The sequence below is a fragment of the Flavobacterium sp. CG_23.5 genome (assembly GCF_017875765.1).
GTDB lineage: Bacteria > Bacteroidota > Bacteroidia > Flavobacteriales > Flavobacteriaceae > Flavobacterium.
The window spans coordinates 2574729-2805414 of the sequence record NZ_JAGGNA010000001.1 but is presented as its reverse complement, the minus strand read 5'-3'; the positions used below and the strand labels follow the sequence as shown (position 1 = coordinate 2805414).

General features: G+C 33.8%; 196 protein-coding genes, 1 tRNA gene and 1 pseudogene (2 of these 198 only partly in view). 83 read left to right on the top strand and 115 right to left on the bottom strand.

Features of this window, described 5'->3' with window-relative positions; translation table 11 throughout:
- Positions 1-488, bottom strand: the start of a protein-coding gene (locus H4V97_RS12070; RefSeq protein ID WP_209549841.1) for a TonB-dependent receptor plug domain-containing protein. Its footprint begins 1789 nt before the window's first position; 488 of the gene's 2277 nt are visible here — the first part of the coding sequence; it begins with the start codon at positions 486-488; its stop codon lies beyond the left edge, outside the window.
- A 78-nt stretch (positions 489-566) separates the two neighbouring features.
- Positions 567-1280 (bottom strand): pyridoxine 5'-phosphate synthase, encoded by a 714-nt coding sequence (locus H4V97_RS12065; protein ID WP_209549840.1) that lies wholly within the window; start codon positions 1278-1280, stop codon positions 567-569.
- Between the two features lie 113 nt (positions 1281-1393).
- On the opposite strand from H4V97_RS12065, the gene H4V97_RS12060 reads away from it, so the two are divergent.
- The 8 genes from H4V97_RS12060 to murI all read left to right on the top strand — a co-directional run bounded on the left by H4V97_RS12060 (position 1394) and on the right by murI (position 9735).
- Positions 1394-2053, top strand: coding sequence for a CBS domain-containing protein (locus H4V97_RS12060; RefSeq protein ID WP_196849936.1), 660 nt, complete (start codon positions 1394-1396; stop codon positions 2051-2053).
- A gap of 54 nt (positions 2054-2107) precedes the next feature.
- Entirely contained in the window at positions 2108-2992 is an 885-nt protein-coding gene (locus H4V97_RS12055; RefSeq protein WP_196849937.1) for an NAD kinase, read from the top strand.
- Between the two features lie 158 nt (positions 2993-3150).
- Entirely contained in the window at positions 3151-3834 is a 684-nt protein-coding gene (locus tag H4V97_RS12050; protein WP_196849938.1) for a DUF6089 family protein, read from the top strand.
- A 4-nt stretch (positions 3835-3838) separates the two neighbouring features.
- Complete coding sequence (locus H4V97_RS12045; protein ID WP_196849939.1) at positions 3839-4579, top strand: isoprenyl transferase; 741 nt, start codon at positions 3839-3841, stop codon at positions 4577-4579.
- A complete protein-coding gene (locus tag H4V97_RS12040) occupies positions 4512-7265 on the top strand; it encodes an outer membrane protein assembly factor (protein WP_196849940.1) in 2754 nt (917 codons plus the stop codon). The genes H4V97_RS12045 and H4V97_RS12040 overlap by 68 nt, the downstream gene beginning before the upstream one ends.
- A gap of 37 nt (positions 7266-7302) precedes the next feature.
- Positions 7303-8325, top strand: coding sequence for an OmpH family outer membrane protein (locus H4V97_RS12035; protein WP_196849941.1), 1023 nt, complete (start codon positions 7303-7305; stop codon positions 8323-8325).
- A gap of 20 nt (positions 8326-8345) precedes the next feature.
- Positions 8346-8846, top strand: coding sequence for an OmpH family outer membrane protein (locus H4V97_RS12030; protein ID WP_209549839.1), 501 nt, complete (start codon positions 8346-8348; stop codon positions 8844-8846).
- Between the two features lie 109 nt (positions 8847-8955).
- Positions 8956-9735 (top strand): glutamate racemase, encoded by a 780-nt coding sequence (murI, locus tag H4V97_RS12025; RefSeq protein WP_209549838.1) that lies wholly within the window; start codon positions 8956-8958, stop codon positions 9733-9735.
- Positions 9736-9745: 10 nt separating this feature from the next.
- On the opposite strand, the gene H4V97_RS12020 is transcribed toward murI, so the two are convergent.
- Together H4V97_RS12020 and H4V97_RS12015 are read right to left on the bottom strand one after the other, a co-directional pair.
- Positions 9746-10273 (bottom strand): gamma carbonic anhydrase family protein, encoded by a 528-nt coding sequence (locus tag H4V97_RS12020; protein ID WP_209549837.1) that lies wholly within the window; start codon positions 10271-10273, stop codon positions 9746-9748.
- 10 nt (positions 10274-10283) lie between these two features.
- Positions 10284-11282: a type IX secretion system membrane protein PorP/SprF gene (locus H4V97_RS12015; protein ID WP_209549836.1), complete on the bottom strand. Its 999-nt coding sequence runs from the start codon at positions 11280-11282 to the stop codon at positions 10284-10286.
- Between the two features lie 152 nt (positions 11283-11434).
- On the opposite strand from H4V97_RS12015, the gene H4V97_RS12010 reads away from it, so the two are divergent.
- From H4V97_RS12010 to H4V97_RS11995, 4 genes are all read left to right on the top strand, one after another.
- The gene (locus tag H4V97_RS12010) at positions 11435-12334 is read left to right on the top strand and encodes a NifU family protein (RefSeq protein ID WP_209549835.1); all 900 of its coding nucleotides are present in this window, start codon (positions 11435-11437) and stop codon (positions 12332-12334) included.
- A 140-nt stretch (positions 12335-12474) separates the two neighbouring features.
- Entirely contained in the window at positions 12475-12675 is a 201-nt protein-coding gene (locus H4V97_RS12005) for a dodecin family protein (protein ID WP_196849947.1), read from the top strand.
- Positions 12676-12941: 266 nt separating this feature from the next.
- Positions 12942-13625 (top strand): hypothetical protein, encoded by a 684-nt coding sequence (locus H4V97_RS12000; protein WP_209549834.1) that lies wholly within the window; start codon positions 12942-12944, stop codon positions 13623-13625.
- Between the two features lie 80 nt (positions 13626-13705).
- Positions 13706-14533, top strand: coding sequence for a mechanosensitive ion channel family protein (locus tag H4V97_RS11995; RefSeq protein WP_209549833.1), 828 nt, complete (start codon positions 13706-13708; stop codon positions 14531-14533).
- Between the two features lie 5 nt (positions 14534-14538).
- On the opposite strand, the gene tsaB is transcribed toward H4V97_RS11995, so the two are convergent.
- The 4 genes from tsaB to H4V97_RS11975 form a co-directional block, all read right to left on the bottom strand.
- On the bottom strand, positions 14539-15207 hold the full coding sequence (tsaB, locus tag H4V97_RS11990; protein ID WP_209549832.1) for a tRNA (adenosine(37)-N6)-threonylcarbamoyltransferase complex dimerization subunit type 1 TsaB: 669 nt from the start codon (positions 15205-15207) through the stop codon (positions 14539-14541).
- Positions 15208-15232: 25 nt separating this feature from the next.
- Complete coding sequence (locus tag H4V97_RS11985) at positions 15233-15613, bottom strand: hypothetical protein (protein ID WP_209549831.1); 381 nt, start codon at positions 15611-15613, stop codon at positions 15233-15235.
- Between the two features lie 183 nt (positions 15614-15796).
- Positions 15797-17095 carry an efflux RND transporter periplasmic adaptor subunit gene (locus H4V97_RS11980; RefSeq protein WP_196849952.1) on the bottom strand — a complete coding sequence of 433 codons (1299 nt, stop codon included), beginning with the start codon at positions 17093-17095 and terminating at the stop codon, positions 15797-15799.
- Positions 17096-17101: 6 nt separating this feature from the next.
- Positions 17102-18538, bottom strand: coding sequence for a TolC family protein (locus tag H4V97_RS11975; RefSeq protein WP_209550304.1), 1437 nt, complete (start codon positions 18536-18538; stop codon positions 17102-17104).
- A 337-nt stretch (positions 18539-18875) separates the two neighbouring features.
- Between H4V97_RS11975 and H4V97_RS11970 the strand changes: the two genes are divergently transcribed.
- Positions 18876-20285 carry a DUF4403 family protein gene (locus tag H4V97_RS11970; RefSeq protein ID WP_410505204.1) on the top strand — a complete coding sequence of 470 codons (1410 nt, stop codon included), beginning with the start codon at positions 18876-18878 and terminating at the stop codon, positions 20283-20285.
- A gap of 40 nt (positions 20286-20325) precedes the next feature.
- Here the strand turns inward: H4V97_RS11970 and H4V97_RS11965 are convergent, their stop codons facing one another.
- The 28 genes from H4V97_RS11965 to H4V97_RS11830 form a co-directional block, all read right to left on the bottom strand.
- Complete coding sequence (locus H4V97_RS11965) at positions 20326-20592, bottom strand: hypothetical protein (RefSeq protein ID WP_196849954.1); 267 nt, start codon at positions 20590-20592, stop codon at positions 20326-20328.
- Complete coding sequence (locus H4V97_RS11960; protein ID WP_196849955.1) at positions 20582-21124, bottom strand: DUF420 domain-containing protein; 543 nt, start codon at positions 21122-21124, stop codon at positions 20582-20584. The genes H4V97_RS11965 and H4V97_RS11960 overlap by 11 nt, the downstream gene beginning before the upstream one ends.
- 2 nt (positions 21125-21126) lie before the next feature.
- Complete coding sequence (locus tag H4V97_RS11955) at positions 21127-21813, bottom strand: SCO family protein (RefSeq protein ID WP_209549830.1); 687 nt, start codon at positions 21811-21813, stop codon at positions 21127-21129.
- Positions 21814-21825: 12 nt separating this feature from the next.
- Entirely contained in the window at positions 21826-22467 is a 642-nt protein-coding gene (locus H4V97_RS11950) for a hypothetical protein (protein ID WP_196849957.1), read from the bottom strand.
- Positions 22468-22542: 75 nt separating this feature from the next.
- Positions 22543-22893: a cytochrome C oxidase subunit IV family protein gene (locus H4V97_RS11945; RefSeq protein ID WP_196849958.1), complete on the bottom strand. Its 351-nt coding sequence runs from the start codon at positions 22891-22893 to the stop codon at positions 22543-22545.
- Between the two features lie 16 nt (positions 22894-22909).
- Positions 22910-23887 (bottom strand): cytochrome c oxidase subunit 3, encoded by a 978-nt coding sequence (locus H4V97_RS11940; protein ID WP_209549829.1) that lies wholly within the window; start codon positions 23885-23887, stop codon positions 22910-22912.
- Positions 23888-23929: 42 nt separating this feature from the next.
- The gene (locus H4V97_RS11935) at positions 23930-24517 is read right to left on the bottom strand and encodes a heme-copper oxidase subunit III (RefSeq protein WP_196849960.1); all 588 of its coding nucleotides are present in this window, start codon (positions 24515-24517) and stop codon (positions 23930-23932) included.
- A 2-nt stretch (positions 24518-24519) separates the two neighbouring features.
- Complete coding sequence (gene cyoE, locus H4V97_RS11930; RefSeq protein WP_410505222.1) at positions 24520-25419, bottom strand: heme o synthase; 900 nt, start codon at positions 25417-25419, stop codon at positions 24520-24522.
- 108 nt (positions 25420-25527) lie between these two features.
- Positions 25528-27651 (bottom strand): energy transducer TonB, encoded by a 2124-nt coding sequence (locus H4V97_RS11925; protein WP_209549827.1) that lies wholly within the window; start codon positions 27649-27651, stop codon positions 25528-25530.
- A gap of 19 nt (positions 27652-27670) precedes the next feature.
- Entirely contained in the window at positions 27671-28414 is a 744-nt protein-coding gene (deoC, locus tag H4V97_RS11920) for a deoxyribose-phosphate aldolase (protein WP_196849963.1), read from the bottom strand.
- 177 nt (positions 28415-28591) lie between these two features.
- Complete coding sequence (locus H4V97_RS11915) at positions 28592-28975, bottom strand: VanZ family protein (RefSeq protein WP_196849964.1); 384 nt, start codon at positions 28973-28975, stop codon at positions 28592-28594.
- On the bottom strand, positions 28968-29348 hold the full coding sequence (gene gcvH / locus H4V97_RS11910; protein ID WP_196849965.1) for a glycine cleavage system protein GcvH: 381 nt from the start codon (positions 29346-29348) through the stop codon (positions 28968-28970). Before gcvH ends, H4V97_RS11915 begins: the two co-directional genes overlap by 8 nt.
- Positions 29349-29442: 94 nt before the next feature.
- The gene (sprA, locus tag H4V97_RS11905; RefSeq protein ID WP_209549826.1) at positions 29443-36591 is read right to left on the bottom strand and encodes a cell surface protein SprA; all 7149 of its coding nucleotides are present in this window, start codon (positions 36589-36591) and stop codon (positions 29443-29445) included.
- A gap of 24 nt (positions 36592-36615) precedes the next feature.
- Positions 36616-37197 carry a Holliday junction branch migration protein RuvA gene (gene ruvA, locus H4V97_RS11900; RefSeq protein WP_196849967.1) on the bottom strand — a complete coding sequence of 194 codons (582 nt, stop codon included), beginning with the start codon at positions 37195-37197 and terminating at the stop codon, positions 36616-36618.
- A 96-nt stretch (positions 37198-37293) separates the two neighbouring features.
- Positions 37294-39576: an NADP-dependent malic enzyme gene (locus tag H4V97_RS11895; RefSeq protein WP_209549825.1), complete on the bottom strand. Its 2283-nt coding sequence runs from the start codon at positions 39574-39576 to the stop codon at positions 37294-37296.
- A gap of 156 nt (positions 39577-39732) precedes the next feature.
- Positions 39733-40167, bottom strand: a complete 435-nt coding sequence (locus H4V97_RS11890) for a CBS domain-containing protein (RefSeq protein WP_196849969.1) — start codon at positions 40165-40167, stop codon at positions 39733-39735.
- A gap of 75 nt (positions 40168-40242) precedes the next feature.
- Positions 40243-42111, bottom strand: a complete 1869-nt coding sequence (locus H4V97_RS11885; RefSeq protein WP_209549824.1) for a trehalase family glycosidase — start codon at positions 42109-42111, stop codon at positions 40243-40245.
- Between the two features lie 25 nt (positions 42112-42136).
- Positions 42137-43384, bottom strand: a complete 1248-nt coding sequence (locus tag H4V97_RS11880; protein ID WP_209549823.1) for an MFS transporter — start codon at positions 43382-43384, stop codon at positions 42137-42139.
- A gap of 40 nt (positions 43385-43424) precedes the next feature.
- Positions 43425-44363: a carbohydrate kinase family protein gene (locus H4V97_RS11875; RefSeq protein WP_209549822.1), complete on the bottom strand. Its 939-nt coding sequence runs from the start codon at positions 44361-44363 to the stop codon at positions 43425-43427.
- Between the two features lies 1 nt (position 44364).
- Positions 44365-45543, bottom strand: a complete 1179-nt coding sequence (locus tag H4V97_RS11870) for a glycoside hydrolase 100 family protein (RefSeq protein ID WP_209549821.1) — start codon at positions 45541-45543, stop codon at positions 44365-44367.
- A gap of 1 nt (position 45544) precedes the next feature.
- Positions 45545-46846, bottom strand: coding sequence for an MFS transporter (locus H4V97_RS11865; RefSeq protein WP_209549820.1), 1302 nt, complete (start codon positions 46844-46846; stop codon positions 45545-45547).
- A 145-nt stretch (positions 46847-46991) separates the two neighbouring features.
- Positions 46992-47909, bottom strand: a complete 918-nt coding sequence (locus tag H4V97_RS11860; protein ID WP_209549819.1) for a GyrI-like domain-containing protein — start codon at positions 47907-47909, stop codon at positions 46992-46994.
- Complete coding sequence (locus H4V97_RS11855; protein ID WP_209549818.1) at positions 47910-49235, bottom strand: vanadium-dependent haloperoxidase; 1326 nt, start codon at positions 49233-49235, stop codon at positions 47910-47912.
- A gap of 84 nt (positions 49236-49319) precedes the next feature.
- Complete coding sequence (locus H4V97_RS11850) at positions 49320-52580, bottom strand: VCBS repeat-containing protein (RefSeq protein WP_209549817.1); 3261 nt, start codon at positions 52578-52580, stop codon at positions 49320-49322.
- Positions 52573-55890, bottom strand: a complete 3318-nt coding sequence (locus H4V97_RS11845; protein ID WP_209549816.1) for a VCBS repeat-containing protein — start codon at positions 55888-55890, stop codon at positions 52573-52575. Before H4V97_RS11845 ends, H4V97_RS11850 begins: the two co-directional genes overlap by 8 nt.
- Positions 55891-56149: 259 nt before the next feature.
- Positions 56150-57673, bottom strand: coding sequence for a RagB/SusD family nutrient uptake outer membrane protein (locus H4V97_RS11840; protein WP_196849979.1), 1524 nt, complete (start codon positions 57671-57673; stop codon positions 56150-56152).
- Positions 57674-57684: 11 nt separating this feature from the next.
- A complete protein-coding gene (locus tag H4V97_RS11835) occupies positions 57685-60684 on the bottom strand; it encodes a SusC/RagA family TonB-linked outer membrane protein (RefSeq protein ID WP_231385430.1) in 3000 nt (999 codons plus the stop codon).
- Between the two features lie 542 nt (positions 60685-61226).
- A complete protein-coding gene (locus H4V97_RS11830; RefSeq protein ID WP_209549815.1) occupies positions 61227-63233 on the bottom strand; it encodes a glycoside hydrolase family 65 protein in 2007 nt (668 codons plus the stop codon).
- A gap of 237 nt (positions 63234-63470) precedes the next feature.
- Here H4V97_RS11830 and H4V97_RS11825 point away from each other — a divergent pair, with 237 nt between their 5' ends.
- From H4V97_RS11825 to H4V97_RS11810, 4 genes are all read left to right on the top strand, one after another.
- Positions 63471-65240, top strand: coding sequence for a glycoside hydrolase family 13 protein (locus H4V97_RS11825; RefSeq protein ID WP_245345233.1), 1770 nt, complete (start codon positions 63471-63473; stop codon positions 65238-65240).
- A gap of 26 nt (positions 65241-65266) precedes the next feature.
- Positions 65267-67000, top strand: a complete 1734-nt coding sequence (locus H4V97_RS11820) for an alpha-glucosidase (protein WP_317196497.1) — start codon at positions 65267-65269, stop codon at positions 66998-67000.
- Between the two features lie 150 nt (positions 67001-67150).
- A complete protein-coding gene (locus tag H4V97_RS11815; RefSeq protein ID WP_209549814.1) occupies positions 67151-68170 on the top strand; it encodes a LacI family DNA-binding transcriptional regulator in 1020 nt (339 codons plus the stop codon).
- 221 nt (positions 68171-68391) lie between these two features.
- Positions 68392-69417: a LacI family DNA-binding transcriptional regulator gene (locus H4V97_RS11810; RefSeq protein ID WP_209549813.1), complete on the top strand. Its 1026-nt coding sequence runs from the start codon at positions 68392-68394 to the stop codon at positions 69415-69417.
- Positions 69418-69459: 42 nt separating this feature from the next.
- On the opposite strand, the gene queG is transcribed toward H4V97_RS11810, so the two are convergent.
- From queG to H4V97_RS11760, 10 genes are all read right to left on the bottom strand, one after another.
- Entirely contained in the window at positions 69460-70398 is a 939-nt protein-coding gene (queG, locus tag H4V97_RS11805) for a tRNA epoxyqueuosine(34) reductase QueG (RefSeq protein ID WP_209550300.1), read from the bottom strand.
- A 119-nt stretch (positions 70399-70517) separates the two neighbouring features.
- Complete coding sequence (gene ruvB, locus H4V97_RS11800) at positions 70518-71540, bottom strand: Holliday junction branch migration DNA helicase RuvB (RefSeq protein ID WP_209549812.1); 1023 nt, start codon at positions 71538-71540, stop codon at positions 70518-70520.
- Between the two features lie 158 nt (positions 71541-71698).
- The gene (locus H4V97_RS11795) at positions 71699-73495 is read right to left on the bottom strand and encodes a cbb3-type cytochrome c oxidase subunit I (RefSeq protein ID WP_209549811.1); all 1797 of its coding nucleotides are present in this window, start codon (positions 73493-73495) and stop codon (positions 71699-71701) included.
- A 28-nt stretch (positions 73496-73523) separates the two neighbouring features.
- Positions 73524-74684 (bottom strand): cytochrome c oxidase subunit II, encoded by a 1161-nt coding sequence (locus tag H4V97_RS11790; RefSeq protein WP_209549810.1) that lies wholly within the window; start codon positions 74682-74684, stop codon positions 73524-73526.
- Between the two features lie 20 nt (positions 74685-74704).
- Positions 74705-76057: a quinol:cytochrome C oxidoreductase gene (locus tag H4V97_RS11785; RefSeq protein WP_196849986.1), complete on the bottom strand. Its 1353-nt coding sequence runs from the start codon at positions 76055-76057 to the stop codon at positions 74705-74707.
- A gap of 27 nt (positions 76058-76084) precedes the next feature.
- Positions 76085-76633 (bottom strand): c-type cytochrome, encoded by a 549-nt coding sequence (locus tag H4V97_RS11780; RefSeq protein WP_209549809.1) that lies wholly within the window; start codon positions 76631-76633, stop codon positions 76085-76087.
- Positions 76634-76641: 8 nt separating this feature from the next.
- Positions 76642-77166: a DUF3341 domain-containing protein gene (locus H4V97_RS11775; protein WP_209549808.1), complete on the bottom strand. Its 525-nt coding sequence runs from the start codon at positions 77164-77166 to the stop codon at positions 76642-76644.
- The gene (nrfD, locus tag H4V97_RS11770; RefSeq protein WP_196849989.1) at positions 77159-78562 is read right to left on the bottom strand and encodes an NrfD/PsrC family molybdoenzyme membrane anchor subunit; all 1404 of its coding nucleotides are present in this window, start codon (positions 78560-78562) and stop codon (positions 77159-77161) included. Before nrfD ends, H4V97_RS11775 begins: the two co-directional genes overlap by 8 nt.
- Before the next feature lie 37 nt (positions 78563-78599).
- On the bottom strand, positions 78600-81656 hold the full coding sequence (locus tag H4V97_RS11765) for a TAT-variant-translocated molybdopterin oxidoreductase (RefSeq protein ID WP_209549807.1): 3057 nt from the start codon (positions 81654-81656) through the stop codon (positions 78600-78602).
- A gap of 29 nt (positions 81657-81685) precedes the next feature.
- Positions 81686-83017: a c-type cytochrome gene (locus H4V97_RS11760; protein WP_196849991.1), complete on the bottom strand. Its 1332-nt coding sequence runs from the start codon at positions 83015-83017 to the stop codon at positions 81686-81688.
- Between the two features lie 217 nt (positions 83018-83234).
- On the opposite strand from H4V97_RS11760, the gene H4V97_RS11755 reads away from it, so the two are divergent.
- Together H4V97_RS11755 and H4V97_RS11750 are read left to right on the top strand one after the other, a co-directional pair.
- On the top strand, positions 83235-83624 hold the full coding sequence (locus H4V97_RS11755; RefSeq protein WP_196849992.1) for an SPOR domain-containing protein: 390 nt from the start codon (positions 83235-83237) through the stop codon (positions 83622-83624).
- 726 nt (positions 83625-84350) lie between these two features.
- The gene (locus H4V97_RS11750) at positions 84351-84983 is read left to right on the top strand and encodes a PKD domain-containing protein (protein WP_196849993.1); all 633 of its coding nucleotides are present in this window, start codon (positions 84351-84353) and stop codon (positions 84981-84983) included.
- Positions 84984-85337: 354 nt separating this feature from the next.
- On the opposite strand, the gene infB is transcribed toward H4V97_RS11750, so the two are convergent.
- The 3 genes from infB to rimP form a co-directional block, all read right to left on the bottom strand.
- The gene (gene infB, locus H4V97_RS11745; protein WP_196849994.1) at positions 85338-88238 is read right to left on the bottom strand and encodes a translation initiation factor IF-2; all 2901 of its coding nucleotides are present in this window, start codon (positions 88236-88238) and stop codon (positions 85338-85340) included.
- Positions 88239-88338: 100 nt separating this feature from the next.
- A complete protein-coding gene (gene nusA, locus H4V97_RS11740; RefSeq protein ID WP_209549806.1) occupies positions 88339-89592 on the bottom strand; it encodes a transcription termination factor NusA in 1254 nt (417 codons plus the stop codon).
- 13 nt (positions 89593-89605) lie between these two features.
- On the bottom strand, positions 89606-90070 hold the full coding sequence (gene rimP / locus H4V97_RS11735) for a ribosome assembly cofactor RimP (RefSeq protein ID WP_196849996.1): 465 nt from the start codon (positions 90068-90070) through the stop codon (positions 89606-89608).
- Between the two features lie 176 nt (positions 90071-90246).
- Here rimP and H4V97_RS11730 point away from each other — a divergent pair, with 176 nt between their 5' ends.
- Positions 90247-91071, top strand: a complete 825-nt coding sequence (locus H4V97_RS11730) for a universal stress protein (RefSeq protein WP_209549805.1) — start codon at positions 90247-90249, stop codon at positions 91069-91071.
- A gap of 148 nt (positions 91072-91219) precedes the next feature.
- Here H4V97_RS11730 and H4V97_RS11725 read toward each other — a convergent pair.
- Positions 91220-91290 (bottom strand) — tRNA-Gln (locus H4V97_RS11725).
- A gap of 248 nt (positions 91291-91538) precedes the next feature.
- Here H4V97_RS11725 and H4V97_RS11720 point away from each other — a divergent pair.
- Positions 91539-94817 carry a DUF2723 domain-containing protein gene (locus tag H4V97_RS11720; RefSeq protein ID WP_209549804.1) on the top strand — a complete coding sequence of 1093 codons (3279 nt, stop codon included), beginning with the start codon at positions 91539-91541 and terminating at the stop codon, positions 94815-94817.
- A gap of 80 nt (positions 94818-94897) precedes the next feature.
- On the top strand, positions 94898-95542 hold the full coding sequence (locus tag H4V97_RS11715) for a polysaccharide deacetylase family protein (protein ID WP_209549803.1): 645 nt from the start codon (positions 94898-94900) through the stop codon (positions 95540-95542).
- Between the two features lie 14 nt (positions 95543-95556).
- On the opposite strand, the gene H4V97_RS11710 is transcribed toward H4V97_RS11715, so the two are convergent.
- From H4V97_RS11710 to H4V97_RS11700, 3 genes are all read right to left on the bottom strand, one after another.
- The gene (locus tag H4V97_RS11710) at positions 95557-95853 is read right to left on the bottom strand and encodes a thioredoxin family protein (RefSeq protein ID WP_196850000.1); all 297 of its coding nucleotides are present in this window, start codon (positions 95851-95853) and stop codon (positions 95557-95559) included.
- 74 nt (positions 95854-95927) lie between these two features.
- A complete protein-coding gene (locus tag H4V97_RS11705; protein ID WP_209549802.1) occupies positions 95928-97163 on the bottom strand; it encodes a metallophosphoesterase in 1236 nt (411 codons plus the stop codon).
- A gap of 262 nt (positions 97164-97425) precedes the next feature.
- Complete coding sequence (locus tag H4V97_RS11700) at positions 97426-98901, bottom strand: hypothetical protein (RefSeq protein ID WP_209549801.1); 1476 nt, start codon at positions 98899-98901, stop codon at positions 97426-97428.
- Between the two features lie 346 nt (positions 98902-99247).
- On the opposite strand from H4V97_RS11700, the gene polA reads away from it, so the two are divergent.
- Complete coding sequence (gene polA, locus H4V97_RS11695; RefSeq protein ID WP_209549800.1) at positions 99248-102088, top strand: DNA polymerase I; 2841 nt, start codon at positions 99248-99250, stop codon at positions 102086-102088.
- 77 nt (positions 102089-102165) lie between these two features.
- Here the strand turns inward: polA and H4V97_RS11690 are convergent, their stop codons facing one another.
- From H4V97_RS11690 to H4V97_RS11680, 3 genes are read right to left on the bottom strand one after another with little or no spacing between them, the layout of a single operon-like run.
- A complete protein-coding gene (locus H4V97_RS11690) occupies positions 102166-103215 on the bottom strand; it encodes a DUF3078 domain-containing protein (protein ID WP_196850004.1) in 1050 nt (349 codons plus the stop codon).
- A 37-nt stretch (positions 103216-103252) separates the two neighbouring features.
- On the bottom strand, positions 103253-105034 hold the full coding sequence (locus tag H4V97_RS11685) for a 1-deoxy-D-xylulose-5-phosphate synthase (RefSeq protein ID WP_209549799.1): 1782 nt from the start codon (positions 105032-105034) through the stop codon (positions 103253-103255).
- 33 nt (positions 105035-105067) lie between these two features.
- On the bottom strand, positions 105068-106045 hold the full coding sequence (locus H4V97_RS11680; RefSeq protein ID WP_196850006.1) for a hypothetical protein: 978 nt from the start codon (positions 106043-106045) through the stop codon (positions 105068-105070).
- A gap of 63 nt (positions 106046-106108) precedes the next feature.
- Between H4V97_RS11680 and H4V97_RS11675 the strand changes: the two genes are divergently transcribed.
- Entirely contained in the window at positions 106109-106552 is a 444-nt protein-coding gene (locus H4V97_RS11675; RefSeq protein WP_209549798.1) for a nucleoside deaminase, read from the top strand.
- 19 nt (positions 106553-106571) lie between these two features.
- Here the strand turns inward: H4V97_RS11675 and H4V97_RS11670 are convergent, their stop codons facing one another.
- The 4 genes from H4V97_RS11670 to H4V97_RS11655 form a co-directional block, all read right to left on the bottom strand.
- The gene (locus H4V97_RS11670) at positions 106572-106979 is read right to left on the bottom strand and encodes a type II toxin-antitoxin system VapC family toxin (protein WP_209549797.1); all 408 of its coding nucleotides are present in this window, start codon (positions 106977-106979) and stop codon (positions 106572-106574) included.
- Entirely contained in the window at positions 106979-107221 is a 243-nt protein-coding gene (locus H4V97_RS11665) for a DUF6364 family protein (protein WP_209549796.1), read from the bottom strand. The genes H4V97_RS11670 and H4V97_RS11665 overlap by 1 nt, the downstream gene beginning before the upstream one ends.
- Positions 107222-107670: 449 nt before the next feature.
- Positions 107671-109215 (bottom strand): ribonuclease E/G, encoded by a 1545-nt coding sequence (locus tag H4V97_RS11660; RefSeq protein WP_196850012.1) that lies wholly within the window; start codon positions 109213-109215, stop codon positions 107671-107673.
- 418 nt (positions 109216-109633) lie between these two features.
- Positions 109634-109954, bottom strand: coding sequence for an HU family DNA-binding protein (locus H4V97_RS11655; RefSeq protein WP_262487700.1), 321 nt, complete (start codon positions 109952-109954; stop codon positions 109634-109636).
- Positions 109955-110057: 103 nt separating this feature from the next.
- Here H4V97_RS11655 and mutY point away from each other — a divergent pair, with 103 nt between their 5' ends.
- The 4 genes from mutY to gldD all read left to right on the top strand — a co-directional run bounded on the left by mutY (position 110058) and on the right by gldD (position 113556).
- Positions 110058-111092 (top strand): A/G-specific adenine glycosylase, encoded by a 1035-nt coding sequence (gene mutY / locus H4V97_RS11650; RefSeq protein ID WP_209549795.1) that lies wholly within the window; start codon positions 110058-110060, stop codon positions 111090-111092.
- Between the two features lie 50 nt (positions 111093-111142).
- Positions 111143-111583, top strand: a complete 441-nt coding sequence (locus H4V97_RS11645; RefSeq protein ID WP_209549794.1) for a single-stranded DNA-binding protein — start codon at positions 111143-111145, stop codon at positions 111581-111583.
- Positions 111584-111606: 23 nt separating this feature from the next.
- Positions 111607-112902, top strand: a complete 1296-nt coding sequence (locus tag H4V97_RS11640; protein WP_196850015.1) for a gliding motility-associated protein GldE — start codon at positions 111607-111609, stop codon at positions 112900-112902.
- 90 nt (positions 112903-112992) lie between these two features.
- On the top strand, positions 112993-113556 hold the full coding sequence (gene gldD / locus H4V97_RS11635; RefSeq protein ID WP_209549793.1) for a gliding motility lipoprotein GldD: 564 nt from the start codon (positions 112993-112995) through the stop codon (positions 113554-113556).
- Between the two features lie 169 nt (positions 113557-113725).
- On the opposite strand, the gene H4V97_RS11630 is transcribed toward gldD, so the two are convergent.
- Positions 113726-114109 (bottom strand): heavy-metal-associated domain-containing protein, encoded by a 384-nt coding sequence (locus H4V97_RS11630; RefSeq protein WP_209549792.1) that lies wholly within the window; start codon positions 114107-114109, stop codon positions 113726-113728.
- 105 nt (positions 114110-114214) lie between these two features.
- Between H4V97_RS11630 and H4V97_RS11625 the strand changes: the two genes are divergently transcribed.
- On the top strand, positions 114215-115081 hold the full coding sequence (locus tag H4V97_RS11625; protein WP_209549791.1) for a DMT family transporter: 867 nt from the start codon (positions 114215-114217) through the stop codon (positions 115079-115081).
- An 82-nt stretch (positions 115082-115163) separates the two neighbouring features.
- Here the strand turns inward: H4V97_RS11625 and H4V97_RS11620 are convergent, their stop codons facing one another.
- The 4 genes from H4V97_RS11620 to H4V97_RS11605 form a co-directional block, all read right to left on the bottom strand.
- Positions 115164-117212, bottom strand: a complete 2049-nt coding sequence (locus H4V97_RS11620) for a M16 family metallopeptidase (protein WP_209549790.1) — start codon at positions 117210-117212, stop codon at positions 115164-115166.
- 11 nt (positions 117213-117223) lie between these two features.
- Positions 117224-118549 (bottom strand): M16 family metallopeptidase, encoded by a 1326-nt coding sequence (locus H4V97_RS11615; RefSeq protein WP_209549789.1) that lies wholly within the window; start codon positions 118547-118549, stop codon positions 117224-117226.
- 217 nt (positions 118550-118766) lie between these two features.
- On the bottom strand, positions 118767-120131 hold the full coding sequence (locus tag H4V97_RS11610) for a M16 family metallopeptidase (RefSeq protein WP_209549788.1): 1365 nt from the start codon (positions 120129-120131) through the stop codon (positions 118767-118769).
- 59 nt (positions 120132-120190) lie between these two features.
- Complete coding sequence (locus H4V97_RS11605) at positions 120191-121477, bottom strand: M16 family metallopeptidase (protein WP_245345264.1); 1287 nt, start codon at positions 121475-121477, stop codon at positions 120191-120193.
- A 291-nt stretch (positions 121478-121768) separates the two neighbouring features.
- Here H4V97_RS11605 and rplU point away from each other — a divergent pair, with 291 nt between their 5' ends.
- Both rplU and rpmA read left to right on the top strand, forming a co-directional pair.
- Positions 121769-122404: a 50S ribosomal protein L21 gene (gene rplU / locus H4V97_RS11600; protein ID WP_196850023.1), complete on the top strand. Its 636-nt coding sequence runs from the start codon at positions 121769-121771 to the stop codon at positions 122402-122404.
- Between the two features lie 30 nt (positions 122405-122434).
- Entirely contained in the window at positions 122435-122701 is a 267-nt protein-coding gene (rpmA, locus tag H4V97_RS11595; RefSeq protein ID WP_086453627.1) for a 50S ribosomal protein L27, read from the top strand.
- Positions 122702-122753: 52 nt separating this feature from the next.
- Here the strand turns inward: rpmA and H4V97_RS11590 are convergent, their stop codons facing one another.
- The 3 genes from H4V97_RS11590 to H4V97_RS11580 form a co-directional block, all read right to left on the bottom strand.
- Positions 122754-124475, bottom strand: a complete 1722-nt coding sequence (locus H4V97_RS11590) for a hypothetical protein (RefSeq protein ID WP_209549787.1) — start codon at positions 124473-124475, stop codon at positions 122754-122756.
- 549 nt (positions 124476-125024) lie between these two features.
- Positions 125025-125306, bottom strand: a complete 282-nt coding sequence (locus H4V97_RS11585; protein WP_209549786.1) for a Txe/YoeB family addiction module toxin — start codon at positions 125304-125306, stop codon at positions 125025-125027.
- Complete coding sequence (locus tag H4V97_RS11580) at positions 125288-125512, bottom strand: hypothetical protein (protein WP_196850026.1); 225 nt, start codon at positions 125510-125512, stop codon at positions 125288-125290. The genes H4V97_RS11585 and H4V97_RS11580 overlap by 19 nt, the downstream gene beginning before the upstream one ends.
- A 421-nt stretch (positions 125513-125933) precedes the next feature.
- Between H4V97_RS11580 and H4V97_RS11575 the strand changes: the two genes are divergently transcribed.
- Positions 125934-126716, top strand: coding sequence for a hypothetical protein (locus H4V97_RS11575; protein ID WP_196850027.1), 783 nt, complete (start codon positions 125934-125936; stop codon positions 126714-126716).
- 331 nt (positions 126717-127047) lie between these two features.
- On the opposite strand, the gene H4V97_RS11570 is transcribed toward H4V97_RS11575, so the two are convergent.
- The 3 genes from H4V97_RS11570 to ahcY form a co-directional block, all read right to left on the bottom strand.
- Positions 127048-127563, bottom strand: coding sequence for a hypothetical protein (locus H4V97_RS11570; protein ID WP_209549785.1), 516 nt, complete (start codon positions 127561-127563; stop codon positions 127048-127050).
- 487 nt (positions 127564-128050) lie between these two features.
- Positions 128051-130375: a patatin-like phospholipase family protein gene (locus H4V97_RS11565; protein ID WP_209549784.1), complete on the bottom strand. Its 2325-nt coding sequence runs from the start codon at positions 130373-130375 to the stop codon at positions 128051-128053.
- A 234-nt stretch (positions 130376-130609) separates the two neighbouring features.
- The gene (gene ahcY / locus H4V97_RS11560) at positions 130610-131926 is read right to left on the bottom strand and encodes an adenosylhomocysteinase (RefSeq protein ID WP_196850030.1); all 1317 of its coding nucleotides are present in this window, start codon (positions 131924-131926) and stop codon (positions 130610-130612) included.
- A 252-nt stretch (positions 131927-132178) separates the two neighbouring features.
- Between ahcY and H4V97_RS11555 the strand changes: the two genes are divergently transcribed.
- The 11 genes from H4V97_RS11555 (at position 132179) to H4V97_RS11505 (ending at position 144714) form a co-directional block, all read left to right on the top strand.
- Complete coding sequence (locus tag H4V97_RS11555; RefSeq protein ID WP_209549783.1) at positions 132179-132847, top strand: 4'-phosphopantetheinyl transferase family protein; 669 nt, start codon at positions 132179-132181, stop codon at positions 132845-132847.
- Between the two features lie 37 nt (positions 132848-132884).
- Positions 132885-133607 (top strand): geranylgeranylglyceryl/heptaprenylglyceryl phosphate synthase, encoded by a 723-nt coding sequence (locus H4V97_RS11550; RefSeq protein ID WP_196850032.1) that lies wholly within the window; start codon positions 132885-132887, stop codon positions 133605-133607.
- Between the two features lie 41 nt (positions 133608-133648).
- Positions 133649-134272: a nicotinamide riboside transporter PnuC gene (gene pnuC, locus H4V97_RS11545; protein ID WP_209549782.1), complete on the top strand. Its 624-nt coding sequence runs from the start codon at positions 133649-133651 to the stop codon at positions 134270-134272.
- Positions 134233-136347, top strand: a complete 2115-nt coding sequence (locus tag H4V97_RS11540) for a DUF4301 family protein (protein WP_209549781.1) — start codon at positions 134233-134235, stop codon at positions 136345-136347. The genes pnuC and H4V97_RS11540 overlap by 40 nt, the downstream gene beginning before the upstream one ends.
- 38 nt (positions 136348-136385) lie before the next feature.
- Positions 136386-136787 (top strand): alternative ribosome rescue aminoacyl-tRNA hydrolase ArfB, encoded by a 402-nt coding sequence (gene arfB / locus H4V97_RS11535; protein WP_196850035.1) that lies wholly within the window; start codon positions 136386-136388, stop codon positions 136785-136787.
- 344 nt (positions 136788-137131) lie between these two features.
- Entirely contained in the window at positions 137132-139222 is a 2091-nt protein-coding gene (locus tag H4V97_RS11530) for a TonB-dependent receptor (RefSeq protein WP_245345230.1), read from the top strand.
- A 184-nt stretch (positions 139223-139406) separates the two neighbouring features.
- A complete protein-coding gene (locus H4V97_RS11525; RefSeq protein WP_196850037.1) occupies positions 139407-139841 on the top strand; it encodes a hypothetical protein in 435 nt (144 codons plus the stop codon).
- Positions 139842-139883: 42 nt separating this feature from the next.
- Positions 139884-140639 carry a GLPGLI family protein gene (locus H4V97_RS11520; protein ID WP_196850038.1) on the top strand — a complete coding sequence of 252 codons (756 nt, stop codon included), beginning with the start codon at positions 139884-139886 and terminating at the stop codon, positions 140637-140639.
- 388 nt (positions 140640-141027) lie between these two features.
- Positions 141028-141258: a hypothetical protein gene (locus tag H4V97_RS11515; RefSeq protein ID WP_196850039.1), complete on the top strand. Its 231-nt coding sequence runs from the start codon at positions 141028-141030 to the stop codon at positions 141256-141258.
- 116 nt (positions 141259-141374) lie between these two features.
- A complete protein-coding gene (locus tag H4V97_RS11510; protein ID WP_196850040.1) occupies positions 141375-142046 on the top strand; it encodes a GLPGLI family protein in 672 nt (223 codons plus the stop codon).
- A gap of 1 nt (position 142047) precedes the next feature.
- Positions 142048-144714, top strand: coding sequence for a TonB-dependent receptor (locus H4V97_RS11505; RefSeq protein WP_196850041.1), 2667 nt, complete (start codon positions 142048-142050; stop codon positions 144712-144714).
- Here H4V97_RS11505 and H4V97_RS11500 read toward each other — a convergent pair whose 3' ends face one another.
- On the bottom strand, positions 144715-145134 hold the full coding sequence (locus H4V97_RS11500; protein WP_196850042.1) for a Rieske (2Fe-2S) protein: 420 nt from the start codon (positions 145132-145134) through the stop codon (positions 144715-144717). It abuts the gene before it with no gap.
- Positions 145135-145297: 163 nt separating this feature from the next.
- Here H4V97_RS11500 and greA point away from each other — a divergent pair, with 163 nt between their 5' ends.
- From greA to H4V97_RS11485, 3 genes are all read left to right on the top strand, one after another.
- Complete coding sequence (gene greA, locus H4V97_RS11495) at positions 145298-145774, top strand: transcription elongation factor GreA (protein WP_196850043.1); 477 nt, start codon at positions 145298-145300, stop codon at positions 145772-145774.
- Positions 145775-145817: 43 nt separating this feature from the next.
- Positions 145818-146207, top strand: a complete 390-nt coding sequence (locus H4V97_RS11490) for an HIT family protein (RefSeq protein ID WP_196850044.1) — start codon at positions 145818-145820, stop codon at positions 146205-146207.
- Between the two features lie 94 nt (positions 146208-146301).
- Positions 146302-147459 (top strand): transglutaminase domain-containing protein, encoded by a 1158-nt coding sequence (locus tag H4V97_RS11485; protein WP_196850045.1) that lies wholly within the window; start codon positions 146302-146304, stop codon positions 147457-147459.
- Positions 147460-147465: 6 nt separating this feature from the next.
- On the opposite strand, the gene H4V97_RS11480 is transcribed toward H4V97_RS11485, so the two are convergent.
- A complete protein-coding gene (locus H4V97_RS11480) occupies positions 147466-148620 on the bottom strand; it encodes a sensor histidine kinase (RefSeq protein WP_196850046.1) in 1155 nt (384 codons plus the stop codon).
- A gap of 186 nt (positions 148621-148806) precedes the next feature.
- On the opposite strand from H4V97_RS11480, the gene H4V97_RS11475 reads away from it, so the two are divergent.
- From H4V97_RS11475 to aat, 3 genes are all read left to right on the top strand, one after another.
- Positions 148807-149682, top strand: a complete 876-nt coding sequence (locus H4V97_RS11475) for a flavin reductase family protein (RefSeq protein ID WP_196850047.1) — start codon at positions 148807-148809, stop codon at positions 149680-149682.
- A 28-nt stretch (positions 149683-149710) separates the two neighbouring features.
- Positions 149711-150088: a DUF3127 domain-containing protein gene (locus H4V97_RS11470; RefSeq protein WP_196850048.1), complete on the top strand. Its 378-nt coding sequence runs from the start codon at positions 149711-149713 to the stop codon at positions 150086-150088.
- Between the two features lie 129 nt (positions 150089-150217).
- Positions 150218-150859 (top strand): leucyl/phenylalanyl-tRNA--protein transferase, encoded by a 642-nt coding sequence (aat, locus tag H4V97_RS11465; protein WP_209549779.1) that lies wholly within the window; start codon positions 150218-150220, stop codon positions 150857-150859.
- Between the two features lie 143 nt (positions 150860-151002).
- On the opposite strand, the gene H4V97_RS11460 is transcribed toward aat, so the two are convergent.
- The 5 genes from H4V97_RS11460 to rplM all read right to left on the bottom strand — a co-directional run bounded on the left by H4V97_RS11460 (position 151003) and on the right by rplM (position 154453).
- The gene (locus H4V97_RS11460; RefSeq protein ID WP_209549778.1) at positions 151003-151563 is read right to left on the bottom strand and encodes a DNA-3-methyladenine glycosylase I; all 561 of its coding nucleotides are present in this window, start codon (positions 151561-151563) and stop codon (positions 151003-151005) included.
- Between the two features lie 125 nt (positions 151564-151688).
- Positions 151689-152513 carry a translation elongation factor Ts gene (gene tsf, locus H4V97_RS11455; protein WP_196850051.1) on the bottom strand — a complete coding sequence of 275 codons (825 nt, stop codon included), beginning with the start codon at positions 152511-152513 and terminating at the stop codon, positions 151689-151691.
- A 116-nt stretch (positions 152514-152629) separates the two neighbouring features.
- Positions 152630-153436 carry a 30S ribosomal protein S2 gene (gene rpsB / locus H4V97_RS11450; RefSeq protein ID WP_209549777.1) on the bottom strand — a complete coding sequence of 269 codons (807 nt, stop codon included), beginning with the start codon at positions 153434-153436 and terminating at the stop codon, positions 152630-152632.
- A gap of 175 nt (positions 153437-153611) precedes the next feature.
- Positions 153612-153998 carry a 30S ribosomal protein S9 gene (gene rpsI, locus H4V97_RS11445; protein WP_066080508.1) on the bottom strand — a complete coding sequence of 129 codons (387 nt, stop codon included), beginning with the start codon at positions 153996-153998 and terminating at the stop codon, positions 153612-153614.
- Positions 153998-154453, bottom strand: coding sequence for a 50S ribosomal protein L13 (gene rplM / locus H4V97_RS11440; protein ID WP_209549776.1), 456 nt, complete (start codon positions 154451-154453; stop codon positions 153998-154000). The genes rpsI and rplM overlap by 1 nt, the downstream gene beginning before the upstream one ends.
- 343 nt (positions 154454-154796) lie before the next feature.
- Here rplM and H4V97_RS11435 point away from each other — a divergent pair, with 343 nt between their 5' ends.
- The gene (locus tag H4V97_RS11435) at positions 154797-155822 is read left to right on the top strand and encodes a LacI family DNA-binding transcriptional regulator (RefSeq protein ID WP_196850053.1); all 1026 of its coding nucleotides are present in this window, start codon (positions 154797-154799) and stop codon (positions 155820-155822) included.
- Between the two features lie 113 nt (positions 155823-155935).
- Here H4V97_RS11435 and H4V97_RS11430 read toward each other — a convergent pair whose 3' ends face one another.
- The 5 genes from H4V97_RS11430 to H4V97_RS11410 form a co-directional block, all read right to left on the bottom strand.
- The gene (locus H4V97_RS11430; protein ID WP_209549775.1) at positions 155936-158596 is read right to left on the bottom strand and encodes a T9SS-dependent M36 family metallopeptidase; all 2661 of its coding nucleotides are present in this window, start codon (positions 158594-158596) and stop codon (positions 155936-155938) included.
- 90 nt (positions 158597-158686) lie between these two features.
- Positions 158687-160030, bottom strand: coding sequence for a dGTP triphosphohydrolase (gene dgt, locus H4V97_RS11425; protein ID WP_209549774.1), 1344 nt, complete (start codon positions 160028-160030; stop codon positions 158687-158689).
- Positions 160031-160172: 142 nt separating this feature from the next.
- Complete coding sequence (locus tag H4V97_RS11420) at positions 160173-160874, bottom strand: type 1 glutamine amidotransferase (RefSeq protein ID WP_209549773.1); 702 nt, start codon at positions 160872-160874, stop codon at positions 160173-160175.
- 52 nt (positions 160875-160926) lie between these two features.
- Entirely contained in the window at positions 160927-161424 is a 498-nt protein-coding gene (locus H4V97_RS11415; protein WP_209549772.1) for an RDD family protein, read from the bottom strand.
- 301 nt (positions 161425-161725) lie between these two features.
- On the bottom strand, positions 161726-162013 hold the full coding sequence (locus H4V97_RS11410) for an ArsR/SmtB family transcription factor (RefSeq protein ID WP_209549771.1): 288 nt from the start codon (positions 162011-162013) through the stop codon (positions 161726-161728).
- Positions 162014-162181: 168 nt separating this feature from the next.
- On the opposite strand from H4V97_RS11410, the gene H4V97_RS11405 reads away from it, so the two are divergent.
- The gene (locus H4V97_RS11405) at positions 162182-163930 is read left to right on the top strand and encodes an ABC transporter ATP-binding protein (protein ID WP_209549770.1); all 1749 of its coding nucleotides are present in this window, start codon (positions 162182-162184) and stop codon (positions 163928-163930) included.
- A 377-nt stretch (positions 163931-164307) separates the two neighbouring features.
- Here H4V97_RS11405 and H4V97_RS11400 read toward each other — a convergent pair whose 3' ends face one another.
- The 4 genes from H4V97_RS11400 to H4V97_RS11385 all read right to left on the bottom strand — a co-directional run bounded on the left by H4V97_RS11400 (position 164308) and on the right by H4V97_RS11385 (position 169680).
- Positions 164308-165039, bottom strand: coding sequence for a DUF3800 domain-containing protein (locus H4V97_RS11400; protein ID WP_209549769.1), 732 nt, complete (start codon positions 165037-165039; stop codon positions 164308-164310).
- 10 nt (positions 165040-165049) lie between these two features.
- On the bottom strand, positions 165050-167479 hold the full coding sequence (locus tag H4V97_RS11395) for a ribonucleoside-diphosphate reductase subunit alpha (protein ID WP_209549768.1): 2430 nt from the start codon (positions 167477-167479) through the stop codon (positions 165050-165052).
- A gap of 392 nt (positions 167480-167871) precedes the next feature.
- On the bottom strand, positions 167872-168849 hold the full coding sequence (locus tag H4V97_RS11390; RefSeq protein WP_209549767.1) for a ribonucleotide-diphosphate reductase subunit beta: 978 nt from the start codon (positions 168847-168849) through the stop codon (positions 167872-167874).
- Between the two features lie 264 nt (positions 168850-169113).
- Positions 169114-169680 (bottom strand): DUF3109 family protein, encoded by a 567-nt coding sequence (locus H4V97_RS11385; protein WP_196850064.1) that lies wholly within the window; start codon positions 169678-169680, stop codon positions 169114-169116.
- 244 nt (positions 169681-169924) lie between these two features.
- Between H4V97_RS11385 and H4V97_RS11380 the strand changes: the two genes are divergently transcribed.
- From H4V97_RS11380 to H4V97_RS11370, 3 genes are all read left to right on the top strand, one after another.
- The gene (locus H4V97_RS11380; RefSeq protein WP_196850066.1) at positions 169925-170503 is read left to right on the top strand and encodes a MarC family protein; all 579 of its coding nucleotides are present in this window, start codon (positions 169925-169927) and stop codon (positions 170501-170503) included.
- Positions 170504-170622: 119 nt separating this feature from the next.
- Complete coding sequence (locus tag H4V97_RS11375) at positions 170623-170826, top strand: hypothetical protein (protein WP_073204698.1); 204 nt, start codon at positions 170623-170625, stop codon at positions 170824-170826.
- The gene (locus H4V97_RS11370; RefSeq protein ID WP_410505199.1) at positions 170813-171433 is read left to right on the top strand and encodes an FAD-dependent oxidoreductase; all 621 of its coding nucleotides are present in this window, start codon (positions 170813-170815) and stop codon (positions 171431-171433) included. The genes H4V97_RS11375 and H4V97_RS11370 overlap by 14 nt, the downstream gene beginning before the upstream one ends.
- A 35-nt stretch (positions 171434-171468) precedes the next feature.
- On the opposite strand, the gene H4V97_RS11365 is transcribed toward H4V97_RS11370, so the two are convergent.
- The 3 genes from H4V97_RS11365 to H4V97_RS11355 are packed head-to-tail and all read right to left on the bottom strand — an operon-like array spanning position 171469 to position 174066.
- Positions 171469-173037 (bottom strand): S41 family peptidase, encoded by a 1569-nt coding sequence (locus H4V97_RS11365; protein ID WP_196850067.1) that lies wholly within the window; start codon positions 173035-173037, stop codon positions 171469-171471.
- Positions 173038-173469 carry a deoxycytidylate deaminase gene (locus tag H4V97_RS11360; RefSeq protein WP_209549766.1) on the bottom strand — a complete coding sequence of 144 codons (432 nt, stop codon included), beginning with the start codon at positions 173467-173469 and terminating at the stop codon, positions 173038-173040.
- 3 nt (positions 173470-173472) lie between these two features.
- Positions 173473-174066, bottom strand: a complete 594-nt coding sequence (locus tag H4V97_RS11355) for a HupE/UreJ family protein (protein WP_196850069.1) — start codon at positions 174064-174066, stop codon at positions 173473-173475.
- A gap of 179 nt (positions 174067-174245) precedes the next feature.
- Between H4V97_RS11355 and H4V97_RS11350 the strand changes: the two genes are divergently transcribed.
- The gene (locus tag H4V97_RS11350) at positions 174246-174674 is read left to right on the top strand and encodes a TerB family tellurite resistance protein (protein WP_196850070.1); all 429 of its coding nucleotides are present in this window, start codon (positions 174246-174248) and stop codon (positions 174672-174674) included.
- A gap of 49 nt (positions 174675-174723) precedes the next feature.
- On the opposite strand, the gene fbp is transcribed toward H4V97_RS11350, so the two are convergent.
- On the bottom strand, positions 174724-175743 hold the full coding sequence (gene fbp / locus H4V97_RS11345) for a class 1 fructose-bisphosphatase (protein WP_209549765.1): 1020 nt from the start codon (positions 175741-175743) through the stop codon (positions 174724-174726).
- Between the two features lie 170 nt (positions 175744-175913).
- Between fbp and H4V97_RS11340 the strand changes: the two genes are divergently transcribed.
- From H4V97_RS11340 to H4V97_RS11320, 5 genes are all read left to right on the top strand, one after another.
- Complete coding sequence (locus H4V97_RS11340) at positions 175914-176393, top strand: GNAT family N-acetyltransferase (protein ID WP_209549764.1); 480 nt, start codon at positions 175914-175916, stop codon at positions 176391-176393.
- A gap of 27 nt (positions 176394-176420) precedes the next feature.
- Positions 176421-177674 carry an aspartate kinase gene (locus tag H4V97_RS11335; protein WP_209549763.1) on the top strand — a complete coding sequence of 418 codons (1254 nt, stop codon included), beginning with the start codon at positions 176421-176423 and terminating at the stop codon, positions 177672-177674.
- A gap of 165 nt (positions 177675-177839) precedes the next feature.
- Positions 177840-181280, top strand: a complete 3441-nt coding sequence (locus tag H4V97_RS11330; RefSeq protein ID WP_209549762.1) for a hypothetical protein — start codon at positions 177840-177842, stop codon at positions 181278-181280.
- Between the two features lie 83 nt (positions 181281-181363).
- Positions 181364-182008: a hypothetical protein gene (locus H4V97_RS11325; protein WP_209549761.1), complete on the top strand. Its 645-nt coding sequence runs from the start codon at positions 181364-181366 to the stop codon at positions 182006-182008.
- A 170-nt stretch (positions 182009-182178) separates the two neighbouring features.
- Positions 182179-183249, top strand: coding sequence for a glycosyltransferase (locus H4V97_RS11320; protein ID WP_209549760.1), 1071 nt, complete (start codon positions 182179-182181; stop codon positions 183247-183249).
- Between the two features lie 140 nt (positions 183250-183389).
- On the opposite strand, the gene phoU is transcribed toward H4V97_RS11320, so the two are convergent.
- The 9 genes from phoU to H4V97_RS11275 all read right to left on the bottom strand — a co-directional run bounded on the left by phoU (position 183390) and on the right by H4V97_RS11275 (position 192444).
- Entirely contained in the window at positions 183390-184067 is a 678-nt protein-coding gene (gene phoU / locus H4V97_RS11315; protein WP_209549759.1) for a phosphate signaling complex protein PhoU, read from the bottom strand.
- Between the two features lie 84 nt (positions 184068-184151).
- Positions 184152-184910, bottom strand: a complete 759-nt coding sequence (gene pstB / locus H4V97_RS11310) for a phosphate ABC transporter ATP-binding protein PstB (RefSeq protein ID WP_196851396.1) — start codon at positions 184908-184910, stop codon at positions 184152-184154.
- A 46-nt stretch (positions 184911-184956) separates the two neighbouring features.
- Positions 184957-185901 carry a phosphate ABC transporter permease PstA gene (gene pstA, locus H4V97_RS11305; protein ID WP_196851397.1) on the bottom strand — a complete coding sequence of 315 codons (945 nt, stop codon included), beginning with the start codon at positions 185899-185901 and terminating at the stop codon, positions 184957-184959.
- A gap of 3 nt (positions 185902-185904) precedes the next feature.
- The gene (gene pstC, locus H4V97_RS11300) at positions 185905-187167 is read right to left on the bottom strand and encodes a phosphate ABC transporter permease subunit PstC (protein ID WP_209549758.1); all 1263 of its coding nucleotides are present in this window, start codon (positions 187165-187167) and stop codon (positions 185905-185907) included.
- An 81-nt stretch (positions 187168-187248) separates the two neighbouring features.
- Positions 187249-188085, bottom strand: a complete 837-nt coding sequence (locus tag H4V97_RS11295) for a phosphate ABC transporter substrate-binding protein (protein ID WP_209549757.1) — start codon at positions 188083-188085, stop codon at positions 187249-187251.
- A gap of 96 nt (positions 188086-188181) precedes the next feature.
- Positions 188182-189015, bottom strand: coding sequence for a phosphate ABC transporter substrate-binding protein (locus H4V97_RS11290; protein WP_209549756.1), 834 nt, complete (start codon positions 189013-189015; stop codon positions 188182-188184).
- Between the two features lie 39 nt (positions 189016-189054).
- Complete coding sequence (locus H4V97_RS11285; RefSeq protein WP_209549755.1) at positions 189055-190410, bottom strand: hypothetical protein; 1356 nt, start codon at positions 190408-190410, stop codon at positions 189055-189057.
- 186 nt (positions 190411-190596) lie between these two features.
- Positions 190597-191679: a sensor histidine kinase gene (locus tag H4V97_RS11280; RefSeq protein ID WP_209549754.1), complete on the bottom strand. Its 1083-nt coding sequence runs from the start codon at positions 191677-191679 to the stop codon at positions 190597-190599.
- Positions 191680-191757: 78 nt separating this feature from the next.
- Complete coding sequence (locus tag H4V97_RS11275; RefSeq protein WP_196851403.1) at positions 191758-192444, bottom strand: response regulator transcription factor; 687 nt, start codon at positions 192442-192444, stop codon at positions 191758-191760.
- A gap of 224 nt (positions 192445-192668) precedes the next feature.
- Here H4V97_RS11275 and H4V97_RS11270 point away from each other — a divergent pair, with 224 nt between their 5' ends.
- The 4 genes from H4V97_RS11270 to H4V97_RS11255 all read left to right on the top strand — a co-directional run bounded on the left by H4V97_RS11270 (position 192669) and on the right by H4V97_RS11255 (position 198497).
- Complete coding sequence (locus H4V97_RS11270) at positions 192669-195416, top strand: TonB-dependent receptor (protein ID WP_209549753.1); 2748 nt, start codon at positions 192669-192671, stop codon at positions 195414-195416.
- A 310-nt stretch (positions 195417-195726) separates the two neighbouring features.
- Positions 195727-196938 carry a hypothetical protein gene (locus H4V97_RS11265; protein WP_196851405.1) on the top strand — a complete coding sequence of 404 codons (1212 nt, stop codon included), beginning with the start codon at positions 195727-195729 and terminating at the stop codon, positions 196936-196938.
- Between the two features lie 112 nt (positions 196939-197050).
- Positions 197051-197389 (top strand): T9SS type A sorting domain-containing protein, encoded by a 339-nt coding sequence (locus H4V97_RS11260; RefSeq protein ID WP_196851406.1) that lies wholly within the window; start codon positions 197051-197053, stop codon positions 197387-197389.
- A 127-nt stretch (positions 197390-197516) separates the two neighbouring features.
- Positions 197517-198497 (top strand): acyl transferase, encoded by a 981-nt coding sequence (locus H4V97_RS11255; protein ID WP_196851407.1) that lies wholly within the window; start codon positions 197517-197519, stop codon positions 198495-198497.
- Between the two features lie 5 nt (positions 198498-198502).
- Here H4V97_RS11255 and H4V97_RS15945 read toward each other — a convergent pair.
- The 3 genes and pseudogenes from H4V97_RS15945 to tyrS all read right to left on the bottom strand — a co-directional run.
- Positions 198503-198607: pseudogene (locus tag H4V97_RS15945) on the bottom strand (type II toxin-antitoxin system RelE family toxin); the annotation flags it as partial.
- A gap of 139 nt (positions 198608-198746) precedes the next feature.
- The gene (locus tag H4V97_RS11245) at positions 198747-198950 is read right to left on the bottom strand and encodes a hypothetical protein (protein WP_196851408.1); all 204 of its coding nucleotides are present in this window, start codon (positions 198948-198950) and stop codon (positions 198747-198749) included.
- A 30-nt stretch (positions 198951-198980) separates the two neighbouring features.
- On the bottom strand, positions 198981-200273 hold the full coding sequence (tyrS, locus tag H4V97_RS11240; protein WP_209549752.1) for a tyrosine--tRNA ligase: 1293 nt from the start codon (positions 200271-200273) through the stop codon (positions 198981-198983).
- 134 nt (positions 200274-200407) lie between these two features.
- Between tyrS and H4V97_RS11235 the strand changes: the two genes are divergently transcribed.
- The gene (locus H4V97_RS11235) at positions 200408-201412 is read left to right on the top strand and encodes an NAD-dependent epimerase/dehydratase family protein (RefSeq protein WP_196851410.1); all 1005 of its coding nucleotides are present in this window, start codon (positions 200408-200410) and stop codon (positions 201410-201412) included.
- A 12-nt stretch (positions 201413-201424) separates the two neighbouring features.
- Here the strand turns inward: H4V97_RS11235 and H4V97_RS11230 are convergent, their stop codons facing one another.
- From H4V97_RS11230 to H4V97_RS11220, 3 genes are read right to left on the bottom strand one after another with little or no spacing between them, the layout of a single operon-like run.
- Complete coding sequence (locus H4V97_RS11230; protein ID WP_196851411.1) at positions 201425-201847, bottom strand: DUF4296 domain-containing protein; 423 nt, start codon at positions 201845-201847, stop codon at positions 201425-201427.
- 9 nt (positions 201848-201856) lie between these two features.
- Positions 201857-203197 carry a dihydroorotase gene (locus tag H4V97_RS11225; RefSeq protein WP_196851412.1) on the bottom strand — a complete coding sequence of 447 codons (1341 nt, stop codon included), beginning with the start codon at positions 203195-203197 and terminating at the stop codon, positions 201857-201859.
- A 12-nt stretch (positions 203198-203209) separates the two neighbouring features.
- Complete coding sequence (locus tag H4V97_RS11220; RefSeq protein ID WP_196851413.1) at positions 203210-203935, bottom strand: polyprenol monophosphomannose synthase; 726 nt, start codon at positions 203933-203935, stop codon at positions 203210-203212.
- Between the two features lie 168 nt (positions 203936-204103).
- Here H4V97_RS11220 and H4V97_RS11215 point away from each other — a divergent pair, with 168 nt between their 5' ends.
- From H4V97_RS11215 to H4V97_RS11200, 4 genes are all read left to right on the top strand, one after another.
- The gene (locus H4V97_RS11215; RefSeq protein WP_196851623.1) at positions 204104-205324 is read left to right on the top strand and encodes an IS4 family transposase; all 1221 of its coding nucleotides are present in this window, start codon (positions 204104-204106) and stop codon (positions 205322-205324) included.
- Positions 205325-205502: 178 nt separating this feature from the next.
- Positions 205503-206174, top strand: a complete 672-nt coding sequence (locus tag H4V97_RS11210) for a DUF4271 domain-containing protein (RefSeq protein WP_196851414.1) — start codon at positions 205503-205505, stop codon at positions 206172-206174.
- 14 nt (positions 206175-206188) lie between these two features.
- Entirely contained in the window at positions 206189-206938 is a 750-nt protein-coding gene (locus H4V97_RS11205) for a uroporphyrinogen-III synthase (protein WP_196851415.1), read from the top strand.
- A 170-nt stretch (positions 206939-207108) separates the two neighbouring features.
- A complete protein-coding gene (locus H4V97_RS11200; protein WP_073208966.1) occupies positions 207109-207579 on the top strand; it encodes an Lrp/AsnC family transcriptional regulator in 471 nt (156 codons plus the stop codon).
- A gap of 88 nt (positions 207580-207667) precedes the next feature.
- Here H4V97_RS11200 and H4V97_RS11195 read toward each other — a convergent pair whose 3' ends face one another.
- The 5 genes from H4V97_RS11195 to H4V97_RS11175 all read right to left on the bottom strand — a co-directional run bounded on the left by H4V97_RS11195 (position 207668) and on the right by H4V97_RS11175 (position 213699).
- Positions 207668-208357, bottom strand: a complete 690-nt coding sequence (locus H4V97_RS11195) for a zinc metallopeptidase (protein WP_209549751.1) — start codon at positions 208355-208357, stop codon at positions 207668-207670.
- A 139-nt stretch (positions 208358-208496) separates the two neighbouring features.
- Positions 208497-209093 carry a hypothetical protein gene (locus H4V97_RS11190; RefSeq protein ID WP_209549750.1) on the bottom strand — a complete coding sequence of 199 codons (597 nt, stop codon included), beginning with the start codon at positions 209091-209093 and terminating at the stop codon, positions 208497-208499.
- Entirely contained in the window at positions 209083-209553 is a 471-nt protein-coding gene (locus tag H4V97_RS11185; RefSeq protein ID WP_196851418.1) for an RNA polymerase sigma factor, read from the bottom strand. The genes H4V97_RS11190 and H4V97_RS11185 overlap by 11 nt, the downstream gene beginning before the upstream one ends.
- A 2-nt stretch (positions 209554-209555) precedes the next feature.
- Positions 209556-210404 (bottom strand): alpha/beta fold hydrolase, encoded by an 849-nt coding sequence (locus tag H4V97_RS11180; protein WP_209549749.1) that lies wholly within the window; start codon positions 210402-210404, stop codon positions 209556-209558.
- A gap of 250 nt (positions 210405-210654) precedes the next feature.
- A complete protein-coding gene (locus H4V97_RS11175) occupies positions 210655-213699 on the bottom strand; it encodes a leucine--tRNA ligase (protein ID WP_209549748.1) in 3045 nt (1014 codons plus the stop codon).
- A gap of 168 nt (positions 213700-213867) precedes the next feature.
- On the opposite strand from H4V97_RS11175, the gene H4V97_RS11170 reads away from it, so the two are divergent.
- From H4V97_RS11170 to H4V97_RS11140, 7 genes are all read left to right on the top strand, one after another.
- Positions 213868-214743: a cell division protein FtsX gene (locus H4V97_RS11170; protein WP_209549747.1), complete on the top strand. Its 876-nt coding sequence runs from the start codon at positions 213868-213870 to the stop codon at positions 214741-214743.
- Positions 214744-214803: 60 nt separating this feature from the next.
- Positions 214804-215046: a DUF3098 domain-containing protein gene (locus tag H4V97_RS11165; protein ID WP_196851196.1), complete on the top strand. Its 243-nt coding sequence runs from the start codon at positions 214804-214806 to the stop codon at positions 215044-215046.
- Positions 215047-215847 (top strand): undecaprenyl-diphosphate phosphatase, encoded by an 801-nt coding sequence (locus H4V97_RS11160; protein WP_209549746.1) that lies wholly within the window; start codon positions 215047-215049, stop codon positions 215845-215847.
- Positions 215847-216545, top strand: coding sequence for a tRNA pseudouridine(55) synthase TruB (truB, locus tag H4V97_RS11155; RefSeq protein ID WP_209549745.1), 699 nt, complete (start codon positions 215847-215849; stop codon positions 216543-216545). Before H4V97_RS11160 ends, truB begins: the two co-directional genes overlap by 1 nt.
- A gap of 181 nt (positions 216546-216726) precedes the next feature.
- Complete coding sequence (locus H4V97_RS11150; RefSeq protein WP_245345228.1) at positions 216727-217080, top strand: hypothetical protein; 354 nt, start codon at positions 216727-216729, stop codon at positions 217078-217080.
- 79 nt (positions 217081-217159) lie between these two features.
- Positions 217160-217324, top strand: a complete 165-nt coding sequence (locus H4V97_RS11145) for a hypothetical protein (protein ID WP_209549744.1) — start codon at positions 217160-217162, stop codon at positions 217322-217324.
- Entirely contained in the window at positions 217300-217635 is a 336-nt protein-coding gene (locus tag H4V97_RS11140) for a type II toxin-antitoxin system RelE/ParE family toxin (RefSeq protein ID WP_209549743.1), read from the top strand. The genes H4V97_RS11145 and H4V97_RS11140 overlap by 25 nt, the downstream gene beginning before the upstream one ends.
- Here the strand turns inward: H4V97_RS11140 and H4V97_RS11135 are convergent.
- A complete protein-coding gene (locus H4V97_RS11135) occupies positions 217632-218237 on the bottom strand; it encodes a thioredoxin family protein (protein ID WP_209549742.1) in 606 nt (201 codons plus the stop codon). The genes H4V97_RS11140 and H4V97_RS11135 overlap by 4 nt on opposite strands.
- A 105-nt stretch (positions 218238-218342) precedes the next feature.
- On the opposite strand from H4V97_RS11135, the gene H4V97_RS11130 reads away from it, so the two are divergent.
- The 3 genes from H4V97_RS11130 to frr all read left to right on the top strand — a co-directional run bounded on the left by H4V97_RS11130 (position 218343) and on the right by frr (position 220531).
- On the top strand, positions 218343-219122 hold the full coding sequence (locus tag H4V97_RS11130) for a patatin-like phospholipase family protein (protein WP_196851259.1): 780 nt from the start codon (positions 218343-218345) through the stop codon (positions 219120-219122).
- Between the two features lie 67 nt (positions 219123-219189).
- Positions 219190-219897: a UMP kinase gene (gene pyrH, locus H4V97_RS11125; protein ID WP_196851201.1), complete on the top strand. Its 708-nt coding sequence runs from the start codon at positions 219190-219192 to the stop codon at positions 219895-219897.
- A gap of 70 nt (positions 219898-219967) precedes the next feature.
- On the top strand, positions 219968-220531 hold the full coding sequence (gene frr / locus H4V97_RS11120) for a ribosome recycling factor (protein WP_196851202.1): 564 nt from the start codon (positions 219968-219970) through the stop codon (positions 220529-220531).
- 80 nt (positions 220532-220611) lie between these two features.
- Here frr and H4V97_RS11115 read toward each other — a convergent pair whose 3' ends face one another.
- The gene (locus H4V97_RS11115; protein WP_209549741.1) at positions 220612-222882 is read right to left on the bottom strand and encodes a cation:proton antiporter; all 2271 of its coding nucleotides are present in this window, start codon (positions 222880-222882) and stop codon (positions 220612-220614) included.
- 195 nt (positions 222883-223077) lie between these two features.
- Here H4V97_RS11115 and H4V97_RS11110 point away from each other — a divergent pair, with 195 nt between their 5' ends.
- Together H4V97_RS11110 and H4V97_RS11105 are read left to right on the top strand one after the other, a co-directional pair.
- Positions 223078-225450, top strand: coding sequence for an efflux RND transporter permease subunit (locus tag H4V97_RS11110; RefSeq protein WP_209549740.1), 2373 nt, complete (start codon positions 223078-223080; stop codon positions 225448-225450).
- Between the two features lie 15 nt (positions 225451-225465).
- Complete coding sequence (locus tag H4V97_RS11105; protein ID WP_209549739.1) at positions 225466-225753, top strand: hypothetical protein; 288 nt, start codon at positions 225466-225468, stop codon at positions 225751-225753.
- A 27-nt stretch (positions 225754-225780) separates the two neighbouring features.
- Here H4V97_RS11105 and H4V97_RS11100 read toward each other — a convergent pair whose 3' ends face one another.
- Positions 225781-226557, bottom strand: coding sequence for a TlpA family protein disulfide reductase (locus H4V97_RS11100; protein ID WP_209549738.1), 777 nt, complete (start codon positions 226555-226557; stop codon positions 225781-225783).
- Positions 226558-226926: 369 nt separating this feature from the next.
- Between H4V97_RS11100 and asnS the strand changes: the two genes are divergently transcribed.
- A complete protein-coding gene (gene asnS / locus H4V97_RS11095) occupies positions 226927-228363 on the top strand; it encodes an asparagine--tRNA ligase (RefSeq protein ID WP_131908195.1) in 1437 nt (478 codons plus the stop codon).
- Between the two features lie 83 nt (positions 228364-228446).
- Complete coding sequence (rpoN, locus tag H4V97_RS11090; protein ID WP_209549737.1) at positions 228447-229913, top strand: RNA polymerase factor sigma-54; 1467 nt, start codon at positions 228447-228449, stop codon at positions 229911-229913.
- A gap of 250 nt (positions 229914-230163) precedes the next feature.
- Here rpoN and H4V97_RS11085 read toward each other — a convergent pair whose 3' ends face one another.
- Positions 230164-230686, bottom strand: partial view of a thymidine kinase gene (locus H4V97_RS11085; RefSeq protein WP_209549736.1) — the 3' portion only. 68 nt of this gene lie beyond the right edge of the window; 523 of the gene's 591 nt are visible here — the last part of the coding sequence; its start codon lies beyond the right edge, outside the window; it ends in the stop codon at positions 230164-230166.

Genomic DNA, 230686 nt, shown 5'->3' with positions numbered 1-230686 from the left:
TAACCATTTGCATCCCCAGAATTTTGCACTCCTGGTGTTAACTGCAAAATTTTGATTATATCCGTTGTTCCAAGAACTGTTGGAACTGTAGCTAATTCTTTTAAATTAAATGATAATTTACCGCCAGATAGATTTGTAATCCAGTTTTTCTTATTATTAGATATTACAACTTCTTTTAAAAACGAAACATTCTTTTCTAATACAATAGAAATTATCGAGTCATTTTTTAAATCAAAACTTAACGTTTTTTCAAGGTAACCAAAATGATTAACTGCAATTTTAACCAATCCTGATGGAATTTCTTCAGTAAAGCATCCCAAAGCATCACTTATAGAATAGTAATGCTGATTATTAGCATCAAAAGAAATACTTACTCCTATTAAATTTTCGTTTTCAAAAGATTTCACATTCCCAACTATTGTAACCTTGGATTGCGCAAACAAATTAGAAAAACATAATAAACAAAACAAAACAATTGGTTTCAACACTGAATTTTAATAAGAAAAATGCTAAAGTAAACAATTACAACCCAATTACATCAGGTTATAATTGTTTTTATTTATTTCTTATTTCAACTTTTGCAAATACATATTAACCACATTATCCAATCCCAGATAAATGGCTTCGGAAATCAGTGCATGGCCGATAGAAACCTCTAGTAAACCCGGAATATTTTCCTTGAAAAACTGAATGTTATCCAAACTCAAATCGTGACCTGCATTGATGCCCAAACCTAACTGGTTAGCCAAAATTGCCGATTCCATATACGGTTGAATTCCTCTTTTATTTCCCAAACTGTATTTATGAGCGAATGCTTCCGTGTATAACTCGATTCTTTCTGTTCCAATTTTTTTGGCGCCTTCGATCATTTCCAGAACTGGATCCACAAAAATGGAAGTTCTGATTCCGTTGCGCTGAAACTCCTGAACGATTTCGGTTAGATATGCGGCATGTTTTATAGTATCCCAACCTGCATTAGAAGTTATCGCATCTACAGCATCTGGCACCAAAGTCACTTGAGTCGGTTTTATTTCCAGAACAAGATCTATAAATGTTTTCTCTGGATTTCCCTCAATATTATATTCGGTGTAAACAATTGATTTCAAATCGCGGGCATCTTGATAACGAATGTGACGCTCATCTGGACGCGGATGTATGGTGATTCCTTCGCCACCAAACTTTTGAATATCGGCTGCCACTTTTAGTAAATCGGGAACATTTCCTCCGCGGGCATTACGTAACGTTGCTATTTTATTGATGTTTACACTTAACTTTGTCATTGGAACACTTTTTGATTGTTGAAAATAGTATTTGTTAGGCAAAAATACAAAGTAAAACCTAGGAGTTTTTGCTTATTTTTGATTATTTTGCATGAAATATTGGAGATTGATTTATGACAGAAATTACAGAATATATTACCAACGATTTTAAAGCGATTGACAGCCAAGATTCTATTGCGACTGTTCATGACTTTTTTAATGATTTGCATTTTACCCATTTTCCCGTAATTGAGGAGGGTATTTATATTGGCAGCATTGCAGCGGATGACATTGAAACATTTGACGATGGTAAAAAAGTGTCTGATTATAAATATACCCTTGAAGGCTTTTTTGCCAGAACAAATACGATTTGGCTGGATGTGTTGGAAATTTTCGCAAAAAACAACACTAATTTGATTCCAGTATTAGATGAAAATAATAGCTATGTAGGTTACTATGAAATTGTAGACATCATGAAATTCTTTCATGAAACTCCTTTCCTTAAAGAACCTGGAAGAATATTAATAGTTAAGAGAGAAATATTGGATTATTCCATGAGTCAGATTACACAAATTGTTGAAAGTAACAATGGCAGACTTTTAGGCTTATTTATTTCGGAAGCAGATGTTACAACTATTCAAATTACAATGAAAATAAGTTTGGGTGCTTTAAATGAAATAATTCAAACTTTCCGAAGATACAATTACGAGATCATATCTAATCATCCCGAAGACAATTATATCAATAGTTTGAAAGAGCGTTCTGATTATTTAGATAAATACCTTAATATATAATATGACGTTTTACCGAAAAAGAAACGAATAAACATATCCCCGATTAAACAAAATATGAAAGTAGCCATATACGGACAATATTACCTGAACAGTACCGAACCAATAATAAAAGACATTTTTGTTTTTTTTAATACCAATAAGGTAGAAATGGTTATTGAGGCCAATTTCTTGAAAATGCTTTACGAAAAAGACATTGTAAGAAAGGAATATAAAACTTTTGAATCCCATACCGAATTGGATCAAAGCTTTGATATGTTAATAAGCATTGGCGGAGACGGAACAATCTTAAGAGCCGCAACTTTAGTTCGAGATTTAGGCGTACCTATATTAGGTATAAACGCAGGACGTTTAGGTTTTCTCGCGACGGTACAAAAAGAAAATATTGCTGCGTTTATGCAGTTTGTAATTGAAAAAAAATACACCCTTTCTAAAAGAACGTTATTGAGTTTATCCTGTTCTCCAGAGAATGAATCCATTAGGGATTTAAATTTTGCGATGAATGAAATTACGGTTAGTCGAAAAGACACTACCTCGATGATTACAATCGACACCTATCTAAATGATGAATTTTTAAATTCTTATTGGGCAGATGGTTTGATTATCTCCACCCCGACAGGATCAACGGGTTATTCTTTGAGTTGTGGCGGGCCTATTTTAACTCCCGACGTAAAAAGTTTAGTCATCACCCCAATCGCTCCTCATAATCTAAACGCAAGACCACTTGTTGTTCCTGATGAAACAGAAATTCGGTTAAAAGTTTCCGGTAGAGAGGAAAATTATCTAGTTTCCCTAGATTCCAGAATAACATCTGTGAAAAACGAATCAATTCTAACGATTAAGAAAACTCCTTTTCAAATAAATATGGTAGAGATTCCTGAAGAAACATTCTTAAAAACCCTACGTACCAAATTACTCTGGGGAGAAGATAGAAGGAACTAATCCATTTCTAATTAATACTATACGATTTTATCCCTTTTTTACGTTTGGAATAATCACAGACCTATTTATTGTTTGTTTTTCAAAAAAACAGACAATTAACTTAATAGGTATTGAATCGTATCGATAATTATTATATTTGCACGCAATTTTTAATTTGAATGAACAAAATTCTCCACTTTTTGTTATGCCTATTTCCATTCCTGGCAATCCAAGCTCAAATTCATGAGATTGGTGTTTTTGTAGGCGGTAGTAATTTTATAGGTGATGTAGGTCCTACCACTTATATATCGCCAAATGAACCTGCTCTGGGTTTGTTATATAAATGGAATAAAAGCCCGAGACATTCTTATCGATTCTCCTACACCCAATCAAAAATCACCTCTAACGACCTTGATTCAAAAGAAGACGGCAGAAATCAAAGAGGATACCGTTTTGAAAATAGTATAAAAGAAGTATCTTTAGGCCTTGAATTCAATTTTTTTGATTTTAATCTTCATGAGATGTCAAATAAAATTACTCCTTATGTATATTCTGGGATAAGCTATTTTAGATATGATGAGTTATATATTTTAGCTGGTGAAACAAAAAAAGACAAAGGCTCTGGTTCATTTGCCATTCCAATGAATTTAGGAATTAAATCCAACATCACGCCAAATTTCATATTGGCCGTAGAGGTTGGAGCTCGCTATACATTAACAGATAACATTGACGGAAGCAATCCGAAGAATGAAAATTTGAAACCATTACGATTCGGGAATTTAAATAATAATGATTGGTATGTTTTTTCGGGATTTACCCTTACATATACCTTTGGAAACAAACCATGTTACTGTACAGATTAAAAAAATGAATTTACTAGATACGATTGACGCAACGAATTTACCCAAACATTTAGCTATCATTATGGATGGCAATGGTCGTTGGGCAAAACAAAAAGGACTTTTAAGAGCTTTGGGACATGAAAGTGGCACAAAATCAGTAAAAGTAATAATTGAGGCAAGTGCAAAATTAGGAATTGAATTCCTAACTCTATACGCATTCTCTACCGAAAACTGGAACAGACCAAAACTGGAGGTCGAAACCTTAATGAAGGTGCTTATCAATTCATTAAAAAAAGAACTCGTAACACTTCAAAAAAACAACATCAAATTGAACGCTATTGGTAATTTGGAAAAATTACCTAAATCTGCTCAAAAAGAACTTCTTGATGTAATAAATAAAACAAAGGACAACACAAAAATGACGTTGACCCTAGCGTTAAGCTACGGTTCTAGGGAAGAATTAGTCAGTGCTGTAAAAAATATATGCAGTAAAGTTAAAAATAATATAATTTCAATAGACACTATTGATGATTCAATTATAAATGAGCATCTTTACACGCAAAATTTACCGGATGTAGATTTATTAATACGAACAAGTGGAGAACATAGAATAAGTAATTTCTTGCTTTGGCAAATTGCCTATGCAGAATTGTATTTTACTGATATATTGTGGCCGGACTTTAAAGAACAAGATTTATATGAGGCTATTATTAGTTATCAAAAAAGAGAACGTAGATTTGGAAAAACAAGTGAACAAATTAAATAATTTTTTAGTGTTACATAAAAGTATAAGAATAGCCCTTACCGTATTAATTTTTGGAAGTCTTACCCAAATTAAAGCACAAGACAGAGTCCCTTTTGATCAAGGAAAAAAATATATCCTTGCAGATGTTGCAGTTGTTGGTAAAATAAGCTTTAACACTCAAACCGTAATAACTTTTGCAGGTCTTCAAAAAGGACAAGAAATAATAATTCCGGGTGAAGAAATAAGCAGTGCGATAAAGAAGCTTGGTAAACTGGGCCTTTTTGATGAAATTTCATTTTATGTAAATAAAATCCAGAACGACAGCATTTATCTTGATTTAAACTTAGTTGAATTACCTAAATTAAATGAGGTTAAATTTGTAGGAATTAAGAAAAATAAAACGGAGGCTTTAATAAAAGATAACAGCCTAACTAAGGGGAAAATAGTTAATGAAAATTTAATTACTACCACTAAAAATTACATTGAAAATAAATACAAAAAAGAAGGTTATTACAATACTAAAGTTACCATTACTACCAAAGCGGACACGACAAAAGTAAGTCAGGTAAACATGCTTGTTAACATTGATAAAGGTGATAAAGTAAAAATCCAATCAATTGATTTTGACGGAAACAAACAATTATCTGATAAGGTATTGCGTAACGCAATGAAAGATACCAAGCAAAAAAATCCTTTACGTATATTAAAGGCATCCAAATTTGTTCAAGCAAAATACAAAACTGATTTAGAAAAAGTAATTGCCGCTTATAAAGAAAAGGGATACCGTGATGCACGAATATTATCCGATTCTGTTTCTTATAACAAAGATAAAAAGGCATTAGCAATTAAAATAAATGTTGAAGAGGGAAATAAATACTATTTTGGAAACATTAAATTTTTAGGAAACACGGTGTATTCTGATCAATTATTAGGCAGAATATTAGGTGTTAAAAAAGGAGAAACATATAATGGCGTACTTCTAGAAAAAAGAATTGCTGATAAATCAAAACCAGACGGTGAAGACATCACCAATTTATACCAAAACAGTGGTTATTTATTTTCTAATATAAATGCAGTAGAGGTAAAAACAGCAAATGACACAATCGATTTCGAGATCAGAGTTACTGAAGGTCCACTAGCCTACTTCAACAAGATTACAGTTGTAGGAAATGACAAGACGAATGACCGTGTTATTTATAGAGAATTGAGAACTAAACCAGGAGAAAAATACAGCAAAGAAGAACTGGTACGAACTATTCGTGAAATAGGACAATTAGGATTCTTTGATCCTGAAGCTATAGATCCAAAATTTAAAAATGTAGATTCTAGCGCAGGAACGGTTGATATTGAATACAATCTTGTTGAAAAAGGATCCAGCCAAATCGAACTTCAAGGAGGTTACGGTGGTGGTGGTTTCATAGGAACTTTAGGATTGTCTTTTAACAACTTCTCTGCAAGGAATATTTTAAACAAAGATGCTTACAAGCCTTTACCAATGGGTGACGGACAAAAAGTTTCCTTACGATTACAAGGAAGTACTTATTTCCAAACGTATAGTATGTCCTTTTCAGAACCTTGGTTTGGACAAAAGAAACCTGTTCAATTCAGCACCTCATTGTCATACAGCAAGCAGTTCTTAAATAATTATATTACGCAAAGAGTCGACAAAACGAAAAGCTTTAATATTCTAACCTTATCTGTAGGTTTGGCAAAAAGACTGACTGTGCCGGATGATTTCTTTGTATTGTCTCAATCCGTAAGTTACCAACATTATGACTTAAATAATTACAATACAGGTTTATTTACATTTGGAAATGGAACATCTAGAAATTTAGCTTACACTATAGGTTTAACAAGAAGTAACAAAGGAACTAACCCCATTTTCCCTACTTATGGTTCAGAATTTAGTATTTCAGCAAAAGTAACTCCACCTTATTCCTTAATGAACGGAATTGATTATGCAACCTTAGGAGACAAGCAAGAATATAAATACAAACATAAGGGAGCAACTTATACTGGTTCAAACGGAATTCAAGTGAATGAAGGAGATTATGTAGAAGCTATTCCAAGTGCTTCAAACACGACCCCAAATAGAGTATCAATTGACAACCTTCAAAATGCTGCCGCTGACCCTGCATTAGTTGACCAAAAGAAATTTAATTGGTTAGAATATTACAAAATAAAGTTCAAAGCCGACTGGTACACGAAAATTTATGGTAAATTAGTACTGCGAACTTTGACCGAATTTGGATTCCTTGGCGCATACAATCAAGAAAGAGGCGTTGTGCCATTTGAAAGATTCTATTTAGGTGGAGACGGATTAGCAAATTATTCGATGGATGGAAGAGAAACGATACAATTAAGAGGATATCCAAACAATTCTTTAACTCCAGTAAAAGAGGGCACAAATGAACAAATTGGAGCAACGGTATATAATAAATTCTCAATGGAATTGCGTTATCCAATAACGTTGAAATCATCGGCATCTATTTATGCGTTGACTTTCTTGGAAGCTGGATCTTCTTATGCAGATTTCAAAAGCTACAATCCGTTTTCATTGAATCGTTCCGCTGGAGCTGGTTTACGTGTATTCATGCCTGCATTTGGATTACTAGGTATTGATTTTGGATATGGTTTTGATGCTTTGCCTGGAACAGCAAAAGCTAATGGATGGGAAACACATTTTATCATTGGACAACAATTTTAAAAAAAAATGACATAAAATTTTCTAATACTAAACCGTTATGAGAAAACAATTTTTATTTCTATTTTTAGCCGTGATCGTTTTAAACACAGTCAAAGGGCAAACCCGAGGAACCAAAATAGGCTATATTGATATGGAGTACATTTTAGAAAATGTAACTGATTATACCGAAGCCAAGAGCCAATTAGATCAAAAAGCTCAAAAATGGAAGCAAGAAATTGAAGTAAAAAAATTAGATGTCAATAAACTGAAAGAGGCGCTAAAGGCAGAAAAAGCGTTATTAACAAAAGAACTAATTGACGAAAGAGAAACTGAAATTAAGTTTCTGGAAAATGAAATAGTAGATTACCAGCAGAAAAGATTTGGTCCAACTGGTGATTTAATGCAGCAAAAATCAGTTTTGGCAAAGCCAATACAAGATCAAGTATTTACTGCCATTCAAGATATAGCTGAAGCAAAAAAATATGATTTTATTTTTGACAAATCATCTGATTTGACGATGCTTTTTGCAGCAAAAAGATTTGACGTTAGCGAGCAGGTTTTGCGAGTGCTGAACCGTACTGAAAAAAGAGAGCAGTTAAGTAAAAAACAACTTAAAGACCAACAAGTCAAAGAAAGTAAGGAAGATGCAGTGGATGAAAATCCAGTTTTAGCGGATAGAAAAAAAGCATTGGACGAGAAAAAAGCAGCAAGAGACCAGATTATCGCTGATCGAAAACTACTTCAGGAGCAAAAGAAAAAAGAATTTGACGATAGAAGAAAACAACTTCTTTCCGAAAGAGAAGCTAAAAAAACTGGCACGGTTTCTGCCTCTTCTAAAACAGACGAAGTAAAAACAACAACGACTGCAAATGACTCGACTAAATTAGCTTCAAAAAAAGTTCTAGAAGAGACTAAAATTAAACAAGCAGACGAAAGATCAAAGATTTTAGAAGACCGTAAAAAGGTAATAGAAGATCGCAAAAAAGCATTGGAAGAAAAAAAGAAAAAAATACTAGAAGAAAGAGAAGCACTTAAAAAAGCAAAAGCAGAAAAATTAAAAGAGAATACAAACAAAAATTAATATTAAATATTTTAAAAACGATGAAACAAATTAAAACTTTACTTATTGCCGGAATACTATTCTTTGGAGCAAATCAAACAATTAATGCACAAGCAAAGACAGCACATGTTGATGTAAGTGAAATTATGTCAAAAATGCCATCTATGATTGATGCTCAAAAACAATTGGAGAAATTGAGTGGTACTTATGACGCCAACTATAAAAAAATGGTGGAAGAATACCAAACAAAATTAAAAAAATACGATGGAGAATCTGCAACTGTAACTGAAGCTGTAAATGGAGAACGTTCAAAAGAAGTGCAAGATATGGGAAAAAGAATCCAAGACTTTAGAGACAATGCTCAAAAAGAATTGCAACAAAAAGAATCTGATATCGTAAAACCATTAATGGAAAAAGTAAGAGCTTCAATCCAAAAAGTAGGTAAAGCTAAAGGGTTCCAATATGTATTAGATGGTTCTACACTTTTATTAGCTGATGGTCCAAACTTGACTGCTGATGTGAAGAAAGATTTAGGTTTCTAAAAAACACACAATTAGTATACAAAACTGCTCATTCAATTGGAATAGAGCAGTTTTTTTTTATGAAAATAATTTTTAGGAAATATAAACGGTAGCACGTAACTTTGTTTTTATGAATAGTAACACTCAACCAATAGGGATTTTTGACTCAGGGATTGGCGGGACTTCAATTTGGAGAGAAATACACCATTTATTACCAAATGAAAAAACAATTTATTTAGCGGATAGCAAGAATGCTCCTTATGGTCAGAAATCAAAGGACGAGATTATTGCATTAAGCATGAAGAATACTGAACTTCTCCTCCAGATGAATTGCAAATTAATCGTAGTAGCTTGTAACACCGCAACTACTAATGCTATTGAAGAGTTAAGAAGAAAATACAATGTCCCTTTCATTGGTATAGAACCAGCGATAAAACCGGCTGTAAATCATTCTAAGACGCAAATAATCGGTATTTTAGCCACACAAGGAACGCTTAACAGCGAATTATTTAACAAGACTACTGAAAAGTATCAAGACACCAAAATAATAGAACAGGTTGGTCATGGATTAGTTCAGCTCATTGAGAATGGCGATATCAACTCACCTGAAATGACGAAACTACTCCACTCCTATCTTACGCCCATGATTGAAGCTAATATAGACTATCTGGTATTAGGCTGCAGTCATTATCCTTACCTTATTTCTCAAATAAAAAACATACTTCCACCATACATACAAATAATTGATTCAGGAGAAGCGGTTGCTAAACAAACACAAAAAATATTGAAAGAGAAAATAGGTTTTTCTTCAGCAGAAAAAAGCGAACCTATATTCTACACCAACACCAATCCAAAAGTATTATCTGAAATACTGGAAAATAAATATACTATCGAAGAAATAGATTTTTAAAATAAGAGATTTAGTCTTCGTCGGTAGATTCTTTAAACCAACCGGAATACATTACATAATTATTCGAAATCCGCTCGATTTCCCCTGCAAAGTCAGATTGATCAATATCTTTTACCTTTTTCGCAGGAACACCGGCATATATAGTTCCTGAGGCCACAACTGTATTTTGGGTAATTACAGCTCCTGCTGCCACAATAGAATTGCTTTCTATTACACAATTGTCCATTACGATCGCACCCATTCCAATTAATACATTGTCATGAATGGTACAGCCATGCACAATTGCATTGTGACCAATGGAAACATTATTGCCTATAATTGTTGGGTGTTTTTTATACGTGCAATGAATAATTGCACCGTCCTGTATATTTACTTTATTCCCTATTTTGATAAAATTCACATCGCCTCTTATGACCGCATTGAACCAAACACTACAAGAATCTCCAAAAGTTACCTCACCCACAATAGTTGCATTTTCGGCTACATAACAATCCTTCGGTATAGAAGGTGTTTTTCCGTTAACAGATTTAATCAGCATGGTACTATAATTAATTTATTGCAGGACAAAAACATTCGTACTTTTCAGGTTTACAAAATAAATTCAATCCTAAAGTAATTTGGTGATAACCGCCATTATCGAATTTTATGGCCCCAGCGACATGAGAATAAGTATAAGCAAACATAAAATTATTGAAATTAACCCCAATAATAGGAGTTACATATTGTAGTTTCTGTTTAGAAATTCCGCTTCCGCTCGTATATTCAGCACCATCAAAACTTCTGCGGTAAGATAAGCCTCCCCATAATTTCCCGAAATCAAAATTCTTATACGCTTTCATATTAAGATCAATTGACTTTTCTTGGGTCTTTTCAACCAATTGAAATAAAATTGATGGTTCCCATAATATTCTATCCCTATCCCCAAATACATAACCGGCACTCAACAAATACTTTCTTAAATTATCACTTTCATATTCGGTATAGATATCTCTCCTAGTCTCAATGGCATTCTTCACCGTACCATGAACATAAAAATCCAAATAATTATATGACGCACCAACATCAACATTGAAATAGGAATCTTTTTGTACAACAGTCCCATCAATTATGGGATCAAAATCTCCAGATTGTAAAAAAGCAGTTTCGTCTAATTGACTTTGAATTAAACCTGCACTAATTCCGAAAGACAATTGATTTAGATCAATATCATCTCTCGAAAACATTAGATGATAAGCGTAGGTCAGCTTAACTCCTTTTTGAGAGTGATACCCATTTTTATCATTAAAAAGAATAATCCCTGCTCCCGCTTTGTCCGTGATTCTTCCATTAAAACTTACGGTTTGAAGTTCAGGCGCATCTTCCTGACCAAACCATTGTTTTCGTGCCGTTAATCTAATTTTAGAACAATTGGCAGCACCAGCCATAGAAGGATGTATCAAATAATAATTGTCTGATAAATAATCAGAATAAACAGCAATTCCTTCTTGCGAAAAAGAATATTGCGATATAAAAAAAAGGAGTACTAAAAATTTAATTTTATTATACATTGAAATACAATTATATAGAACGGTTATTACCCTAATAAAAATACAAATATCTAATTGAATAACTAAATTATTGTTAATTTATTTTATTAATATTCAAATATAGCTAATCGTGGAAAATTTCTTTACTAAATTTGTAAAAATTTACAAAGATCATGACAAAAGTTAGCATAAAAGAAACACAAAACCCAACCATACTAAAATTTGAATTCCAAGATTTCATTACTCAAAATGAAAGTTTTGAATTCAAAAACATAGATGAAGCCAAAACTTCCCCTCTAGCACAACAATTATTTTACTTACCATTTGTAAAAACAATTTACATCTCAGCAAATTTCATTGCAATTGAAAAATACAGCATTGTAGAATGGGAAGATGTTAAGGATGCCGTTGCTGAACAAATAGAAACATTTGTAAACAATGGCGGAGTAATTATCAATGTCGAGGAAAACAAAACAAAAAAACAGCCTATTACTGTTTACGGAGAAACAACTCCCAATCCAGCAGCATTAAAATTTGTAGTTAGCAAGATGTTGACTAAAAACGCTATTGAATTTAAAAATATTGATCAAACTGCTCCTTCGCCATTAGCGAAAGAATTGTTCAAATTCCCATATGTAAAAGAAGTTTTTATCGACGAAAATTACATCTCGGTAACTAAATATGAAATCAATGAATGGCAAGAAATAACACTAGAGTTAAGAAGTTTTATCAAGCAATACATTGAAAATGGCGGAACTGTACTTGATGAAAGTTTAGTTGAAGCTAGTGCAAAACAAGAAAACAGTACGCATCAAGATTTCGATAATCTGGATGTGACTTCACAGCAAATTATTAATATATTAGAAGAATATGTAAAGCCGGCTGTTGCTGCTGATGGTGGTAACATCGTTTTTGATTCCTACGATGAAAATGACAAAACTGTAAAAGTAATTTTGCAAGGGGCTTGTAGTGGTTGCCCTTCTTCAACATTTACGTTAAAAAGTGGCATCGAAAACATGTTGAAAAGTATGCTGAACGATGAAAACATTAAAGTGGAAGCGGTAAACGCATAAACAATCGGTCATTTATAAAAATCATTTTAAAAACGCATAACCAATTGACAATGTTAATATTAAATTAAAAAACAACTAATTTTAAATTAAAATTTTAAAAAATTTGGTACATTTAATATCTAATTTAACACCTAGTAATCATGTCAATATTAAAAGTAATTGAAGTGCTGGCTAATTCAGAAATTAGTTGGGAAGATGCAACTCGAAAAGGGGTTACTCAGGCAGCTAAATCGTTAAAAAATATACGTTCTGTATATGTTAAAGACCATAGTGCTGCCGTAAATGACGGTAAGATTTCAGAATACAGAGTAACTTTAAAATTAACATTCGAATTGGAATAGAGTAATTTTAAAAATTAAATTGAGGCGTTTCATTGGAGACGCTTTTTTTTTGTTTTTAAGTCCCCTACTAAAATAAAAATACACAAAAAAAACAAACTTTTCTTTTCTGGCAGTACACAATATAGATGGAATCATCCTTTTTTATACTTGTAAAAACTACGCGTAAATAATGCCAAATGCTGATTTTCAGCAAATTATTAACTAGATATTAAAACAATATTAATATAAATTGCTTAATATTGTAAGACTAATCAAATAAAAAGACCATGGGAGTAGCATCATTTTTTAAAAAATTATTTGGCTCAGCCAAAGAATCAGCTGGTGAATTTGCCGATAAAGCTGAAACAACTTACGAACAAGCAAAAGAAGCGGCAACGCCTTATATTGAAAAAGCAGAAACATTTGCAGAAGAGACAATAGATAAAGCAAAAGAAACTGCATCACCTTATCTTCAAAAAGCAGAGACATTTGCAGACGAAACAATCGATAAGATAAAAGAAACTGCAGCTCCAATTATAGAAAAATCTGGAGTTTATGCCGATAAAGCAAAGGAAGTGGTTAGCGAGTATAGTGAAAAAGCCAGTGACGCGCTAGGAAAAGTAGTGGATACCGTAAAAGAAAAAACCAACTTTGGTGAAGACAAAACTGAAAGTTTAGCCGAAGATTCAAAAGCTATTGCTTCAGAAACTACACATAATGTAAAAGAAAATATACATGATGCGGTAAATGAATCGAAAGCTATTGCTTCAGAAACTACCCATAATGTAAAAGAAAATATCGAAGATGCAAAAGACAAAGTTGAAGATGTTGTAGATGAATCGAAAGTAATTGCATCCGAAACTGCACATTCAATTTCCGAAAAAACTAGTGAATTGATAAGTGATGCAGATTCTGAAGCCCACGAAATTGCTAAAAAAACTATAAATAATATAGAAGAAGACGCTGATTAGTTTATTAGAAAATAAATTATATGTATTTTTGCCAATCAAACTCAACCTTCTCTCACGAGAGGGTTTTTTATTTTTAGAAAATGAACTTAGATCCAAGTCAAATTACGGATTATGCCAGCACTTTTACAAAAGTATTAATTGATTATTCTCCAAAATTAATATCTGCATTCCTCATTCTATTTGCAGGACTTTATGTTATTAGACTTATCAATAGATTCATTAGAACAATAATGGTAAAAAGGGATTTAGATCCTACTTTAACTAAGTTTCTTGCTGATATATTACTTTGGGTGTTAAGGGTTCTTTTATTTGTCTCTTTTATTTCAAAATTAGGAATTGAAACCTCCTCTTTTGTTGCCATTCTTGGAGCTATGGGGCTTGCTGTGGGTTTATCACTTCAAGGTTCATTATCTAATTTTGCCGGCGGAATGCTTATTATTGTCTTTAAACCATTTAAAGTTGGCCATTCGATTGAGGCACAAGGTGTTTCCGGAACAGTAAGTGAAATCCAAATATTTGTGACCAAATTAATTACGGCTAACAACCAAACTATTTTTGTACCAAACGGATCCTTATCAAATGGAACAATCACAAATTACTCCTTGCAGGGTTCTAGAAGAGTGGATTTAACGATTTCTATTTCCTACGATACTGACATAAAAAAAGCAAAAGATATTATTACTGCAGTTTTAAATCAAAATCCTAAAGTGCTTAAAACCCCTAGCTTTGAAGTGTCAGTAAAGAATTTGACCGATAATTCCATACAACTTGCTGTTCGACCATGGGTCAATAATGAAGATTTTGGTATTGTTTATGCTGAAACTTTAGAAAATTGTAAGTTGGCATTTGACACTGCTGGAATTATTATTCAGCCATTTGTAAAAGAAATGTCTCAAAGTAATGCTTAAGAATACTATTTCTTTGAAGTAGTAATCATAAAATCTTTCAAATAATAAGGTTCGAAATAAGCGACATCGACCGTGTCGCTAATTTTGTATTTTTCAAAACTTAACAAACTCATTTCTTTCGCAGAAGGATACTTGATCTCGTCTAAGAAAATAAAGTTATCTTTCGTCAAAACTGTTTTGCATTTCTCAGAGCAATCACCCACAAAATAAATTGTTTCCTCTAAATCATTAAAGGAATCTTCAGTGATTACCTCCGCCAAAATCGTTCGTTTAATCTCAAAATTAGGAGTGAAGATGGCACTATAAACTTCCATTCTCCTGGCATCAATCATTGGAATAATCAAACCCTCCTTAACAATTACTTGCGAAGCTAGGGTTTTCAAAGTATCAATTGCAATTAATGGAATGTCTAACGCATAGCATAACCCTTTAGCAGCTGAAACACCTATTCGCAAACCTGTATAAGAACCGGGACCTTGACTTACAGCAATCGCAGACAAATCTTTTAAATTTATACCTGCTTCCGCAATTACCTCTTCAATAAAAACATGCAATCGTTCGGCATGAGAATAGCCTTCTTCAGCAATTTCTTTACAATGAATGGTTATTCCGTCTTTTGCAATAGCAACAGAACAATTTTTAGTCGCGGTTTCAATATTGAGTATGTAAGTCAAAATAGTTTAAAATTTAAAGTTATTTTCAATCAATTAAAAAGAGACCCAAAAATGAGAATGGTGCTATTAAAAAATACAAAACCCCAAGGTGGTAAGTCCAAAAGTGATATTTTGATAATTCTTTATTTTTTGATTGTTTAGATATTACAATCCCCATGATAATTGGAGCTCCAATAACTAAATAGAAAGTTCCAAGCGAAGCCAATCCAGACCATTTCAAAAAAAATGATGTCAGCACCACAAGCAATAATCCTCCATAGGTAACGAAATGCAAAAAAATTTCGACTATTGGTTGATTTTTAATTCCTTCAACAACCATGTTTTTTTTAATTTTAAAAAAATAAATTATACCAATTATTGGGAGAAACAAATATATTATTAAGCCTGCAATAATTTCAAAAATCATAATTATTATCTTTTTTGTATACTTCCAAAACTTATCATTCCGACAAAGGAGGAATCTCATAAAGCTCTCTTCGTCGGAATGATAAAACTTGAAAGATTTATTTTGTAATAAAATACAATCACAGTACAAATCTCGGTATAAAACTTTAAATTTTAGATTTGCTTTCTAAAATTTAAAAAAAAATTACTTCTTCTCTTTTTCTTTATCAGTTTTCAAGGTCACTTTATCCCCAGAATTCAAATCCTTTGACACCGTGGTATAAGGTCCTGTTATAACAACATCCCCTTTTTTAAGACCAGTCAAAACTTCAATATTCGTATCATCTTGAATACCTGTTTTTATGATTCTTATTTTTGCTTTATCACCTACCTTCACAAAAACACATTCAAATTTTTTGTCGCTTTTTGGAGCTACATCTTTTGCTTCTGCTTTGGCATCTTCCATTTTAGGTTTTACAACCGCACTAGTATCCGCTTTTACTACAACAGAACTAATTGGGACTGACAAAACATTATTTTTGGTTTTGGTAATTATATCAACAGTTGCAGTCATTCCTGGTCTAAAAGGAGAATAAGCAGCAGGTTTCCCTTCTAATAAATCTTGATATGATTCTTTAAGTATTCTCACTTTAACTTTAAAATTAGTCACTTGATCCGCCGTTAAAGAAGAACTTGCCGAATTAGAAATACTTGTAACAATACCTTTAAATTGTTTTTTCAAATATGCATCAACTTCAACTTTAGCCTCATCACCTACTTTTATTTTTACGATATCATTTTCATTTACATCAACTTCAACTTCCATATTGTTCAAATTAGCAACTCTCAATATTTCAGTTCCTGCCATTTGTTGCGTTCCCAAAACACGCTCTCCTAACTCCACATTAAGTACAGAAACAGTTCCGTCTGCCGGCGCATAAATGACAGTACGACCTAAATTATCTCTAGCTTCAATTACAGAAGCCGAAGCACTTTGTACATTGAAATAAGCCGTTTGTTTTGTTGCTTTTGCTACTCCAAAAGAAGCGATTGCTTTATCCCAATCCGATCTAGAAATAATTCCTTTATCAAATAATGTTTTATTTCTGTCATAACTTGACTTGGCTTCTCTAAAAGACGCATCTGCCTGACTTAAACCAGCTTTGGTTCCTGATAAATTAGCAACAGTTCTGTTTAATCCAGAAGTATATAAATCTGGATTTATCTTTACCAATAAATCCCCTTTTTTCACCACTTGGCCCTCTTTTATAGGCAATGCAATAATTTCTCCTGAAACCATTGAAGATATTTTAACTTCTATTTCAGGTTGGATTTTCCCGGTTGCAGATACAGTTTCAACAATTGTTGATGATTTAACGGTGGTTAACTCTACTTCTTTTCCTTTATCTTTATTACCAATTACTCCTGTTTTTGAAAGGACAACTAATAATGCAATAATTACTACTGCACTACCAATTAAGATATAGATTGTTTTTTTTGACATGATAAATTAGTTTTTGATAATTGGAATTCCAAAATAGAATTCCAGGATTTTAATTTTAAAAATATAATCGTATTTGGTTCTTATAACTTCAGATTGTGCATTTGACAATAAGGTTTGTGATTGGTTAAAATCAAATGAATTCATTAAACCAACATCATATTTTTCTTTAGCATAATTATACGATTCTTGTCTGGATTCAAGCGATGCAATCGCAGATTCATGGGCATTCAGTGCTCCTTTCGCGTCTGTAAATGCGATATATACATTTCTTTGCAAATCTAAATTTTGTTGTTCAACTGCAATTTTAGATTTTTCCAAACTCACTTTAGATCGTTCAACATTGTTTCGTACAGAAAACCCATTAAAAATTGGAATTGACAATTGCGCCCCAAAAGATTGCCCTTTATTATTGCTAAACTGATCGAAAAAAGGTGCCGATTTGCCTAAAATAGCAGAGGAATTTGGTTGTAATACGTTCTGATTTGTTCCTTCAACATAACCAATTACCGAAGTAGGATTCGTAGGATTTGGACCAAAACCAGTAATAACATCGGCATATGAAACCCTACTATTAAAATTATAGAATCCTCTTAAAGTAGGCTGAAAACCACCTTTTGCAATGGCTAGATTTTTCTCTGCAATTTCCAAATTCGTATTGGCGATTTTTAATTCAGTGCGACTTTCTTTGGCTTTTTCATAAACAGAAGTGGGTGTTTGAGCCAAAATATTATTTTCATCTTTAGCTGAAGTATCATCAATTACATCAAAACTTTCAAAATCTTTTAACTGTAACAATTGAGCCAAACTTAATTTAGAAATTAGCAAAGCATTATCAGCAGCGATAACTTTTTGGTTATCCAAAGCCAAAGTAGCTTTTACGTCAAATAAATCACCTCGGGGGATAGATCCTGCTTTTACTAATTCTTCTGAACGTGCATATTGCTTTTCGTTAAATACTTTTTGTTCTTGCTGTACTTTTAAATTTTCTTTGTTAAAAAGAATTTGCAAAAAAGCGTTCGCCACATTTAACGCAACATCTTCTTTCATTTTCAACAGTTGATACTTCGCAGCAACTATGGACAGATTGGCTTTTCGTAGCGTATTTTGGTTTTGCAATCCTTTATAAATATCAACTCCTACACTTGCTCCGGCAGAGGTAAATTGTGAAGTCTGATTTCGCAGAAGTCCTGTTGTAATATCTTGATTTAAACCAATATTCCAAGAATGGGAAGCATTGGCATTTACAGAAGGTAAAAAATTACCTATGGCTCCCTTTTTATCAATTGTGGCAATTTGAGAATCCAATTCTGTTTGCTTGATTGAAATATTATTTTCTACGGCGTACTTTACACATTCTTCCAGTGTCCACTTTTTAGATTGTCCACGAGCGAACATTCCAAAAAGAACAATAAAAACGACACTAATACAACTATTTTTTCTCATATTCATTTGATGAAAGTGTAACAAAGGTACTACACAAATCTAACATTTTTTACAAACTAATTCTCTTTTTAAGCAACCTTTAAACGATTTGATGCTTATTTAACTACTTGTGTTTTCCAACTAATATTCTACCATAAGCCTAATTCTATCTTTACAAATTTTAAAATCGATTCTGATAATTTTGAACCAAAATTAATTTTTCAATAAGATCGTAATTTAAATAAATTACTAGCTTTCCCAGTAATTTACCTATAAGACATAATAGCGGTGAAAATGTTACAGTTTAACTATAAAATATAATTGTTTTCTTAATTTTGTTCTTTCTAACAATAATAATATGCTGAAATTCTTTTCGATTCTATTTGTTTTTCTATTTGTCATACTAATCTCTGGCTGTTCCACTTCTCAAAAGATAGCTACACTAAAACCAGAACCAGATGATGCCATTCCTTTGGTTTACGAAAATGTTCCTTCTTTTATTAATTTACCTATTAGTGTAAAACTGAAGGATATTGAGAACCAAACTAACACATTATTGAACGGTTTGATTTATGAAGACAACAACATTGAAGATGATGATATTGAAATGAAAATTTGGAAACTGGCACCCATTACTATAGTAAACGATCACGGGACATCCGGAGATAAAATAAAAACGATTTTACCGTTAAAAGCAATCGTAAAATATAGAATAGGCACAAAAAGACTTGGTGTTTCATTGTATGACACAAGAGAATTTAATCTAAACGGAGTAGTGACTTTAGTTAGTGAAGTTGGCTTGACCAATTGGAAATTAAATACTAAAACAGAACTGAAATCACTAGATTGGAATGAAAGTCCCACGATGACCATTTTTGGAAAAAATGTACCCGTAACGTATCTCATTAATCCTGGGGTTACACTTTTCAAATCAAAAATCGAAAAAAAGATTGATGCTGTAATTGAAAAATCAATGGATTTCAAACCTAATGTTTTGGCCGCACTAGAAAAAATCTGTACCCCTTTTCAAATGAATGCCGATTACGAAAGTTGGCTTCGAATTGTTCCTATCGAAATCTATTCTACTAATGCCAAACTTAAAAACGATACTTTTTTACTGGAAATGGGAATGAAATGCAACATGGAAACGTTGATAGGAAGACAACCCGAATCAAAATTTGAGGCAAGTAAAATAATTTTGAAACCCGTTGCTAAAATCCCGGAAGACATAACAGCCAATATAGTTGCAGTTTCTACTTATGAAGAAGCTTCAAAAATAATGACAAAGAATTTTTCGGGACAAGAATTTGGTTCTGGAAGCAATAAAATAAAAGTACAAAACGTAGCCATTTGGCATAAAAAGGGTAAAATGATCATTGCTTTAGATGTAACGGGCTCTGTAAATGGAACAATCTATTTAGCAGGTTTCCCCAAATACAATGAACAAACTAAAGAGGTGTTTTTTGATCAATTAGATTATGCACTTGATACCAAAAACAAATTAATACGAACGGCAAACTGGCTTACGCAAGGATTAGTTTTAAGAAAAATTCAACAAAGCTGTCGCTATTCGATAAAACCAAATTTAGAAGAAGGTAAACAAAGCATGATGAATTACTTAAAAAATTATTCTCCCATGCAAGGGGTGTATGTAAACGGAAAAATGGAAGACATTCAATTCCAAAAAATAGAATTAACCAATCAAGCCATCATTGCCTTTATAAAAGTAAAAGGAACTGTAAATGTATCCGTAAACGGACTAAAGTAAAGTGACATTCCATACAACATGTGCATACCCAAAAAAAGTCCTATTTTTTATTCTTTCTCATTCGGTAAACAGCATAACCTATACCGCCGACAAGCAAGTAAGGAATTACCATTAGGTAAACAATTCCGTCATTTACTGCTGCAGCTTTAGTCTTATTACCTTCGCTTGACAAAGCAGCACGACACATGGCGCACTGAGCATTAGAATTCTGAGGCAGTAAAATCGAGATAAGAAGAAAAGTCAGTACAACCCATTTTCCTAAAAATCGTTTTTCTTGCGTTCTGTTTGTTGTTTCTTTATTGAACATAATATGGGGAAATCATTAAATAGACAATTACTCCAGTAACAGCAACATATAACCATAGTGGAAATGTTATTCTGGCAATTTTTTTATGTTTGTCAAATTTAGTTGCTAAAGCTCTAACATACGTAATCATCACCAATGGAATAATAGCCACTGACAAAATAATATGTGTTATTAAAATAAAAAAATAAACGTATTTAATAATCCCTTCGCCACCAAATTTGGTAGAATCCGTTGTCATGTGATACGCAACATACATCACCAAGAAAGCCACCGAAAGAGCAATTGCTGACGTCATCAATTGTTGATGAAGTTTCCTTCTTCCATTTTTAATTGCCAATACACCAGCAACTAAAACAACGGCAGTTAACCCGTTAGTTGTTGCATAAATCGATGGCAAAAAATGTAATGGAGCAACATGAATACCAAAATCTTTAAGCTTTACCTTAAAAAGTATGGCAACTGCCGCAGGTATAAGAATAGAAAGGATAACAATCCATTTATTATATTTTTGTTCTACTGTATTATCTTCCATAACTACTCTTTTAATAAAATATTAATATCCTGTTGAATATCTCTAACTCCTTTTTTATCTAACCCATCGTAATACAAAATTGGATTCCCAAAATTGTCTTTTCTACAACGAATATTTCCATTTTTGTCAATCAAGGCAAATAATCCAGAATGTTCAAAACCTCCTTTTATCTTATTGTTTTCTCCAACGTACAGGTTAAATCCTTTATTGGCTAAATTATAAATGTATTCTCGATCTCCTGTCAAAAAATTCCAATTCGACGATTTAACACCCAGCAACTTTGCGTGCGATTTCAAAACTTCAGGCGTATCATGAGATGGATCTATCGTTATAGAAACCAATCCAAAATTAGGGTTTCCAAAAAAACTTTTTTCGATATCCAACATGCTTAAATTCATCTTTGGACAAATGCTAGGACACGTGGTAAAGAAAAACTCTAAAACATATACTTTGCCTTTATAGGTCTCATTGCTGACTTTTATATTGTCTTGATTTACTAATTCAAAATTTGGCGCTGGACCTATTTTAACCAGTTTATCATCACGTCTAGTAGTTCCACCAACCTGGTCTAAACGATCTCCTTTAACGATATCATTATCTTGTATCCTTTCAACTATCTTTGGAATAGCGTATATGCCAAAGATTAAAATAATGAATGAAATCCCTATATATGATTTATTTTTAAGCATATTTTCTAAGAATTAAAGTTCTTTCGTAGCATTATGATTTTTTTTAAGAGCGGCACGATATTCATATAGAATAACTTTAAAATCATCTAACATCTCATTACTCAATTCAGCGGGATGGAATGTATTGTAACCTTCTTTATATTCTTTCTTTTTCTTTCTTCCTCTAAGATTTCTCTCCTTATCAATAATATAAACATTTGGAGTACCTAGATGTTCATCTAGTTTTCCAACGAGTTTTAGTTGATTATAATAAGAATTAATTTCCTGAGGAGAAGTAAATAGAAAATGCCATTGTGAAACATCCGTAAAATCATCTAAGGCATCAATTAACTTTCGAGCTTGATCTTCTGTGCCGAGTGGACAAATTACAACAAACTGCAAATCTTTAAAATCATGATATCTTTGATAAATTTTTTCATTTAAGTTGAAATAATTACCTCTGTTATTTAAAAGCTCTGTTCCGGAAAAACCTAAAATAGTTATTTTATTATTCAAGGTGACTTTTTCTCCATTTAGAGATTTCCATTGTCCAAAATCAGAAACTTTAGGAGTAATTACCGGTAATTTAGTAAAACTATTAATTCCTGACGCAAAAAAAAGATAAGCTACAATAGGCAAAATAAAAAGCACAAAAAGAACGATATTTTTTTTCATTATTTTGAAATTATTTAAAGTACAAAAATAAAAAAAGGCACGCAATGCGCACCCTTTTTTTGAATTAATATCTTGTTAAAAATTCCATTTTATAGTAGAATTCTTAAAAACCTCATAAATATAATTTCCCTCAGTCAAAAGAATGAAAAGCAAATATAATATTAGAAAAATCACTGGTAAAACAACAGCATTTCTTAAAGTACTTTTTTCACCTTCCATGTGCATGAAGGCCCATACGATATAATATGCTTTTACAAGTGTAAGGATAATAAATAACCAATTTAATAAACTCATAGCCATGAAGCTATTCATATAAAGTGCTGCTGGCTTAAAAATTCCAAAAAACACCTCAACAATTGTTATTACAGATAGCAGACCAAAAACGGTCCAAATTCTTTTTGTATTAGAAACATGTTCGTGTGACATAATAATAAATCTAAGATTAAACTAAGTAGAAAAACGTAAATACAAATACCCAAACTAAATCGACAAAGTGCCAGTATAAACCAACTTTTTCGACCATTTCGTAACTTCTTCTTTTCTCATAAGTACCTACTAGTACATTAAAGAATATGATAATATTTATAATTATTCCAGAAAATACGTGAAAACCGTGAAAACCTGTAATAAAGAAAAAGAAATCAGCAAATAACTTACTTCCATATTCATTATGAGTTAAATTAGCCCCTTCAACTACTAAGCTGGCTTGGGTCAATCTCAATTCAGAATCTTTTCTAGAAAGAATTGTTTTTTGTTTGTCTTTCGTTATCACCTCTGTTCTTATCAAAAGACCTGGATGTGATTTAAATCCGGCTTGAACTTCAGCAACTGAATAAGAAGGCAAAGTTGATTCTTCCATGAACCATTTTCCCTTACTTCTAGTCAATTGTTCTCTTTGTTCTGGCAATTTTGCAGCGAAATCGGCAAGAGCAACGCGATGTCCTTCTTTATCCACAAATTGAAGCAAACTACCTCCTTTTGTTTCAATCGCACCATATTCTCCTTTTATGAAATTTTTCCATTCCCAAGCTTGAGATCCTACGAAAATCATCCCTCCGATAATGGTTAAAAACATATAAATAACAACTTTATCTTTTTTCATTTGATGACCTGCATCAACAGCCAAAACCATTGTTACAGATGAAAAAATCAAAATAAAAGTCATAAATGCCACATAATACATCGGAGCAGATACTCCATGCATAAATGGAAAGTGCGTAAACACTTCATCGGCCAATGGCCAAGTTTCAATAAATTTGAATCTAGAAAATCCATAAGCAGCTAGAAATCCAGAGAACGTTAAGGCATCTGATACGATAAAAAACCACATCATTAATTTACCATAACTTGCTCTCATTGGCTCATTGCCGCCTCCCCAAGTTTTCTCTTCACTATTTGCAGTAGTAACTGTCGCTTCCATAAAAGTTATTCGTTAAAAAGTTCCCAAATTTACGTTTTTTTCTTATTTAAAGAAATATAAAAATAAAAACAAATAAACCCACAATAAATCAAGAAAGTGCCAGTACATTGCACCCAGTTCAATTCCAAGGGTTTGAGATGAATTATATTTTTGTTTAAAATGATTATAAATTATAATTAGCAGCGAAATTAGCCCACCAGCAAGGTGAATCAAGTGCACAACGGTTACAATGTATAAAAATGTTGTCGTTATTGAACTCTCACTTCCTGTAAAATAATACCCGTTTTCAACTATCTGTGAGAACCCTGCAAATTGCAAAATTACAAATAATATTCCCAATGCTAAGGTAGATAAAAGAAATGTAGTTGTTGCACTTCTGTTGTCTTTTTGGATTGCTTTTTTTGCCAAATGAAAAGTAACACTACAACCAATAATTGCAACTGTACTAAAGTAAAACGCTGTTGGTAATTGAAAATCTTTCAACCAATCGGCTCTTGATTTACTTACCACAAAAGCACTTGTTAATCCTGCAAACATCATAATCATACTTACCATCGCAAAAAGCAATAGTAATTTGTAGGATCTTGCTGTTCTAGCTCTATCTTCTGCTGTTGTCATTGAAATTTCCATAACTATCTTAAAAATTTATCAAATATATAAACTAACTGTAATAACGTAATATAGGAGACGCTAACCAGCATCAATGTTCTGGCTGCTTTAGCTGTTCTCTTTTTATACAACTGCACTCCATAATAAAGCATCCAAAGACCAAGTAAAAATACCAAAACTGCAGCTACCGGAGTTATATACAAACGTCCTGTATAACCCAATGCAGGCAATAACGACGCTATTATTAGCCAAACTGTGTATAAAATAATCTGTAAAGCTGTAGATTTATCTTTTTTTCCTGTTGGAAGCATAAAAAACCCTGCTTTTTCATAATCTTCGTACAAAAACCATCCAATAGCCCAAAAATGAGGAAATTGCCAAAAAAACTGTATCAAAAATAAAGTTCCTGCTTCTATTCCAAAATCACCAGTTGCCGCAACCCAGCCTAACATAAAAGGAATGGCCCCAGGAAATGCTCCCACAAATACTGATAATGAAGTCATCGTTTTTAATGGAGTGTAAACACTTGTGTAAAGAAATATTGAAACTGCTCCGAACATGGCCGTTTTCGGATTGATGGTATACAACATAGCTATACCGACAATCGTTAGAAAACTGGCTAAAAAAAGAGCAGAAGTCGAAGACATTCTTCCTGCTGGAACAGGACGATTTTTTGTTCGATCCATCAAAGCATCTAAATCTTTCTCGATAACCTGATTAAATGCATTAGATGCACCCACCATGCAATATCCTCCAATTGCCAATTTCAACAACACCATCCAACTAAATGAATGAATGTCATAAATTCCAAGCATAAACCCCGCTAAAGAAGAGAACACTACGCTAATAGCAAGGCGAGCCTTTGTAATTTCGCGGAAATCAATATAAATAGATTTTAATGAAAGTGTATTTTGTGTTGGGATCAATGTTCTCGTTTATTTGCATTGTAAAAACTTTTGCAAAAGTAACTCAACAAAAGGGATTTGACAAAAAACAATTCATAAAAAAGATATATTTTAATTCAATTAAAACTAGTAATCAAAATACCAATTAAAAACATCCGAACGTATTCCCAATGTGAACCAATTAGTACTTTGATTAAAAGTAGTTGCTGTATTCATATTAGGATCAAAACTTCGGTAAATATAACTTCCAAAAAGTTTTAAATTAGTAGCTGGATTTATCAAATATCCTCCTTGAATATCTGCAATAAAAATCGCAGTTTTATTACCCTGCCCTACTTTTACTCCGGAATCAAAGGGTCTTTTCTCATCATAATCTTTATAGATATTTCCTCCATAATTATAACCATCCTCAACCGTATCAAAATCCAATCCTCGAGTTCCTACTGTAAATTTGGCATCTCCAAAATACCTTCCTTTATGATAACGGGCGATCGCTAAAAACTCTTTGAAATTCCCTCCCCACTGATGCCCAACACTTTGATTATTGTGTGCATAATTTGTAATGGGATTGCTATGAGAATAAACGTAAGGGCGAACATGATTGTATTCTAACTGCAGTAATAAATTATCCACATGAAAAGCATTGTAATATTTAACACCTAACTGATATCCAAATTTATTTTTCCAGCTATTATCCGCTTTTTTAATATCTCCAAGAGAAAATTCATCCAGAATAAATTGTCCGTATGCATTTATCTGATTATCCCATTTGTACTTATAGGTCAATCCTAAAACGGCATTTCCACTTCTTGCCGAAGAAGCAAATTCAACCGAACGATAAAATATAATTGGATTTACAAAATTTACATCAAATCCCCTATCATTCGTATTGGTCCAAATTACCGATTCAAACAAACCAATATTTAATTTATTCGATACATTCCAACTCAAATAATGGTTTGCCATGAATTTTGTGGCGTATGTTCTCTCCAGAGTCACCGCTGGGCGAACATCTTTGAGCCACATATACGTATTTGTATATTTTATTTTCCAAAAATTGGTGTTAATTTTAAAATATGGATACGGACTCGCACCATCACCTTCTAATAATGAGCGGTACCCATCTCCTATAAAATTTCTCCCGTAACCCAATTGCAAATCGAAATGTTTACTTGGTGCAAAAGTTATATTGGCTTCCGCCAAAGGAAAATCATAAGCATCCGTTTTGAAATTTTTGGAAATTCCCATACCCGGAATAATTGCAGGATTTCCTCCCGCTGGTTTTATAGATTCGGCATACCGATTGTAATAATCCGCAAATCGCCCCTGACTTTCAAAAACCGTAGTTGTGAAATTAATTTGCTGCCCAATACCACCTCTAAAATTTATCCCACGTGTGTTTATATACGTATAATTCGCTTTGGTCTGCGATGCTTTACCAACTTGTAAATCCAATATCGGATTTAATGTAAACCAATACCCTTCCCCTTGAATTTCAACCGTACTTTCATTCCATAATTTTCTGGCCCACCAGCCAGAAGTATTTTTTTTAAGCTTTTCATTTACCGCTTTAAGATTATAATATTTCGAAACCTCCACATAGGTATATGGCTTAGATGCTGTATGATTATTACTGCCCACTTGATTTAAAGAAGCATCAAACTGAGAATAATAACTGTGAGAAAAGGGAATATTCAAATGACTTTCAAACTCAGGGTTTGTGAATTTTTTATAAACAATACTATCAAGTTCTGTTATTTGCTTTGTATCATTTTTTACAATCTGCGATCGAACAAGTGCTTCAGATGCTAACTGTTCCGGGCTTTTTAGAGGAATTGCAATTGTAATAGTATATTTAGAGTAGGTTGGCCTTCCGTTGTAAGTTGACGGCTTAATTTTTGGAAATTTCTCAAAAACTCTTTTTGTTTCTTTTATTAAACTTTCATCTACAGCATCCGTATAAATAACCTTAAAAATACCATTTCCATCTACTTCAAAAAGCACTTTTACACTTCCTTGGTAATTATTTTGTTTTAAATTTTCCGGAACTTCAAAATTCTGAAACACAAAATCCTGTACTTCACTATAAAAACAACTTTCTAAGGCTGAAGACTGCAAGTTTTCACAATTTGGAAAAACAGGAAATCGTTCAGCGGAAAGACCTGATTTTACCAAACTATTATTTACATCTTGCGAATAAATAAAAAAAGAATAAAATAATAAAAGTATAGTTAACAAACTTTTTTTCATGTTGATTTTCTTTGTGAATTTAATATTCAGAGTTTGAATTTTGCCCGTCAGCAATCGCTTTTGCACCGGATGTACCTATTCTTTTTACGCCCAAGCCTATCATTTCAACAGCCTCTTCATAAGTCCTTACTCCGCCCGCAGCTTTTATAGGAAGTGGCGACGCATTTTCCAACATCATAATAATAGAAGGGATGGTGGCACCATTAGGCAGATTATTTTCCGTTTTATAAAAACCCGTTGAGGATTTTACAAAAACCGAAGGGTAGTATTCTTCTTTAAAATTTGAAATAACAATATTTTTTATTAAAGCTGAAAGTTGTATAATTTGTTTTTCTTCCAGCGCAGCAACTTCTATAATCCATTTGACCACTTTCCCGTTTTGCAGACCCAATTGCGTACATTTAAGAATTTCATCCTTGACCAAATCCAAATCTCCTTCTTTGAATGCTTCGTAATTGCATACAAAATCTAAATCATCGGCGCCATCCTCTATTGCTTGAATTGCTTCGGTTAGTTTTTCTTCTACTCCAGACTGACCTTCAGGGAAATCAATGACAGTCCCTATTTCTAAAGTTGAATTAGCAGCTGTAATCATTTTTTTGGCCAACGAAACCATATTGGGGCGAATCATTATCAGCTTAAAACATTCTTCAATAGCTTCTTGAATAAATTTTTTAACTACAATAATATTCTCCTGTTCACTAAGCCCAGCTTGTTCTGCCGTTTTTAAATAGGTTGAATCTAAATATTGTTTAATATTCATTTTTCTTTTGATTTGATAATGGGATAAGGTCTAATTAGCAAAAATACATTTTAAATCCACATATTTTTAATATAAAGATTTACTTTTTAAACTCGAGCGCTCTTTTAACAAATCCCTTGCGGTTAAAGAAATGTATAAGTATAAAAAAATCCCACCGAAGCGGGATTGTAATCTCTTTTAAATTTTATCTAAACTGTTGTATTTACTTACTATTAGAATGAAGCAAACCGCTAAAGTTGCTCCTGACATATTTGCTAAAACGTCAATTGCATCTCCATTTCTCGTTGTTGTAAAAACTTTTTGCAATATCTCAATTCCGATTCCAAAAAAAACAGAAAGAACAAATGATATCGCTAAAGGCTTTATTACACTTGCACTATTCAACTGTTTTTTAAAAAACAAAAACCAAGTTAACGTAAACACAAAATGAAACAATGCGTGTACAACTTTATCTAAATTTGGAATACTAATCTTTGGGATATCACCTGAAGGTAACAAACAAAATAAAAATATAATTCCAGTCCAAACTAAAGCTATCCAAAAATAGACTTGTTTAGGCACCTATAAGTTCTTTGTAAGAATCACTTGAAAGCAATGAATCAATTTCGGCTTGGTTTGAAACTTTAATTTTTATCATCCACCCTGCTCCATAAGGATCAGAGTTTACAACTTCCGGCGTACCTTCTAACGAATCATTAAACGCTATAATTTCTCCTGAAATTGGTAGAAACAAATCAGAAACCGTTTTAACCGCTTCAACTGTTCCAAAAACCTCATCTTTTTCTAAAGTTTGGTCTAAAGTTTCCACCTCAACGTATACGATATCCCCTAATTCTTTTTGTGCAAAATGAGTAATTCCTACTGTTGCAATATCCCCTTCTAAACTAACCCATTCGTGATCTTTTGTGTACTTTAAATTTGCTGGTATATTCATAAAAATATTTATTGATAATTACTGTTTACTAATTGAAACTTTATGGGACAAATGTAACAATCTCAATTCAGATTTTGTTTAGATTTCCTGAAAATTAATTGCCAAAATTATAACGAAGTGTAAATCCAGATCGAATGTTTGTTAGAGGAAATGAAGTAGATATAACTGCTTTCGAAAAAGAATGATCATAATAAAATATCGCAGTCAAGTTTTTACTAAAAGCATAATCCGCTGTTATTTTTAAAGACCAAATATTTTGTCCTCCGGCTAATTGATTGTTGTCGTAATCTAAGTAACGTACAATAGTTTGATTATTACGATAAGACAAATCTCCTTTCAAATTAATATCACTTTTTATTATTCCAGTAGGATTATCAGCCAGTCTCGAAGAAAAAATTACATCCTTAAATCGATATCCTAGCCCAACGACATATTCTATTCCTTTTACTTCTGTCAATAAATTATTATCAAAACTCATTGATAAAGCTCTGTCTTTCTTTATTTCGGCAAGTACTTTCATTGAAGTTTTCAATTCAAAATCCATTCTGATAAGTGGACTAAACTGTTCCACTAAATTGATATTGGACATAATCGTTCTGTTGAAAAAATTACCACTTGCATCCACTCCTTCGGGATTTTTGTCATATTCAAAATTGGATCGAAATGCATTAATTGTGTATGACGCTCTATAACCGTGTTGCATGGAAAATCGTTTGAAATTCTTTTTGAAAAAATCATAACGCATCAAACCATTGTATTTAACGGCCCAATTGGGTATTGGAAAATTTCTAAATATCCCAAGAGAAACATCGGCAGCATTAGCCCCAGAATAAGCGGCTAAAAAAGCAGGTAACAAAACTGCCTGATTATTCTTCCCATAACCTAATGGATAACCATCGGCATCAATATTAGCCGGATTATTTACATCTATTCCTCGCTGTGATGCTAATCGATTCGCAACCGTCAGTCTGTTCATTCTAAAATCGTCAAATGCAACGGATGTATTTTCATCACTAACTGAAAATGATGTTTTTATTAAAACTGCCGATATAGAAAAAAGACCGTAACTATATGGAGATCGCGGATTGTATTGTCCATTAGTGACATCATATTGCTCTGAAAAATTTTCAGAGAAAGCTCTGTCCAATGATAAATCAACTTTTAAATCAGGAAACAAATCTACATTTGCTGTAGCTTTAAATAATTTATTGGTTACGTGAGAATAGCTTTGATTAAAATCAGGATAAGAGGTAAGCCATCCATTTTTGGCAGCCTCATATCGTACATCATCTTGACTTCCAAAGATGAATCCTAACGAAGGTCGTGAACTTCCTAAAAACCCAACACCAGGCGTATATCCGGGTAAAATAGTCCCACTATTATAGGTGTAATTCATTTGGATATTTTTAACACTGGTTAAAACTCCTATCAATCCATCAACAAATTCATTGCCTTTAGCGGGTTGTTGAGCATTTGTATTTACAACCTTTTCCCCAGGTTTTGGAATAGTTGCTTTTGGTTTATTCACCGTTTTATTAGTGTTTTTTGACACCCCTATATACTTGTAAAAAGCATCCATATTAAACGTTGCATTCAAGTTGCTAGAATTAGCATTTTGAACCGTATTCCCTAAATTATAATCTGTTCCATCAATTTTAATCTGTGATAATGCATTAGAAGAGCGTTGCCAGCTGTAGTCACCCGTGTAAGAATAATTCGCTTTTATAAAACTAAAAAGCGGGATTTTATTAATAGGCAAGTCATAATTCACTACCAATTGCTGCATATGCTGGTTAGGGTCTCCAATGTCCCAGTAATTATCCCATACTGAAAAACTGTCGATAGGCTCGTTATTTTCGTTCAGATAGCTTTTTATAATATTACTCGATGAAGCCGTGTAATTTAATTTCAACGATTTTGTCAAATTAAAATTAAACCCATATTGATAATTGAACGCAAAATTTCTTCTATACAATGGATCAAGTCCAATACCCTCCACATCAACTTGTCTAAATTGTTGTCGGTTGTATTGTCTGTTGATATTACTATTAAAAGAAATATTGGAAGGCAAATAATTAAAATTAAAATCACTTAACAATTTCCAATAACTACTTTTTTTCATGAACGCTGTTTTCTTAAACGGCTCTACTGATTTTGGCTGAAAGGTAAATCCATAATCAACGGATGAGCTTACATGTTGGTCGATATAATTTTCAATTTCAAAATCATGTCGTTCCACTTCATTAATAGATTGTGAAAAAGTAAAATTTTCCGGATCATAAACATGTTGTTTTTGTTCTGGTCTTCTTTCTTTTCGCACCCCTATAAAGTTGATACTTGTTCGCTTTGTATAATCAGTTGCTCTACTTTTAAGATTTGATCTTTCAGCTTGGTCCGTGGTATTTTCCAACAACTGTTTTAGTTTTATATCTTGGTTAAAAGGATCATAATCCGGCGTTATCATTTCTTCCCCAACCGCATAATTAAAAGGCAAATTAACTCCCCATTTTGGCGGCATTAATTTTCCAAGATTTAAATTGGTAACTATATTGTATTGTTGTGTGTTTTCACGGCTTCTTTCATTTGGTCCTTGTTCCAATGCGCCAAAACCAATAGTACTTTGTTTCCCTGTGGCAGAAACCGTTGCAAAATCAGCAAAATTGGTATCTACATTCAAGACTGATGCCATCCCGCCCTGATTATCCATATCAGCTAAACGCATTTCATTGAACCAAACTTCACCTTTTATATCTTGATGGGTTTCATTACTTTTTACACCAATCATTAAGGTTCGTGCTAAGCCAAAATTAGGATTTCCTTTTATCCCCAACCTTAATTTATTAGGCTTATTGGCTAATCTAGAATCCAATTCATCTTCATTTTGATAATAAATTCCATCCAAAGGAAGTGTACTTTTATCAATACTCATTGCTAAAATCTTCAATTTAGTCAATAAAGCTAATGACAAATCTATTTCATTGTCCTCTGGCCAAACAGCCTCTGCGCTTAATGCGGAACAATTAGAACTGGCTGTAGTGGAAGGAATCGTAACTTTTAAAGGAATTTCTATTTGGTAGAAATTTTGTGTGAAATCATTTCCAAAACGAATGAAACCTACCATTTGATTATCCCTTAGTCCGATTTCATTCGGCAAAGATTCTGCATGTAAAAACATTTTCAGTTTTTTGAACTGACGCATGTCAACACTCACATTTTTAAAAACGGCTCTTGAATCGTCTGGCTCCAATCCGCTTCCAGAAACCCTTAAAGACAACGATTGCTCATTTTGATTGATAACCGTATTATTGTTGTACAATTGTTCCCTCACAACTCCCGGAGGAGTGATGTAATTCACTGGACATCTATCATTATTTTCTTGGACATTGACCGCTAGAACATCCAAATTAGTTTTGTCATCGGCTACATTAGGATCATTAAAATCAAGTGTATTGGTATACCTTCTCCATTCTCCTCTAACCAAATCTAAAGCTCCAAAACGTACCGTTACTTGATTATTAAAACCAGTCATAAACATTCTCATGAAACGTATCGATCTAAAATCGGAAATGTTTCCAATAGTGTTTTCTGGTTGTGAAACGGGAATTTTAAACTGAATCCATCGGGCGTCCGTTACTGATCCATTTGGCAAAGTGACTTGAGTATTTCGAATGTCGGTTATATAATTTTGACCAATGCTCATATTTGGCTTAACATCAACACTATATTCATAATAGGCATTGATGGTATTCATGGTATTATCTCTATTGATATCCTCTACATCCGGAACGGTTGTCGAACCTCTATTAGGATCATTTATATCAACTGCAGAATTTCCATCTACGCCATTATATTTTTTATATCGTTCTAAAACATTTCCTGAAGCATTCAAATAATACGTGTAATCATCTGCCGCTGGATCGGTTTCGGAAGCGTAATTATTGTAAGTCGCTCCTTCTTTGGCGTCACTCAAACCGTCCAAACCTACATCTTGATTTTTACGATTATCCGCATTAGTGTCAAAAGCATAAATTAAAGATTGTGAAGCAGGTACATCTCCCCATACTGATGGTGGGTTTGCCAATATTTGATCTGGACCTAACCCATTTTCATATTGTTTTCTTCCATCTTTAAGAACATCTTCAGAAATTTCACCTAAGTTGAAATAAATTTTCCCTGTATTAGTTTGCGGAATATTCCCACTTCCTACATAAGGATCTAAAACCCAGAATTGAATGTACTCTACATTTCCTTGTTCGAAATTAGTAGAATTCAATGACCTCATGATCCCCCCAAAATTAGTTGTTGGATTTGTATTGTAATTAGAACTATTATTATACGGCCCTCTATCCGAAGGGTAATAACTCAAATCTAACGTATTTACCACTTGAGATTGCCCCTGCGCAATATCGGTTAGAGGATATAATTCTTCGCTAAATATTCTTCTTGTCGAATTAAAAGACAACTCTTCATTTGTAATTCCTGATGGTTTTTGAGTATAAAAAACTGGATCAATCGAGTACCAAGCCATTTTTGCTCTTTTAAAACCATAGCTCAAATCGTTTGCACCAGCATTAAAATCATAATTACTTCGGGCATTTCTTTCTGGTGTCGATGATAAACTCCATGCATAAGGCGAGCGCATATCAATTGTTGATTGTGAACCTTCAAAATCATCTACATAAATAGTAGACTCGCCCTGAAAACGATCTGCTTTTGGCGAATCCGGTTTCAAAAATGCAACTTCACCTCTTATCGAAAGATTCGAAGGAACATCCGTATCTATATTAGGTAATTTATTTACTAAGCGGGTTAATAAAGGTACCTCGGTAGAAAAATTAGTATTGAATCCAAAAATAGTATTATTGACAGACTCTTGACCAAAAGTGGATTTTTGGGTAAATGGTCTTTCTGACATTTTTAAAAAAGTTGCGCCAACTAAAAAATTATCCGAAATTTTATGTTCCACGTTGACACCCATAAACCTTCTGGTTTGCTGTCCAAAAATGGAATTATTTTCCAATGAAACATTAATTGGAGTATTCGATGCTTGAAGCGAAGGATCCAGAATTTGAACTCTACCCAATTGATAATTGACACTATAATCTATTCCTTCCACTAAAATTCTCCCCCCTGCAGTTACTACCACCGAGCCTCTAGGGACATTGAAAGCTCCAATTGGGATTCCGTCACCGCCAGTAGATTTGTATTTCCCTCTTAATAAGAACTTATTTTTCTCGCTATCCTGTAAAGCGCCAGATTGCGTGTTACGATACATGTTTCTAAAAACGTATTTCTTTTGATTTGGATTATAGGTACCAACATCATTATAATTTTCTGCCGAACCGGTATTTGATAATTTAGAAAACAACAATTCTCCAAAAGGTTCTTTAGTTGTAAATATAATTCTCCCGTTTTGAGAATCGATAGTTAAGCCTTGCATAAAATCAAAAAAACCATCACCTCCAGTTTGAGGATCATTGTTGTAATTGAGTTTGTCTAAATTAAACACTTTAAGCAAAGGGGTTTCGGCAACTTTATTTTCTGGTGATGGATTAGGTGGAAAAGGGCTTCCGGGAACTTCTGTAATATAATTTAAAGCCGAAGGATCTGTATAAAGTATATTGAATCTAAAATCCTCTTGCTTTATTTGATAGGCACCTGGGATTTGATAAATATTTTTCATCATCAAATTCCAAACCGGATTTTTCACATTGGTCAAATTACTTTTCAACATTTTCAATATCAAACTTTGGGTAATAATTGCCTGATCCGATTGAGTTGTACCTGTTACAACAGTCGCATCAACACCATCGTTACCAAACTCCCCCACTTGATACACCTTATCCCCAATCGTATATTGATAAGCCACCGCTAAAACTTCATCATTTGCAAGTCGCTGTTGCAACGAAATATATCCTAATTGAGCGTTATACGTGTACTCATTAGAGTTCAGTTTTCGGGCATTTTCCAATTTAGAATAATCCTGACCTTCACTTACCGTTACATTAAAACCGGAGTTAGAGGTAACTATTTCACGTATATTATTGTTCAGCAAACCGCTTCCGGCCAATATTTGTGCAGGATCATAATCATTATTCGAGTTGTCAGAAGGAGAATCGACTGGATTATTAAAAATCCCCGTTGCAGGATCTAAAACTACTACGTCATTATTAGCTAAGCCTGTCAATTGTCCTTCCCCTAAATCCTGAAGTGCAATGATATTTCGTAAATTATTATTAGTAGTCGTGACCCTATTTTGTTTATTGGTTACCCAAACCTCTAACCTAGAAATTTGAACTCTACTGTCAATAAATGGATAATTTTTTAGGGAAGCATCATATTTATTTCTGAAATATTGTGATAGGAAAAAGTGTCTGTCATTGTCATAATCCAAAGCAAAAATATCAAAATCTTGAATTGTACCACCGCCTTGAGCAACTATACTTTTGGTTTGTGATTTCTGTTCAGAAAATACTCCTGTTACAGTAGTTTTACCAAATTGCAACTGTGTTTTTACTCCAAATAAACTTTGAGCACCTCGAATAAGTGAGCTATTTAAAGGCATACTTACATTTCCAACCTCAATTTTTTGAATAATATCATCTTCAGAAGGTGCATATTCTAACTTTATTAAATTTTGAAAAGCAAAAGAGGATTGCGTATCGTAATTAGCATTTACATTGAGTCGCGTTCCTACTTTTCCCATTAAACTCATACTTATCCTTTGATTAAAATCAAAAGAAAGATTTGATCTGTTTCTAGGACTAAAGGAAGGATTATCTTGTTTTGTGTAACGAAGTCCCAAATCCATTTCAACAGATCCGGTTGGTTTCACATCAATAGTGTTACTTCCAAAAATGGATTCAAAAAGCCCTGATTTTACATAATACCTAGGTAGTAAATCTTTTTTTGCTGCTTCGCTACCCCCCTTTTTTCCGTCCATCGCATCCACTTTTTTCTTGAAATAATCACGCATTGATTCTTTCAAGACTAAGTTTTCATACTCTTTTGGCGTTAAAATAATCGGATAATTAATGGAAAACCCATCCACAGAATTAGTGTAAATATAACGATCCGTAACAGGGTCATAGGTATAGGAAGAAAGTATACTTTGAGGATCTTTAAGTTGTACTTTCCCTACAGAAAAGCCAGTTTTAGTTGTGTCTTGGACTTCCTGTTTTACCTGAGCTTGCGATACAAAACCACAAAATAAAACAACCAAAAAAGTACAAATTTTATACATACAATTCGTGTTTTTTAGAACCTTTTATAAGTTTTTTAAAGCTTTTTTGATAATCGATTCTACAGAGGCTTCGGGGTCCTCTTTCACGATTTTTTCAACAATTCTTTCTGAAGTTTTTCGCACAAAACCTAGTACCTCCAAAGCAGATAACGCTTCATCTCGATTTGTATTGCTCTGCGACATTGAAACTTCATCTAAATCGTACAATTTTAACACTTTTTCTTTCAGATCAAGTATTACTCGTTGCGCTGTTTTACTGCCAATTCCTTTTATAGATTGAATAGTGACCACATCTCCCGATGCGATTGCATTCGTAATTTGTTTTGGATCTAAAGAAGACAGCATAGTCCTAGCAATACTAGCCCCAATACCTGAAACTGATAATAGCAATCTAAAAATCTCCCTCTCCGATTTTTCTATAAAACCAAATAAGGTATGTGAATCTTCTTTTATTTGAAGATGTGTAAATAATTTTATAAAGTCCGTATTTGGAAGTAACGAGTAAGTATGTAAAGAAATATTCACATGGTATCCGACACCTCCACAATCTATAATTACTTGTGTTGGTGTCTTTTCTACCAATTTTCCTTGTAAATGTGCTATCATTTTTTATAATATATTGTTACCAAATATAATAAAATTAGCACATTATTTCACTAAACTCCTTTATTTAAATGCAATTATTGACAAAAAGCAACGAAATTATATTTGTTTTTTCTTTTCTTTTTCTTGTGCATCAATCACAGCAATAGCCGCCATGTTTACCATTTCTTCGACACTTGCACCTAATTGAAATATGTGAACTGGTTTTCCCATCCCCAACATAATAGGTCCAATAGAATCTACTTTATTTAATTCTTTCAACAGCTTATAAGTAATATTAGCCGACTCAAGATTTGGAAAAATTAAAGTATTCACTTTTTTTCCTGCTAGTTTAGAAAATGGAAACTTCGCTTTCAACATCTCTGGATTCAAAGCAAAATCAGCTTGAAGTTCTCCATCGATTACCATTTCTGGATGGTTTTTATGCAAATAAGCCACTGCTTCTCTCACTTTTCCTGCGCTTTCATTGGTTGAAGACCCAAAATTAGAGTAAGATATCATCGCAATTACTGGTTCAACTCCAAACATCTTAGCTGTTTTTGCAGTCATTATCGCAATTTTTGCTAAATCATCAGCAGATGGATTAATGTTTATCGCTGTATCCGATAAAAACATTGGCCCACGACTGGTCATCATCATATTTGTAGTGGCAACAAGAGAGGCTCCAGGTGCTTTATCAATAAGTTGCAACATTGGTTTTACCACCGATGGATAACTTCTGGAATGTCCTGTTACTAATGCATCTGCTTCTCCTTCATTAACCATCATGGCCGCAAAATAGTTTCTTTCGCGCATTAACTTTTGAGAATCCAGTAACGAAATCCCTCTTCTTTGTCTGGAGGACCAATATGTTGTGGCAAACCTATTTCTTCTAGACTCTTCTTCTTTCTCTTTTGGATCAATGATTTGAACATCAGCATCAAAACCCAGTTCTTCCTTTAATTCCAAAATAATTTCTTTGTTCCCAAGTAAAATTGGAAAACCAATTCCTTCTTCTAATACAATTTGGGCAGCTTTAAGCACATCTAAATGGTCTGCTTCTGCAAAAACGATTCTTTTGGGATCCGTTTTAGCTCTATTGGTAATCAATCGAACCATTTTGTTATCATTCCCCAATCGATCTAAAAGCTCTTCTTCATACTTTTTCCAATCTGTGATAGGATTTAAAGCAACTCCGGAGTCCATCGCTGCTTTAGCAACAGCCGGAGCAACAATTGTTATCAATCTTGGGTCAAATGGTTTTGGAATAATATATTCTTTTCCAAAAATCAACTTAGTTGCGCCATAAGCAACATTTACTTGTTCTGGAACTGATTCTTTAGCTAATAAAGCAAGCGCTCTCACCGCTGCCATTTTCATTGCTTCATTTATTTTAGTAGCCCGAACGTCTAACGCACCTCTAAAGATATATGGGAATCCAAGAACATTATTTACCTGATTAGGATGATCAGAACGTCCTGTTGCCATAATAACATCTTTACGGGTTGCTATCGCCAAGTTGTAGTCTATTTCCGGGTCTGGATTTGCCATCGCAAAAACGATTGGATTTTCAGCCATACCCAACAACATTTGTGGAGTCATAATATCTCCTGTTGACAATCCTAAAAAAACATCAGCTCCAACTAATGCTTCCTCCAGACTCATTGGCGCGATGTCTTTTGCATATTTTTGTTGTAAATCAGAAAGTGATTTGTTGTCTTTTGTTAAGACTCCTTTACTGTTAAACATCAATATATTTTCGATTTTTACACCCAATAAAACGTACAAATTAGCACAAGCAAGTGCAGCTGAGCCTGCTCCTGAAACCACTAATTTTACATCTTCTGATTTTTTATTTGCTAATTCCAATGCATTCAATAAAGCCGCAGACGATATAATTGCGGTTCCATGTTGGTCATCGTGCATCACCGGAATATTTAATTCTTCAACCAATCGTCTTTCAATTTCAAAAGATTCTGGTGCTTTTATATCTTCCAGATTTATTCCACCAAAAGTTGGCGCAATATTTTTGACTGTTTGGATAAATTCTTCAATATCTTTAGTTCCGATTTCAATGTCGAATACATCTATATCAGCAAAAATTTTAAACAACAAACCCTTCCCTTCCATCACCGGTTTAGATGCTTCAGGACCTATGTCACCAAGCCCTAAAACTGCAGTTCCATTTGTAATTACAGCAACCAGATTTCCTTTTGCTGTATATTTATAAACATTATTTACATCTTTTGCTATTTCCAAACATGGCTCTGCCACACCAGGAGAATAGGCCAAAGACAAATCTCTTTGGGTTGCATATTTCTTAGTGGGAACTACTTGTATTTTTCCTGGAGTCGGCTTCGCGTGGTATAATAATGCCTCTCTTCTTTTGCTATTTTTGTCCATTTTTTAAATTTTATTCTGGGTTACAAAGATAGGTGACTTAGCTTAAAAAGTAAGCAATTATCCTATTCTTTTATAAAAAACAGCTCACGTTTGTAATGTAAAAATTAAAATAGCTGCAATAATTTGCAGCTATTTTAATTTTTAATTTCCTTTGAATTACGACTTACTTCCGCTTATATAAGAATCCAAATGTTGAATAGTTTCCTTTTGAACTTCAATGATTGCTTTTACAACATCCCCTATTGAGATTATCCCTATTACCGCATTATTTTCTAAAACTGGCAGATGTCTAATTCGTCTTGCAGTCATCAAATCCATACAATAATCCAAATTGTCAGATGGCTTTACTGTAAAAACTTCTGTTTCCATTATTTCATTCACATGCGTTTTCTTTGAAGATTTGTCTTTAAGAACAATTTTTCTGGCATAATCTCTTTCAGACAAAACTCCTTTTAACACATCCTCTTCAATTATCAATACTGCTCCAATATTTTTTTCACCCATCACCTTTAAAGCTTCATATACAGTAATAGTGGAAACTATTGAAAAAACTTCCTTTCCTTTCGTGCTTAATATTTGATTTACAGTCATCTTGAATAAATTTATTGATTCATAAAGTTAAAAAAAATAACACACAAAAGACAAATTTATATATTTTTTTTACTGTTAAAATAAATCGTCTGGAGAAGTTAACCTGTTTAGTTCTTGTTTGAAAGTATCATTTAAAATTTGCAAACCATATTGATAGGAAGCATTTACCCAACCAAATCCCTCTTTTGCGATATAATCGAATTCAGTACCTACATTGCCATACTCGGCAAAAACTTTATGGGAACTAATTTCTAAATCAAACTTTTCAGGAATTGTCCCGTTGTATTCTACCGCATTTTTAGTGATAAGCCACAGCCATCTATAGACCATTTCTTGCGCTTTATCGAAAAATTTATAATTAATTAAACCTTCCCACAACAACATTTGATGTGGCGCCCAACCAAAAGGATAATCCCATTGTCTTTGCGGGGCTTCATTATCTCCAAAAGCTTCACTACTTGATTTTGTACTTCCTGTAATTCCTCCACTCTTAATAAATTTAGGCAATGCTATTTCTAAGAGCTTCTTTGCCTGTTCCTCACTGCACAATTTTGCCCATAACGGAAAAAATGTGGTAGCGGCTTCAAATGGAAATTGTTTTTTGTTTAAAAAATCATAATCAAAATACATACTTGCTTTTTCATTCCAGCACAATTCATTGATTTTATCTTTTCTAAATTGGGCTTTTTGCTCCCAATCCTCGGAAGTGTAATTGATATTTCCCGTTTGAAAAGCATTATTGAAATATTCCCTTATCAAATAAGCAATGTCTTTTTCATATTTGTAAAGAAAACTATTTACATCCACCGAATTTAAATTGGCACACGTATTTATAAGTCTATCTGTCGTATCATGACCGCTTTCTCGCAAACTTCTGTCGTGAACAAAATACATATCCAAATCTGCATCAACCAAGGTTCTTTCCAGATATTGTTTTTCAAATTCTCTAGTTGGCAAGTTATACTTTTTAGCATAAGGCGCTAAAACATCATCAAAATGTCCTGGTTCTACTTCAAAAGGCATGCCTACACCTTCCGCTTTATATCGATTCAAACCCGTTTCGGTTAATCGGTTTCCTGGCACCATCCAAACTGTATTGTACTCTAAAATAACCGCTTCCAGATGGCTTTTTAACCATTCATGATTTGGTACTTTTTGTTTTACAATTTCAATTAATAACGAAGAATACAATGGTGGTTGTGTTCTTGTCAGGTAATAACTTCGGTTTGCATTCAGGATTTTTCCGTAATGTATGATTTGATACTTGAAGTTCTCGGCAATAGCCATTGCTTTTTCAAGTTGGTTATCTATTAACAGACCAACACCTATAAAATAGCTATCCCAGCCATACATTTCATTAAATCTTCCGCCTGGAACTACGAAAGGAACTCCTTGCAAACTGTATAATTTTTGTTCTAAAGCCAAAGCTAAAATCCCTGGTTTTGTATTTAAAGTATCCACATATTCCATCGAATAATTTTCGGGCAAAACCGCTACTTTAAAATTCTGAAGTTCTTTCTCCAATCCCTGAAAATAAGCAACTCCTTGTTTGTCTTTCGCAGCAACATAAAGCGTTGGAACTTCATTCGCTGTTTTTTCATCTTGAAGAATCTGAGCTAAACCTTTTTTATCAATCGTACGCGTGAGTTCATTCCAATAATCATCTCTTATTTTTCTTGAAATTCGTTCCACCGGATTTTCCTGAATTCGGTTCAAATCAACTTCACCCATTTCAATTTTACTTTCTTTGAGCAGTGCTAATTCTTGAAGTAAATTCGACAAATGATAGGTTCCTTCAATAGCCTGCTCCAGTTTTGTTTTTTCATCAACTAAAACAAATTTTTTAGGCCCTTCGTCGTCTTTTGTAATTTTTTTATCTTGATCGGTATCTTCTTGAAGCAGCAGTTCATGGAACACCTTGTCTATGTTGAGTAAGAATTTCATTTTAAATTATATGATTTTAATACGATTAATGACTAACGTTTTTAACATGCAAAACTTGAGTATTGTCCGAAGTAAGTTTTTTCAATATAAAGAAAGAAACAAGCAATAAGGACATAGGAATCAAAGTATAATAAAATGCATTTTCAGGACCTTCATTTTTGAATAAGTACCCAATAACTCTAGAACCCAGAGTACCTCCAAGTGCGGAGAAAACAACAATCAATCCAGTCATGGAGCTGTGGAGTTTTTTAGGTAATGCACTTAAAACAACCGAATTCAAAAGTGGATATATTGGTGCTATAAAAAGTCCTACCAACGGAAAAGCAAAACCAATTAATGGAATATCGCTAAGCGAATTGATTTCTTTTACATCCAATCCAACTGTTTTTGGAAGCACAAAAACCACAATTAACATAGCCATCACGATGCAAACGCTAAGCACCCAAATCCAATTTACTTTTTTAGTTATCACACCAGCCAAAAGCCTGCCAATTGCCAATGAAATTGCCAAAATACTTGCCATCATAATACTTATATTCTCTGGGAGATGCAACACTTTACTATTAAAAGTGGGTAGCCAAGACATTATTCCCTGCTCTATCATGACAAATAAGAAAGCACTTATTACAAATACGATCGTTAATAATTTTGCAAATAATTTGAACATTTGTTTGAAGTCGTCCGCTAAATCAACTCCCGGTATTTCAGTTTGATTTTCAAATTTGGCGAAAAATAAAAATCCAAAAGACACCAATGAAATTCCCGCCAATAACCAATATACATTGAGCCAGGCGTCTGGATTCCCTTCCGAATTGAAAGCTGGAAACAAAAAATAAGCTACCGCAATCCCAATCATGAATACTCCTTCTATACTACTCATCAAGCTATTATGTTCCTGTTGATTATCTGTCACGGTTCCAATAAGTGAATATACAGATACTTTTATCAAAGCAAATGAAACACCCACAGTTGCAAAAAGCAATTTCGCGGTGTTAAATGAATTTCCAAAATACATACTCACACAGGCAACAGAAACCAATGCTAATCCAATAAGCATCGCTCTTTTATATCCAATTCTGGGTAAAAAAGAAGCGATCAAAAAAGAAACTATAGCGATAGGCAAATCCTTAAAAGCTTCTAAAATACTCGCTTGCAATTCATCAACACCATAATTTCTTTGGGATTTTAATATTACAATTCCAACACTGTTCAACAGGATGGCAAACACAAAGTAGTTTAGATACATGGCTATTTTTACAGTACTTTTTCTCATTTAGTATATATTTGGTTTTGGTTTTTTGGTTTGAATTGAATTATGATTCGATATTTAAGTAGTCTTTAAAATTAATATTTTCGGGTAATCTCCCCACATTTTGAAGTTTGAGAACTGCTAATTTCTGGGCTATCGTAATGGATTCTTCGAGATTTTTTTGTTCTAATTGCGCATATAAAAATCCCGTCCAAAAAGCGTCTCCAGCACCAGTGGTATCTTTTATATCCTCGACTGGCAAAGCTTTTTGATAAAACATACCAAAATCAGTATTCGACAAGACAACTCCGTCCTTTCCTTTTGTCAAACAAATAGTTGCCGCACCTAATCCATGAAAATATTCAAAAATAAAATCTTCTGTTTTTGATTCCGCAAAAAGTCGGTAACAATCGTCCTCGCTTAATTTCACCAAAGGATTTGTAGCTAGATAATCCTTCAAAACATCTTTTGCCTCTTCTCTATCTGGCCATATTCTTTCCGAAAAATTGATATCGATGCTCGTTTGTAATCCTAACTCTTTTGCTTTTTTAGCACTTTCTAGAATAGTTGTTCGGGCTGGATTTTTGCTTAATGCAAAACAAGTTGTGTGAAATATTTTAGCACTTCCCAGTAATTCATCTGTAATTTGGCTTTTTGCAATCTGATAATCCGCTTCTCGATATGGAATAAAATCTGGAGTTCCAGAAGATTTGGAAACAAGAATAATAGAAGTTGGAACACCCTCTAGTTTATTAACTTGAGTAGTAATCACATTATTCTCTTTTAATTTTCGAACAATATACTCGCCCAAACCATCCTGCCCGCAAGTAGCAATTAAAGCTGATTTCAAGCCTAATCTTGAAGCATTCACAGCCACATTAGTAGGTGAACCACCCAGAAAACGATGGTAATCCTTTGTTCTATTAATTGATGTATTTACTTCATGACCTATAAAATCAATCAGTACTTCGCCAACACATAGTATATCTATTGTTTTTTCCACTTTACACTAAAAATTTAAAGTTAGCATTGATACTCTGATGCAACATCACTGTTGCAGCTGCGCTCCATGCACAAAAAGGAACGCCGTTCGGTGCTTTGGTTTCGCTGTTAAAATTTTCATAGAAACTAAAATCCTCCACAGCATTGGCCTTATTTATGGCATTTAATAATCGTGAAGCTTCATCATTTTTTTCTTTAGCAAGTAATGCCAATCCAAAAAAACCATTGACCATCGGCCAGCTTCCTCCATTATGAAACTCATTAGGGTAATTCCTGAATTCGTATTTACAATTATTTTTAAGTAAGTTCCAGTCTAAATCACTCTCTTTTATTGGGGGCCAAAAAGCGGGTAACAGTTGTAAAGGCATTCCATCTTTGAGTGCCAATGAATATTCTAAAACAACATTTTGAAAATCTTCAGAACCAATGTTTAAATACAAAGCCAAAGAATTTGCAAAAGCATCAAACTGCGTTTTGTATCCTGCCGGCGAAAATGAACAGGGCATGTATTTTTGAATATTTACTTCATGGTATGCTCGTTCATGGTATTTTTCACCAACTGAATTCGGAGTAAAATTGATTTCAAGTTGTTCTATTATTGCTTTGATTTTGTCTGTAATTAAATCGTCATGCGCAAAATGATTGTAACTTTTTAAAGCCCAAATCCGAAGCAATTGATCGTATAAAACATAACCATCCGTAATATATTCATCCGCCCAATTTCCTGAAAGAGGCACATACAAAAGTCCTCTATTATTGAATTCCCAAGCTTCTAAGAGCGCAAAACATTTTTCAATTTCAGTATCGTATTTTGCCACGAAAGCGATATCTTTTGTGTAATAGGCATATTGACAAATCCCAATTACGAACCAAGTCACCGCATCAACTCTTCCTGCCAATCCGCCATAACTAACTTCCACTTGGTCGCCATTTGTCATTACATTAGAAGGAATCGTTCCGTTATGATGTTGGTTATTAGCTAATGTTTCTAATGTTTTACGGAATGTTTCAATTAATTTTTCATCGCCGGAAGCCAAAGCTGCCAATCCACAAATCACACCATCGCGAGCCCAGACTCTTTTATAATTGGAAATATTTTGGGCACTCGCAAGAAAACCTTCGCTTGAAGATACTTTCTGGAGCAGCTCAATGGCTTTTGTATAACTCAAATCACTATTCATATTATTGTGGTGAAACTTTTTTACTTTTAATCAAAAGGGTGCAAAAAGCACCGATGAGTACTAATACGCCCGCAAAACTGATTGCTTGACGGGGATCGTTATCTAAGAAATTCTTTAAAATATAACCAAATGATAGGTTTTGGATAATCATTGGGATAACAATCATCATATTAATAATACCCATGTAAACGCCATACCTTTCTTTAGGAATCTCAGAAACCACCATTAAATATGGAATTCCCATCATACTTGCCCAAGCAATTCCGTAGCCAATAACCACTGCAAAAAACACGTATTGATTATGTACAATTGGAAAAACCAAAAAAGAAACAGCTCCAAATAAAAGACAGACAAAATGAATCATTTTCGCACCATGTTTTTTGGCTAATTTTGCCAAATAAAAGGCAATTGAAAAAGTAACTATAAACCCAAAAGCACCGATCAATCCGTTCCACTCAACCGCTTTTTCGTAGCCTACTGCATTCATCGGGGTTACATTCCAAACGGACAAAGCAATACTTTTTGAATTATTTTGCCAATAACACATCATAGCATACCACTGAAATAAATAAACCAAAAACAGTTGCCACATAACCGTTGGCATCTCTAGAACCGCTTTATAAATATCAATAAATGGTGAAAAAATATTTAATGGCTCAGCTTTTAAAATTGCCAATTCTGCTTCTGTTGGCGGAATCTCTTTTGTCTTGCTCATACTCCACAAAATGGAAGACACTGAAAGTACCGCTCCTAGAAAAAAGGACGCATAGATCCAAGTGGGCAAGGATCCAGTGTAACCAACGAAAACAATTGGAAATAGAAAAAGAGAAATATAGGCCAAAAACTGCCCGAAACCGGTAAAAAAACTTTGCGCCTGAAAGCCTACAGGCTGCTGGTCTTCGTTTAATGTATCGGCAATAAAAGCACGATAAGGCTCCATTGCGGTATTGTTACCAACATCCAGAATCCAAAGCAAACCAGCCGCCATCCACAATGAACTGCTAAATGGAAATAGAAATAAAGCGATACTACAAACTATAGCTCCAATAAAAAAATAAGGTTTCCGCCTTCCCCATCTTGGATGCCAAGTTTTATCACTCATTGCTCCAATTATAGGTTGAATCAATAAACCAGTTAAAGGTCCTGCAAGATTTAGTATCGGAATTTGATCTGGACTTGCATGTAAAAAATCATAGATAGGATTTACAGCACTTTGTTGCAAGCCAAAGCTGTATTGTATGCCAAAAAAACCAACATTCATATTGATTATCTGCCAAAAACTCAATTTTAATTTCAAATTCATTCGGGTTCTTTACTTGGTTGGTTGGTTAGATATTTTTATTAAATTTAATTTTAAAAACATCAATTCAATTACTAAATAAATAAAAAACGTTTTCGGTATAACCGAAAACGTTTTCGAAATGTTAAAATCCTTTAAAAATTAATCTTTATTTTGAAGCGAAAGGAATGATGATTTGCGTTTCCCATTCCAATTCATTTCCTCCATTGAAAGGATTTGCAAGAAAATGCTCTAAAGGTTTATTTTCTAATTTATAATCGTGTTTTTTGGCATAATCTAACAAAGCAAACCACGCTCGGTCAGAAGTTCTGAAGTTTCCAAAATAAGAAGCCTTTAATCCTTTAATAGCAGGGATTGTTTTGAATTTTACTTTTTCATTTGGAATAAATTTTGTGTTTTTGGCAATCGGAAAACAATAATTAAAACTGACGGTTTCTTTATCTAGATTCCAACTTTCGATTTCTAAGTACGGTGTTCCTACTATTTTAATTTTATTAGTTTCTATAAATTCTGTAATTATGTTGTCATTCATAATCATTGTTTGTGCTTTTTCCTGCAAAACACTTTTAAGTTTTATATAGGCAACAAATGTTTCTTCAGAACTTCCTTCTCCATCAATTTTTACTTTGAAGAATTTAATGTGATCATTTAACCCATTTTTAAATTCTGTTATTTTTTGGATTTGATCTAATTTAAACTCCGTGCTAAAAAAAGGAGCTGTAATTCTATTGTAAATACTGTTGTTGAAATCCTTTATTCCAACACGTACGGAAGTTACCGAATCATTTATGGATTTCATATCCCAAGTATATTCCATACGCATATTCTCTTTTTCCATTTCTTGCTTAATGAAATCAAAATTTCTCTTTTCCAAAGTGGTATAATTTTCTTTTTGATTTGCTAATCTTAATGCAGACCAATCCTGTACACCTTGAAAAACCGTTCCCGTCGCAGTATTAACCTTAAATGATATGAAATAATCACTTTTTTTTATGAATAAATACCAAAATAAAACTATTGAAAACAAAACACTAAGTAGTACTGCAATTTTTTTTCTATCAGTCATTTATTTGGTCATTTTTATTTTGGTAACAATGAAAGTACCTAAATTACTTCCTTGAGTTATTCCATTTAATATAGCTGCCTTATAGTGGATTCCACCATAAAGCCTACTCATAGCTGCTTCTTTTGCTGCGTCATTAAACGATTTAAAATTCCTGATTGGTAATCCATATGGCAATTCCGTATCATCCAAATAAGCAAAATTATCCCCAAAAATAGAAGTTAATATTGCTGCAGAACAAGCCGAAGCAACAGAGTGACCACTACAATATTCTGGGAATGGAGGTGTTTGTAATAATGGTTTCCAATTTTCATCAATATTTTGATTTATTACAGTTTCAGGTCTTACAACGTTACTGCGATATTTCTCTTCCCAACAGCTTATGAAAGCATCAAAAAGTCCCACTGAAGTTTTAGTGTAAGCATAAACTGTTTTTTCAAAATCGGAATTCGATTTCTTACAGGCTATTTTTACAATCCCCATCCAATGACCTCCCGGAGTTATTTTCTTTTTGGCAAACATCATGTGTCCTTGATTAACTGTAACATAAGGATTACAATCCCAGAATTGCGCCATTTTCATTTCCTCAGAAGAGTCCCCTTTTTTTATCATTTGCTGACTTATGTCGTACACTTCTTGTACTTGTTTGAAAAAAGGAGAATTCTTATTTACCGAAAAAGTTAGTGCAGGTATTGGTTTAAACTGTGAAGCAGAGTCCAAAGCCATCGTCCTGATTTCTCCCCAATGCGGTTCTATCGCATCCATATAAGCAGGAGGCGTAGGTTGCCATCTCCCTGGTTGATTCGTATAAACTGAAAATTTTGGCATTGTTCGAGTTTCTTTATAATTGTCTTTCCCCATCCATTTTTTGATGCGCTCAGCTACTTTTAGGCCATATTCTTTAGAAACTTCAAATTCTTTTTGGTTTTCATTTCCCCATTTCTGGTACAAACTGTCCCTGAACTTCTCCACTAATTCTTCAGAAAAAACTAATGCCTTACTTACTTCCATATGTGCCACAAGTGCAGCCACGTTTTTATTAACACCACTTTTCGGGTCTAAAACCGGTATCGAATCTAATCCATTCAATTGCTTTTGAAGCGAAGAATATTTATTACTGTTTTGAGCAATTACTTCAAAAGCAGCAATATTAGGATAAGCATAAATCCTGCTGGCCACCGGTGGAGAAAAAATATCGTGAATCAGAATTTGAGTAACATTATCAATAGAAGCACCATAATCATCAGGGCTCACAATAATAGTGGATTCCTTTTTACAGGAAACAAAAAGAAAAATTATTGCTGTTAAGGTTATATATTTAAATTTCATGTTTTTCAATTTAATGTTTTAATTTTTCTAAATTTTGAATAAAGAACTTGGAATATTGGCCAGTCTATTTTATTGCAACACATCCTAATTTGAAGATGTTGGAAGTTCGTAAACTTCAGCTGGTTTATTGTTTATGGTAATTAATAAATACTTTTTACCATTGAAATTGATAATGTCTAAATGACGAACGGCCTTTTGAGTTAAATCGATTCCTATCTGATTTCCCATATAAATTGTTTTTTCAGTTTTTATTAATGCTCCAGAAAATCCATCAAATCGACTGTGATAAGGCGAAACTCCAAAATAATTTCCTGCAGCAAAAACTTCTTCTTTTTTATCTGAATCAAAATTTGCTTTTACAAAACTAGTAATTGGAGCTACTTGCATTTTATTCGAAAAAGAAACAAAAACAAATTTTCCTTTGTCATTTCTCAAATAACCAGATTTCAAATTATGTACTTCATAGAGTTTAGCTTTTCCGAGCATTTTAGGATCAAAAACTTCTTCAAGTGTTTTGCCTGCAAATGATTTATAACTGTGAAATTTCTTTTTAACTAACCCACTAAATTGTTCAGCCAAATCATCTAACCCTGCGGTTGTATAATATTGATCTTTCTTTGCTATCGCAACAATAGTTTCAAATGTGCCATTTTCATCGAAATCATCATAATACATTTTCATTGGAAAATTTTGCGAAGCCACAAATTTTGAATTCATTCCCCAATTCCCTACCAAATAATCTAGATCACCATCATGGTCAATATCAAAAGGAATAATCGACTGCCATAATCCATTGCTTTTTTCGGGGAAAACGGTTGCCGTAACATCCTTGAATTGCCCATTGGTATTAGCGAAAAAAGTTGGTTTCATCCATTCTCCAACAACAATTAAATCGAGTTTTTTGTCCTTATTGAAATCGGTCACAACGGCATCTGTAACCATTCCTATACCGGAAAAAACTTTACTTTGAACAACCGTAAAAACCCCTTTATTATTGTTCAATAAATAACAAACTGATGTGCTTCCAAATCTATTATTCAAGGAATTATTACCCACAAAAATATCTAAATCTCCATCTTTATCGTAATCGAAAGTTTTAACAACTGAAGCGTTTTGAGTTAACTTTGGCAGTGTTGATTTAATAAATTGACCATTTTTAGCTAAGTACAATCGGTCTTGCAAATTAGATGCATTTTCACCTCCGCCGGAAGCCACAAATAAGTCATTTATTTTATCATTATTGAAATCCCCAATTATAGCTGACGCATCTTCAAAGATTGAATCATTGTCAATTTCATTAAATAATTTCTTAGAAAACCCTTTCGCGTTTTGAAGATAAACAACTGCTTTTTTATCTTTTGAACTACCAAAAAATATATCTTCTTTTCCATCTCCATTCAAATCTCCAATTGCATTTGCTGGACCTCTGTCAGAGCGTTGATAAGGAATTAATTTTTGAACAAGAATGTCTATAAAATCATTTTCTTGATGGGTAAAATTAATTCCCAAATTAGTTTCTACCTTTTTAAAAATGGGTAAAATGGCAGGATGTAATCTATTATAATCAAAAGTTTTTCTGTTAGCATTAGCTTTTATTGTCAATGTCTGATTGGTTTTTACATCCTTCAAAGTTTGATAGGTTTTATCCGGCCAAATGACTACTATCGAATCTACTTTTGTGATTTTACCATATCCAAAATGAATTATTGGCTCTGATGAAGATTGAAAACCTCTTGTGGTCTGCAACTCTTTAAATTGTCTTTTTCCTTTCGTATAAGAGATCACTTTTGTCCCAATCCCAAAAGTATTTTTCCCTCCAAAACGAAGTTTCAATTTCAAATAATTGGCATTTTTATCTGTTTTATTAATGTATACTGATGCGACGCTATTTAAATTATTGGTGATAACATCTAAATCTCCATCGTTGTCAATGTCAGCATAACCGCTCCCATTTGAAATAATCGAATCATTTTCAATCCAATCGCTAGATCTATTATTAAACATTAAATCTTTTGAGCCTTGAAAAACGTAATTCGTTACATTGCCTTTGGGCATCTTTTTCAATGCTTCTTTATCTAACAATTTGGTGGTGGCGATTTTGTTTTTTATTTGATCGTTAGAATAATATTTTACATAATCTAAGTCGTTCGGTCGCTTTGGAATTCCATTAGATACAAATAAATCTTGTTCGCCATCCTCATCATAATCAGCAAATAATGCGCTCCAACTCCAATCAGTAGCTGCAACCCCACTTAATAATGCAGTCTCTTTAAAATTATTTCCAGCTTGATTCAATTGCAACATATTTCTGGTATACTGATAATGATATCCTAATTTTTCAGTTCTCAATTTGAGCATTTGCACATTATCATCTCCTAATGAAGATTTCAAAACTTTCTCATCTTCAGGAAGCATGTCCAAAGTCATAATATCCGGAAAACCATCATGGTTGATATCGGCAACATCTACACCCATGGAAAATCTACTGGTATGCCCAAAATGTTTTTTCAAACTTTCAGTAAAAGTCCCATCACCATTATTCAAATAATAATAATCGTCTTCGTGAAAATCATTACAAACGTAAATGTCGGGATATCCATCCAAATTAAAATCGGAAATAGCCAATCCTAAACCATATCCATTTGCGCCGCCAAAAATGCCAGCTTTCTCGCTTACATCAACAAATTTTCCATTGTCATTTCTAAACAATTTATCCCCACATTCATAGTTTCTTTTATTTCTAATTTCGGCATTCCCAAAAGACGATTCAGAATGTACAGCATGGTTTAACAGATACATATCTAAATCTCCATCTCCGTCAAAATCAAAAAACGCCGCAGAAGAACTATAATTATCAAGATCTAATCCATAGTGTGCTGCACTCTCAGTAAAAGTATTATCCTTGTTATTTATAAATAATTCATTATGACCTTCAAAACCATTGATACCCACAACCGCGCAAACATAGATATCTAAAAATCCATCACCATTTACATCAGCCATTACCGTTCCCGCATTCCAATCGCTTTGTCCTTCAACGCCTGATTTTGATGTAATATCTTCAAATTTATCATCTCCTTTATTCAGATACAATTTATTTTTTCCCTGATTTGAAGTGAAATAAACATCGACTAAACCATCATTGTTGATATCGCCCAATGCAACTCCTCCTCCATTATAATAATAGAGATAATCTAAAATAGAAATGTTTTTTGATGGGTCTAACTGATTATTGAATGTGATACTACTTTTCTCCGGTGACAGTTTTTCAAACAAATGATCTTGTTTTTTGGAGCAACCAACAATCAGCAATGAAACTAATACTATTTTAAGAAAATTATTCATTGCATTTAAATATTTTAGGAGTGCTATTATTAACAACAGCAATAATCGAATTAATATTATTCTTGTTTTTTATTCCTTTAACATGCTTTACTTCTCCCTTTACAAAGAAACCTGAATTGGCATAAGGCAACCATGAAAAAGTTCCCTTTTTATTTCCTAAAAGTACACTTCCATAATTAGCATCTAGTCTGGAAAATTGAGGTTTGAATCCATATTGATTACCACCTAAAATCAAATCCAAAACTCCATCTTTATTCACATCCAAGGTGCATATCGTGTTTACACAAGAAAACTGAACTTCTTTAGGCAATGCTTTCACTTCAAATTTGCCGTTTCCTTTATTAATGGCAATGACACTTTCTTGAATATTAACTGTTTTTTGAATTGAGTTATCAATCACCTCCTTTACGAACAACTCCTGAAAAGATTTTTTAGAATAATCCGCATAACTTAAATTCTTCTTTTTTATCAACGGAATTTGTTTGGCTAATTCCTGCTTTAAGTGAATTGGAATATCCTTACCATCAATTGTTCGGGTCGTAATTTGCTCAATCGTTCCGTTATTATCGAAATCATTTACAAACATTTTCATCGGATTCGTTTTTGACGCTGTATAGGAAGTATTCGTTCCTTTATTACCCAAAACCAAATCTTTTTTACCATCGTTATTCAAATCCACACAACTTACAGCATTCCAAAAGCCATGATAACTGCTGAGATTTGATTTGAATTCCACCAATCTTCTTCCCGTATTTTTGAAAATTTTTGGAGACATCCAATCCCCAACAATAATTAAATCTTTTTTACCGTCATTATCGATATCTTCCCAAACAGCGTCAGTTATCATTCCAACTTCATTAAGTTTGAACGCTTTTTTATCTGTTGCATTGGTGAAATTTCCTTTTCCATCATTTTCTAATAACAACTGTTTTGGGTCGATTCCATAAACTCCTGGCACACTTCGGCTACCAATAAACACATCGATATCACCATCACTATCAAAATCATTTGCGGCAATTACTGACACGTTATTATTAGTTGTTGGAATGATAATTTTGCTTTTTACGAAAATACCTTTTCCATTATTTAGATACAAGCGATTTTTATAATTGGCTTGATCTGCTTTTTCATTTCCACCGGAACCCACCATTAAATCTTGATCGCCATCGTTATCGGCATCAAAGAAACTAGCGGCTATATCTTCATAATTTGCATCGCTATCTAAATCCTTTTGAGTAGTAATACTGAAATTATCATTTCCTTTATTTTGATAAATTTTCCCCGGATTTCCTTTGGCTCCGCCAATAAATACATCATCATTTCCATCTCCATTAATATCTCCTAGAGCCAACGAAGGCCCATCTTGAGAAAGCTCTTTTGAAATTAAACCTTCATAATCAAAATCGATATAATCATTCTCTTTGTGTACTAAAAAGGTAGTTGGTTTCTCAGAGAACAACTTCTTCGACGCAATACTTTTAGGAGTATAATTTAATTTAGCATCCTCAATATTCAATTTGATGGTAGAATTACTTGAGATCTTTTTAATCGTTTGAAATTTACTGTTTGGCCAAATTACTTGTAAGGAATCAATTTTTTTTGTTCCAATTCCAAAAGTCATTACATAATCGATAGAAGATTGAAAACCTCTTGAAGGAATCAATTCTTGTCTTAAAATTTCTTTACCCGAAAATAATTCAACAACACTTCCTACTCCAAATTTATTTTGATTAACTCCTTTTAGCTTAACTTTTACAAAATGATTTTTTTTATTTTTCTCAGAATTATTTTTATAAACAAACGCTTCCATGTTGACATTATTGACAATCAAATCTAAATCCCCGTCATTGTCTAAATCTCCGTAAGCCGCACCATTTGAAAAACTTGGTGTATCTAATCCCCAATTTTGCGCTTCATTAGTGAAAGTTAAATTTTTATTGTTTTTAAAAGCATAGTTTGGGATTGGTGTGCTCGGCATCTTATTGATTATGCTTTCCATATCATCTTTTTTGCCGGTAATCACCATTTTTTGAAGGACATCATTAGCAAAAAAATCAACAAAATCCTGATTCGTTAAATCATGATAAATACCATTGCAAACATAGATGTCTTTATAACCATCATTGTCCATATCAAAAAGTAAAGCGCCCCAACTCCAATCTGTTTTTGCAATTCCTGCATAATTTGCAATTTCTAAAAATTGATTACTTCCATTGTTAATCTGCAAAGTGTTTTGCATATATTGATTATAAAAGTCCATACTCAATTTCCTTGAAAACAGATCATAATTATCAAAATTGGTGGTCGTTTTTAAACGTTCATCATGTTCAGGTAACATATCCGTTACAAAAATATCTGCTGTCCCATCATTATTAACATCAGCCATATCAGCACCCATGGAGGATTGACTTATATGAGAGGCCCAATCTTGAATTTGTTCTGTAAACGTTCCGTTTTTATTGTTTATGTACAAGTAATCATGTTCGTAAAAATCATTTGAAATGTAAATATCTGGATATAAATCACCATTAACATCACCAACTGTAACGCCAAGACCAAAACCAATTAGGCTTCCATAGATTCCAGATGCTTCACTTACATCGATAAACTTTCCATTATCGTTTCGCAATAATTTATCACCGCCTCCTTTTAGAATATCATTAACATCCCAATCTTTGTCACGCAAATCTCTCTTATTTGAATAATTTAAACTGCTTACGGGGATAAAACTATTATTTAAGATATAACAATCTAAATCTCCATCTTTATCATAATCAAAAAACGCGGCATGAGTTGTTATACCAGAGTCAGCAAGATTATATTGATCTGCTTTTTCGGTAAAAGTGCCATTGCCATTATTGATGAAAAGTTCATTTTTTTGATTATCGCCTTTTGTATTACCCGCATTACATACATAAATGTCAAGAAATCCGTCGGCATTAATATCGACCATCACTACTCCAGTGGACCATGATTTTTTTCCCTCAACGCCAGCTTTTTTAGAAATGTCTTGAAACTTAAAGTTTCCCTTGTTCAAATAGAGTTTATTTGTTCCAAGGTTTGAGGTAAAATAAACATCCGAAAGACCGTCATTGTTAATATCTCCAATAGCGACGCCACCACCATTGTAAAAATTACGGTATTTGAATATGTTCATTTCCTCACCATTTTTGACTTCGTTGACGAAATTTATTCCGGTAGTTGAAGCCTCAAGTTTAGAGAATAAAGCGTCTTTCTTTTCTGAATTTTCTTTAGAACAATTTGAAAAAATAAAAAGAAGAGGAAGAAATAAAAAAATACGATTAAACATATTTATAACTATTTGATTTGGTAATTAGAAGTGAGCAATTTATATAATAATGATTATATAAAAAAATTAAAAACGAACTAATTAGAAGCCCTTTCAATAAAAAATTGTTGCAAAATGATGTAATTAACAGGCATACGAATTTAAATATTTAAGGAAACAATGTTAAAAGAAATGGTATAGGGGTAAAAAAATAAAGAGGGTAATAAATTACCCTCTTTATAACTAACTAACTCACAAAATAATTAATAGTAAACAAATCTTAATAACCAGGGTTTTGTTTTAAATTAGAATTAAATAATGCATCCGCTGGAATAGGGTATAAAATATATTTTTTGTCTGAAACATATGGTTTCAATTCTCTAACTGCTAAGAATTTACCAAAACGTATCATATCATTTCTTCTCCAACCTTCCCACCATAATTCACGTCCTCTTTCAGCATAAATTCCATCAAGAGTTGCAGGTGCTGCAGTCACACCAGCACGAGTTGCAATATTTGTCATAATGGCACCTACAGTTCCTGAACCACCTCTAGCAATAGCTTCAGCTTTCATTAATAAAGCATCAGAATAACGCATAATAACTAAATCATTATCAGGAGAATTCAAATTGGCATTATCTGGTATGTATTTTTCACCACGAATACCCGCAGTTCTAAGAGTAGGACCACTTGTAATCAAAGTTAAAGCCTTAGTGAATACTAAAGGAATACCAGGATTATCAAGTAGAGGAGTAACTCCTCCTGGAGCATATTGCTGACCAATTTGAAAACCAGCAGGATTCCCAAAATCGGCAATAATTTGCGGTGTAGAATATTGTCTACGAGCATCTGCAGTTCCAAATCTATCGTAGTATTCTGCTACGGTAGCAAAACCATTCCAACCTCCTGGAGTTTGATTGTAATGTTGAGACATTCTCCATCTGGACTGGGTATTTCCGCCGGCGCCTCCTTGAATGTTTTTAGAACTAAAAACAATTTCATTAGAAGTGTTGTTATCAGGAGCAAAATTTTTCCAATAATTCGAAGCTAATGTGTTAGTCATTGCATCAATGTGCTGTACTACTTTGGTCATGTCAGCTGCAGCAAAAGTAATAGCACCGGAAGCATCTGCTGATTCAAAAACAGCTTTGTTCAAATACAATTTTGCTAACAAGAAATGACCCGCATCTTTACTCGCAATACTTGCATCTCCTGCTACACGTGCTGGCAAACCGCCAATAACTGCTTCTAGCTCATCAATGCAAAATTTTGTTGCTTCAGTTCTTGTCCACACTTTAGGATCATCCTCAAGTGGAGAACCAGCTGGTCTGTAGGGTGCTTGACCAAACAAATCGACCACATTATAATAATAAAATGCACGTAAAAAACGAGCTTCTACAATTTGAGAGGCAGTACCCCCTTGTTCAATTATAACATTACAGTTATACACGTTAGATAATAATGAGTTCCATGCACTTTTTACCTCAATATGATCAGGCGCCCAGGTGTGTGTGTGCATTTGTCTCAACGCTCCATTATCGTCCCAGTCCCCACCACGAGTAGGGCCTGCTAGAGCATCTGTAGACATTTCGTCTAAGGTAAACACCCCTCCTTGTCCATTAAAATCTCTCAAACCCTCATAGGTCTTTGCTAACAAAGCACCCGTGTTTACAGAGCCTGAAGCTCCTGTAGATGATTTTATCTGTACACCATCTAATACTTCCTCATTTAAATTAGTACAACCCACTGCTAGAGTTAAAGTACTAACAAATAATAAGCCTTTTATAAATCTTATTTTTTTCATTTTTTTTAAAATTAAAACGTTACATTAAGTCCGACCGACACACTTTTCGCTTTAGGATAAGCTAAATAATCCATACCTGCAGAAGGTACACCTCCCAATTGTTTGTCAGTATCTACTTCAGGATCAAATCCTTTGTATTTAGTAAATAATAACAAGTTAGATCCGTTTACAAATAAACGAGCAGATTTAATTTTCGCCTTTTCTAATACTGCCGCTCCTCTGAAACTATAACCAAAAGATAAGTTACCCATACGTAAAAAATCTCCTTTTTCTAAATATTTAGTAGATGGGGAGTTAGGATCCCCTTGTGCTTGTGCAGATGAAGCTACCTCTGAAGTCACATTTTTACCTCCTAAGAAAGCGCCCTTAAAGAAATAGGCGTTTGCTGTATTGTTATATATATAATGACCAAAAGCACCATAAAATGAAACCGCAGCATCAAAGTTATTAAAGGTCAAGCTGGTGGAAAAACCAAGGTTCATTTTTGGTAATGGTTGTTTGTCTAATATAGATTTAGATGCGGTCCCAAGACCTGAGTCATTTCCAGCGGCATCAGCATAAATTGATGAACCATCTGCGGCATACCCTCTAAATTCATAAATATAATAAGAATAAATAGGTTTTTCATTAGTAATTACTTCTGCATAGGCATTAGACAATCCTTGACCATTTATAGCTCCTGTCTGCAAGAAACCAGCGAAATTAGTCATTTTATTAGTTTGGAAAGAAGCATTACCTGAAACATCCCAAGTGAAATTTTCTTTGTCTATTACTTTATATCCTAAAGAAACCTCAAATCCTTTGTTGATTAAATTACCAGGTAAGTTTTTGTAACGAGGCGATGGTGGTCCAGGTTGTGTAGCCGCTGATGGAATCGGGAAAATAAGATCTTTAGTATCTCTCATATAATAATCAAACGTACCATTCAATCTGTTATTTAGCAAGGTAAAATCTGCTCCAACACCGCTTGATGTCGTAGTCTCCCATTTTAAATCAGAGTTACCATTACTGTCAAGATTCAATGAACCATTTAAACCATACGACGATCTTGCAACAGCTGAGTTTGTAGGGAATTCTTGATTACCAGTAATACCATAACTTCCTCTAATTTTGAAATCGTTAAGCAAGCCTTCTTTGTTTTCAACAATTTTGTAGGCAACACCCACAGATGGGAAATTATCATATTTGGCATTAACACCTGGTTTTGTAGAACCGTCTCTACGAATAGTTGCAGTTACAATCAATTTTTTATACAAAGTAGCATTGAATCTAGCAAAATAAGATTGCAATTCACTTCTATTTCTAAAAGAATCTGCTCTATACTCCTGTTGAAATCCTCCTTCAATATTATCAATTAAATTGGTTTGAGCAGCATCGTATCCTTTACCACTTGCATTAAGGCCACTTGCATTATAATCATAGTACGAGTACCCTAACAAAGCGTCTAAAGTAAAATTATCTCCAAAAGAATTGTTATAATTTAACGTGTGCTCAAAAGTTTTATTAAATCTACTTTGCTCAGAAATTTGTGCCGCTCCATATTTTTTAACCCCACCTTGTGTCGCTTGTGCCACATCTTTTATATGAATTGAGGGTGATAATTGGCTTTTTCTTGTAGAATTAGAATTTTCAATACCAAATAAGAACTGATATTTTAAATGACTGTTGATTTTTACAATTGAGTTAATACTACCTATAATTTTATTTGTATTTGTATAATCATTATATGAATTTAGCAATTGTACAGGATTAAGGTAATCATCATCTACTGGTCCTTGAGGACCGTTATTTCCGCGTGAATAATAAGTTCCGTCTGCATTATAAATAGGCAAAGTAGGATCCCAGTATAAAGCGGTTCCTATAACATTTCCAACGTAACCTACATTGTTAGAAGTTAATGTAGCTCGATCCTTTAGTCCTGCATATAAGATTCTTGATTCTACTTTTAAAGCGCCTCCAAAAAAATCATTTGAATTATATAAGGAAGCAGTATATTTGTCTAAACCTGTATTTTTAACAATCCCATCTGAGTTACTTGCACCAAAGGAAACCCTCGTGCTTGAATTATCTGTAGATTTAGAAAAAGACAAATCGTGATTTATAGCAGAACCTTTTTGAAGGATTGCATCTTTCCAGTTGTACCCTCTTGAAAGTCTATCTGTACCGCCTAAAGCAACATACTCTCCAGCACTCATTACATCTAAATCGCTGCTATATTTGCTTGATTGAAAAGAAGTACTATAAGTAAGTTCAGGTTCTTTAGATTTTGATTTTTTAGTTGTAATAACGATTACCCCATTTGCTCCACGAGAACCATAAACAGCTGTTGAAGAAGCGTCTTTAAGAATACTCATACTTTCAATATCGTTTTGATTAATAAAGTTAAGCGGGTTTCTAGCACTAGAACTTCCTAAACCAATATCACTACCGCCAGAGGAAACATTTCCGCCTTCTTGTGGTACACCATCAATAACAATAAGAGGTCCATTCCCTGAACGAATTGAGGAATTTCCTCTAATTCTAATAGATACTCCAGCTCCCGGCTCACCACTTGAGGAAGTTACTTGAACCCCTACGGTTTTACCTTTTAACAAATCTGCAGGTGAAGCTGCAGAAATATTGTCAAAACTTTTTGAGCTAATTTGGTCAACTGCACCCGTAGCGTCTTTCTTTTTAACAGTTCCATAACCTATAACCACTACTTCTTTTAATTCAGCTGAATCCTCTTTTAACAGAACCGTTACTGAAGTTTTCCCAGCTACATTTACTTCTTGAGTTTTAAGACCTATGTAACTAAAAACTAAAACCGCATTTGGTCCAACGTTTCTGATTGTAAATTTTCCATCAAGATCTGTTTGTGCTCCGCTAGTTGTTCCTTTTACTAATATAGAAGCCCCTGGAAGAGGACCACTAGAGTCAGATACCGTACCTGACACATCTTGCGAATAAGTCAAACTGGCACACAGCATCGTTAGAAACACCATCAAGCCTTTAAGTAGACTATTTTTCATACGTAATAAATAAGTTGGTTAATAATTTTTTGATTGGTTTGTTTTAATTTTGATATCAAACATAGTTATAATTTTGTGATAATATTAGGATTTTATACAACTATAACGTTTTCGTTAAGCCGAAAACGTTTTCGTTTTTAAAAACATATACTTCAAAATATTAATAGTAAAGTTATAAATAATATAATAAAACAAACAAAAAAATATCTATTCTTAAATTTCAACTTGTTTTGCAGGAATAAAGATTTACACATTTATTAAAAAAAATACTACTTTAAAAAAAATGCTGACTATTCTTCAATGGAAATGCGTTATTTATGAATATTTCACAAAATTAAATATATTAAGAAAAGATCATAATCAAGCAGAATTAAGCTAAACATCTGATTGTAAAGTCTTAATTTAACTTTTCGCATCTCAAAAAAGTTAAATTAAAAATATTTTTATTATTTACCATAAAAAAAAGCCACCCATTTCGGATTTTAAATCAAATACCTATGATTAAAAACCCGGAATGGATGGCTCAAAAAATTGTTTTACTATTATTCTATTGTTATTGTTTTATTATCAACTCCAATTCCTATAATTTTTAAAGACTTCCATTTTTTTGGTAAAAGTCCCTTGTTGTATTTCAATCCTTGATCTGTTTGTTCCACACCTCCAAAACCATAAATTACAGCTTGAAGCATAGCACCGGCGCCTGTTGCAAAATAAGGATTATTACTATTTGCCGATTCAGAAAACACACCAAAAGGAGGGCGACTGTTAGGTAAATAGGATTTTACAAAATAGTTATATGCTTTTTCTTTATCACCCAATCGCGCGTATAAAACAGATAAAACTCCAGAAGCCATAGCCGGACCATCTTTTGGATCAATTTTCCCCGCATAATATTCTAGATCTTTTTCAATTTGCGCTTTATCTGTAATAACATGTAAAGGGTATGCTAATAAATTCACATCGGCTTGCTTTATCATCTGTCCTTTGTATCCTTTATAATTCTGGGTTATTCCATTTTCTTTATGAATTGCTAATTTTTCTGACACTTCCGCCCACTTGGGATTAATTGGTTCATTTAAGATTTTCGCAGCTTTAATAGTATTTTTTAAAGATTCAATAGCAGAAGCATTTGTAAAAGCATTATCATCAACATGTTGCGCATATTCATCAGCCCCAACTACATTCAATATAGAAAAACTTCCATCTTGGTTTTTAACTACTCGACTTACCCAAAAATCTGCAGTTTCTTTCAAAACGGCCCATTCTTTTTTCAACCAAGATTTATCTTGAGTTAAAGCGTAATAGTTCCAAAATGCAATAGATACGTCGGCTGTAATGTGTTGTTCAAAAATTCCTGTCAAAGCCCATGTAGGTGTAGCTTCCTCGCCAGTATCATCAGATTCCCAAGGATACATTGCGCCTTTATAGCCATAAATTGTTGCTTTTTGTTTGGCTTTTTGCAAACGATCTGAACGATAATCTAAGCAAGACTTAGCCATATCTGGTTGTAAAGCTAAAAGCGTAGGATACATCCAAAGTTCTGAATCCCAAAAAATATGTCCATTATAGCCTTGAGAAGATAATCCCATTGGAGCAATGCTTTGTCTGGTTTCAGGACGGATGAAGGAATATAAATTGTACAAAGCAAAACGAACGCGTTGTTGTGCATCTAAATCCCCTTCGATTTGAATATCGCCTGTATTCCATAATTCGCCCCATGCTTGTCTATGGCGATTCAGCAAATTATCGATTCCTTGTTGCAGCGCATAGATAGGCTGTCTTTCGGACTCGTTTAACGGATCCGTAATGTCTTTAGAGGTACAAATTCCACCCGCAATGGCAAATCTATATTTTTGCCCTTTTAAGAGTTTTTTAGTAAAGCCAACTTCATTTCCGGTTTGTTTTAAAGTTTCGCTTTGTCCATCAAATAGAAATGTTGTAGATGCTGAAACCGTATATTTCCCGGTTAAAGTTTTAGCTGTTGTTCCAAAAACTGGCATCAAATATTGATTGTCTTTTAATACTCGAAATTGACTCTTTGCTCCTTTCAATTCTTCGGGAACAGTCATGTAATTATTGGCGATAATTTCGATGTCTTTACTAGGTGTAATTTCTACAATCGCCATAGCCGAATAAGGAACCGCCCTGTTCGCTAATATCGTATAGTTTATATTTGCCAAATCTTTGAACGAAAATGAAGTGGTACTCGTCCCCTCTTTCATTGAAACCACTTGACTCCAATTATCTATATTGTCTGATTTTATCATTTGATTATTTATCGTCAAATGTAGATTCAAAAATTCTATACCTCGAACAATTCTACTGATACCATTTTCAGGGCTTCCGTCGTACACACCATTAAGGATAATTTCTTTTGTTTTTAAAGGTGTATCATCTGTAACAATTCCTATTTGACCATTTGCCATAGCAACTCCATAATAATTCGATCTGGAATTTGCATACAGATGCCATTCATCAGATTTTGCTTGTCCAAAAACAACTGGGCCTGCTAAAACTAGCAAGAACAAAACTTTAAAATTTGAAATCATAATTTTTGTTTTTAATAATAATTCCAAACTTAAATCATTTATTTCTTAAAAATTTAAATATTCATTTAAGATTCTCAATTTTATCACCGATAACGTTTTCGATATTTCGATAACGTTATCGATTTACAACAGTGCCAAAATATTAAAAAAAAAATGCAAATTGCTATCTTTTATTTGAGTCATCAAAACTAGTCACAACAGAAAATAACTTTAAAACCACAACTAAATCATAATTATATGAAACCAAAAAACATCTTATTTGTCTTACCAATACTCTTTAGTTGTTTACTATTTAAACCAGCAGTAGCCCAAGAAAAAAAAGCTCCAATTGAAAAAAAATGGTGGAAAGAAGCAGTTGTTTATCAAATATACCCTCGCAGTTTTAAAGATTCGAATGGCGATGGAGTTGGGGATATCAAAGGAATAATATCAAAATTAGATTACATTAAAAGTTTGGGAATTGATGTCGTTTGGCTAAATCCCATATATGGATCCCCAAATGCTGATAACGGCTACGATATTTCGGATTATCAAGCCATTATGAAGGAATTCGGAACCATGGAAGATTTTGATGCTTTGTTAAAAGGCATGCACCAAAGAGGACTAAAATTGGTCATGGATCTGGTCGTCAACCACAGTAGTGATGAACACAAATGGTTTCAGGAAAGCCGTAAATCGAGAGACAATCCGTATAGAGATTATTACCATTGGTGGCCAGCTGAAAAAGGAAAACCTGCATTTCGTCCGGGCGCATTTGAGGCCGACGGAAGCGGCTGGAGATATGACAAAACAACCGATTCGTACTATTTGCATTATTTCAATTACAAACAACCTGACTTAAATTGGGAGAATCCAAAAGTTCGTCAGGAAATTTACACTATGATGAACTGGTGGTTCAAAAAAGGAATCGACGGTTTTAGAATGGATGTGATTCCGTTCATAGCAAAAGACACTACTTTTCCCGTAATCACTAAGGAAGAACTTGACTCAAAATACGAAGGAAGATGGGATGTTTATTTTGCCAGCAATCCTAATTTGCATAATTATTTACAAGAAATGAACAAAGAAGTTTTGAGTAAATACGATGTGATGTCTGTTGCCGAAGGCGCAGGAATGCTAAAATCTACTGCTTTGAATTTTGTAGATCCAGAGCGACACGAATTGAACATGGGGTATCATTTTGACGGGACAAACCTAGGTTATGTTACGGGTTATTTCAAAAAAATGAATCCAAATTGGAGTTTGGTCGAATTCAAGAAAATCTATTCTGATTGGGATGCTGTATACGACAAAAAAGGTTGGGGAACCATTTATTTAGGAAATCACGACCAACCCAGAATGACCTCTCGTTGGGGAAATGATTCGCCTGAATTTAGAGACTATTCTTCAAAAATGTTGACTACTTTTTTACTTTCGATGAAAGGAACTCCTTATTATTACAATGGTGATGAAATAGGAATGACCAACGCAAAATTTAATAAAATAGAAGACTACAAAGATATTGAAACTTTGGCCGAATATGAAAGATTAAAAAATACAGGAGGTAATTTGAAACAATTTATTGAAGACCAAAAAACAGGTGGTGCCAGAGACAACGGAAGAACTCCTTTTCAATGGAATGATTCGAAAAACGGCGGTTTTTCAACTAGTGAACCTTGGTTAAAAGTAAATGATAATCATGTTACTTTGAATGCTGCAGCTCAAGACAAAGATCCGAATTCTGTGCTAAATTATTTCAGGAAAATGGTAAAATTACGAAAAAACAATCCTGTTTTAATTTATGGAAAATACACTTTAATTGACGCCAAAAATCCTAATATTTATGCTTACACGAGAGAATTGGATGGAAAAAAAGTTTTGGTAATGCTAAATTTTAGAAGCAAAAAAGCAAAATTAAATACAAAAATAAATCTTAAAAATGCAAAATTACTGATAGGAAATTATACAAAATCCAGTAACGGATTAGAACTAAAGCCCTATGAAGCAGTTGTTTTGGCAATAAAATAGAAATTACCTTTTAAAAATTTATAAAAATGAAAAACAACATTTTAAAAATGGCATTCATTCTGTTAGCAACCAATTTAGTTAATTCACAAAAAGTGGAATTACCAGATGCCTTGCAGAAAAAGTGGTGGAAAGAAGCTGTTGTATATCAAATATACCCTCGCAGTTTTAAGGACAGTAATGGCGATGGTGTAGGAGATTTAAAAGGAATTATATCCAAATTAGATTACGTTAAAAGTCTCGGTATAGATGCCGTTTGGTTAAATCCTATTTACGCCTCTCCAAATGATGATAATGGCTATGATATTAGTAATTATCGAGAAATCATGAAAGATTTTGGCACCATGGAAGACTTTGATGTTATGCTAAAAGAAATGCATAAACGAGGGATTAAATTAATCATGGATTTAGTAGTGAACCATAGTTCCGATGAGAATAAATGGTTTCAAGAAAGCAGAAAATCAAGAGATAATAAATACAGGGATTATTACCATTGGTGGCCGGCTGAAAAAGGCAAACCACCTTATCGATGGAGCTTTTTTGACTTAAATAGTGACGCTTGGAAATTTGATGCACAAACGAATTCTTATTACCTTCATTATTTTTCTGAAAAACAACCCGACTTGAATTGGGAAAACCCAAAATTACGGCAGGAAGTGTATGCTATTATGAAGTTTTGGTTAGATAAAGGTATTGACGGTTTTAGAATGGACGCCTTTCAATTTATTTCAAAAGACAATACTTTTCCAGATTTACCAAAAGAAATCGTAAATACTCCTGCAGCAATAATAAAATATTACCTAAATGGACCTCATTTGCATGATTATATTCAGGAAATGAATAAAGAGGTTTTAAGCAAATACCCAAACGCCATGACTGTTGCTGAAGGCGCTGGTGATTCGCCTGAAGCCGCAATGAAATTTGTAGATCCAGACCGTAAAGAATTAAATATAGCGTACCATTTCGAAAGCGTAGATGTTGGCAAACATTTAAAGGATTTTGGTTTAGTAAAATACAAAGCCATTTTTTCTAAATATGATGATAAATTTAAAGATAAAGGTTGGTTGTCAATCTTTCTAGCCAATCATGATCAACCTAGAATGGTCAGTAAATTTGGAAATGACACTCCTCAATTTAGAGAGTTATCTTCTAAAATGCTTTCAACATTTGTACTAACAATGCGGGGGACACCATTCTATTACAACGGTGATGAATTAGGAATGGACAATATTCGATTCGATTCTATTGAAGATTATCAGGATGTGGATACCCGAAATAAATACATTGGAATAAAAAATAAAGGGGGCGATTTACATGCTTTTTTAGATATACAAAAACAATCCTCAAGAGAAAATAGCCGTACCCCATTTCAATGGAACACAGAAAAAAATGCTGGATTTACAACCGTGAAACCGTGGTTAAAAGTAAATCCAAATTATAAAACGATAAATGCCGAAGCACAAGAAAAAGATTCCAATTCAGTATTAAATTATTTCAGAAAATTGGTGAAATTACGCAAGCAGGAACCTGCTCTCGTTTACGGAAAGTATACACTTTTAGATAAAGAAAACCCAAGTGTTTTTGCCTACACAAGAGAGTTAAATGGTAAAAAAATATTAGTTTTATTAAACTTTTCAGAAAAGAATGCACCTTATAATATCAAAATTCCGATCGCTAAATCTAAAATAATTTTAGGCAATTATAAAATTAAAAAAATGAATATTTTACAACCATATGAAGCGCAAATAGTAGAACTAAAATAAATGCTATTGCCAACTTAAATCTCTTAAATAGAGGCTAATAATGCAGCATTAAATATTTAAAGCTAAACTGTTTTTTACGAATAGATTTACAAATTAAAATTGTAAGTTTGTTTGGAAGAAACAGTTTTTTACTTTAAAATTTTGGCATTCATGAAAGACACCACTCTCAAGCAAATTGCCACTGAACTTGGAATTTCTATTACAACTGTTTCAAAGGCACTTAAAAATTATCCTGATGTTAGCCCGAAAACAAAAAAGGCGGTTGTAGATTTAGCAACAACCTTACATTATACGCCCAATAGCTTTGCAGTAAATCTAAGAACTAAAGAGTCTAAAACTATAGGTTTAATTATACCTACTGTCATGCACGATTTTTTTTCACATGTAATTGAAGGAATTCTTGAAGAAGCAGAGAAAAGGAATTATCTAGTTATTATTTTACAATCAAATGAAAAATATGAACTGGAGAAAAAACAAATCGATCTTTTATTAAGTAAAAGAGTTGATGGAATTTTAATGTCATTATCCAATGAAACTGGGGAATTTGATCATTTAAAATCTATTCACGCCCATAATACTCCTTTAGTACTTTTTGATAAAATTGCAAAAATAGTTAACTGCTCTAAAGTTAGCATAAATGATAAAAAGGCAGCTTACGATGCTGTATGTTATCTTATAAAAAAAGGATATAAAAAAATTGCACACTTCCGAGGGTCTTACATGCCTCAAAATTCCATTGATCGTTTTTTAGGTTACAAAAAAGCACTTGAGGACAACAACATTATCTACGATTCCTCACTCGTGTTCTTATGTGATAACAATACGGATCTAGAAGACGGTTACGAAAATGCTAAAAAAGCAATAGCTGAACATCCGGAAATTGACGCCATATTTGCCGTGACAGACTTGGTTGCCATTGGAATCATTAAATATTTTAATGAAGTTGGTATCGAAATTCCAAAACAAGTAGCTGTTTTTGGATTTAGCAATTGGTTTATGTCCTCTATTATCACTCCAAAACTCAGCACAATTGATCAGCCAGCATTTGAAATTGGAAAGAAATCTGCCTCCATTTTATTTGATGAAATAAATCTAAAAAAGAACAAAGAACCTATAACGTTCCAAGTAATTGAACTGGAAACAAGTATAATTGAAAGAGAGTCTACGTAAAAAATATTGAAATTAAGTACTTTCCCTCTCATTTAACTAATCTCGATTAATTTGTTTATTTTGCTAAATTCTTTAGAAATAAGATTAAAATTAATACCTTGGTAAAGAATATTTTAAGGTATACGCGTTTTGTCATAAGTATAAATTATACTTATAGTGAGTGAAAAAAACCAGTTTATCGCAAAATATTTTTTAATCTTATATAAGCACAAAATAGATTCATGAAAGATATTACACTTAAAGAAATTGCAACTAAATTGGGGATTTCAATTACTACTGTTTCAAAAGCTTTGAAAAACTATCCAGATGTAAGTGCAAAAACAAAAAAAGCAGTAATTGATCTTGCACAAACGCTACATTATACTCCAAATAGCTTTGCCGTAAATTTAAGAACAAAAGAATCCAAAACTATTGGTTTAATTATTCCCGAAGTAGTGCACCATTTTTTTTCGAATGTAGTTAATGCAATTATTGATGAAGCGGAAAAAAACGGTTATTTAGTTATCATTTTGCAATCTAATGAATCGTTAGAATTAGAAAAAAAACAAGTTGAACTCCTTATTAACAAAAGAGTTGATGGTATTATTATTTCACTTTCTAACGAATCAAATAATGACGATCATATCAAGGAAATAATCGATCGGAATATTCCTTTTGTTATGTTTGATAAAATCAACAAATTAATTTCCTGCTCTAAAGTAATAATTGATGATCAGAAGGCAGCGTTCAACGCTGTTCAACATCTAATAGATGCTGGCTGTAAAAAAATCGCTAATATTCGAGGTCCTTTAAACCCGCAAAATTCCATAGACCGCTATATTGGATATAAGAAAGCTTTAGAAAAAAACAACATTCCTTTCGATTCAAAATTAGTTTATACTTGTGAAAAAGTAAATTTTGAAGAAGGACTTGAGTTTGCCAAACAAATAATGAAAGACAACCCAGATGTCGACGGAATTTTTGCAATTACTGATTTAGTTGCTGTTGGTGTATTAACCTATTTTAATAATAACGGCATAAAAGTTCCTGATCAAGTCGCCGTAATAGGCTTTAGCAATTGGTTTATGTCGCAAGTACTTACCCCAAAATTAAGCAGCGTGGAGCAACCTAGCCACGAAATGGGTGTAGCATCTTTTAACCTATTAATGGAAGAAATGATATGTCATAAGGAAGGAATTCCTTTTAGCCCAAAAACTATTGAATTAGATACCAGTACAGTTATTAGAGAGTCCTCCGTTAGAAAATAATGAACATCAAATTTCTCCTAAGTATTCCATTGATATCATTTGCTATCTTTGCAGAAAATCAATGTTTCTTTTCAAACCTGAAAATTTTGCTCTTTTTAAAGGGGAATCTTTAAAAACTATTCTAAAAGTTTCTTCGGTGATTTCCTTCCAATCTTTTTTAGTCATGGAAAACAGTTCTGGATTTGGATTAAATAAAGGTTCATTATGTGCTTTTGAAAATTTATTCCATGGACAAACATCTTGGCATATATCGCAGCCAAAAGCCCAATCATTAAACTTTCCTTTCATATCTTGTGGAATATTCTCTTTTAGTTCGATGGTGAAATAGGAGATGCATTTACTGCCATCAACAATGTATGGCGCAACGATGGCATCTGTAGGGCACGCGTCGATACAGGCCGTACAAGTTCCGCAATGATCTGTTGTGATATAATCGTATTCTAAATCTAAGTCAATAATTAGCTCCGCAATGAAGTAAAAGGATCCTACTTTTTGGGTTAGCAAATTACTATTTTTTCCTATCCATCCCAGCCCGCCTTTGGCCGCCCAAGCTTTATCAAGTACGGGTGCCGAATCCACAAATGCACGTCCGGAAACATCTCCTATCGTTTCCTGAATAGAAAAAAGCAATTCTTTTAATTTTTCCTTGATTACAAAATGGTAATCCTGTCCATAAGCATATTTTGAGATTTTATAGGAATCGCTTCCGACAATTTCGGATTGAAGTTGCTCCGGATAATAATTTAATAGCAGTGATATTACACTCTTGCCATCATCAACAAGCAGGGTTGGATTTAGACGCTTGTCAAAATGATTTTCCATATAGGACATTTCTCCATTCCTATTATTCTTTAACCAATTTTCTAACCTTGGAGCTTCTTGTTCTAAAAACTCAGCCTTAGAAATACCACAAGACAAAAATCCGAGACGTTGCGCTTCGGATTTTATAAATTGCGTGTATTTTGATTTATTATCGATGATAAAAATATAAAGTTAATAATCCCTGAAAAATAGCCCTGATAGAAGTGGAAATCCTTTTTTGACTCGCCCTTGCGAGGAGAAAAAGATTGAAGCGAATAGCAGGAAAAAGCTCCTAAAACCTAAAATAAACCACCTTGAATATTGGTTTTTATTTTCCCTAAATGTTTATACGCTTTATCAGTAACTTCTCGTCCTCTGGGTGTTCTCATGATAAAACCTTCTTGAATCAAGAAAGGTTCATATACTTCCTCGATGGTCTCACTACTTTCGGATACGGCTGTTGCCAAAGTTGATAAGCCAACCGGTCCGCCTTTAAATTTATCTATTATGGTCGTCAGTATTTTATTGTCCATTTCATCTAAGCCATGGGCATCCACATTAAGCGCTTTTAGTGCATAACGAGCAATTTCAATGTCAATAGTTCCATTCCCTTTGATTTGCGCAAAATCACGAACGCGGCGCAGCAAAGCGTTAGCGATACGTGGAGTTCCTCTACTTCGTCCTGCAATTTCGATAGCGGCTTCCATCGAAATAGGCATTTTAAAGATACTGGCGCTTCTTTCGACAATCGTAGTCAGTAATTCAGTTGTATAATATTGCAGACGCGAAGCGATTCCGAAACGAGCTCTCATAGGAGCTGTTAACAAGCCGGATCGCGTTGTTGCTCCAATTAACGTAAAAGGATTTAGATTGATTTGAACGGTTCTTGCGTTAGGTCCAGATTCAATCATGATATCTATTTTGAAATCCTCCATTGCCGAATATAAATATTCTTCAACGATAGGGCTTAAGCGATGAATTTCATCGATAAACAAAACATCTCTTTCCTCAAGATTAGTCAATAAACCAGCCAGATCTCCTGGCTTGTCCAAAACTGGTCCTGAAGTGATTTTGATACCCACATTTAATTCATTGGCAAGGATATTTGCCAAGGTAGTTTTTCCTAAACCTGGAGGTCCATGAAACAGCGTATGATCTAGTGCTTCATTTCTTTGATTTGCCGCTTGCACAAAAACCTTTAAATTTTCTAATATTTGGTCTTGACCTGCAAAATCATTGAAAGAAAGTGGCCTTAATCTTTTTTCAAGATCGAGTTCTTCAGAATTATAACCGTCAGTAGTTGGATCTAAATTTTCATTCATTTAACAAAGATAGCAAAGCAATTTTGAATTATAAATTATAAATTATAAATGCATGAAAAAGTTAAAAAAAATGAAAGAAATCAAGCTATTAAAAGAATAGCTAATAGAAAAAGATCACAAAAAAAGCCTCTACTTTCGCAGAGGCTTTTAAATATTTTTTAGTGGTGCAAAACTTCTTCACCTTCTTTCATCGGTACATTTTGAGGAACGAAATCCACATCGTGTGCAGGATTACTGTAGTCGTAAGGCCAACGGTGCACTTCCGGAATTTCTCCTGGCCAGTTACCATGGATATGTTCTACTGGGGCAGTCCACTCCAGCGTAGTAGATTTCCAAGGATTCTGAACTGATTTTTTACCGTAGAAAATACTACTGAAAAAGTTGTACAAGAAAACCAATTGAAAAATACCTCCAATTAAGGCAAATGTTGTTATTAGAACGTTTACGTTTTGTAAATCATCAAATAATGGAAAGTTAGTATTTGTATAATAACGTCTTGGTAAACCTGCTAACCCTATGAAGTGCATTGGGAAAAATACACCATAAGCAGTGATTGCAGATACCCAAAAGTGAACATATCCTAAGTTTTTATTCATCATTCTTCCGTACATTCTAGGAAACCAGTGATAAACACCAGCAAACATTCCGTAAAGTGCAGAAATACCCATTACTAAGTGGAAGTGAGCTACAACAAAATAAGTATCATGTACATTAATATCTAAAGTACTATCTCCAAGAATAATTCCTGTTAAACCACCAGTGATAAAGGTAGAAACCATTCCAATAGAAAATAACATCGCAGGATTTAATTGCAAATTACCTTTCCATAGAGTTGTAATCCAGTTAAAAGCTTTTACCGCTGAAGGAATAGCGATCAATAATGTTGTAAAAGTAAATACTGAACCTAGAAATGGATTCATTCCTGATATAAACATATGGTGTCCCCAAACTATTGTAGATAAAAATGCAATCGCCAAAACGGACATAATCATCGCTCTGTAACCAAAAATTGGTTTACGAGAATTAGTAGCCATCACTTCAGATACAATTCCCATTGCAGGTAAAATTACGATATAAACCTCTGGGTGACCTAAGAACCAAAATAAGTGTTCAAATAATACAGGTGAACCACCTTGATAATGCAATACTTCTCCAGCAATGTAGATATCAGACAAGAAGAAAGATGTTCCAAAACTTCTATCAAATATTAACAATAAAGCTGCTGATAACAAAACAGGAAACGAAACAACACCTATTATAGCAGTTACGAAAAAAGTCCAAATTGTTAATGGAAGTCTAGTCATAGACATCCCTTTAGTTCTAAGATTAATAACCGTAACGATATAATTCAAAGATCCCATTAAAGAAGATGCAATGAATATTGCCATAGACACTAACCAAAGTGTCATTCCCATACCAGAACCAGGAATAGCCTGTGGTAATGCACTTAAAGGAGGATAAATTGTCCATCCAGATGATGCAGGACCAGCTTCAACGAATAACGAACACAACATAATTACCGCTGACAAAAAGAACATCCAATACGATATCATATTCATGAATCCAGAAGCCATATCTCTCGCCCCAATTTGAAGTGGAATTAATAAATTACTGAAAGTTCCACTTAAACCAGCAGTCAATACAAAGAAAACCATAATGGTACCATGTATCGTTACTAATGCTAAGTAAATATCATTTGCCATAACTCCATTAGGAGCAAATTTATCACCCAATAATACGTTAAATATTTTAAATGATTGTTCTGGCCAAGCTAATTGCATTCTAAAAAGCATAGACATCATAATACCTATAACACCCATAATAATACCAGTAATCAGGTATTGCTTGGAAATCATTTTATGATCAATACTAAAAATATATTTAGTAATGAAAGTCTCTTTATGATGGTGTTCGTGTTCTAGATCGTGTCCGTGACCGTGAGCTTCTGCTGACATATACGTTTACTTTAAATTTTCTTAATAATTATTTCATTGCTATTTTAACAACAGCTGCTGCGGTATCCTTACCTTTAGTAGAATCTGCTCCTTTAGCGCCATCAACAGGAGCAGTGGGAGTTTTAGCTGTTTTAACTTCTTGTACTAACGTAGCTTTTTCTTTTAACCACTTTCTATAATCTTCTGGGGTATCTACAATTACTTTCATTTGCATGTTGTAATGAGAAGCTCCACATATTTTATTACAAAGCAATAAAAAATCAAAAGAATAAGGGTCAAGCGCCGTTTCACCTTTTGCAACAAGATCAATACTTTTCTTAGCTCTTATAGCATTAATATTTGCAACTTTCTCTACCATATAGGGTAATTCTCTGTATTCTTCAGTTGTGTAGATAGGTGTATAAGCAAATTCAGTTACCATCCCTGGTACACAGTTCATTTGCGCTCTAAAATAAGGCATATAAGCTGAATGCAGTACATCTTGAGAACGCATTTTGAAATGAATTTTTTTACCTTTAGGAATATGCAGTTCCTTAACAACAACATCATCTTGCGAATAAGGATCTGCTAAATCAACACCAAGAGTATTAACCCCTTCTATCAGTCTAACGTTAGCTTTACCTAAAACATTATCATTACCGGCATATCGTGCAGTCCAATTAAATTGTTGTGCATACAATTCAATAACAACAGTATCTTCTTCATCATCAATAAACATGATATTTGTCCAAGCATAAAGACCATATAGGATTAAACCGGCAAGAACTACAGCAGGAATAACACTCCATAATGCTTCCAATCTGTTATTATCAGCGAAATACAATGCTTTTAAATCTTTTGTACCTCTATATTTAAAGGAAAAATAATATAATAATGCTTGAGTTATTGCCTGAACAGTAAATATAAGAACCCATGTAATATTCATTAAATTATCCACTTGTCCACCATGAGCTGAAGCAGGAGTATGAAGAACTAATGGTCCCCATTTAAACAATCCGTAAATTGTAAAAACATAAAGGAAAGCTAAAAAACCAAACATCAAATAACCCTGAACATTATTATCATCATCGTTCGCTATTTGAGAATTGTCCGAATATGTTCCTACTTGAGTAAGATCAAATATCTTCGTCAATTGCCATAAAGCAACGGCTAATAAAACTAAAACTATAATTACCAACAAACTTGTCATCTGTTTACTTATTTTAAATATTAATAATGAAAATGTTTACTCTCTTCTATAAATGGATTTCTTTTTGGTAACAAAGGTGCTTTAGTTAATGCTGTGAATACAACATAAATAAATAATCCAAGGAAGAAAAACACGGACGCAATTTCGGATACACCAATAAACCATCTGTCACCAACTGTTCCAGGCATAATCATATTGAAGAAATCTATATAATGTCCTAATAAAATTACTGTACCAGCCATTACTAGAATCCATGTAATCCTTTTGAAATCAGTATTTATCAAAATCAAAATAGGAAACAAGAAATTCATAACAACAGCACCAAAAAACGGAAGATTATATAATTGTATTCTAGTTACAAAATAGGTGATCTCTTCTGGAATATTAGCATACCAAATCAACATGAATTGTGAAAACCATAAGTAGGTCCAAAAAACGCTGATACCAAACATAAATTTCGCTAAATCATGAATATGACTGGTATTTACATACTCTAAATAACCTCTTGATTTTAAGTATAGAGAAACCATTGTAATCATTGTAATTCCACTAACAAAGAAACTAGCAAAAACATACCATCCAAACAAGGTACTTGACCAATGCGGGTCTATTGACATAATCCAATCCCAAGACATGATAGACTCAGTAACTATAAAGAAAACAAGAAATGCCGCTGACATTTTAAAATTCTTTTTGTACCAAAGATCATCAGATGCTTCATCTTGTGCCAAACAATTTTTTCTTGAAAAATAGCGATATACATTCCAACCACCTAAAAAGATCGCTGCTCTAATAATCCAAAAAGGAAAGTTTAAATATCCTGATTTATTAGCTATGATTTTATCATGTGCAACAACTTCAGGGTCTAACCATATAAACAGACTGTTTGAGTGGAAAATATTTAAGCCACAAATAATAAGTATTATAAAAAAAATAACAGAACCCACCGGTAAATAAGCAGTTATACCCTGCATTACTCTAAACAAAACTGGGGACCAACCTGCCTGCGCCACTTGTTGTATTGCATAGAAAGCTAAAACTCCCATTGAAAGCAACATAAAGAAAATACAAGCAACATATATCGAAGCCCAAGGTTTATTTTGCAATTGATGCAAAACATGTTCAGCGTGTTCTTTATGTTCAGCTGCCTCTTTAACTTCATTGGTTTTTCCCATTTCAGCATGAGCCTCTCCTGCGGGAATTGAGACTTCATGTTTTGCTTCACCATGACCTCCATGAGTTTCAGCAGCAAGAATTTTTTCTACTTCTTGAATGTCTTTTGGTGCAGTTAAAAAACCATATCCTATTCCTAATAGACCAACGGCCATTAAGACAAAAGAGAATGTTTTTAATTTACTTGAAAATGTATACATATCTATTACGATCAGTTTGTTCAACAATTATAATTTTGATTTCAGATTAATAACGTAAGAAGCTACTAACCAACGTTCATGCGAATTCAATTGATTAGCATAAGAACCCATTGAATTCAAACCATAAGTTTGAACATGAAAAACACTTCCTTCAGTTATTACCCTGTCTTTGTAGCTAGGAACACCTAAATATTTACCTTGTGTTACTAACTTCCCTTTACCATTACCCTCGTTACCGTGACAAATTGCACAATATATCTCGTACAACTCTTTAGATTTTTCAGAATCCTTTTCAGAAATTGAATCTAAAGGTGACTGTAAATTAGCTTTAGCTAAATCGTAACCAGCAGTTGAATTTTCATAATCATAAGGTTCAAAACCTCTATTTATTGTTCCAACCGGAGGAAGTTGACCTTCTTTACCGTTCTTAAATGCATTCGATTCTTGGTAAGTTTCATAACTTACGGCTTCGTACATATTTGGCATGTATTGGTAATTAGGCCTTGAATTATCATGACAAGACGAAACTAAAATAGTAATACAAACTAAAAATGTTATTTTATATAGACTTTTCATATCGACAATTAATTCTTTACAATTACTTTTACTTCTACTGCTCCTGTGCTTTCAAAAAAGGAAACTAGTTCACTTTCATTATCATGCACAGCAACTTCCATTAAAAAATGGTCATCTGTAGTTCTAACATCTGGATTTTCAGCTGCTTTAAAAGGCCACAATTTACTTCTCATATAAAAAGTAATAACCATTAAGTGAGCTGCAAAAAATACAGTTTCTTCAAACATAATTGGCACAAAAGCAGGCATGTTATCAATATAACTAAAGCTTGGTTTACCACCAATATCTTGAGGCCAATCTTGTATCATGATATAGTTCATCATCCATGTTCCAAATGACAACCCTAACAATCCATAGATAAAAGCACAAATGGCTAATCTTGTAGGAGCAAGTCCCATCGCTTTGTCCAATCCGTGAACAGGGAATGGAGAAAAAACTTCTTCAATATGATAATGAGCTGCCCTAGTTTTCTTAACGGCATCCATCAAAATATCATCGTCATTATAAATGGCGTATATTACTTTATTACTCATGATGTAAATCTTTATTTGCTTCTCTTTGTCTTTTGTGATTATCTCCCGTTCCTTTCAAAATTGTTTTTACTTCCGCTTGAGCTATCACTGGGAATGTTCTAGAATATAACAAAAACAAAACAAAGAAGAAACCTATTGTACCAATGAAAATTCCAATATCTACAAATGTAGGTGAGAACATTGTCCAAGAAGATGGTAAATAATCTCTATGTAACGAAGTTACGATAATTACAAATCTTTCAAACCACATTCCAATATTTACAACAATTGAAATTATAAAAGAAAACATAATACTTGTTCTTAATTTTTTGAACCACATGAATTGTGGAGAGAAAACATTACAAGTCATCATTGACCAGTATGCCCACCAGTACGGTCCGGTAGCTCTGTTCAAGAAAGCATATTGTTCGTATTCAACCCCAGAATACCAAGCGATAAAAAGCTCCGTAATATAAGCAACACCAACAATAGAACCTGTAATCATAATTACGATGTTCATCAATTCAATATGCTGAATGGTAATGTATGCTTCAAGATTAGAAACTTTCCTCATAATAATAAGCAAGGTGTTTACCATTGCAAATCCAGAGAAAACGGCTCCAGCAACAAAATAAGGAGGGAAAATTGTAGTATGCCATCCCGGTATTACTGAAGTAGCAAAATCCATCGATACAATAGTATGTACAGAAAGTACAAGTGGAGTTGCTAAACCTGCAAGTACCAAAGAAACTTCTTCGAAACGTTGCCAGTCTTTTGCTCTTCCGCTCCATCCAAAACTTAATATTGAATAGATGCGCTTATTGAAAGGAGTAATTGCTCTATCACGTAGCATAGCAAAATCAGGTAATAAACCAGTCCACCAGAAAACTAATGATACTGAAAGATACGTAGAAATTGCAAATACATCCCAAAGTAATGGCGAGTTAAAGTTTACCCAAAGTGAACCAAATTGATTCGGGATAGGTAAAACCCAATACGCTAACCATGGACGACCCATGTGAATAATTGGAAATAAACCTGCTTGGATCACAGAGAAAATAGTCATTGCTTCCGCAGAACGGTTAATGGCCATTCTCCATCGTTGACGGAAAAGTAATAATACAGCAGAAATTAAGGTTCCTGCGTGACCAATACCTACCCACCAAACGAAGTTCGTGATATCCCAAGCCCAACCAACAGTTTTATTTAATCCCCATGTTCCTATACCTGTAGATACGGTGTAAATGATACAACCTAGTCCCCAAAGGAACGCGGTTAATGCGATTGTAAATACAATCCACCAATGTTTGTTTGCTTTACCTTCTACAGGTGCAGCTACATCTACTGTTACGTCGTGATAAGATTTATCACCTATAACTAAAGGTTTTCTAATGGTTGCTTCGTAGTGAGACGACATAATCCTTTATATTGTTTCTTAATTAATAATTTTTGTACTAGGTATTTCTAACTTTAACATGATAAATCACATTAGGTTTTGTTCCAACATGTTCTAATAAGTGATACATTCTTTCATCAGCAGCTAACTTAGTTACTTCACTTTCTGTATCATTCACATCTCCAAATTTCATTGCTCCAGTAGAACAAGCATTTGAACATGCAGTCTGGAATTCGCCATCTACGATAGGTCGTCCTTCTCTTTTTGCATTTAAAATTGTTGCTTGTGTCATTTGAATACACATAGAACATTTTTCCATAACTCCACGAGAACGAACGTTAACATCTGGATTTAACACCATACGTCCTAAATCGTCATTCATGTGATAATCGAATTCACTGTTTTTATTATATAAGAACCAGTTAAAACGACGTACTTTATAAGGACAGTTATTAGCACAGTAACGCGTACCAACACATCTGTTATAAGCCATTTGGTTTTGACCTTGACGACCGTGCGAGGTAGCTGCCACAGGACAAACTGTTTCACAAGGTGCATGGTTACAATGCTGACACATTACAGGTTGAAAAGAAACTTGTGGATTATCCCCTGCTTTCTCCATTTCATTGAATGTAGACAATGAACTAGACAAACCTGCAATATTCTCTTTTCTTTCGTTATCTCCTGCAAATGTACTTTCAGAAGAATAGTATCTGTCAATACGCAACCAGTGCATATCGCGACTTCTTCTTACCTCTGCTTTTCCAACAACTGGAACGTTATTTTCGGCATGACAAGCGATTACACAAGCACCACATCCAGTACAAGCGTTTAAGTCAATAGATAGATTAAAGTGATGTCCAGTAGAACGATCAAATGAACCCCATAAATCTACTGATGTAGCGGCTACTTCCTTGTGGTCTAAAGATACCATTGGTTGCTCGTTCCAAAATTCAGCATCTTTTGTATTGAATATCTCTAAAGTTGTTTCTTTAATGATATCCCCTCTTCCCATTAATGTTTTTTGACCTTGAACACAAGCAAATTCGTGTTCACCATCTGCTTTAGCTATTGATACAGATTGTACATCATTATAGCCTTTATATAACGAGTAAGCATTTAAACCTACTTGCATTTCTTCTTTTAAAGCCGCTTTACGACCATAACCTAAAGCTAAACCTACTGTACCTATAGCTTGTCCTGGTTGAACAATAACCGGTACATTTTCTAGTTTTAAACCGTCAGCAGTTGTGATTGTAGCATAACTTCCATTCAAACCACCATTAGCAACAATTTCATTTGACAATCCTAATTTCTTAGCATCAGCATTCGAAACAGTAACATAATTATCCCAAGAAACTCTTGTTATTGGATCTGGTAATTCTTGTAACCAAGGGTTATTAGCTTGTTGTCCATCACCCAATCCAGTTTTAGTGTACAACACCAATTCAAATGATTGAGCAGCTTTTGATCCTGCTAAAGCATTTGCAGCAGCAGAATAATCAGCAGAACCGGCGGAAGCTGATGGTATCGCACCAACAAATACACCGTCGTGTAATACCTTATTCCAAGTTGAACCAGCAACGATTGTCAAAGCATTTCCTTTTACATAATCGTAAAAAGAACCAGCAACACCATTCAAAGACAATAAAATTTCTTGAAATTGTTTTGTGTTGAATAACGGACGAATTGTAGGCTGTGTTATACTATAAGAACCTTTTGTCAAACTTAAATCTCCCCAAGACTCTAAATAATGTGGAGCCGGAGCAGCAATTGTAGTTAATAAAGCAGTTTCATCTTCTTTTAAAGAGAAATTAACTGATGTTTTAACTTTTTTAAGTGCATCAGCAAAGACTTTACTATCCGCTAGGGTATAAACAGGATTAACGCCACTCATAATTAAAGTATGAACGCTTCCCGCTTTCATATCATTAATCAATTGAGTCACTTTCTCGTTTGAACCTTTTCTAATCTGTCTTGTTCCCAAAGTACTAAAAGCTTCACTAGCCAATACTTGATTGATTGCTAAAACTAATAATTGGGCGTTTTTATCTTGAATTCCAGAAACTAAAACTCCTTTTGAACCAGCAGCTTTTAACTGTTGAGCCGCCTTAGTAACTTCAGCATTAAATTTACTATCTAAACTTACCGCTGCAGAAGAACCAGTAATGATATTGTATATAAGTACAAGTGCTTGTTTTTGATTTGCAGTTGACATTGCAAAACGCTTATCAGCAGCAGCACCCGATAAAGTCATATTTGATTCTAATTGGAAATGACGAGACATTTTTCCGTTTTTCGGAATTCTACCTTGAGCATAACCTGAATCATATCCTCCACCTTGCCAGTCTCCAAGAAAATCAGCACCTACAGAAACGATAAGTGAAGCTTTTGAAAAATCATAATCAACTAAAGCTCTTTCTCCATAAACTGTTTCAAAAGCATCTAATGCTTCCGAAGAAGAAACCGCATCGTAAACGACGTGTTTAGCATTTGGATTTTTAGAAATAAAATCAGCAACCAACTTTTCAGTTGAAGGACTTGCCAGAGTATTAGTTAACAATACTACTTGACCACCTTTTGCTTTAGCATCAGCTACACTAGATTTTATTTTTGAATCAACAGCAGACCAAGTTGCATTTTTACCTTCAATTTTAGGTTCTTTCAAACGCATACTGTCATACAATGACAATATTGACGCATGAATCCTAGCATTGGCAGCAAATTTAGCTCCTGCAATAGTGTTGTTATCTATTTTAATAGGACGCCCTTCACGTGTTTTTACTAAAAGATTAGCAAAATCAAAACCATCAAAAACAGAAGTCGCATAATAATCTGCTACTCCAGGAATGATTTGTTCTGGTTGCAGAACATAAGGTATAGACTTATGTACTGGCCCTTCACAAGCTGCAAGCGTAGCTGCCGCAGTACTAAACCCAACGTACTTTAGAAAATCACGACGTGTTGTAGAAGAAGATGACAACGCATCTTTATTTCCTAAAAATTCATCAGTAGGAATTTCTTCAACAAATTCGTTATTTCTAAGCGCCTCAACAATAGAACTATTTTCGTCTAGTTCTTCAACACTTTTCCAGTATTTTTTGTTTGATGACATATATAAATATTAAAATCTTAATAATTTGATTAATAGTGGCATTTACCGCATTCCAGACCACCCATTTGCGCTGCAGTCAATTTGTCTACACCGTATTTTTTAGAAAGCTCTTCATGAATTTTAGTATAATACTCATTGCCTTCCATTTTGACTTCCGTCTTTCTGTGGCAATTAATACACCAACCCATTGTAAGTGGAGAAAATTGTTTCATTATTTCATAAGTCTGAACAGGACCATGACAAGTTTGACATTCGATACCTCCAACAGCTACGTGCTGTGCATGATTAAAATAAACAAAATCAGGCAAATTGTGAATACGAATCCATTTTACAGGCTCGGTTTTACCCGTATATTTTTGTGTTGATTGATCCCAACCCACTGCTTTGTAAAGTTTTTGAATTTCACCATCATAAAAAGCTTTTGAATATTCCGGAGTAGCAGTCGTATCAGAAACTTCCGCAATATTCTTGTGGCAATTCATACAAACATTCAAAGAAGGAATTCCTGAATGCTTACTAACTCTAGCAGAAGAGTGACAATATTTACAATTAATACCATTACTACCTGCATGTATTCTGTGCGAATAATGAATTGGCTGAATAGGTTCGTAATTTTGATCTACTCCTATTTGCATTAGAAACCCATAAACAAGATATGCTCCCGTTAAAAGTAAAAATATGGAAGTTACCAAAACTAAAAATTGATTTCTTGCAAATGCTTTCCAAATTGGCATTGTTGGTTCTTTTGGAGCCACTTCAATTCCATTAGCCTTAGCTACTTTGGTCAAAACTTTATTCACCAAGAACAACATAACAATCAGCATAGCCATCACTAAACCTAAAGCACCAAGAATAACATTATTCGAAATAGCGCTTTCTGGAGCAGCTGTACCAGGTACTGATGCAGTTCCAATAGGAGCAGCAGCTTCTACTTTAGGCTCAGATGTATAAGCAATGATATTATCAATATCCGCTTCAGACAATTGAGGAAAAGCAGTCATTACTGACTTATTATTTTCTTCGTAAACCTTTACAGCTTGCGCATCACCTGATTTAATTAAATCGGAACTATTATGAATCCATTTATAAAACCAAGCCTTTTCGTATTTTGCAGCTATGCCTCTTAACATAGGCCCTGTTGCCTTAGCATCTAACTTATGACATGCTGCGCAATTCGCATTAAAAAGTTCTTTTCCCTTTACAGGATCACCACCTGACACAGCAGCAGTTGCCGCAGGTGCTGGTGTTGCTGCAGCCGGAGCCGCAGTTTGTGCAATTGATGCTAAAGAGAAAACTAAAGTAAGCCCTAAGCTTAAATATAATTTTCTTGAGATCGAATTATGGTTACCCACCTTTTTCATATAGTATAATGATTATCTACTAAAATTGGTACGGTTTTTTCTAATAATACATTGAGAAAAAACTAATACATTCTTTAAAACTTGCACAAAAATACGACTTAAGAACTATTCACAAAACCTTAAAATAGTCTTAAATTCAATTTATATCAATTCTAAATAATAATTAATATTTCGTTTTATTCTATAAACACTATTTTTGCATAAAAACAATCACATTATGAGAATTTTAGCTATTAAACAAGTCTTTTTTTATACCGTAGGTTTAGTAATCACTTCTAGTTGTATACAAGCTCAAGATCGAAATGTAACCATAAATCAAGACCCGAAATTTGAGCAATTACTCAACGAAAAGCGAAAACTAAACGTTTCAATCTCCGCAAATGACCTTTACAAAATCCAAATTTATAGTGGAGACAGCGAAAACGCAAAGAAAACTCTGAAAGGATTTAAACAAGAATTCACTGACACTGACGGAACTATAGTTTTCAATACGCCAAATTATAAAGTTTGGGTTGGTAATTTCAAAACTCGTATGGAAGCCGAACACAATCTAATTGACATTAGAAAAAAATACAAAAATGTACTGTTGATAAAACCAAATAAATAAAATTGGCTATTTTTCGATGTTAAAAATAAGAAACCACTTCCCATGAAGTGGTTTCTTGTTTTAATCTGTTTTGTATTGTCAGTGTTTACGGGCACGGATTGCAATTCCGCGATAGAAACGTTGACATATCCTAGCGGTCGGGGCTATCGTACCGCTTACATATCCCACTCATCTGGGTTACGATTGGAGTATAACTTCCCTGAGTATCTTTTTTTATAGAGTTTTACAAGTTCCTTCATCTTAAATATCCGCGTTGCAAACGCTACGATTTGTCTTAACAAGGTAAATAGGTACTCGCCGCAGGCAAGCACCAGAGATTAAGACAAACGAGCGCCAGTTGGGTTTTTTGTTTTTTTAATTGTGGTTGAGAGTACGAGCAGAATGCTAGCACTAATGTTTGCAATCAATTGCGCTTGCACCATCTGGAGGACTTTTCACCAATCAAAGCACACTTGCAGGATTATTTTTATATTGGTCCATCGACACAATTTAATAGAGATTTAAGAATCTCAAAAAAAATATTTCGTAATTTTAATATGAAACTTTTTGATTAGGAATATTTGAAATCTAGGTTTTTAAAAAAGATAAAATCTTATTGACTTTTAAAAAAATTAATGATTAACATCCCAGCGAAATGAACTAAATCCGATCCTGAAAACCCCAAAATTGATAACCTACATTTAATAGAAATTAGAACTTATTGCACACATCTAAATCTTTTTTATTATGAAAAGGTCAATTTATTACCGGCTTTTGGTATGCGTAGTCGTACTGTTTATTAGTAACAGTTGTTCAAATGACGCTCCATTAGAAAATTCTCGAATTACATCAACTCCAATTCCTGTTCCTTCTCCATCCCCCTCATCTCCACCTACACCTACTACTCAAAATGCAACTCTAACTGTTACAGCAGGAGAAGATGTACAAGCAATCTTATCATCAAGCTACAGACAATTAATATTAAGTGGGTATTTTTTCGTAAGAGGAACACATAGTGAAATAATCAATATGGATAATGCAAAAATTCAATGGTCAAAAAAAACAGGTCCAACCAGTTATACCATAGAGAATCCAAACTCCATAAAAACAAAAGTTAGCAATCTGGAGAAAGGAGTATATGAATTTGAGTTAACAGTATCTTATGACAATGGATTAATTGCTAAAGACATTGTGCGATTTACAATTGAGTCCATATCAAATAACTCGAACGAAATTATTTTTCAAAATAAAGTTTGGTTGCCTATATGGTATTCCAATATCGAGATAAATGATTTCAATCTCCTAATTTCTCAAAATAATTTTAAAGTATATATTCAAAGGGAAAATAATCCGCAATGGATTGAAGTAAAACATTATTGAGAAAACTTAACCTCTAATTATGAATATTTTATAGAAACACGACCAGATGGCGCTGGCATGTATACGTATGGCAGTTTGTATATTTCTTATTATGGATCTGACACAAACGATATGCCATCTGTAAAAATAGTCTACTGAAATAGATTTTAAAGTGAATTACGGTACTATTTTGGTACTAATAAATACCTGCAACATAAATGTAAGTATCTTAAAAAACTAGATTAAATAACTGAAATTTACAATAATATATAAAAGCAGAACTATTTTATTAACGTATCATTTCAGATTACAAAAAATATAAAAACAAAAAAAATCCCGACTCGTCGGGATTTTTAAACTTATTTATTTGAAATTCTATTTCAATTTCTTTTTGACTGCTACTTCATGGTAGGATTCAATAACATCTCTTTCTTCAATGTCGTTATACCCTTTTACTTGAATACCACAATCGTATCCTTTAGCTACATCTTTCACATCATCTTTGAAACGTTTCAATGCTAACAGCTCACCTGTAAACACGACCACACCTTCTCTAATGATTCTCATTTTGGCATTTTTAACAATTTTACCATCCATAACCATACTTCCAGCAATAGAACCAACTTTAGAAATTTTGAATATCTCTCTAATTTCTGCTGTACCCAGAATTTCTTCTTTCATCTCTGGAGCCAACATTCCTTCCATTGCATCTTTCAAGTCGTCGATTGCAGCGTAAATGATAGAATAGTAACGGATGTCAATTTCTTCTTTGTCGGCTAATTGTCTTGCATTTCCAGCAGGACGAACATTAAATCCGATGATGATCGCATCAGAAGCAGAAGCCAACATAACATCAGTTTCTGTAATTGCTCCAACACCTTTATGAATAATATTGATTTGTATTTCTTCGGTAGATAATTTAGAGAACGAATCTGACAAGGCTTCAACAGAACCATCCACATCTCCTTTAAGGATAATGTTCAATTCTTTAAATTGACCTAATGCAATTCTACGTCCAATTTCATCTAACGTAATATGTCGTTGCGTACGAACTGATTGTTCACGCATTAATTGAGAACGTTTAGATGCAATTTGTTTCGCTTCTTTTTCGTCTTCAAAAATATTGAATTTATCACCCGCTGTTGCTGCACCATCTAAACCAAGAACAGATACCGGAGTCGAAGGACCTGCTACAGTAACAATATTTCCTCGTTCATCATGCATGGCTTTAATTTTACCATGATGTTTACCAGCCAACATATAATCTCCAATTTTCAATGTTCCGTTTTGAACTAATATAGTAGAAACATATCCTTTTCCTTTATCCAAGAAAGCTTCCACAACAGTTCCTGAAGCCGCTTTATTTGGATTAGATTTTAAATCTAAAAGTTCTGCTTCAAGCAATACTTTTTCCAATAATTCTTTAACACCAGTTCCTACTTTTGCAGAAATATCATGAGATTGAATTTTTCCACCCCAATCTTCAACAAGTAAATTCATACCTGCTAATTTTTCTTTAATTTTCTCAGGATTAGCATTTGGCTTATCCACTTTATTGATAGCGAAAATGATCGGAACTCCAGCTGCTTGAGCATGGCTTATCGCTTCTTTTGTTTGCGGCATAATGTCATCATCAGCTGCAATTACAATAATAGCGATATCCGTAACTTGAGCTCCACGGGCACGCATCGCTGTAAAGGCTTCGTGACCTGGTGTATCTAAGAATGCAATTTTTTGTCCGTTATCCAATGTTACTCCATAGGCACCAATATGCTGTGTTATTCCTCCAGATTCACCTGCGATAACATTTTCTTTACGAATATAATCCAATAAAGATGTTTTACCGTGATCGACGTGACCCATTACAGTAACGATAGGAGCTCTAAAGACTAAATCTTCTTCTTTATCAGCTACTACTTGAATTGCTTCTTCGATATCAACAGTTATAAACTCAACTTCATAACCAAATTCATCAGCTACAATAGTCAATGTTTCTGCATCAAGACGTTGATTCATGGTAACCATGATTCCAAGTGACATACAAGTACCAATAACTTTAGTAATTGGCACATCCATCATGATAGCAATTTCACCTACAGTAACAAACTCAGTAACTTTAATAGTTTTACTTCCTTCGTCAATAGCTCTTTGCTCATCATCAGATTTCTGACGGTGTGTATCTCTTTTATCTCTTCTATATTTAGCCGCTTTAGATTTACCACCTTTACCTTGTAGTTTTTCTAAAGTTTCTCTAATTTGGTTTTTTACTTCCTCTTCAGTAGGTTCCACTTTTGCAACAATTGCAGGTCTGTTTCCCTTTACGAAACCAGGTCTTGCACTTCTGTTAGCGTTAAAACCTCCACCACCAACATTTGGCGTAATCTTATTAGGATTTGGTGCACCTGGAACTCCAGGAACAGCAGGTGGTCTAGGAGCACCCGGTTTTGGAGCAATTCTTTTACGTTTATTTTTGTTAGCATTATTAGCAGCAGCTGAACCAGGAGCACCCGGTTTATTTGGAGTAATTTTAGGCTCTTCTTTTTTCTTCTTTGGTTTATTAAATTGAGATAAATCAATTATTTGACCAGTCAAAGTAGTTCCTGATAACTTTTGGTATTGAGTCGTTATAGTTTCGTCAACAGGTGCTTCATCAACTTTAGCAACCGCTTTCACTTCAGGAGTAACCTCTTGTACAGGTTCCTTCTTAACTTCTTTTATTCCAACAACAGGCTTAACTTCTTTTTTGTCTGCAACAGGTTTTTCTTGCACAGGTTCCTTTTGAACTGGCGCTGCTTTTTCAACAGCGTCAACTACAACAGGTTTTTCTTCTGTAACTTTTTCCGTAACTTTTACAGCTGGAACTTCAATCTTTTCTATGGCTTTTGGAGTTGGAACAACAGCTGCCCTTTTTGGATTAAGATCGATTTTCCCAACTTGAACAGGTCCCGCTATAACAGCTCTCGCTTTTATAACTTCTTGTTGTTTTTGTCGTTCTTCATCAAGCTTTCGCTTTTCTTCAATTTCTTTTTCACGCTCCACACGTAAAGCTTCCTTTTCCTTTCTCTTCTCTTCTCCTACTTCTTTCGAAGCTTCTTTATTCCCTTTGTCACCAGCAAACTGACCGCACAAGACATTGTATACATCATCAGAAATTTTTGTGTTTGGATTTGATTCAATAGCAATTCCCTTATCTTTTAGATAATCCACAGCTCTTTCCAAAGAAATATTCAATTCCCTTAAAACTTTGTTTATTCTAATAATTCTCTCTTCAGACATAAAACCTTTTTATTATTACCTTTTGTTGTGTTTCTCGACTGAACCCTAACTACTTATAGGGAAAATAAAATCAAGATTAATTTTTTAAAAGAATCTGGGATTAACTCTCAAATTCTTCTTTCAATATTCTCATTACTTCTTGAATTGTTTCCTCTTCAAGATCTGTTCTTCTTACTAAATCATCTACATCTTGTTTCAAAATACTTTTTGCAGTATCCAAACCAATTTTAGCAAATTCTTCGATAACCCAGCTTTCAATTTCATCTGAAAACTCTGTTAATTCAACATCATCATCATCAGTAGCTGCACCAGCAACGTCACCTTCTCTGATAACATCTAATTCATAACCCGTCAATAAACCGGCTAATTTTATGTTATGACCACCTCTACCAATTGCTTTAGAAACCTCTTCCAGTTTCAAGAACACTTCTGCTCTTTTAGTTTCTTCGTTAATTTTGATAGAAGAAACCTTAGCTGGACTTAACGCTCTAGTTATAAACAATTGAATATTGCTAGTGTAATTTATAACATCAATATTTTCATTTCCTAATTCACGGACAATACCGTGAATACGGGAACCTTTCATACCTACACAAGCTCCTACAGGATCTATTCTGTCGTCATAAGAATCTACAGCTACTTTTGCTTTTTCGCCTGGAATTCTCACCACTTTTTTAACCATAATCAAACCGTCAAAAACCTCAGGAATTTCTTGTTCAAATAATTTTTCTAAAAACTTCTCTGAAGTTCTAGACATAATAATTTGAGGTTTATTCCCTTTCAATTCAACACTTTCAATTATCCCACGAACGTTATCTCCTTTACGAAAAAAATCTGAAGGTATTTGTTTCTCTTTTGGCAAAATAATTTCATTTCCTTCATCGTCCACCAAAATTACTACTCTTGGACGTACATGATGAACTTCAGCAGTATAAATATCGCCAATTAAATCTTTAAATTGCTTGTATAAATTAGTATTATCGTGTTCATGAATCTTAGAAATTAAATTTTGGCGTAAAGCCAAAATAGCTCTTCTTCCTAAGTCTATCAACTTCACTTCTTCGGAAACCTCTTCTCCAATTTCGAAATCAGGCTCAATTTTTCTAGCTTCAGTTAAAGTAATCTCAAGGTGATCTAAATCCAAATCATCATCAGCAACAATAACTCTTCTTTGCCATATTTCCATATCTCCTTTATCAGGATTTATAATAATATCGAAATTATCATCTGAACCGTATTTTTTCTTCAATGCATTTCTAAATACATCTTCCAAAATTGCCATAAGCGTTACACGATCAATAAGTTTATCATCTTTAAACTCTGAGAATGAATCGATTAATGCTAAATTTTCCATGCGAATTCTTTAATTAAAATGTTACTGTAACAATTGCTTCTTTTATATCTTCGTAAGGTAATTTAAGTTCTTTTTGAACTGTTTCCTTACCCTTTCCTAATTTTTTAGGTTCTCTTGCTTTCCACGACAAAATTACAAAATCATCATTAGCTTCCACTAATTCCGCCTCAATTATTTCTGTGCCAGTCTTTACAATCAATGTTCTACCTACGTTTTTCTTGTATTGACGCACTAATTTAAGAGGTGAACCAACTCCTACCGAAGCTACTTCTAAAGAAAAATCTTGTTCTTCTCGATCGATACTGTTGTCTATTGCGCGACTAACATCGATACAATCTTGTAATGCCACACCATTATCACCATCTAAGGTAACAATAACCTTAAAAGCATCTGTAATAATCAGATCAATTAGAAAAACCGAGGGCTTATCTAAAAGGGCTTCCGCCAAAACTGTATTTACTTTTTCTTTAAATGCCATATTTTTTATAAAAAGAGGGGACATTTAGTCCCCTCATTATCTAGATTTTAATAAATAATGGTGCAAATATAGTGTTTTTTTTTATAAAAATAAATAATCAATTACTGTTAAAATATTTCTTATCTTTATTCAAGCATAAAATTTATCGTTTTTTCCATAATTTAAACCCTTTAATTATGAAACGAATTTTAGTACCCACTGATTTTTCAAAACATGCTGAAGACGCATTAAAGCTAGCAGTTCAAATTGCAAAAAAAAATAAGAGCGAAATCTTCTTGCTACATATGCTGGAATTGCCTGGTCAAATGAGCGATGCAATTTCTGGCGGAAGCGGCATTCCAGAGGTTATGCTATTTATAAAAAAAGCAAACGAAACGTTACAAAAAATCATGGAAATTTCGCTTCTGGATGGGATTTCGGTTACGGCAAACGTACAATTCGAAAGAGCTTCACATGGTATATTATCGTTCAGCAAAAAAAATAAAATAGATTTAATCATCATGGGGTCCCACGGATCTTCCGGAATTGAAGAAATACTTATTGGATCTAATACAGAAAAAGTGGTTCGTCTTTCAGACATCCCGGTGCTAGTCATAAAAAATGATCCCGACAAATTTCAAGCTAAAAACTTTGTTTTCGCCTCTGACTTTTCACAAGAAATAAAAAAATCATTTAAAAAAATGGTTGCATTCACCGAAATTTTTGACGCAAATTTATTTTTAGTAACGATATGCACTCCCAACAGTTTCAAATCCACTACTGCCACTGAGAAAATAATGAGTGATTTTGCAAGTGATTTTGACCTAAAAAACTATTCGATGCACATTTTCAACGATTCAAACATCGAAAATGGAATACTCAATTTTACCAGTTCCATCAATGCCGATTTAATTGGGCTTTGTACCCATGGGAGAACAGGATTATCGCATTTTTTTAATGGGAGCGTTAGTGAAGATTTAGTAAATCACACTGTCAAACCGGTAATCACTTTTAAAATTTAGTGTTTTCAAACAAAAATCTTAATTCCACACGCACCGGATTCTCTGTTACAAATACCTTTCTTAAACTTTTATAGAAGAAAAAAATCAAAAAAATTATTGTAAAATTTATTCCAAAAAAAAAGTCTCTCAAATAAATGAGAGACTTTTGTTGGTCTACAAGGACTCGAACCTTGAACGACTGCACCAAAAACAGTTGTGTTACCATTACACCATAGACCAATTCCGTTGCTGTTAAGCGAGTGCAAATTTAATACAAATTTTAAGTTACACAAATTTTTTTACGCCTTTTTATCAAAAAAATTTCATTCTCTTCCACTCCCATCAAATATTATTTTTGAACCAACTAAAAACCAATCAATTATCAAAATCTATTTTTTTTTTGAAAATTTTGTTAATGCTCGCATCATTAAACAAAAAAAGATTTTCTTTGTAACTCAAAAAATTTAACTAAAATTTTAGTCTGAAATATGGTAACATTCAATTTCAATAAATGGAATACGATTATAGGTTGGTTTACATTTGCAATAGCATTAGTAACATATACGCTCACTGTTGAGCCCACAATGAGTTTTTGGGATTGTGGAGAATATATTGCAACTGCGGCCAAACTTGAGGTAGGACATCCGCCCGGAGCTCCTTTATTCCAGATGATTGGTGCCTTTTTCGCGATGTTTGCCTCAGATGATAAACATATTGCATTAATGGTCAATATGATGTCTGTTTTTTCAAGTGCCTTTACGATTTTATTTATGTATTGGTCTTCCACCATGTTATTAAAAAAGCTAATTTCTCGCTTTTCTGAAATAAACAAAGACAACGCCATAGTTATCCTTGGAAGTTCATTTGTAGGAGCATTAGCTTATACATTCTCTGATAGTTTTTGGTTCAATGCCGTAGAAGCCGAAGTTTATGCTATGGCTTCTCTACTTATTTCTCTCCTGTTTTGGTTGGGATTGCGTTGGGAACAAGACATGGAAACACCAAGAGGAAATAAATGGCTATTGATCATTTGTTTGGTTGTTGGACTTTCATTTGGAGTTCACTTCATGGCTCTATTAACAATACCAGCGATAGGTTTTCTTTATTTTTTCAAACATTACAAATTCGTTACCGTCAAAAATTTCATCATTGCAAATGTTGTCGTTATCGCAATCTTATTAGTTATATTCAAACTATTATTGCCTTACACAATGGCTTTCTTTGCCAAGACTGAAGTTTTCATGGTAAATGAATTAGGAATGCCATTTAATTCGGGTTCTATTTTTGTTGCACTACTTTTTATCGCATTCTTTTATTTTGGATTAAAATACACCAAGCAAAAAGGCTTTATATTTTACAATACTGTCATTCTTTGCATTTTATTTATTTTAATTGGATTTTCTACCTGGATGATGCTACCCATCAGAGCAAACGCCAATACGGTAATTAACGAAAATAAACCTTCGGATGCAGCAGAAGTGCTAGCTTACTACAACAGAGAACAATACGGCGTAAATCCATTGTTTTATGGGTCACAATACACTGAAACTTTTGCAGGCTTAGACAAGGAAAATCCTTATTTAGACAAAGCGCCAAACTACGAAAGAGATTATAAAACCGGCAAATATATTATTACGAATAATTTCAAAAATGCCGAACAAAATAGTGACGATCATCAAAAAACTATTTTGCCTAGAATGTGGAGTACAGAGCATGTGGCGAATTACATGAATTTCTCTAACCCGCCTGCATTTAAAATCAATCCGGATTATCCTTATGAAGATGATTTAGCAAAATACGGAATAGACCCGAGTAATTTAACCGAAGAAGAACACGACAAAGCCATCGCGCAGTTGAAGAATGAAGTTCAAAAAACGATAACTGAATTTAGACAAGCTTATGCTCAAAAACAAATAGACAATGATGGCTATGTTTCTTTCTTAAAAAGTTACGGGGATTATTTGATCATAGAAAAACCAACAACTGTTGACAATTTAAGCTTTATGGTCGAATATCAATTTGGATACATGTACTGGAGGTATTTGATGTGGAACTTCGTTGGACGTCAAAGTGATGTGCAAGGAAGATATGATAACTTAGATGGAAACTGGATCAGCGGAATTAAGTTTATCGACAATTTACACTTAGGTTCACAAGATAATTTACCATCTGATGTACTAAATAATAAAGGCCGAAACGTATATTTCTTTTTACCTTTTATATTGGGACTTATTGGTTTGATGTATCACGCCAATAAAGATTTAAAGAGTTTCTATGTCTTACTGGCGCTGTTCTTATTTACAGGTTTAGCATTGAAAATTTACCTAAACGAACGACCTTTTGAACCGAGAGAAAGAGATTACGCTTTAGTGGGATCTTTCTATGTATTTGCCATTTGGATAGGATTTGGTGTCTATGCACTCTACGAAAGCGCCCAGAAATATTTGGCTCCAAAAATAGCAGGACCCATACTTATAGCAGCATGTTTATTAGCCGCTCCGGTTCTTATGGCTTCTCAAAACTGGGATGATCACGACCGTTCTAACAAATATACCGCTTTAACTTTGGCGAAAGCGTATCTTAACTCTTGTGACCCAAATGCCATATTATTTACCATAGGTGACAATGACACTTTCCCATTATGGTATGCTCAAGAAATAGAAAAGGTAAGAACCGATGTTAAAATCGTAAATACGAGTCTTTTCATGACCGATTGGTATATTGATCAAATGAAAACGAAAACGTACGAATCTGATCCTTTACCAATTTCATTCACACACGACCAATATGTAGGAGACAAATTAGATTATGTGGCTCATATTCCAAAAGTAGATACCAGATGGGAAATAAAAGATTTTTTAAATTTTATTAAAAATCCAAAATCAACCGTTGAGATGCAAAACGGACAAACGATTCATTTTTATCCAACAAATAAAATAAGGATTCCTGTTGACAAGAATGCCATCATAAAGAACAAAGTTGTTTCATCAAAATATAATGACTCTATTGTCCCCTATATTGACTTAGATATCAAAGGAAATGCATTGTATAAAAACCGATTAATGATGCTTGATATTATAGCTAATAATAATTGGAAAAGACCAATTTATTTCAGTGCTGGCGCATTTGATAGCGATGATTATCTTTGGATGAAAGATTACCTTCAATTAGACGGTATGGTAGTCTATAAATTAGTTCCCATAAGAACCAAATTCAATAAAGACGATGGCCAAATGGATATGGGACAAATTGATACCGATAAAATGTATGCCAACGTTATGAAACTGGACTGGGGAAATAGTGACAGTCCAAAAATATATCATGACCCTGAAACCAGAAGAAATGGCATTACCTATAGAATGGGTCTTGCCAGATTGATGAATCAGTTAATTGCCGAAGGAAAAAAAGACAAAGCAAAAAACATCATCGATTTAGCCATGACTAAAATGCCATTGGATAAATTTGGATATTATTCTCTTGTAGAGCCATTTCCAAAAGGGTATTATGACATTGGTGAAAAAGCAAAAGCGCAGCAACTTTTAGAAAAATTAATGACTAAATATAAAGAAAACCTTGATTATTATGCCAAACTAAGCTCATCAGACCAAACGGATATCGCTGTGGATATTATTACTGATATCGAACGTTACAGAGGTTTACTGAAAGTAATGAAAGAAAGCGGAGATATTCCATTTTACAATAAAAACAGATCCACTTTTAATACTTATATTAGGATATTTGAACGATTTGGTCGTGAAAAAGAGTAAATTGGATTAAAATTTCACAAGTATAGATTATAGCGATATTGAAAAATGTCGCTATTTTTTTTACTTTTAAAAATAAAAAAATGAACGATATCTGGGTAAAAACAAATTGGATCATAAAGAAAATATTTTCAAATTATGTTTGGAATATTCCCAATACTGAAAATAAAATACACCTCACTTTTGACGACGGTCCCATACCGGAAATTACTGAATGGGTTTTGGAAGAATTAAAAAAACATCAGGTAAAAGCAACGTTTTTCTGTATTGGTGATAATATTGGTAAACATCCGGAAATATTCAACAAAGTCATTAGCGAAGGACACGCCATTGGAAATCACACCTTCAATCATTTGAATGGTTGGAAAACTACAACTGAAATTTATTTAGATAATTTCGAACGATGCGAGAAAACCATCCAACAAACTGCAATCAATAATCTGAATGTTAAAATCTTTCGTCCGCCATATGGCAAAATAAAAAGATCGCAAGCGAAAGCTATACGCCAATTGGCCTATAAAATAATAATGTGGGATGTTCTTAGTGTAGATTTTGATTCCACTCTCTCAAAGGAAAAGTGTTTAGAAAACGTTCTCTCTAACGTAGAATCAGGAAGTATAATTGTTTTTCACGACAGTACAAAGGCCTTCAAAAACCTTGAATATGTACTCCCTAAAACCTTGGCTTATTTAAAAGAAAAAAACTTTACCTGTGAAGTTATAGAATAGCACGTAAGAAGTAACTATATCTGCTCTTGAACCAGATTAATGATTGTATTAGCATCTAATTCTCCAGATTGTCTCCAGATCATTAAACCTTCTTTATAAATCATTAAAGTAGGAAGTCCTTTTATTCGCAAAGCTTCCGCTAATTCTTGATTTTTATCAACGTCAATTTTTATGACTTTTGCCTTGTCACCAAGCGCAGCCGCCACATCTCTAATTACAGGATGCATTGAAACCGATGATTCATTCCAATCCGTATAAAAGTCAATCAACACAGGGATTTGTGTATTTATAAGTTCTCCAAATTTTGACATAAAATCAACGAATTTAATTTTCTAAATTTACTAAAAAGAGATAATTATTATACAAATGTAACATTTTTAACGAATTAAGCCAAAGCCTTGCCCTTTTTTAGTTCAATCACGGTAATTTCAGGCATAATTCCTACTCTTCCAGGATAAGCATGAAAGCCAAAACCTCTATTTACATAAACATATCTTCCTAAATTTTCATACAAACCAGCCCATTGCGTGTAAACATATTGCGCTAAACTCCATTTGAAATACCCTGGGATTTCAATTCCAAATTGCATACCGTGTGTATGCCCGGATAATGTTAAATGGAAATTTTTATCGTGATTTTTAATTTCATAATCCCAATGGCTTGGATCGTGACTCATTAAAATTTTAAAATCTTCTTTTTCCAAATATTGTGAAGCTTTATTGATGTCGCCAGCTTTTTTAAAATTTTGACCCCAATTCTCTACTCCAACTAATGCAATTTTCTCCCCTCCTTTTTCAATAAAAGTATGCTCATTCAATAATAGTTTAAATCCTATTTGTCCGTAGAGATTTTTTATGTCTTGAAAGTTTTTCTCTTTTGCATTTTCAGATGGCCAAGTAACATATTCACCATAATCATGATTCCCTAAAACAGAATATTTACCAAATTCATGCTTTTTGATTCGGTTGAACGTTTCTATCCAAGGATGCATTTCTTTAGCATCAGTATTAACAATATCTCCAGTAAACAAAATCAGATCCGAATTTTGCTCATTTACTAAATCTATTGCATAATTGATTTTCTCTGGATTATCAAAGCTTCCACTGTGCACATCTGATATTTGTGTGATGGTAAAACCATCAAAAGCATCTGGCAAATCAGGGAAAAATATCTGCTGTCTGATAACCTTATAATTATACTTCCCTACGGTCACGCCATATATTAAAGATAAAAAAGGAACGGCCGCCAACCCTAACCCTACCTGACTCACGAATTTTCTTCTGGACGCAAAAAAGGTTGCATCATCATTGTTTTCAATAAAATAATTTACTGATCCTGCTCCAATTCTAAAAATATCTTCACCTAGCAAAACAAGACTTAAAACCAATTTTGGAATATAAACCAAAAGAACTAAACCCATTGTAAACATTGTTTGTTTCGTTTGTCCTACGGAGCGATCAAACTGGGTAAAAAAATAAAGAATAAACAAAAAGAGTAGCAAACTGATGATTTGATAAGATATCAAAACCCATTTTAGCTTTATTAAGGTACGTATTGCTTGAAAGGCATAAAACTCAACAATAAAGAGGATAACAGACAATAATAATATACGAACAATCATTTCTATAAAATTTAAGACAAAATAACAAATTAAGAAAGTAGTATGCGTTTTTATTAATCTAAATTTAACTAAAAATACACCAAATCTATTGTGATCAATCTCTTTTTTATCAAAAAAGCTGATACATTTCTATATCAGCTTATAAAAAAAATTCTTCTTTTGATTTCCGAACTTAATCATAATCCATTTTTTGATTCTAAAATCATAAAAACAATTAAAAATAATATTATCAGTAATGTTAAAATATACATTTTGTAAAATCTTAATTGATTACTAGGTTCATCGAAACAGTTAGTATGTCTCCCGAACCTGAATATCTCATTACATACACTTCTACATAATCATTGGTTGCTAATGATATTGTTGTTCCGATTGGAACTGCAATAATGTCTGAAGTCGAGGTTGATTTAGCATAAATTTTGGACTGACTGATAACCGTTCCATTCTTAGCAATATAAAACACATAGATATCACCATTGACCGTTGATTGAAAAGAAGCCGAACCACCCACTCTAAAGTAACGACTTTTAATCCCTAAATATTTCAATCTGTTATTTATACCACCGTCTGTCGAGAATCTAAAAAGACCATTTGATGTCGTCGTTCCTGCTAACTTTACGGCAGTACTTGACAGACTTGTTGATGCGCCGGATCCTATGGCATAATCAAAACTAATATCTGCGATAGCTACCAAATCCCCCTCTGTGGGAATACCTGCGCAACGCGTGTTCCATTTAGTATTAAAATTATAGCCCGCAAAACTACCAACGGTATATCCTTTTATAAACCCAGTTGTATTTGTTCCCATAAAAACTACCGTTTCAAGAAGGGCAGAACCCGTTATTGTAGGGTTTGAAGACACGTCAAATCCAATACTAGTTCCATTTACTTCACTAAAACCTCCCGCTTTCTGAATTAATCCAAAAGTCCCTTGAATCGTTTCAAAAGTTCCGGAATTATTTCCAAACCATCCCACATTGGTTATTAATAATTTAGAAATATCTTTATAAATAATTCCGGTCGTATTACCTACATATTGTACAATACTTATAAAAACTAAAGAAAATCCATCAATCACTCCAACATTCGAAGAACTCGCAACAACTGCATCCCTAAAAATTAAATTTTGAGTACCGCCACCCGTAATATTAAATACTTTTCCTGCTGTGGCCGTTAAAGTTAACACTCTAATCGATCCTCCAGTTGTTCCTGTAAAAAGATCTCCAGAAGCTTTAACCAACTTATCGTCTCCAGAATCTTGACCAATAATATAGGCATTATTTAATTCTATAGGAAAGTCAACGGTAATTGTACCGTTAACTTCATATAAAGTGTTTGTGTCTAAGAGATATTTACTACCCCCACCGGCAGTTTTCTCTGCAGCCAAAACCGTTGCCAAAACATCTGTAGATTTTATACGTTTAAATTTAATTCTACCGTAATTAGCATCCGTATTAATTTTATCCCATCTTGTAATACCGGAATCAAAATGATACAATGATTTTAAATCTGTGTCATACACCATTAATCCATCCGCTGGACTTGCAATCGCGATCCTTTGCGCCGTTGTCATTCGAGGTGTCAACAGACCTTGAGTAGTAGATGTTAAATCCAAAATTGAACTTGCAGACGGACTAGTTGTCCCAATACCCACCTGGGCAAACATATTTGTCGTTATTATCATGAAAAATAATAGGTAGGCTTGTAATACCTTTTTAGCAGTGTAATTTTTTTCCATAATAAACGAAATAAAAGATTAGATAATAAAGCACAACTTGGCTTATAATTATTCGTTAAAATTACTCTTTATATCGCTTAAATACTTATTTAATCGATAAACGGCATTTATTTGTATTTTGCATAAATTTAATCCTACAATTTTAACACGTCGATTTAAAATTACATTTTATTTATTCGCTATTTTCTTTCAAATTATATACAAGTTTCAAACTGACAGAAATTTACATTTTTAAGATCTTATTCAAGAATATAAAATTTGCCCAGTACAAATAAGAAATTTTACAATCTGTCACTCCTTTATCTGACAAGTTTTGTACTTTTGAAAACGATACAAAATAACACTCATGTCACAACAAAAACGTCTGTTCCTTCTCGATGCCTATGCTTTAATTTTTCGTGGCTACTATGCTTTTATAAAAAATCCTCGAATCAATTCAAAAGGAATGGACACCTCAGCAATTATGGGATTCATGAATTCCTTAATGGATGTTATAAAAAGAGAAAAACCAGATCATCTCGCGGTAGCATTTGACAATGGAGGAAGCCAACTGAGAAATGAAATATTTCCTGAATATAAAGCGCATCGTGATGCCACGCCAGAAGCAATAAAAATTGCCATTCCATATATACAAGAGCTACTAAAAGCCATGCACATTCCCATTATTGAAGTTAAAGGTTTTGAAGCGGATGATTTAATAGGAACAATTGCCAAACAAGCTGAAAAACAGAATTACAAAGTCTTTATGGTAACACCCGATAAAGATTTTGCTCAATTAGTTTCTGAAAATATCTTTATGTATAAACCCGCTCGTATGGGTAACGGCATCGAAATTTGGGGTGTTCCCGAGGTACTGGCAAAATTCGAAATTGAAAGACCGGATCAAGTAATTGACTTCTTGGGAATGATGGGCGATGCAGCCGATAATATCCCAGGATTACCTGGTGTGGGAGAAGTTACCGCGAAGAAATTACTGAAGGAATTTGGTACCATGGAAAACCTTTTGGCAAATACAGACAAGCTAAAAGGTAAAATGAAAGAGAATATTGAGGCCAATAAAGAAAAGGGCTTGCTATCGAAAACTTTAGCGACAATTATTATTGATTGCCCTGTTGTTTTTGATGAAACCGATTATGAACTATCAACTCCTGATGTTGAAAAAACGGATGCTCTTTTCAATGAACTGGAATTCCGCAGAATGGCAGAACAGTTTGACGCCATATTTAAAAAAGGAGGAACGGCAACAACGAGCACTCCAACCGATGAAGCTAAATTATATAAAAAACAAGCTGCAAAAAGCGAAGAACAATTCGATCTTTTTGGGAGTAGTATTCCAGAAGACGCGACGGAAGAAACCCGTCACAGATATTATAACACCTTAGAAAACACAGAACATTCCTATCAGATAATCCAAGGAGACTTGGGAATTAAATTACTGCTTCAGAATTTACAAAGCCAATCTTCTGTTTGTTTTGATACGGAAACCACTGGACTTGATGCCTTGCATGCAGAATTGGTTGGAATTTCATTTTCCTATGAAAAAGGAAAAGGTTTTTATATTCCGTTTCCGGAAAACCAGGCTGAATCTCAAACTTTAATCGAGAAATTTATTCCGTTTTTCGAAAATGAAGACATCGAAAAAATTGGACAGAATTTAAAATACGATTTGAAAATTCTTTCCAATTACGATGTTACCGTAAAAGGAAAATTATTCGACACAATGATTGCGCATTATTTAATCAATCCGGATATGCGCCATAACATGGATATTTTATCAGAAACGTATTTAAAATATTCCCCACAATCTATTGAAGTCTTAATTGGGAAAAAAGGCAAAAATCAAAAATCAATGCGCGATGTCCCTTTGGAAGAAATTAAGGAATACGCAGCTGAAGATGCCGATGTAACTTTACAATTAAAAGAGATTTTTACTTTAGAATTAGACAAAACAGGAACCAAAAAACTTTTTGAAGAAATAGAAATTCCATTAGTCACTGTACTAGCGGATATGGAAAAAGAAGGAATTCGGGTAGATGTCGATTTCTTGAAATCTTTATCGAAAGAATTAGATTCTGATATAAAATCATTGGAATCCACGATTTTTGAAATAGCGGGCGAGAAATTTAATTTGGCTTCGCCAAAACAACTCGGTGATATTTTATTTGACAAATTAAAAATTGGAGGACTAAAACAAAAGAAAACTAAAACCGGTCAATATGCCACCGGTGAAGAAGTTTTGAGTTACTTGGCAATTGAAAATCCAGTTGTAAAAGACATTCTTGACTGGCGCCAATTGATAAAATTACAGAACACTTATGTTGAAGCTTTGCCGCTTCAAGTAGACAAGATTACAAATCGCATCCACACGGATTACATGCAAACCGTAGCGGCAACTGGGCGATTGAGTTCTAATAATCCAAATTTACAAAACATCCCAATTCGTACCGAAAGAGGAAAACAGATCAGAAAAGCATTTGTTGCCCGTGATGAAAATTACACCTTGGTTTCTGCCGATTATTCTCAAATTGAGCTTAGGATTATAGCCGCATTAAGTGGCGAGGAAAACATGATAAAAGCTTTTCAAAACAAAGAAGATATTCACAAATCAACGGCTTCAAAAGTATTCAATGTTCCTTTGGAAGAAGTGACACGGGAACAACGTAGCCATGCCAAGACGGTGAATTTTGGAATTATATATGGAGTTTCCGCTTTTGGATTGAGTAATCAAACTTCTCTATCCAGAAGTGAAAGTGCAGCTTTGATTGAAGCTTATTACCAAACGTATCCACGGCTAAAATCATACATTCAGGAACAAGTAGAATTTGCGAGAGAATACGGTTATGTACAAACAATTCTTGGACGTCGCCGTTACTTAAAAGATATTAATTCTCAAAATGCCATTGTTCGCGGAGGTGCAGAAAGAAATGCAGTGAATGCACCAATTCAAGGAAGCGCCGCTGATATTATAAAAATTGCTATGATAAATATTCATCAAAAACTAATATCTGGAAATTACAAAACTAAAATGCTTTTACAAGTACACGATGAATTGGTGTTTGACGTTCATAATAGCGAACTGGAGAAAATCCAACTCATGATTAAATATGAAATGGAAAATGCCTTTAAACTTGAGGTTCCATTGGATGTAGATTTAGGTGCGGGTAAAGATTGGCTGGAAGCACATTAAAAAATAAAAAACTTAAAAAGCCCATTAGAATCTATTATTTCTAATGGGCATTTTTTATTTTATAGACTTGTTTAATTTTAAAAAATATACACAATTCCTACTCCCAAAAGCTGCTTTAATTGTGTTTTAGGACCTACTGTAACTTGGTTGCCATCAATTTCTTTTTTAGATTTTATGTCATCATCATAAACAATACGAGTCCCAATGTTTGCCTTAACATATTGATTTACTACCAAATCTAATAAAATATCACAATCGACGTCTATATTTCCAAAATTATTGATGTAGTCCGAATACAAACTCAGACGATTTTCCAGATTAACGTTTTTAAAAATTTCTTTTTTATAAAAACTCGTCATCAAAAAACCCAGTTCTGTTTTTGTTCGATGTCCTTCCGTAATTAAAATTCCGTCGCTGTTATACACCGCTTTAACAACACCAAACGCTCCTTGATTCGCCAATCGTTGATCCAAAACCAAAGTTTTTTTCAATGTAAATGGCGAGATATAAAAACTTCTGTTTTTTTCTTTATTAATATTTTCTGCTCCTATGCCTAAGAAAATGTAAGCTGGCGCAAATCGTTTGGAGATAGCAATTTCGGTATTTGGATAAGCATATCCATTAGTGAATTGGGTATTAAAATTAAATTTTGCCGAATGGTACCAATTAGAAAGTGTGTCTTGTCGATATCCAAATGTAGAATTAAACTGCAACGCATCATCGGTTTTTCTAACTTCAACTCCATCTTGTTTGTTCAATCCGTATCGAACGACGAGTTCATTCACCCATTTCATATTTTCTCTATTATAAACTCTGGTAAAATCTCCCTTCAACAATCCAGAAACTGAACTTGTCCCGCCGGCACTCCAATTGACAAAAGCAATTTCAGAGATGTAAAAACCTAGGCTGTTTTTTTTTGTCCAATTTGATAATGGAATAAACGGCATTGGCGCCAGTATTTTTGGGGCTACCGCTAATATCGCAGGTATTGTTACTTTTACAAGTGTTGTATCCATTGAAAACTCTACGATTACAGGGGCTGTTGTAGATATTGTTGACTCTTGAGAAAAACTATTTATGGATGTTAAGAACGAAAAGAATAGTAATGTGTAATGCGATAATTTCATTGTAGGCAATTATATTTGGGACTGCAAAATAAATATTTTAGAAATTTGAAAAAAGCATTTCTAAACTTTTAACGTCGATTTTGCAATATTGTTGCAATTCACCAACTGTCCCATGTTCAATAAACTCGTCAGGAATACCAAGTGTTTTTATTTTTGAAGTATAATTATTTGATGAAGCAAACTCCAAAATAGCACTTCCAAAACCACCTTTAATCACACCGTCTTCAATAGTAATTACATTTTCGAATGAAGTGAAAATCATATGCAACAACTTTTCATCTAATGGTTTAACAAAAGAAAAATCATAATGCGCAATTGTTTCCGGATGTTGTTGTTTGGCTATAGCCAAAGTAACATTGTTACCAATAGTTCCATTGGATAAAACAGCTACTTTTGATCCTTTTTGAAGACAAACGGCTGTACCAATTTTAATTTTATTATAGTTTCCAAAATTTTTAACTTGCCACTCACCAATCACGCCGCGACCACGAGGATATCTAATAGAAATAGGATGATTTAATCCCAATTGCGCCGTGTATAAAATATTTTGTAATCCAATTTCATTCATCGGAGCATAAATAATCATATTGGGAATGCAACGCAAATAAGCCAAATCAAAAACACCGTGATGTGTCGCGCCATCTTCACCCACTAATCCTGCTCTGTCCAAACAGAAAATTACCGGTAAATTCTGTAAAGCGACATCGTGAATCACTTGGTCATACGCTCTTTGCAAAAAAGTGGAATAAATATTGCAAAAAACAATCATCCCTTGAGTTGCCATTCCTGCTGCCAAAGTAACGGCATGTTGCTCTGCAATTCCTACATCAAAAGCACGTTCTGGCAGTTCATCCATCATGAATTTCAACGAACTTCCCGAAGGCATTGCAGGTGTGATTCCTATAATTTTTTCATTTTTTCTAGCCAAATCCAATAGGGTCAAGCCAAAAACATCCTGGTATTTTGGAGGTAAATTGGCTTCGGATTTAATGTGAAGTTCACCAGTTGCGGCGTCGAATTTTCCCGGAGCATGATATTTAACTTGGTTTTCTTCGGCCTGTTGCAATCCTTTTCCTTTGGTGGTAATGACATGAAGGAATTTAGGTCCTTTTACTTTTTGCAAGCGTTTCAATTCTTTGATTACGGCAAATATATCATGACCGTCAATAGGTCCCGAGTAATCGAAATTCAAGGATTTAATCATGTTATTTTGCCTTGGATTTTTACCTTCTTTTACCGCGGTAAGATATTTTTTTAATGCACCAACGCTTGGGTCAATTCCGATGGCGTTGTCGTTGAGAATCACCAATAAATTAGCATTGGTAACTCCGGCGTGATTTAATCCTTCAAAAGCCATTCCCGAAGCGATGGAAGCGTCGCCAATGACGGCAATATGTTGTTTATCGTAATCTCCTTTTAAGTTGGAAGCAATTGCCATTCCTAAAGCTGCCGAAATGGAAGTCGAGGAATGTCCTACACCAAATGCATCGTAAATGCTTTCGCTTCTTTTAGGGAAACCAGAAATACCGCCCAGTTGTCTGTTGGTATGAAAGTTTTCTCTTCTGCCTGTCAATATTTTATGCCCATAAGCCTGATGCCCAACATCCCAAACCAATAAATCATTTGGCGTGTCAAAAACATAATGCAACGCAATAGTGAGTTCTACAACTCCCAAACTGGCACCCAGGTGTCCCTCTTTTACAGATACAATATCGATGATGAAATTGCGTAATTCCTGAGCGACTTGCGGAAGTTGGGCTTCATCAAGCTGGCGTAAATCGGCTGGGTTATTTATCGTAGAGAGAAGACTATTTTTCATTATTTGTAAAAAAACAAAATTACATATTTAATGTTATAACTTGTCGTTTTCATACTTTGTAATTCTCTTAATTTGAATAATATCAACCTTCGGTATAATTTTGGTTCTCAAAAAAGACTTTTTAATGGTGTCTGGTATAATTGTAAGCAATAACTGAAATTCACAATTTCTTTTTTTACCGTTCTCTTCTCCAGGGTACCATTTTGAAGAAGAATTTAAAACTCCGGATAATTCCTCACTACTTGTAACTCCTATTCCTTTAATAATTTTCACATCGTTTAATCTTCCATCTTTTTCAATAATAAAAGAAGTTACAATTTCACCTTTTAAGTTTTTATCATATTTAGGAACTTTAAAATTATCTTTAACAAAAGAATAAAACTTAGACATACCACCTATATAATCTGGATACACACTAATTCCTATGCCTCCATAGAAAGCATTATCTTCGTAGATGACATTATTTTCATTTATAGTTTTTTCTTCTTTTTTAGATTTTACCGCTCCACATTTAATAGTTTTTGGTTGTTTAAATTTCAACTGATTAATTTTTGGTGGTGGCGGTAGTACAACTTGGTGTAAAGAGTCATTTGATTTTGGAGGTAATAACATTCCAACTGTCATGGTTTTGATTTCAGTTGTATCCTTAATAATCTCTACTTTATCAATTTTTTGCTTATTTCCTTCTTTATCGGCACAGCTAAACAATGTTGTTCCCATGGAAATAAATAAGGCTAATAAAAATATTTTATGATATTGTGTCTGAGAATATAAAACACGACTCGGAATTTGAATTGTCACAGTGTCTAACTGGGATTTCCTGAATTTTCCACAGATTCTGTTATCTTTGTTTGTAGCAAAATAACGTTGAATTTCATCTGGCAGCATTGTTGTAAAATCGACTACATTTTTAGCACAGCTACTGCAAAATCTTCCGTTTTCGTTTGGAGACATTTTATTCCAATCTTCTTGGCACGGTTCCGGAATAGTGATTTTGTATTTGTTTTCCATATTTTTCTAGTAGCAGGAATTAAAAGTAATGAAAAATAATATCAAAATAGTATTTTTGCAGGTATGATAAATCTTTTCACCGACGAATATTTTATGAAAAAAGCTTTGCAGGAAGCCGAAATGGCTTTTGACAAAGACGAAATTCCTGTTGGTGCCATTATTGTAATTGACAATACAGTTATTGCAAGAAGCCATAATTTAACCGAATTGTTGAACGATGTAACAGCTCATGCCGAAATGCAATCCATCACTGCAGCGGCGAATTATCTTGGTGGAAAATATTTAATAGGCTGTACGCTTTATGTTACACTGGAACCTTGCCAAATGTGCGCCGGTGCTTTATATTGGAGTCAGATTTCTAAAATTGTTTACGGAGCAAGCGATGAAAACCGCGGGTTTGTAAAAATGGGAACGCAATTGCATCCTAAAACTAAAGTGGTTCGTGGTGTTTTAGCGAGTGAAGCTTCAGAGTTGATGTTGCGTTTTTTTGCGGAAAAAAGGAAGTAGGTAAAAAATTCTCTTAACGTTATTTTTTTAGATATTCTTTTGCGGTCAAAACGGGAAGAATAGATTTTTTAAAATCTTTCTTGTTCCGGGTGATAATAATATCCAAATCATTTTCTAAAGCGGTATGGTATTGAATGGCATCTTCAAAATCTTTGAAATCAGAAACCAATGCCAATTCTAAAATTTTGTCATCCATAGGTAAAACTTCTACCAATACTTTAAACTTAATCAGGATTTTTCTTGCCTCATCTAATTTATGATTTCTTGCTAATAAATAATGGGTGTTTGCTATTGACAAAGAAGAGATATAGAGTTTTACTTTATTGTGATCTGCCAAGGTAAAAAGTTCCTGTGCTTCTCTATAAAATCCTTCACGTTTTGACAGTAAATCGATTACGATGTTTGTGTCGACCAATAATTTCTCCATTAAGAATATTTTTTTGATAAATAATCAGAATATTCTTTTTTGTAATCATCGTTTTCAAGCGAAATAACTCCCGTGAGACTTTCTACAAGCGGACTTACTTTAGTCTTTTCAGCATCTTTTTTGGTCAATGACTGCAGATAATTCTCAATAAGTTTAGAAAGACTCACGCTATTGTTTTTAGCGTAAAATTTAGCGTCCTCAATTGTATTTTGGTCAATATTCAAAGTGAGCTTAGTATTCATGATGAAATTTATTTACGTGTAAAATTATAAATTAATCACGTGATATGCAATTTTTTTTATTAAATTTTCTATTCTATTACACTCAATATTAGCGTCTAATGTAATATTTTTTTTTAGCAGTTGAGAATTTAAGGGTGGGAAGTAATGAAAATGGGAACGCAATTGCATCCCCAAACGAAAGTAGTTCGTGGTGTTTTAGCAAATGAAGCTTCGGAGATGATGTTGCATTTTTTTGCTGAGAAAAGAAGATAATTTTTTATACACAAATTCCCTAGCCCGGATAGTAGTGAAAATCCTTTTATCCCGATTTTTAGGGATAAAAGATTGCAAAGTATAGCCGGAAATAGCTCCAAAAAAATAAAATGAAAATTACAGATTAGATTGCTTCGTTCCTCGCAATGACAACAAGGCACAAAAAAACCGCCAATCTTGCGAAAGGCGGTTTTGATTTAATATGTAATAACATTTCCTTTTTTATCGTAGAAATGATATTCTAAATACGTGTAAGCGTCACGAGGTATGATTTTCACCCACTTTTTATGTTCAAAAAACCATTTTGAACGTAATGATGGAAAACCTTTACTGAGGTATGCAGCCACAAACGGGTGTACATTAAGTACGACTTTATTGTGGGTTTTTAAAATTGTTTCCAGATCAGAACCTATTTTATCAATGATTTGAATTGGCGCTTCTATTTCGCCATTTTCATTGTTTGGATCTTCTTCTCTGGTTTTAATATTTACTTCTGGTCTTACTCTTTGTCTTGTTATCTGGACTAATCCAAATTTACTAGGAGGTAAGATTTTGTGTTTCGCTTTATCATCGCTCATTTCTTCCCTAAGGAATTCGAACAACACTTTACGATTTTCTGGATTTGACATGTCGATAAAATCCACTACTATGATACCACCCATATCACGAAGACGCAATTGTCTGGCGATTTCGGCAGCGGCAATCATATTCACTTCCATTGCGGTGTCTTCCTGATTAGTGGCCTTATTAGAACGGTTTCCGCTGTTCACGTCTATAACGTGCAAAGCTTCAGTGTGTTCGATAATAAGATATGCCCCTTTACTCATGGAAACTGTTTTCCCAAAGGAGGTTTTGATTTGTCTCTCTATGTTGTATTTCTCAAAAATAGGCGTATCATTTGATTGATAAAACTTAACAATTGATTGTTTTGAAGGTGCAATTTCTTGCAAATAATCCTTCGTTTGGTTGTACAACTCTTCATCATCAATTTGAATACCACTAAAGGTATCATTAAATACATCTCTTAATATCGAAGAGGCTCTGTTGAGTTCTCCTAATACTTTGGACGGATGATGAGCAGTCGGTAATTTTTTACACATTGCAGTCCATCTGCTGAGCAGGTTCTGCAAATCTTTTTCTAATTCGGCTGTATTTTTGCCTTCGGCTACTGTGCGAACAATAACACCAAATCCTTTTGGTTTGATGGATTGTACGAGTCGTTTCAAACGGTCTTTTTCTTTTTTGTCTTCTATTTTTTGTGAAATAGAAACACGGTCAGAAAAGGGAACCAAAACAATAAAACGTCCGGCTAGAGAAAGCTCAGCGCTAATTCTAGGTCCTTTGGTAGATATTGGTTCTTTGACGACTTGTACTAAAACAGATTGATTGGAACTTAATACATCAGTAATAGTACCATCTTTGTCTATTTCTTTTTCAAACTGGAAGGTTTTTAGGGAGAAATCTTTTAATTTACCTGCGCTTACAAGTTTTATGAATTTCAATTGGGAAGCTAAATTGGGTCCTAAATCGTGATAATGTAAAAAGGCATCTTTTTCGAAGCCTACATTTACAAAAGCAGCGTTAAGTCCGGCAACTGGTTTTCGTATTTTGGCAATAAAAATATCGCCTACTTGAAAGTTGCTTTTTTCTTCCTGTTTGTGTAATTCAATTAGTTTTCCATCTTTTAATAAGGCAAAATCTACTGCTTCAGAACTGGATCGGATGATTAATTCTTTATTCACGCTGTAAATTTTTATCCGAACTTTTAGTTTTAGGTTTAAAGTTTCAGGTTTAAAGTTTAAAAAAAACTCATAACTCATAACTCATAACTCATAACTGAATTGTCAGGATGGATTAAACAATATTTTTAACAGGTATTGTACCCGGGGAAACTTAAAGATTTTTGATTCTCGATTTTTGATTCTCGATTTCAGATGTTTTAAAAAAAATCTGCAATCTACAATCGTTAATCTTAATTCTTAAATCATTCCGTTTCAATTTCAATGAACTTTTAAAAAGAAAAAAGTAGTTTAAAACTACTTTTTCTTTTTGTGACGGTTAGCTCTCGCTCTTTTTTTACGTTTGTGAGTCGCTACCTTATGTCTCTTTCTTTTTTTACCGCTTGGCATATCTTGAAGATTTTATGATTAATTAATTATGTTATTTTGCTTCGTTATTTATTTTTACTCCTTCAACAAAAACTTTTGCAGGTTTAAATGCAGGAATGTTATGTGCAGGAATTTTTATTGTTGTATTTTTTGAGATATTTCTACCTGTTTTTTCTGCTCTAGTTTTTACAATAAAACTTCCAAAACCTCTTAAATAAACATTGTCTCCAGTTTCTAATGAATTTTTTACTTCATTCATAAAAGTCTCTACAGTTGCCTGAACATCTCCTTTTTCAAGACCTAGTTTTTCTGAAATTTTTGCTACGATATCTGCTTTCGTCATTTTCTTTCCTATTATATTATGTTGTACTATTTTTTTGAGTTTGCAAATATAGGAATTTAAAAAACAATTATTCAAGCTAATTCATTAAATTTTAATCACATAAACTTTTACTTTTGCAGTCTAATATTTAAAGATGAATTTTTCTAACGTATTGATAAAATGGTATTTACAAAATAAACGGGATTTACCATGGAGAAACACCACCAATCCATACCCCATTTGGCTCTCCGAAATCATGTTACAACAGACGCGAGTAGCTCAAGGAATGCCTTATTTTTTATCGTTCACCACTGCTTTTCCAACTGTTTTTGATCTCGCCGCAGCAAGTGAAGAACAAGTATTAAAACTTTGGCAGGGATTGGGTTATTATTCCCGTGCCCGAAATCTACATAAAACGGCTCAATACATCGCTTCTGATTTAGACGGAATTTTCCCAGGCAATTATTCTGATTTACTGAAACTGAAAGGAGTTGGAGAATACACCGCAGCGGCAATTGCTTCTTTTTCTTACAACGAAGCAGTTCCCGTTGTTGACGGAAATGTGTTTCGCGTTTTGTCCCGTTATTTTGACATTGAAACAGATATTGCTCAGGCTTCCGCCAAAAAAGAATTCGCTGCTTTGGCTTTCGAATTAATGCCAAAAGCTAATCCCGCTATTTTCAATCAGGCAATAATGGAGTTTGGTGCTTTGCAATGTGTTCCCAAGAGTCCGAATTGTGGAATTTGCGTTTTTAACGAAAGTTGCGCTGCTTTACAAAAAAAGAAAGTAGATCAATTACCAGTAAAGTCTAAAAAGTTAAAAGTTCGCAACCGTTACTTTAATTATTTAGTTGTTGCAGATGAAAAGGACAATACGATAATTCAAAAACGAATCGCAAAAGGCATTTGGCATAACTTATATGAATTCCCTTTGATAGAAACAGAAAAGGAAGAGAATTTCGATTTTATCTCTGAGCAAATAGAAACTGAATATTTTAAGGACAATACCGTTGTAAGCATATTAGAAGATAACGAGAAAAGTATAATCCATAAATTATCACATCAACATTTGCATATCAAGTTTTGGAAAGTCAATCTAAACGGAAGCATTGAAAACGGAATAAATAATGACACTTTAAAAACATTTCCTTTCCCCATTGTGATTCACAATTTTATAGAAAAGGAATAATATAAGATTGCAAAAAAATGTATCTTTGATTGAAATAGGATTTGAATATCATGAATGGAACTTTAAATAAGGTGATGCTAATAGGGCATTTAGGTGACGAAGTCAAAATGCATTATTTTGAAGGAGGCAACTGTATCGGAAGATTTCAATTGGCAACAAACGACGTTTACATCAATAAAACGACCAACGAAAAAATCACTTCTACCGAGTGGCATAATTTAGTGGTACGAAATAAGGCCGCCGAAATTTGTGAAAAATACCTTTCCAAGGGGGACAAAATATATGTGGAGGGACGTTTAAAATCCCGTCAGTGGCAAGCGGAGGATGGATCAACTAAATACACGACCGAAATTCTAGTAATGGAGTTTACTTTTTTATCCACAAAGAAGGACAACGACAACAACAAACAAATTCAAAGTTCGGAATCCACAAAAAACACTAACTTTGACACACAAAAAAGCGATTTACCTATCAATGATTTACCGTTTTGATTGTTTAACTAATCTTATTTAATTTGGACCCAGAGCCCAGTTTATTCTTTTCCTATGCCATTGATACTGATTTAGTATTTGGTTTTATTGGGATATTTGCCTTACTATTTTGTTCTGCTTTAGTTTCCGGAGCAGAAGTAGCCTTGTTTTCGTTGTCACAAAAAGACATCGATGTAACCTTACAAGAAAATGTTTCCAAAGGAAAAATAATATCAGATCTTCTTGAAAAACCCAAAAAATTGTTAGCCACACTTCTTGTAGCTAATAATTTCATCAACATAGGAGTGGTAATTTTATTTTCATTTGTGGGAAAAAATTTATTTGCCGCAGTCACTTCGCCAGTTTTAAAATTTATTCTGGAAGTAATTGTCGTAACTTTTTTACTGTTGTTGTTTGGTGAGGTTTTACCAAAAGTGTATGCCAGCAGAAACAATATCAAGTTTGCCAAGTTGATTGCTTATCCTATTGCAGCCCTTGACAAATTGCTTTCGCCTTTGAGTTTACCCATGCGATCCGCCACGATATATTTGCATAATAAATTAGGAAAACAAAAGACCAATTTCTCCGTCAATCAATTGTCACAAGCATTAGAACTTACTGATTCAGACGAAACCTCAACCGAAGAACAAAAAATATTAGAAGGAATTGTGAGTTTTGGAAATACGGATACGAAACAAGTGATGAGCCCGAGAATAGATATTTTTGCTTTAGAAATTGAAGAACCTTTCGCTGCTATTTGTCCCAAAATCATAGAAAAAGGATATTCAAGAATTCCAGTTTATAGAGACAATATTGACCAGATTGAAGGCGTTTTATTTGTGAAAGACTTGTTACCACATATCAACACCAGTGATTTCGACTGGAAGACTTTATTAAGAGAACCATTTTTTGTTCCCGAAAATAAAAAATTGGACAATTTGCTTAAAGATTTCCAAAGTAAGAAAGGTCATTTAGCAATTGTTGTTGATGAGTACGGCGGAACTTCCGGATTAGTTTCACTGGAAGATGTAATCGAAGAAATTGTGGGCGATATTAGTGATGAATTCGATGATGAAAATAGTTTTTGTTCCCAAATTGATGACAAAAATTATCTTTTTGAAGGAAAAATAAATCTAAAAGATTTCTACAGAATTATTGATGTTGACGAAGAATCATTTGAAATTAAAAAAGGAGAAGCCGAAACCCTGGCTGGGTTTATTCTCGAAATACTAGGCAATTTCCCTAAAAAGGATCAAAAAATAGCTTTTGAAAACTGCCAGTTTACCATTGAAACGGTAGATAAAAAACGCATCAAACAAATCAAAGTAACAATTGAATAATTTCTCCCTCTAACCCACTCCGAAAGAACGGGAATCATTGCGGAATATGTTTCTTTTGAAAAATAAAAGATTAAATAAATTAGAATAGAAATGTTTAAAAAAATAATCCCTTTTTCAACAATCATGTTGGTATCGTTCTTAAGTTTTAGCTGCAAAGATGATGTTTTGCCGAAGCCAGCTAGTTATTTGAGATTGGATTATCCAGAGGCAAAATATGTAAGTTTTGAAAACGAATGTCCTTTTGCTTTCGATATGAATTCAGAAGCTGTGATCAAAGGAGAGAAAGATTGTGGGTTTACTATTTCGTATCCAAAAATGAAAGCCACAATTTATTTGACTTACAAACCCGTGAACAATGATATCGCCAAATTGTTGCGTGATGCTCAAAAACTAACCTACGAGCACGTCATAAAAGCAGATAATATTTTGGAACAACCGTATTTGAATTCTACCAAAAAAGTATATGGTATGTTTTATCAGGTTGATGGAAACGCGGCTACCAATTCGCAATTTTACGTAACCGATAGCACCAAGCATTTTGTGACAGGTTCCGTTTATTTCTATGCTAAACCCAACTTTGATTCTATTATGCCAGCGGCAAGTTATGTTAGAAACGACATGCAAAGACTGATGGAAACCTTGAAGTGGAAATAATTTTTAGAAAGTTCAATAAAAAAATTCAACCATATAAGACATTTAAGTACAAATAAGCTTATCGACAGCTGTCATTCAAAACTTTCTTAAATGACCTTCAATTTCTTATATGGTTCAATAAAAAAAGCTTCTCAATTGAGAAGCTTTTTTTGAAAATGGAATAGTCTAATTATGACTTCATATTTGAAACTTTGTATGTTTTACCATCGCCTGTAGCTTGAACTACTTTGGTTAGGCTTTCAGGAGTCTGAATGGTTTTGTCGAAAGTCACTGTGGCCAATTTTTTATCAAAATCTACAGTTGCTGTTTGCACCCCATTAAGTCCCGTCAATTCATCTTGTATGGTTTTGGCGCAACCAATAGCACACGTCATCCCTTCCACTTTGAAACTTGCAGTTTGCAAATTAGCGAATGCAATTTCTTTTTTAACGTTAGGAGCAGTAGTTTCTGTTGTTACCATTCCAGTTTTAGAAGCTTCTGAAGCATTTTTTTTACAACTTACAAACAAAAAACTTGCAATTGCTACCACTGCTATAGATTTTATGATATTCATTAGGATTGGATTTAAATTAATTATCTAAGAATCAGTCGTAAAATTAATAAAAAAAAGAAGCTGAATTTCATAAAATTATTACAATTTTGGGGCAAAATTAGATTTATGAATGCAAGACAATTGAAATGGGTTTACTTGATGATTCTTGCCCTGATATGGGGAAGTTCATTTATATTGATAAAAAAAGGGTTAATTGGATTAAGCGCGTTACAATTGGGTTCTTTACGAATTCTGTTTGCAGCCATTTTTCTATTATTGATAGGTTTTAGAAGTCTGATGAAAATCCCGAAGCAAAAATGGAAATACATTGCGCTGACTTCTATGTTTGGCACCTTTATTCCTGCCTATCTTTTTGCCATTGCCGAAACAGAAATAGACAGTTCCATAACGGCGATTCTAAATTCTTTGACTCCATTAAACACGTTGATTTTGGGAGCGATAGTTTTTGGAATAAATTTCAAAAGAAGTCAGGTTTGGGGAGTTTTTATAGGACTTTTGGGAAGTATGCTGTTGGTTTTTAACGGAGCAATAAACCATCCGGAGCAAAACTATTATTATGCTATTTTGGTTATAATTGCTTCTGTTTGTTATGCTATAAATGTCAATTTGCTGAAAAAATATTTATCTGATTTAAGTCCGCTGAGTATTACTACTGGAAATTTTGCGTTTTTGCTTCTACCTACATTGCTTATTTTATCTTTTTCTGGCTTTTTTGAAGTAATACATATCGCCAAAGTGCAACATTCGATTTTGTTCATTATGATTTTAGGAGTTGTAGGAACTGGAATTGCTAATATTCTTTTCTTTAAACTGATTCAAATGTCTTCGCCTGTTTTTGCCACTTCGGTAACGTATTTAATTCCGATAGTTGCTTTCTTTTGGGGATTGCTAGACAATGAAATGCTAACTCCTGTTCAGTTTTTTGGAGCATTTATTATTTTGATTGGCGTTTATTTGTCTGCCAAAAAATAAAGTTTACAATAATATAGAATGTTTTATAAAACAAGAAAGGCTGTCGTTTAAGACAGCCTTTCTTGTTTATTTCAGGATTTGATTATTTGAAATCTGCGTCGGTAACTCCTTCGTTGATTTTTACTTCGTTGATTTTGATATCCAATTCAAAGCCAACATTCTGGATGATATTAAAAGGAACTTTCACTCCTTTAACGTCTCTGTAATCACTAAAGTTAGTTACTTGAGTAATAGACTTACCTCCTTGATCCATTGTTTTTGAGTTTGCCAGTTTTAAACCTGTAGTCATATCATAATACAGCGTAGTTTTACCGTCCTTAATGGCATAAGTATCTTTACCATTAATAGTTTCAATACCCGCAAGTGTTACACCATCTTTTTTATCCAATAGTAATTCTTCGAATAGGACTGCGCTGTTTTTCATTTCAACCAACTCAGCTCCTGTAAAGTCTTTTCGTTGTCCTTGTTGTAGCACATAAGCACTAGTTTCATTAACTACTTGTTTCATAAGACTCATGGTTCCCATGGCTAACTCTACATTTAATTTACCTTTCGCATCTGCTTTTGAAGTAAAAGTTAAAGGTGATGGTGCTTGAGGTATTACTGTTGAACCCACCATAGCGATTGTTTTTACCGCTTTTACGGCTTTTTCTCCACCTATGGCAACAATGTACTTATCTAAGACACTCTTAATGGTTACGCCTGCTGGCATATCTTTTTTGAAAATTGGTTTTTCAATTGCCTTTCCGTATTTATCAAAATAGAACATTGGAATTTTTAGTTTCTCCAGTGAAGGAGCTACCTCAGATCCTTTACCTACAACCACTATTCTGATATTATCCGCTAAGAAAAAGCGGTTAGCTACGCTTTTAATGTCTTCTACCGTTACTGCATTTATATTTTTAATATAGTTTTCGTAAAAATCAGCAGGCAAATTTTGTGTTTCAGTATTTAACGCGTAGCGCGCTACTGTAGATGGTTTTTGAACTTGCATTACAAAGGTACCAATGTATTTTGCTTTTGCATTTTTCAAATCGTTAGCAGTTACTAATTCTGTTCTGATTTTTTTTAATTCGCTTAAAATTTCAACTACTGAACTATCCGTTACAGCATTTCGTACTGATGTTGAAGAACGAAATTTTTCTACGTATTTACCGAATCCTACATCCGAATAAGCTCCATATGTCCATCCGTGTTTTTCGCGTAAGTTTAAAAATAACCTTCCTTCTCCGCCACCGCCAAGAATCTGATTGGCTAAAATTGCAGCAAAATATTGTTTGTCGGTAATTTTTAAATTGATTGTATTTACCACTGAGATTTCAGACTGAACTGCGTTTGGCATATCTACAAAATCAATCTGAGTTTGTTGCACGTTTTTAGGATCAGGATATATAATCTTAGGCGCACTTGCTTTGGTCCAAGAGCTAAAAAGTTTTTCAACCATTTTTTTTACTTCTTTCGTATTGACATCGCCTACTACAACCAAGTAAGCATTTCCAGGAACGAAATTAGTTTTGTAGTTTGCAACAACATCCTTTAAAGTAACTTTGTTAATACTTTCCGCACTTAAAAACTCACCTGAAGGATGATTTACTCCAAATGCCAAAACATCTTCCACTCGTCCAGCAACGGCAGCGACGCTTTTTTCCTGTGTTTTTATTCCTTCTAAAAGCTTTGCTTTTATTTTATCAAATTCTTCTTGCGTAAATATGGTGTTCAATGCGCCATCAGCCATTAATTCTAATATTCTTCCAGAATATTTAGACAATCCGCTGGCAGAAGCACCTTTTGCATTAAAATTAATATTTGCCCCTAAAAAATCAACTTCTTCATTAAAGGCATCTTTTGATGTTTTCGTCGTTCCACTTCCGATAAGTTGGCTTGTAATATCTGCTACTCCTTTTTTGTCTCCTTCCGCATAAGGCATGTTGTCTAAGCTAAGGCTATAGGAAACTCGAGGCAGTTTATGATTTTCCACTACCATTACTTTCAGTCCGTTTTTAAGCTCAAAATTATTGGATTTACCGATTTTAATTGTCGGAGGAGCTGTAGGTTTTGGTTGCGGGATTACTTGTGCTTGCAAAACTAAAGTCAAAAATAGACTTGATAGTATATATATTGTTTTTTTCATGATGGTCTGTATTATTTTTTGGCTTTGTCTGATGATGGAACATAATCTAATACTAATCTTTGGTTAGGATTTAGATATTTTTTTGCAACAGTTCTAATCTCTTCCGGAGTAATGCTGCGGTACATCTCAATTTCGGTATTGATTAAGTTTACGTCTTTGTAAAGCATATAGAAAGTGGCCAGATTATCTGCTACTCCGTCAATAGAGGCATTGCTGTTTACGTATTGATTCTCATACTTGTTCTGAAGCTTTTGTAACTCCTTGTCAGAAATTAATTCGGTCTGTAGTTTTACGATTTCAGAATCAATTTCGGTTAGGATGTTCTCAGATGTCCTTGGTGCTTGAGGTAAACCATACAGAATATACGTTCCGTAATCTTCCTGACTATAGCTAAATGCACCAATTTGCAAGGCCATTTTTTTGTCGTCAACTATTTTTTTGTATAATCTTGAACTTTTACCGTCACTTAAGATTGTTGATATAAAATCCAAAACTCTGGCATCACGAGTTTTCATCGATGGAGTTCTGTAAGCAGCCACTACCATTGGGATTTGAATGTTTCCATCCTCAAATTTTGCTTTGATGGTTTGGGTTATTGGTTCTTCTACAAAAGTCTCTCTTTCAATAGCAGTTCCCTTTTTTATGGCGCCAAAGTATTTTTGTACCCATTCTTTAGTCTGATCGGCGTTAAAGTCTCCAGCTATTACAAGCACTGCGTTGTTCGGGATGTAAAATTTCTTATTGAAGTCTTGAAATTCCTCCAGTTTTGCAGCATCTAAATGATCCATTGAACCAATAGTAGTCCAGCGGTAAGGATGTTTTGTGAACATTTTTTTCTTTACCTCAGGAATCATTTGTCCATAAGGACTGTTGTCATAGCGCAATCTTTTTTCCTCTTTGACAACCTCATTTTGAGTATCAACACCAATTTTGTTAATTACAGGATGTAACATTCTTTCAGATTCCATCCATAATCCTAATTCAAGATTGTTAGAAGGGAATATTTCGTAGTAGTACGTGCGGTCTTCGGTGGTATTGGCGTTATTTGTCCCTCCATTTCCGGTGACAATTTTAAACCATTCTCCACGCTTGATGTTCTCAGTACCTTCAAATAATAAATGTTCGAAAAAGTGAGCAAAACCAGTCCTTTTAGGATTTTCATCTTTAGCGCCTACATGATACATTACTGATGTTATCACAACTGGAGCCGAAGGGTCGTTTTGTAAAATAACATGTAAACCATTGTCTAGATTGTATTCTTCGAAAGCTACTTTTTGTGCAGAAACGGCTCCGCCAAGCAAAAGTGTGGCGCTTAACGCCATTATTGATTTTTTCATAAATGTTAATCGGTTGATTTGCCTATAGGTCGTGTTTTAAACTGTATTGTTACACTAAAACGAACTTTTTTCATAAGATTTTACGTCTTTTTCCGGCAGTAGATAAATTAAATAAGTAGTGGGTCTCTTTATTTGCTAAAACAATAAAAAAAGGCTCTCCATCATTAAATTTGATGGAAAGCCTTTGTAGCCTAAAAGTATGAAATAGCGGTTTTTATTATAGAACAGGTTTTTCTATTGGATTGCCATAAATATCAAAATAGAACATGGGAATCTTCAGTTTTTCCAGTCCGGGAATCACTTCCGATCCTTTACCGGCGATTATGATTCTAGTATTGTCTAAAAGAAAATATTTATTGGCAGCTCGCATCACATCATCAGGTGTTACAGCATTTATGGTTTTAATGTAATTTTCATAGAAATCAGTTGGAAGATTTTCGGTTTCTATGTTTAATGCATAACGTGCAATTGCTTGAGGTTTTTGAACCTGCATGACAAATCGCCCAATATACCCTGCTTTCACATTGTTAAGCAATTCCACGGATACTTTCTCGGTTCTTATTTTTTTTATTTCTTTAATAAACTCAACAACCGCACTGTCAGTAACTGCGCTTCGTATTGCGGATGCCGCTTTTAATTTGGTTACATATTTTCCAGATCCAATAGTTGCACTGGCACCATAGGTCCAGCCGTGTTTTTCTCTTAAATTCATGTTTAAGTAACTGGTGTAATCACCCCCAAGAATATATGTAGCCATGACCGCGGGGAAGAAATCTTTGTCGCTCATTTTTAAATTCAAGGTGTTTACCAATGAAATTTCCGATTGAACGGCGTTCGGTACATCCACAAAATTTATTTGGGTGAAAGCAACATTTTGGGGAGCGGGATAGGTAAGTTTTGGCGTACTTCTCTTTTTCCAAGGACCAAAAAGGTTTTCAACAATTGGCTTTACTTCGTTATATTTCACATCACCAATAATCACCAAATAAGCGTTTTCCGGCACAAAATAGGTTTCGTAATTCTTTTTAATATCCGCAAGAGTTACATTTTTCAATGTTTCTTCTGACATATATTCCCCGGAAGGATGGTTTTTTCCAAAAGCAAGCGCTTCAACCACTCGGTGAGCAATTGCAGGAACGCTTTTCTCCTCGGCTTTAAGGCCTTCGAATAATTTGGCTTTTTCTTTTTCGAATTCTTCTTGTGTAAAATTCGGATGCAGTGCTCCATGTGCCAATAGTTCCAAAATTCTTCCTGAATATTTAGAAAGCGAACTGGCGTAAGCCCCTTTAGAACCAAAATTTATATTGGCACCCAAGAAATCAATTTCTTCATTGAAGGCGTCTTTGGCAATTTTAATACTGCCATTTCCAATCATATTATTGCATAATTCATCAACTCCTTTTATAGTTCCTTCAAAAAAAGGTTCGTTATCCAGAGCAAGGTTAAAAGTCACTCGGGGTAATTTGTGATTTTCAACAATCATTACTTTCAAGCCATTGTCTAAAACAAAGGTTTGCGGTTTTTTTATATTTACCACTGGAGAAACTCCAGGTTTGGGTTGTGGACGGGCTTGTGGGTGCATAATTCCTGTTGCGAACAAAATTAATAATAGAATAGTAGTTTTTGATAATCGAGAAAGTCTTAATTTGGAGCAGTCGCGGAAGGAACATAATCCAAAATAAGTCTTTGATTTGGATTTAAATATTTCTTGGCCACATCCCTAATTTCTTCTCGTGTTATAGAATGCAATAGTTCAATCTCCGTGTTTATCAAATTGATATCTCCATAAAGCAAATAATAGGTGGCTAAATTTTCGGCAATTCCTTCCAGAGTGGCATTCTTGTTTACAAAACGATTGTCAAACGTGTTTTGCAATTTTTGGAAATCTTTCTCCGAAATCAGTTCTGTTTGGATTTTCACAATCTCTTCATCAATTTCTTTTAGCAATTCCGCAGAAGTATGAGTACCCATTGGCAAACCATACAAAATGTACATTCCGTAGTCTTCTTGGCTAAAGCCAACAGCATCTATTTGCAAGGCCATTTTCTTTTCATCCACGATTTTCTTGTACAATTTCGAACTTTTCCCATCGCTTAAATAAGACGAAATCAAATCCAAAACTCTGGCGTCTCTCGTTTTCATCGAAGGCGTTCTGTACGTAGCAATAAGCATTGGGATTTGAATGTTATGATCCACATAATTAGCGTGAATGGTTTGCGTTATTGGTTCTTCAACAAATGTTTCCTTTTTTAATGTTTCTCCTTTTGCAATTGAACCAAAATATTTTTGAATCCATTCTTTGGCTTTGGCATTTTCAAAATCTCCCGCAACAACCAATACAGCATTATTTGGCGTGTAAAACTTTTTATTAAAAGCTTGAAATTCTTCTAAAGTGGAAGCGTCTAAATGCTCCATGGAACCAATTGTCGTCCAACGATACGGATGCTTTTTGAACATGTTTTCTTTTACGGCTCCAATAATATTCCCATAAGGCTGATTATCGTAACGAGATCTTTTTTCTTCTTTTATTACTCCGTTTTGAGTATCAACTCCAATTTTATTGATTACTGGATGCATTAATCTTTCGGATTCCATCCAAAGTGCTAATTCCAAATTACTAGAAGGAAAAACTTCATAATAATACGTACGGTCATCAGAGGTGTTGGCGTTATTCACTCCACCATTTGAAGTGACAATTTTAAACCACTCCCCTCGTTTTATATTTTCGGTACCTTCGAATAATAAATGTTCGAAGAAATGAGCGAAACCAGTTCTGTCAGGTGTTTCATCCTTCGATCCCACATGATACATCACCGAAGTTACCACAACGGGAACAGAAGAATCATTATGTAAGATGACATGCATGCCATTGTCTAAATTATATTCCTCGAAAGCAATTTTTTGAGCCGAAGCCACTCCTCCTAGCATAAGCGCAGTACTTAAATTGATTATTGTGTTTTTTATAAAGATTAATAAGTTATCATTTTTCAAAAGTTAAAAAGCAAAAATTATTAATCTATCAAAAATACCTTTTTTTAATGATGATTGTCTTATGATTTTAATTTTAACAAACTTCTAACGATAAAAAGCTACTAATAAGAAGATAAAGCCTTGAAAAATAGAGCCTAAAACTTATAAAATATTTTTTTACTTAAGGAATTGCATGATAAATATTTAATTGTATATTTGCAACCTTAAAAATCAATAAATCAATTCGGTATGTATGCAATCGTAGAGATAGCAGGGCAACAGTTCAAAGTAAGCAAAGACTTAAAGGTTTATGTTCATCGTTTGACTAATGAAGAAGGTTCAAAAGTTTCTTTTGACAAAGTTCTTTTATTAGATGACAATGGAACAATCACTTTAGGCGCCCCAGCTATAGAAGGTGCTTCAGTAGAAGCTAAAGTGTTACAACACTTAAAAGGAGATAAAGTTATCGTTTTCAAAAAGAAAAGAAGAAAAGGATACAAAAAGAGAAACGGTCACAGACAATATCTTACTCAAATTGTAATCGAAGGAATTAGCGCAACAGGAACTAAAAAAGCAGCTCCAAAAGCTGAAAAAGTAGCTGAAGCTAAAGCTCCAAAAGCATCTAAAAAAGTAGATGATTTGAAAATTATCGAAGGAATTGGTCCTAAAGCTGCTGAAGCATTAGTTGCTGCAGGAGTTGATACTTTCACTAAATTGGCTAAAGCATCATCTGATTCTGTTAAAGAAATTTTAACAGCTGCAAGTGCTACTTTAACACATTTAGATCCAACTACTTGGGCTCAACAAGCTCAATTGGCTGCTGATGGTAAAATGGATGAATTAAAAAAATTACAAGATGAATTAAACGGTGGTAAAGCTGTTTAATTAATTACTAACAAAATAAACTAATACGTCATGGCTCACAAGAAAGGTGTCGGTAGTTCTAAGAATGGTAGAGAATCAGAATCAAAACGTTTAGGCGTTAAGATATTTGGTGGTCAAGCTGCTATTGCTGGGAACATCATCGTAAGACAAAGAGGTTCAAAACATAATCCAGGTGCAAATGTTTACATCAGTAAAGATCACACCCTACACGCAAGAGTAGATGGAGTTGTTTTCTTCCAAAAGAAAAGAGATAACAAATCATACGTTTCTATACTTCCATTTGAAGTTGAAGCATAATTGATTTTCTCAATTTATTAAAAAACCCGTTTCGTGAGAAGCGGGTTTTTTGTTATTTAATTCTAGAAGTAGTAATTTTTACATCAGCATCAGCCCAGCTTTTTGTAATCAGACCCTCCATCTCTTTTACCTTACTTGGATTATTACTTTTTTCATACGCTAATTTTAATCCCTGTTGTGCCCAGCCATTATTGCGATACTTTTTCAAGTCTTCTTGATAGGTTTTTATGGCATCGTTATATTTCCCTGCTTCAATTTGAACTGCGCCTAGATGGTGTCGTACGGAGAAAAACCAATCTGGAGGTTCGTTATAGTTCAAGTTGTCTTCAATAGTTATGGCCTCTTTGATAAGAGAAATACTTTGGTTATAGTTTCCTTCTGAAGCTAAAATTTCGCCTTTCAATACTTTACTGGCGATTTGTAACACATCGTACATTGTATTAATATCCCAAATTGATATTTTTTTCATCGCATTGTCATTGGACAAAACTTCTAATTTGCCTAACTCGGCTTTTGCTTTCGCAATGTCTTTTTTCCCTAAATATGCCATTCCCCTCCCATAGTGAGATATTGCTACCGGATATTTCAGCGTATCGGAAACTAATTTCATTTTTAATATATCATCCCATTTTCCAAACTTTACCGCCACAAAATAAGGAATAACATAATAATGCTGTAAGGTTGACCAACCCGGCTCCGTCATTGTTTTTGGGTGTACAAGCTTTGATGTTTCATTGGCTCCTATCATCGCCGATTTGTAATTCCCTTCTAATGTGGCGCAAGCCGCCATAAAATGATAGTTATGCGGAAAATAGGCTAACGGATACGAACCCTTTGCGTGACAAATTGTAACATAAGTACTGTCCTTTTTTACCGCATTAATATTTGCTAAAGTCCCTTTGTGGTACTCTCCGGTTCTGATATAGATGTGTGAAGCCATGTGAACTAAGTGTCCAGAACTTGGAGCCAATCCGTCATCAAAACGTTTTGCCGAAGCATTGCCTCTTTCTGCATTATTAGATGCTTCAACCGCATGAATATAGAAATGATTGGCACCAATGTGCTTCGGATCTTTTTTCAATATATTTTCTAAAAGAACTATAATTTCCAAAGTCCATTTCTTTGGTTCCCCCTTTTTATCATGCAAATCCCAAGGATGCATATCCATAATGGACTCGGCGTATAAAGTTGCAATTGTATTGTCGTTGGGAAATTTTTTAACTACATTCATCATGGCTTCGGAGTAGGCACGATCTAATGAGCTTCTATCTTGCATCGCTTTTGCAACATATCTTTTCGATAATGCATTTATTAGTGCTTTTTCTTTTTCCGATGCATTGGCTGTAAGTTTTAGTGCTTTTTGAATGGCTTTGTATGCCCTTTCATAATTATCGGGTTCCATTCCTGCATTGTAGTTTGGACCCAATACATAAGCGTAGCCCCAAAAACTCATTGCAGATTGTGGGTCTAATGTTGTCGCATAATAAAAAGATCGGGCCGCTTCTGCATGGTTAAAACCGAAGGCAAAGGCTAATCCTTGATTAAAATACTTTTGAGCTTCACTATTTTTGGTGCTTATTGGATAATCAATAATATCCATTCCTTTAAAGAGAGGTGCTTTATGATAAGATGCATACCATTTAATGTCTATAGTTTCTGGTGCGCAACTGTAACGAATTTTACCAGCTAACCCATTGTCTTTTGGTTCTGGTGCTTTTTTACACGAGCAAAATAAAATACAAATTAGTGCGATCACTCTTAATATATTACCCATGAGTTTGTATTTTAGTTATATCAATTAACCGGTTTGGTGCAATTAGTAAAGACGTCAGTTCGAGGATTTTTTGTGTAACAAAATGAAACAAAAAATATATCGAGAACCGTTTTTAAAAACAATTTTTGTTGTTCTCGATACAATTTTCTTCTCGAGGCTTCGGGAGAAAATCACTCGAACTGACGAAAAATCATCATCAAAAACTAATAACCCCCAACGGGTTATCAAATATAGTTAATAACGTAATTCCTTCAGAATAAACCATATATGTTTTTTTCTTAGAACGTAGGATAGCAATAAAACCACTCCCTTAAAACAAATAAAATCGCTCTATACTTCCATTTGAAGTTAGCGCCTAATTGATTTTCTCAATTTATTAAAAAACCCGTCTCGTTAGAAGCGGGTTTTTTGTTTAAATAAAAACATATCACTTACACTGTTTGTCAATTGGAGGAAGTTATTAAGTTAAAAAAAAGCTTTTACACTAAAAAGACACAGAAGCACTAATGATTTAAATATTTTTTACGCAGTGGATTTTATAGAGGAGGATTATTTATCATTGTAATGTCCTATAGCAGAAATGATAATTACTACTACTTCGTGGTCGATGATTTCATAGATTAATCGATCCTTTTTGTTGACTTGTCTGGACCAAACATTATCGTCTTTGTATTTTAGTTTTTCAGGCTTACCAATTCCAGTGGTTGGATGTGATTCTAATTCAAGAAATATTTTTTCAATTTTTAAAATATCCGTTTTCTTGCCCGATTTTTTTATTTTTAACAAATCAGCAAGCGCTTCTTTGCTTATTTCTATTGTATATCTGCCCATATATTTTTAGTATCTACTTTGGTGTAGTTTTCTTCTCTATAAGCAGGCTTCTGAAAATTCTTGTGATGTTTTTCTAGTCTTTCAAGTATCTCAGGATTTGTAATTTCATTGTTTTCCTCAATTACTTCCACATCAAAAGCTTTCAAAATTTTTTTGATGATGGCTATTTGAGAAATGTCTTTTATGTTTACAGTAAGTGTCGTCATTTGAATAAGTAATCAATGAAGATACAAAGATATAAAATATTTAGGTTGTTGTTGAATGCTTGATTGCTAAAATAAACCCTCCTGATTCGAAAGAGAAAATAAGGGTTTTGCTAAAAGATATTGAATAGTTGAATTGATTTTCTCAATTATTAAAAAACCCGTTTCGAAAGAAACGGGTTTTTTGTTTTTAACGACAATATAAGGTCACAACAGTCACTTCCTACTTTTATTTTATTATCACTTCAGCGGTTTTTTGTCTGTTATCACACTAGGCAATATTGTATCCTTATATAAGCAGTCAGAATATTCTTTAATTAACTAAAAAACAAACGATTGCGCCTTAATTAAGTGTTTTTAGCAAATAATATTTCGTACTTTTAATAGTAAAATACAGTATTACTAATCATTAAATTGTACAATTATGAAAAAATTATTCATGTTTATCGCAGTAATTTTGTTTAGTGCTAATATGATTGCTCAGGACAAACTTTATTTATTATTTGAATTTATGAAAGTCGATAATGAACAAGAAACCGCTTACGGGGAAACGGAGAGTTTTTGGCAAAAGATTCATGACCAACGTGTCAAAAACGGAGATATTATAGGATGGGATCTTTGGTCATTACAACCAGGAGGCGAAGATCAAGGTTATCAGTACTTAACAGTTCAGGTCTTTAAAGATCCTGTCAAAATGTTTCAAGGCGGAGGCGATTTAATGGCAGCAGCCAAAAAAGCATATCCAGCAATGTCTGAGCAAGATCTTATCAATAAATTAAACCAGTCTGCTAAAAGCAGGGATTTAGCAGCAAGATTTTATTTGGAACAAATTGATCTTACCAAAGGACAATTTGATATGCCTTTAGGTACAGTTGCCCAAATAAACTTAATGAAAGTCGGGATGGATAATTATGCAAAATATGAAAATGCTGAATCAAAAACCTTTAAACTAGATCATCAAAAACAGGTAGATAAAGGCAATAGGGCCAGTTGGGAATTACTAAGAGTCATGGCTCCCACTGGCAGTGCTGCTTATGCCTCACATATTACTGTAGATATGTTTAAAGATTTCAATCAATATTTTGGGATGCCTAATGATACCGGTACAGTTTACACAGCAACACAAGAAAAAGAATTTCAAGAGGGCCTGGCTTCACGAGATCTTAAATGGGCATATATTGCAACTTTGATTAAAAAGGTTCGATAAGCATAAAATGTTCTCTACTATATAAAACCTGTTTCGAAAGAAACGGGTTTTTTTGTTTAGATGTTAATATGATTGGATAGCAAATTCTTAGAATAGATAAAGTACTGATTAAACAAGAAGCGTAATTTAAGGTTGATTTACGCTATGGTTTTATATAAAATAAATGCATTTAATAAAAAATAAAAACGAACTGACTAATAGGACATTAGCGCTTGTTGAATAGTTCAAAATTATATAAGTAATTCTTATTAAAAAAACCTAGCAAGAAACTGAACTGATTTCAGTTTCTTACTAGGTTTTCGTCATTTTGTAAATCAGAAGTGGAAGTGATTTAATTTTTCGCTTCTTTTTTGTCTTGTTTTTCTTTAATTGCCTTTTCTTTTTCCTCTTTCTTTACTCTTTTCTCTTCTTCGTGCTTTTTAATGAGTTCTTCTTTTTCCAGTTTAGAATTCTCTACTTCTTTTTTGAAATCATGTGCTTTTTTCGAACTGGATTCTAATTGAGAATTTATTTTACTTAATTTTACTTCGTACTTAGACAAATCGTTTTTTGAGTTTTTAATGCTTTTTTGTAATTCAGTACCATCGTTCTCTTTGGATTTTGTTACAAGATTTACTAATTCCTCTTGCTTCATCTTTAAATCAGCCTCTTTTTTTATTGACTTTTTTTCTAGCTTTTCTAACTTTCGTTCTTCTTTTGCCAATTTTTTTTCTGCGATTTCAATTTTACTCATTGAACGGGACATCATACTGCGCATTTGCTGTTGCTGCATATCCATTTGTCGTTGCATTGCCCATTGTGCATTCTGGTTACTCATTTGGCGTTGCATATTTGCTGATTGCTGCATTTGCATATTAAAGTTTTGTGCATTTGTAAAAAATGGCAATAGCATTACTATTATTAAAATCAAGCGTGTTCTCATAATTTATTTGATAAGTTTTAATTAATTTTAATGTTTTGAGTTTGAAAGAAATTGTGCTTATAGCTTGATTTCAAAAGTACACTAATAGTTGAAGAAACGTATAAAAAATCTGATTAATTTTATAGGTTTTCGTCATCTGATTATTATTATTAACGCGTGAGGGATAGCAGTGGAAATCCTTTCCAGAGCGAAGTGAAGGAAAGATTGTAACGAATAGCCCGACCCAAAGTTTTTACGAAGGGTCACGCCCAAAAACAAAAAAACCCTCGCATTGCTGCAAGGGTTTGGATTCTTCCTATCGTCAGAATGACAAAGCAGGACTAGTATCTGTAACATTCTAGTTTGAATGAACCTTTAACTGGAACTCTACTATAATCAAACTTGATAAAATTCGGCTAATAACTTACTTGCTCTAATTAGATGGATTGAATGAAAATCCGACGCTAAAAAACAATCGCACTTTGTCGATATTGTTTATCCATGAAGTGTCAAAATGAATAGGTCCTAAAATCGATTGATAGGAAATCGCTGCTCCTCCTGACATCAACAAACTGGTTTCTTTATTATCGTCCCAATTTCCCTTTGTATTAGAAACGTCAGCTATGTATTCGTTAAAGTTGCCAAAGCCAACGGATGCAACATTGAAATGTGGAGTCAGGTAAAATTTACCCAAGGGATTCAATTGTACGCCTAGTTTAATAGCCATAAATTGAGTAACACTCAGCTCGTCCTCATGTAGGCCTGGGAATACAAAACGATTACTGCCCGAACTTGGAATAAAGCCTCCAAGGAAATATTTTGCAGCATAGCCATAATTAGAAAAAGAACCTTCATTACCTTTTGGCTTGTCTTGAAAAATAAAATTAGCATCAAATCCTATTATGCCAGTAATCTTCTTTTTTAATTGTACTCTTTTTTCAAATGCAAATCCTACTTTAGTGAAGCTATTTGTTGACCCCGAAAAATCGGTTGAATCCGTTTCTGTAAAAGCTATATTAATGTCATTGCGCAGTGATCGATTTATATTTGCTTTTAAAATTGTTCCATTAGTTGCAAAAAAAACTTTATCCATCCCATTGCGTAAATAATGTGCATTTACTTCTAAATTTCCAAAATTATAGTTTTTAAGAGACAGTACGTTATCATTTATATCGGGATCATTTTTAGGTTTCACCACAGTGTAACTATAGTTTAATCCAAATCCAAGATAACTGTTCAGTGAATTCAAATTTCGGTTTACTTCATTATTGAATTCGACAGCTTTGTATAGCATATTATCTGCCGCTTTTCCATCAACGAAGATTTCCTGTTGTAGGAATGCACCATAGAGCTCCGTTCCCCACCACCAGTCTTTCTTTTTTCCAAAATTTTTCTGAAAATCAATTCTTATTTTTGGTTGTTCGGCGATATCCGCAGTAAAAATAAGACGGGAAGATTCGGCCAGAATGTTTCTGGCATTATAATTAAGAATTAGTCCAACTCCCCTATAAGTGTCGTAATGCACGGATGCATTAACTTGGTTTTTAGAAAATTCTAAACCGTTTATCAGCAATCCTAATTTATTTCCGTCGTGAACGAAATAACTGTAGGTAATTTGGTTAAACAGATTTGTGCCCATGGCGCCATTAATGCCTAATGTTAAATCTTTAGCAGTATATTTTGTATGTGTTTTAATATTTGTTCGAGCAATAACTAGAGGAAGATTTTCCTTGCTGATATTTTTATAAACGATGGTATCGATGACAAATTCGCTGGAAACAGCTGGCAATTCATGGGTTCGTTGTTTGAATCCTTTTAATTTTTCTGCTAATGCTACTAATGTGCCTAGATTAAGATTGGTTGCAATTTTACCATCTTTGTAAATTTCGTTGCTTTTTGTAAAATCAGATGTAGAAAATCTCAAGTTAGGCAAGTGATCTACTAAAATGTCACATAGTTTACGATTTTCCGGATCTTTAATGTTACTGGGAAACATACTCGTTTGCATTAGTACAGACACGAAGTTATCTAATTTATCTATAGGTTCCATTCCCCCACCCACGTCACTGCCAATTATGATGTCGGCACCCATCTTTTTTGCAATATCGGTTGGAAAATTATTCATTACGCCACCGTCAACCAACAGCGTTTTTTCATAAGGCATGGTTTTAAAAACCGCGGGCAATGACATACTTGCTCGCATAGCAAAAGCTAAATTTCCTTTGCTAAGAATTACTTCCTTGCCATATACAACATCTGTAGCCATTGCTCTAAATGGAATCGCTAGCTCATCAAAGTCTTTTACATTATAAACAGGAAAAGTCAGCTCTGTAAGAAATTCTCTTAAATATTGATCATTTAATAAAGAACTTACGTTTGTTGGTTTACCGTCCTTAATTCCTATTCCAACCAAATATCTTTCAAACTCACTTTTTTCTTCCACACTGACACTTTTCAAAGACATATTTCGTCCAAGGAGTTTGTCCCAATCGATGTTTTTGGCTATTTTTTCAATGCTGTCGCCCGAATATCCCATTGCATACATGCCTCCAATAACACTTCCCATACTGTTTCCTACGATAAGGTCAGGAACAATGTGCAAGGAGTCTAAAGCTTGTAAAAGTGGGATATGTGCTATTCCTTTGGCACCACCACCACTTAATACCAAAACCACTTTAGGTTTTCTTTCCTGGGCGGAAACAATTTGAGTAATCGAAAGTGAAATTAATAAGACGAATAGATAAGCTATTTTTTCCAAAAGTAGTAGAATTTAATATTTAGAAACAGGAGCAGTATTTTGCTTCTTCAAAAATGTTAATTGATATGCAAACATAATATATATTTTTACAGTTCATGTGTTTGATCAAGGCACATTTCTTTAGAATTATCAATATATCATTGTCTTTCAGATTTAAAAACAAAAAAACCCTCGCTCCCGAAACTTCGGGATGGCAAGGGTTTTGTCTTAATACTTAGTACTTAAATCTTAATACTAATATCTGTAATATTCCGGTTTGAATGGACCATCAACAGGAACTCCAATATAATCCGCTTGATCAACACGTAAAGTCTCTAATTCTACACCTAATTTAGCCAAGTGTAACATCGCTACTTTCTCATCTAAGTGTTTTGGTAACATATACACTTCATTGTTGTATGCCGCGCTGTTTTTCCACAATTCGATTTGAGCAAGAGTTTGGTTTGTAAATGAGTTACTCATTACAAAACTTGGGTGACCTGTAGCACAACCTAAGTTTACCAAACGACCTTCAGCAAGGATAAGGATATCTTTTCCAGCGATTGTATATTTGTCAACTTGTGGTTTGATTTCCACTTTAGATGCACCGTGGTTCGTGTTCAACCAAGCCATATCAATTTCGTTATCAAAATGTCCGATGTTACAAACGATAGTTTTGTCTTTCATTTTTTCGAAATGAGAACCCAAAACGATATCTTTATTTCCAGTAGTAGTAATGATAATATCAGCAGTGGCAATAACAGTATCTAATTTTTTAACTTCAAAACCGTCCATTGCAGCTTGAAGCGCACAAATTGGGTCAATTTCAGTAACAGTAACAATAGAACCAGCACCTCTAAAAGAAGCTGCAGTTCCTTTACCTACGTCACCGTAACCACAAACGATTACTCTTTTTGCAGCAAGCATAATATCAGTTGCACGACGAACCGCATCAACAGCACTTTCTTTACAACCGTATTTATTGTCAAATTTCGATTTAGTAACCGAGTCATTTACATTAATAGCAGGCATTGGTAATGTTCCCGCTTTTACTCTTTCGTATAATCTGTGAACTCCAGTTGTAGTTTCTTCAGACAATCCTTTGATACCAGCAACTAATTCAGGAAAACGGTCAATAACCATATTAGTCAAATCTCCACCATCATCAAGAATCATGTTCAATGGTTTTCTATCTTCACCAAAGAATAATGTTTGCTCAATACACCAGTCAAAATCTTCTTCATTCAAACCTTTCCAAGCATAAACCTGAATTCCTGCAGCAGCAATCGCAGCAGCAGCCTGATCTTGAGTAGAGAAAATGTTACAAGAAGACCAAGTCACCTCAGCACCAAGAGCAATTAACGTTTCAATCAAAACCGCAGTCTGGATTGTCATGTGTAAACATCCTGCAATACGAGAACCCGCAAGTGGTTGTTCGTTTTTGTATTCAGCACGAAGCGCCATTAAACCTGGCATTTCAGCTTCTGCTAATTCAATTTCTTTTCTTCCCCAAGCCGCTAGAGAAATGTCTTTTACTTTGAAAGCCACAAAAGGCATAGTTGTAGTACTCATTTATAGTATATTTGTAATTATAAATTTTTTGCAAATTTACGGAATAACTTATGATTTTAAAAACATTCACTCACATTTATGAGTTGTTTAGTAGTGTAATCTTTTAAAAATCAATAAAATAAATTTTTTAAGCCAAATTAATTTCAGTTTTAGGAGCTCTTTCCCGCTTTCCACTGCAATCTTTTTTTCCTCGCAAGGGCGAGTCAAAAAAGGATTTCCATTGCAATCGGGGCTAAAAATCAGGATACTACCATGCCATTATTCAAAACCATAAACTTCTCCCGAAGCGCCGAGACCACAACCCAAATCCTGGTTTGGAAAATCACCGAATCCTTCGAACAATTAAACAACGAAGTCCAATTAACCGAGAAAAATGCGCTTCGCCTTAGCGGAATGAAATCAGAGTTGCACCAACGCGCATTCTTGAGCGTTCGCAAATTATTTCAGGAGGCGAACTACACTGATTTTGATTTGTTTTATGATGAATTTGGAAAACCGCATTTACATGACGGCAAACACATTTCAATCACCCATTCTCATGATTTTTCAGCTATTATCATTAGCGATGAAACCGTAGGAATCGACATTGAATTGCAACGCGAAAAAATCATCCGGATTGCAGATAAATTCTGCGATTCTGAATTTCAATTTTTATCCCATCCCGAGACTTCGGGATTCGGGACTGAAAATCAGCAAGAATACATTCGTAAGCTAACCGTGATTTGGGGCGCCAAAGAAGCCATCTTCAAAATCCGAAACGAAAAAGGAATCAGTTTTAAAGACCATATCAAAGTGCAATCTTTCGATTTAGAAAATAAAAAAGTCAACACCGAACTCCATTTTGACAGCCTGATTAAAGATTTCAATATTCACTTTGAAGAAATCGAAAATTTTACTTTAGTTTACGCTTTGGAAAATTAAAAACAAACCGCAAATTTGCGAATTAGCGGTAAAACTTATGAAGAACCTGTACAGCCAAATAATACAAGCCAAACTAGAAAACCAAAAATTATTGGCTATTCTTCTTGATCCTGATAAAATCATTTTAGAAAATGTTGATCATTTAGTTTCAAAAATCAATCAATCGCCGGCCACCCATATTTTCATTGGCGGAAGCCATGTCGAAAACAATATTCTAGACGCATTAATTTTAAAAATAAAACAAAACTGCCATTTACCAATCGCACTTTTCCCGGGAAATCCTTCACAAATTTCTGATAAAGCCGATGCCATTTTGTTTCTGTCTTTAATATCAGGAAGAAATCCCGATTATTTGATAGAGCATCAGGTAAAAGCAGCACCACTTTTGACACAAACCAATCTCGAAATTATTTCAACCGGCTATATGCTTATAGAAAGCGGGAGCGAAACCGCGGTAGAAAGAATCAGCAAAACCAAACCTTTGGACAGAAATAATCTGGAATTAGTTTTGGCAACCGCACAAGCAGGTGAAATGTTAGGAAATAAACTCCTTTATCTCGAAGCAGGAAGCGGCGCAAAACAATCTGTTCCTCTGAATATGATTCAATTAATTTCAAAAAATATCAAAATTCCTGTTATAGTTGGAGGCGGAATTATAGATTTGCAGGGAATTCAAAATGCCTACGATTCAGGAGCTGATGTAGTAGTGATAGGAACCGCATTTGAAAAAGATTTGAATTTTTTCAATCTTCCTTTGTAACCATTACCTTATTCGAACGACTAATTTTTTAAAATTCAAAGATGATAGAATTTTTTCTAAATGCTTATAAAAATGCTTCAACAACACAAATTGTATTAGAGTTCATTGCTTTTATATTTGGAATTTTGAGCGTATGGTATGCCCGAAAAGAAGATATTTTGGTCTACCCAACAGGGTTAATAGCAACAATCATTACAGTCTACCTGCTCTTTCTTGCGGGTTACATTGGCGATATGATGATTAATGGATATTTTACTATTATGAGTATTTATGGATGGTATAAATGGACCAGGAAAGTTAAAGGAAATGATAACTTGCCTATCACAAGAACGAATAACAATGAAAAAATAATAGGCGTCGTATTGTTCTTTGTGACAATTTTTGTAGTTTTCGGGGTATATAAATTATTTAATTACACCATTAATAACGACAATTATATTGATATTATAGCCTCGGGAATATTTTTCACAGGAATGTGGTATATGGCCAACAAAAAAATCGAGAATTGGACTCTTTGGATTATTGGCGATCTAATTGTTACACCTTTATACGCCTATCGTGGACTTGGAATTTTGGCATTGCAATATTTAATATTTACAATTTTAGCTATTTTAGCTTATTTAGAATGGAGAAAAATCTTAAACAGCAAAAAGCTGCCATCGTAAAAATTGCGCTATTCGGACCAGAAAGCACTGGAAAAACGACACTAGCAAAACAACTTGCCGAACACTATAATACGGTTTGGGTAGCAGAGTATGCTCGTGAATATCTTCAGGAAAAATGGGACAAAGAACAAAAAATTTGTGAAAGCAATGATATGCTGCCTATTGCATACGGTCAAACCAAATTAGAAAATGAAGCGGTTTCGATTGCCAATAAATATCTGTTTTGCGACACAAATTTGATGGTTACCAAAGTTTTTTCGGAAGTCTATTACAACTATTGTGATCCTTTGTTAGACCAAGCCGCTCGAGAACATGAATACGATTTGTTCTTTCTTACCGATATAGATGTCCCTTGGGAAAAAGATGATTTGAGAGACAAAGCAGAAGGTAGAGAATCCGTTTTTGCCGTTTTTAAACAGTCATTAATCGATAATAAAAAACCATTTATCACGCTTTCTGGAGACAAAAATTCACGATTAAAAAAAGCCATTGTAATTATTGATGATTTGACGATTGCTAAAACAATGGGGCTTTCTTCTGTTGATTTTGTCCAAATTTATACACTTGGAATTTCCATTTCAACTGTTCAAAAACAATTGAAATTTCTTCAAAACGGAATCTCTAAAATTAATCTAGTCGCTCCTGCAACATTATATAACGGGATTTTAAAATTATCAGAAACAGAATTTAAGCAAAAAGCAGCCTTTTTTGATGCTCAAAAATCTAATTTAAAATTACTGAAATTTGTTCCATCTTCTGGTGCTGCCAGTAGGATGTTTAAATTTTTAAATACTTTTTTGAATGAGTTTGATTTTGAAAATGAAAGTATAAACGCCTACATTAATAGAAAAAAAGACACAGAACTATCTATTTTTATAATAGGCATGAAAAAGTTTCCTTTTTTTAAAGCGGTACATAAAAAATTAAAAGAAGAATTCATTGAGTTTGATTCTCTTGAACGAGATTATAAAAACTACTATTTTATAAAATTGCTCATGGCTTCTGATTATTTTGATTTTGCCAATAAGCCAAAAGGAATTTTACCCTTTCATAAATATATTACTACTATTGCAACGCCTATTGAGGAACACTTGTATGAATGTGGATATTACAGCAGTTCCAACGGGAATTCTCTGTTGCATTTCACTGTATCTGAAAATCATCAAGATCAATTTCAAAGCATTATCAATTTGACAAAAAACAAAGTCGAAAAAGAATCGGGAACTACAATAGAAGTGAGTTATTCGTATCAGAATAAAAGCACCGATACCCTTGCTGTTGACCTTTCAAATAATCCTTTCCGAAATGAAATGGGAGAATTGTTATTCAGACCCGGAGGACATGGTGCCCTAATTGAAAATCTGAATGATTTGAATGCAGATATTATTTTTATAAAAAATATTGATAATGTAATTCAAAATAACAACGAAAAAATCGCTTTGTATAAGAAAGCTTTAGCAGGCACATTGCTTGAATTGCAACAACAAATTTTCAGTTATTTGAATCTTATCGAACTTAATAGAGTTGAAGAAAAACATATTGAAGAAATCATTCCTTTCCTGAAAGAAAAATTAAATGTGGGAATCGCAGATGAATTCGACACTTTTACTTTAGAAAACAAAATCAGCATAATTAAGGACTCCCTAAACAGACCAATTCGTGTATGCGGAATGGTAAAAAATGAAGGAGAACCTGGCGGAGGCCCTTTTTGGGTAAAGAGTGAAAACGGTGCGGTTTCCTTGCAAATTGTGGAATCCTCTCAAGTGGATTTGAATAATGAAAGTGAAGTAAGCATTTTGGCTAATGCCACTCATTTCAATCCCGTTGATTTAGTTTGCGGAATTAAAAATTATAAAAATAAAAAATTTGATTTAAACCAGTTTGTTGATCACAACAGCGGTTTCATTGTAGAAAAAAACACCAATGGAAAACAAATCAAAGCATATGAATTACCCGGTTTGTGGAACGGAGCAATGGCACATTGGCTCACCGTATTTGTACAAGTACCTTTAATTACCTTTAATCCGGTAAAAACAGTAAATGATTTATTAAAACCAGCACATCAACATCAATAGTTTTAGTGAAACATTCCCGAAGTTTCGGAACAGCATAAATGGAAACAGAAAAAATCATAACAGAATTACAATATAAAGCGGTACGAAGCAGTGGCGCTGGAGGTCAGAATGTAAACAAAGTTTCTTCCAAAGTGGTTTTGTCTTTTGACTTACAAAACTCGCAAGCCTTATCTGAAAACGAAAAAGAGTTGCTGAAAATAAAATTAGCTCCCAGATTAACTACCGATTTGGTTTTAATCTTAAATTGTGACGAAGATCGAAGTCAGTTTCGAAATAAAGAAATTGTAACCAAACGGTTTTTAATAATTATCAAAAAAGCCTTGATTATTGCTAAAGAAAGAAAAGCAACCAAAATCCCCAAATCTGTAATTCGCAAACGAATAAAGGATAAAAAAAGCATTTCTGAAGTGAAGAAAAACCGCAGAAAACCCGATTTTTGAAATTAGAAAAAAAGTTCAAAAGTTATATTTGGAACTTTAAACAAAAGAATTACCTTTGCCCCGTCTCAAAGGGGTGCTTAAATCTGAATTTATTTCAGATTCTGAAACAAATTCAGAATATAGCTGAGATTATACCCAACGAACCTGAACAGGTAATGCTGTTAAGGGAAAAAATGACAAAAAAATAGCGTGCACACTATCCATTTGTCGTAGGAAACAATCATTTTAATTTAACAAAAGAATAATTCCCCCTTTTATTCGTAATCTATTTACGGATGAATACCATTTTAATCTCAAAGTCTCAAAGTCTCAAAGTCTCAAAGTCCAGGAATCTGACATTTTATATGTCTTCTGTTTTTCTTCTGGCAACTTTTTTATCATTTTCTCAAGTCAAAGACACTACAAAAGTGAATCAACTCGACGAAGTTCTAGTTTCTGCCGTGCGGATTACCACAAAAACACCAGTAAGTTTCAGTAATTTGGACAAAAAGGAAATTTCGTTCCGAAACTTAGGACAAGACATTCCTCTTTTAATGAATTATCTTCCTTCGGTGGTCACTACTTCCGATGCAGGAAACGGCGTGGGTTACACTGGAATTCGGGTCCGCGGAAGCGATGCCACTCGGGTGAATGTAACTATCAACGGAATCCCGTATAATGATTCCGAAAGTCATGGAACCTATTGGGTAAACATGCCTGATTTTAGCTCTTCTGTAGAGAGTTTGCAATTGCAAAGAGGAGTGGGAACTTCAACCAATGGTGCCGGTGCTTTTGGCGCAAGCCTGAATATGCTTACCGATAATTTTGCTAAAGAAAGCTCAGGTGAAATCTCTAATTCATTTGGAAGTTTCAATACGCAAAAACACACGGTTAAATTCAGCACGGGTTTAATGAATGACCATTTTGAAATTGCCGGTCGTTTGTCCGCTTTGAAATCGGGTGGTTATGTTGACCGAGCTTCTTCGGATTTGAAATCTTATTTTCTTCAGGGAACATACGTAGGTAAAACTACGTTGATTGAAGCCTTGGTTTTTGGTGGAACCGAAAAAACGTATCAATCTTGGAACGGAATAGACGGTGAGACATTACAGAAAGATAGAACTTTCAATTCAGCAGGCGCTTTTACGGATGAACAAGGCAATGCTCAATTTTATGATAATGAAACTGACAATTATCAACAAGATCACTCTCAGTTGCATTGGAATGAGAGAGTTTCTGAAAATTGGACTACCAATTTAGCTCTTCATTATACAAAAGGAAAAGGATATTATGAAAATTATAAAGGAGATGCTAAGTTTTCAAGCTATGGCTTGACGCCAATTGTTATCAATGCAACAACAATTAAAAGAACCGATTTAATTCGTCAAAAATGGTTGGATAATGACTTTTACGGAACTACATTTTCTGCGAATTACAAGACCGAAAAACTGGAGGTCATTTTTGGAGGTGGTTATAATAAATATGAAGGAGACCATTTTGGAAAAGTGATTTGGGCGAGATATGCTTCCACAAGTGAATTAGGAGATCATTATTATGATGATTATGCGGCAAAAACAGATGGAAATATTTTTGCGAAAGCAAATTATCAAATCACTGAAAAAATAGGTTTGTTTGGAGACGTACAACTTAGAAACGTACATTATAAAGTGAACAGTAGTGAAACTGGTTCAGTAAATGACAATTTCAATTTTTTCAATCCAAAAGCAGGTTTGAATTTTAATATCAACGCCAATAACATCTTGTATCTTTCGTATGCAAGAGCCAATCGGGAACCTAACAGAACTGATTATGAAGGCGGAAATACAAAACCTGAAAAATTAAATGACTTTGAAATGGGTTGGAGATATGCTTCAGACAAAGTAAAATTTAGTTCGAATGTGTATTATATGGCATACAAAGACCAGTTAATTTTAACTGGAAAACTGGATGATGTAGGAAGTCCAATTCGTTCCAATAGTGAAAAAAGTTATCGTTTAGGTTTAGAAGTTGATGCCGCTTTTACCGTTTCAGAGAAATTTATAGTGAGACCAAATTTCACTTTGAGCGCTAACAAAAATGTTGATTTAGCCGTAGAAGGCGAAAATTATGGAACTACCGATATTGCTTATTCGCCATCGGTTATAGTAGGGAATATTATTACTTACAAGCCATTAGAGAATCTTCAGATTTCTTGGTTACAAAAATTTGTAGGAGAACAATACATGAATAACATTGAATTACCGGCTGCAAAACTGGCTAATTATTTTGTCAACGATTTGAATATCGCATATGAAATTAAACCAAAATCTATTTTTAAATCAATTGTAATTACAGGTTTGGTAAACAATATTTTAGACAAGAAATATGTGTCAAATGGATATATGTATGACGTTTATCCGTACTATTATCCTCAAGCAGGAATTAACTTCTTGGCGGGATTGACGTTGAAGTTTTAGAAATTTTTAATTTTTATTAGAAGTCTGACTATAAAATATTTTAGTCAGGCTTTTTTTTAGGGTACTAAATCTCGTTAATTTTTTGTTAATTTCATAAGTAAATTCTTAAAATTGTTGTTTTCTTATTGGATATTTACGATGCTCAACCAAATAACAATTTAAAAATTCAAAACTATTAGTAAGAATGAAAAATTTCAAACAAATCTTCATCATCATTTTGTTATTTATTGGCTTTACAAGTCATTCCCAAATAGCTGTAAGTGGTTTTTCAAATTATGCAATGGGTATTAATACCAATAGAACTAAGGATATAAGCTTGGAGCTAAAAGTATTTGCTAATAATTATTTTGAAGAAATTCCAATTGAAGCTAATGTATTTTATAATTTTGAAACCAAAGAGTACCACCGTTTTTCGATTGGATTGGGAATTAATCTAAGTCCATTTAGGGGTTTTGATGAAATAAATTCAATTGTGATTCCTACCTCTCTTGAAGTTTTCCCTATTAAGGATTTTAAAAAAATAGCACTAGTTTTAGAACTCACACCTGAATTAAGAATTGAGGATGATGTTGTCCTCAGAGGTCTTATAGGTGTTCGATATACTTTTGACAAACAATAAATTTGTTAATGGTATAAATAATTGTGATTTAAATAATTTAAAATGAAATCAAAATCAATATTTTTTATCGTTAGTTTTTTTTGTTTGGCAGTTTTTTTGAGTTTCAATTCTATTGATGCTAACGACCCTGTTATAGCTGTATACTATAAGATGGGTAGATATGCTGATGCTCCTAATAAAGTAAATGCAAATATTTCTCCAAACATTCAATTAAAAATAGATGAGTATGAAAAAGCTAAGAACAATGTCGAACTGGCACTTTATTTCAAAAAAAGAGTTGCTGTTTTTAAATTAGTTGATAAGCTCAATATTGAAGATAACAACCCTATCGATAAATTAATTGCAATTACTGCAGGGGGGACAAGATATTGTAATAATGATTCTAAACAGAGGATTAAACAAATTGAAACTTTAGGAGAAAAATTTAATGTTATTTTACCCTTTGATGAATACCGCTGGACAATTACAACCGAAACAAAAAAAATAAATGGTTACATTTGTTATAAAGCAACCTCACACAAGGAAGAGTTTTCGAAGTTCAGAAATAGGACAATATCCATGGATCCGACAGTATGGTTTACACCAGAAATGCCATTTTCATTTGGTCCTTCTGGCTTAGACGGACTGCCAGGATTGGTATTGGAAGGGAGTATAAACGGGAAAACCTATTTTTATGCTACTAAAATAGTATTCGACTATAAAAATGCTCAAATAGATTTTGAGAAACCAAAGAATGGAAAATATATTACACCTGATGAGCTGGAAGAAATACAGGTCAAAAAAATGAATGAAAAATGATTATTTATTAAATTTTTTTTTGTTTTTTTTTAAATCGTATAATTTCTTTTAAGATTTTATTTTTTAATATAATTAAATGTATCGATTGTTGTTTTTTCTTTTTTTCACACCCCTTTCCTTCTTATAAACACCTACTATCAGGATACGTATTTCTAATTATGCAATTAATCCGTTAAAAATTAACAATGTAATTGAAAAATCATTGCAAGAGAAAGCAAACCTTAAATTTGCCATTACAAATGATGAGCTAACCGCTAAATACATCGTAAAAATAAACTCGTTAAATTTTTGTTAATTTTATCAGATATTTCTTTAAATTCATTTTTTTTTTTTTTCATATTTGCCTTGGTTAACCAGAAAAAAATTATAAATTCAAACCAATTTAATTATGAAAAAAATTTTATTTACCGCTCTAGCAGTGGTAGTATTTAGTGGCGCTGCAATGGCAGGGGCTCAAGAAGCAAAAGAAGTTAAAAAAGGAATTGTTGTAAAAGGAGATCTTTGTCAAGAATTTGCGATAGATTTTATAGAAGAAATGGATCCGAATAATGAAATGAGTGCAATAGATGCAAATAATGCATATCAAGATCTTCTTGGTATGTGTTATAGCTTTCAATAATATTTTGTTTAATTGATAACAAAGCAAACTAAATTTTAATTTAGTTTGCTTTATCTAAACTTGAAAAGATGTGTTTATTTAAAAAAATATTATTTTGTTTAATAACAATGTCTGTTATGAATTGTTTTGGACAAAGAATTTATGGGAGGATTGAATATAAAATTCAATCCATTGATTTTAGTTCTAAATCTAACGAGACTAAAATTAAGAATGTTTTGGGTGATTTATTGAAAGAGGCAAATAAACAAATATTCATTGTAGAGTTTAATAATTCTCAATCTAAGTTTTCATTAAATAGTTCTTTAAGTACACCAAATAATAACGAACAATATAAAAAAACAATTGTAAAACTTGCTTCAAATAGATTTACTTCTGATTTTAATTATTATCTAGATAAAAAGGAAAATGTTGTTATTTTAGAAAAGATGAATGGCGCTTTGATAAAAATGAAGTACAATAAAAAACTTTGGAATATTACCTCAGAAAGTAAAATGATTGATGAATATTTGTGCTATAAAGCAAACTATATTAAGTCATATATAGGTAGAGATGGAAAAGAAAAAAATATAACAATTATCGCTTGGTTTGCCCCGAGTTTACCTTATTCTTACGGCCCTAAAGATTATAATGGTTTGCCTGGTTTAATATTGGAGTTAACTGAAAAAGAAACCACTTATTTTGCATCTAAGGTAAACATCACTAAAGACAAAGAAATTAAAATAGATTTTCCAAAAGGCAAAACAATCACTGAAGAAGAGTACAATAAAAAAGTTTTATCCAAGAATTAAAATGTTTAGAGTACTATTCTTCCTTTTTTTTACAATAGTATCTTTCTCTCAATCCCGCACGATTACTGGTGTGGTTTCTGAGGATACTAATAAACCACTAGAATCCGCCAACGTTATTGCAAAACCGTTGCAAGAAAATGCAAGTCTTAAATTTGCTATTGCAGATAATAAAGGACGCTACCGCTTAGAGCTGGATAAAGAAGTCAAGTATGAGATCACTGTTTCGTACATCGGTTTTGTAGAGGAAGTATTCATTCTAGATGCAGATGCTGTCTTGACTTCGCACGATTTTAAATTAAAACCTACCGGAGAGCAACTCAAAGAAATTGTAATCAAACACGAGTTTAAGCCCATTGTGATCAAGAAAGACACGATGACGTTTAACGTTAAAAGTTTTGCGAACGGCAACGAACGCAAAATGAAAGAAATCCTAGAAAAACTCCCTGGTGTTGAGGTTGATAAAAACGGAGGGGTTACCGTACAAGGTAAAAAAGTTACTAAAATGCTCGTAGAAGGCAAATCTTTTTTTGGTGGTGGCTCAAAGCTAGCAGTGGAGAACATTCCGGCTGATGCGCTGGATAAAATTGAAGTCATAGATCACTTTAACGAAGTGGGTTTTATGAAGCAAGTATCTGATAGCGATGAATTGGCAATGAACGTAAAACTAAAAGCCGATAAAAAGAAATTTGTTTTTGGTGATGTTGAGGCTGGTGCGGAAGTAGGAAATGCTGACAATGGTTTTTATCTGGCTCATGCCGCTTTGTTTTATTACAGTCCAAAATCGAATGTGAGTTTTATTGGCGACCTGAATAACATAGGTAAACGAACTTTCACCTTTGATGATTTAATGCGTTTTAGCGGAGGAATAAGCACCTTCCTTTCGGGTAGGAAATCGTTCACAAACCTATACTCGTTTGCTAATGATAATGCTGATGTCGTGCAGAACAAATCGCAATTTAGTGCCCTGAATTTTAGTTATGATGCTTCGCCTAAATTGTCTGTTTCGGGTTTTTCTATTTTTTCAAAAGTTTTTACCGCTTCAAAAACAGAAAGTAAGAATGATTACCTGCAAAACACTTCTATTGCCTTCGAGAATAAATTACAAAACGGGGACAATCGTTCGGTTTTGGCGATCGGGAATCTAAAACTGGATTATTCTCCCAACAATAAGGAAAAATGGTATTACAATGTCCAATACCAATCGAGCACAAATGATTTATCCAATGCCATAAATTCAATTACAAATGCTAATTCGAGTGTTTTTGAAACCGTTAGCAAAGCCGACAATACTTCGGTAAAACAATATGTGGAATGGCACAAGAGCCTAAACGAGCATCATACGACTACATTTGTGGTCAACCAAGCTTACGAAAACAACACGCCAAAGAATCAATGGTTTACGGATCAGCCTTTTTTCGCGGGTTTAATTCCGTTGCAAAATGATGCATCTTACACTATTGAACAAATCAAAAAAGTAAAGAACAACAGCGTGGATGCTTTATTCAAGCATTATTGGATTATCAATAATTTTAATCATTTGTATACGAATGTGGGGAATAATTATGGCGCTTCCCGTTTTGAAACTTCAGAGAAACAAGTACTGACTAATGGAACAGTCAATGATTTTGCTTCTGCTGGTTTTGGGAATTCTGTAAAATACCAATTAAACGATGCTTATGTGGGTTTGGAATACAAATTCAGAATAGGAAAATGGACTAATAAGCCAGGATTATATCTGCATTGGTATAATTTGATTACAGAACATAAATCTGGAGAAAATAGGTTGTCTAAAACTCTTTTCCAGCCACAGTGGAACAGCGATTATGAATTTAATAAATCAGAATCATTAAATTTCACGTATAAATTAACAAACAGTTTCCCCGAAGTAAGCCAATTCGCCAATAACTATAGTTTACAGTATTATAATTTGGTTTATAAAGGCAATTCGCTTTTAGAAAACGAACAGTTTCATTCGGCCAATTTGCGGTATTCTAAAATGAATATGTATCGTGGGATCACTTGGAATGCGATGGCAAATTTTAATAAAAAAGTAAAAACCATCAGAAATGAAATCCAAATAGAGGGAATAAACCAATTTAACACGCCAATTCTGGGTGATAATCCGGAAACCAATTACAGCGTAAATGGCTCTTTTAGCAAAAAAATATACCGTTTTAATTTAAAATTGAACACTAATTTTAGCTGGTTTAATTATTCTCAAACGGTAAATACGGTAACTACGTCAAACGACAGGAATAATCAAAAAATAGGAATTGTATTTAAAACCGCTTACAAAAAATGGCCGGATTTTAGCGTTGGATATACAAAAGGCTACAGTCAGTTTTTGGGAATAACAAAATCACGTTTTCAAACGGATGCAATAAATTCAGACATTGAAGTAACTTTCTTTAAATTCTGGACCTATAAACTGGAATACGAAAATCTAAAAAATACGAACAACAACAATCAAAGCAATTTTTATGACATCGCTAACACATCGTTGCGCTATCAAAAGAAAAACAGTCCTTTTGGTTTTGAGCTGTCAGTCAATAATTTGTTCAATAACACGGTGAAAAATGATTATTCCTTTTCGGATTATTTGATTAGTGAGCGAACCACTTATGTTTTACCACGAGTGTTCTTGCTATCCGTAAGTTACAAGTTGTAATTAATTATACACCCGAAGCACATTTCCATTAACCTCCACACGATATTGTTTTAAAGGATATTGCGCACCTCCTTGGGCTTGACCAGTATATAAGCTATACTCCTTGCTGTCACAAGGACAAACAACATTAATCCCTTTAATTGTCATTGTTGAACAAGAACTTAAAGCCTGATTGGGGCAAGCTGCATCAAATGCATTATAGCCACTACCGGTATTAAATATAAATACGCCTTTTGCTCCTTTTCCCGAATAATAAATCACATTGCTAGGATACTGAAGGCTGGAGTACGCTGGCAAACTCATGTTAAGATCTACCGTAAAAGTATAATTAGGGATAAAGGGGTTTTTATTGTTAAAACCATTTTCACTACAACTGAATAAAAAGGACGAAAAAATTAATAAGATGAGATATCTTTTCATTATTTAAAATATATTAAAAGAATTAGCTAAACAAATTTAATTTATTTAACTTTGAATTATATATGATTAACATATATTTATAGACTAAAGAAATAAATAATATCTTTGTGGAAAGAAATCCCGTCCTGATGGGATTTTTTCTATTTATATAAACGATGAAGTTATGAGCACAGTATCTTATTACACCGCAGAAGGTTTAAAGAAATTAAGGGAAGAATTAGATTATTTGAAAAGCGTGATGCGCCCTAAAGCATCCGCAGATATTGCTGAGGCAAGAGATAAAGGTGACTTGTCCGAAAATGCAGAATACGATGCTGCAAAAGAAGCACAAGGAATGCTTGAAATGAGAATTGCTAAACTAGAAGATGTACATTCTAATGCAAGATTGATTGATGAAACTCATTTGGATGTTTCCAAAGTGCTAGTTTTATCTAATGTAAAAATAAAGAATCAGTCCAACGGTCTGGAATTGAAATACACACTAGTTGCCGAAAGTGAAGCGGATTTAAAAACAGGAAAAATATCAGTAACTTCTCCTATTGGAAAAGGCTTATTAGGAAAATCTGTTGGTGATTTCGCTGAAATAACAGTTCCTAATGGCGTTTTGCAATTCGAGATTTTAGAAATAACAAGAGACTAAATAGTTACAGATTTAATGGTTTAACCGATTAACCAATTTCACAATGTCAAGTATTTTTACAAAAATCATAAAAGGAGAAATTCCTTCTTACAAAATTGCTGAAGATGATAATTTTTTGGCTTTTTTAGATGTAAATCCAAACGCAAAAGGTCATACTCTTTGTGTTCCAAAACAGGAAATTGATAAGATTTTTGATATCGAAGAGGACTTGTATATTGGACTAATGCAGTTTTCTAAAAAAATCGCTATAGCATTGGAAAAAACAGTTCCATGTAAAAGAATTGGCATGGCAGTTATAGGACTTGAAGTACCTCATGCTCATGTTCATCTTATTCCTTTGAATGAAATGGATGAAATACGTTTTCAAAATAAAGTGTCAATGTCTAAAGAAGAATTTGAAGCATTGGCAATAAGAATTCAAGCTAATTTGTAAAAGTTGAATAAATAAAATAAATTGGTATGGTTTTCGTTTAAAAGGGAATAGGTGAAAACTTATTCCCTTTTAATTTACGAGCCTGTCCCAAAAAATGAAAAACATTTATTTAATAGTATCGGTATTCATATCTGTTTTAAGTTTTGGGCAGAATCATATAGATTATACTTTAATCGATAATAAAATTTCTAAAATTCCAAATAGTTCCAGTAATTCAACGAAGGCCATTGCCAATTATATCAATTCCACTTTCAAAACAGATAACGACAAAATTCGCGCAGTTTTTTATTGGACAGCAACTAATATCAGTTACGATGTAGCCAACATGTATATTTCATCTAGCGCAGAAACTTCTGAAAATAGAATAAAAAATATTCTTAAAACCAAAAGAGGAGTCTGCAGTGATTACACAGAAATATTTAATGATTTAGCCAATAAAGTAGGTATAAAAACAGTGATTATAAGTGGATATACCAAACAAAACGAGGAAATTGATACCATTTCTCATGCATGGTGTGCCTCAAAAATAAATAATAAATGGTATTTGTTTGACCCAACTTGGGGTTCCGGTTACGTAAATAACGATCGGTTTTTTAAAAAAATAGACAATTCTTATTTTAAAGTTAATCCTTTGCAATACATCTCATCACATATTCCGTTTGACTATTTATGGCAATTTCTAAATTACCCAATTACAAACCAAGAGTTTTATGAAGGTAAAACTCAAATTAATAAATCAAAGAAATACTTCGATTTTGAAAGCGAAATTGGGAACTACGAATCTTCATCTGAAATCGATCAACTATATGATTCGGCAGAAAGGATAGAGAAGAATGGTGTTGAAAATGCGCTGATTTTAGAACGTCTGAAAAGTAAAAACAAAAATATAGCCTATTTACGTCAAAAAACAAATATTGAAAAATTAAATATAATTACCAGCGATTGCAATGAGGCTATCAGCTTGCTCAATGATTTCATCTATTACAGAAATAAAAGATTTAGCCCTGCTCTACCCGATTATGAAATTAAAAGGATGATTGAAACGCCAAAAGAAAGGTTAATCAAATGTCAAAACGCCATCTATAACATTGGCTACATCGGAAATGAAAATTCATCTAGTTTGGCTTCGCTAAAAAAATCTATTAATCATGCTTTGGCACAAACAGAAGAGCATTTAGCTTTTGTGCAAAACTATTTAAACAAAGACAATAGGAACAGAAAAGCAATGTTTACCAAAACAGTCTGGTTTTAATTTAAGTTATGCTACCGATACTTTTTTAAAACTCACCTGCATGGTTGTTCCTTTCCCGATTTCAGAATTCAAGACTTTTATGGTTCCTTTGTGATATTCTTCCACAATTCTTCGGGTTAAAGAAAGTCCCAATCCCCAACCTCTTTTTTTGGTGGTAAAACCAGGTTCGAAAATTGATTTGAATTGTTTTTTTTGAATTCCGCCTCCTGTATCTATTACATTTATTTTTACGTGAGTCCCTTCTTGTTCTATTTCTAAGGATAGTTTGCCTCTGCCTTTCATCGCATCAATGGCATTTTTTACTAAATTTTCGATAGTCCAACTGTGCAGCGTAGGATTGAGCAATACATAAATAGGTGAAGATGGTGCTTTAAATGAAAATTCAATTTGTTTTGAAAATCTAGACTGCAGATAATCATAGGATTGCAATGTTTCTTCTATAATATCTTTGGTTTCCAACTTTGGCTCTGAGCCAATTTTTGAAAAACGATCCGTAATGGTTTGCAACCGTTCAATGTCTTTTTCTATTTCGAATGTGGTACTTTCATCTACATTTTCAGATTTTAACAGTTCGACCCAACCAATTAATGATGAAAGCGGCGTACCTATTTGATGGGCGGTTTCTTTGGCCATTCCAGCCCAAAGCTTGTTCTGAGTCGCCATTTTATTACTTTTGTAAAAATTATAAACTAGACCGCCAAACAGTACTATGATAAGCAATAAGGCAATGGGATAATATTTAAGTTTGTTTAGTAAGGCGGAGTTCCCATAGTACAATTTTTGAAACTTTCCAGGAACATATTCAATTACAATGGGTTCATTCTCATTTTTTAAATCGGATAAAAATTCGTTCGCCTTTGTTTTGTCTTTTACAATAACTTCGTCAATATTTACCGTATTTATGATACTTTCGTTCTCCGTAAGGATAATAGGAATGGAGGTATTGTTGCTGAATATCTGCAATGGCAATTCCACATCTGTATTTTCATCGGCGTTTTTGAGTGTCTTTTGTGCATTTGCCCAAAGATTCATCTTTAGCCGTTCTTCATTTTTGAAAATTTGAAAAAAGGTGTATGTATTCCATAGAATTAAGGAAATAATAAAAAACGAAGCAAAAATGATGATCCACCGGGTCGTGTTCTTTTTATCAGAAAATTGCATAAACTAAAATTTGAGGTATAAATATAACGAAATAGTTGAACTATTATTTTAGTTTCTCCATTATGACTCATTTTGGCAAAACAAAATATTTAATTGATCTTAAATCTACCAACGTATTTTTTAAACTTAAACCATTTACTTACTTTTGTATTTTAGCTAAACTAATTTATCCCAAATAACATAAGCATGATTACTATTGATCCTAAAAGTATTGAAACAGCAAAGTTACAAGGCTACTTACAAGGTTCTGTGGGACCAAGACCTATTGCGTTTGCCAGTACTATTGATGATAAGGGAAACCCGAATTTATCTCCTTTTAGTTTCTTCAATGTATTCAGTGCCAATCCGCCAATTCTTATTTTTTCACCTGCCAGACGGGTACGAGATAATTCGGTAAAACATACTTTAATCAATGCCGAAATTACTAGAGAAGTAGTAATTAATGTGGTTAATTATGATATGGTACAGCAAACTTCACTGGCCAGTACAGAATATGCGGATGGTGTAAATGAATTTGTAAAATCTGGACTGACTCCTATTGCTTCAGAGGTTGTTAAACCTTTCAGAGTAAAAGAATCACCTGTACAGTTTGAATGCAAAGTCACTCAGATTATTCCTTTGGGAACCGAAGGAGGAGCAGGAAACTTGATTCTTTGCGAAGTTTTGAGAATTCATATTGACGAGCGTATTTTAGACGAAAATGGAGCGATTGACCAATATAAAATAGATTTAGTTTCAAGATTAGGAGGAAACTGGTACTCAAGATCAAATCAAGGACTTTTTGAAGTGCCAAAACCATTGTCCACACTTGGAATTGGAGTAGATGCCATTCCTGATTTTATAAAAGAAAGTACTATTTTTGACGGAAATGATTTAGGGATGTTGGGTAATATAGAAGCCTTGCCTACTTTACAAGAAGTTAGTATATTTGTAAAACAGAATTTTGCAGTAAAAGGAGTTTTAAGCTCTGATGATCAGGAAAAAATTCATACAGAAGCTAAAAAATACTTGAATGAAAAAGACGTTTTGTCTGCTTGGAAAGTACTTTTGGCAAAAAAATAATTCAAAATAACAATAAAAAATAACGAAGATGGAAGTTACAGGAAAAATTAAAATGCTTGGAGAAGCTAAAAATGTAGGAAATGGAAGTTTCTTAAAAAGAGAACTAGTTGTAACAACTGAGGAACAATATCCACAACATATTTTAGTGGAATTTGTACAAGACAAATGTGATTTATTGAATAACTTTAAAGTGGGAGAAGCTGTAAAAGTTTCTATCAATTTAAGAGGACGCGAATGGGTAGATCCTCAAGGTGTAACTAAATATTTTAATGCTATCCAAGGTTGGAGAGTAGAAAAATTAGCTGCTGATGCACCTAATGCACAAATGCCTCCAATGCCAGCAGCAGCAGCATTTGCTCCAGCTACAAATTTAAACGAAGAAGAAGCAGACGATTTACCATTCTAAAATAAAATTTTAAATTTTTAAATTCCAAATTCCAAATTGAGCCTGTCTTAAAATTGGAATTTGGTTTTTTTTTGAATTTGTCTTTGCTATTACCATTGATTTTTGAAATTGCCATTGAAACAAAGTAAAGTGTATCACCTATCCCAAGATTTATTCTTCCCCGCTGTTTCCCAAGCCAATCGCGACGGGATTTTAGCCATTGGAGGTGATTTGTCTCCAGAACGATTGCTGCTTGCCTATAAAAGTGGCATCTTTCCTTGGTTTGAAGAAGGCGAACCTATACTTTGGTGGTCGCCTAATCCCCGAATGGTGTTGTTCCTAGATGAACTGGTAGTTTCTAAAAGTATGCGAAACATACTGAATAGAAATATGTTTACCGTTACTTTCAATCAGAATTTTAGAGAGGTAATTTCGAATTGCCAAGACATAAAACGAGACGGTCAAAACGGGACTTGGATTACTAATGAAATGATTGAAGCGTATTGCAGACTCCATGAATTAGGAATCGCTAAATCGGTTGCCGTTTGGCAAAATGGGGAATTGGTCGGAGGTTTATACGGAATCGATTTGGGACACGTTTTTTGTGGAGAAAGCATGTTTTCTAAAGTTTCTAATGCTTCCAAAGTAGCCTTTATTGCTTTGGCAAACCAATTGAAAAAAGACAATTACAAACTTCTGGATTGCCAAGTTTATAATCCGCATCTTCAAAGTTTGGGTTGTCGTGAAATAAAACGTGATGATTTTATGAAAATTCTTCAAGGAAATAATTAGGGCCTAATCCAGCTGTACGTTTCAAGTCCTCCTTCAAAACCTTTTTTTCTCAAGCCACAAAAGGAGCTTCCTGCCGGTCGCTCTTTTCTGCCTAGAAAAAATAGTTTTTTCAGTCCGGGCTTTTCACTGCCATCCGGGGCAAATTACTGTTTTTTCCAGCAATTCCCCACATGATCATCAACCATTCCGGTTGCTTGCATGTGTGCATAAACTACGGTAGAACCAACGAATTTAAATCCGCGTTTTTTTAAATCTTTGCTTATTTCATCAGAAATCGGAGTTGTTGCAGGGACATCTTTCATGGACTGCCAGCTGTTGTGAATTGGTTTTCCATCGGTAAATTTCCAAATATAGCTGGAAAAACTACCAAATTCACCCTGGATTTTCATAAACGAAATAGCATTGGAAACCGCTGCTCTAATTTTTAATTGATTGCGGATAATTCCTGCGTCTTGCAATAATTCTTGAATTTTATCTTCGGAATAAGAGGCTACTTTTATATAATCGAAATTATCGAAAGCCAACTTGAAGTTCTCTCTCTTTTTTAGGATTGTGTACCAGCTCAATCCCGCCTGGAAGGTTTCCAGAATTAGAAATTCAAATAATTTTTGATCTTCATATACCGGAACACCCCATTCTTCATCGTGATATTTTCGATATAAATCATCTTTTTCGCACCAAGCACAACGTTTTTTTTCTTCCATGAAAGTAATTTTTTATTCAAATATAAAAGAAAAATCCCATTTCAAATTACTTCGAAATGGGATTTAATATTGAGTTAGAAAAGCTCTAAAATTAATTTAGAATTCTGAAACCAGTTCAGAATAAATTATCCTAAAGCAGCTCTTTTGAAACCTGTAACGATAAGATCTTTATCTAAAGATTTAACATAAGCAGCAACGCTTAATTTGTTGTCTTTAATATAATCTTGGTTAACTAAAGTATTGTCTTTAAAGAAACGAGCTAATTTACCTTTAGCGATATTGTCTAACATTGCTTCTGGTTTTCCTTCTTGACGTAAAAGGTCTTTTGCTATTTCAATTTCTTTTTCGATAGTTGCAGCATCAACTCCAGCTTCGTTTAATGCAATAGGAGCCATAGCTGCTGCTTGCATAGATACGTTTCTTGCAACTTCTTCAGCACCTTCAACATTTGCAGATAGTGCAACCAAAGTAGCAATTTTATTACCAGAGTGGATGTAAGACCCGATAAAAGCACCTTCTAATTTCTCGAAAGTTCTAATTTCTAGTTTTTCACCGATAACTCCAGTTTGCTCGATTAATTTGTCAGCAACAGTAACTCCGTTGAAGTCAGCTGCCAAAAATTCTTCTTTAGTGTTGAAGTTCAATGCCAAATTAGCCATTTCAGTAGCCATTTTCACAAAGCTTTCATTCATCCCTACGAAGTCAGTCTCACAGTTTAATGTGATAACAACTCCAGCAGTTTTGTCAGCATTTACAACCGCAATTGCAGCACCTTCAGTAGATTCTCTATCTGAACGATTTGCAGCTACTTTTTGCCCTTTTTTACGTAAGTTTTCGATCGCTAAATCAAAATCTCCGTCTGCTTCAACCAATGCTTTTTTGCAGTCCATCATTCCTGCACCAGTGATTGTTCTTAATTTATTTACGTCTGCAGCAGTAATTGTTGCCATAATTTTTTTATTTAAAGATTAAAAGATTGAAGGATTTAAAAAATTATAAAAAAATCAGTAATGGTTACATTATTAATCTTTCAATTTTTAAATCTTTCAATCTTTAAATTATTTATTTATTCTTCAGTTGCAGTAGGAGCAGCTGCTTCAACAGCAGGAGCTACTTCAGCTACTACAGCAGGAGCCGCTACTTCTGTAGTTGCTTCAACTGGAGCATCACCTTCTTTGTCAGAACCTCTATCAGAAAGTCCTTCAACAATTGCAGCTGTTACTAAAGATAAAATTTTATCAATTGATTTAGAAGCATCATCGTTAGATGGGATTACGAATTCAACCTCTCTTGGGTCAGAATTGGTATCCACCATTGCGAAAACTGGAATGTTTAATTTTTGAGCTTCTTTTATTGCGATGTGTTCCGCTTTGATATCAACTACGAACAATGCAGCTGGTAGTCTAGACATGTCAGCGATTGAACCTAAATTTTTCTCTAATTTAGCACGAAGACGATCCACTTGTAAACGCTCTTTTTTAGAAAGGGTCATGAATGTACCATCTTTCTTCATTTTATCAATAGTAGCCATTTTTTTAACAGCTTTACGGATAGTTACGAAGTTAGTTAGCATTCCACCAGGCCATCTTTCAGTGATATAAGGCATGTTTGCAGCTTTTGCTTTTTCAGCAACGATGTCTTTTGCTTGTTTTTTGGTAGCAACGAATAATATTTTTCTACCTGATGCAGCGATTTTTTTCAAAGCTTCATTAGCTTCTTCAATTTTTGCTGCAGTTTTATATAGATTGATAATGTGAATACCATTACGCTCCATATAGATGTAAGGAGCCATGTTTGGATCCCATTTTCTAGTCATGTGTCCGAAGTGAACACCTGCTTCTAGTAAGTCTTTAACTTCTACTTTGTTTGCCATTTTTGTTCTAGTTTACGTTCTGTTGATTAGCAATGCATAAATGGCGGTTTCCCGGCTATATACATTTAGATGCTAAACTATTTCCTACCTCAATAGGAGAGCAACAACAACTTTGTTTTTTAAATTCAATAATAAATGAACGATGTCTTGCCCTATTTGAACAAGACAGGTAATATTAACGTTTAGAGAATTGGAATCTCTTACGAGCTTTCTTCTGACCGAATTTCTTACGTTCAACCATTCTTGGATCTCTTGTCAATAAACCTTCTGGTTTCAAGATAGCTCTGTTTTCAGCATTTACTTCACACATAACACGTGCTAATGCCATTCTTACAGCTTCTGCTTGACCAGTTGAACCACCTCCATAAACATTCACTTTTACGTCAAAGTTGCTTACATTTTCTGTCATAGACATTGGTTGTAATACTTTGTACTGTAAAGTTGCAGTTGGGAAGTAAGTTTCGAATGCTTTTTTGTTTACAGTGATTACTCCTGTTCCTTCCGAAACATAAACACGTGCAACAGCGGTTTTTCTTCTACCGATTTTGTGAATAACTCCCATTACTTAAGATCGTTAAGGTTAACTGTTTTAGGTTTTTGAGCGCCTTGTCTGTGCTCTGATCCTACAACAACATTTAAATTTCTAAAAAGCTCAGCTCCTAATTTATTTTTAGGCAACATCCCTTTAATAGCTTTCTCTACTAATAATGCAGGATTTTTTGCTTGCAATACTTTAGCAGTTAAAGTTCTTTGACCTCCTGGGTAACCTGTGTGACGAATGTAAGTCTTCTCGTCCATTTTGTTACCTGTAAGGTTAATTTTTTCTGAGTTGATAACGATTACGTTATCTCCGCAGTCCACGTGTGGTGTGTAACTTGGCTTGTACTTACCTCTCAAAATCATAGCGACTTTTGAAGCAAGACGACCTAAGTTGTGACCATCAGCATCTACAACAATCCACTCTTTTGTAACTGTGGCTTTGCTTGCTGATTGTGTCTTGTAGCTTAATGCGTCCATAATATATTTTTAATTAAACATTCCATCCCCTATAAAGGGGTTGCAAAAGTACAATTATTTATTTTAAATGCAAATACCTTAAAAGATTATTTTTCCCATCTTTTTGTGCTGATTATCAAATGTATATTTAAAATAATTTTCTGGGATTGAATTTAGAATTACTATATTGTTGGCTTAAGAAACAAAGCTATCGCTTTTTTTTATAAGTTTATTGTCCATTAATCATTTTTCAACTGTGAAATTTATATTTTAATGGCTATTTTTGGCATTAATACCGTTAATATTCTAATTATTTATATCTTGTAAATAATTTCACATCAAAAATCACAATAAACCTCTCTATATGAAAGCTAAAGCAACATTAAAACAAATTGCAAAAGAACTTAATGTATCTGTTTCTACTGTTTCAAAAGCACTTAATGACAGCCCGGAGATTAGTGAGTTGACAAAAATCAAAATCAAAGAATACGCAAAACTCAAAAACTATAAACCAAACGTTATTGGTCTGAATCTTAAAAACAGAAAAACAAAAACCATTGGTGTTATTATACCTAATATTCTAAATTCTTTTTTTGCCAAAGTGTTTAGCGGGATAGAGAAAGTCGCTGATGAAAAAGGATACAACGTCATCATGTGTATTTCCAATGAATCTTTAGAAAAAGAAGCCCATACACTTGAAATGCTGAGCAATGGAACTATCGATGGATTTATTTTATCAGTCTCCGAAGAAGCGCAGAAACTCCACGAATACAATCATTTTGCCGCAATAATCAATGACGGCACTCCTATAGTTATGTTTGACCGAATTGCTGATGATGTAGATTGCGACAAAGTAATTGTTGATGATTTTGATTCGGCTATAAATTCTACCCAGCATTTAATAGATTTAGGATGTAAAAATATTGCCTTATTTTCATCTATTGACAATTTGAGTGTTGGAAAACTTAGAGCTGAAGGCTATTTAAAAGCATTGGAGAAAAACAACATTGCTTTGAATCCAAATTTAATTTTAAGAACCGATTCTGAAGATGATTTGAACGAAAAAATCGAAAATATTTTTGACACCAATACCATCGACGGAATTTTTGCTTTAGAAGAAAACGACTCTGTGGCCGCATTGAAAATTGGACTCAAAAAAGGATATAAAATCCCCGAAAATCTATCTATTATAGGTTTCGCAGATGGAATTCTTGCTTCTAGAAGACTGTCGCCAAGTTTAACAACGGTAAGCCAACACGGAATAGAAATTGGTGAAGTGGCTGCTAGACTTCTTATTAATAGACTAGAATCTAAAGAAGAGGAAATCCCCTATCAAACTGTTGTCATTAAAACTAAATTAAAAGAACGCGAGTCAACAAGGAAATTGTAAAGTATAAAAAAATCCATCAGTCTTTTCGAGACTGATGGATTTTTTTATTAAACGTCAATTGATTCTTTTGGACTTGACTTTCCAATCACTTACTAAACTCTTTTATTTTAAATTTAATTCATAATAATTTTCTCCGTAAATTCAAGATCATCACCATTAACTTTCATAATATAAACTCCTTTTTGAAGGCGGCTTAAATCAATTGTTTTTAGATTATTGAATTCCTCATTTTTAAATTTAGAAACCACTCTTCCGTTGATATCTATTATTTGAATAGAAACCTTACCCAAATATTGATCAATACGGAGATTTACTTGTCCTGATGAAGGGTTTGGATATACGCTCATTTTATCACTACCATCAAACTGATTGACTGCTAAAACACAGTTTGGTCCTGCTGATGGCATTGTAAAATCCTCTACCTGATCATTCCCTACATTCCCATCCCCTGCTGATGCATTCACACCAAGACCTCTAGCTGCAAATACCTGCCAAATCATGCAATAATCCTTTCCGCCTGTAACTGCCTGATCCGCTGCAATAATTGCATCTCTTGCACTAACAAAAGTTGGACTGCATGGCTGTAACTTAATAGCATCCAACACAATTCGCATTAGTTTATTATTACCCGCAATTCCAGTATACTTATTATCGTCGTATCCATATTTATTAATATAAGCCCAAGTCAAGTCCCACAATACGGTTGTCCAAACAGAACCGGTACCATGAATTTCGGTTTGTTCAACGCCATCTTTATCCTTATATTGATACCTATTAGTGTTTGCATATGTCATTGGATTTACTGCTCGATCCGTTGAATAGGCATAATCTCTTATCCCTAACCCATCTGTCGGCTGGTAAGAAACAAATGTACCAATCCCTTTTTTCGATGTCCCCACATCCCCTTGTTTAAGTTGCAACATAAGAGCAAACCAATCAGACCAACCTTCTCCCATTTGGTCTGTATTATCCAAACAACTTGAATTCTTACTCCCTCCTGCTAAACGAATAGAAATACCATGCCCATATTCATGTGCAATAATTCCATTATCAAAATCTCCATCTGAATTTACAAATGGTGAAGACTGCAATTGCAATTTCACGTTAACAGCCTCAGTTTGCATTTGATTGATAAGTAAATCGCCAACAGCTTTTGTTACGCTTATTGCCGGAATAGTGATTGTTGCATCAGCACCCGACATAGAAATATCTCCGACCACATTATTCACAATAATTACCGCTACCGCACCAGCATCCTGAGCCGCTTTTACTTTTATAACAAACGTGCAACTTCCTCTTTTAATAACAACAATTTTGCCATTCATTGCCGCTGCATTTGATGGCGCTACACACGCCTCATTCGTCGTTGTCGCGCTATCTAAATAAAGAACCAAATCAGATTGTATAAATGCGGGAGCAACAGGTAAATCAACTCGACCGGGGTTAAATGAATTTTGCCTAGCCGTATAACTCCCCGCAATATTTGACGGAGTATTCACAATAATTGGTTTTATTTGTGGCCCGTAATTCCACAAAAACATCTGCATTCTCGGTTTTGTTCCGTCCGGCGGAGCAGAAAAATTGGCATTATTTATACTTTGAGGATCTGCTTTGGAACCATCTTGAGAATCTGCATATACATAATCAGTTGCAGTTCCGCCTTTACCGTAATTATTCTGTTGAAAATTTCCATTTATTTCATCAAAACCATATTGATACCAAATGTCATGCATCACATTATTCATATAAAACAAATTCGTGTTAGCCGCATCAATGTAAGTAGACGCATCAACATTGGTACCTCCATAAGGAAAATCAAAAGCTAATGATGCCCCACCCTCCGAGCTGTAACCTGAATTTAAATTATCTCCTAAAATATCAGCTTTTGTCCAAACATTATTCCCTCTGGTTATTGTGTACTCAGCCCCCAAAATACCGTTAGTATCGTGCCATCCGTAAGGAGAAGCTATAGCATTTGCAGGATTTGATATTATTTGTCTAGAAATGTGATTCGGACTTTCATAGTTAAAAGGAATTACATTGTAAGAACCGCCCGCTGCAGCAACGGGAGCTAAAGAAAACAGCTGTTTGTAAGTTGCTTTAACGGGATTATTAGTAAATATTTTTGAGGAAGCATGGAACTGCTTTTTATCGAAATTACAGGAAATTACAAAGTCTTTTTTCTCTAAAATTTCTCCATTTAGCGCATCAACTCTCACACTCCAAATATGATTATGAGTTGGCGTATTGATGGTAAAATCCCAAGCTAATTTTAAAGTGTTTTCTTTCGTCAAATGATATACTAAATTGGCATTAACAGGTTCTTCGACAGATAATCCGTTGCTAATTTTAAATTTATACTGTCCAATTTTTTCTAAAACAGTAAAAGAGGATGTAGGAACAATATCTAGTTTAACATACGTTTTGCTTAGAGCATCAAGGACCGCAAGCGAAGGCTTTGTCGCATTTGCTTTTTGAGCTAAATTTGAAACAAAACGATTTCCAACATTAATTACTTGACCATCTTTTATAGAAAAATTAGAAAGTGCTCTAAAAATTTCTATTCCTTTATATCTTTGTAAAACATAACAACTATTGATATTTGTATTTGTTGAATTTCCTTCACTCTCCATTACCCAATCTTTAACGTCGTCGTTTGAGACAGCCAACTTGGCACTTTTGGTGTTTAAATATCTCTGAATGGTTTCAACATTGGACTGAGAAAAACTGATAAGGGGAATAAAAAATAATATTAAAAGGGTAATTTTTTTCATAAATTTGGTTGAAGTCTAATATGGTTAATTATTTCGCAAACTTAATTGTTTTTACTTGATTTAACAATTAACTATTAAATTGTTCATAATTTAACCTTTACCTGCTGTAATTGTTTTATAAAACAGCAATGCATTGCCATCCGTAAGCAACGAGATAAAATGGCAAATATGAAGTAATCGACCGTATAAATTTTCTTTTTCTAAATGATGTTTTTCTGGCAGCATTTTTAATATTAACGAATCGTAATTAGAGGCATTCCCATTGTATTTGTTATTGAAGGCGATGATGAATTTATCTAATAAGGTTTGGATTATCTGATAACCCACAATTTCTTTCTCAATTACTTCCCTGCTTTGGTAAATATTATTGACACTTATCTTGATAATATCATCCATCTGCGCTTTGTATTTGCTTTTATCCATGATTGCAAAAGGAAATTTACCTTCTAGAATTAACGTTTCATTTTCGATAAAAACGTTGACCGCATCATTGATTAAACTTCCTATTGCCAAGGCACGTAAATAACTTATCCTGTCTTCTTTTGTAGTAAGCGTCTTATATTTAGAAGTATCTATACTGTCTTTTACCAATTTGATTAAATATTCCAATGCGAAATCTTCGGAAACCAGACCAAGGTTTATTCCATCTTCAAAATCAATGATTGTATAACAAATATCATCTGCTGCTTCTACTAAATAAGCCAAAGGATGTCTTTCGAAACCAATATCGCTTCCCAATTTATTTGGAATCAAACCCATATCGGCAGCCACTTCCTGAAAAAAAGATTTATCGGTTTGAAAGAAACCATACTTTTTATCGGCAATATTTTTCGTTGGTTTTTTCGGAAGACTTTCTTTTGGGTATTTCATAAAAGCACCAAGAGTTGCATAAGAAATTCTGAGTCCGCCTTCAATTCCTGGACGACTCGCAGTAAGAACGGAAAAGCCATTAGCATTCCCTTCGAAATCAATTAAATCCTGCCATTCTTTTTCGGAAAGCTGGTCTTTATATTGTTGCCCGTTTCCAATAGAGAAATATTCTCCAATTGCTTTTTCACCGGAATGTCCAAAAGGGGGATTCCCAATATCGTGCGCCAAGGAAGCGGCAGCGACTATTGCGCCAAAATCATTCATATGAAAACCGTGAACTTCTTTCAGATGTGGATATTTTTCGATGATTTTCTTTCCTACTAATCGCCCTAAAGAACGACCTACAACCGAAACCTCTAAACTGTGAGTCAATCTGGTGTGAACAAAATCAGTCTTCGATAATGGAATAACTTGTGTTTTATCTTGTAAACTTCTAAAAGCTGCGGAGAAAATAATACGATCATAATCAACCTCAAAGCCCAAACGCGTGTCATCTTGTTCTATTCGTAATCTTTTGCCTTTGTCGCCTTGACGTTTTAGTGATAAAAGTTGTTCCCAGTTCATGGTTATCATTTAATATTTATTTTCAAAGATAAAATAAATACATCCATTTTTGGAAGAAATAAAACGGGAGTTATGCATAATTTTACAGAAGTTCAAAGTATTTCAACTTATTACTGCAATATCTTTAAAACAACACATATCCTTACTCTTTATCAAACAAATAGTCCAATAATCGAAACATCATCTGATTGTTATCCTCAAGAAATGTTGTGTTATTGACAATCTCATCATAGGTTTGAACATAAGCATCTTTGACTAATTCAGATTGCTCGTGAAAGGCCATTTTTGTCATGGTCTCAAGTGTGACTTCTAAATGGAATTGTAGTCCCAACACATGATTTCCCAATAAGAAAGCTTGATTTACGCAGGCTCGTGATTCCATCAATCGAATGGCATCTTCGGGAATAGAAAAAGTTTCTCCGTGCCAATGAAAAACAGAAAATGATTTTGGAAAACCCTTTAGCATCTCAACATTTGAATCTACAATTGAAACGGGAAACCATCCAATTTCATTTTGAGGATTCGATGTAATATTTCCTCCTAAAACATTTGAAATAAGTTGAGCACCCAAACAAATTCCTATTATTTTTTTATGCTGGTCAATGGCAGATTTGATAAATTCTTTTTCGGCTTTTAGCCAAGTGAATTCTGATTCCTCATGGACACTCATAGGTCCGCCCAAAATAATTAAAGCATCAATATTATCTAAATCAGGAAATTTAGGATTGTCGAATAAATTAGTATAAGAAAGCGAATGCCCGTGGTCTTGAATCCAATTTTCTATACAGCCCAAATCTTCAAATGAAACGTGTTGTAAGCAATGGATATTTAATTTATTTTGCATAAACATTCTGTGATATTCCACACTAAACTACTGAAACATAATTTTAGAATCACTATAGAACTTCAGTTTGGTCTGATGATGTGACCAATTTCATTTCCTCAAGAAATTCATGCTTTTTCACCACATAAGTAACGGACAAAGTATCATGCCATCCCCTTGAATCGCCTGATAAAAAAGAAAAAGCCTCAAAAGGAATTATTCGCGCTACCGTTCTTATGATAAAGCTTTTCATATTAGGTTTTGAACCATTGTGCTTCACTACTATTGTTTTCGTGAAATACTTGGCCAAGGTTCTGGAGAAATACATTTCGGTAAGTCCGTAGTAAAAAAACAGAATTACAAGTCCAAAAAACGAGTACTCAACTACCGTCAATTTTTTAATCCAATTCGATGCCGTGTAGCTATTTGTAAGGTCCCCAATAATATTTATGGTGGCTACTATAATTAATCCAATGATATAAATAATCACTAAATCGATAATTAAATTTAGGAAACGCTGCCCTTTGGAAGCTAATAAATCATCTGTAACTGTAAATTCCCTGCTTTCCATTTTATTATTTTTTTCTATTAAAAAACCAACACATTTATAAGAATCTCAAATGTAAAGAATTCTAATCATAGAAATTAGTAATAATCTTGTTATTTTGTAATTGCCTCCATTAAACATTCAAACTATTGTATGAACGTAATGCTTAATCATTTTTAAAATTAAAATATAGAAAATTCCAAAACAATGGGTTTTTTGGAGGGTAATAATAATGAGCGTTAAGCTGGGTTGTAGTTTAAAAATTCGTTTTTGGGTCAAAAGTAAAAGCCAATTAATCATGAGTCTACTTGACTTTTTTTTTAAATTATAAAGACAAATTACTAATATAACTTGCATATGCATTACAAACTTCTTTGTTAATTACAAATTTCAGATTGCGACCTTCTTTTTCAGCAATCAGTAAATCAGCATCTATCAGTTGTTTTATATGATGAGACATGGTAGATTGTGCCAAATTAAACTCAGCAGAAACATCACAACATTGCACGCAACTTTGACTTTCACTTATAATTTTCATTATTTTTAAACGGTAAGGATCTCCCAAAGCCTTTGAAATTTTTTCTACTTGCTTTATGTCTAAAGTTTTAATCATCAGACAAATGTAAAAATTAAAATTTTATATATCGAAATATTTCGATATTTTTATTTTAACTTTGCACCTTTTTATAATCTGAATTCCTGTATAAAAATATATTTATAGAACTTTAAAATTCAGGAAGTAGACCGCAACAATTTTATCTTTTTTTTCTTAAAAACAAACATGAAAATACTATATTCTTACATCAAAGCTCACAAACAGCTTTTATACATAGCGCTTTTTTTGGCTGCTATAAATCAATGTTTTTCTTTATTCGATTCGATAATTATTGGTAAACTATTGAACGAATGTGGCGTTGGAGTAGCCAACTTCAATAACAATTACGTCAACTTTACTAAGGTAGTTCTTGGCTGGCTGGCCTTATCTCTAGGAGCTGCAATGGTTTCCAGAATCGCCAAAAACTTTCAGGATTATTTCACCAATATTATTATCCAACGCACCGGTGCGCAAATGTACACCGATGGGATCCAAAAAGCACTTCAATTGCCTTTTCAAGATTTTGAAGACCAGCGAAGTGGCGAAACATTAGGCAAACTTCAAAAAGTCAAAATCGACTGTGAAAAATTCATCACCTTATCAATTTCGTTAATCTTTCAATCTATTGTTGGAATAACGTTTGTCATTGTTTATGCCATGACCATACATTGGCTGTTAGGTCCTATTTTTTTAGCGACCGTTCCCGTGATTGCTTTTATCAGTTCTTTTTTAGGCAAAAAAATTAAGAAAGTTTCCAAAGAAATTTTAGGAGAAACTACTGCTTTGGCTGGAGCAACAACCGAATCATTGCGAAACATAGAACTCGTAAAAAGCTTGGGATTAACCCAACAAGAAGTCAATCGTCTCAATTCAACTACAAATAAAATCCTCGGTTTAGAACTTAAAAAAGTACGATTTATTCGCTCGTTGAGTTTTGTGCAAGGGACAACGGTTCATTTTATGAGAACCAGTTTAGTATTTGCACTGTATATGTTCATCTTTCAAGGTATTATCAAACCTGGTGATTTGATTACTTTGATGTTCTTCTCTTTCTTTTTGTTTAATCCGTTGCAAGAACTCGGAAATGTAATTGCCACTTTCAACGAAACGAAAGCTTCGATGGATAATTTTAGTGATTTGATGAATTCAAAAAGTGAAGTAACTCCTGCAAATCCCAAAACGATTGGACCCATAAAGAATTTACGTTTCCAGAATGTTTCTTTTAAACACCAAAGTACCAGTTCTTATGCGGTAAAAAACATTTCTTTTGAAGCTGGCGCCGGCGAAACCATTGCTTTTGTGGGTCCATCCGGAAGCGGAAAAACCACGTTGGTAAAAATGCTGGTTGGTTTATATAATCCTGCCGAAGGTGCTATTTTCTATAACGAAAAAGATTCGCGAGATATTGATCTAACCGAATTAAGACAACAATTAGGATTTGTAACCCAAGATGCGCAATTGTTTTCCGGGACTATAAAAGACAATTTACTGTTTGTAAAACCCGATGCCACCGACGAAGAAATAAATGATGTATTGCAAAAATCGGCGTGCCAAAATTTACTGGAACGCGCCGAAAACGGATTGTATACCACCATTGGCGAAGGCGGAATAAAAGTTTCAGGCGGCGAGAAACAACGTTTATCTATTGCAAGAGCCTTACTTAGAAACCCTCATTTACTACTTTTTGATGAAGCGACATCCGCTTTAGATTCGATTACCGAAGAAGAAATTACAAAAACCATTCGAAGTATTTCTTCCAAGCAAAATCAGATTACGGTATTAATTGCGCACCGTTTATCAACCATTATGCATGCGGATAAAATATTTGTTTTGGAACAAGGGCAAATTATCGAGCAAGGCAAACACCAAGATTTATTAGAAGAAAAAGGCTTGTATTATGCGATGTGGAGACAACAAATTGGGGAAAGGAAGTAGTTCTACAATGTGATTTGTTACATAAAAATTATTCCAGCAACTTTGTGATCATTACAATTTACCGCTAGCACTTACTCACTTTTGCATGCCTATTTAAGTGGGCACAAAGTCGGGAGACTTTCCTTTACTTTGAATTTGATAAAGACCCCTAAATTTATTCAAAAGAAAGCAGAGGTGAACTTTAGACTTAATACTATGAAAAAATACCGATTTTGAAAACTTAGAAAGAAACAGAAATCGAAAACCGCAATAATTTTATTAATTTTAATACTTTTTATATATCTTTGCTAAAGAATAATACATAAATGATGTTTACATAATTGGATTGGGGTGTCCCTGGTCGACAAAAAAGGCTGATTTTATCAGCCTTTTTGTTTTTATGGAAATATTTTCAAACCGTAACGTTTCCCGTTTTTAGTGTAAAATTTATCTTTAATTAATTCATAGGACACATTTACTCCTTCTGGTGTAATTATTTTTCTAGCTATAAGATAAGCCAATAAATCAGAAATTTGCAAACCATTACTATTCTCGTTTTTATTGAGAAATTTATGTTTAATCGCATACTTTTTCATCCTTTCACTATCGACATAATAAGTACCTATTTGGTTTAACTTATGTAAATGACTTGATAATTTAGCATCTTCCTTTTTACCTCTTTTTTCAATTATTATTTCTAAAGATTTGCAATCTCCAATTTCATCAAGACAAAAAATTGTTCTTTCTAAGATAAATGACAATGCAATTTCATAAACATCATTTTCTAATTTACCGTAATTTTTTATAAAATTTATCTTGTCAATTGCAGAACTAATGATTTTGTAATTACTCGAAGTAAGGATGTGATTTATATCTTCATAAAATCTTTCTTTTACCTTTAAATCAAATAAAATTTTAAATTCATTATTACACTTTCGTATATCACGAGAATGCAAAATCACATTCGTATTATTCCAATATTTTATTTTTGAACTGTTTACCACTGAATTAACAGCAAGATACTCAACTTCAGAAACTAAAACACCACAAAGCAAAAATACTGGAAAACTTTCGTCAATAGTTTTTAAACCATGATCTCCACTCTCATCAATAAATAAATAATATTTCAATTATTAATAATTAAGACCCACACATTTCGCATTCATCAGGACCGGCGTTTTTTGCCAATTCGATCATTGCTTTGTATTCGTCTGCAGTCATTTCAACGGGTTCGTTTAAAACGGCAATTGACTCTAATCGCTCCACAACTGGTTGCTCTTTGATTTCAATTGGCTCTGCTTTTTTATCGTTGTTCAATGTAAATTTAATCGCATCCACCGCAGCTTTTGTTCTTAAATAATACATTCCTGTTTTCAATCCAGATTGCCAAGCGTAGAAATGCATCGAAGTCAATTTAGAATAATTGGCATTTTGCATGAATAAATTCAACGATTGCGATTGATCCACAAAATAACCACGTTGGCGTGACATATCGATAATGTCTTTCATTGACATTTCCCAAACGGTTTTGTACAATTCTTTCAAATCCTGCGGAATATTCAGGTCTTGAACCGAACCGTTATTTCGCATTAATTCTTGTTTCAATGTTTCGTTCCACAAACCGCGTTCCACTAAATCGTGTAACAAATGCTTGTTCACCACAATAAATTCTCCCGAAAGCACTCTTCTGGTGTAAATATTAGAAGTATACGGTTCAAATGCTTCGTTGTTACCCAAAATTTGAGAAGTCGAAGCAGTTGGCATTGGAGCCACTAATAACGAGTTACGAACTCCATGTTCCATTACTTCTTTTCTCAACGAAGACCAATCCCAACGACCTGATAATTCCTCATCTTTCATTCCCCACATATTGTATTGGAATTCCCCTTGAGACATTGGCGATCCTTGAAAACTAGAATACGGACCTTCTTCTTTAGCCATTTCCATAGAAGCGGTTACAGCAGCAAAATAGAGGGTTTCGAAAATTTCTTGGTTCAGTTTTTTGGCTTCATCACTGGTAAATGGTAAACGCAACATAATGAACGCATCCGCCAATCCTTGCACTCCAAGACCTATTGGTCTGTGGCGTTTATTAGAATTCTCTCCTTCTTTTACCGGATAATAATTCCTGTCAATAACTTTATTCAAGTTTCTGGTCACCCGTTTTGTAACGGTAAATAATAATTCGTGATTGAATTTTTTGTTTTCAACAAACATTGGTAACGAAAGCGAAGCCAAGTTACAAACCGCGATTTCATCCTTGGAAGTGAATTCCATAATTTCCGTACACAAATTCGATGAACGAATGGTACCTAGATTTTTCTGGTTTGATTTTCTGTTAACTGCATCTTTATATAGCATGTAAGGCGTTCCGGTCTCGATTTGCGATTCCAGAATTTTCTCCCACAATTCATGTGCTTTGATGGTTTTTCTACCTTTTCCACGTTTCTCGTAATCAATATACATCGCTTCAAATTCTTCGCCATATACGTCATACAATCCTGGACATTCATTAGGGCACATCAAAGTCCAATAACTGTCTTCCTGTACTCTTTTCATGAATAAATCCGAAGTCCACATCGCAAAGAATAAATCTCTGGCGCGCATTTCTTCTTTTCCGGTATTCTTTTTTAAGTCCAAAAACTCGAAAATATCCGCATGCCAAGTTTCGATGTAAATCGCAAAACTTCCTTTGCGTTTTCCACCACCTTGATCTACATATCTTGCTGTATCGTTGAAAACTCTCAACATAGGAACAATTCCGTTTGATGTTCCGTTTGTACCACGAATATAACTTCCCGTTGCACGAACGTTGTGAATAGAAAGTCCAATTCCACCAGCTGATTGCGAAATTTTCGCCGTTTGTTTCAACGTGTCGTAAATCCCATCAATGCTATCGTCTTGCATCGCCAAAAGGAAACAAGAAGACATTTGTGGTTTTGGTGTACCCGCATTGAACAACGTTGGCGTCGCGTGTGTGAAGAATTTTTTCGACATTAAGTCGTACGTTTCAATCACTGATTTCAAATCGTCTAAGTGAATCCCAACTGAAACACGCATCAACATATGTTGCGGACGTTCAACGATTTTACCATTTATTTTTAGCAAATACGAACGTTCCAATGTTTTAAAACCAAAATAATCGTAGTTGAAATCTCTGTTATATATTACATGCGAATCCAAAAATTCAGCATTTTCCATAATCACTTTATGCACTTCGTCAGACAACAATGGTGCGTCTTGACCGTTTCTCGGATTTACATAATGAAACATATCGTTCATTGTTTCCGAAAATGATTTTTTTGTATTGGAATGCAAATTCGAAATCGCAATTCTCGCTGCCAATTGTGCATAATCAGGATGCGCAATCGTCATCGAAGCCGCGGTTTCGGCTGCTAAATTATCTAATTCTGACGTAGAAACTCCATCATAAAGCCCTTCAATTACTCGCATTGCCACTTTCACGGCATCTACTAAATCATTTAAACCATAACATAGTTTTTTAATTCTATCTGTGATTTTGTCGAACATTACGGGCTCTTTGTGGCCGTCTCTTTTTACTACGTACATAAGTTTGTTTGTTTTTAAAACAGAAAATCCCTTCGCTGTTTTTCGTTATTTGTTTATGCTGAATTCATTTCAGCATCTTTTGTTTTGCCACGAAGGCACTAAGGCGCAAAATTTTTTAGGTTTTGCTTTTTTTGGAGCTATTTACTTCGTCAGTTCGCTCTGCTCGTGTCCAGCTATCCGTTGCAATCTTTTTTACTTGTTCTCGATACTCGCTTTGCAAGCGAACTCGAACTGACGTAAAAAAGGATTTCCACTACTATCTGGGCTAGTGCAACAGAAGCATGAAGAAATTCAGTAAAGTATTATGACTTCAAAATGCTGTTTAAAATTAAGCTGTTTAGAAAAAGTAAGCCAGAGCATAATAAACCTTCATTCCTTAATGGTTAAAAAAATTAAAAATCTGCGTCAAAAGATATTTTTTGAGCATCACTGTCAGTATTCATAACCCCAGCTTTTTGATATTCGGCTACTTTCTTTTCAAAGAAATTTGTTTTCCCTTGAAGCGAAATCATATCCATAAAATCAAAAGGATTTGTAGTATTGTATTCTCTGTCGCAACCTAATTCTACTAATAATCTATCGGCAACAAATTCTAAATATTGCGTCATCAACACCGCATTCATCCCAATTAAACTCACCGGAAGCGATTCTGTAATAAACTCTCTTTCGATATTTAAAGCATCTACAATAATGCTTCTAATTCTTTCTTTTGGCACTTTATTTACCAAGTGATGGTTGTGTAAATGCACTGCAAAGTCACAGTGAACTCCTTCGTCACGAGAAATTAATTCGTTAGAAAATGTCAATCCTGGCATTAATCCACGTTTTTTCAACCAATAAATAGAACAAAATGCTCCCGAAAAGAAAATTCCTTCTACAGCAGCAAATGCAATCAATCTTTCGGCAAACGAATCCGATTCAATCCATTTCAAAGCCCAGTCTGCTTTTTTCTTAATAGCAGGAAAAACTTCTAAAGCATTGAACAATTCATCTTTTTCCGCTTCATCTTTTACATAGGTGTCAATCAATAACGAATAGGTTTCGCTATGAATGTTTTCCATCATGATTTGGAAACCGTAAAAGAATTTTGCTTCCGCATATTGTACTTCGTTCACAAAATTTTCAGCTAAATTTTCATTTACAATTCCGTCAGAAGCAGCAAAAAAAGCAAGAATGTGTTTTACAAAATAACGTTCCTCATCAGAAAGCTTGTTATTCCAGTCATTTAAATCCTGAGACAAATCTATTTCTTCAGCAGTCCAAAAACTAGCTTCCATTTTCTTGTACCATTCCCAAATATCATGGTGTTTGATAGGAAAAATTACGAAACGATTTTTATTTTCTTGTAAAATTGGTTCTAGTTGCGCCATTATAAGTGTGTGTTTTTTTTGAGATTTTAACGAAATTTTATGCTTTTCGAGAGTTACAAAGATTGTAAAATATTGCGACTAATAAAAGTCAAACTTATTCACAATCGGCGATAGTTTTTAACAAATGGGGTAAATCGGAATATTTTTGCTGATTTTTTTAAAAATCTGAACATCAGTGAATTAAAAAACAAAAAAGTAGGCAAAGCCCCGTAAAATATAGGATTTAAAAAATAAAAAACAAGAAATAAATTCAGTATTTTGAATTTATTTTTTCATGTCCAAAGCTACTTTTTCCAGCTCTGCGTACCAGTCTTCACCAAACTTTCTTATCAACGCTTCTTTGACAAATTTATACACTGGTACTTCAAGTTCCTGACCTAGTGAACAGGCTGGGTCGCAAATATCCCACTTGTCATAATTGACAGCGGCAAACTCGGTAAAGTCTTTCACACGGATTGGGTACAGATGACAGGAAACAGGTTTTTTCCAGTCAATTATTCCTTGATTATAGGCTTGTTCGATACCACAAAGAGCCGTTTTGCCATCAAAAATAACATAAGCACAATCTTTATTGTCAATTAAGGGTGTTTCAAGTTCACCATCAGTTCCGGTTACCCAAGTTCCTTGCGCTTCAATTGCTGCAATCCCCTGTTTGCGTAAAAAGGGTTTAACCTTAGGATAAATTTCCTCCAAAATTTTTGTTTCTTCAAGACTCAACGGAGCTCCAGCGTCGCCATCTACACAACAGGCGCCTTTACAAGCTGATAAATTGCAAACAAAATCTTTTCCGAGTATGTCTTCAGAGACAATGGTTTTTCCTAATTGAAACATTCTTTTGGGGTACTGTGATTAAAGGTGCAAAGATAGGTGAAGAATGTTGAATTTTTTAGTTAAAAGCCAATTTTAACCTTCTATACAAATCGCATCTCCCAGTGAGAAAATCCCATTCACATTGAATACTTTACAGAAAAAAATTATTTTTTATTAGTTTAAAAAAAGGCTTAAAAATATCGCAATACCTTTATATTTTAACTGATAATATACCAAAAAGTTTAACTTTACAACTAAAAAAGCTATGATAGGATTTGACATCAGAGAAATTGTAACCGTAAGTATGGTCCTTTTTGCTGTAATTGACATTATTGGTACTATCCCCATTATCATCGATTTAAGAGCGAAATTTGGACATATCGAATCAGAAAAAGCAACTTTAGCTTCAGGAGCCATTATGATTGTCTTTCTTTTTGTAGGTGAAGAATTTTTAAATTTAATTGGAATCGATGTTAATTCTTTTGCCGTTGCAGGATCTTTTGTTTTGTTTTTCTTGGCATTAGAAATGATCTTAGGCATCCGCTTGTATCGCGATGAAGCCGCTAGCTCTGCATCAATAGTCCCAATAGCGTTCCCGCTTGTTGCCGGAGCCGGAACTATGACCACTTTATTATCCTTGAAAGCGGAATTTCAAACTATTAATATTGTTGTTGCCATAATTCTAAATATCATTCTGGTGTATGCCGTATTGAAATCCTCTGCGAGAATCGAAAAACTATTAGGCGAAAACGGATTAGGGGTAATTAGAAAGACTTTTGGAGTAGTTCTTCTAGCCATCGCTGTTAAATTATTCGCTGCTAATGTTAAAGGTTTGTTTGTGTAAAATAAATTTACCTAAATTTACCCCATAACGCAACAATGCATAAAAATATTTGATTTTTATTAAAATAAATTTTTTAAATAAATAATCTTAAATTTTTCATTAAAAAACAAAAAAATATCATGAAAATCTTCACTAACATACTCGTGTTTTTAGCCTTAGCTTTAATCATATTTAATGTTACTTTACTTGATTTTAGCCATCCCTTTCAAGGTAATAGCCTATATGCTATTATAGGTGTTGCCGCTTCTTTGTGTGCCGTTTTAATTCTTTTGATTTTTAGAATGTCTAAAAAAATTGAAGAAAAAATGAATGACAAATTCTAATCTGCTTGACGTTTTAATTCTAGGTGGCGGTGTCTCGGGAATGTCATGCGCACTCGTTTTGGGTTCTGCAAAAAATAAAGCATTTGCATCCGATAAAAAAATTGGGATTTTTACCCATCAAAAAGCATCCTCTCTTCAGGATGCGATATTTAATAATGCGTATGGAATTGCACCAGGTACTTTAGGCTCCCATTTATTAGTTAAAAGTATCCAGCATCTTTCCGAAACTTATCCTCATATTGCACAAATTCCAAACGAAAAAGTGTTTAAAATCGAAGGGGAATTTCCAGAATTCTTAGTCACTACAAATAGGAATACTTACAAAACAAAAACAATTGTTGTAGGGATTGGCTCTGCCAATACTTTTGCAATTGAAGGTTTAATGCAGTACGTGGAACCACATCTAAAATCACTCCCTGAGAAACAACGAATTCAGCTAAAAAACAATGACCAAAAAGTTGCTGATGGAATTTATGTGATTGGAACTTTAGCGGGACATAGAAGTCAATTAGCCATTGCTGCCGGAAGTGGTGCCGCAGTTGCTACTGACATTCTTACCTTGTGGAATGGCGGAGTGCAGACTCATTATCACGACAGTATAAGATAAGTCGCAATTCTCAATAAACCATAATTGAGTTATTTCTATTTCAAAATTGCTTTTATCATCGCATCTTCTTTCAATACAATTTCATAGTAATAATTTTCACCGTATAGTTGGCGCGCAAATTCTGCGGTGATGTAACGTTTTACAAAAGACTTGCTTTTTCCAAATTTCAAATCCAATCCGTTTTGAAAAATGTATTTTTGAAAAGAATTAAAATACACATCGGTTGCATCCATTTTAGCTTTAAACTGTTGAAAAGTCAAGCCTTTAAAAATATTCCTGTTGGCATCTAATTGTTCGAAAACAAAATGCCCCACAATACCTGATTCCAACAAATAAGCCGTACTTTCACTGCCATGTTCCACTTCAAGAGGCACAAAAACATCAGGAACAATTCCGCCACCGCCGTAAACAATTTTACCTTTTTTAGTTTTGAACTTCAATGTGTCCGAAACTTTTATACTGTCTTTACTGTATAATTCTCCGTTTTGAAAACGCGCATCCGATTCTTTGAAATAATCTTCATTCCCTTTTGAATACGGTTTTTGTATGGAACGTCCCGTTGGAGTGTAATATCTGGCAATAGTCAATCGCACTGCCGAACCATCCTCAAAATCCATTTCTCGTTGTACTAATCCTTTACCAAAAGATCTGCGTCCTACAATAGTTCCTCTGTCATTATCTTGGATTGCTCCAGCGAGAATTTCACTGGCAGACGCACTATTTTCATTAATCAACACATATACATTTCCGGTTTCAAAACTTCCTAGTTTTGTGGCAAATGTTTTTTCAATAGTACCTTTTTTATTTTTGGTGAAAACAATTAATTGTTTGTCTTTCAACAACTCATCGGCTATCGCGATAGCTTCTTCCATATAGCCTCCGCCATTATCGCGCACGTCTATTATCAATGATCTGGCGCCTTGTTTTTTCAAACTCAAAAGCCCTGCTGCAAACTCGTTATACGTAGTTTCAGCAAATCGATTGATTTTTATGTAACCCGTATTATTTTTCAAAAGCATAGAAACATCAACACTTTTAAGCGGAATTACATCTCTTTTTATTTTTACTTTAATCTTTTTACCTTCTGATTTTCTGTAAACCGTAAGTTCAATAACAGAACCTATTGATCCTTTTAATTTGGAAAACAAACTATCATTAGGCAATTTACGTCCAAATAATTTGGTTTTGTCAGCATACAAAATCCGGTCGCCTGCTTTTACTCCAGCTTTTGCCGAAGGGCCATTTTCAACAGTTTTTATTATGGCAACAGAATCATTATACATGTAGAAATTCACCCCAATACCTACAAAGTCTCCTTTCATGCTTTCAACAACTTCTGCTTGCTCAGTTGGCGGAATATAAACGGAATGTGGATCCAATTTTGCCAAAATATTATCAACGGTAAGATTTACTATAGAATCGGTATTTACGCTATCTACATACTCGTTATTAATAAAATCAATAAGTCTATTCAGCTTATTTTTAGAATTGTTTTTGGCAAAAAATTGATTTTGGTTTGAAAAACTCAATACACTCCCCAGAATAACTCCTAAAGCAAGAGTTACGCAAAAATATATGGGCAGGTATTTATTATTAATTTTCATTTACTCTTCTAATATAGGAATATGCTCTACTTCTATTCCTGCTTTTATCAAAAATTGAATTCCTGAATCATCTCGATATCCATTATGATACACAACTCTTTTTATCCCGGATTGGTGAATTAATTTACTGCATTCTTTACATGGAGAAAGCGTAATATACAATGTCGCTCCTTCACAAGACTGTGTCGATCGTGCCACTTTTAAAATAGCATTTGCTTCAGCATGCAACACATCCCAGCGTGTTAATCCTTCATTATCTTCACAACAATTTTCAAATCCCGAAGGCGTCCCGTTATAACCATCGGAGATTATCATTCGATCTCTAACGATTATTGCGCCCACTTGTTTTCTTTTACAATACGACAAAAGACCCCATTCTGTTGCAATCCTAAGATACGCTTTATCGTATTTATTTAATTTACCTAATTCCATTTTTTATCTAATCCAGATTTTACTTTCTACAATCATTGGTAAAACTACTCCTATTATAAACGCTGACATGACCAAAGTCCAGTCTCTTTTAGAAAATCTAAAAACCGTTTGCACAATATAGGATAGAACCAAAACAACAAAAACAACTACGATTTGAGCCGCTTCAATACCCAATGCAAATTCAGACAACGGTAATAATTTCGAGCTGGGGCTGCCGCCAAGTATCGATTTAAAATAATTTGAAAAACCCAAACCATGAATTATTCCAAAGAAAAGAGTGATAAAAAATACCAGATTTATGCTTTCTTTTTTATTTGATTTCCCTGATGTAAAAATGCTAAACAAAGCTACGATTAATATGGTTATTGGAATTAATAATTCGACCACATTAACTTTAATGGCAATTATTCCAAATATTGACAATAATAGAGCCAAAGTATGACCAATTGTGAACATTGACACCAGCAATACTATTCGTTGCCAGTCCTTAAATAAGAACGGAACTGTTAAAGCTATTAAAAACAAAACATGATCATAAGCATGAATATCCAAAACATGTTTTAATCCTATTTGAAAATAAATCCAAAATTCTGACATAGTAAATAATATAGGTTGAGATTGGGTTTGTAAACTTACGATTAATTTTGAAAATGATTGATTTCAAAAAATAAATCATTGCTTAAAAAAGCTCAAATTGAGAAAACAAAATTTATAAGAAAATTAAAATCAATAAATTTAAAAATAGATTTATCTTTGTAAGATAAAAAATTATAATTATGTCATTTTCAGATTTATTTGATAGCGAATTCAAACAAAGAAATAAAGGTCATTTTTCAGCTATTGTTCGTGTGGCACTTGCAGATGGAAAATTTGCTCCAGAGGAAAAAGAGTTTTTAAACAAACTAGCTTTAAAACTAGAAATTTCTCCAGCAGAATATGCAGAAATTTTAGAAAACCCATTAAAATATCCTATCAATCCTCCGTATTTGCATGAGCAAAGACTAGAGCGTTTGTTCGATTTAGCCAGAATGGTTCATGTTGATCACCATTTAGGAGACAAACAAGATTTGTTGTTAAGAAAAATCGGATTAGCATTAGGTTTTACTCCGGAAAACGTGGATTACATCATTGAAAAAGCAATGATATTGGTAGATGAAAAAGTAGATTTAGATGCTTTCGTCACTGAAATGTTGAAGCATTCATAAATAAAAAAGCTTCCGCCATGGCGGAAGCTTTTTTTTATAGATTTTGTTTTTAGTACTTGCTCAATTTTGCTTTTTGCATAAAATCTTCTGCTTTTTCTACCATATTGGAGCTTCCGCAGAAAAAAGGAACACGCTCATGTAATTCCGTAGGTATAATTTCCATAATACTCCCAAAACCGTCCGAAGCTTTTCCTCCAGCCTGTTCTACAATAAACGCCATTGGATTGCATTCATATAATAAACGCAATTTCCCTTTTGGAGCTTTAGAACTGGTAGGATAAATATAAATCCCTCCTTTTATCATATTTCTATGAATATCGGAAACTAAACTTCCTATATAACGAGAAGTATACGGTCTATCCTCTTCTTCCAGCTGACAATATTTAATGTAATCTTTCACACCTTGTGGGAAATGAACATAGTTTCCTTCATTTATGGAATAAATATGTCCATCTTTAGAAAACTGCATGTTGGGATGAGATAAATAAAACGTTCCAATTGCTGGGTTTAAAGTAAATCCGTTTACGCCATGCCCAGTAGTATAAACCAGCATTGTAGAAGTTCCATAAATCACGTATCCAGCGGCCACTTGATTGATTCCCGGTTGTAAAAAATCTTCGATTGTAACTGGAGTACCTATCGGAGTTACTCTTCTATAAACAGAAAATATGGTTCCAACCGATACATTCACATCAATATTTGATGACCCGTCAAGCGGATCCATTAAAACCACATACTTATTATTATGGCTTTTGTCGCTTCCTTCTACAGTGATGAAATCATCATTTTCTTCTGAAGCGATACCGCAAACAATTTCTCTATTTATCAAAGTTTGAATAAAAACTTCATTGGCATATACATCCAGTTTCTGTTGATCTTCTCCTTGAATATTTTGTTCTCCGGCAGCGCCTATTATATCCACTAATCCGGCTTTATTCACTTTGTAGTTGACCACTTTTGCAGCCAGTCGGATGGAGTTGATAATTCGGGATAATTCGCCTGACGAATATTGAAAAGCATTTTGGTTTTCGATGATAAATTCACCTAGTGTTCTGTTGCGTTCTTCCATTACGAAATCGTTGTAGTTATTTTGAAGTCACAAATATCGGTTTTTTTGTGAAAATGATTTGAATAAAATTTACTTAGTTTAGCAGTATTGTATATTTGCTTTAAAAATCGCCGAATTTTAAGGTATAAAGCTTTATTTCGATCAATTTAAAACATTAAAAATAAGGATTTATGAATATCAGAAAAGGAAAACCAGAAGACATGCGCGCTGTTCTAGGTCTAATACAAGAATTAGCCGAATTTGAAAAAGAACCAGATGCTGTTCTTGTAACCGTAGATGATTTAGTTCGCGATGGTTTTGGCACAACTCCTTTATTTCAAGTTTTTGTAGCCGAAGTTGAGGACGAAATCGTAGGTATTGCATTGTATTATTATCGTTATTCCACCTGGAAAGGAAAAATAATCCACCTTGAAGATCTAGTGGTAAAAGACAAGATGAGAGGCACTGGATTAGGCTACGCTTTGTATTCAGAAATTATCAAACAAGGTAAGAGAGACAATGTTCGAAGAATTGACTGGCATGTTCTGGACTGGAATACACCTGCGATCGAATTTTATGAAAAATCAGGTGCAAAAGTCCTGAAAAATTGGTATTTGGCACAAATGGATGAGGAAGGAATCAACTATTTTGTAGACAATAGATTGAAATAAAATTACAAATTTTTTTGTTTAAAAAATATGAGAGTATTCAAATTTGGTGGTGCTTCTGTGAAAGACGCGGAAGGAATTAAAAACGTTTATGACGTTTTACAAAAAGTGGGTTATGAAGATGTATTGTTGGTGGTTTCTGCCATGGGAAAGACTACAAATGCATTGGAGCTGGTTATTAAAAATTATTTCGATAAATCAGCTGAATTAAATTCTTCGGTTCAAGAAGTAAAAAAATACCACAATCAAATCTTAATGGATTTATTTGAGGATGAAAAAAATGCAGTTTTCGCTGCTGTTAATTCACTATTTACAGATTTAGAATATTTTTTGGCTCATAATAAATCTCCAAATTACAATTTCGTTTACGATCAAATTGTAAGTTATGGTGAATTAATTTCGACCACTATCCTGAGTCATTTTATGAGTTTTATGGGAATAAAAACACAATGGCTGGATGTGCGCAATTTCATAAAAACCGACGCCAATTATAGAGATGCGGAAGTAGATTGGGAATTGACACAAAAAAACATTTCCAAAACTGTAAAAAGAAAAATTCTGAATATTACTCAAGGATTCTTGGGATCTGATGCAAATAATTTCACCACCACTTTAGGTCGTGAAGGTTCTGATTATACCGCTGCCATTTTTGCTTATTGCCTTAATGCAGAAAGCGTAACAATCTGGAAAGATGTTCCAGGAGTTATGAATGCTGACCCGAGATATTTTGAAAACGCAAGTTTGCTGAATCAAATTTCGTATCGTGAAGCAATCGAATTAGCGTTTTATGGCGCTACCGTTATTCACCCAAAAACACTTCAACCTTTGCAAAAAAAGGAGATTCCTTTGTACGTAAAATCTTTTATTAATCCATTATTACCAGGAACTCGTGTTGCCAAAGGTGCCGATTTAGAACCTTATTTACCTTGTTTTATTGTAAAAAGGAACCAACTCTTGATTTCGCTTTCATCGATAGATTTCTCTTTTATCATGGAAGAAAATATCAGCGAAATTTTTGCGTTGTTTCACCAATTCAAGCTCAAAGTAAACTTAATTCAGAATTCTGCCATTAGTTTTTCTGTTTGTGTTGAAGATAAATTTGGCAATTTCAAAGACTTAAAAGCCATTTTATCCAAAAAATTTAAAGTTGATTTTGAAGAAAATGTAACTTTATATACCATTAGACATTTCAATGATAATGCAGCACAAACTGTTGAAAAAGACAAAGTGGTTTTGTTAAAACAAGTGAGTCGAGAAACCATGCAAGTAGTCACCAAAGAATAAGTTATATATTTCTTACCCGAATAATGGAAGTCTTACTGTGGCTTCCATTTTTTATTTATACGAAGTCATAAAAATTGCTTTTTATCTTTCAAAAATCAAAAGAATCACAACGGTCAATTTAACAATTATTAATACTACTTTTGATACTTTCGAGTTATTGTATCTATGTTGAAAAAATTACTTTTCTGGGTGGTCATCGGCTTTTTTTCTGGACTACAAGCCCAGGAAACTAATTCGTTATACAAAACCAAAAAAATTCTTGCTTCGCGTGACACCATTCATCTTGAAAGTGAAGGCATTAATTCTAGTTTTTTTAAATTGCTTGACGCCAATGACAAACCAATCGAGACGTTATTTTATAAAATAAATTTTCAAAAAGCCACCTTATTACTTAGCGAAAATTATCTACCTCCTTCTGATTCCATAACGATTCACTACCTCAAACTACCCGAATTTCTGACAAAGGAATATCGCATTTATGACCCAAGTCGAGTAGTGAGTAACGAAGCCACGTCCGGAAAATTATATAAAGTTGAAACAGAGACACAGAAGAAAAACGTTCCTTTTGACGGATTAAATACTTCGGGGAGCATTACCCGCGGAGTAACGGTCGGTAACAACCAGAATACTGTCTTAAATTCAAATTTAGATTTACAAATTACAGGCAAACTATCCGAGAAAGTTAGCCTAAGAGCTTCCTTGCAAGACAGTAACATCCCTTTGCAAGATGGCGGTTACTCCCAAAAACTAGATCAATTCGACAATGTATTTATGGAGTTGTTCAGCGATAAATGGAACATAAGAGCTGGGGATATATTTCTTGAAAACAAGAAAACGCAATTCCTTAATTTCAATAAAAAAGTACAAGGACTGGCTACCAGTTTCGACTTTGGAACGGAAAATAGTAAAACCAATATTTTTGCATCGGCAGCGCTTGTTAAAGGGCAATATGCCAAAAGTAATTTTACAGGCCAAGAAGGCAATCAAGGTCCGTATAAATTAAAAGGGCAAAATGGTGAATTATATGTTCTTGTTATCTCAGGATCGGAGCGGGTTTATGTAAATGGCGTTTTATTGAAACGAGGGGAAAACAATGATTATACCATAGATTATAATGCTGGTGAAATCGTATTTACGCCACTTTTTACCATTACTTCCGAAATGCGAATTACTATAGAATACCAATATTCCGATAGAAATTATACTCGCTTTGTTACTTATGCGGGAGCCACTCATGAAAATGAAAAATGGAGTTTTGGCAGTTACTTATACTCCGAAAATGATTTAAAAAACCAACCTTTACAACAAAATCTCTCCAAGGAACAAGCTCAAATATTAGTAAATTCAGGAGATAATCCCGATTTGATGGTAGCTCCGTCTGCTTATGCAGATACCTATTCAGAAAACAAAGTGCTGTATAAAAAAACAATTGTCAATTCAACGGAGATTTTTGAATATTCAAATAATGCTCAAGACGAACTATTCAACGTCCGGTTTAGTTTTGTGGGAAACAATAAGGGAAATTATATTTTGACAAATTCGGCTGCTAATGGCAGAATCTATGAATATGTCCAGCCAAATGGAGTTCCGCAAGGAAATTACGAACCTATTATTCAATTAGTAGCCCCTACGAAAATCCAAGTCGCTACATTCCTTGGAAAATACAAACCCACCGAAAAAACTGCTGTTGATTTTGAATTAGGAGTCAGCAACAATGATAAGAATTTGTTCTCTTCGATGGACGACACCAATAACAAAGGTCTTGCAGGAAAAATAAACTTGAAACAACGCTTGTTTTCAAAGAAATGGAACGTTGATGCTTTTGCCAATTATCAATTTGTACAAAAAGATTTTAGGTCTGTTGAACGCCTTTATACCATTGAATTCGATAGAGATTGGAATCTGGGAACTACTGCAATTGGCAATCAAAGTTACTTAGTTTCAGGCTTAAATTTTATTTTAAATGAAAAAGAAGGAACACAAAATAAAGGATTGTTAACCTATCAATTTGAAAAATTAGATTTTTCGGAGAGTTTTTCGGGCAGCAGACATATTCTAAATGGTTTATTACGTTTAAAAAATTGGACTTTTCAAAACCATGGCAGTTTCTTAAACAGCGATGGCATTATTTCTTCATCAAAATTCCTTAGAAACCAAACACAAACTAGGTATCATTTCAATAAAAACTGGGTTGGAAGCAGTTTGAGATTAGAGGATAATCAGGAAAAAGATAAAACAACAAATCAATTTTTGGCTTTAAGCCAAAGATTTACGGAATACAGCTTTTTCACTGGTCGTGGCGACAGCACTAAAGTTTTCGTAGAATTGGGCTATTTAAACCGAAAAAATGACAGTTTACAATCCCAAACTGCCGGGAGGATTTTGCAAAGAGTAAATAATTCCCAAACGTATTTTTTGAAGTCTAAATTGATTCAAACAAACAAAAGCGATTTATCGATTTATGTCAATTACAGAAATTTAGATTTTGTGAATTCCACTAAAAAAAGCGAGTCATCGTTGAATTCCAGAATAATTTACACCGATCGCTTTTTCAATCAATTGATTCAAAATGCAACCGTATATGAAACAAATTCCGGAAGTATTCCGCAACAGGAATTTACTTATCTGGAAGTTCCAGCCGGTCAAGGAGTGTACACTTGGAATGATTATAATGCCAATGGAATTCAGGAATTACAAGAATTTGAAATCGCCCCATTTATCGATCAGGCTAAGTACATTAGGATTTTCCTGCCTAATCGAATTTATATAAAAACACATCAAAATAAATTTTCACAATCCGTTACGCTAAACCCAAATCAATGGCAAAACGAACTTGGATTAAAAAAACTGCTGTCTTATTTTTATAACCAAACGGCATTTATAATTGACCGAAAAACAAAAAGTGACGGCAATAATTTCGAATTAAATCCCTTTAGTTCTTCCAAAGAAAATGTGTTGGGATTGAATTCCAGTTTCCGAAACAGTTTGTATTTTAATCGAGGTAAGCAGAATAATTCCGTCGCTTACACCTATTTACAAAACCAGACAAAAAACTTATTATCTATAGGGTCACAGGAAGCCAGAAACAGTTCTCATCAATTACAATACACTAATTTATATAAGAAAAGTTGGTTGTTCAATTTTTTCGCAAAAACAATCCAAACCTCAATTGCATCAGAGAATTTTACTGAAAAAAATTATGAAGTAAATGGGTATCAATTGGCTCCAAAAATCAGTTATTTATTTTCTAAAAATACCAGTTGGGATTTATTTTATGAATGGCAAAACAAAGAAAACCAAATTGGGAATTTAGAAACATTATTACAAAATCGCTTGGGAACTTCCTTTTCTTATGCGAGTAATAAAAAATTCACTATGAATGGTGAAATATCCTTTTACCAAAATAAATTTAAAGGAAATGAATTCTCCTCAGTTGGTTTTCAAATGCTGGAAGGACTTCAAACTGGGCAAAACTTGACTTGGAGATTCCTTTTGCAGAAAAACCTAACTCAATTTTTAGATATCAATTTAAATTACCAAGGTAGAAAAAGTGAATCTAGTCAGACTATCCACACAGGAAGCGTGCAGTTAAGGGCTTATTTCTAGCGTTTTACGTAAATATTCAGAATTAAATTGTTAAATTTATGTAGAATTAGATTTAAAACAACAACTTTAAAAACTTTAACGTCATGAAAAAATTATTGTTATTATGTTTTGTGTTTATTTTATCCAGTACTTTTTATGCACAAGAAACTGCTGCTGAAAAGCAAAAAGCTAAAGCTAAAACAGAAAAAATAGCCAAAGCCAAAGCCGAAGCCAAAGAAAAAGCAGCTAAAGCAAAAAGCGATGCTAAAGCGAAGGCCGAAGCAAAAGTAATAGCTGCTAAAGCGAAAAGTGATGAGAAAGCTAAAACGGCAAAAGCGGAAAGTGCTACCAAAGAAGCCAAAAAGACAGTTTCAAAAGCAAAAAGTGATGTAAAAGCCAATGCTAAAGAAGAAAATCAAAAGGTCGCGAAAGCAAGAAGCAATGTAAAAACTATGGCTGCAGAAAGCAAAGAAAAAGCAGCTAAAACAAAAAGCGCTGCGAAAGTAAAAGCTACAGAAGTCAATGAAAAGGCTGTCAAAACAGAAAAAAAGGCAGAAAAGATTAATAAAGAAAAAACAACTGCAAAAACTAAAAAGCCCGCTGCTAAAATTAAAGAGTCAAACGAAAAAGCCCCCGCTGTTCCAGACAAGGTTACAGGTGAGTATAACGGTAAAAAGGTATACACCGGTCCAAGAGGAGGCAAATATTATATAAACTCAAAAGGAAACAAAACCTACATTCAAGATTAATTTAATTCTAAAAACCACAAAAAGAGACTGTCAAATGACAGTCTCTTTTTATTTAGAACCTAAAAAAAAAATTAAATTGATAACTTAATGGTTTGATAATATTTTGCAAATACAAAAAAACCACTAGTTTGTGTATCTTCCCCATTAGAAACTACTAGCTATATTTACCAATGGATTTGAACGCATACAGCAAGACTATTTTGATTGCTCCATTAAATTGGGGTTTGGGGCATGCTACGCGATGTATTCCAATTATAAAGGCTTTACAGGATAATAACTATATTCCCATAATTGCTTCTGATGGAATTGCGCTTGAATTATTGCGGAAAGAGTTTCCTTATCTACAATTCCTTGAACTTCCTTCCTACCAAATAGAATACGCCAAAAACGGTAAAAATTTTAAATGGAAATTATTTAAAAGTTGTCCCAAGATGATCCAAGCCATTTATAATGAGAAAAAAATGGTAAAAGAATGGATTAAGAAATATGAAATTGACGGTATTATTTCAGACAATCGGCTAGGTGTTTTTAGCAAAAAAATACCTTCCGTGTTTATGACCCATCAATTGAATGTAATGACAGGAAATACAACTTGGTTAACGAGTAAAATGCACCAAAATATAATAAAAAAATATACCACTTGTTGGGTTCCCGACTTTTCTACAAAACCAAATTTGACTGGCGCACTGGGACATTTAGAAAAAACCAATTTAGACATTAAATACATAGGTCCTTTAAGCCGTTTGCACAAAAAACAAACCGAAATAAAGTATGATTTAATGATCATTCTTTCGGGACCTGAACCACAAAGAGGCATTTTAGAAGAGAAATTGAAAATAGAAATTTTGAGATATTCTGGAAAAACAATTTTCATTAAAGGAGTCGTCGAAAAAAACCAAATAAAGGAACAAATAGGAGATGTCACCTATTATAATTTTATGAATACGCGTCAGCTGGAGCAAGCTTTTAACGAAAGTGACAAAGTTCTATGCAGATCAGGTTATACAACCGTTATGGACTTGGCAAAATTAGACAAAAAAGCATTTTTTATTCCTACTCCAGGGCAATACGAGCAGGAATATTTGGCAAAAAAATATAAAGGAGAAGGTTTAGTTCCTTATGCAGAGCAAGACAATTTTAAAATAGAAAACTTACTTGAAATCGAGAATTTTAAAGGACTACCACAAATAGACGCTGTACTGAATTGGGAATCCCTGTTTCAGGTTTTTGAAAAAAAATAATGCTGTTTCAATTCAGCTACTCAAACTCTTCTATTCAGATTAATTTATAAGCAAAAAACACACTAATAGTACTTCCAAAGTACACTACTAGTGTGTTTTTTTTATCTAAATAATTTCAATTATAAGTAATCTGGCATAAATTAATTATCAGATTTCTTACCGTCAAATTTTTCGTGTTTTATTATTTTAGCGTTTATCATAAAATAAACATATTCGGCGATATTTGTACAATGCTCAGATATACGTTCTAAATGCTTCAAAACAATGACAAGATTAGTTCCTGAAACAACTGTTTTAGAATTAGACTTCATTTCATTTATGATATCATGAATCGTATCTTCTGTTTCATTTTTTATAGTATTGTTTAAAATAAAAATTTCCCCAATAGTATTTTCACCACGAGTCAAGAAGCACTCATTAGCTTTTATGGTAACAATCTCTACTTTTCTTGCAAGATCAGCAATATTAAATTTGACAATCAGGTCGTGTTTGTCTTTGATGTTTTTTGATTTTTTGATAATGCTAATCGCCAAATCACCAATTCGCTCAATTTCATTACTAATTTGCATTGCCGACATGATAAACCTCAAATCTGAAGCAACAGGTTGTTGCAACGCAAAAATACTTTGACAAATTTCATCGATTTTTACATCTAATTTATCAATTTTATTTTCTATTTTTTTAACTTCTTTACCCTCAGAAACCGGTTCAGAAAGCAATGCTCTTACCGATTCACCAACTTGATTTTCTGCCAAAAGTCCAATCTTTTGGATAACATTTTTTAATTTTTCTAATTCTATTTGAAAGTGTGACGCCATTTTTTTTTAATTAAAGATTTACAAAGTTTACAAAATTCACAATATTAAACAAGACTTAAAAACGCTTGTTTCCAATTATAATTTTTATCCAAATCTACCTGTGATATAATCTTCGGTCTGTTTTTTCTCTGGTTTCGTAAATATAGCATTAGTTTTACCCATTTCTATTAACTCACCCAAATAAAAGAACGCTGTGTAATCACTGGTTCTAGCAGCTTGTTGCATGTTGTGTGTAACAATAATTATAGTATATTGCTCTTTTAATTCATGTACTAATTCCTCTATTTTGGAAGTAGATATTGGATCCAAGGCACTTGCAGGTTCATCCATTAGAATAATATCCGGGCTTACAGCTAACGTTCTTGCAATACACAAACGTTGTTGTTGACCTCCTGAAAGACCTAACGCGGAATCATGTAATCTATCTTTTACTTCTTCCCAAATTGCAGCTTGACGCAAAGAAGTCTCTACGATTTCGCTCAATTGAGCTTTATCTTTTATTCCGTTTATTTTTGGACCGTAAGCAATATTCTCAAAAATAGATTTTGGAAATGGATTTGACTTTTGGAAAACCATTCCAATTTTCTTTCTAATATTAACAACATCGACATCCTTATTATAAATATCAACACCTTCCACGAGCATACTTCCTGTAATTTTCACATCAGGAATTAGATCATTCATTCTATTGATACATCTTAAAAAAGTAGATTTACCGCATCCTGAAGGTCCAATTAAAGCCGTAACTTTATTAGCAGGGATTTGCATTGTTATTTCTTTTAATGCCTTTTTTTCTCCATAGTATAATGATAAATCATTTACTTGTATTTTTATATCTTTCATATGTAATTATGTTATATCTAAAATGTAATTTATTAGTCCGCTTTAATTATTTAGCTCTTCGTCTAATTCTGGATCTAATAAGTACAGCAACTAAGTTTAATGATAATGTAAGCAATAACAATACTAATGTCGTAGCAAATTGAATAGGCATTGTTTTTTCAACATCAGAAGATTGGGTGGACATGATATAAATGTGGTATCCTAAGTTCATAAATTGATCACTCAAAGAAGCTGGTAAAGTCGCTAAATAATAGGCGGCTCCTGTAAATAAAATAGGAGCTACTTCTCCCGCGCCTCTACTAACCGCCAAAATTGTTCCCGTCATAATTCCAGAAATAGACCCAGGAAGAACAACATTTTTAATGGTTTGCCATTTTGTAGCGCCTAAGGCCAAACTTGCCTCTCGTAATTCACGAGGAATCGTTTTCAAAGCTTCCTCAACAGAAACAATAATAACCGGCAACGTTAACAAAGCCATGGTAAGACTCGCCCAAAGAATGTTTGGTTGTCCCCAATGCAACTGACCACCGTTAAAAGTTTTATCTATTCCTCCACCAACAAATTGGATAAAAAAACCAAGACCAAAAAGACCAAAAATAATAGAAGGTACAACGGCCAAAGTTCGAATAGAGAAACGGACTGCTGCTGCGAATTTTGAGTTTTCTTTGGCATATTCCGTTAAGTAAATCGCTGTAATTGTCCCAAAAGGAACTGCGGCAATTGACATTACGATAACTAAAATAAAAGTACCTATTAAAGCTGGAAATATTCCTCCTTCGGTCATTCCGTTTGTAGGGAATGAACTTATAAATTCCCATGAAAATTTTTCACGCCCTTCATATACAATAATTCCTATAATAATAAAAAGTACGGTTATAATTAAAAGAACCGCTAATTGCGTAATCCCAATAATAAATTTTCCTTTTACATCCGCGCCTTTATTTTTACTTGAAAAAAAGTGGCTTTCTGTTTCGTTACTACTTGTATTCATGATTTATTTACCTTGAAATTTTTTGATTAATTTACCTTTTACATAAAATTCTGCAACGGCATTTAATGCAAATGAAAAAATGAAAAGCAATGACCCTATGAAGAATAAAACGCTATAATGAGTTTCTCCAAAAACAGTTTCGGCCATTTCTGAACCGATTGTAGCTGCAAATGTTCGTACACTTTCAAATGGGTTTAGTGATGATAGCGCTGCATTTCCAGTAGCCATAAGTACAATCATTGTTTCTCCAAAAACTCGACCAATTCCTAAAAGTAAAGCTGCAAATATTCCTGGTGTAGCGGCTGGCAAAATAACAAAAAAAGCAGTTTGCCATTTACTGGCTCCCAATGCTAAACTTGCTTCGGTAAATGTTTTTGGTATAGAAGACAGCGCATCCTCAGAAATAGTATAAATAATAGGAATCGCTGCTAATGCCATTGCGACACCACCAATAAAAGCATTTAATCTAGATTCATATCCAAATATATCTTGAAAAAATGTAGCCATTACCATTAATGCAAAAAACCCAATAACAACTGATGGAAACGCAGCAAGCATTTCAATAATTGGTTTGATAATTTCTTTAGCCCTTGGTGAAGCAAAACAAGACGTGTATAACGCTGCTAAAACTGCTATAGGACCAGCAATAAGCATAGAGATTATAGTCACTTTCAAAGTACCAATCAATAAAGAAATTAAACCAAATCTAGGATGTTCCGAAACGGGTACCCATTCTGTAGTTAAAAAAGTACTCCAAGTTTTATCTGAACCTTCATTGTTTTCTGCTGCAACTTCAGTTTTTTCTTCTGTGCTGCTTGAAACTGCCGGCTCTGCTTTCACATCACCATAGGTTTCTGGTTTTAAATCTTCCTGCGTTACGGGTTCAGAACCGTAGGTTTCTGGCTTTAAATCCTCTTGAGTTACGGGTTCTGAACCGTAGGTCTCGGGTTTCAAATCTTCCTGAGTTACTGGCTCTGAACCATATGTTTCTGGTTTTAAATCATCGGCAGGCGCCGCTCCATAAGATTCAGGCTTTGATTCAGAAGAAGACGTATTGACTTGTTCCGTTTTTGCTTTTGTGTCTTTACCAAAATTAAAAATAGGCAGCGACTCTTTAAAAACAAAAACAAAAATAAGAATAATGATGGCTATCGATAAGAAAGCAACTGATGAAATAATTTTTTCTGCAAGAAATTCAGAAAGTCTAAATTGTTTTTTTAGGCTTTCTTTTGTGAAATTTTGTTTATTTGGAAATTGGGAATCCATCTATTTTTTTTAAAAATTCATTATTTATTTAAAACAAAAATATCACACATTTTTAAAATAGTAAGTGATACAAAAGTAGTATTAATTTAAAGGATAATAGCCCACTTCTTCAACCATTTTTTGACCTGCAGGGCTCAAAATCCAATCTACAAAAGCTTTAGTTTCACCTGTTGGAGCTGATTTTAGATACATATATAAAAATCTTGAAATTGGATACGTTTTATCTTTTATAGTTGCGGCTGTCGGCATAACTCCTTCACTTGCAGTATCTTGTTTTACTTTACAATCTTTTACTCCTTCAGCATAAGCTGCACCACCATAACCAATTCCGTATTTGTCTTTCTTAACTGCATTAACAATTGCAGCAGTTCCTGGCAAGGTTTGACATTTAGGTGAAAAGTCTGTTTTTACAACATGTTCTTTGAAAAAATCAAAAGTACCTGAACTACTTTCTCTACCATACAATCTGATAGTTTGATCTTCGCCACCTACTTCTTTCCAATTTGTAATTTTACCAGAAAAAATATTTCCCAATTGCTCAATAGTAAGTTCCGAAACTGGATTTTCTTTATTTAGAAAAATAGACAAACCATCTTTCGCACAAGGTACTTCAACACCGCTAACTTTATATTTCTCCTTTAACTTATCTATTTCAGATGGTTTCATAGGACGACTTGCATTAGCAATATCTGTTGAACCATTTAGCAACGCTGCAATTCCTACACCGGAACCGCCTCCCGTTACCTGAATTATAGTTTTTGGATTTGTTTTCATAAATGCCTCAGCCCATTTTTGTGATAAAATCACCATGGTGTCTGATCCTTTTACTGTTATCTTTTTAGTTTCATCCGATTTGCAACCTATGGTTAAAACAATTAATAAGACGGCTGCTGCTAATTTTAAACTATTTGTTTTCATGACTATTAAATTAAATGGCAATTTATATTTGTTTTTAATGCAAATTATCCTTCTCCAGAAAAATACTAGGGAAGGATAATAAGAAAAAATTCTAAATTATTTTACTGGGAAATACCCTGTTTCAACAACTAGTTTTTGACCCTCCGCACTTAAAATCCAATCAACAAAAGCTTTTGTTTCCCCTGTTGGTCTTGATTTTAAATACATGTATAAGTATCTAGAAATTGGATATGTTTTATTTTTAATCGTTTCTGCTGTTGGATAAACACCAGGACTTTTATCGTCTTTTTTTACTTTACAGTCTTTTACACCTTCAGCATAAGCAGCACCACCGTAACCAATTCCTAATTTATCTTTCTTAACGGCATTTACAATTGCTGCAGTTCCCGGCAATGTTTGACAACTTGGAGAATAATCTGTTTTTACTACATTATCTTTGAAAAAAGCAAAAGTACCTGAACTGCTTTCTCTACCGTATAATCTAATATTTGCATCGACACCACCTACTTGTTTCCAATTTGTAATTTTTCCTGCAAAAATTAACCCGATTTGTTTAATCGTTAATTCAGAAACTCCATTTGCTTTGTTTAAATAAACAGACAATCCGTCTTTTGCACAAGGAATCTCAACACCTAATGTACTGTATCTTGCTTTTAATTTTTCAACTTCAGTAGCTTTAATTGGACGACTTGAATTTGCAATATCAGTTGATCCATTTATTAAAGCTGCAAGACCTACTCCAGAACCACCACCAGTTACTTGAATTGAAGCACCTGGATGTTTTTGCATATAAACCTCAGCCCATTTTTGTGACAAAATAACCATAGTGTCAGAACCTTTTACTGTAATTTTATTCAATGCGGTAAAAGAAACTCCTACTGCCATAACAACCAATAGTATAGCTGCTAATTTAATTTTTGTTGTTTTCATTTTATTTTTTTTTATTGTATTAAATCTAATTTTTTAGGATTAAAATCCAGCTTGAATTCTAATTGTAAACGTGTTATCTAATTTATCTTTTATGTAATCGCCACCAACTGTGGTACTTTTTTCATTAATTGGCAAACTATATCCTGCTACAATTTTTACATTATCATCGTAAAAATATTGCCAAGAAAATGACCAGTTATCGTACTTTAAATCTTCTTTAATAGTCACTGCATTTCCAGCTAAATGTCTGTTGGGATCCCAACTATCATATCGAACTGCAAGCTGATTGCTTTTTCCAATGTTTTTAACCAAAGTCGCATAGTATCCTGTAAAATCTCTGATACCATTAAAATTAAAACTAGGATTACTATTTGCAACTGGCAATAATGTGGTTGATTTTTCTCCCGAGATTTGTCCAGAAATGTATTCTCCTTTAAGAGACATTCCTCCAAGAAAATCATAGTAGACTCTCATCTCTCCACCAAACCATCTTTTTTGAAAACTGTCTCCTACTTTAGCAGTGAAATTATTATTATTTACATCGCTAAAAGTTCCAGCTTGTAAAACAGCCGTATTCCCTAAATACGTATGGGCTCCAATATCAATACCCAATCCTTGAGACGGGAATGTGAAAGAATAAACACCTCTCATCATGACGTCTTTCTTATTATCGACATCTCTAAGATTATTTGTCAAAGAACCTTCCCCATAATTACCGTTAAAAACAGCTAACTGAAATTTGAATGGAATTTCATATTTAGTTTGTAAATCCATTTCAATTTTTGCTCCCAAGTCTCTCTCTTGCGGATATAAGATTCCAGACATTCTACTTCTTTCTAACAATTCTCTTGAACGTGAAGAAAACTCTACTTCATAACTCGTTCTGTTGAATTGCCCTAAAAATAATTTAAATGTTTGTATCCATCGATCATTTACCTGAACATAAGCATCTCTTAAAGTAACTTTATCAAAAGCATAGTCCGGCTGAATGACAAATACCGCGCCAGTAATAGGTTCATAAGTCAATTTTACACGTGCTCTTCTGATAAAAAATGTGTTTTTTATTGGCACAGCCGTTGTGGATGGTCCTGGTCCAATATTGTCTTGAAAATTGTACATTTCATATTGTGCTTGTAAATATCCGGAAAATTTAATTTTGGTCAGTTTAGCCAAATCACCATCCATCGTCGCCAGTCTTTCTTCCAAACCTGAAAATTTCATAGAATGCTCATCAAGAGATTCTTTCAAAGATTCGATAGTTGCTGTTTTGACTGAATCAACAGTGGTAGTTTGTAAAGAATCGACACTTACCGCTTTAATAGTATCACTCTTGACATCTTGCGCATTAGAGAACACTGAGGTCATAACCAACACTGCAAATAAAATTTTTTTCATCGTTGTTATATGATTAATTTTTTTGCAAAGGTGGGGCAGTAATGTTATGCCAATGTTAACAAATTATTATGGTGGTGATAAATTATCGTTTCGTTAAGGTTTCTATTGTTAAATTATAAGATTTGTCGCAATAATTCAGCTATGATGATTTTTTATGTTGTTGATTTAAAGTATTTTAACATGAATTTATTTCAAATCGATTTCTATTTTTTTTAATCCGGCTTTCTCCACTGTAAATGAAAATTCAGACCCGATTCCAAATTCACTTTCCACATAGATTTTTTCTTTATGTGCTTCTATAATATGTTTTACAATGGCAAGCCCCAATCCCGAACCTCCTTCTGAGCGTGAACCACTCTTATTTACACGATAAAAACGTTCAAAAAGCCTTGAAATATTTTGTTTTTCAATTCCTTCACCATTATCGGTTATTCGAACCAGTACTTTTTTATTCGTTAGGTTTACAATGGCTACTTCAGTCATACCGCCTTCCTTTCCGTATTTTATGGAGTTTACAATCAAATTTTCGATAACCTGCTGTATTTTATCTTTGTCTCCTGTTACAAAAATGGGTTGGATATAATAATTCTCAAATGCAAGAGTGATTTTCTTTTTATCTGCCTTCATTTCTAATAAATCGAAAACATTCTGAATCAGATCAACAATATCAAATTGAGAAATTTCCAAATTCAAATCGCCTGCTTCGAGTTTAGTAATCATATCTAAATCTTCTACGATGTAGATTAATCTCTCGACTCCTTTTTCGGCTCGTTTTAAATATTTTTTTCGAATAGTCTTATCCTCCATCGCTCCATCTAGAAGTGTAGACAAATACCCTTGCACGGTAAACAAAGGTGTTTTTAACTCATGCGAAACATTGCCTAGAAATTCTCTTCTGTATTCCTCTCTTACTTGGAGTAATTCGATTTCTAATTTTTTATCTGTAGCAAATTTCTTCACTTCCCTAGACAAAGTCTCCATATCTGTGGTTATGGGCTTGTTGATAAAACTACTGGATTCCAATAATGAAACCTCATCGTAGATTTTTTTTACACGTCGGTAAATGAATCGTTCCACTCTATATTGCAAGACCAAGAATGAAAAAACATAAATACTAAAGATGAAAATTGCTCCAAATAACCATAAATTATGTACCGTAGTATGGAACAGTATAGTCACTAAAAACATGACAAATCCAGTGGCAAAAAGACTAATGTACAAAGCTGATTTTACAGCGAACTTATAGGTTTTCTTAAAACTTATTTTCATTTAATTTATGCATTGCTTATTTTACAAAAAGAGGGGATAAATAGCGCAAATTTTCAATAATAAAAATTCAATTGATTTCTATAAAACTTCAAATTTATACCCTACTCCTTTAATAGTTTTGAAAAAATCTTCTCCAATTTTTTCCCGTAATTTTCTAATATGGACGTCTATTGTTCTTCCGCCCACAACCACTTCATTACCCCAAACTTTGTCAAGAATTTCGTCCCGTTTGAATACTTTTCCTGGTTTGGAAGCCAATAAGTAAAACAACTCAAACTCTTTTCGAGGCAATGCTATTTCTACATTATCCTTTACTATTTTATATTCTTCCCGATTTATTTCGATTCCCCCTACATTAAGTGTTTCGCTATTCTGTTCTTGTTCTTTTAAACGTCGCAACAAAGCCTTCACTTTACTCACTAGTAATTTTGGTTTAATGGGCTTTGTAATATAATCGTCTGCACCAGCATCAAAACCGGCCACCTGTGAATAGTCTTCGCTTCTTGCCGTCAAGAAAGTAATGATTACATTATTCAATTCCGGTATTTTTCTAATGTTTTCACACGCCTCCATTCCATCCATCTCCGGCATCATCACATCCATTATGATAAGATCCGGCAATTCTTTTTTGGCTTTTGCGACAGCTTCCTTTCCGTTTGCCGCCGTAACAATTTGATACCCTTCTTGAGCCAGATTGTACCCCACAATTTCCAGAATATCCGGCTCATCATCAACGAGTAAAATCTTCGTGTTTCTTTTTTTCATAAATAGAAAAATTATGTTAATCTGATGCAATTTATCCTGATAATGCTCAGTGATTTTCAATTCCGATTGTAAATATAACAATAAAAACACCGTTTAAAAATCACATTAACCGTAATTTAATATGTTAACGATTTATTAATATCCTCGAAACTAAATGGTAATAATCAAGTAACTTTTACTTTACAAAAGCGACATTACTTTGCAGAAAAATAAAACACACACAAATGAAATTCAGAATATTGTTTATAGCATTACTGATTACAACTTTTTCTTTTTCGCAAACTAAAGGTACAGTTGCTGGAATCCTAACAGACAAGGACGCTAACAATCAATCATTGCCTTTTGCAAACGTACTTATAAAAGGAACCAAAATAGGAACCAATACTGATATTGACGGAAAGTACAGTCTTCCTGTAGCACCCGGAGACTATACGATTATGTTCAGTTTTGTTGGTTATGAATCGGTCGAAGTTCCTGTAACGGTTACCGCAAATGAAACCACAACAATTAGTAAAGCATTAGGATCCGGAAGTTATAAGCTAGAGGATGTAGTGGTAAAAAGTACGGTAAACAGACAAAAAGAAACTGCATTGCTGTTAGACCAAAAAAATGCTGTCGAAATAAAACAAACCATCGGGGTGCAAGAGCTCTCCCGAAAAGGAGTAAGCGATGTCGCTACTGCTGTTACTAAAACTACCGGTATTACTAAGCAAGAAGGTTCTGGAAATATATTTGTAAGAGGTCTTGGTGACCGTTACAACTCTACAACGATGAATGGATTACCAATTCCATCTAACGATCCAGAGAAGAAAAACTTAAATCTTGAAATCTTCAATACAGATATTGTTGAATACATTTCTATTGATAAAGTTTATAGCGGAAATATTTATGGTGACTTTGCCGGAGGTAACGTTGATATTATTTCAAAAGACTATAAAGGGAGTGGATTCTTAAAATTAGAAATTGGTTCTAAAGTAAACTCTAATGCTATTGCAGAAGATAACTTTAAACTACAAAAGGGATTTAACGGATTTGGATTTACAAACAAATCAATTCCAAGCAATGCCCTAACACAATACAACTATAGTTCTCTTCAATTGAAAGATTACACTCCAATAGCGACTTCTTTTGGAATTTCAGGAGGAAAATCATTTGACATAGGTTCCGAAGGAAAACTTAGCTTTTTTGCAACCGCTTCCTTTAACAACGATTTTAGTTCAAAAAGTAACGGATCAGCAAAAGCAAGTGTTAATGGTAATGGAGTTGCCAATAAAAACTTTGCAGACTTCAGTGAAATGGAATACGAAACTAATACTACCGGAATGGCAAATATTGGTTACAAAATAAACAACAACAACAAACTAAGTTTCAATACGCTTTACATCAATACCTCAACACAATCAAAAGAAGAGTATTATGGATATATTGTAGATATTGCCAATGATGGAAACGGTTTAATTCGTCGTTTTAACTATGAAAAAAATAGTTTATGGATTAACCAAATATTAGGTAATCATAAAATAGGGGACCGTTCTAAACTAAACTGGGGACTTTCATACAATATCATTGATGGAAACATGCCTGACAGAAGTCAAAACATTTTCAGAAAAGAAGCAACCGGTTATCAATTATCAAGCATCTCAGCTCCTGACAACCACAGGTATTTTCAAAAATTAAAAGAAGACGAATTAGCTGCGAACGCATCTTATGATTACAAATTCAATAAAGATGAAGCAGGTGATTTCCTAGGAAAAGTTACTTTTGGTCTAAACGAGAGAATCAAATCAAGAGGTTTTCAAGCGACGCAATTCAATATTAAAGCAACCGCTGGTAATACTAATACTATTGTTGACCCTACTAACTTAGATTTATTTTACAACCAAGATAATTTCAATAATGGGAACTTTAACATCGCAACTTTCCGTGGAAACGCTCAAGTATTCAACGCTCTAGACCCTCAAACTTATGGAGGGGATCAAACGATACACGCTGCTTTTGTTAACACGGAATACAAATTCAAGAAATTAACAGCTGTTCTAGGCTTAAGAGGTGAACAAATAACTCAAAAAGTAAGTTGGAACACACAACTAGGTGCAATAGGAAATGACAAATTAGAAAAAACAGCTTTCTTACCTAGTTTAGTTATGAAATATGAATTGAATGACAAACAAAACTTACGCTTAGGATTAAGCAAAACCTATACACTTCCCCAATTTAAAGAAAGAGCACCATTTATTTATGAAGAAGTGCTACAAGTAAAAGTAGGTAATAAAGATCTATACGCGTCTGATGATTATAATTTCGATTTAAAATGGGAAATGTTCCCTAAAAGTGATGAGTTAATTTCAGTAACAGCTTTTGGTAAATACATCTTAAACCCAATGAATGAGGTAACAGTTTCTTCCTCATCTAATGACATCTCATACATAAACACTGGTGATTACGGATATGTTGCGGGTGCCGAAGCAGAATACAGAAAACAACTTTTGAACATCGATTCAGATAATGCCAAAAAACTTTCTGCCGGAATCAATGCTTCTTATTTATACAGCAATCAAGAATTAAATTCAGCGAAGGTAAATAACGAAACAGATTTCCAAGTTGATTTTACAAACACAAAAGGAAAATTTACGGGAGCATCTAATTTATTATTAAACGCCGACTTAACATTGTTTAACGAATGGAATAATAAAAACAGAAATCTTACCACAACTGTAGCATATACTTACTTTTCAGATAGAGTTAATGCCATTGGAACAAGTGGAAAAGGGGATCTAGTTGACAAAGCTTTTGGTTCATTAGACTTTATTACTAAATCAAAATTAAGTGAAAAATTCGGGCTAGGACTTGTAGTGAAAAACATTTTAGATCCAGTTATAAAAAGAGTCCAAGAAAACTTTAATGGAGATGTCAATGTATTATCTTATAAAAAAGGAATGACATTTAGTTTAAACTTGAACTACCAATTCTAATTAGAAAAAGAATAAGTCAGGACTTAAAAACGCAATAAGATTAAAAAGAACAGCCAAAAGCTGTTCTTTTTTTTTTAAAATCTAATGAACTGCCCCTATCTTAAAACCAAAAAAAAGAACCATCAACGGGAGGGAAAGTAAACTGTTAATAACTCCTGTTAGCTCGATAAAATTAATTAACATAGCAACATTAACTTAACATACCGATTGTATTTTATTAAACTAACAATCATGTTTACATAACATGCAAAAATTACTCTTGTTGCATCTTTGTACTAAGAAATTAAATATAAAATTTTATCAAACAATCATGAAAAAATCAACCGTAAAATTATTTGGAATTTTAGCTTTGGCTTCAGGTTTAATCACAAGCTGTAGTTCAAACGACATCCCTTCACCATCTACTCCTACTTCATCTACTTTCACAGCAGATGCAAACAATTTTCAAGGAACTATTAATGACGGAGAAGTAACATTAGACGCAACAAAAACTTACAAGTTATCTGGAAAAATTCAAGTAAATAGTGGCGCAACATTGACAATCCCAGCTGGTACTGTTATTCAAGGTACTGGAGGTACATCTGCTTATATTGCAATTGCCCAAGGAGGAAAATTAAATGTAAATGGAACTGCTGCTAAACCTGTTGTAATGACAAGCGGATTGGCTACAAAAAATGCTGGAGACTGGGGTGGAGTAGTAATTTGCGGAAAAGCACCTATCAATCGGGTAACTGGCGGTGCAAGTACAGCTCAATCAGAAGTAGCTGATTTAACTTACGGTGGAACTGTTGCAGCTGACAATTCTGGTTCAATCAAATATTTAAGAATCGAATACGCAGGTGCAGCTTTCAACAGTGAAAAAGAATTTAATGGTATGTCATTATTCGGTGTTGGATCTGGAACAACAATTGATTTTGTAGAATTTTTTCACGGTGCTGATGATGGAATTGAATTCTTCGGTGGAACTGTTAATACTTCTAACTTAGTTTCTATTGGAAACGAAGATGACCAATTTGACTGGACTGAAGGATGGAATGGAACAAACACAAACTGGTACGGAAAACTAGGTTTCGGAAAAGGAAATAGAGGAATTGAAGCTGATAATTTTGAATTAGGATATTCAAACACTCCTATTTCTAATCCTACTATCACTAATTTAAGTCTTGTTGGACCTGGAAGCGCACCAACTACTGGTACATGGTTAGAAAATGACGCGATGAAATTAAGAAGAGGAACTAAAGGAGTTTTTACAAATTTATTCTTTAGTGGATGGAAAGTTGGTTTCAACGTAGAAAATAATGAAACGATTGCTAATATCCCTACTTCTTTGAAAGCAGTAAACGTAAACTTTACTACTGATGTTTCAACTAAAACTTCAGGAAAATTAAATGCTGTTGCTCCTGCAACAAGTGGTTTAAGCGCTAACGTTTCTGCAATAGTTACTTCAGAATCTGCAGCTACTGGAGCTGGTAACGGAGCTGGAATACCTTCATGGGCTACTGGTTGGGCTATCGACCTATAAGCAATAAAAACAAAAAATATTTAACAAAAAACATCCTGAATTTTCAGGATGTTTTTTTTTGGTATAATATTTGAAATATTTTTTGTAACTTTACTAATAACAAAAAGAACTAATGAAAAAAAACTACTTTTATATTATTACTTTATTGGTTTTTATATTCTCAACAAGCCTCTCAGCTCAAGAGAACAAGCAACAGCCAAAGACACAAGAAACTGCTTCTATAGAAGGCTTGAGCTTGTACCCGAACCCCGTTAATAACGGCAAAGTTTACATTTCTTCAAAAAATGACGGAGACAAAGAAATAATCATTTTTGATATTTTAGGAAAAAAAGTACTCCAAACGATGCTTAGCTCAAGAGAATTAAGCATAGCTTATCTTAATCCCGGTGTTTACATCATCAAGATTAATGAAGATAACGCAACCGCTACCCGAAAGTTAATCGTAAGATAAAACTTTGATTACAAATTTTAAAGCTCTAATGAATGTTAGGGCTTTTTTTTATGGGGAAAATTTTTCTGCAGACTTTGGGTTTATAAGAACCCCCCAAAATTTTTAATTACTTTTGTAAAAAAAAATCTTGATTACAACTACCGATATATTTGCCATTTCGACTCAAAAGCAATTTGAAAAAGCAGCCTTAAAAACGTTTCGGTTTCAATATGAAAACAACCTAGTATATCGGGAATTTTGTGATTTTCTAAAAACAGATTCCCATCAAGTAAAATCATTGCAACAGATTCCGTTTTTGCCCATTCAGTTTTTCAAAAGCCATCCTGTGGTTTCTAATTCAAATCCCATTCAGGCTACTTTTACCAGCAGCGGAACAACCGGAATGATTACCAGCAAACACTTAGTGACTGACGTTTCTATCTACGAAGAAAGTTACCGCAAAGGATTTTCTCAGTTTTATGGTAACATAGAAAATTACGTTGTTTTGGCTCTATTGCCATCTTATCTGGAAAGAGAAGGTTCTTCATTGATTTACATGGTGGAAGATTTAATTCAACTGTCAAATCATCCCGAGAGTGGTTTTTATCTACACAATCATGATGAACTGATTGCTAAACTCATGGCTTTAGACCAAGCCGGACAAAATGTGATTTTGATTGGCGTTACCTACGCTTTATTAGATTTGATTGAGAAACATACCTTTCAATTGCAAAATACCATTATCATGGAAACTGGCGGAATGAAAGGCAAGCGCAAAGAAATGATTCGGGAAGAACTGCACGAACAATTATGCAAAGGTTTTGGAGTTTCGGCGATTCATTCTGAATATGGAATGACCGAATTGTTATCGCAAGCCTATTCTCTTGGTGACGGCGTATTTGAATGCCCTTCTTGGATGCAAATCCTCGTTCGTGACACCGAAGACGCTTTGACCTACATTCAAGATGGAAAAACGGGCGGAATCAACGTAATCGATCTGGCTAATATTAATTCTTGTTCGTTTATTGCCACGCAGGATTTGGGCAAAAAAAATCCCAACAACTCTTTCGAGGTATTGGGACGTTTTGATAATTCCGATATTCGAGGGTGTAATTTGATGGTGATTTAAAACCGTTATTCGTAGATTTCTTTTCTGTGTCCTAAATCAATAAAATCAATCACTAGCACTTCGTCAAAAATTTCATAAATCACTCTATAATTTCCAACCCGAATTCTGTATCCTTTTCTTCCTTTTAATTTTTTATAACCTTACGGCCGAGGATTACTAGAAAGCTCACCTATAGCGGATAAAATTGGATCAGCAATTACATCTGATAGTTTATCAAGATTCTTTTGTGCTTTTTTAGAAAATTCAATACTATACATTTGACTTTTTACCTTCTCTAGTTTTCATGTAATCCTCAAATGAAATACGATACCCATCATCCTCTCTTTTGGCTTCATCATAAAGACGAACGTCTTCTAAATCTTCCAATTTTTCAATCAATTTATTGTATTTCTTGATAGGCAATACAACAGCTGTTCTATTTCCTTTTTCGTCGGTCAAAAATTGAGTTTCCATAGCTTTTGATATTTTAGTAAAGTTATAAAATTATTTAACCCGAACCACAAAATAATTTTTCTTACCGCTTTGCAAAAGCACAAACTGATTATTAATCAAATCTTTCGTCGAAAGCACAAAATCTTCGGCAACTTTTTCTCGGTTTACCGAAATAGAATTAGCTGTCAATGCACGTCTCGCTTCACCATTCGACTTCATAAAACCAGTTTTTTCGTTTAAAACATCAACTATATTGATTCCGGTTTCAATTTCATTTCTTGAGATTTCCGCTTGCGGAACACCATCAAAAACATCTAAAAAAGTCGCTTCATCTAATTGTTTCAGATCATCTGAAGTAGAATTTCCGAACAAAATATTCGAAGCTTTTACCGCATTTTCTAAATCTTCTGCAGAATGTACCATTATTGTAATTTCGTCTGCCAAACGTTTTTGCAATAAACGTAAATGTGGTGCTTCTCGATGTTTCTCAGTTAAAACCTCAATTTCCTCTTTCGATAAAAATGTGAAAATCTTAATGTATTTTTCTGCATCAACATCCGAAGTATTCAACCAATATTGGTAAAATTTATACGGAGAAGTTCTGGCAGAATCCAACCAGATATTTCCGCCTTCTGATTTTCCAAACTTGGTTCCATCCGCTTTAGTAATCAACGGACAAGTCAACGCATACGCTTTTCCACTGGCTATTCTACGAACTAATTCAGTTCCTGTAGTGATGTTTCCCCATTGGTCACTTCCGCCCATTTGCAGCGTACAATTTTTATTTTTGTACAAATGCAAAAAGTCATATCCTTGAACCAATTGATAGGTAAACTCCGTAAATGACATTCCTTCGGCAGCTTCAGAAGACAAACGTTTCTTTACTGAATCTTTAGACATCATGTAATTTACCGTAATGTGCTTTCCAATATCCCGAATGAAATCCAGAAAAGAAAAGTTCTTCATCCAGTCGTAATTATTCACTAATTCAGCTGCATTTGGCGCATCAGAAGTAAAATCCAGAAAACGAGCCAATTGTCCTTTTATAGCTTCTTGGTTGTGACGCAAAGTCGCTTCATCTAATAAATTTCTTTCATTCGATTTCCCTGATGGATCACCAATCATTCCTGTTGCACCACCCACTAACGCTAATGGTTTGTGTCCGGATAATTGAAAATGTTTCAATAACATTACACCTACTAAATGTCCTATATGCAATGAATCGGCAGTTGGGTCAATTCCCACATACGCCACACGCATTTGTCCCGTCAAATGTTCTTCTGTGCCGGGCATAACATCGTGGAGCATTCCTCTCCAAGTCACTTCTTCAATAAAATTCTTCATCTTTTTAATCAATTTGGACAAAGATAGTTTTAATTAGACAATTTGAAAATTTGAAAATGTACCAATTTGAAAAAAAATTGTCTAAAACCCTAATTGTTACATTATAAAATTGATAATTTGTTACATTTGCAACTATGATTTTAGTCACAGGAGGAACCGGTTTAGTGGGCGCACATTTATTGCTTCATTTAATAGAATCCCAAAGTATCGGGATAGAAAAAGTACGCGCTATTTATCGAAGTGTCGCTTCAATGGAGAAAACCAAATCGCTTTTCTCCATGTACAAAAAAGAATTCCTATTCGACCAAATCGAATGGATACAAGCGGATATCACTGACATTCCTTCCTTAGAAAAAGCTTTTCAAAATATTGACATCGTGTATCATTGCGCCGCTTTAATTTCTTTTGATCCAAAAGACGAAGATTTAATTCGGAAAACTAATATTGAAGGAACCGCAAATATTGTCAATTTTTGTATTTCAAATGCAATACAGAAACTGTGTTTTGTGAGTTCAATTGCTGCACTTGGCGATTTAGCCTCCCACGAAAACCAAATCACCGAGGAAACCGAATGGAATCCAGAAAAATACCACAGCGATTACGCCATTTCTAAATATGGCGCCGAAATGGAAGTATGGCGTGGGCAGCAAGAAGGATTACAAGTAATAATTATCAATCCGGGAGTTATTATCGGGCCAGGTTTTTGGGAACAAGGAAGCGGAGTTCTTTTTACGAAAGTAAAAAAAGGATTGTCATTTTACACTTTGGGAAGTACTGGATTTGTCGCTGTAACCGATGTGGTTCGAATCGCAACCCAATTGATGAAAAGTGAAATCCACAGCGAACGATTTACACTAATTGCAGACAATATAATTTTTAAAGATTTCTTAAACACCATAGCCGATTCCTTAAAAGTAAAGAGGCCCAGCGTGCACGCAACCCCATTAATGATCGAGATTGCCTGGAGAATAGATTGGATACTATCGAACATTTTTCAGCAGAAAAGGAAAATGACTAAAGCTACCGCAAAATCATCTTTTTCAACAAATCAGTATTCGAATGAAAAAATCAAAAAGACTTTGAAAACTGATTTTTTAGATATTCATCAATACATAAAAGCAATTGCCAATTTGTATTAAACCCTTTTTTAGTTATAGTACTTGGCTAGAATCTATGGCTTTACTTTTTGGTAAAATTGGTTTTTTTATTGCTTTCTTTTTCTTCGCTTCAGCTTTTATAAGGGCAGTTATTGATGCTTTATTTTTAGTTAATCGGGCGTTTATCTGATCAACTACATCCGAATAATCTTTATAATTAGAAGCGTAGTAAACATTACTTCGTGCAAATTGAAGGCTGTCTATTTTATATTTTTTATAAATATATTGAGTTGGATTTATTTTAAAAGTATCCAAGGACGCAGGATTTTGATATTTGATTGCGTCCAAAACTGACAAATCATACATAATATTAACCATTGTTTCCTTTTCTATAAGACGATTTGGCTTTTTAACCACCTCATCCTTACAGCTTACAAACACAAATACAATCGTTAAAAGTATAATTATTTTCTTCATTTTTAAATTTTATCTGTCAAACAACATTCTTTTTCCCGCACGAATTTCTTTTACTTTAAAATTATTATAAACCAATTGTCCGTTTACAAAAGTATGCGTAATTCTAGATTTAAATGTATATCCTTCAAAAGGAGACCATCCGCATTTAGCCAGAATATTTTCTTTTTTTACACTCCATGGCAAACCAGCATTTACAATAACTAAATCGGCATAATATCCTTCTTTGATAAAACCGCGTTTCTCGATTTTGAAAATCTTGGCTGGATTATGACACATTTTCTCCACAATTTTTTCAACACTTATTTTTCCTTGGTGATGAGCTTCAAACATAGCCACAACAGCATGTTGCACTAATGGACCACCAGCAGGCGCTTTCAGATACGATTGTTTTTTCTCTTCTAAAGTATGTGGAGCATGATCCGTAGCAATGACATCAATTCTATCATCTAGCAGGGCTTCCCAAAGTACTTTTCTATCATTAGCCGTTTTTACCGCAGGATTCCATTTTATTAGGTTGCCTTTAGTAGCATAATCATCATTGGTAAACCATAAATGATGAATACAAACTTCGGCTGTTATTTTTTTATCTTCCAATGGGATTTTGTTGGTAAACAAATCCATTTCCTTGGCTGTAGAAAGATGAAACACGTGCAAACGAGCTCCTGTTTTTTTAGCCAGAGCCACCGCTTTTGAAGAAGAAATATAACAAGCCTCTTCACTGCGAATTAAATGGTGAGCCGTTACCGGAACATCGTCGCCAAATTCTTCTTTATATTTTGCTAAGTTCTTTTGGATTGTGCCTTCATCCTCACAATGCACTGCAATAAGCAGGGGTGTACTGGAAAATATTTTTTCTAAAGTGACTTCATTATCAACCAACATATTACCTGTGGATGATCCCAAAAATATTTTTATTCCTGCAACATTCTTTGGATTTGTTTTTAGAACTTCGTCCAAATTATCATTAGTGGCGCCCATCATAAAAGAATAATTGGCGTATGATTTCTCTGCAGCGATTTCATATTTTTGCTCTAATATTTCTTGGGTAACCGCATTTGGCACCGTATTAGGTTGTTCAATATAAGAAGTGATTCCACCTGCAACAGCCGCTCTAGATTCTGATTCAATATCTCCTTTATAAGTAAGTCCTGGCTCCCTAAAATGCACTTGATCATCAATGGCACCGGGCATTAAATAATTCCCTTCGGCATCAATAATCATACATTGAGATGATTTGGCACTTATACTTTCTGAAATTTCAACAATTAAGTCATTTTCAATTAATACATCGCCTTCAAAAATCACTCCTTCATTTACTATTTTGGCATTCTTAATTAAAATCCTGTTCATCGTATCTTTTTCTTATAATGTGTTAATTAATCTTTTCAATCTAAGTGCAATAACCCCAAAAACCGCTTCAACAATAATAGAATTACTCATTTTAGATTGACCTCTAGTTCTATCTGTAAAAATAATAGGTACCTCAACAATTTGAAATTTTTTACAATAGGTTCTGTACTTCATTTCAATTTGAAACGCATAACCAACAAATTTTATTTTATCTAAATTGATTTCTTCCAATACTTTTCTTCTGTAACAAACGAACCCAGCCGTAGCATCATGAATCACCATTCCGGTAATAAACTTCACATATACTGATGCAAAATACGACAGTAAAACCCGGCTTAAAGGCCAGTTAACCACATTTACACCGGTAACATATCGAGATCCGACCGCTAAATCAGCATCTCCTAAATGACAAGCATTATATAATTTTTCTAAATCTTTTGGATTATGGGAAAAATCAGCATCCATTTCGAAAATAAATTCATATTTCCGTTCCAATGCCCATTTAAAACCATGAACATACGCCGTTCCTAAACCTGATTTTTTTGCTCTTTTTTCTAAAAATAATCTGCCTGAAAATTCCGATTGCAGTTGAAGCACTTTATCAGCAGTGTGATCTGGCGAATTATCATCAATAATAAGAACGTGAAAAAGTTTGTGTTGGGAAAGCACCGATCTAATAATGCTTTCTATATTTTCAATTTCGTTATAGGTGGGGATTATAACAATGGAATCGTTCATATTTTAGAGTAATTTCACCGCAAAAGTAAACTTTTTATACGATTTCATTCATAATAAAATTATAATAAAAAGAATGATATAAAAAATCATTGTTGTCCGATAAAAAAGAAGCCAAATTAATGGCTTCTTAAAATAATCGTAATTTAGAGTTGCAAAATTCAAATAACGATGGGTAAAAATAAGTATTTTTCGAGTAAATCTGTTTTCGGACAGCTGATTTCTTTAATAGATGATTCGATGATTAGCAAAGCAGTTAAAAAGTATGATTCAGATAGGTATGTCAAACATTTCAAATGCAAGGATCATTTGTTTAGTATGGTTTTTTGCTGTTTAGAAAAGTGTAATTCATTGCGTGAGGTTTCTGGGGGAATGGTAGGTTTATCAGGTAAAGAGGAAACAGTTCGAATTAATCATCTTCCCAAAAAGAGTACTTTGGCAGACGCAAACAAGGGTAGAAAAGTAGAATTTTTTCAAGAAATTTATAACAATCTGCTCGAGAAACATAGCTTTGTTTTATCGGACAGTCGAATTGAGATAGCCTTAGGGAAAAAGATTAAAATTGTTGACAGCACCACAATAAGCCTGTTTAAAGACATCTTAAAGTGTGTTGGAAGAAAGTCTGCTGACGGAAAAAGCAAGGGCGGAATCAAGTCGCATACTGTGATAAATGCCGATGAAAAAGTTCCCAATTTAGTTTGGTTTACACCTGCAACAACTCACGACCATCAGTTTTTAGAAAAGCTAAAATGCGATGAACATACTGTTTATATATTCGATAAAGGATACATTGATTATAAGGCTTTTGCACATTTTTCCGAACAAAATACAGGTTTTGTAACTCGAATAAAAGACAATGCAAAGTACGAAGTAACCCAAAAGAATGACATTCCAGGGAACATTCACAGCGGTGTTTTATCAGACGAAATTATTGAGGTTGGAGTAAATAATGAAAGTGGTAAAACCAAATTGAAATTAAGAAAAATAAAATACTATGACAGAGAACACAAAAGAAGCTTTGAGTTTATTAGTAATTTGTTTGAATTTAGAGCAGACACAATAGCGGCACTTTATAAAATAAGGTGGCAAATAGAATTGTTATTCAAACAAATCAAGCAAAATTTCCCGCTAAAATATTTCTTAGGAGACAATGAAAATGCTATTAAAATTCAAATTTATTGCGTCTTAATAGTAAATCTCTTATTAGGAGTTATAAAGAAAAGTCTAAAGAGACAATGGTCTTTTTCAAATTTAGTAAGTTTTTGTAGAATTCATTTATTCAACTATATTCATCTAACTAAATTTTTAGAAAGTCCCGAAAAACAATGGAAACTCGACGGGGACGACGATGTTCAATTAGGTTTGTTTGATGATTATTTGGCTACGGGATAAAATTCGATAAATGAAACTAAAAATTATATTTTTTCATTTATCAAATTCTCAAGACAGTACTCAAAAACAAGCTAAAGCAGGCTAAAACCTCGTGAAGTGCCAAAATAAATAGAAAAATAAACGTTCCGTGATTTTTTATCGGACAACAATGATAAAAAATCAGTAATTTTGCATCGCTATGATTGAACAAGTACTTAACCCGAGAATAATCGAAAATAAAGACTGGGCAACACTTTTATTTGTGTTGTCGTTTGGAATTGTCGCACTGACAAAATCCATTTCCGAAAATCGTTTTGGTGATTTTGCAAATTTAATTTTTTCCGATAAATACACTAAAGTTTACCGCGACAGCAGTCACCTTAGAAGCGGATTTACCATTTCATTATTTTTCGTACAAGTAATTTCATTTGCTTTTTTCATCCAGCTTTCACTAAGTTATTTTGGTAAAGCCTTAAAAACAGATTGGATTTTATATATTCAAATAATCACCTTCCTTATTTTTTTTATTTTATCGAAATATTTAATCGAGAAAATAATCGCTACGTCCTTTAATATCGAAGAATTTGTTGAACAATTTAACCTTCAAAAGGTTACTTATAGAACTTATATCGGATTATTCATACTCCCAATCAACATTATTCTGTTCTATTATGACTCCTTATCAAAAAATATACTTTTACTATTTATAGCTATAGTAGTAGGTGCCAACTTAATAAGCTATTTAATTTCAATAAAAAACTATCAAAATTTAATATTAAGTAAGTTGTTTTACTTTATTTTATATCTTTGCACTCTTGAAATAGCTCCCTATTATTTTATGTATTATTGGTTTACAAAAGGGAGTGCTTAGAAACCGTTTTAAATATGAAAGTGAAAACAATTTTGGTATCGCAACCAGAACCTAAAGTGGAAAATTCTCCATACTTTGAGCTTCAACAAAGGCATAAAGTAAAAATTGATTTCAGACCTTTTATCCATGTTGAAGGAGTAAGTGCAAAAGAAATTAGACTCCAAAAAATTGATCTCAATCAATATACCGCTATTATTCTAACAAGTAGAAATGCTGTTGATCACTTCTTTAGGGTTGCTGATGAAATGCGTTATAAAGTTCCCGAAGGATTAAAATACTTTTGCCAGTCCGAAGCTATTGCGTTTTACCTGCAAAAATATGTAGTCTATCGAAAACGTAAAATCTATGTTGGACCTAAAGATTTTGCCGATTTGTCTCCATTGATAAAAAAATACAAAGACGAAAAATTCTTATTACCTGCCTCAGATCAATTGAATGCTGATGCGCCAATCACGCTTAATGCATTAAAAGTAGATTGGACTCCAGCTATTTTTTATAAAACGGTCATGAGTGATTTATCGGATTTAGCCGATGTATATTATGATGTTTTGGCTTTCTTTAGCCCAACCGGAATAAAATCATTGTTTATGAATTTTCCAGATTTTGAACAAAACAATACCAGAATAGCCGTTTTTGGAAGTACGACTCAAAAAGAAGCATTAGACCGCGGTTTAAGAGTTGACATCATGGCTCCAACTCCTGGAACTCCATCTATGACAATGGCATTGGAAAAATACATTACCGAAACGAATAAAACGAAATAGATTTAAATTTATTATTTTAATATATCACAAACAACCATCCGCCAAAACGGATGGTTGTTTTTATGCAACAATTACAAAACAATCATTTTCCATTCCTATTATTCGTTTTTTACTTAAATTTGATTCTAAATTAAAACTAAATAGTATTCTTTAGTTTCAAACAACAATTTATGAAAATCAATTCATTAGTGGTAGAAATAGATGGTATCGATAAAGAAATTTTACGTTTCTTGATGGAAGATGCTAGAATGCCAATTCTCCAAATCGCCAACAAAATAGGAATTTCAGGCGCTGCCATTCATCAACGTTTGCGAAAGCTCGAACAATCCGGAGTGATTTCGGGTTCAAAGTTTACGGTAAATAACAAAATTCTAGGTTACAATACAATGGCATTTGTGGGGATTTACTTAGACAAAGCGGCAAGAAATCCTGAAGCAGTAAGGGATTTAAAGAAAATTCCCGAAGTGTTAGAATGTCATTACACCACAGGAAACTGGTCTATCCTAATTAAAATTATTTGTCGGGATAATGAACATCTCATGCAATTGCTGAACACAAAAATACAGGCGATAGAAGGGGTTTCCAGAACCGAAACCTTTATTTCATTAGACCAGCAAATTGACAGACAGATACAGTTATAATTTTGCGTGGGATAATCGTGAATTTAGTTTTTTGGCAAAAAAACGCCTTGTTTTCACAAGACGGTTTTTATAGTTTACTCAAGAAGCTTTAATTTCTCCTGTTCCCTCCCATATAAATGGAAATATAATACAGCAAGGTCGCGATAGAACCTAGAGCAGCTACCACATAGGTTCTTGCTGCCCATTTAAGAGAATCCTTGGCACCAGCCTGTTCCTGCTGCGTGAGCATATTTTTACTTTCTAACCAAGCTAATGCTCGATGGCTGGCATCGTATTCTACCGGTAATGTGATAATCGAAAACAAAGTCGTAGCAGCAAAAATTATAATTCCTACTAATAGCAATTGTGGAAAAGTACGAATCATCAATATACCTGCCAGTAAAATCCATTGCATATAAGTTGATGCAACATTTACTACCGGAACTAATTTAGAACGCATTGTCAACCACTGATATCCCACTGCATGTTGCACTGCGTGACCACATTCGTGAGCCGCAACTGCTGCTGCTGCCGCATTTCTTTGGTTGTAAACCGCTTCACTTAAATTCACTGTTTTATCCAATGGATTGTAGTGATCTGTTAATTGTCCCGCAACTGAGATTACTCGCACATCGCGAATTCCGTTATCAGCCAACATTTTTTCGGCGATTTCAGCACCACTCATCCCGTTTTGTAACTGCAATTTAGAATAATATTCAAATTTGCTTTTCAGCCTGGAACTTACTAACCAACTAAAAAGCATAATTGCTCCGGCTAGAACTATATAACTCATTCCCATATTTTTGTTTTTTAATTGTAGTGTTTAAAGTTATAAAAGAAATAACAAAATCTGAACCAATTTTTTAAATTGTCAATTTGGCATTCGTTAAATAAAAAAATAACATGAAATGACCTTAATTAATTTGTCATTGAAAAAACTACAAATCTGCTTCTAATTGATCATTAATTCTTTGAAATTTATCAATCAGATTATCGATTTTCGAATTTTCCTTTTTTATTTCTCTCGGACGTAAATAAAACCACGTAAACCCAATCCATCCAAACATAACTACATAAGTAAAAATTCCCCAAAAGATTGTCATTTGGCATGCGTATTCAAACATATACAAACATAACCCTAAACCAAGCATTATAAAATACAGACTTAAAACTGTCGATTGCAAGAACTGCTGTCTTGTTTTAATGGAAATTAATCTTTGCAGGTAGTCACTATTACTTTGAGTACCATCAATAGTTTTATAAAATCCAATTAATTTATTGTACACGAATAAATAAATGGCCATTGCCATAATGATTAAAATAATACCAATTTTGGTTGAAATAAACTCAGGTTGATACTTATACCAGATAAAAATAATAAACGCACTTGTCGCGATAAGCAGCACATTTGTAAAAATTAATTTTCTCATACTTACGCTCTTGAAATGTTTAACTTTAGAAAGCAATTCTTCCATATTTAGCGGAATTACAGCCTGTTGTTTCCATAAATCTTTAAAGTCTATATTATTGTCCATTTTCTTTAAATTTTTGGGTTAATCTTTCTTTTATTCTATGAATTTTCACTCTTGTATTGGCTTCTGAGAGTCCCACGATATTAGCAATTTCAGCTTGTTTGACCTCTTCCAGTTCGAGTGAAATAATGATACGATCGATTTCTGGCAATTCGGCAATGCATTTGTACAAAAATTGAATCTGAGGTTCTACCGAATAGTGTTTTTCTTCGGTAATATTTATTGGAAGTTCCGACTTGGGAAATCGTTTTTCTTTATCAATTTGTCTCAAGCAATTGTTCGATGCAATTCGGAAAATCCAAGTTCCAACACCCGATTCATTTCTAAACGTGTGGAGTTTTTGCCAAACAATAATAAATGTTTCCTGTGCAATGTCCTGTGCAATATCATAATCATTTACGTAACCCATGCACAATCGAAAAACCTTTTGCCAATAGGATTTGTATAGTTGTTCAAACTCCATTGTTATGATTTTATAAAATTACTTAGTTGTGCTAGATACCAATCTTTGTCGTCATACATAATAAAGTGTAAGCCTTTGTTTGCATATTCAAAACTGGCGGTTTTTAAGTTTTTATATTGTGCTTCTATAGGAGCTTTATAATTTGAAAAACCAAATTCCAATACTATTAATGAAGGACATTTTATTGTTGCAATTTTATCTCTCAAATCGGTATTTGAAAAATCACAATACATTTCACCAAAAGTTGTTCGGTTTGATTTCATACTCCAACTTATTGCTTCATCTTGTTTTGAGGCATCTGCTAAAAGCATAGCCATGTTCCTTTTCTGCATTTGATAGAAGTCATCTTCAGGCATAGCCGCTATTTGATTGACCATTGAAGCACAATTGTTATTTTCTTGCGATTTAAAAGACGGGTCTCTCAAAGCTGCCAAACAAGGAAGCGCATCAACAACTGCAATTTTACTTATTAGCTCAGGATAATCCGAAGCAATAGCCAACGCAAGTCCTCCACCCATACTGTGACCAACTATAATTGGTTTTTCTATTTTATTTGCTTTAATATAGTTCACAATTTCTATTTCCCAATTTTTAAATGAAGCGTTGGGTTGTGGTTTAACTCCGGCAAAACCAGCCATTGTAAAAGTGTAACACGTAAAATCTTTTTCAAAATTAGATTTTGTTTCATTCCAAACATCGCCAGAACTGGCAAATCCAGGCAAGAAGATTATGGATTGCTTTCCGTTTCCAGTTTTGGCAACCTCAAAGGGATATGATTTAGTTTGTCCAAATACATTTAAACACAATGCTGAAAATAACAGAACGATAGGCAAGAAGATATAATTTTTCATTTTTAATAGATTTAAATTGTTAATTAATTGGATCCTGCCTTTGGATACGGGAATTATTAAAATGTTACAAATTATAAAATATTTTTTTTTAGATAATTGATTAGTAAACAGCAAACCTCAATAAACACGAGGTCTAAAATAAAAAAAGAAACACAAAAAAATCCAAATTTCAACAATTGTTGAAATTTGGATTTTAATATTCCTTGTAAAGACGCACTGCAGTGCAACTTTACCATTCGTCATATTCCTATTAACCAACCAAATTAATTATTTTCCCCGGAACAATAATCACTTTATTTGGTGTTCTTCCTTCTAATTGTTTGATGGTTCTTTCGTCTTTCATTACAACTTCCTCGATTTGTTCTTTGGTTAAATCCAAAGGTAAAACCATAGTGAAACGCATTTTTCCATTGAATGAAACTGGATATTCCTTGTTGCTTTCCACTAAATGTTGCGCCTCAAATATTGGAAAATCAACCGTTGCAATCGAACCTGCATTCCCTAATAACGACCATAATTCTTCGGCAATGTGTGGCGCATAAGGCGAAATCACAATAGCCAATGGTTCCAGAATGGCACGAGAATGACAATTTTGAGTTGACAATTCATTCACACAAATCATAAACTGAGAAACCGATGTATTGAATGAGAAACTCTCAATATCTTCCGCCACTTTTTTGATGGTTTTGTGTAAACTTTTCAAGTTGTCTTTTGTGGGTTCGTTATTGGTGACAATCAAACCATTTTCATCAAAATACAAACGGCACAGTTTTTTCAAGAAACCAAAAACTCCCGAAATTCCTGCAGTATTCCATGGTTTTGCTTGTTCCAATGGTCCTAAGAACATCTCATACAAACGCAAGGTATCTGCTCCGTATTCGTTACAAATATCATCTGGAGTCACCACATTGTATTTCGATTTTGACATTTTTTCGATTTCGCGTGAAACTTTTATTTTCCCCTTTGAGTTAACAATCGGTTCTTTAATTAAATCCTCCCTGTTCCATATATTATATCTTTCAAAATCTAATTCATCCTGCACATTTACATGTTCTAATGGAGAATGACTTTGGTAAGTTGTAAAAGTTATTTTATCTAACTCAAATCCTAAATTTGTCAATACTGAAAAATCAAAATTAACTCCATTTGCAATATTTCCTAAATTATATAATTCTCCGGCTACAGCATCATATTCTTTTTTCCCTTCTAACAAGTCATATGAAATAACTACATTACCTAATAAATCATCGAATAAATCATTAAATATTTCGTCTTTATCATTATTTTTAAAATATCCAATGTTCTTAATTTTATGCACAAAAGCACTCATTCCCAAAATCATTCCCTGATTAATCAGTTTCTTGAATGGTTCTTCTGTTGGGGCAAAACCTTTATCTTTTAAGAATTTATTCCAAAAACGAGAATATAATAAATGACCTGTTGCGTGTTCGCTCCCGCCAATGTACAAATCTACGCTTTCCCAATATTTTAGCGCCTCTTTACTGGCAAATTCAGTTTCATTATGCGCATCCATATAACGCATCCAATACCATGAACTTCCTGCCCAACCCGGCATCGTGTTCAATTCTAAAGGGAAAACGGTATTATTATCTACTAAATCTGTATTGATAACTTCATTGTTTTTGGTATCCCAAGCCCAAATTGTTGCATTTCCTAAAGGCGGTAATCCCTCTTCGGTTGGCAAGTATTTCTCTACTTCTGGCAAAATGATTGGCAAATATTTTGGATCAATCATTTGCGGCAAGCCATTCACATAATACACCGGAAATGGTTCTCCCCAATATCTTTGGCGAGAGAAAACGGCATCACGCAAACGGTAATTGGTTTTTCCTTTTCCTTGATTTAATTTTTCTAATTCCTCGATAACTTTTTTGGTCGCTTCTTTGTAATTCAATCCATTCAAGAAATCAGAATTGGCAATAATGACAATGTCTTTAGAACCATACGCTTCTTTGGAAATATCCACATTCGCAAAAATGTTCTTGATTTCCTGCATTCCGTTTTGACCTTTGAAGAAATTTGCAAAAGCATAATCTCTTTCGTCTCCACAAGGAACCGCCATAACAGCTCCTGTTCCGTAACCCGCCAAAACATAATCCCCAATCCAAACCGGAATGGGTTCTTTGGTAAACGGATGTTCTGCATACGCTCCAGTAAATACTCCCGAAATAGTTTTTACATCAGCCATACGTTCTCTTTCAGAACGTTTTGATGTTTTTTCTATATAGGATTCTACTTCCGATTTTTGTTCTGGAGTGGTAATTTGAGCAACCAACTCATGTTCCGGTGCCAATGTCATAAACGTAACTCCAAAAATGGTATCAGGACGAGTAGTGAAAACTGGGATATCAGCTTCATGTTCCTTTAGCTTAAAAGAAACAGTCGCTCCAACGGATTTTCCAATCCAGTTTCTCTGGCTTTCCTTGATGCTTTCACTCCAGTCAATATCATTCAAACCTTGTAACAAACGCTCTGCATAAGCAGAAATTCGCATGCTCCATTGGGTCATTTTTTTACGGACAACCGTAAAACCACCACGTTCCGAAACACCGTTTACAATTTCGTCATTCGCCAAAACCGTCCCTAATCCCGGACACCAGTTTACCTCAGTCTCGGCCAAATATGTCAATCTATATTGTAAAAGGATTTTCTCCTGCTGTTCTTTTGCGAAAGCGTTCCATTCATTTGCTAAAAAAATCTCTATATTTTCATCGCAAACCGCATTGACATTTGCATTTCCATCCTTTTCAAAAATCGAAACCAAGGTCGAAATATCTTCTGCTTTGTCGCTGTTTTTATTGTACCAAGAATTGAATAATTGGATGAAAATCCATTGCGTATGTTTGTAATAATCCGGGTTTGAAGTACGGACTTCACGACTCCAATCGAATGAAAATCCAATTTTATCCAACTGTTTTCTGTATCCGGCAATTTTATTTCCTTCTTTGTCAACTCCTCCATCAATATTTACCGAGGTAGTATCTTCGGGACGCTGACCTGTTTGAATCGCATATTGTTCGGCTGGCAACCCAAAACTGTCATAACCCATTGGATGCAATACATTATAACCCTGATGTCTTTTGTATCGAGAATACACATCAGAAGCGATGTAACCCAACGGATGCCCAACGTGCAATCCCGCTCCTGATGGATAAGGAAACATATCAAGTACGTAATGTTTTGGTTTTTCGGAATTATTTTGTGCGGCAAAAGTTTGATTTTCTGCCCAATATTTCTGCCATTTGGCCTCTATTTCGTTCGGATTGTATTTCATAATATAAGATTCAAAGTAACGGAGTTACTAAGTTGCTGCGTTTTTTAGTGGAAACGTTTATTTTAGGTGCCAAATTTACGTTTATTGTACGAAAGTTAAAACTTTGAGCGTTATTAACTTTAAATAAAGAAATTCTTTATTATTTTTACCCAATAATTTCAATAAACTATGAGTTCTTCCTTTGATAATTTTCAAAAACGCCGGTTAATTTCCTCTTATTTTTCAGTAGTGCTAAGTGTATTCTTAGTCTTATTCCTATTGGGAATACTTGGGTTTTTTATTATAAATTCTAAAAAATTAGCTAACGATTTCAAAGAAAATATTGCGATGACCGTATTTTTCAAGAATGAAGCTAATGACAGTATTTTGAAAAATTTTGGAACTGAATTAAAAGCAAGCCGTTTTGTAAAATCATACGATTACGTAGCCAAAGAAGCTGCAGCAAAACAACATACAGATATTATTGGTGAAGATTTCTTGGAATTCCTTGGTGAAAACCCGTTACAAAACTCCTTTGACATTCATCTAAAAGCAGATTATGTAGTTAAGGACAGTATCGCAAAAATCGAAACTGGCTTGCGCAAAAACACAATGATTTCGGATATCGTTTATGACAAACAATTAGTGAATTTAGTCAATGACAATATTAAAAAAGTAAGTATGTGGATTCTAATCGTTAGTGTTTTTCTGACCTTTATAGCCGTTTTATTAATTAATAGTTCATTGCGTTTATCAATCCATTCGCACCGATTTATCATCAAAACCATGCAAATGGTTGGCGCGACAAAATCATTTATCAGAAAACCATTTGTAATACGAAGCTTAAAACTTGGTCTTTTGGGCGCTGGTTTAGCTATTATTGCGTTGATTGGTGTTTTGATTTATGTTCAAACTAATTTCCCGAATCTTGGCATTCTTGATGACAAAGCACTAATTGGTTTGGTATTATTAGGCGTTTTGGGAATTGGTATTTTAATTACTTGGTTGAGCACTTACTTTGCTACACAACGTTTCTTGAATTTGAGAACAGACGACCTTTACTAGTATTCCCTGTTCAGTCTCAGTGTTCAGTGAATAAATGCAAAAAATAATAGAATATAAAACATGAAAAATAACGAACAAAACCACGAATTCCTTTTTGAGAAAGTAAATTATAAAATTCTATTAATTGGGATTGGAGTCATAGCACTTGGTTTTATACTCATGTCAGGTGGTGGAAGCGATAACCCAAATGTATTTAGTGAAGACATCTTCAGTTTCAGAAGAATTAGATTAGCACCAACAACTGTACTTATTGGTTTTGGAATCACTGTTTATGCTATTCTTAAAAATCCAAAAAAAGTTTAAATGAATACATTACAAGCTATTGTTCTTGCCATTATTGAAGGAATTACGGAATTTTTACCCGTTTCTTCAACTGGGCATATGATTATTGCCTCTTCTTTTTTTGGCATTGCACATGACGATTTTACCAAGCTTTTTACCATTGTAATTCAATTGGGAGCAATCCTTTCGGTGGTTGTTTTATATTTTAAACGTTTTTTCCAATCCTTTGATTTTTATTTCAAATTATTGGTTGCTTTTATTCCAGCGGTAGTTTTTGGATTGCTTTTCAGCAAAAAAATAGATGCTTTGCTAGAAAGCCCTGTTACGGTAGCCGTTTCTCTTTTGATTGGAGGAATCATTTTATTAAAAGTCGATGATTGGTTTGCCGTTCCCGAAGTTTCTTCGCCAGTAAGCAAAGAAATTACGTATCTACAAGCGTTTAAAATTGGTTTGTTCCAATGTCTTGCCATGATTCCAGGTGTTTCAAGAAGTGGCGCCAGTATTGTAGGCGGAATGTCTCAAAAACTATCTCGAACAACTGCAGCAGAATTTTCATTTTTCCTTGCCGTGCCAACGATGTTAGGCGCAACCGCAAAAAAATGTTATGATTATTACAAAGATGGTTATGTACTGACTCACGACCAAATCAACTATCTGATTATTGGAAATGTTATTGCGTTTATAGTGGCACTATTGGCTATAAAATCATTCATAGAATTTTTAAGTAAAAAAGGATTTAAACTTTTTGGTTATTACCGAATTGCAGCTGGTATCATCTTATTGATAATCCACTTTTTTATTCATCCCTTGACTATTATTTAATGACAGCCGAAGAATTCTTAGAAGGACAAATTTTACTCATTGACAAACCACTGCATTGGACTTCCTTTCAGGCGGTGAATAAATTAAAATATGCGCTAATTAATAAACTGGGACTTCCAAAGAAGTTTAAAATTGGCCATGCCGGAACCTTAGATCCTCTCGCAACTGGATTGCTATTAGTTTGCACAGGGAAATTTACCAAAAGAATTACCGAACTTCAAGGTCAAGCCAAGGAATATACCGGAACGTTTTTCATAGGATCGACTACTCCTTCATACGATTTAGAAACCGAAATAGATCAAACTTTTCCAACGGAACATATTGATGAGGCTTTGATTCATGAAACCGTGACACAATTTTTGGGTGAAATCGATCAAAAACCACCTATTTATTCTGCGATAAAAAAAGATGGCGTTCGCTTATACGAGCATGCCAGAGCGGGAGCAACAATTGAAATTGCGTCAAGAAAAACTACAATCCACGAATTTGAAATTACCAGAATTGCACTTCCTGAAATCGATTTTAGAGTCGTTTGCAGCAAAGGAACTTATATTCGCTCATTAGCTTTTGATTTTGGAAAGGCGATGAATTCGGGCTCTCATTTGACGGTCTTACGTCGAACAAAAATTGGTGATTATGATGTGAATGAAGGCATTGATGTCACAGCATTTGAGGATAGTTTAGAGGCAAATGTCTAGTGTTTTGAAATCATTGAAAACCCTTACCCTTTTTTTGTTTTTATCTTTTTCCGTTTTTTCTCAAAGCAAAAAATTTACTTATATACAATTCGACGTTACAATCCCTATAAGAGGAAATCCAGATAGAAATGTCGAGGATCAATATACCCATTAAAAAGGTTCTTGGTTTCTACCCGATGGTTTGGGAACCAAAATTGGATATGGAATCCATTACAAAAAATGGATTGGATTAGGAATCCATTCCGGAATTAACTGGGAATGGACAGACAAATTAGTTGTTGTTCCTGTTTTTGCTAATTTTAGATTGAGCCCAAATATTGGTGACGATACCCGAATTACACTCCAACTTGGTTTAGGAAAAGCAATAGCTCTGGGTCGAGGCGACTTAATGGGAGATTACAAAAAAATAAGTCTTGGTATACAAAACTCTGATGATGTTATACTTTTTATCGAATTAAATCATTATTCTTTCCCCATAAACAATCAAAGAGATTCTGGAAATATAAGTTTAGGTCTATCTCTAGTTACTTTCTAAGTTAAGATTAGCTTTGCAAATCAAGAATAATTTTTAAAAACGACACTCATTTTCAATACTTTTCACTAATTTTACTATTATGAAAACAAAAGAAGACAACCCCAAAAATCTTGCAACTCCAGGCAAACCCATGTCTCAAAAAAAATTAACCTCTTTAATTAAAGAAGCCGAAGAGGGAACGTTTTTATCTGAAAATGCATTTAGATTAAAATTTGAAGAATGGAGATTACAAAGAAAGAAGTAGTTCAATCAATTTTCTTTTATAAAGATATTCAAGACATCTATGAATATGGCGAAAGAACTTTTGGTGAAAATGCAGCTTTATTTTTTTACGAAGAAATTTCATTAGATGTTAAAAATTTAGAAAAAAACTACCTTCTTCATCCTGAATGCCGCCATCTGGAAAGGAAAACAAAAAAATACCGCAATATTATTCTGGGCTCCTATCTCATTATTTACCGAATTACACCTACACGAATAGAAGTCTTAAGGGCTTTTCACGGAAGTAGATCTCCAAAAACAATCAGAAAAACGAAAAACATTTCAATTGATTAACTTTCTAAATCAGCCATTAAATTAATTAGTTCTTCTTGAGTAGTTAATCCTTTATCATGCAAATACCATAATTGCAAATCGGTTTTTGCCTTTTCATCAAGACTTCCAAATTCTTTTTTATAGTTTTTGATTAAATCAGCTGCTCCTTTTGGTCTTGGTCCCCAATGTCCCAATAAATTTCCCGTTTCTTTATCAATGATGATTACTATTGGAATTGCTTTTCCTTTATTGGTTAAATACAAATTCATCAGATCTTCATTCTCATCGCGCAAAACGATTTTCAATTCTATTTTACCTGATTCTATAGCCATTTTATTGACAATAGGCATTATTTGTGCGGCATCACCACACCATCCTTCGGAAATAACTAACCAGATGTATTCTCCTTTTAAAGACTTTAATTTAAAACCGTTTTCGTCCGTAATATCCATCGTTTTATCTAAACGATTCATTCGGGTTTCATTTAGCGTACTGTAAAGTGTCAAATCCTCGGATTGCTCATTACCTGTTGATTTATTTTCAAGTAATAAATCGGAAACTAGTTTTCTATATTCTGCGTACGAATGACTATTAAATAATGCTTTAGCTATTTGGACTTTCATAATTGGAAATTTATTTTCACAAAGTTACCATAAAAATGGGGTTTAAATATGACATATATCACTTTCAAATGGACAAAAAGAGTATTTTTATCACAAATAAAGAAAATGGATTTAAAAACAAAATCAATTGGACTGATACTTTCGGGCGGAGGCTCTAAGGGGTTGGCGCATGCTGGAGCAATTAAATTTTTAGAAGAACAAAACATTCGTCCGGCTCGAATAGCTGGGACTAGTGCCGGATCAATTGTTGGCGCCATGTATGCTTGGGGAAAAACGCCTGAAGAAATCCTGGAATTTTTTAAATCGATCTATCTTTTCCATTGGAAACACCTTACTTTCAAGAAAGCAGGATTAATTGATTCCGAATCCTTCAAAAGTTATTTCTACTCTATTTTTAAAGATGCTACATTGGAAGAATTAAAAATCCCAGTACAAATAACAGCAACTAATATGGTAAGAGGGAAACTAAAGGTATTTGGCCCCCATACTAAAATTATTGATGCTGTTCTCGCCTCTTCAGCATTTCCTGGGATTATGTCACCCTATGAGATTAAAGGGGAATTATATAGCGATGGGGGCATTTTAAATCATTTCCCAACAGATATTTTACAAGGTCATTGCGACACTTTAATTGGTGTTTACGTTAGTCCAATTCAAAAAATCGAAGCAAAAGATTTAAATTCCATTAAAGCTGTCACGACCCGAGCTTTTGATATCCTTTCGGCAAATTCAAATATGCACAAGTTCAATAATTGTGATTGGGTAATAGAACCAAAGGCTTTATCTCTTTACAGCACATTCGAAACTAATAAAATTAAGATGGATGCTGTTTTTAATATTGGCTATGAAGCCGCCAAAAAATCCTACGAAAAACTTAATTTATAAAATTTAGGCAACACTATTTTAAAAAAACAGAATATGTCTATATTTGCACCAATCAACTCAACACAACATGAAATACAAAAGAATTCTTCTAAAACTAAGTGGGGAAGCCTTAATGGGCGACTTGCAATACGGAATTGACCCAAAAAGATTAGCTGAATATGCCGATGAAATCAACCAAATCCATGAAAAAGGAGTAGAAATAGCCATTGTGATAGGTGGCGGAAATATTTTTAGAGGAGTTGCCGGAGCAAGTGCAGGAATGGACAGAGTTCAAGGTGATTATATGGGAATGTTAGCGACGGTCATCAATGGTATGGCTTTACAAGGAGCGCTTGAAGACAAAGGAATGAAAACCCGTTTACAAACAGCCTTGAAAATGGAATCCATTGCTGAACCTTATATTAAAAGAAGAGCCGTTCGTCATCTTGAAAAAGGAAGAATCGTAATTTTTGGTGCAGGAACAGGAAATCCATATTTTACTACAGATACTGCTGCCGTTTTGCGTGGTGTGGAAATAGATGCTGATGTGATACTAAAAGGAACTCGAGTTGATGGTGTATATGACTGTGATCCTGAGAAAAATGCCTCTGCTGTGAAATTTGATTTTATTTCATTTGATGACGTTCTAAAAAAAGGATTAAACGTAATGGATACTACCGCATTCACTTTGAGTCAGGAAAACAAACTGCCAATAGTAGTTTTTGACATGAATAAAGTAGGGAATTTATTGAAAATCTGTGAAGGAGAAAATATAGGAACCGTAGTAAATATATAAAAACAAGAAAGCAGTTTTCAGCTAGAATTAAAACTGAAACTGAATACCGAACACTGAATACTAAGAAATTATGACCGAAGAAATTGAATTTATATTAGATAGTACTAAAGAATCAATGACTGGCACTATTGCCCATTTAGAAAAAGAATTCTTGAACATTCGTGCAGGAAAAGCATCACCGGCAATGCTAGGAAGTGTTTTTGTTGATTATTATGGTTCAGCAACCCCGCTTTCACAAGTTTCGAAAATTAGTGTTCCGGATGCCCGAACTATTACATTGCAACCTTTTGAAAAAAACATGTTGCATCATATTGAGAAAGCAATTATGGTAGCGAACATTGGTTTTAATCCAATGAACAATGGTGATTTAATAATCATAAGCGTTCCGCCATTAACCGAAGAAAGAAGACGTGATCTTGCAAAACAGGCAAAAGTAGAAGCCGAAGATGCAAAAGTAGGTATAAGAAATTCTCGTAAAGATGCCAATACCGATATTAAAAAATTGGAAAAAGAAGGAACATCCGAAGATATCTGTAAAGATGCCGAAGAAGAAGTTCAAAGTCTAACTAATACTTTCATTAGGAAAATAGATGAACTTTTAGTTTCGAAAGAAGCTGAAATCATGAAGGTTTAAGCTTGTAATAAATCCATAAAAAAATCCGTCTCATTTAATAATGGGACGGATTTTCATTTGTAACAAAATATTGTTTTAAATTAGTGCTTTAAAATCAAAACTGACGGAACTTCACTTAACCAATCACTTCTCGAATCGACTAAGGCTTTCCAGCTTTCGAGACTAATTAGCATTAAATTCTGCTTGTCTAAAAATTCCTTTTTGACATTTTCTTCTTTTATTAAACCTATATTATTAGGGTATTTTTGTTTTAATGAATTTATAGCACTTTCCATCACAAAATTGGTATTGACAATTCCATTTACATCCAAAATCATGATTTTTGAATCGTTATTATAAATTAATTTTTGCACGTAATCAATCAAGAATGAATCTTCAGGACTAAAAATGGGAATAAAAACTTGGTTTACATTTTGCAAATCTTTGTCAATCAAAATCCCCAAAGGCATTTTAGTTTTGGCAATAATCTGCCTTGTTCTTTCATCAAATGGGGAATTTTCAAAAAGTCCTTCTTTTCCGGTAAATTTATCAATTAAACGATCCGGATTGATAATCCTTGTGGTAAAACCAATTACTTTTCCAAGTATAGTTCCTTCAAAAATTGATTTTCCAAGACCTATTAACAACAAGTCATAATCTCCTTGATTAGCAACATCTGCAATCTCAGTTTCAATGTCCATGGTAGCTTTAAAAATAGTGGTAATGTCTTGATTCAGCAGTTGTGATTCTTCAACAATAGGGTAAAAACTATTTTTTTCTTTGTCTTCCATATTGAATTGGTGCATTTCATCACTTAATGACAAATGCATAACTGTAATACTGGAGGATTCTTTTTGTTTTTTTATAAAACTATTTGCCAATCGCAAGAGTGACTTTCCTTTTTCATTATTTCCAAAAGAAATTAATATTCGATATTTATTGTGCTGGGATGCTTCCAAGGCATCACTGCTATCCTTAGTTTTGAAAATATAATTGATCAAATCTAAAGCCGGACCGGTCATAAAAGTCGTCACCAAGGCCATAATAACCATCATCGTAAAAACTTCTGGAGTCAAAACTTTAAGTTCTAATCCTATGTTCAATACAATTAATTCCATTAATCCTCTAGTGTTCATCAAGGCACCAATAGTGAAGCTATCTCGCCAGTTCTGCCCTACGAATTTAGCCGCCAAAGCGCTTCCAAGAAATTTACCAACAACAGCTACCAAAATAATAAACCCGGTAACTTTCCATAAATATGGATCGTTGATTAGTCCAATTTCTGTTTTTAAACCCGTGAAAACAAAAAACAAAGGCAATAAAAGTATGACGGAAACATCCTCTACTTTTTCGATGAATATGGTTCTGAATTTAGGAACATCGGGCATAATCGCACCTGCCATAAAAGCTCCAAATAAGGCATGAATTCCTATAACTTCAGTTGCGTAAGACGAAAGTATAAGCACCAGAAAAAAGATTGCCACGACTGGTTTTATGATACTGTCTTTAGAACCATATAAATCACCAATTCTTTTCAAAAAAGGCTTCACAATAAACAGCATGGCAACAACATAGATCACCGCTAGCATAATAATATATAAGGAGCTGACAAAAGTTCCCGCTTTTACAATCGCAATTACCACCGCAAGGATACACCAAGCCGTAATATCATCGGCGGCGGCACAAGTAATTACTATGGCTCCAAGTCTGGTTTTATGGATTCCTCTTTCTTGGACTATTCTTGCCAAAACCGGAAAAGCAGTTATACTCATGGCGATTCCCATAAACAAACTGAAAGAAAGAAATTTAACACCCTCAGGAGCAAATCTATTGTAAACAAAATACGCTAAACCAATACCCAGTGCAAAAGGAATTACAATACTGGCATGACTTATCACTACAGCTTCGTTCGCCTTATTCTTTAACACTTTCAAATCAAGTTCCATACCTATGACGAACATAAAAAGTATCAAACCTATTTGGCTCAAAAATTTCAAGTTTCCTAAAGATTCTACTGGAAATAAAGCAGCTGAAAATTCAGGAAAATAAATTCCCAATAAGGAGGGTCCAAGAACAATTCCTGCAATAATTTCACCTATAACCGACGGTTGTCCAATTTTTTTAAAAACCCATCCAAAAAAACGAGCTACAAGTATTATCGTTATAATCTGGGCTAGAAGTATCGCCAATGGATCATGCAAACTTTGCTCCATCGAAGCTAAAAAATCATTCCAGGAACCATTTTCAATTCTGGATACTGCAATTTTTTTGCCTACTTCTAAGTGCTTTCCTTTTCTTATAATCCAATACATTAAAGCAGTGAATCCACCGGTTACACCAAAATAAAATAATGTATTTTTATACTTTTTCATAAATGTCTGCAGATATACTTTCTCTTCATAATAAAACAAAGATCAGAAAATCAAATGTATAATTTATATCGCACAAAATTATGATATTGTAAAATAAAAAACACTGTGTTTTCCTAATAGCATCTCCAATACATAGGTAGTTATCTTTATGGTTTAATCTGTTTTGATTACATTTGTATCCACTTTAATACATTTATGAAAAAGAAATTAAAAGTTGGTTTTTGGGAAATGATTGCCCGAATTGTACTTACAAACAGAATAGTCATACTTGGAGTTATTCTTGCAATAACCGTTTTTCTGGCACTTCAATGGAAAAACCTAGGGATGACGTACACTGAAGCCAATTTACTTCCAAAAAAACACATCGTAAATCAACAATATGAAGATTTCTTAAGCAAATTTGGAGAAGAAGGCAATCTTATTGTAATTGGTTTCAAAGACAACGCCTTTTTTACTCCAAAAGCTTTTGCTGCCTGGAATGAATTAATGACCGGCTTAAAGAATTCAAAAGAAGTGGAACTGGTGGTTTCTTTGAATGATTTAAAAAAATTACAAAAAAATGAAACCAAAGAAAAATTTGAATTAGTTCCACTTATTGACCAAAAACAGACTGTAGATCCATCTTATTTACAGAAAATAAAAAACGAACTTTTCAATAACCTACCTTTTTACGAAGGTCTGTTGTTCAATAAACAATCCGGAAGTATTCGTTCAGCGGTTTATTTAAATAAAAAAATCGTTAATACTGCCGGCCGAAAAACATTTATTCTTGAGAATCTTGTTCCAAAAATTGAAAAATTCGAGAAAACGACCGGTATAGATCTTCGCGTTTCGGGTATGCCTTACATTAGAACCATAAATGCCGAGAATATGAAAGGCGAAATAGGACTATTTATTGGTGCAGCTTTGTTCATCACTTCCTTGATTTTCTTCCTTTTCTTCCGTTCGTTTCGCGCTACATTTATTTCGATTTGTATTTTACTTTTTGGAGTAATGTGGTCTTTTGGAACACTCGGATTATTCCATTACAAAATCACTATTCTTACTGCAATTATTCCGCCTTTGATTATTGTCATTGGGATAACCAACTGTATTTTCCTTATCAATAAATACCAGCAGGAGATAAAAATTCACCACAATCAGGCCAAAGCTTTGCAACGTGTGATTTCTAAAATTGGGGTTTCTACATTGATGACCAATTTAACAACGGCAGCAGGTTTCGCAACATTTATGATTACCGGAAACGATTTACTTTTCGAATTTGGATTAGTAACCTCAATCAACGTTATTTCCGTTTATCTGCTTACTCTTGTGGTTGTGCCTATTTTTTACAGTTTTATGCCGTTGCCAAAGGAAAAACATTTATACCATTTAAATAAAAATTACATTTCAACTTTATTGGATAGGGTTGAAAATATCGTGAAATACAAACGAAAAACAATTTATATCATTTATGCTTTGTTACTGGTATTTAGCGTAATTGGGGTTTCACAGATGAAAGTTTCAGGAAGTTTGATTGGCGAAATGCCTAAAACTGCTTCTTTCTTTAAAGATATTATTTTCTTCGAAAAAGAATTCAATGGAGTCATGCCTTTGGAAATTATGATTAACACCAAACATAAAAAAGGCGTTATGAAATTGTCCACAATGAAAAAAATGGATGAATTGCAAAAGACGATTTCAGGAATTCCAGAATTGTCGAAACCTATTTCGATTGTGAATTTGGTTAAATACTCCAAACAAGCGTATTACAACGGAAATCCTGAATATTACGAATTACCGACTTCGCAAGAGCAAACATTCATTCTTTCGTACGCCAAAAATGCCACTAAAAATACTAAAGAAAATTTGATGAAAAGCTATGTGGATTCTACGGGACAATACGCCAGAATCACCACTTTCATGAAAGACATTGGCACCAAAGAAATGGCAGTTGTCGAAAAGAAATTGCATCAAAAAATTGACAAAATATTCCCAAAAGACCGTTATGAAGTAACACTTACCGGAAAAGCACTAGTTTTCCAGAAAGGGACATCTTACCTGATAAATAACCTTATCGAATCGCTTATTTTTGCCATTTTGCTAATTGCTGGATTAATGTTTTATTTATTTAGATCCGGAAAAATGGTACTCGCATCCGTAATTACCAATATTTTACCGCTTTGTATTACGTCTGGATTGATGGGTTATTTCGGGATTCCGTTGAAGCCCTCTACGATTTTAGTGTTCAGCATCGCTTTTGGTATTTCGGTGGATAATGCCATTCAGTTTATGGCAAAATACCGTTTGGATTTAATTCAAAACAACGGAAAAGTAAAAAAATCAGTTTTTAGCGCATTGAGAGAAACCGGTATCAGTACTTTTTACACTTCTGTGGTTTTGATTTTAGGATTTGCAACTTTCACGCTTTCGAGCTTCAGTGGAACGATTGCATTGGGCGGATTAATTTCTTGCACCTTGTTATTTGCTATGTTTGCTAATCTACTGGTTTTACCTGCATTGGTGTTGACTTTTGAAAAGAAAAAAGCCAAAAAAGAAGATCTTATTGAGACAGACGTTGACGCTTAATTTTTAATTGTCGTTATGAGAAACGAAGCAATCTCGAGCTATTTTCTCTCTTGTTCTAAAGACGAAATTGCAATCTTTACAAATACAAAATCCAGCTTTTCAAATGCTGGATTTTTTTTATTACGAAAGAATTTTCATTACAAACGAAGTTCAATGCGCTACTCAGCTAGTTCAAGTTTTCCTTTTATTCCAAACAAAACAGTAAGAACAAAGAATCCATCGCTAATCATGTCGCATTTAAATCTTCTGATAAAAATTTATGGCTATGCTGACCACACCATTATAGAAATTGACATCAATTAAGCGGGATGCTTTCTCTACCTGAGGAAATTACTGTTTTTTACTAACCTTCTTCAAAGCAACTTCTAAACTTTTATAATCTGATAGAACTTTAGCAATTGTACCTTCTTTATTAATAATAAAATGCGTCGGAAATGCATTGAGTTGTAAGGTCAAATTCATGTAGGTTTTCATATCAGGAACAACCGAATAAGAAAGCGGTTTTTTTTCTAAAAATAACATTAATTGTTCCGGTGTATCTTCTGCTAAACTTATAAAAATCACGTCTTTTCTATCTTTATATTTTTTAACTAAATTATTGACTTCGGGAAATTCTTTAATGCAAGCTGTGCAATGTATATACCAACATTTTATGACAACAATTTTTCCTTTAAGGTTTTCATTTGTAATTAAATTACCGTTTAAATCTTTAAATGAAAATTTTGGAAATGGCTTCCCTTCTTTCTTAAGGTTTTGCTTCTCGTTGAACGCAGCTTCAGAAATTGTAGCTTTTATACTTGTGTCTGAAGTTGGCTCAATCTTAAAAAGTTTGTAATAAAAAACATTCTTGTCTGATTTTAAACGAATTGGAATATAATTTCCATCACTTAACGCTTGCAGGAAAGCCTCTTTAGTAATTTCTTTTGAATTAGAATCCAATGGTACAAAATCGATAGATAGCATGATGTTGTTATATTGGTACGTCCACCAATCCATAAACTTTTTTTGAATCTCAACAGGATTTACCTCTGGCTTTCCTAATTTGGTTTGACCCGAACAGGATATAAATAGTACAAAAAAAGCGAGGATATAAATTATTTTTTTCATTAGAAATAGATAAGCAACTAATTTAGGTGATTTTTATTAAAAATAGCAACTAGCATTTGTATATTCTCAGAAATTGATTGCTTTGTGGCCCTATAAATTGAAAGACAACGCATCTCATTATTTGGTCTTTCAATTACAAATGTTATGGAATTTTCAGTAATCTACACCGAAAAAACCCAATTGTTTCTATGTACTTAGCCCCGATAGCAGCGGTATCCTTTTACTTTTTGCTGCAAAAAGTAAAAGATATAGCGAATAGCGGGAAATAGCTCCTGATTACATCATTTCTCACTATGACAATTACAAACAAATCATTTATATTTGCATTTCGGTTACAAGACAATTTTTAATATCAACTCTATACATAAAATGAGACATACAAAAGTTAAAGACTTACTAAACAGTACCACGACGCTTCATGAAGTAAATGCAAAAGGATGGGTGAGAACTTTTAGAAACAATCAATTTATTGCCTTAAACGATGGTTCGACCATTGATAATATACAATGTGTTGTCGATTTTGAGAACACGCCAGACGAAACCTTGAAGAGAATTACGACTGGTGCAGCGATATCCGTTACCGGAACGTTGGTAGAAAGTAAAGGTGCTGGACAGAAATTTGAAATTCAGGTTGCTAAACTGGAAATCCTTGGAGATTCGGATGCGGAGAAATTCCCGATACAACCAAAGAACAAACCAAGTCTTGATTTCTTGCGTGAAAATGCGCATTTAAGAGTTCGTACCAATATGTTTGGTGCAATTATGAGAGTCCGCTCGGTATTATCGTATGCAGTTCACAGCTATTTTCAGGAAAAAGGTTTTGTGTATGTCAATACGCCAATCATCACGGGATCTGATGCTGAAGGTGCCGGTGAAATGTTTAAAGTTACTGCTTTGCCATTTGACGGAACGCCAAGAACCGAAGACGGAAAAGTGAATTATAAAGAAGATTTCTTCGGGAAAGAGACGAACCTTACCGTTTCGGGACAACTAGAAGGAGAAACTTTTGCAATGGCTTTGGGACAGATTTATACTTTTGGACCAACATTTAGAGCCGAAAACTCAAATACGTCGCGTCACCTTGCGGAATTCTGGATGATTGAGCCGGAAGTTGCTTTCAATGATTTGAATGACAATATGGATTTGGCTGAAGACTTTATTCAGTACGTGATTAAATACACCTTGGACAAATGTCCTGAGGATTTGAAATTCTTAGAAACACGTTTATTAGACGAAGAAAAATCTAAACCGGTTGCTGAAAGAAGCGAAATGGCTTTACTTGACAAATTAAACTTTGTTTTGGAAAATAATTTCAAACGTGTTTCGTACACCGAAGCAATTGACATTTTGAGAGAATGTACACCAAATAAAAAGAAAAAATTCAACTATATCATTAACGAATGGGGTGCTGATTTACAAAGTGAGCACGAACGTTACTTGGTAGAAAAACACTTTAAATGTCCGGTAATCTTGTTTGATTACCCGGCAAATATCAAAGCATTTTACATGCGTTTGAACGAAGACGGAAAAACAGTTCGCGCGATGGATATCTTGTTCCCTGGAATTGGAGAAATCGTAGGAGGTTCACAAAGAGAGGAACGTTTTGATGTTTTGGTCGAAAAAATGAAAGCCTTAGGAATTGATGAAGAAGAATTGTGGTGGTATTTAGACACACGAAGATTTGGTTCAGCAGTTCACTCTGGTTTTGGACTTGGATTCGAAAGATTGGTTCTTTTTGTGACTGGAATGACAAACATACGTGACGTAATTCCTTTTCCTAGAACGCCAATGAATGCAGAATTTTAAAAATTTGTTTCAGGTTTAAAGTTTAAAGTTGTTGAACGTTCTGCAACCTTAAACTTTAAACCTTAAACTTTTAAACAATAAAAATGCTAAAGCAATTCTTAAATTTAAAATTATCCCAGAAATTATCTCCACAGCAAATACAGTTGATGAAGTTAATTCAATTGCCTACGCAAGCTTTTGAACAACGTTTATTAGAAGAAATGAACGAAAATCCAGCCTTGGAAACTGGAAAGGAAGAGGATGAATACGAGAAAGACGAGTTCGAAAACGAAGATTACGATGATTATGATGATGCCGAATCAGAGCGAATTGATGCCGAAGACATAAACATAGACGAATATTTAAGTAACGACGAAACTCCCGATTACAAAACACAAGCGAACAATTACAGTGACGACGACGATGATCGCGAAACACCTTTTGCAGCTCCTGTAAGTTTTCACCAAGATTTAATCAATCAGTTGAACACCTTTATATTGAATGACGAAGAGCGTGAAATTGCCGAATTCCTAGTGGGAAGTATTGATGACATGGGTTATATCCGTCGCAGTGTTCCTGATATGGTAGACGATATGGCCTTTACTCAAGGTATTTATACTGATGAGAAAATGGTGGAAAAGATGTTACAAGTTATTCATGAACTAGAACCATCAGGTGTGGGAGCGCGGGATTTGCAGGAATGTTTATTATTGCAATTAAAGCATAAAACTCCAACAGAATACGTGGAACTAGCCACTGATATTATCGAAAATCAGTTTGACGCTTTTACTAAAAAACATTACGACAAACTAATCCAAAAATATAATGTTTCGAATGAGCAACTTAAAAAAGCCATTCATGAAATCGAAAAACTAAATCCGAAACCGGGTGGTGCTTTTACAGGAAACAATAAAATTACCGAAAATGTAGTTCCTGATTTTGCCATCAGAATTGTGGACGGCGAACTGGAATTGACTTTAAACGGAAGAAATGCTCCTTCCTTGCACGTGTCTAAAGATTACCAGGAAATGATGCAAACCTACAAGGATTCCAGAGATAAATCAGCGCAGCAAAAAGACGCGGTACAATTTATCAAACAAAAACTGGACTCGGCCAAATGGTTTATCGATGCCATACGTCAACGTCAAGAAACGCTTTTTGTAACCATGAATGCGATTATGCATTATCAGGAAGAATATTTCCTTGATGGAGATGAAACCAAATTGAAACCCATGATTCTAAAAGACATTGCTGATATGGTGGGTCTTGACATTTCGACGGTTTCTCGTGTGGCGAATAGTAAATACGTGGAAACGCCCTATGGCACAAAACTGATAAAAGAATTCTTCTCGGAATCCATGAAAAACGATCAGGGAGAAGATGTCTCCACATTGGAAATCAAAAAAATTCTTCAGAATACTATTGAAGAGGAAGACAAGAAAAAGCCACTTCCGGACGATCAACTGGCTGAAATCCTAAAAGAAAAAGGCTATCCAATCGCAAGAAGAACCATTGCAAAATACAGAGAACAACTGGATATTCCTGTTGCGAGAATGAGAAAGAAAATGTAGCATTGTTGATTTTAGATTGCTGATTAACGATTTGAGATTTAGTGTTGATAAATAAAACTTTATGGATTATGGATTATGGATTATATATTTATTGTGCAGTTTTTGTCTAAAGCAATCCAAAAAATAATGTTTCTATAAAATGAAGAACCCTTTCAGAATTTTGAATTCTGAAAGGGTTTTATCTTTTAAATACTTTTATATTTCAATCCAGTTCCGGTTCCCTCTCCTTTGGAGAGGGTTAGGGAGAGGATTACTTCTCCTGATCTTTTTTCATTGCGTGGTAATATGCCGCACGACTCAAAGGTTCGTATTCTTCGGTTTCGCCTAACATGACCAGTTTATCATTATCGGTTTTACGGAAACTGTAATTAGCCAGATTTCCGGTGCGGGTGCATACGGCGTGAACTTTGGTCACATATTCAGCAGTTGCCATTAATGCTGGCATCGGACCAAAAGGATTGCCTTTGAAATCCATATCCAATCCGGCAACAATTACACGAATCCCTTGATTAGCAAGATCGTTACAAATTTTCACGATTTCGTCATCAAAAAACTGTGCTTCATCAATCCCTACCACATCACAGCCTTGCGCTAAAATCGCTATGTTGGCTGCGGCTGGAACTGGCGTAGACCTAATTTCATTGGCATCATGGGATACTACCATTTCGTTATGGTAGCGCGTATCTATAGCTGGTTTAAAAATCTCCACTTTTTGTTTGGCAAATTGCGCTCTTTTCAAGCGACGAATGAGTTCCTCGGTTTTACCCGAAAAC

What these genes read in the sequence shown, in the direction of transcription:
- H4V97_RS11520 (WP_196850038.1), top strand. Translation starts at nt 139,884, where the DNA reads ATGAAATCAAAATCAATATTTTTTATCGTTAGTTTTTTTTGTTTGGCA.
- H4V97_RS11570 (WP_209549785.1), bottom strand. Translation starts at nt 127,563, where the DNA reads ATGCAGCAATCAGCAAATATGCAACGCCAAATGAGTAACCAGAATGCA.
- H4V97_RS11620 (WP_209549790.1), bottom strand. Translation starts at nt 117,212, where the DNA reads ATGAAAAAAACAATATATATACTATCAAGTCTATTTTTGACTTTAGTT.
- H4V97_RS11220 (WP_196851413.1), bottom strand. Translation starts at nt 203,935, where the DNA reads ATGAACGATTCCATTGTTATAATCCCCACCTATAACGAAATTGAAAAT.
- H4V97_RS11555 (WP_209549783.1), top strand. Translation starts at nt 132,179, where the DNA reads ATGCCATTATTCAAAACCATAAACTTCTCCCGAAGCGCCGAGACCACA.
- H4V97_RS11645 (WP_209549794.1), top strand. Translation starts at nt 111,143, where the DNA reads ATGAATGGAACTTTAAATAAGGTGATGCTAATAGGGCATTTAGGTGAC.
- H4V97_RS11270 (WP_209549753.1), top strand. Translation starts at nt 192,669, where the DNA reads ATGAAATTCAGAATATTGTTTATAGCATTACTGATTACAACTTTTTCT.
- H4V97_RS11530 (WP_245345230.1), top strand. Translation starts at nt 137,132, where the DNA reads ATGTCTTCTGTTTTTCTTCTGGCAACTTTTTTATCATTTTCTCAAGTC.
- rpsI (WP_066080508.1), bottom strand. Translation starts at nt 153,998, where the DNA reads ATGGGAGTTATTCACAAAATCGGTAGAAGAAAAACCGCTGTTGCACGT.
- H4V97_RS11610 (WP_209549788.1), bottom strand. Translation starts at nt 120,131, where the DNA reads ATGCACCCACAAGCCCGTCCACAACCCAAACCTGGAGTTTCTCCAGTG.
- infB (WP_196849994.1), bottom strand. Translation starts at nt 88,238, where the DNA reads ATGTCTGAAGAGAGAATTATTAGAATAAACAAAGTTTTAAGGGAATTG.
- H4V97_RS12000 (WP_209549834.1), top strand. Translation starts at nt 12,942, where the DNA reads ATGGGAGTAGCATCATTTTTTAAAAAATTATTTGGCTCAGCCAAAGAA.
- ahcY (WP_196850030.1), bottom strand. Translation starts at nt 131,926, where the DNA reads ATGAGTACTACAACTATGCCTTTTGTGGCTTTCAAAGTAAAAGACATT.
- murI (WP_209549838.1), top strand. Translation starts at nt 8,956, where the DNA reads ATGAATAGTAACACTCAACCAATAGGGATTTTTGACTCAGGGATTGGC.
- dgt (WP_209549774.1), bottom strand. Translation starts at nt 160,030, where the DNA reads ATGAACTGGGAACAACTTTTATCACTAAAACGTCAAGGCGACAAAGGC.
- H4V97_RS12040 (WP_196849940.1), top strand. Translation starts at nt 4,512, where the DNA reads ATGAGGCTATTATTAGTTATCAAAAAAGAGAACGTAGATTTGGAAAAA.
- H4V97_RS11335 (WP_209549763.1), top strand. Translation starts at nt 176,421, where the DNA reads ATGAGAGTATTCAAATTTGGTGGTGCTTCTGTGAAAGACGCGGAAGGA.
- rpmA (WP_086453627.1), top strand. Translation starts at nt 122,435, where the DNA reads ATGGCTCACAAGAAAGGTGTCGGTAGTTCTAAGAATGGTAGAGAATCA.
- H4V97_RS12055 (WP_196849937.1), top strand. Translation starts at nt 2,108, where the DNA reads ATGAAAGTAGCCATATACGGACAATATTACCTGAACAGTACCGAACCA.
- H4V97_RS11130 (WP_196851259.1), top strand. Translation starts at nt 218,343, where the DNA reads ATGGATTTAAAAACAAAATCAATTGGACTGATACTTTCGGGCGGAGGC.
- H4V97_RS11415 (WP_209549772.1), bottom strand. Translation starts at nt 161,424, where the DNA reads ATGGAAAGCAGGGAATTTACAGTTACAGATGATTTATTAGCTTCCAAA.
- H4V97_RS11955 (WP_209549830.1), bottom strand. Translation starts at nt 21,813, where the DNA reads ATGCTTAAAAATAAATCATATATAGGGATTTCATTCATTATTTTAATC.
- H4V97_RS11265 (WP_196851405.1), top strand. Translation starts at nt 195,727, where the DNA reads ATGAAAAAATCAACCGTAAAATTATTTGGAATTTTAGCTTTGGCTTCA.
- H4V97_RS11215 (WP_196851623.1), top strand. Translation starts at nt 204,104, where the DNA reads ATGGGTAAAAATAAGTATTTTTCGAGTAAATCTGTTTTCGGACAGCTG.
- sprA (WP_209549826.1), bottom strand. Translation starts at nt 36,591, where the DNA reads ATGTATAAAATTTGTACTTTTTTGGTTGTTTTATTTTGTGGTTTTGTA.
- H4V97_RS11665 (WP_209549796.1), bottom strand. Translation starts at nt 107,221, where the DNA reads ATGAATACTAAGCTCACTTTGAATATTGACCAAAATACAATTGAGGAC.
- nusA (WP_209549806.1), bottom strand. Translation starts at nt 89,592, where the DNA reads ATGGAAAATTTAGCATTAATCGATTCATTCTCAGAGTTTAAAGATGAT.
- H4V97_RS12015 (WP_209549836.1), bottom strand. Translation starts at nt 11,282, where the DNA reads ATGTATAATAAAATTAAATTTTTAGTACTCCTTTTTTTTATATCGCAA.
- H4V97_RS11225 (WP_196851412.1), bottom strand. Translation starts at nt 203,197, where the DNA reads ATGAACAGGATTTTAATTAAGAATGCCAAAATAGTAAATGAAGGAGTG.
- H4V97_RS11460 (WP_209549778.1), bottom strand. Translation starts at nt 151,563, where the DNA reads ATGGAAGAAAAAAAACGTTGTGCTTGGTGCGAAAAAGATGATTTATAT.
- H4V97_RS11375 (WP_073204698.1), top strand. Translation starts at nt 170,623, where the DNA reads ATGAAAATCTTCACTAACATACTCGTGTTTTTAGCCTTAGCTTTAATC.
- H4V97_RS11625 (WP_209549791.1), top strand. Translation starts at nt 114,215, where the DNA reads ATGAATGCAAGACAATTGAAATGGGTTTACTTGATGATTCTTGCCCTG.
- H4V97_RS12050 (WP_196849938.1), top strand. Translation starts at nt 3,151, where the DNA reads ATGAACAAAATTCTCCACTTTTTGTTATGCCTATTTCCATTCCTGGCA.
- H4V97_RS11285 (WP_209549755.1), bottom strand. Translation starts at nt 190,410, where the DNA reads ATGAAAAAAATTTTATTTGCAGTGTTGGTTATGACCTCAGTGTTCTCT.
- H4V97_RS11160 (WP_209549746.1), top strand. Translation starts at nt 215,047, where the DNA reads ATGAATACATTACAAGCTATTGTTCTTGCCATTATTGAAGGAATTACG.
- H4V97_RS11145 (WP_209549744.1), top strand. Translation starts at nt 217,160, where the DNA reads ATGAAAACAAAAGAAGACAACCCCAAAAATCTTGCAACTCCAGGCAAA.
- H4V97_RS11575 (WP_196850027.1), top strand. Translation starts at nt 125,934, where the DNA reads ATGAAAAAATTATTCATGTTTATCGCAGTAATTTTGTTTAGTGCTAAT.
- H4V97_RS11525 (WP_196850037.1), top strand. Translation starts at nt 139,407, where the DNA reads ATGAAAAATTTCAAACAAATCTTCATCATCATTTTGTTATTTATTGGC.
- H4V97_RS11830 (WP_209549815.1), bottom strand. Translation starts at nt 63,233, where the DNA reads ATGATTTCAAATTTTAAAGTTTTGTTCTTGCTAGTTTTAGCAGGCCCA.
- pstC (WP_209549758.1), bottom strand. Translation starts at nt 187,167, where the DNA reads ATGGATTCCCAATTTCCAAATAAACAAAATTTCACAAAAGAAAGCCTA.
- H4V97_RS11995 (WP_209549833.1), top strand. Translation starts at nt 13,706, where the DNA reads ATGAACTTAGATCCAAGTCAAATTACGGATTATGCCAGCACTTTTACA.
- H4V97_RS11760 (WP_196849991.1), bottom strand. Translation starts at nt 83,017, where the DNA reads ATGAAAAAGGTGGGTAACCATAATTCGATCTCAAGAAAATTATATTTA.
- rimP (WP_196849996.1), bottom strand. Translation starts at nt 90,070, where the DNA reads ATGGCATTTAAAGAAAAAGTAAATACAGTTTTGGCGGAAGCCCTTTTA.
- H4V97_RS11550 (WP_196850032.1), top strand. Translation starts at nt 132,885, where the DNA reads ATGAAGAACCTGTACAGCCAAATAATACAAGCCAAACTAGAAAACCAA.
- H4V97_RS11860 (WP_209549819.1), bottom strand. Translation starts at nt 47,909, where the DNA reads ATGACTGATAGAAAAAAAATTGCAGTACTACTTAGTGTTTTGTTTTCA.
- H4V97_RS11185 (WP_196851418.1), bottom strand. Translation starts at nt 209,553, where the DNA reads ATGGAGTTTGAACAACTATACAAATCCTATTGGCAAAAGGTTTTTCGA.
- H4V97_RS11115 (WP_209549741.1), bottom strand. Translation starts at nt 222,882, where the DNA reads ATGAAAAAGTATAAAAATACATTATTTTATTTTGGTGTAACCGGTGGA.
- H4V97_RS11935 (WP_196849960.1), bottom strand. Translation starts at nt 24,517, where the DNA reads ATGGAAATTTCAATGACAACAGCAGAAGATAGAGCTAGAACAGCAAGA.
- H4V97_RS11515 (WP_196850039.1), top strand. Translation starts at nt 141,028, where the DNA reads ATGAAAAAAATTTTATTTACCGCTCTAGCAGTGGTAGTATTTAGTGGC.
- H4V97_RS11690 (WP_196850004.1), bottom strand. Translation starts at nt 103,215, where the DNA reads ATGAAATTATCGCATTACACATTACTATTCTTTTCGTTCTTAACATCC.
- H4V97_RS11140 (WP_209549743.1), top strand. Translation starts at nt 217,300, where the DNA reads ATGGAGATTACAAAGAAAGAAGTAGTTCAATCAATTTTCTTTTATAAA.
- H4V97_RS11945 (WP_196849958.1), bottom strand. Translation starts at nt 22,893, where the DNA reads ATGTCACACGAACATGTTTCTAATACAAAAAGAATTTGGACCGTTTTT.
- H4V97_RS11190 (WP_209549750.1), bottom strand. Translation starts at nt 209,093, where the DNA reads ATGGACAATAATATAGACTTTAAAGATTTATGGAAACAACAGGCTGTA.
- H4V97_RS11500 (WP_196850042.1), bottom strand. Translation starts at nt 145,134, where the DNA reads ATGAAAAGATATCTCATCTTATTAATTTTTTCGTCCTTTTTATTCAGT.
- H4V97_RS11330 (WP_209549762.1), top strand. Translation starts at nt 177,840, where the DNA reads ATGTTGAAAAAATTACTTTTCTGGGTGGTCATCGGCTTTTTTTCTGGA.
- H4V97_RS11790 (WP_209549810.1), bottom strand. Translation starts at nt 74,684, where the DNA reads ATGACAAGTTTGTTGGTAATTATAGTTTTAGTTTTATTAGCCGTTGCT.
- polA (WP_209549800.1), top strand. Translation starts at nt 99,248, where the DNA reads ATGTCACAACAAAAACGTCTGTTCCTTCTCGATGCCTATGCTTTAATT.
- frr (WP_196851202.1), top strand. Translation starts at nt 219,968, where the DNA reads ATGACCGAAGAAATTGAATTTATATTAGATAGTACTAAAGAATCAATG.
- H4V97_RS11960 (WP_196849955.1), bottom strand. Translation starts at nt 21,124, where the DNA reads ATGGAAGATAATACAGTAGAACAAAAATATAATAAATGGATTGTTATC.
- H4V97_RS11775 (WP_209549808.1), bottom strand. Translation starts at nt 77,166, where the DNA reads ATGAGTAATAAAGTAATATACGCCATTTATAATGACGATGATATTTTG.
- H4V97_RS12005 (WP_196849947.1), top strand. Translation starts at nt 12,475, where the DNA reads ATGTCAATATTAAAAGTAATTGAAGTGCTGGCTAATTCAGAAATTAGT.
- H4V97_RS11795 (WP_209549811.1), bottom strand. Translation starts at nt 73,495, where the DNA reads ATGTCAGCAGAAGCTCACGGTCACGGACACGATCTAGAACACGAACAC.
- H4V97_RS11420 (WP_209549773.1), bottom strand. Translation starts at nt 160,874, where the DNA reads ATGCAAAATAAATTAAATATCCATTGCTTACAACACGTTTCATTTGAA.
- H4V97_RS11275 (WP_196851403.1), bottom strand. Translation starts at nt 192,444, where the DNA reads ATGAAAAAAAGAAACACGAAGATTTTACTCGTTGATGATGAGCCGGAT.
- H4V97_RS11180 (WP_209549749.1), bottom strand. Translation starts at nt 210,404, where the DNA reads ATGAAAAATTATATCTTCTTGCCTATCGTTCTGTTATTTTCAGCATTG.
- nrfD (WP_196849989.1), bottom strand. Translation starts at nt 78,562, where the DNA reads ATGTCGTCTCACTACGAAGCAACCATTAGAAAACCTTTAGTTATAGGT.
- H4V97_RS11810 (WP_209549813.1), top strand. Translation starts at nt 68,392, where the DNA reads ATGAAAGATATTACACTTAAAGAAATTGCAACTAAATTGGGGATTTCA.
- H4V97_RS11605 (WP_245345264.1), bottom strand. Translation starts at nt 121,477, where the DNA reads ATGCTAGGAGGAGTGGCTTCGGCTCAAAAAATTGCTTTCGAGGAATAT.
- H4V97_RS11750 (WP_196849993.1), top strand. Translation starts at nt 84,351, where the DNA reads ATGAAAAGGTCAATTTATTACCGGCTTTTGGTATGCGTAGTCGTACTG.
- H4V97_RS11880 (WP_209549823.1), bottom strand. Translation starts at nt 43,384, where the DNA reads ATGAGAAAAAGTACTGTAAAAATAGCCATGTATCTAAACTACTTTGTG.
- pstA (WP_196851397.1), bottom strand. Translation starts at nt 185,901, where the DNA reads ATGAATACAAGTAGTAACGAAACAGAAAGCCACTTTTTTTCAAGTAAA.
- H4V97_RS11540 (WP_209549781.1), top strand. Translation starts at nt 134,233, where the DNA reads ATGGAGAAAAATCTTAAACAGCAAAAAGCTGCCATCGTAAAAATTGCG.
- H4V97_RS11410 (WP_209549771.1), bottom strand. Translation starts at nt 162,013, where the DNA reads ATGATTAAAACTTTAGACATAAAGCAAGTAGAAAAAATTTCAAAGGCT.
- H4V97_RS11685 (WP_209549799.1), bottom strand. Translation starts at nt 105,034, where the DNA reads ATGAAAAATAGTCTTCTCTCTACGATAAATAACCCAGCCGATTTACGC.
- H4V97_RS11670 (WP_209549797.1), bottom strand. Translation starts at nt 106,979, where the DNA reads ATGGAGAAATTATTGGTCGACACAAACATCGTAATCGATTTACTGTCA.
- H4V97_RS11780 (WP_209549809.1), bottom strand. Translation starts at nt 76,633, where the DNA reads ATGAAAAGTCTATATAAAATAACATTTTTAGTTTGTATTACTATTTTA.
- H4V97_RS11885 (WP_209549824.1), bottom strand. Translation starts at nt 42,111, where the DNA reads ATGAAATTCTTACTCAACATAGACAAGGTGTTCCATGAACTGCTGCTT.
- H4V97_RS12035 (WP_196849941.1), top strand. Translation starts at nt 7,303, where the DNA reads ATGAGAAAACAATTTTTATTTCTATTTTTAGCCGTGATCGTTTTAAAC.
- H4V97_RS11360 (WP_209549766.1), bottom strand. Translation starts at nt 173,469, where the DNA reads ATGGAATTAGGTAAATTAAATAAATACGATAAAGCGTATCTTAGGATT.
- H4V97_RS12030 (WP_209549839.1), top strand. Translation starts at nt 8,346, where the DNA reads ATGAAACAAATTAAAACTTTACTTATTGCCGGAATACTATTCTTTGGA.
- H4V97_RS11200 (WP_073208966.1), top strand. Translation starts at nt 207,109, where the DNA reads ATGAAAATCAATTCATTAGTGGTAGAAATAGATGGTATCGATAAAGAA.
- H4V97_RS11110 (WP_209549740.1), top strand. Translation starts at nt 223,078, where the DNA reads ATGAAAAAGAAATTAAAAGTTGGTTTTTGGGAAATGATTGCCCGAATT.
- H4V97_RS11730 (WP_209549805.1), top strand. Translation starts at nt 90,247, where the DNA reads ATGAAACGAATTTTAGTACCCACTGATTTTTCAAAACATGCTGAAGAC.
- H4V97_RS11380 (WP_196850066.1), top strand. Translation starts at nt 169,925, where the DNA reads ATGATAGGATTTGACATCAGAGAAATTGTAACCGTAAGTATGGTCCTT.
- H4V97_RS12060 (WP_196849936.1), top strand. Translation starts at nt 1,394, where the DNA reads ATGACAGAAATTACAGAATATATTACCAACGATTTTAAAGCGATTGAC.
- H4V97_RS11100 (WP_209549738.1), bottom strand. Translation starts at nt 226,557, where the DNA reads ATGAAAAAAATAATTTATATCCTCGCTTTTTTTGTACTATTTATATCC.
- H4V97_RS11290 (WP_209549756.1), bottom strand. Translation starts at nt 189,015, where the DNA reads ATGAAAACAACAAAAATTAAATTAGCAGCTATACTATTGGTTGTTATG.
- H4V97_RS11350 (WP_196850070.1), top strand. Translation starts at nt 174,246, where the DNA reads ATGTCATTTTCAGATTTATTTGATAGCGAATTCAAACAAAGAAATAAA.
- pstB (WP_196851396.1), bottom strand. Translation starts at nt 184,910, where the DNA reads ATGAAAGATATAAAAATACAAGTAAATGATTTATCATTATACTATGGA.
- pyrH (WP_196851201.1), top strand. Translation starts at nt 219,190, where the DNA reads ATGAAATACAAAAGAATTCTTCTAAAACTAAGTGGGGAAGCCTTAATG.
- H4V97_RS11485 (WP_196850045.1), top strand. Translation starts at nt 146,302, where the DNA reads ATGAAAAACATTTATTTAATAGTATCGGTATTCATATCTGTTTTAAGT.
- H4V97_RS11340 (WP_209549764.1), top strand. Translation starts at nt 175,914, where the DNA reads ATGAATATCAGAAAAGGAAAACCAGAAGACATGCGCGCTGTTCTAGGT.
- H4V97_RS11870 (WP_209549821.1), bottom strand. Translation starts at nt 45,543, where the DNA reads ATGAATAGTGATTTGAGTTATACAAAAGCCATTGAGCTGCTCCAGAAA.
- H4V97_RS11385 (WP_196850064.1), bottom strand. Translation starts at nt 169,680, where the DNA reads ATGTTTCAATTAGGAAAAACCATTGTCTCTGAAGACATACTCGGAAAA.
- greA (WP_196850043.1), top strand. Translation starts at nt 145,298, where the DNA reads ATGAGCACAGTATCTTATTACACCGCAGAAGGTTTAAAGAAATTAAGG.
- H4V97_RS11480 (WP_196850046.1), bottom strand. Translation starts at nt 148,620, where the DNA reads ATGCAATTTTCTGATAAAAAGAACACGACCCGGTGGATCATCATTTTT.
- H4V97_RS11785 (WP_196849986.1), bottom strand. Translation starts at nt 76,057, where the DNA reads ATGTATACATTTTCAAGTAAATTAAAAACATTCTCTTTTGTCTTAATG.
- H4V97_RS11280 (WP_209549754.1), bottom strand. Translation starts at nt 191,679, where the DNA reads ATGAAAATAAGTTTTAAGAAAACCTATAAGTTCGCTGTAAAATCAGCT.
- H4V97_RS11985 (WP_209549831.1), bottom strand. Translation starts at nt 15,613, where the DNA reads ATGATTTTTGAAATTATTGCAGGCTTAATAATATATTTGTTTCTCCCA.
- H4V97_RS11845 (WP_209549816.1), bottom strand. Translation starts at nt 55,890, where the DNA reads ATGTTTAATCGTATTTTTTTATTTCTTCCTCTTCTTTTTATTTTTTCA.
- H4V97_RS12045 (WP_196849939.1), top strand. Translation starts at nt 3,839, where the DNA reads ATGAATTTACTAGATACGATTGACGCAACGAATTTACCCAAACATTTA.
- H4V97_RS11580 (WP_196850026.1), bottom strand. Translation starts at nt 125,512, where the DNA reads ATGACGACACTTACTGTAAACATAAAAGACATTTCTCAAATAGCCATC.
- H4V97_RS11865 (WP_209549820.1), bottom strand. Translation starts at nt 46,846, where the DNA reads ATGAATTTGAAATTAAAATTGAGTTTTTGGCAGATAATCAATATGAAT.
- fbp (WP_209549765.1), bottom strand. Translation starts at nt 175,743, where the DNA reads ATGGAAGAACGCAACAGAACACTAGGTGAATTTATCATCGAAAACCAA.
- rpoN (WP_209549737.1), top strand. Translation starts at nt 228,447, where the DNA reads ATGCTAAAGCAATTCTTAAATTTAAAATTATCCCAGAAATTATCTCCA.
- H4V97_RS11890 (WP_196849969.1), bottom strand. Translation starts at nt 40,167, where the DNA reads ATGACTGTAAATCAAATATTAAGCACGAAAGGAAAGGAAGTTTTTTCA.
- H4V97_RS11590 (WP_209549787.1), bottom strand. Translation starts at nt 124,475, where the DNA reads ATGGGTAATATATTAAGAGTGATCGCACTAATTTGTATTTTATTTTGC.
- H4V97_RS11720 (WP_209549804.1), top strand. Translation starts at nt 91,539, where the DNA reads ATGGTAACATTCAATTTCAATAAATGGAATACGATTATAGGTTGGTTT.
- tyrS (WP_209549752.1), bottom strand. Translation starts at nt 200,273, where the DNA reads ATGAAGAATTTTATTGAAGAAGTGACTTGGAGAGGAATGCTCCACGAT.
- H4V97_RS11490 (WP_196850044.1), top strand. Translation starts at nt 145,818, where the DNA reads ATGTCAAGTATTTTTACAAAAATCATAAAAGGAGAAATTCCTTCTTAC.
- H4V97_RS11175 (WP_209549748.1), bottom strand. Translation starts at nt 213,699, where the DNA reads ATGAAATACAATCCGAACGAAATAGAGGCCAAATGGCAGAAATATTGG.
- H4V97_RS11970 (WP_410505204.1), top strand. Translation starts at nt 18,876, where the DNA reads ATGCTGAAATTCTTTTCGATTCTATTTGTTTTTCTATTTGTCATACTA.
- H4V97_RS11370 (WP_410505199.1), top strand. Translation starts at nt 170,813, where the DNA reads ATGACAAATTCTAATCTGCTTGACGTTTTAATTCTAGGTGGCGGTGTC.
- H4V97_RS11325 (WP_209549761.1), top strand. Translation starts at nt 181,364, where the DNA reads ATGAAAAAATTATTGTTATTATGTTTTGTGTTTATTTTATCCAGTACT.
- H4V97_RS11430 (WP_209549775.1), bottom strand. Translation starts at nt 158,596, where the DNA reads ATGAAAAAAATTACCCTTTTAATATTATTTTTTATTCCCCTTATCAGT.
- mutY (WP_209549795.1), top strand. Translation starts at nt 110,058, where the DNA reads ATGAATTTTTCTAACGTATTGATAAAATGGTATTTACAAAATAAACGG.
- H4V97_RS11470 (WP_196850048.1), top strand. Translation starts at nt 149,711, where the DNA reads ATGGAAGTTACAGGAAAAATTAAAATGCTTGGAGAAGCTAAAAATGTA.
- H4V97_RS11765 (WP_209549807.1), bottom strand. Translation starts at nt 81,656, where the DNA reads ATGTCATCAAACAAAAAATACTGGAAAAGTGTTGAAGAACTAGACGAA.
- H4V97_RS11390 (WP_209549767.1), bottom strand. Translation starts at nt 168,849, where the DNA reads ATGGCGCAACTAGAACCAATTTTACAAGAAAATAAAAATCGTTTCGTA.
- H4V97_RS11855 (WP_209549818.1), bottom strand. Translation starts at nt 49,235, where the DNA reads ATGAAATTTAAATATATAACCTTAACAGCAATAATTTTTCTTTTTGTT.
- H4V97_RS11245 (WP_196851408.1), bottom strand. Translation starts at nt 198,950, where the DNA reads ATGGAAACTCAATTTTTGACCGACGAAAAAGGAAATAGAACAGCTGTT.
- H4V97_RS12065 (WP_209549840.1), bottom strand. Translation starts at nt 1,280, where the DNA reads ATGACAAAGTTAAGTGTAAACATCAATAAAATAGCAACGTTACGTAAT.
- H4V97_RS11710 (WP_196850000.1), bottom strand. Translation starts at nt 95,853, where the DNA reads ATGTCAAAATTTGGAGAACTTATAAATACACAAATCCCTGTGTTGATT.
- H4V97_RS11210 (WP_196851414.1), top strand. Translation starts at nt 205,503, where the DNA reads ATGATTGAACAAGTACTTAACCCGAGAATAATCGAAAATAAAGACTGG.
- H4V97_RS11365 (WP_196850067.1), bottom strand. Translation starts at nt 173,037, where the DNA reads ATGAAAATTAATAATAAATACCTGCCCATATATTTTTGCGTAACTCTT.
- H4V97_RS11435 (WP_196850053.1), top strand. Translation starts at nt 154,797, where the DNA reads ATGAAAGCTAAAGCAACATTAAAACAAATTGCAAAAGAACTTAATGTA.
- H4V97_RS11940 (WP_209549829.1), bottom strand. Translation starts at nt 23,887, where the DNA reads ATGGAAGCGACAGTTACTACTGCAAATAGTGAAGAGAAAACTTGGGGA.
- H4V97_RS11395 (WP_209549768.1), bottom strand. Translation starts at nt 167,479, where the DNA reads ATGTACGTAGTAAAAAGAGACGGCCACAAAGAGCCCGTAATGTTCGAC.
- H4V97_RS11585 (WP_209549786.1), bottom strand. Translation starts at nt 125,306, where the DNA reads ATGGGCAGATATACAATAGAAATAAGCAAAGAAGCGCTTGCTGATTTG.
- gcvH (WP_196849965.1), bottom strand. Translation starts at nt 29,348, where the DNA reads ATGAATATACCAGCAAATTTAAAGTACACAAAAGATCACGAATGGGTT.
- H4V97_RS11825 (WP_245345233.1), top strand. Translation starts at nt 63,471, where the DNA reads ATGAAACCAAAAAACATCTTATTTGTCTTACCAATACTCTTTAGTTGT.
- H4V97_RS11925 (WP_209549827.1), bottom strand. Translation starts at nt 27,651, where the DNA reads ATGAAAAAAAGTTTGTTAACTATACTTTTATTATTTTATTCTTTTTTT.
- H4V97_RS11980 (WP_196849952.1), bottom strand. Translation starts at nt 17,095, where the DNA reads ATGTCAAAAAAAACAATCTATATCTTAATTGGTAGTGCAGTAGTAATT.
- H4V97_RS11105 (WP_209549739.1), top strand. Translation starts at nt 225,466, where the DNA reads ATGAGAAACGAAGCAATCTCGAGCTATTTTCTCTCTTGTTCTAAAGAC.
- deoC (WP_196849963.1), bottom strand. Translation starts at nt 28,414, where the DNA reads ATGAATATTAAACAATATTTAGATTCAACCTATTTAAAAACGGCAGAA.
- H4V97_RS11680 (WP_196850006.1), bottom strand. Translation starts at nt 106,045, where the DNA reads ATGGAAAACAAATACAAAATCACTATTCCGGAACCGTGCCAAGAAGAT.
- H4V97_RS11135 (WP_209549742.1), bottom strand. Translation starts at nt 218,237, where the DNA reads ATGAAAGTCCAAATAGCTAAAGCATTATTTAATAGTCATTCGTACGCA.
- H4V97_RS11615 (WP_209549789.1), bottom strand. Translation starts at nt 118,549, where the DNA reads ATGAAAAAATCAATAATGGCGTTAAGCGCCACACTTTTGCTTGGCGGA.
- H4V97_RS11260 (WP_196851406.1), top strand. Translation starts at nt 197,051, where the DNA reads ATGAAAAAAAACTACTTTTATATTATTACTTTATTGGTTTTTATATTC.
- pnuC (WP_209549782.1), top strand. Translation starts at nt 133,649, where the DNA reads ATGATAGAATTTTTTCTAAATGCTTATAAAAATGCTTCAACAACACAA.
- rpsB (WP_209549777.1), bottom strand. Translation starts at nt 153,436, where the DNA reads ATGGCAAACAAAGTAGAAGTTAAAGACTTACTAGAAGCAGGTGTTCAC.
- phoU (WP_209549759.1), bottom strand. Translation starts at nt 184,067, where the DNA reads ATGGCGTCACACTTTCAAATAGAATTAGAAAAATTAAAAAATGTTATC.
- H4V97_RS11975 (WP_209550304.1), bottom strand. Translation starts at nt 18,538, where the DNA reads ATGAGAAAAAATAGTTGTATTAGTGTCGTTTTTATTGTTCTTTTTGGA.
- truB (WP_209549745.1), top strand. Translation starts at nt 215,847, where the DNA reads ATGACAGCCGAAGAATTCTTAGAAGGACAAATTTTACTCATTGACAAA.
- ruvA (WP_196849967.1), bottom strand. Translation starts at nt 37,197, where the DNA reads ATGATAGCACATTTACAAGGAAAATTGGTAGAAAAGACACCAACACAA.
- H4V97_RS11815 (WP_209549814.1), top strand. Translation starts at nt 67,151, where the DNA reads ATGAAAGACACCACTCTCAAGCAAATTGCCACTGAACTTGGAATTTCT.
- H4V97_RS11355 (WP_196850069.1), bottom strand. Translation starts at nt 174,066, where the DNA reads ATGTCAGAATTTTGGATTTATTTTCAAATAGGATTAAAACATGTTTTG.
- H4V97_RS11840 (WP_196849979.1), bottom strand. Translation starts at nt 57,673, where the DNA reads ATGAAAAAAATAAGATTTATAAAAGGCTTATTATTTGTTAGTACTTTA.
- H4V97_RS11505 (WP_196850041.1), top strand. Translation starts at nt 142,048, where the DNA reads ATGTTTAGAGTACTATTCTTCCTTTTTTTTACAATAGTATCTTTCTCT.
- H4V97_RS11235 (WP_196851410.1), top strand. Translation starts at nt 200,408, where the DNA reads ATGATTTTAGTCACAGGAGGAACCGGTTTAGTGGGCGCACATTTATTG.
- H4V97_RS11320 (WP_209549760.1), top strand. Translation starts at nt 182,179, where the DNA reads ATGGATTTGAACGCATACAGCAAGACTATTTTGATTGCTCCATTAAAT.
- tsf (WP_196850051.1), bottom strand. Translation starts at nt 152,513, where the DNA reads ATGGCAACAATTACTGCTGCAGACGTAAATAAATTAAGAACAATCACT.
- H4V97_RS11630 (WP_209549792.1), bottom strand. Translation starts at nt 114,109, where the DNA reads ATGAATATCATAAAATCTATAGCAGTGGTAGCAATTGCAAGTTTTTTG.
- H4V97_RS11705 (WP_209549802.1), bottom strand. Translation starts at nt 97,163, where the DNA reads ATGATTGTTCGTATATTATTATTGTCTGTTATCCTCTTTATTGTTGAG.
- H4V97_RS11835 (WP_231385430.1), bottom strand. Translation starts at nt 60,684, where the DNA reads ATGAAAAATAGTCTACTTAAAGGCTTGATGGTGTTTCTAACGATGCTG.
- H4V97_RS11510 (WP_196850040.1), top strand. Translation starts at nt 141,375, where the DNA reads ATGAATTGTTTTGGACAAAGAATTTATGGGAGGATTGAATATAAAATT.
- H4V97_RS12020 (WP_209549837.1), bottom strand. Translation starts at nt 10,273, where the DNA reads ATGCTGATTAAATCTGTTAACGGAAAAACACCTTCTATACCGAAGGAT.
- H4V97_RS11675 (WP_209549798.1), top strand. Translation starts at nt 106,109, where the DNA reads ATGATAAATCTTTTCACCGACGAATATTTTATGAAAAAAGCTTTGCAG.
- arfB (WP_196850035.1), top strand. Translation starts at nt 136,386, where the DNA reads ATGGAAACAGAAAAAATCATAACAGAATTACAATATAAAGCGGTACGA.
- H4V97_RS11715 (WP_209549803.1), top strand. Translation starts at nt 94,898, where the DNA reads ATGAACGATATCTGGGTAAAAACAAATTGGATCATAAAGAAAATATTT.
- H4V97_RS11475 (WP_196850047.1), top strand. Translation starts at nt 148,807, where the DNA reads ATGATTACTATTGATCCTAAAAGTATTGAAACAGCAAAGTTACAAGGC.
- ruvB (WP_209549812.1), bottom strand. Translation starts at nt 71,540, where the DNA reads ATGAATGAAAATTTAGATCCAACTACTGACGGTTATAATTCTGAAGAA.
- H4V97_RS11230 (WP_196851411.1), bottom strand. Translation starts at nt 201,847, where the DNA reads ATGAAGAAAATAATTATACTTTTAACGATTGTATTTGTGTTTGTAAGC.
- H4V97_RS11170 (WP_209549747.1), top strand. Translation starts at nt 213,868, where the DNA reads ATGAGTTCTTCCTTTGATAATTTTCAAAAACGCCGGTTAATTTCCTCT.
- H4V97_RS11820 (WP_317196497.1), top strand. Translation starts at nt 65,267, where the DNA reads ATGAAAAACAACATTTTAAAAATGGCATTCATTCTGTTAGCAACCAAT.
- H4V97_RS11195 (WP_209549751.1), bottom strand. Translation starts at nt 208,357, where the DNA reads ATGGGAATGAGTTATATAGTTCTAGCCGGAGCAATTATGCTTTTTAGT.
- H4V97_RS11405 (WP_209549770.1), top strand. Translation starts at nt 162,182, where the DNA reads ATGAAAATACTATATTCTTACATCAAAGCTCACAAACAGCTTTTATAC.
- H4V97_RS11850 (WP_209549817.1), bottom strand. Translation starts at nt 52,580, where the DNA reads ATGAATAATTTTCTTAAAATAGTATTAGTTTCATTGCTGATTGTTGGT.
- rplU (WP_196850023.1), top strand. Translation starts at nt 121,769, where the DNA reads ATGTATGCAATCGTAGAGATAGCAGGGCAACAGTTCAAAGTAAGCAAA.
- gldD (WP_209549793.1), top strand. Translation starts at nt 112,993, where the DNA reads ATGTTTAAAAAAATAATCCCTTTTTCAACAATCATGTTGGTATCGTTC.
- H4V97_RS11295 (WP_209549757.1), bottom strand. Translation starts at nt 188,085, where the DNA reads ATGAAAACAAATAGTTTAAAATTAGCAGCAGCCGTCTTATTAATTGTT.
- rplM (WP_209549776.1), bottom strand. Translation starts at nt 154,453, where the DNA reads ATGGACGCATTAAGCTACAAGACACAATCAGCAAGCAAAGCCACAGTT.
- H4V97_RS12010 (WP_209549835.1), top strand. Translation starts at nt 11,435, where the DNA reads ATGACAAAAGTTAGCATAAAAGAAACACAAAACCCAACCATACTAAAA.
- H4V97_RS11965 (WP_196849954.1), bottom strand. Translation starts at nt 20,592, where the DNA reads ATGTTCAATAAAGAAACAACAAACAGAACGCAAGAAAAACGATTTTTA.
- H4V97_RS11165 (WP_196851196.1), top strand. Translation starts at nt 214,804, where the DNA reads ATGAAAAATAACGAACAAAACCACGAATTCCTTTTTGAGAAAGTAAAT.
- H4V97_RS11700 (WP_209549801.1), bottom strand. Translation starts at nt 98,901, where the DNA reads ATGGAAAAAAATTACACTGCTAAAAAGGTATTACAAGCCTACCTATTA.
- H4V97_RS11950 (WP_196849957.1), bottom strand. Translation starts at nt 22,467, where the DNA reads ATGAAAAAAAATATCGTTCTTTTTGTGCTTTTTATTTTGCCTATTGTA.
- H4V97_RS11205 (WP_196851415.1), top strand. Translation starts at nt 206,189, where the DNA reads ATGAAAGTGAAAACAATTTTGGTATCGCAACCAGAACCTAAAGTGGAA.
- H4V97_RS11895 (WP_209549825.1), bottom strand. Translation starts at nt 39,576, where the DNA reads ATGGACAAAAATAGCAAAAGAAGAGAGGCATTATTATACCACGCGAAG.
- asnS (WP_131908195.1), top strand. Translation starts at nt 226,927, where the DNA reads ATGAGACATACAAAAGTTAAAGACTTACTAAACAGTACCACGACGCTT.
- H4V97_RS11755 (WP_196849992.1), top strand. Translation starts at nt 83,235, where the DNA reads ATGAGAATTTTAGCTATTAAACAAGTCTTTTTTTATACCGTAGGTTTA.